201 protein-coding genes and 4 tRNA genes (1 of these 205 running past the window's edge) are annotated in these 230,686 nt (G+C 51.5%); 59 read left to right on the top strand and 146 right to left on the bottom strand.

The features are described from left to right. A protein-coding gene (locus tag KFE80_05030; protein UTW46254.1) for a valine--tRNA ligase crosses the window boundary here: on the top strand, positions 1–1,722 show its 3' portion. 1,158 nt of this gene lie to the left of the window's left edge; only the last 1,722 of its 2,880 coding nucleotides appear in the window; its start codon lies off the left edge, out of view; its stop codon occupies positions 1,720–1,722. A 118-nt stretch (positions 1,723–1,840) separates the two neighbouring features. After that, positions 1,841–2,527 carry a response regulator transcription factor gene (locus KFE80_05035; protein UTW46255.1) on the top strand — a complete coding sequence of 229 codons (687 nt, stop codon included), beginning with the start codon at positions 1,841–1,843 and terminating at the stop codon, positions 2,525–2,527. A gap of 2 nt (positions 2,528–2,529) precedes the next feature. Here the strand turns inward: KFE80_05035 and KFE80_05040 are convergent, their stop codons facing one another. The 10 genes from KFE80_05040 to KFE80_05085 form a co-directional block, all read right to left on the bottom strand. Further along, entirely contained in the window at positions 2,530–2,859 is a 330-nt protein-coding gene (locus KFE80_05040; GenBank protein UTW46256.1) for a hypothetical protein, read from the bottom strand. 8 nt (positions 2,860–2,867) lie between these two features. Then, entirely contained in the window at positions 2,868–3,581 is a 714-nt protein-coding gene (locus KFE80_05045) for an SDR family NAD(P)-dependent oxidoreductase (protein UTW46257.1), read from the bottom strand. Continuing rightward, on the bottom strand, positions 3,578–4,891 hold the full coding sequence (locus KFE80_05050; GenBank protein ID UTW46258.1) for a HAMP domain-containing histidine kinase: 1,314 nt from the start codon (positions 4,889–4,891) through the stop codon (positions 3,578–3,580). The genes KFE80_05045 and KFE80_05050 overlap by 4 nt, the downstream gene beginning before the upstream one ends. A 28-nt stretch (positions 4,892–4,919) precedes the next feature. Next, positions 4,920–5,954, bottom strand: coding sequence for a class I SAM-dependent methyltransferase (locus KFE80_05055; protein UTW46259.1), 1,035 nt, complete (start codon positions 5,952–5,954; stop codon positions 4,920–4,922). Beyond that, positions 5,954–6,703 (bottom strand): DUF1295 domain-containing protein, encoded by a 750-nt coding sequence (locus tag KFE80_05060; GenBank protein ID UTW46635.1) that lies wholly within the window; start codon positions 6,701–6,703, stop codon positions 5,954–5,956. The genes KFE80_05055 and KFE80_05060 overlap by 1 nt, the downstream gene beginning before the upstream one ends. Positions 6,704–6,755: 52 nt before the next feature. Next, the gene (locus tag KFE80_05065; protein ID UTW46260.1) at positions 6,756–7,271 is read right to left on the bottom strand and encodes a DUF2878 domain-containing protein; all 516 of its coding nucleotides are present in this window, start codon (positions 7,269–7,271) and stop codon (positions 6,756–6,758) included. 126 nt (positions 7,272–7,397) lie between these two features. After that, positions 7,398–8,681, bottom strand: a complete 1,284-nt coding sequence (locus KFE80_05070; GenBank protein ID UTW46261.1) for a class I SAM-dependent methyltransferase — start codon at positions 8,679–8,681, stop codon at positions 7,398–7,400. Further along, on the bottom strand, positions 8,678–9,466 hold the full coding sequence (locus KFE80_05075; GenBank protein ID UTW46636.1) for a DUF1365 domain-containing protein: 789 nt from the start codon (positions 9,464–9,466) through the stop codon (positions 8,678–8,680). The genes KFE80_05070 and KFE80_05075 overlap by 4 nt, the downstream gene beginning before the upstream one ends. Then, positions 9,456–10,805: an FAD-dependent oxidoreductase gene (locus tag KFE80_05080; protein UTW46262.1), complete on the bottom strand. Its 1,350-nt coding sequence runs from the start codon at positions 10,803–10,805 to the stop codon at positions 9,456–9,458. The genes KFE80_05075 and KFE80_05080 overlap by 11 nt, the downstream gene beginning before the upstream one ends. Further along, the gene (locus KFE80_05085) at positions 10,802–11,761 is read right to left on the bottom strand and encodes an acyl-CoA desaturase (protein UTW46263.1); all 960 of its coding nucleotides are present in this window, start codon (positions 11,759–11,761) and stop codon (positions 10,802–10,804) included. The genes KFE80_05080 and KFE80_05085 overlap by 4 nt, the downstream gene beginning before the upstream one ends. A gap of 176 nt (positions 11,762–11,937) precedes the next feature. Between KFE80_05085 and KFE80_05090 the strand changes: the two genes are divergently transcribed. Together KFE80_05090 and KFE80_05095 are read left to right on the top strand one after the other, a co-directional pair. Then, a complete protein-coding gene (locus tag KFE80_05090) occupies positions 11,938–12,450 on the top strand; it encodes a nuclear transport factor 2 family protein (GenBank protein ID UTW46264.1) in 513 nt (170 codons plus the stop codon). Further along, a complete protein-coding gene (locus KFE80_05095) occupies positions 12,447–12,998 on the top strand; it encodes a chalcone isomerase family protein (GenBank protein UTW46265.1) in 552 nt (183 codons plus the stop codon). The genes KFE80_05090 and KFE80_05095 overlap by 4 nt, the downstream gene beginning before the upstream one ends. A gap of 7 nt (positions 12,999–13,005) precedes the next feature. Here the strand turns inward: KFE80_05095 and KFE80_05100 are convergent, their stop codons facing one another. Then, complete coding sequence (locus KFE80_05100; GenBank protein UTW46266.1) at positions 13,006–13,884, bottom strand: TraB/GumN family protein; 879 nt, start codon at positions 13,882–13,884, stop codon at positions 13,006–13,008. A gap of 153 nt (positions 13,885–14,037) precedes the next feature. On the opposite strand from KFE80_05100, the gene KFE80_05105 reads away from it, so the two are divergent. Beyond that, positions 14,038–14,592, top strand: a complete 555-nt coding sequence (locus tag KFE80_05105; protein UTW46267.1) for an NAD/FAD-utilizing enzyme — start codon at positions 14,038–14,040, stop codon at positions 14,590–14,592. Between the two features lie 5 nt (positions 14,593–14,597). Here the strand turns inward: KFE80_05105 and dinB are convergent, their stop codons facing one another. The 6 genes from dinB to KFE80_05135 all read right to left on the bottom strand — a co-directional run bounded on the left by dinB (position 14,598) and on the right by KFE80_05135 (position 21,735). Further along, positions 14,598–15,665 carry a DNA polymerase IV gene (gene dinB / locus KFE80_05110; protein UTW46268.1) on the bottom strand — a complete coding sequence of 356 codons (1,068 nt, stop codon included), beginning with the start codon at positions 15,663–15,665 and terminating at the stop codon, positions 14,598–14,600. A 176-nt stretch (positions 15,666–15,841) separates the two neighbouring features. Continuing rightward, positions 15,842–16,222, bottom strand: a complete 381-nt coding sequence (locus KFE80_05115; GenBank protein ID UTW46637.1) for a nuclear transport factor 2 family protein — start codon at positions 16,220–16,222, stop codon at positions 15,842–15,844. 21 nt (positions 16,223–16,243) lie between these two features. Then, positions 16,244–16,576 carry a hypothetical protein gene (locus KFE80_05120; GenBank protein UTW46269.1) on the bottom strand — a complete coding sequence of 111 codons (333 nt, stop codon included), beginning with the start codon at positions 16,574–16,576 and terminating at the stop codon, positions 16,244–16,246. 31 nt (positions 16,577–16,607) lie between these two features. Further along, complete coding sequence (locus KFE80_05125; GenBank protein UTW46270.1) at positions 16,608–19,802, bottom strand: efflux RND transporter permease subunit; 3,195 nt, start codon at positions 19,800–19,802, stop codon at positions 16,608–16,610. After that, positions 19,799–20,893 carry an efflux RND transporter periplasmic adaptor subunit gene (locus tag KFE80_05130; GenBank protein ID UTW46271.1) on the bottom strand — a complete coding sequence of 365 codons (1,095 nt, stop codon included), beginning with the start codon at positions 20,891–20,893 and terminating at the stop codon, positions 19,799–19,801. Before KFE80_05130 ends, KFE80_05125 begins: the two co-directional genes overlap by 4 nt. A gap of 173 nt (positions 20,894–21,066) precedes the next feature. Further along, positions 21,067–21,735 (bottom strand): cyclic nucleotide-binding domain-containing protein, encoded by a 669-nt coding sequence (locus KFE80_05135; protein UTW46272.1) that lies wholly within the window; start codon positions 21,733–21,735, stop codon positions 21,067–21,069. Between the two features lie 347 nt (positions 21,736–22,082). Between KFE80_05135 and KFE80_05140 the strand changes: the two genes are divergently transcribed. Beyond that, positions 22,083–23,267, top strand: a complete 1,185-nt coding sequence (locus KFE80_05140) for a TonB family protein (GenBank protein UTW46273.1) — start codon at positions 22,083–22,085, stop codon at positions 23,265–23,267. A 97-nt stretch (positions 23,268–23,364) separates the two neighbouring features. Next, positions 23,365–24,825, top strand: coding sequence for a YdiU family protein (locus tag KFE80_05145; GenBank protein UTW46274.1), 1,461 nt, complete (start codon positions 23,365–23,367; stop codon positions 24,823–24,825). Here the strand turns inward: KFE80_05145 and KFE80_05150 are convergent. From KFE80_05150 to KFE80_05170, 5 genes are all read right to left on the bottom strand, one after another. Beyond that, positions 24,809–25,876, bottom strand: coding sequence for an AI-2E family transporter (locus KFE80_05150; GenBank protein UTW46275.1), 1,068 nt, complete (start codon positions 25,874–25,876; stop codon positions 24,809–24,811). The genes KFE80_05145 and KFE80_05150 overlap by 17 nt on opposite strands. 68 nt (positions 25,877–25,944) lie before the next feature. Next, a complete protein-coding gene (locus KFE80_05155) occupies positions 25,945–26,283 on the bottom strand; it encodes a hypothetical protein (GenBank protein UTW46276.1) in 339 nt (112 codons plus the stop codon). Between the two features lie 36 nt (positions 26,284–26,319). Next, complete coding sequence (locus KFE80_05160; protein UTW46277.1) at positions 26,320–27,417, bottom strand: lipid A deacylase LpxR family protein; 1,098 nt, start codon at positions 27,415–27,417, stop codon at positions 26,320–26,322. Positions 27,418–27,512: 95 nt separating this feature from the next. Beyond that, the gene (locus tag KFE80_05165) at positions 27,513–28,097 is read right to left on the bottom strand and encodes a TetR family transcriptional regulator C-terminal domain-containing protein (GenBank protein UTW46278.1); all 585 of its coding nucleotides are present in this window, start codon (positions 28,095–28,097) and stop codon (positions 27,513–27,515) included. A gap of 70 nt (positions 28,098–28,167) precedes the next feature. Continuing rightward, entirely contained in the window at positions 28,168–28,674 is a 507-nt protein-coding gene (locus KFE80_05170) for an MOSC domain-containing protein (GenBank protein ID UTW46279.1), read from the bottom strand. Positions 28,675–28,754: 80 nt separating this feature from the next. On the opposite strand from KFE80_05170, the gene KFE80_05175 reads away from it, so the two are divergent. Genes KFE80_05175 through KFE80_05185 form a run of 3 tightly spaced genes read left to right on the top strand, consistent with a single transcriptional unit; the run spans position 28,755 to position 30,454 of the window. Further along, positions 28,755–29,192, top strand: coding sequence for a YHS domain protein (locus KFE80_05175; GenBank protein UTW46280.1), 438 nt, complete (start codon positions 28,755–28,757; stop codon positions 29,190–29,192). A 37-nt stretch (positions 29,193–29,229) separates the two neighbouring features. Next, complete coding sequence (locus KFE80_05180) at positions 29,230–29,625, top strand: hypothetical protein (protein ID UTW46281.1); 396 nt, start codon at positions 29,230–29,232, stop codon at positions 29,623–29,625. After that, the gene (locus KFE80_05185; protein ID UTW46282.1) at positions 29,618–30,454 is read left to right on the top strand and encodes a hypothetical protein; all 837 of its coding nucleotides are present in this window, start codon (positions 29,618–29,620) and stop codon (positions 30,452–30,454) included. Before KFE80_05180 ends, KFE80_05185 begins: the two co-directional genes overlap by 8 nt. A 176-nt stretch (positions 30,455–30,630) precedes the next feature. Here KFE80_05185 and KFE80_05190 read toward each other — a convergent pair whose 3' ends face one another. Beyond that, positions 30,631–31,065, bottom strand: coding sequence for an HIT domain-containing protein (locus KFE80_05190; protein ID UTW46283.1), 435 nt, complete (start codon positions 31,063–31,065; stop codon positions 30,631–30,633). A gap of 70 nt (positions 31,066–31,135) precedes the next feature. On the opposite strand from KFE80_05190, the gene KFE80_05195 reads away from it, so the two are divergent. Both KFE80_05195 and KFE80_05200 read left to right on the top strand, forming a co-directional pair. Then, a complete protein-coding gene (locus tag KFE80_05195; GenBank protein ID UTW46284.1) occupies positions 31,136–32,872 on the top strand; it encodes a proline--tRNA ligase in 1,737 nt (578 codons plus the stop codon). Beyond that, positions 32,859–33,434, top strand: a complete 576-nt coding sequence (locus tag KFE80_05200; GenBank protein UTW46285.1) for a lytic transglycosylase domain-containing protein — start codon at positions 32,859–32,861, stop codon at positions 33,432–33,434. Before KFE80_05195 ends, KFE80_05200 begins: the two co-directional genes overlap by 14 nt. An 81-nt stretch (positions 33,435–33,515) precedes the next feature. On the opposite strand, the gene KFE80_05205 is transcribed toward KFE80_05200, so the two are convergent. The 6 genes from KFE80_05205 to queA form a co-directional block, all read right to left on the bottom strand. Further along, positions 33,516–33,881, bottom strand: coding sequence for a VOC family protein (locus KFE80_05205; GenBank protein UTW46286.1), 366 nt, complete (start codon positions 33,879–33,881; stop codon positions 33,516–33,518). Positions 33,882–34,209: 328 nt separating this feature from the next. Then, the gene (locus KFE80_05210) at positions 34,210–37,023 is read right to left on the bottom strand and encodes a DUF748 domain-containing protein (GenBank protein ID UTW46287.1); all 2,814 of its coding nucleotides are present in this window, start codon (positions 37,021–37,023) and stop codon (positions 34,210–34,212) included. Between the two features lie 124 nt (positions 37,024–37,147). Continuing rightward, positions 37,148–38,125 (bottom strand): protein translocase subunit SecF, encoded by a 978-nt coding sequence (gene secF, locus KFE80_05215; protein ID UTW46288.1) that lies wholly within the window; start codon positions 38,123–38,125, stop codon positions 37,148–37,150. Positions 38,126–38,135: 10 nt separating this feature from the next. Next, positions 38,136–39,992 (bottom strand): protein translocase subunit SecD, encoded by a 1,857-nt coding sequence (gene secD / locus KFE80_05220; protein ID UTW46289.1) that lies wholly within the window; start codon positions 39,990–39,992, stop codon positions 38,136–38,138. A 95-nt stretch (positions 39,993–40,087) separates the two neighbouring features. Beyond that, positions 40,088–41,227 (bottom strand): tRNA guanosine(34) transglycosylase Tgt, encoded by a 1,140-nt coding sequence (tgt, locus tag KFE80_05225; GenBank protein UTW46638.1) that lies wholly within the window; start codon positions 41,225–41,227, stop codon positions 40,088–40,090. A gap of 124 nt (positions 41,228–41,351) precedes the next feature. After that, positions 41,352–42,422: a tRNA preQ1(34) S-adenosylmethionine ribosyltransferase-isomerase QueA gene (queA, locus tag KFE80_05230; GenBank protein ID UTW46639.1), complete on the bottom strand. Its 1,071-nt coding sequence runs from the start codon at positions 42,420–42,422 to the stop codon at positions 41,352–41,354. 97 nt (positions 42,423–42,519) lie between these two features. Between queA and KFE80_05235 the strand changes: the two genes are divergently transcribed. Next, positions 42,520–42,606 (top strand) — tRNA-Leu (locus KFE80_05235). 117 nt (positions 42,607–42,723) lie between these two features. Here KFE80_05235 and KFE80_05240 read toward each other — a convergent pair. Beyond that, positions 42,724–43,275: a hypothetical protein gene (locus KFE80_05240; protein ID UTW46290.1), complete on the bottom strand. Its 552-nt coding sequence runs from the start codon at positions 43,273–43,275 to the stop codon at positions 42,724–42,726. 225 nt (positions 43,276–43,500) lie between these two features. Here KFE80_05240 and KFE80_05245 point away from each other — a divergent pair, with 225 nt between their 5' ends. Next, on the top strand, positions 43,501–44,535 hold the full coding sequence (locus tag KFE80_05245; GenBank protein ID UTW46291.1) for a GTP-binding protein: 1,035 nt from the start codon (positions 43,501–43,503) through the stop codon (positions 44,533–44,535). A gap of 41 nt (positions 44,536–44,576) precedes the next feature. Then, positions 44,577–44,918: a hypothetical protein gene (locus KFE80_05250; protein ID UTW46292.1), complete on the top strand. Its 342-nt coding sequence runs from the start codon at positions 44,577–44,579 to the stop codon at positions 44,916–44,918. 48 nt (positions 44,919–44,966) lie between these two features. Here KFE80_05250 and KFE80_05255 read toward each other — a convergent pair whose 3' ends face one another. From KFE80_05255 to KFE80_05280, 6 genes are all read right to left on the bottom strand, one after another. Continuing rightward, positions 44,967–45,338 carry an SgcJ/EcaC family oxidoreductase gene (locus KFE80_05255; protein UTW46293.1) on the bottom strand — a complete coding sequence of 124 codons (372 nt, stop codon included), beginning with the start codon at positions 45,336–45,338 and terminating at the stop codon, positions 44,967–44,969. Between the two features lie 74 nt (positions 45,339–45,412). Further along, positions 45,413–46,090 (bottom strand): DUF1826 domain-containing protein, encoded by a 678-nt coding sequence (locus KFE80_05260; GenBank protein ID UTW46294.1) that lies wholly within the window; start codon positions 46,088–46,090, stop codon positions 45,413–45,415. 285 nt (positions 46,091–46,375) lie between these two features. Beyond that, positions 46,376–48,412 (bottom strand): PhoX family phosphatase, encoded by a 2,037-nt coding sequence (locus tag KFE80_05265; protein ID UTW46295.1) that lies wholly within the window; start codon positions 48,410–48,412, stop codon positions 46,376–46,378. A 142-nt stretch (positions 48,413–48,554) separates the two neighbouring features. After that, positions 48,555–49,907, bottom strand: a complete 1,353-nt coding sequence (locus KFE80_05270; GenBank protein ID UTW46296.1) for a right-handed parallel beta-helix repeat-containing protein — start codon at positions 49,905–49,907, stop codon at positions 48,555–48,557. 170 nt (positions 49,908–50,077) lie between these two features. Beyond that, a complete protein-coding gene (locus KFE80_05275; GenBank protein ID UTW46297.1) occupies positions 50,078–51,037 on the bottom strand; it encodes a DUF1722 domain-containing protein in 960 nt (319 codons plus the stop codon). A gap of 10 nt (positions 51,038–51,047) precedes the next feature. Further along, positions 51,048–52,064 carry a ferrochelatase gene (locus KFE80_05280; protein UTW46298.1) on the bottom strand — a complete coding sequence of 339 codons (1,017 nt, stop codon included), beginning with the start codon at positions 52,062–52,064 and terminating at the stop codon, positions 51,048–51,050. 128 nt (positions 52,065–52,192) lie between these two features. On the opposite strand from KFE80_05280, the gene nhaA reads away from it, so the two are divergent. Beyond that, a complete protein-coding gene (gene nhaA, locus KFE80_05285; protein UTW46299.1) occupies positions 52,193–53,617 on the top strand; it encodes a Na+/H+ antiporter NhaA in 1,425 nt (474 codons plus the stop codon). On the opposite strand, the gene KFE80_05290 is transcribed toward nhaA, so the two are convergent. From KFE80_05290 to KFE80_05335, 10 genes are all read right to left on the bottom strand, one after another. Continuing rightward, complete coding sequence (locus KFE80_05290; GenBank protein UTW46300.1) at positions 53,601–54,524, bottom strand: hypothetical protein; 924 nt, start codon at positions 54,522–54,524, stop codon at positions 53,601–53,603. The two genes, nhaA and KFE80_05290, sit on opposite strands and share 17 nt — an antisense overlap. A gap of 60 nt (positions 54,525–54,584) precedes the next feature. After that, a complete protein-coding gene (locus KFE80_05295; GenBank protein ID UTW46301.1) occupies positions 54,585–54,911 on the bottom strand; it encodes a DUF4124 domain-containing protein in 327 nt (108 codons plus the stop codon). Positions 54,912–55,125: 214 nt separating this feature from the next. Further along, positions 55,126–55,521, bottom strand: a complete 396-nt coding sequence (locus KFE80_05300; protein ID UTW46302.1) for a PH domain-containing protein — start codon at positions 55,519–55,521, stop codon at positions 55,126–55,128. Positions 55,522–55,622: 101 nt separating this feature from the next. Next, positions 55,623–55,991, bottom strand: a complete 369-nt coding sequence (locus KFE80_05305) for a hypothetical protein (protein ID UTW46303.1) — start codon at positions 55,989–55,991, stop codon at positions 55,623–55,625. A gap of 516 nt (positions 55,992–56,507) precedes the next feature. Beyond that, entirely contained in the window at positions 56,508–56,816 is a 309-nt protein-coding gene (locus KFE80_05310; protein UTW46304.1) for a hypothetical protein, read from the bottom strand. 85 nt (positions 56,817–56,901) lie between these two features. Next, entirely contained in the window at positions 56,902–57,597 is a 696-nt protein-coding gene (locus tag KFE80_05315) for a hypothetical protein (protein ID UTW46305.1), read from the bottom strand. A gap of 69 nt (positions 57,598–57,666) precedes the next feature. Next, positions 57,667–57,972 carry a hypothetical protein gene (locus KFE80_05320; GenBank protein ID UTW46306.1) on the bottom strand — a complete coding sequence of 102 codons (306 nt, stop codon included), beginning with the start codon at positions 57,970–57,972 and terminating at the stop codon, positions 57,667–57,669. A 16-nt stretch (positions 57,973–57,988) separates the two neighbouring features. Then, the gene (locus tag KFE80_05325) at positions 57,989–58,333 is read right to left on the bottom strand and encodes a hypothetical protein (protein UTW46307.1); all 345 of its coding nucleotides are present in this window, start codon (positions 58,331–58,333) and stop codon (positions 57,989–57,991) included. Positions 58,334–58,400: 67 nt separating this feature from the next. Beyond that, positions 58,401–61,034 carry an ATP-dependent chaperone ClpB gene (gene clpB / locus KFE80_05330; GenBank protein UTW46308.1) on the bottom strand — a complete coding sequence of 878 codons (2,634 nt, stop codon included), beginning with the start codon at positions 61,032–61,034 and terminating at the stop codon, positions 58,401–58,403. Between the two features lie 221 nt (positions 61,035–61,255). After that, positions 61,256–64,543, bottom strand: coding sequence for a glycosyl hydrolase (locus KFE80_05335; GenBank protein ID UTW46309.1), 3,288 nt, complete (start codon positions 64,541–64,543; stop codon positions 61,256–61,258). Positions 64,544–64,820: 277 nt separating this feature from the next. Here KFE80_05335 and KFE80_05340 point away from each other — a divergent pair, with 277 nt between their 5' ends. From KFE80_05340 to KFE80_05400, 13 genes are all read left to right on the top strand, one after another. Beyond that, positions 64,821–66,803, top strand: coding sequence for a sodium-translocating pyrophosphatase (locus KFE80_05340; protein ID UTW46310.1), 1,983 nt, complete (start codon positions 64,821–64,823; stop codon positions 66,801–66,803). A gap of 457 nt (positions 66,804–67,260) precedes the next feature. Beyond that, a complete protein-coding gene (locus KFE80_05345) occupies positions 67,261–68,316 on the top strand; it encodes a hypothetical protein (protein UTW46311.1) in 1,056 nt (351 codons plus the stop codon). Beyond that, on the top strand, positions 68,316–69,347 hold the full coding sequence (locus KFE80_05350; GenBank protein UTW46312.1) for a hypothetical protein: 1,032 nt from the start codon (positions 68,316–68,318) through the stop codon (positions 69,345–69,347). The genes KFE80_05345 and KFE80_05350 overlap by 1 nt, the downstream gene beginning before the upstream one ends. Before the next feature lie 12 nt (positions 69,348–69,359). Further along, entirely contained in the window at positions 69,360–69,788 is a 429-nt protein-coding gene (locus KFE80_05355) for a hypothetical protein (protein ID UTW46313.1), read from the top strand. Positions 69,789–69,802: 14 nt separating this feature from the next. Further along, on the top strand, positions 69,803–70,726 hold the full coding sequence (locus KFE80_05360) for a peptidoglycan-binding protein (protein ID UTW46314.1): 924 nt from the start codon (positions 69,803–69,805) through the stop codon (positions 70,724–70,726). A 412-nt stretch (positions 70,727–71,138) separates the two neighbouring features. Next, the gene (locus KFE80_05365; GenBank protein UTW46315.1) at positions 71,139–73,061 is read left to right on the top strand and encodes a PrkA family serine protein kinase; all 1,923 of its coding nucleotides are present in this window, start codon (positions 71,139–71,141) and stop codon (positions 73,059–73,061) included. Between the two features lie 55 nt (positions 73,062–73,116). Beyond that, positions 73,117–74,400, top strand: coding sequence for a YeaH/YhbH family protein (locus KFE80_05370; protein ID UTW46316.1), 1,284 nt, complete (start codon positions 73,117–73,119; stop codon positions 74,398–74,400). Continuing rightward, complete coding sequence (locus tag KFE80_05375) at positions 74,397–75,911, top strand: SpoVR family protein (protein UTW46317.1); 1,515 nt, start codon at positions 74,397–74,399, stop codon at positions 75,909–75,911. Before KFE80_05370 ends, KFE80_05375 begins: the two co-directional genes overlap by 4 nt. Before the next feature lie 135 nt (positions 75,912–76,046). Continuing rightward, positions 76,047–77,837 (top strand): FAD-dependent oxidoreductase, encoded by a 1,791-nt coding sequence (locus tag KFE80_05380; GenBank protein UTW46318.1) that lies wholly within the window; start codon positions 76,047–76,049, stop codon positions 77,835–77,837. After that, positions 77,834–79,717 (top strand): 2-oxoacid:acceptor oxidoreductase subunit alpha, encoded by a 1,884-nt coding sequence (locus KFE80_05385; GenBank protein ID UTW46319.1) that lies wholly within the window; start codon positions 77,834–77,836, stop codon positions 79,715–79,717. The genes KFE80_05380 and KFE80_05385 overlap by 4 nt, the downstream gene beginning before the upstream one ends. Continuing rightward, positions 79,714–80,766: a 2-oxoacid:ferredoxin oxidoreductase subunit beta gene (locus KFE80_05390; protein UTW46320.1), complete on the top strand. Its 1,053-nt coding sequence runs from the start codon at positions 79,714–79,716 to the stop codon at positions 80,764–80,766. Before KFE80_05385 ends, KFE80_05390 begins: the two co-directional genes overlap by 4 nt. A 60-nt stretch (positions 80,767–80,826) precedes the next feature. Beyond that, positions 80,827–82,056, top strand: a complete 1,230-nt coding sequence (locus KFE80_05395) for a multifunctional CCA addition/repair protein (protein UTW46321.1) — start codon at positions 80,827–80,829, stop codon at positions 82,054–82,056. Between the two features lie 63 nt (positions 82,057–82,119). After that, positions 82,120–82,875, top strand: a complete 756-nt coding sequence (locus KFE80_05400; protein ID UTW46322.1) for an SIMPL domain-containing protein — start codon at positions 82,120–82,122, stop codon at positions 82,873–82,875. A 12-nt stretch (positions 82,876–82,887) separates the two neighbouring features. On the opposite strand, the gene folK is transcribed toward KFE80_05400, so the two are convergent. Genes folK through tsaD form a run of 3 tightly spaced genes read right to left on the bottom strand, consistent with a single transcriptional unit; the run spans position 82,888 to position 84,777 of the window. Next, positions 82,888–83,367, bottom strand: coding sequence for a 2-amino-4-hydroxy-6-hydroxymethyldihydropteridine diphosphokinase (folK, locus tag KFE80_05405; protein ID UTW46323.1), 480 nt, complete (start codon positions 83,365–83,367; stop codon positions 82,888–82,890). Beyond that, positions 83,364–83,723 (bottom strand): dihydroneopterin aldolase, encoded by a 360-nt coding sequence (gene folB / locus KFE80_05410; GenBank protein ID UTW46324.1) that lies wholly within the window; start codon positions 83,721–83,723, stop codon positions 83,364–83,366. The genes folK and folB overlap by 4 nt, the downstream gene beginning before the upstream one ends. Next, the gene (tsaD, locus tag KFE80_05415) at positions 83,716–84,777 is read right to left on the bottom strand and encodes a tRNA (adenosine(37)-N6)-threonylcarbamoyltransferase complex transferase subunit TsaD (GenBank protein ID UTW46325.1); all 1,062 of its coding nucleotides are present in this window, start codon (positions 84,775–84,777) and stop codon (positions 83,716–83,718) included. The genes folB and tsaD overlap by 8 nt, the downstream gene beginning before the upstream one ends. A 303-nt stretch (positions 84,778–85,080) precedes the next feature. On the opposite strand from tsaD, the gene rpsU reads away from it, so the two are divergent. From rpsU to KFE80_05445, 6 genes are all read left to right on the top strand, one after another. Beyond that, positions 85,081–85,296, top strand: coding sequence for a 30S ribosomal protein S21 (rpsU, locus tag KFE80_05420; protein ID UTW46326.1), 216 nt, complete (start codon positions 85,081–85,083; stop codon positions 85,294–85,296). 153 nt (positions 85,297–85,449) lie between these two features. Next, the gene (locus tag KFE80_05425) at positions 85,450–85,899 is read left to right on the top strand and encodes a GatB/YqeY domain-containing protein (GenBank protein UTW46327.1); all 450 of its coding nucleotides are present in this window, start codon (positions 85,450–85,452) and stop codon (positions 85,897–85,899) included. Between the two features lie 42 nt (positions 85,900–85,941). Further along, a complete protein-coding gene (gene dnaG / locus KFE80_05430) occupies positions 85,942–87,939 on the top strand; it encodes a DNA primase (GenBank protein ID UTW46328.1) in 1,998 nt (665 codons plus the stop codon). A 147-nt stretch (positions 87,940–88,086) separates the two neighbouring features. Beyond that, positions 88,087–89,898, top strand: coding sequence for an RNA polymerase sigma factor RpoD (rpoD, locus tag KFE80_05435; protein UTW46329.1), 1,812 nt, complete (start codon positions 88,087–88,089; stop codon positions 89,896–89,898). A 123-nt stretch (positions 89,899–90,021) separates the two neighbouring features. Next, a tRNA-Ile gene (locus KFE80_05440) sits at positions 90,022–90,098 on the top strand. Positions 90,099–90,174: 76 nt separating this feature from the next. Beyond that, complete coding sequence (locus KFE80_05445) at positions 90,175–91,497, top strand: DEAD/DEAH box helicase (GenBank protein UTW46330.1); 1,323 nt, start codon at positions 90,175–90,177, stop codon at positions 91,495–91,497. Between the two features lie 87 nt (positions 91,498–91,584). On the opposite strand, the gene KFE80_05450 is transcribed toward KFE80_05445, so the two are convergent. Further along, the gene (locus KFE80_05450; GenBank protein UTW46331.1) at positions 91,585–92,436 is read right to left on the bottom strand and encodes a TIGR03915 family putative DNA repair protein; all 852 of its coding nucleotides are present in this window, start codon (positions 92,434–92,436) and stop codon (positions 91,585–91,587) included. A gap of 27 nt (positions 92,437–92,463) precedes the next feature. Then, positions 92,464–93,756, bottom strand: coding sequence for a putative DNA modification/repair radical SAM protein (locus tag KFE80_05455; protein ID UTW46332.1), 1,293 nt, complete (start codon positions 93,754–93,756; stop codon positions 92,464–92,466). Positions 93,757–94,182: 426 nt separating this feature from the next. On the opposite strand from KFE80_05455, the gene KFE80_05460 reads away from it, so the two are divergent. The 5 genes from KFE80_05460 (at position 94,183) to KFE80_05480 (ending at position 101,669) form a co-directional block, all read left to right on the top strand. Next, positions 94,183–97,422 (top strand): hypothetical protein, encoded by a 3,240-nt coding sequence (locus KFE80_05460; protein ID UTW46333.1) that lies wholly within the window; start codon positions 94,183–94,185, stop codon positions 97,420–97,422. Between the two features lie 251 nt (positions 97,423–97,673). Then, positions 97,674–98,348 carry a cupin domain-containing protein gene (locus KFE80_05465; protein UTW46334.1) on the top strand — a complete coding sequence of 225 codons (675 nt, stop codon included), beginning with the start codon at positions 97,674–97,676 and terminating at the stop codon, positions 98,346–98,348. A 1-nt stretch (position 98,349) separates the two neighbouring features. Further along, on the top strand, positions 98,350–99,180 hold the full coding sequence (locus tag KFE80_05470; GenBank protein ID UTW46335.1) for a formylglycine-generating enzyme family protein: 831 nt from the start codon (positions 98,350–98,352) through the stop codon (positions 99,178–99,180). Between the two features lie 122 nt (positions 99,181–99,302). Beyond that, the gene (locus KFE80_05475; GenBank protein UTW46336.1) at positions 99,303–100,487 is read left to right on the top strand and encodes an HD-GYP domain-containing protein; all 1,185 of its coding nucleotides are present in this window, start codon (positions 99,303–99,305) and stop codon (positions 100,485–100,487) included. Between the two features lie 12 nt (positions 100,488–100,499). Further along, complete coding sequence (locus KFE80_05480; GenBank protein ID UTW46337.1) at positions 100,500–101,669, top strand: GGDEF domain-containing protein; 1,170 nt, start codon at positions 100,500–100,502, stop codon at positions 101,667–101,669. A 6-nt stretch (positions 101,670–101,675) separates the two neighbouring features. Here the strand turns inward: KFE80_05480 and KFE80_05485 are convergent, their stop codons facing one another. After that, the gene (locus KFE80_05485; protein ID UTW46338.1) at positions 101,676–102,482 is read right to left on the bottom strand and encodes an ion transporter; all 807 of its coding nucleotides are present in this window, start codon (positions 102,480–102,482) and stop codon (positions 101,676–101,678) included. Between the two features lie 111 nt (positions 102,483–102,593). Here KFE80_05485 and yciH point away from each other — a divergent pair, with 111 nt between their 5' ends. Genes yciH through greB form a run of 4 tightly spaced genes read left to right on the top strand, consistent with a single transcriptional unit; the run spans position 102,594 to position 106,672 of the window. Then, positions 102,594–102,920 carry a stress response translation initiation inhibitor YciH gene (yciH, locus tag KFE80_05490; protein UTW46640.1) on the top strand — a complete coding sequence of 109 codons (327 nt, stop codon included), beginning with the start codon at positions 102,594–102,596 and terminating at the stop codon, positions 102,918–102,920. A 5-nt stretch (positions 102,921–102,925) separates the two neighbouring features. Then, a complete protein-coding gene (locus KFE80_05495; protein ID UTW46339.1) occupies positions 102,926–104,215 on the top strand; it encodes an amidohydrolase in 1,290 nt (429 codons plus the stop codon). A 9-nt stretch (positions 104,216–104,224) separates the two neighbouring features. After that, positions 104,225–106,171, top strand: a complete 1,947-nt coding sequence (locus KFE80_05500) for a S9 family peptidase (protein UTW46340.1) — start codon at positions 104,225–104,227, stop codon at positions 106,169–106,171. Beyond that, positions 106,172–106,672 carry a transcription elongation factor GreB gene (greB, locus tag KFE80_05505; protein ID UTW46341.1) on the top strand — a complete coding sequence of 167 codons (501 nt, stop codon included), beginning with the start codon at positions 106,172–106,174 and terminating at the stop codon, positions 106,670–106,672. A gap of 239 nt (positions 106,673–106,911) precedes the next feature. Here greB and KFE80_05510 read toward each other — a convergent pair whose 3' ends face one another. From KFE80_05510 to KFE80_05640, 27 genes are all read right to left on the bottom strand, one after another. Beyond that, complete coding sequence (locus KFE80_05510; GenBank protein ID UTW46342.1) at positions 106,912–107,433, bottom strand: hypothetical protein; 522 nt, start codon at positions 107,431–107,433, stop codon at positions 106,912–106,914. A gap of 306 nt (positions 107,434–107,739) precedes the next feature. Next, the gene (locus KFE80_05515) at positions 107,740–108,219 is read right to left on the bottom strand and encodes a sel1 repeat family protein (protein ID UTW46343.1); all 480 of its coding nucleotides are present in this window, start codon (positions 108,217–108,219) and stop codon (positions 107,740–107,742) included. 259 nt (positions 108,220–108,478) lie between these two features. Continuing rightward, a complete protein-coding gene (locus KFE80_05520) occupies positions 108,479–109,141 on the bottom strand; it encodes an AAA family ATPase (protein ID UTW46641.1) in 663 nt (220 codons plus the stop codon). 158 nt (positions 109,142–109,299) lie between these two features. Beyond that, positions 109,300–109,515, bottom strand: a complete 216-nt coding sequence (locus KFE80_05525) for a hypothetical protein (GenBank protein UTW46642.1) — start codon at positions 109,513–109,515, stop codon at positions 109,300–109,302. Between the two features lies 1 nt (position 109,516). Beyond that, a complete protein-coding gene (locus tag KFE80_05530; GenBank protein UTW46643.1) occupies positions 109,517–110,077 on the bottom strand; it encodes an RHS repeat-associated core domain-containing protein in 561 nt (186 codons plus the stop codon). 170 nt (positions 110,078–110,247) lie between these two features. Beyond that, positions 110,248–110,625 carry an ankyrin repeat domain-containing protein gene (locus KFE80_05535; protein UTW46344.1) on the bottom strand — a complete coding sequence of 126 codons (378 nt, stop codon included), beginning with the start codon at positions 110,623–110,625 and terminating at the stop codon, positions 110,248–110,250. A 293-nt stretch (positions 110,626–110,918) separates the two neighbouring features. After that, positions 110,919–111,146 (bottom strand): hypothetical protein, encoded by a 228-nt coding sequence (locus KFE80_05540; protein UTW46345.1) that lies wholly within the window; start codon positions 111,144–111,146, stop codon positions 110,919–110,921. A 137-nt stretch (positions 111,147–111,283) separates the two neighbouring features. Beyond that, positions 111,284–111,365 (bottom strand) — tRNA-OTHER (locus KFE80_05545). 90 nt (positions 111,366–111,455) lie between these two features. Further along, a complete protein-coding gene (locus KFE80_05550) occupies positions 111,456–111,740 on the bottom strand; it encodes a hypothetical protein (protein UTW46346.1) in 285 nt (94 codons plus the stop codon). Positions 111,741–111,750: 10 nt separating this feature from the next. Then, a complete protein-coding gene (locus tag KFE80_05555; protein ID UTW46347.1) occupies positions 111,751–114,501 on the bottom strand; it encodes an RHS domain-containing protein in 2,751 nt (916 codons plus the stop codon). A 19-nt stretch (positions 114,502–114,520) separates the two neighbouring features. Beyond that, a complete protein-coding gene (locus KFE80_05560; protein UTW46348.1) occupies positions 114,521–116,170 on the bottom strand; it encodes an RHS repeat protein in 1,650 nt (549 codons plus the stop codon). Positions 116,171–116,189: 19 nt separating this feature from the next. Next, positions 116,190–116,831, bottom strand: coding sequence for an RHS repeat protein (locus KFE80_05565; GenBank protein UTW46644.1), 642 nt, complete (start codon positions 116,829–116,831; stop codon positions 116,190–116,192). Positions 116,832–117,776: 945 nt separating this feature from the next. Continuing rightward, positions 117,777–119,333, bottom strand: coding sequence for an RHS repeat protein (locus KFE80_05570; GenBank protein ID UTW46349.1), 1,557 nt, complete (start codon positions 119,331–119,333; stop codon positions 117,777–117,779). A gap of 1,209 nt (positions 119,334–120,542) precedes the next feature. After that, positions 120,543–120,713 (bottom strand): hypothetical protein, encoded by a 171-nt coding sequence (locus KFE80_05575; protein UTW46350.1) that lies wholly within the window; start codon positions 120,711–120,713, stop codon positions 120,543–120,545. Positions 120,714–120,737: 24 nt separating this feature from the next. Next, positions 120,738–121,454, bottom strand: coding sequence for an RNA polymerase sigma factor FliA (locus tag KFE80_05580; GenBank protein UTW46351.1), 717 nt, complete (start codon positions 121,452–121,454; stop codon positions 120,738–120,740). Further along, on the bottom strand, positions 121,451–122,353 hold the full coding sequence (locus KFE80_05585; protein UTW46352.1) for a MinD/ParA family protein: 903 nt from the start codon (positions 122,351–122,353) through the stop codon (positions 121,451–121,453). The genes KFE80_05580 and KFE80_05585 overlap by 4 nt, the downstream gene beginning before the upstream one ends. Continuing rightward, complete coding sequence (gene flhF, locus KFE80_05590; protein UTW46353.1) at positions 122,337–123,641, bottom strand: flagellar biosynthesis protein FlhF; 1,305 nt, start codon at positions 123,639–123,641, stop codon at positions 122,337–122,339. Before flhF ends, KFE80_05585 begins: the two co-directional genes overlap by 17 nt. 173 nt (positions 123,642–123,814) lie before the next feature. Further along, a complete protein-coding gene (gene flhA / locus KFE80_05595) occupies positions 123,815–125,914 on the bottom strand; it encodes a flagellar biosynthesis protein FlhA (protein UTW46354.1) in 2,100 nt (699 codons plus the stop codon). 96 nt (positions 125,915–126,010) lie between these two features. Further along, on the bottom strand, positions 126,011–127,138 hold the full coding sequence (flhB, locus tag KFE80_05600) for a flagellar type III secretion system protein FlhB (GenBank protein UTW46355.1): 1,128 nt from the start codon (positions 127,136–127,138) through the stop codon (positions 126,011–126,013). Positions 127,139–127,257: 119 nt separating this feature from the next. Beyond that, positions 127,258–128,049, bottom strand: coding sequence for a flagellar biosynthetic protein FliR (gene fliR, locus KFE80_05605; GenBank protein UTW46356.1), 792 nt, complete (start codon positions 128,047–128,049; stop codon positions 127,258–127,260). A 17-nt stretch (positions 128,050–128,066) separates the two neighbouring features. Next, on the bottom strand, positions 128,067–128,336 hold the full coding sequence (gene fliQ / locus KFE80_05610; GenBank protein UTW46357.1) for a flagellar biosynthesis protein FliQ: 270 nt from the start codon (positions 128,334–128,336) through the stop codon (positions 128,067–128,069). 25 nt (positions 128,337–128,361) lie between these two features. Then, on the bottom strand, positions 128,362–129,096 hold the full coding sequence (fliP, locus tag KFE80_05615) for a flagellar type III secretion system pore protein FliP (GenBank protein UTW46645.1): 735 nt from the start codon (positions 129,094–129,096) through the stop codon (positions 128,362–128,364). A gap of 23 nt (positions 129,097–129,119) precedes the next feature. Continuing rightward, positions 129,120–129,644: a flagellar biosynthetic protein FliO gene (fliO, locus tag KFE80_05620; protein UTW46358.1), complete on the bottom strand. Its 525-nt coding sequence runs from the start codon at positions 129,642–129,644 to the stop codon at positions 129,120–129,122. A gap of 2 nt (positions 129,645–129,646) precedes the next feature. Continuing rightward, complete coding sequence (gene fliN / locus KFE80_05625; protein UTW46359.1) at positions 129,647–130,108, bottom strand: flagellar motor switch protein FliN; 462 nt, start codon at positions 130,106–130,108, stop codon at positions 129,647–129,649. A gap of 44 nt (positions 130,109–130,152) precedes the next feature. Further along, a complete protein-coding gene (locus KFE80_05630) occupies positions 130,153–130,701 on the bottom strand; it encodes a flagellar basal body-associated FliL family protein (protein UTW46360.1) in 549 nt (182 codons plus the stop codon). Between the two features lie 317 nt (positions 130,702–131,018). Beyond that, a complete protein-coding gene (gene ggt, locus KFE80_05635) occupies positions 131,019–132,800 on the bottom strand; it encodes a gamma-glutamyltransferase (protein ID UTW46361.1) in 1,782 nt (593 codons plus the stop codon). A 127-nt stretch (positions 132,801–132,927) separates the two neighbouring features. After that, entirely contained in the window at positions 132,928–134,211 is a 1,284-nt protein-coding gene (locus tag KFE80_05640) for a flagellar hook-length control protein FliK (GenBank protein ID UTW46362.1), read from the bottom strand. A 322-nt stretch (positions 134,212–134,533) separates the two neighbouring features. On the opposite strand from KFE80_05640, the gene KFE80_05645 reads away from it, so the two are divergent. Then, a complete protein-coding gene (locus KFE80_05645; protein UTW46363.1) occupies positions 134,534–135,568 on the top strand; it encodes a hypothetical protein in 1,035 nt (344 codons plus the stop codon). An 18-nt stretch (positions 135,569–135,586) separates the two neighbouring features. Here the strand turns inward: KFE80_05645 and KFE80_05650 are convergent, their stop codons facing one another. The 3 genes from KFE80_05650 to KFE80_05660 all read right to left on the bottom strand — a co-directional run bounded on the left by KFE80_05650 (position 135,587) and on the right by KFE80_05660 (position 140,509). After that, positions 135,587–136,096 (bottom strand): hypothetical protein, encoded by a 510-nt coding sequence (locus KFE80_05650; GenBank protein ID UTW46364.1) that lies wholly within the window; start codon positions 136,094–136,096, stop codon positions 135,587–135,589. A gap of 93 nt (positions 136,097–136,189) precedes the next feature. Next, complete coding sequence (locus KFE80_05655; protein ID UTW46365.1) at positions 136,190–137,632, bottom strand: biotin carboxylase; 1,443 nt, start codon at positions 137,630–137,632, stop codon at positions 136,190–136,192. Positions 137,633–137,767: 135 nt separating this feature from the next. Continuing rightward, complete coding sequence (locus KFE80_05660; protein UTW46366.1) at positions 137,768–140,509, bottom strand: aminotransferase class I/II-fold pyridoxal phosphate-dependent enzyme; 2,742 nt, start codon at positions 140,507–140,509, stop codon at positions 137,768–137,770. 540 nt (positions 140,510–141,049) lie between these two features. Here KFE80_05660 and KFE80_05665 point away from each other — a divergent pair. From KFE80_05665 to KFE80_05675, 3 genes are all read left to right on the top strand, one after another. Continuing rightward, a complete protein-coding gene (locus KFE80_05665) occupies positions 141,050–142,258 on the top strand; it encodes a CoA transferase (GenBank protein ID UTW46367.1) in 1,209 nt (402 codons plus the stop codon). Continuing rightward, positions 142,248–143,018 carry a HupE/UreJ family protein gene (locus tag KFE80_05670; protein UTW46368.1) on the top strand — a complete coding sequence of 257 codons (771 nt, stop codon included), beginning with the start codon at positions 142,248–142,250 and terminating at the stop codon, positions 143,016–143,018. Before KFE80_05665 ends, KFE80_05670 begins: the two co-directional genes overlap by 11 nt. 190 nt (positions 143,019–143,208) lie before the next feature. Continuing rightward, positions 143,209–145,329, top strand: a complete 2,121-nt coding sequence (locus tag KFE80_05675) for a M3 family metallopeptidase (protein UTW46646.1) — start codon at positions 143,209–143,211, stop codon at positions 145,327–145,329. Positions 145,330–145,393: 64 nt separating this feature from the next. Here the strand turns inward: KFE80_05675 and KFE80_05680 are convergent, their stop codons facing one another. Continuing rightward, positions 145,394–145,786, bottom strand: coding sequence for a hypothetical protein (locus KFE80_05680; protein ID UTW46369.1), 393 nt, complete (start codon positions 145,784–145,786; stop codon positions 145,394–145,396). 108 nt (positions 145,787–145,894) lie between these two features. On the opposite strand from KFE80_05680, the gene KFE80_05685 reads away from it, so the two are divergent. Then, entirely contained in the window at positions 145,895–146,635 is a 741-nt protein-coding gene (locus tag KFE80_05685) for an isoprenylcysteine carboxylmethyltransferase family protein (GenBank protein ID UTW46370.1), read from the top strand. Between the two features lie 19 nt (positions 146,636–146,654). On the opposite strand, the gene KFE80_05690 is transcribed toward KFE80_05685, so the two are convergent. From KFE80_05690 to flgB, 25 genes are all read right to left on the bottom strand, one after another. Beyond that, the gene (locus KFE80_05690; protein UTW46371.1) at positions 146,655–148,040 is read right to left on the bottom strand and encodes an alpha/beta hydrolase; all 1,386 of its coding nucleotides are present in this window, start codon (positions 148,038–148,040) and stop codon (positions 146,655–146,657) included. Positions 148,041–148,042: 2 nt separating this feature from the next. Further along, a complete protein-coding gene (gene fliJ / locus KFE80_05695) occupies positions 148,043–148,486 on the bottom strand; it encodes a flagellar export protein FliJ (GenBank protein ID UTW46372.1) in 444 nt (147 codons plus the stop codon). Beyond that, on the bottom strand, positions 148,473–149,753 hold the full coding sequence (gene fliI / locus KFE80_05700; protein UTW46647.1) for a flagellar protein export ATPase FliI: 1,281 nt from the start codon (positions 149,751–149,753) through the stop codon (positions 148,473–148,475). The genes fliJ and fliI overlap by 14 nt, the downstream gene beginning before the upstream one ends. 98 nt (positions 149,754–149,851) lie before the next feature. Beyond that, positions 149,852–150,505, bottom strand: a complete 654-nt coding sequence (locus KFE80_05705) for a flagellar assembly protein FliH (protein ID UTW46373.1) — start codon at positions 150,503–150,505, stop codon at positions 149,852–149,854. A gap of 102 nt (positions 150,506–150,607) precedes the next feature. Then, positions 150,608–152,275 (bottom strand): flagellar M-ring protein FliF, encoded by a 1,668-nt coding sequence (gene fliF, locus KFE80_05710; GenBank protein ID UTW46374.1) that lies wholly within the window; start codon positions 152,273–152,275, stop codon positions 150,608–150,610. Positions 152,276–152,434: 159 nt separating this feature from the next. Continuing rightward, positions 152,435–152,782 (bottom strand): flagellar hook-basal body complex protein FliE, encoded by a 348-nt coding sequence (fliE, locus tag KFE80_05715; protein UTW46375.1) that lies wholly within the window; start codon positions 152,780–152,782, stop codon positions 152,435–152,437. Between the two features lie 158 nt (positions 152,783–152,940). Next, on the bottom strand, positions 152,941–154,335 hold the full coding sequence (locus KFE80_05720; GenBank protein ID UTW46376.1) for a sigma-54-dependent Fis family transcriptional regulator: 1,395 nt from the start codon (positions 154,333–154,335) through the stop codon (positions 152,941–152,943). Further along, a complete protein-coding gene (locus KFE80_05725) occupies positions 154,332–155,585 on the bottom strand; it encodes a PAS domain-containing protein (protein ID UTW46377.1) in 1,254 nt (417 codons plus the stop codon). Before KFE80_05725 ends, KFE80_05720 begins: the two co-directional genes overlap by 4 nt. Before the next feature lie 117 nt (positions 155,586–155,702). Then, positions 155,703–157,139 (bottom strand): sigma-54-dependent Fis family transcriptional regulator, encoded by a 1,437-nt coding sequence (locus tag KFE80_05730; protein ID UTW46378.1) that lies wholly within the window; start codon positions 157,137–157,139, stop codon positions 155,703–155,705. A 316-nt stretch (positions 157,140–157,455) separates the two neighbouring features. Then, complete coding sequence (locus tag KFE80_05735; GenBank protein ID UTW46379.1) at positions 157,456–157,773, bottom strand: flagellar protein FliT; 318 nt, start codon at positions 157,771–157,773, stop codon at positions 157,456–157,458. A 3-nt stretch (positions 157,774–157,776) separates the two neighbouring features. Beyond that, complete coding sequence (gene fliS / locus KFE80_05740; protein UTW46380.1) at positions 157,777–158,172, bottom strand: flagellar export chaperone FliS; 396 nt, start codon at positions 158,170–158,172, stop codon at positions 157,777–157,779. 22 nt (positions 158,173–158,194) lie between these two features. Continuing rightward, complete coding sequence (gene fliD, locus KFE80_05745; protein ID UTW46381.1) at positions 158,195–160,240, bottom strand: flagellar filament capping protein FliD; 2,046 nt, start codon at positions 160,238–160,240, stop codon at positions 158,195–158,197. 132 nt (positions 160,241–160,372) lie between these two features. Beyond that, positions 160,373–160,750, bottom strand: a complete 378-nt coding sequence (locus KFE80_05750) for a flagellar protein FlaG (GenBank protein UTW46382.1) — start codon at positions 160,748–160,750, stop codon at positions 160,373–160,375. 85 nt (positions 160,751–160,835) lie between these two features. Continuing rightward, positions 160,836–161,993: a flagellin gene (locus tag KFE80_05755; protein UTW46383.1), complete on the bottom strand. Its 1,158-nt coding sequence runs from the start codon at positions 161,991–161,993 to the stop codon at positions 160,836–160,838. A gap of 251 nt (positions 161,994–162,244) precedes the next feature. Then, positions 162,245–163,447, bottom strand: coding sequence for a flagellar hook-associated protein FlgL (gene flgL / locus KFE80_05760; protein UTW46384.1), 1,203 nt, complete (start codon positions 163,445–163,447; stop codon positions 162,245–162,247). Positions 163,448–163,509: 62 nt separating this feature from the next. Continuing rightward, positions 163,510–165,438 carry a flagellar hook-associated protein FlgK gene (gene flgK / locus KFE80_05765; protein ID UTW46385.1) on the bottom strand — a complete coding sequence of 643 codons (1,929 nt, stop codon included), beginning with the start codon at positions 165,436–165,438 and terminating at the stop codon, positions 163,510–163,512. A 5-nt stretch (positions 165,439–165,443) separates the two neighbouring features. Beyond that, positions 165,444–166,421, bottom strand: a complete 978-nt coding sequence (flgJ, locus tag KFE80_05770; protein UTW46386.1) for a flagellar assembly peptidoglycan hydrolase FlgJ — start codon at positions 166,419–166,421, stop codon at positions 165,444–165,446. Further along, positions 166,421–167,530, bottom strand: coding sequence for a flagellar basal body P-ring protein FlgI (locus KFE80_05775; protein ID UTW46387.1), 1,110 nt, complete (start codon positions 167,528–167,530; stop codon positions 166,421–166,423). The genes flgJ and KFE80_05775 overlap by 1 nt, the downstream gene beginning before the upstream one ends. Before the next feature lie 73 nt (positions 167,531–167,603). Further along, positions 167,604–168,302: a flagellar basal body L-ring protein FlgH gene (gene flgH, locus KFE80_05780; GenBank protein UTW46388.1), complete on the bottom strand. Its 699-nt coding sequence runs from the start codon at positions 168,300–168,302 to the stop codon at positions 167,604–167,606. 27 nt (positions 168,303–168,329) lie between these two features. Then, the gene (flgG, locus tag KFE80_05785; protein ID UTW46389.1) at positions 168,330–169,112 is read right to left on the bottom strand and encodes a flagellar basal-body rod protein FlgG; all 783 of its coding nucleotides are present in this window, start codon (positions 169,110–169,112) and stop codon (positions 168,330–168,332) included. Between the two features lie 13 nt (positions 169,113–169,125). Continuing rightward, a complete protein-coding gene (locus KFE80_05790) occupies positions 169,126–169,863 on the bottom strand; it encodes a flagellar basal body rod protein FlgF (GenBank protein UTW46390.1) in 738 nt (245 codons plus the stop codon). 46 nt (positions 169,864–169,909) lie between these two features. After that, positions 169,910–171,175, bottom strand: coding sequence for a flagellar hook protein FlgE (gene flgE, locus KFE80_05795; protein ID UTW46391.1), 1,266 nt, complete (start codon positions 171,173–171,175; stop codon positions 169,910–169,912). A gap of 57 nt (positions 171,176–171,232) precedes the next feature. Then, a complete protein-coding gene (locus KFE80_05800; GenBank protein UTW46392.1) occupies positions 171,233–171,922 on the bottom strand; it encodes a flagellar hook assembly protein FlgD in 690 nt (229 codons plus the stop codon). Positions 171,923–171,933: 11 nt separating this feature from the next. Continuing rightward, positions 171,934–172,344, bottom strand: a complete 411-nt coding sequence (gene flgC / locus KFE80_05805; GenBank protein UTW46393.1) for a flagellar basal body rod protein FlgC — start codon at positions 172,342–172,344, stop codon at positions 171,934–171,936. 11 nt (positions 172,345–172,355) lie between these two features. After that, positions 172,356–172,754 carry a flagellar basal body rod protein FlgB gene (gene flgB / locus KFE80_05810; GenBank protein UTW46394.1) on the bottom strand — a complete coding sequence of 133 codons (399 nt, stop codon included), beginning with the start codon at positions 172,752–172,754 and terminating at the stop codon, positions 172,356–172,358. A 343-nt stretch (positions 172,755–173,097) separates the two neighbouring features. Here flgB and flgA point away from each other — a divergent pair, with 343 nt between their 5' ends. The 3 genes from flgA to KFE80_05825 all read left to right on the top strand — a co-directional run bounded on the left by flgA (position 173,098) and on the right by KFE80_05825 (position 174,692). Further along, the gene (gene flgA / locus KFE80_05815) at positions 173,098–173,763 is read left to right on the top strand and encodes a flagellar basal body P-ring formation protein FlgA (protein ID UTW46395.1); all 666 of its coding nucleotides are present in this window, start codon (positions 173,098–173,100) and stop codon (positions 173,761–173,763) included. A 107-nt stretch (positions 173,764–173,870) separates the two neighbouring features. Beyond that, positions 173,871–174,200, top strand: coding sequence for a flagellar biosynthesis anti-sigma factor FlgM (gene flgM / locus KFE80_05820; protein UTW46396.1), 330 nt, complete (start codon positions 173,871–173,873; stop codon positions 174,198–174,200). Positions 174,201–174,203: 3 nt separating this feature from the next. Then, the gene (locus KFE80_05825) at positions 174,204–174,692 is read left to right on the top strand and encodes a flagellar protein FlgN (GenBank protein ID UTW46397.1); all 489 of its coding nucleotides are present in this window, start codon (positions 174,204–174,206) and stop codon (positions 174,690–174,692) included. A 48-nt stretch (positions 174,693–174,740) separates the two neighbouring features. Here the strand turns inward: KFE80_05825 and sbcB are convergent, their stop codons facing one another. The 26 genes from sbcB to KFE80_05955 form a co-directional block, all read right to left on the bottom strand. Beyond that, positions 174,741–176,162 carry an exodeoxyribonuclease I gene (sbcB, locus tag KFE80_05830; GenBank protein UTW46398.1) on the bottom strand — a complete coding sequence of 474 codons (1,422 nt, stop codon included), beginning with the start codon at positions 176,160–176,162 and terminating at the stop codon, positions 174,741–174,743. A gap of 184 nt (positions 176,163–176,346) precedes the next feature. After that, positions 176,347–177,357 (bottom strand): OmpA family protein, encoded by a 1,011-nt coding sequence (locus KFE80_05835; protein ID UTW46399.1) that lies wholly within the window; start codon positions 177,355–177,357, stop codon positions 176,347–176,349. 190 nt (positions 177,358–177,547) lie between these two features. Next, positions 177,548–179,065, bottom strand: a complete 1,518-nt coding sequence (locus KFE80_05840) for a fumarate hydratase (GenBank protein UTW46400.1) — start codon at positions 179,063–179,065, stop codon at positions 177,548–177,550. A gap of 57 nt (positions 179,066–179,122) precedes the next feature. Beyond that, complete coding sequence (locus tag KFE80_05845) at positions 179,123–179,884, bottom strand: hypothetical protein (GenBank protein UTW46401.1); 762 nt, start codon at positions 179,882–179,884, stop codon at positions 179,123–179,125. 145 nt (positions 179,885–180,029) lie between these two features. Further along, positions 180,030–180,671, bottom strand: coding sequence for a urate hydroxylase PuuD (locus tag KFE80_05850; GenBank protein UTW46402.1), 642 nt, complete (start codon positions 180,669–180,671; stop codon positions 180,030–180,032). Positions 180,672–181,066: 395 nt separating this feature from the next. After that, positions 181,067–182,332, bottom strand: coding sequence for an amino acid permease (locus KFE80_05855; protein UTW46403.1), 1,266 nt, complete (start codon positions 182,330–182,332; stop codon positions 181,067–181,069). A gap of 42 nt (positions 182,333–182,374) precedes the next feature. Further along, positions 182,375–184,492 (bottom strand): S9 family peptidase, encoded by a 2,118-nt coding sequence (locus KFE80_05860; protein ID UTW46404.1) that lies wholly within the window; start codon positions 184,490–184,492, stop codon positions 182,375–182,377. Between the two features lie 156 nt (positions 184,493–184,648). Next, positions 184,649–185,974, bottom strand: a complete 1,326-nt coding sequence (locus tag KFE80_05865) for an Nramp family divalent metal transporter (protein UTW46405.1) — start codon at positions 185,972–185,974, stop codon at positions 184,649–184,651. Further along, positions 185,967–186,548, bottom strand: coding sequence for an HD domain-containing protein (locus KFE80_05870; GenBank protein UTW46406.1), 582 nt, complete (start codon positions 186,546–186,548; stop codon positions 185,967–185,969). The genes KFE80_05865 and KFE80_05870 overlap by 8 nt, the downstream gene beginning before the upstream one ends. 38 nt (positions 186,549–186,586) lie before the next feature. After that, positions 186,587–187,402 (bottom strand): methyltransferase domain-containing protein, encoded by an 816-nt coding sequence (locus KFE80_05875; GenBank protein UTW46407.1) that lies wholly within the window; start codon positions 187,400–187,402, stop codon positions 186,587–186,589. Between the two features lie 171 nt (positions 187,403–187,573). After that, the gene (locus KFE80_05880; protein ID UTW46408.1) at positions 187,574–188,473 is read right to left on the bottom strand and encodes an ABC transporter permease; all 900 of its coding nucleotides are present in this window, start codon (positions 188,471–188,473) and stop codon (positions 187,574–187,576) included. After that, on the bottom strand, positions 188,470–189,438 hold the full coding sequence (locus KFE80_05885) for an ABC transporter permease (protein UTW46409.1): 969 nt from the start codon (positions 189,436–189,438) through the stop codon (positions 188,470–188,472). Before KFE80_05885 ends, KFE80_05880 begins: the two co-directional genes overlap by 4 nt. Next, on the bottom strand, positions 189,435–190,460 hold the full coding sequence (locus KFE80_05890) for a dipeptide ABC transporter ATP-binding protein (protein ID UTW46410.1): 1,026 nt from the start codon (positions 190,458–190,460) through the stop codon (positions 189,435–189,437). Before KFE80_05890 ends, KFE80_05885 begins: the two co-directional genes overlap by 4 nt. After that, the gene (locus KFE80_05895) at positions 190,447–191,448 is read right to left on the bottom strand and encodes an ABC transporter ATP-binding protein (GenBank protein ID UTW46411.1); all 1,002 of its coding nucleotides are present in this window, start codon (positions 191,446–191,448) and stop codon (positions 190,447–190,449) included. Before KFE80_05895 ends, KFE80_05890 begins: the two co-directional genes overlap by 14 nt. Beyond that, complete coding sequence (locus tag KFE80_05900) at positions 191,445–193,151, bottom strand: peptide ABC transporter substrate-binding protein (protein ID UTW46412.1); 1,707 nt, start codon at positions 193,149–193,151, stop codon at positions 191,445–191,447. The genes KFE80_05895 and KFE80_05900 overlap by 4 nt, the downstream gene beginning before the upstream one ends. A gap of 41 nt (positions 193,152–193,192) precedes the next feature. Next, positions 193,193–194,938, bottom strand: a complete 1,746-nt coding sequence (locus KFE80_05905) for a peptide ABC transporter substrate-binding protein (protein ID UTW46413.1) — start codon at positions 194,936–194,938, stop codon at positions 193,193–193,195. A gap of 21 nt (positions 194,939–194,959) precedes the next feature. Continuing rightward, on the bottom strand, positions 194,960–196,675 hold the full coding sequence (locus tag KFE80_05910; GenBank protein ID UTW46414.1) for a peptide ABC transporter substrate-binding protein: 1,716 nt from the start codon (positions 196,673–196,675) through the stop codon (positions 194,960–194,962). 39 nt (positions 196,676–196,714) lie between these two features. Further along, positions 196,715–198,388: a peptide ABC transporter substrate-binding protein gene (locus KFE80_05915; protein ID UTW46415.1), complete on the bottom strand. Its 1,674-nt coding sequence runs from the start codon at positions 198,386–198,388 to the stop codon at positions 196,715–196,717. Between the two features lie 39 nt (positions 198,389–198,427). Next, positions 198,428–200,209: a type II toxin-antitoxin system prevent-host-death family antitoxin gene (locus tag KFE80_05920; protein ID UTW46416.1), complete on the bottom strand. Its 1,782-nt coding sequence runs from the start codon at positions 200,207–200,209 to the stop codon at positions 198,428–198,430. 33 nt (positions 200,210–200,242) lie between these two features. After that, the gene (locus KFE80_05925; GenBank protein UTW46417.1) at positions 200,243–201,325 is read right to left on the bottom strand and encodes a hypothetical protein; all 1,083 of its coding nucleotides are present in this window, start codon (positions 201,323–201,325) and stop codon (positions 200,243–200,245) included. Continuing rightward, positions 201,300–202,721, bottom strand: coding sequence for an MBOAT family protein (locus tag KFE80_05930; protein UTW46418.1), 1,422 nt, complete (start codon positions 202,719–202,721; stop codon positions 201,300–201,302). The genes KFE80_05925 and KFE80_05930 overlap by 26 nt, the downstream gene beginning before the upstream one ends. Positions 202,722–203,008: 287 nt before the next feature. Continuing rightward, positions 203,009–203,482 (bottom strand): trimethoprim-resistant dihydrofolate reductase DfrA, encoded by a 474-nt coding sequence (gene dfrA, locus KFE80_05935; protein ID UTW46419.1) that lies wholly within the window; start codon positions 203,480–203,482, stop codon positions 203,009–203,011. Positions 203,483–203,642: 160 nt separating this feature from the next. Then, positions 203,643–204,221 (bottom strand): superoxide dismutase [Fe], encoded by a 579-nt coding sequence (sodB, locus tag KFE80_05940; protein UTW46420.1) that lies wholly within the window; start codon positions 204,219–204,221, stop codon positions 203,643–203,645. Between the two features lie 121 nt (positions 204,222–204,342). Further along, entirely contained in the window at positions 204,343–205,989 is a 1,647-nt protein-coding gene (gene groL / locus KFE80_05945; GenBank protein ID UTW46648.1) for a chaperonin GroEL, read from the bottom strand. A gap of 49 nt (positions 205,990–206,038) precedes the next feature. Continuing rightward, positions 206,039–206,332 carry a co-chaperone GroES gene (locus KFE80_05950; protein UTW46421.1) on the bottom strand — a complete coding sequence of 98 codons (294 nt, stop codon included), beginning with the start codon at positions 206,330–206,332 and terminating at the stop codon, positions 206,039–206,041. Between the two features lie 209 nt (positions 206,333–206,541). Then, positions 206,542–206,982 (bottom strand): FxsA family protein, encoded by a 441-nt coding sequence (locus KFE80_05955; GenBank protein ID UTW46422.1) that lies wholly within the window; start codon positions 206,980–206,982, stop codon positions 206,542–206,544. 173 nt (positions 206,983–207,155) lie between these two features. Between KFE80_05955 and KFE80_05960 the strand changes: the two genes are divergently transcribed. Genes KFE80_05960 through KFE80_05975 form a run of 4 tightly spaced genes read left to right on the top strand, consistent with a single transcriptional unit; the run spans position 207,156 to position 210,685 of the window. Further along, positions 207,156–207,464, top strand: a complete 309-nt coding sequence (locus tag KFE80_05960; protein UTW46423.1) for an MGMT family protein — start codon at positions 207,156–207,158, stop codon at positions 207,462–207,464. Positions 207,465–207,521: 57 nt separating this feature from the next. After that, positions 207,522–208,799, top strand: a complete 1,278-nt coding sequence (locus tag KFE80_05965; GenBank protein ID UTW46424.1) for an AmpG family muropeptide MFS transporter — start codon at positions 207,522–207,524, stop codon at positions 208,797–208,799. Beyond that, entirely contained in the window at positions 208,796–209,680 is an 885-nt protein-coding gene (locus KFE80_05970) for an ABC transporter ATP-binding protein (GenBank protein ID UTW46425.1), read from the top strand. The genes KFE80_05965 and KFE80_05970 overlap by 4 nt, the downstream gene beginning before the upstream one ends. A gap of 12 nt (positions 209,681–209,692) precedes the next feature. Further along, complete coding sequence (locus tag KFE80_05975) at positions 209,693–210,685, top strand: ABC transporter permease (GenBank protein ID UTW46426.1); 993 nt, start codon at positions 209,693–209,695, stop codon at positions 210,683–210,685. A 1-nt stretch (position 210,686) separates the two neighbouring features. Here KFE80_05975 and ampE read toward each other — a convergent pair whose 3' ends face one another. The 4 genes from ampE to KFE80_05995 all read right to left on the bottom strand — a co-directional run bounded on the left by ampE (position 210,687) and on the right by KFE80_05995 (position 216,716). Then, positions 210,687–211,562: a regulatory signaling modulator protein AmpE gene (ampE, locus tag KFE80_05980; protein UTW46427.1), complete on the bottom strand. Its 876-nt coding sequence runs from the start codon at positions 211,560–211,562 to the stop codon at positions 210,687–210,689. A 165-nt stretch (positions 211,563–211,727) separates the two neighbouring features. Next, the gene (gene ampD / locus KFE80_05985) at positions 211,728–212,267 is read right to left on the bottom strand and encodes a 1,6-anhydro-N-acetylmuramyl-L-alanine amidase AmpD (GenBank protein UTW46428.1); all 540 of its coding nucleotides are present in this window, start codon (positions 212,265–212,267) and stop codon (positions 211,728–211,730) included. A 35-nt stretch (positions 212,268–212,302) separates the two neighbouring features. Further along, a complete protein-coding gene (locus tag KFE80_05990; GenBank protein ID UTW46429.1) occupies positions 212,303–214,441 on the bottom strand; it encodes a DUF1631 domain-containing protein in 2,139 nt (712 codons plus the stop codon). Positions 214,442–214,547: 106 nt separating this feature from the next. Next, complete coding sequence (locus KFE80_05995) at positions 214,548–216,716, bottom strand: DUF1631 domain-containing protein (protein UTW46430.1); 2,169 nt, start codon at positions 216,714–216,716, stop codon at positions 214,548–214,550. Positions 216,717–216,972: 256 nt separating this feature from the next. On the opposite strand from KFE80_05995, the gene KFE80_06000 reads away from it, so the two are divergent. After that, positions 216,973–217,827 carry a carboxylating nicotinate-nucleotide diphosphorylase gene (locus tag KFE80_06000; protein ID UTW46431.1) on the top strand — a complete coding sequence of 285 codons (855 nt, stop codon included), beginning with the start codon at positions 216,973–216,975 and terminating at the stop codon, positions 217,825–217,827. Positions 217,828–217,844: 17 nt separating this feature from the next. Here the strand turns inward: KFE80_06000 and KFE80_06005 are convergent, their stop codons facing one another. The 5 genes from KFE80_06005 to KFE80_06025 all read right to left on the bottom strand — a co-directional run bounded on the left by KFE80_06005 (position 217,845) and on the right by KFE80_06025 (position 225,881). After that, the gene (locus KFE80_06005; GenBank protein UTW46432.1) at positions 217,845–218,621 is read right to left on the bottom strand and encodes an MBL fold metallo-hydrolase; all 777 of its coding nucleotides are present in this window, start codon (positions 218,619–218,621) and stop codon (positions 217,845–217,847) included. Between the two features lie 271 nt (positions 218,622–218,892). After that, complete coding sequence (locus tag KFE80_06010; protein ID UTW46433.1) at positions 218,893–220,074, bottom strand: trans-2-enoyl-CoA reductase family protein; 1,182 nt, start codon at positions 220,072–220,074, stop codon at positions 218,893–218,895. A 171-nt stretch (positions 220,075–220,245) separates the two neighbouring features. After that, complete coding sequence (gene aceF, locus KFE80_06015) at positions 220,246–221,865, bottom strand: dihydrolipoyllysine-residue acetyltransferase (GenBank protein UTW46434.1); 1,620 nt, start codon at positions 221,863–221,865, stop codon at positions 220,246–220,248. A gap of 44 nt (positions 221,866–221,909) precedes the next feature. Beyond that, positions 221,910–224,558 carry a pyruvate dehydrogenase (acetyl-transferring), homodimeric type gene (gene aceE, locus KFE80_06020; protein ID UTW46435.1) on the bottom strand — a complete coding sequence of 883 codons (2,649 nt, stop codon included), beginning with the start codon at positions 224,556–224,558 and terminating at the stop codon, positions 221,910–221,912. 258 nt (positions 224,559–224,816) lie between these two features. Continuing rightward, positions 224,817–225,881: an AI-2E family transporter gene (locus KFE80_06025; protein UTW46649.1), complete on the bottom strand. Its 1,065-nt coding sequence runs from the start codon at positions 225,879–225,881 to the stop codon at positions 224,817–224,819. Positions 225,882–226,037: 156 nt separating this feature from the next. On the opposite strand from KFE80_06025, the gene KFE80_06030 reads away from it, so the two are divergent. After that, positions 226,038–227,474: a M48 family metallopeptidase gene (locus tag KFE80_06030; protein UTW46436.1), complete on the top strand. Its 1,437-nt coding sequence runs from the start codon at positions 226,038–226,040 to the stop codon at positions 227,472–227,474. Between the two features lie 149 nt (positions 227,475–227,623). Here the strand turns inward: KFE80_06030 and nadA are convergent, their stop codons facing one another. After that, positions 227,624–228,685 (bottom strand): quinolinate synthase NadA, encoded by a 1,062-nt coding sequence (nadA, locus tag KFE80_06035; GenBank protein UTW46437.1) that lies wholly within the window; start codon positions 228,683–228,685, stop codon positions 227,624–227,626. Positions 228,686–228,839: 154 nt separating this feature from the next. Between nadA and KFE80_06040 the strand changes: the two genes are divergently transcribed. Continuing rightward, a tRNA-Lys gene (locus tag KFE80_06040) sits at positions 228,840–228,915 on the top strand. Positions 228,916–229,440: 525 nt separating this feature from the next. Here KFE80_06040 and KFE80_06045 read toward each other — a convergent pair. Beyond that, entirely contained in the window at positions 229,441–229,791 is a 351-nt protein-coding gene (locus tag KFE80_06045) for a hypothetical protein (protein ID UTW46438.1), read from the bottom strand. Positions 229,792–229,907: 116 nt separating this feature from the next. Then, a complete protein-coding gene (locus tag KFE80_06050) occupies positions 229,908–230,174 on the bottom strand; it encodes a hypothetical protein (protein UTW46439.1) in 267 nt (88 codons plus the stop codon). Positions 230,175–230,686 lie beyond the last annotated feature (512 nt).

A 230,686-nucleotide genomic window follows, 5' to 3' on the forward strand; every position in this document is an offset into this window, starting at 1 on the left:
CTGGCCAAGTCCGCCATCGAAGCGGTGGAAGACGGCCGCATCCAATTTGTACCCCAGAACTACGAAAATATGTACTTCGCCTGGATGCGCGACATTCAGGACTGGTGTGTGTCTCGCCAGCTGTGGTGGGGCCACCGCATTCCCGCTTGGTACGACGAGCAAGGCAATGTCTACGTAGGCCGCGACGAAGCCGAGGTACGCACCAAACACAACCTGGATGATACCCCGCTGCAACAGGACGACGATGTACTGGACACCTGGTTCAGTTCCGCCTTGTGGACGTTCGGCACCCTGGGCTGGCCTGCCGATGATGAAGAAACCCTTGAACGCCTGAAAGCTTTCCACCCCACCGATGTGCTGGTAACCGGGTTCGACATTATCTTTTTCTGGGTGGCACGCATGGTAATGATGACCATGCACTTTATGAAAGACGACGATGGCAACCCGCAGGTGCCGTTCAAAACCGTGTATGTCACCGGATTGATTCGCGATGACCATGGCCAGAAGATGTCCAAATCCAAAGGCAATGTGATTGACCCGCTGGATATGATTGACGGCATAAGCCTGGACGATCTGGTGGCCAAGCGCACCGGTAATATGATGCAGCCGCAGCTGGCGGAAAAGATCAAAAAACGCACCGAAAAAGAATTCCCGGAAGGCATTGCCGCCCATGGCACCGACGCCCTGCGTTTTACATTAGCAGCACTGGCTTCCACCGGCCGTGATATCAACTGGGACATGAAGCGCCTGGAAGGCTACCGCAACTTTGCCAACAAAATCTGGAATGCGTCCCGCTATGTGTTGATGAACGCTGAAGGACAAGATTGCGGGCAACTTTCTATAGATGGAAAGTGCGAAGCAGTTGAACTGTCGCTGGCAGACCGCTGGATTGCCAGCAAACTGCAAACCGTTGAAGCGGAAGTAACCCGCCACTTCGACCAGTACCGTTTCGACCTGGCCAGCCAGACGCTCTACGACTTTATCTGGAATGAATACTGCGATTGGTATTTGGAACTATCCAAGCCCGTTCTTTGGGATGAAAATGCATCACCTGAAGCCAAACGCGGTACCCGCCGTACCCTGGTTCGTGTGCTGGAAACCATTATGCGCCTGATGCACCCGCTGATGCCTTACCTCACCGAAGAAATCTGGCAGGCCATTAAAGAGCTAGCGGGTAAACAGGGCGACACCATTATGTTACAGCCCTACCCTAAAGCTGTGGACAACAAGCGGGACTCCGACGCAGAGGCCGATATCGAGTGGCTAAAGCAAGTGATTATGGGTGTGCGCACCATTCGCGGTGAAATGAATATCCCGCCAGCCAAACAGCTATCCGTGTATTTTTCCAATGGCAGCGACGCCGACCTGAAACGGTTGGATAGCAACCGTCAATTCCTATTGAAACTGGCTAGCCTGGAATCCATCACCTGGCTTAACGACGGTGACGAAAAACCTCTTTCTGCCACCGCCCTGGCCGGAGAACTGGAAATTTTGGTACCCATGGCTGGCCTGATCGACAAAGACGCGGAACTGGCTCGCCTGCAAAAAGAGATCGACAAAATCAGCAAAGACTTCGCCCGTGTGGAAGGCAAGCTAAACAACCCCAAATTCGTCGACAAAGCCCCGGTGGAAGTGGTGGAAAAAGAACGTGCCAAAATGGCAGATATGCAAACCGCTATTGGCAAGTTGGAGCAGCAGAAGACAGAAATCGCCAAGCTCTGACTGTAGCCCGGGTAAAGCGCAGCGGAACCTGGGTTTCGCTGCGCTTTACCCGGATTACGATGTAGTAGCACTTCGCGCTATTCCCCAGTATGCTTTTTCAAAAAAAAGCGATTTCCCCATGACAACCACCATTCTGATCGTCGAAGACCACAGCGACCTGGCCGCCAATATTGGCGACTTTCTTGAGGCCGGTGGTTTTACCGTGGACTTTGCCGCCAATGGCCCACTGGCGGTGCAATTGGCAGCCAACAATCACTACGACGCCGTGGTTCTGGATATTATGCTGCCCGGCATCGACGGCTACGAAGTCTGCCACCGGATGCGCAATCAACTGGGGCTGGGCATGCCGATAATTATGCTCACCGCACGGGATACCCTGGATGATAAACTCACTGGCTTTGGTCGCGGCGCCGACGATTACCTGGTAAAGCCATTTGAGTTAAAAGAGTTGGAAGCGCGTATTCATGCCCTTATTCGCCGCCAGCGCGGAGAACTGGAAAACAGCACCTTGCGCATCGGCGAGCTGACTTTTGACATCCAAACCATGCAGGTAAGCCGCTCGGGTCAGAACCTTAAATTGTCTCCCACCGGGCTAAAAATTCTGCGCCTGCTGATGCGCGAATCACCGAAAGTGGTGAGCCGGGAACAAATTGAAATGGAAATTTGGGGGGATGACGCACCAGACAGCGATGCACTGCGCAGCCATCTGTACACACTGCGCAAAGTGATCGATAAACCCTTTGATCAGCAACTACTGCACACCATTCCCGGTGTCGGTTTTAAGTTGTGCGACGATAGCCAATAAATTCAGTCGCTACCGTCACAGCCCTCGCCCACTGGCTTTGGCGATAATGGAACTCGTAAGCCATTGCCCATTGTCTTCACCGGCTGCCCTACCATTTCATCGTAGGCACTTTGCTGAATCAACCACATGGCCTCTACATGAATGCCGGAAAAGTCGTTTTTGATGTCCTCAATGGAGCGTCGACTGTACTCTTTGCCGGTTGCGGTACATAAGCTGTGATAGCGGCCATTGACCTTGGCCTGCACCACGTAAAGCGCCCCATCCAGCGAGTACAGTAACAGTTCTTCAACAGACTCCTGCCGCAACAGCTGAGTGATTTTGATTTTTTTCACGGCGCCTCCTACCAGGGAATGGTTTTGCCCTGCCAATCCAGATAACTCAGTTGCCCATCTGGCTCCAGGTGATCAACGATAGACAGTAATTGCTGAGCGACAAATTGCGGCGAAAATAATTTGCCGTCCGGCACATTCGCTTGAAAGGGCGTCGAAAGAGGAGTATCTGTCGTACCCGGATGAAACAGCATCAACTTGACCTGTTTAGCCCGGCGCGCGTACTCAACTGCAGCGGTTTTCACCGCCATATTCAGGGCTGCTTTGGAAGCACGATAACTGTACCAGCCACCCAGGCGGTTATCACCAATGCTGCCCACACGGGCACTGAATAGTGTGACCGTACAGGTACGGCCGTGATTGAGCAGTGGCAGTAAGTGCTTCAACCACAGCAACGGCACTAACGTATTGCTGTTTAAAATATCCAGAAAATAGTTACCCGAAAGCTCTTCCAGGCGCTTCTCAGGCATAGTCGTTGAGTTATGAAGAACACCGTTGCAGATAAATACTCGGCGAATAACAGGGCCATTCTCTAACTGCTGTATAACAGACTCAATCTCAGCCTCACTGTAATCGCAGGACATCAAGTGAAGATTTGGATGCTTCGAGAAACCGGGATTTCGGCAAACACCATAGACAGCTGCATTTGGTTCAACAGCCAAAAGCTGGTCGATGATCGCCTTGGCGATACCACTGCCTGCTCCGATCACCAAACTATCACTCATACCAGGCCGCCATCACCAGTGCTAAAACAGACTCTGACTTCCGTCCCCTTACCCAATTCACTATCCAGTTTTAGTGTCCAGCCATAGCGATTACACAGACGTTTGACAATGGCCATACCCAAACCGTGACCACCCAGCTCCCCTTCCGTACCGCCTCGATGAAATGGCGTTCCCAGCCTTTCCAAGGTGGCAGCATCCATACCGGGGCCGCTATCTTTTACCAGCAGGCAATGGGCTTCCAACACCACTTCTATCTTCCCTTCCGGAGTGTAGTTGTAGGCATTGCGCAGCAGATTATTGATCAAAATTTTGGCCACCGGTGTCGGTGCATCTACATTAAGCAGTTCTTTATCCACCACACTGATTTCAATGGCCTTATCGTGAAAGACCGTGCCCAGTGCACCCAGTTCATCTTTCACCAGATCATTGATCACAACTTTGTCGGAAGGCAGCTGATTGCTTTCTTCTCTGGCCAGCAGCAACAGGGTTTCGATCAATGCTTCCATATCAAACAACGTTCGATACATACGTGTCACAGTAGCGTCGCCAAAATCTTTTTGTTTACGCTCCAGCAATTCCAGAGAGCTGCGCAAAACAGCAATGGGAGTACGCAGCTCATGGCTGGCATCGCGGGTAAAGTTGCGTTCCCGCTCGATAAATTCCCCAAGGCGCTCGGTAAAGTGGTCGAGAGCACGCACCAGGGTGGACACTTCCAAATCCCGAGCATGTCGCAATTCGTCCAAATTCAACGCCAGCCACTGGCCTTCTTTGGGCTCTGCTTCTTCCACTACTTTGGCCAATTTAACGATAGGGGAAATGGCCCGGTGGGACTGGCGATAAGCAAGCCAGGCAAAGATATACAAAATGACCAACACGGCGGTTAACGGCAATATGCCAAACACCAAGGTCAGCAGAGACACACTCTCTTCATCAAAGATTAGATAAAGACGGTCAGCGCCGGAGGCAGTGGCTTTATCCTCCACATAAATAATGGGCTTGCTGCCATCAAAATGAACCCGCTGTAACCCAGGACGTAATTCACGCAATGGTAATGGAACGGTGCTGGCATCGCCGTTGTGAGCCAGAAATCCCCTCAAGTTGAGGGTATTGGGCATTGCCAGATCGGGATTTTGCTCTCGGTGTTGCCAAAAATATTCCGCCTCACCCTCCAGGGCTTTGCGCATCAACACACTTTCAATCATTTCCCTTGCAGCAAATACCCCCGCTGCGGCCACCAAGCTGATCAGGCCCACCTGCAATAGGAAGACCTTGGTCATTTTGGAATGGAGATTTTTTCTTGTTTTTGGCATCTGCCGTCCTAAACACCCATCAACCGGCTCAGTGTAGCTTTTTGTTAAACAAATAGTGAGTCACCATCCATTCATTCCCTGACTGGTAGCCAAACAACTCTGCACAGGCCATAAAAAACATCCGCCAGCGCTGAGTCCAGATAGCCCCCTGCCCCTCACCGTAAGTCTGCTCGAACAGCTCAGTGATCTCCTTGCGGTGACGATCCATATTGTCGAGCCAGGCTTCCGATGTTTTTTGATAGTGACTGCCATTCACCAACCATTGATCTTCAATGGTGAGATGATCCTGAAAGTAAAGCAATGTGTCAGCGGATGGCATCAATCCACCGGTGAAAAAATAACGCCCCATCCAGTTATCGTCCCCTTCGGTTTCAAAGGGATACAACACAGAGCGGTGACAAAAAATATGCACAAACAATTTGCCATCCTGACGCAACCAGCTACTCACCTTGGTAAGTAGTTTTTGGTAGTTGCGCACATGCTCAAACATTTCAATGGACACAATGCGGTCGAACTGTTGATCCAGTTCCAACTGGTTGACGTCCTGTGTAATCACCTGAATATTATCGATACCACGCTGCTTGGCTTGTGCCTGAATATACTCACGCTGGGAATTGGAGTTGGAGACTGCAGTAATCCGTGAATTAGGCAGTTTTTCCGCCATAAACAGAGTGAGTGAACCCCAACCACACCCTAACTCGAGGATATCCTGCCCATCCTCAAATTGGCCACGCTGTAAGTACAGCTCCAGCATCAACTGTTCAGCATCTTCCAAGGTGCGAGTATTGTTATTCCACCAGCAACTGCTGTACTTCAAGTGCTGCCCAAGCGCCAGTTGGTAGAATTTCGCAGGTACTTCGTAGTGCTGTTCATTGGCGGCATCGGTTTCGATCGCAATGGGGCTGTTGCGCAACTGGTTAATCAGCTCACTTTTCTGGGCGCTGGCCAGCTCCGGGTTATTGGCAAACTCATCCTGTAAACGTTGCTTCAGCAGCTTACGAATACCCATACGGATAGCGGAATCCGGTACCAATTTTTTTTCTGCCAGATCAATCATTTTCATCAGTTGCTCTCCACAATTTTTTGCAAATTCTTTTTCCACGGGACAAATGCGCTGGTAGTCTCCCGATAGCGCAGATAGGCATCACCGCGAGAGCGGATAGCCTGTTGTTCGGTGTAGGGAATACCAGTAATAAAAATCAAGAACAGCAGCATCAACACCGGCGCCAGCCACAGCCATTCGCCACCGACAATACCAATGGCGAGCAACGGATAACTGAACCAATGCAGCCATTCAAAAAAATAGTTGGGGTGACGGGAATAATTCCAAAGACCAACTTCACACACCTTGCCTTTATTGGCTGCTTGACTACGGAATTGCGCCAGCTGCTTATCCGACATAGTGACGCCCGCAAAAGCCACCAGCGCCAATATCACAGCCGTAATGTGTTGAGTGCCAGCTGCAGCCACTTCACCATTGGCGATCAACCAGGCGGGCAGGCTAAAGCACCAAATCAACAATGCCTGAAACTGAAAAAATAAAAAGTGATACGGATTAACTCGTTTTCCCCAGTACTGGCGCAGATATTGATAGCGGCCATCTTCCGGCTCGGTAAATACCCGATGGGTCAGATAAACCCCCAGGCGCAAATACCAACAACCCATGAGCAGTGCCACTGTCCAGCGCAACCACTCACTACCACCACCGGTAAAACCGTAGTAAAACGCAGACACGGAAATACCCAGTGCCCATACCGCATCGACAATACCTGCATTATTGCTGCGCACTTGCCACAACCAGGCAAGTGCCATAGCAACACTGGCGGCCAACAGGGTCTCAACTGGTAAGCTTTCAACTGCAAAATCAGGCCAAGGCATGACGCCCCTCCTGCGACCACTTGGCCGCTTTTCTCAGTAGCAACGGCACCACCAACAACCAACTCAGTGATGTAGCGGCAATAACACCTGTGCTATCCAGCCACACTACCGCGCCCAACTTTTGCGCGCCGTAATAAGACAGCGGACTGCCAACAGCCGCCAATAACCCGGCCAGATACAAATTGCGCTGCATCCATGACAGGGAATGATTCAAGGTCAGCGCAAACGCCACCCACAGACAGACAATCCACAGAGGGGCCACCGGAAACAGTGGTTGATTTGAATATTGCAAAATACCCAGTAATGACCACAAGGTAGCCAGGAAAATGCCGATGGGAATGGCAAGTGCCAACAATTGCGCGTCTGCACGACGCACCGGTGATATGGAAAAATGAAGCAGCACAAAAGCCAACGTCGCCAGAACCGGCAACCAGGTATTGCCCCAACTGGCACCCAGTACACAGCTGAACCAAACGATTTGAAAGGCAATAAAGTTAATCATAAAACCACCACACTCTTGTTGATGGTTTGGGTAACGGTTTCAAAGACCGTGGCCAGCACGGACGCTGGCCTCGAGCCCCCATGGAAGGGTTTACGGCGTGTCTTTGAAACCGTTACCCGCACCATCTCACTCTCCACCTGGAATCCACTGCTCACGACGATTCTCACTGGCAGCAAACAACAAGTGCACATCACTGATACTGCGCTCACGGAAACCGCCCTCGCAATAACACAGATAGAACTCCCACATACGGATAAACGCCTCCGAATAACCCAGCTCACGCACCTGATCCAGCTGGTCCATAAAACGCTCACGCCAGTCCTGCAATGTCAGTGCGTAGCTGGGGCCAATATCCTCCAAATTCGTCAGCCGCAAACCCGCCTTCGCTGCACTGCCAGTCAGTACACTCACGCAGGGAATAAAACTGCCGGGGAAAATGTAACGCTTGATAAAATCCACCGAATTCAGCGCTTGCTTGTAACGATGATCTTCAATGGTGATTGCCTGAATTGCCCCCAGGCCATCCGGTTTCAGCAACTGCTGACATTGTTTGAAATAACCGTCCAGAAATTGATGGCCCACGGCCTCCACCATTTCGATGGAAAGCAACTTGTCGTACTGGCCGTCCAGATCACGGTAATCTTCCAGCAGCACGGTGATTTTGTCGGACAAACCCGCACCGGCTATACGCTCTACCGCTAGTTTATATTGCTCTTCCGATATGGTTGTAGTGGTCACCCGGCAACCGTAATTCTGCGCAGCAAAGATAGCAGCGCCACCCCAACCGGTACCAATCTCCAACAAATGATCGGAAGGCTTTAAATCCAGCTTGTCGCACAACCTGGCTAACTTTAATTCCTGAGCCTGGGCCAGTGACTCATCACCCGTACGGTACAAAGCGGAGGAATACATCATCCACTCTTTGTCCAAAAACAACTCAAATAAATCGTTGCCAATATCGTAGTGGGCAGCAATATTGCGCCGACTGCCACTGCGATTGTTTTTATGGAATTGATGAACCGTTTTCAACAGCCACCCGGCAACGGTTGCTACCCCGCCTTCCATGCCATCCAGCAAATCCTGGTTGCGCACCAGAATGCGCACCAAGGCCGTTAAGTCAGAGCAATGCCACTCACCGGCCATATAAGATTCTGCAGCGCCCACACTGCCGCCGGTTGCCACACTTTGAAAAAAGGCACTGTCGTTAACATGCATTTGCACCTGCAAATCTGCCTGGCCATCTCCCAACAGGTAATGACCTCCGGGTGCCGCCAGGTGAATGGCACCATTTTTTAAGGGGCCAAGTCGATTCACAAACAACTTTTCGAATAACGTACTTTTGCGCTGCGTCTTTTCAGGGCTTTTTAAAAAACGATTTTTTGCCGCAAGCGCGGTTACCTGAGTAGTCATGACTTGTCTCCCGTTATTTCAGGTAAAGGGACTTTAGGTAAAGAAGAGGAATGAGTATTTGGGTGATCAAAAAAGGGAATGCGCTTCAGCCATAAGCGCAGTGCTTGCCAATAAATTCGCAACACCACCAACAGGGTTTGCATCGGGTAATGGATAGGCAAGAACGCCATGGATCTGCTTGTCAGCGGTTGCTGTTTTGTCGACATTACCGCGTCAAACTGACGCAGGCCGTCTTTGAGAAGTGTCATATGCACATGCGCTTTTTTAGCGCGCAACGTAAACCGCCAGTGGTACTGCAAATCCATAGGCATAAACGGTGATACGTGAAACTCCTTATCAAACTCGAAGCGAGTGCAGCCATCGACAACCGGCAAAACATAACTGTGGCGTTCGTTCCAGGGAGTATTGTTGATTTCCGTAACGATGTAGCTCAGCTGATTATCGGGGTTGTAGCAGAAGTAATAGGTAACCGGGTTGAACACAATGCCAAAGTAGCGCGGCTGGGTAAGGATTTTTACCGTACCTTCAAAGCGGTCACCACAATCGCGAAAGATGGCATTAATCACCGCTTCTTTGAGATTGGCTTCCGGTGCGGCCAAATAGTCTTTACGGTAGAAGCCAATGGCATTAAAACGCTCCAACGACCACCAGCGACTTTTGGAAAAAGTCTTTTGTAGCTGATCCAGGTCTAGCAGCACCATCGCCATCGGGTAGCGAAACCGATGAGGTCTGGGACGGTGGCGGCTGTGCTGTACCCAACCTTTGTAGATGCCATCAGGTAACATGAGCATTCACCAGGTTACCTTCAATGTGATCCACCACTCGCAGGGCACTGCGTACCCCATCCTCGTGAAAACCCCAGCCCCAATAGGCACCGCAGTAATGGGTTCGGTTATGGCCGGATATCTGCGACCAGCGATGCTGCGCAGCCAGGGTAGCAGCGTTGTACACCGGGTGGCTGTAATGGCGTTCAGCGTAGACTTTTTCAGGGTCGATCAGATGTTCGCAATTGAGAGAAACGATAAAATCCGGTGTGCCATTGTCGGTTTGCAACCCAGCACTGCCCAGCCCTTGTAGCTGATTCATGTGGTAGCTGACTGTGCATTGGTTAGACAGGTCGGCTCCTAAGCGCACGTTCCAACAGGCCCAGGCTTTGAGGTGGCGTGGAAGTACCGAGGTATCGCTGTGCAGCAGCATGTGATTGTTTTGATAGGCAATACTGCCTAGAACCTGCTGCTCGGTAGTGCTGGCATCTGCCAACAAGGCCAGAGCTTGATCCGAATGGCAGGCTATGACCACTTGATCAAAGTGCTGTTGCTCGCCATTGATTTGCAAACTAACCCCATCTTCACTGCGCTGTATCCGTTCCACCGGAGCATTGACATGAAGTTCACCACTGAATTTTTGCAGTAAAGCATCCACATAACTGCTGGAACCATCCTTGACCACCCGCCACTGGGGCCTTTTATTCAGCGTGAGCATGTGGTGGTTGTGCATAAACTGGACAAAGTAGCGTGCAGGAAACTGCTCAATGCTGGCACTGGGCCCCGACCAAAGCGCACAAGCCATTGGGATCAAATGCTTTTCAATAAAAATGGGGCTGTAGCGATTTTCACGCAAGTAATCGCCCAGAGTCTGATCATTGGTGTCATCGTCCAGCAGTGACGGTGCCTGCCGGTAAAAGCGCAATAGATCTTTGATCATTCGATGGAATGTTGGACTAAAAATATTTTTGCGCTGGCAAAATAGCTTATCCAAATTGGTGGCGTTGTACTCCAACCCGGATATCGGGTCAGAGACACTAAAACTCATGGTGGTACGCTGGCTGGCCACACCCAGGTCTGTCAGCAAGCGGCAAAAATTTGGGTAGTTTTCTTCGTTGAAAACGATAAAACCGCTGTCGATGCGCCAAAATTTTCCCGCCACATCGATATCGTGAGTGTCTACGTGGCCACCGGGGTAGTTACTGCTCTCAAACAGCGTTACCTGGTGGTTTTTGCCTGGACTGTTATCAAGGTTTTTATCAAGACTCTTATCCAGGTAATAGGCACAAGCCAAACCGGATATACCACTGCCCACAACGGCAATCCTTGTAGGCTGAGGGTTCACGTGTGGCGAATTCATCCTTGCTGCTCCGCGGTATTCTGAATAGCATCTTTCGCCAAATGATTACTGTCCCGCCGTTTTAGTGGAATGGTACGCAGGTTCCAGATCAGTCCCATACGCTCCATGCCCTTGAGCAAGTAATAGCTCATATCAATTTCCCACCAGTAAAAGCCCTGGCGAGCTGAAGCCGGGTAATAATGGTGATTGTTATGCCAGCCCTCTCCCAAAGTCATAAACGCCAGCCAGAAGTTATTGCGACTCTCATCTGGCGTACCGTAACGAACCGAGCCAAAACGGTGCGCGAGGGAATTGATGCACAAGCTGGCGTGAATCAGCACCACGGTAGACACAAAATACCCCCACACCAGCATTTGCGGGCCAGTGGTATTCAGTTGTGGGGCCACGGCTTCCAGTAAAGCACCCAGTCCATAGAGGAATACTGCCAACAGTACCGGTACTGCCAAGTCGTGACGATCCAACCAACGCAACTCGGGGAAGCGCTGGAAATCCGAAATCAACGAGTAATCCGCCTGAAAGTGACGGTGAGACAAAAACCAACCCATGTGACTCCACCAAAAACCATCTTTGGGAGAGTGGGCATCGCCTTCCCGATCAGAACAACGGTGGTGATTGCGATGATGAGCCGCCCACCACAATGGGCCACGCTGAGTGGCACTGGCCCCTAACAAGGCAAACAGAAACTGCACCATCCGGCTAGTATGAAAAGTTTTGTGAGAAAAGTAGCGGTGGTAAAACGCAGTAATGGCAAACATTCTGGCAATGTAGAGTGCAGCTGCCACGCCCAAAGCAATCCACGAAAATCCCACAAAAAACACCCCTAAACAGGCCAGGTGTAAAAGGATAAAGGGGATAATGCGCACCCAATCTACTTGTCGGTCATTCCCTGACTCAGCCAAGGTATTCAGCGAATCGCTATTTTGTTGATTGTCGAACCAGGATTTGATTGCTTTCATACAGCCCCCTGTGGATGGGGCTAATCTAGTAGCGGTTCTGTGAAAAACCTGTGAAGTTGATTTCACAGGTTTTTCACAATTTTTTTTGTGTAATGGCGCTCATGAATCGAGCGCTCAAAATTTATTCTGTACTCTGTACCTTGCTGGTCAGCATCTGCTTAGCTGGAATTATCTGGATGTACACCAGCGTTGAAACGCCACCAAACTCGTTCAATAGCCAGAATTACCAAAACGCGTTGGCAAGGTACCCCGGAACACTGGCAAGCGATGAAGACATACAACGCTTTGCCAGCGTCTATGGTGACCTCAAATCAAAAGAGCTCAATGAATCCATCAACAGCCTTTATGCGGAATCATTGTATTTCAACGACACATTCAATACCTTTGAACATCGCAACGAGCTGCGCGACTACTTAGTGCATACCGCGAATAACCTGATCACTTCAGAAGTGGTTGTTGATGACGTCGCTCGCAGTGGTAACGAAGTGTATCTACGCTGGACAATGACTATTAGCTTGTCTGTCAAAGGCAAAGTCATCAACAGTGAATCCGCAGGGGTTACTCATCTTCGTTTTAACCCCAACGGCAAGGTTATCGTCCATCAGGATTTCTGGGACGGGGTGGATGGCTTTTATCAACACCTTCCTTATCTGGGCGGCGCCACCAAACTGCTGAGAGAACAGTTATGAAATTATTTCTAATTCTAGTGGCAGCCATGATTTCCAGCGTCGCTGCCGCCACTACCAGTATCAATAAATTCACTGACCATGTGATGGTTGAAGAGCAGAAACTGCAGCTGTGTAATCGCGCCGACATCAGAGTCATGGCCATGTTCAATGTGGGCGAAGCGGCTCTCTACTTGCAAGAATGTGATCGCACACAAGAACGCTTGGACCAACCTGCCCAGCTGTCTATTGTTTACCGACGGGATTTCAGTGCTAAAGATTTTCAAAGTTCCGCTCGAAAACTGCTGAAGCGCAACCTGGACAGCCAGACTTTTAACGCTATTGAAGCTGAGCTAAAGCGTTTCAACGACAACTATCAGGCGATGTCCAAAGGTGATCGTTACGATATCTGTTATTCACAGAAAAGCGGCTTGATGCTGCACAAAAATGGCGAATTAATTTCAAGCAGCCAGTCTCAACAACTGGGCGAAGCCTACCTGATGATCTGGTTTGGCGATCGCCCATTTAGTCAAAAACTCAAGAAGAAGCTGTTAGCAGCAAGTAACGGCTAAAGCGAAGTCACAATCGCTTCACCTTAAAGCCGGCCTCCCTCAATAGCGCTGGAACGCCCTTATCACCCACAAAGTGAGCAGACCCGGCCACCACAAAATAAGTTCCGCCTTGCTTTATAAAGCCTTTCACCTTATCCGCCATACCGCGGTTTCGGGAGTAGAGAAAGGTTTCCACCAGCGCATCAGACTCTGGTGAGCCACTATCCATGGTTTCAATCGCCAGTTGAACCATGGTTTTTTCATCGCCACTTTTCCAAGCTTCCACCAATGGTTGCATCAACTCTACGGTTTCACCCAGTTGTTTCAACGTCTCTTCAATAATGAACTCAGCAGGGCCTATTTCGCCAAGCATTTTCATCAGCTTTTTCGAACCTTCCAGCTCGACGATTTGTTTACCGTCTTTGCCCGCTTGTTTCAGAAAGTGCAAATCAAGGCCGTACTGAACGTCCAGACCGGTTTTCATGGCAGCCATATAACCCAAGGTGACCATTAACATGCCGGGACGCATGCGCGAAAACATAGCTTCTGGCAGTGGCAGCTGGTGTTCAATAAGCGCAGACTTGAGTTGATTGAACGCTTGTTCTGATATGTGATCATTTAATTTCTGGCCTGCCGGATACATACCGTACTGAAACATCAATTGCTGTTCCATGACCGGATCTGCATTGAGAATATCTGCTTCAACCGCCAGAGTGTCTGCTGTTGCAAAGGCCTCTTCCACTTCCGAGCGCAACGGATAAAAACCCTTATCTGCCAAGTGGATAGAACCAAAAAGATAAACCGTAGCCCCCTCGGATTTCAGCTGCCAGAACAGTCCGCGATCGTTGGCGCAATAGGCAGACAAAGAAAATACACACAATAGAACACACAAAATTGCCCGTTTCATAGAATTTTCCGCTGTTGTTTTGGTCGGAATAATAACAGAGCCAAGCCGAGCAATTGCAAATGCAGTTGCTATACTTGAGAAAGAAGTCATCTTTTTCTTTTCTGGCTGACCTTAAAAAAGCATTTCGAGTCAACCACTTAGTGAGGTTCCACAATGAAAAGACACTATTACGTTAGCAGTGATCTGGACGATCTGGAAAATGTGGAGAAGGAACTCGAATCCCAGGGTTTTACCACACCACAGATTCATGTTTTAAGCCTGAATGATGCGGATGTTGCAAAGCACGAGCACCTTAATGAAGTAGAGGCCGTGCTGCGCAAAGACGTCGTAAACGGCACCATTATTGGTGCCATTATTGGCCTTTTAGCCGCCGCGGTGGTTCTTTTATTGGCTCATGCGTCAAATCTTCCAGAAAAAGCCACCTGGGTTCCCTTTATCTTCCTGGCTATCATCGTACTGGGTTTTTGTACTTGGGAAGGCGGGCTATTTGGTATTCAAGAACCTCACAAGCAATTCAAACGCTTCCAAAAACAACTTAAAAACGGGCAGCATGTGTTTTTTGTGGATACAAAATCTGAGCAAGAATCCATTCTCAGTGCCATAGTCAAAAACCACCCCAGATTAAAGGACGCGGGCATCGGCTCTTCAACCCCAGCTCTGGTCATTTGGTGGCGCAACAAATTTTCCTGGTTTTTGAAGTCTATCTAGTAGACTTACTGGTCAAACGGCAAGTCCAATTGGGTAAAGTCCCTGTGCGGCTGTAGATCCACAAAGCGTACTCCAATTCCTATCAGTCGCACTGGGCGGTTGCCACGCACAAAAGCCTCCCTTACTAATACCGCAAAACTGTCCATAGTCAGCGCGGGATCATTGCTGCGTTCCAGTGTGGTAATAGTAAAGTCGTTAAACTTCAACTTGATGAACTGCCGAACCACCTTGTAACTGTCGTCTACCCGGCACAGCCTGCCCTTAAATTCAACCAACAGCTCCGGCAGTTTATTGACACAACTGTCCACGTCGGGCAAATCATTGGTATAGGTGTGCTCAACGCTGAGTGATTTACGGCGGCGATGAGGTTTTACCGGGCGTTCATCCTGCCCCCGGCTCAACTGGTAAAGGCGTTGGCCAAACACCCCGAACGATTCCACCAACGAGGGCAAACTATGCCGTTGCAAATCACCACAGGTGGCAATGCCCATTCTATCCAGTTTGGCTGCTGTCACCTTCCCCACCCCAAAAATTTTATTCACCGGTAACCGGCGCAAAAAATCTGGAACCTCTGTGGGAATAATAACTTTTTGACCATTGGGCTTGTGCCAATCGCTGGCCACCTTAGCCAGGAATTTATTGGCCGCGGCGCCTGCAGATGCGGTCACCCCCACCTCATCAGCTATACGCTGGCGAATTTGTTTAGCAATTAATGTGGCACTGCCCTGGCAATTCTGACAATCGGACACATCGAGGAAAGCTTCGTCCAACGACAGTGGCTCCACAAGCTCAGTGTAAGAAAAAAATAGTTTGCGAATTTGCTGGGCCGCTTCCCGATATTTGTCCATACGCGGTGGGATGAGGATCAACCCAGGGCATAAGCGGCGAGCATGAGCAGAGGCCATCGCAGAGCGCACACCGTATTCGCGAGCAGGATAATTGCACGTTGCGATCACTCCGCGCCGGTCCGCTTCACCACCAACAGCAATGGGCACATCTCGCAATGAAGGGTCGTCACGCATTTCGACAGCAGCGTAGAAGCAATCGCAATCAATATGGATAATTTTGCGCATGGCAATAACTGTATGTAATTACAGTTATTGTGGGCTGATTTTGAGGAAGAGGCAAGGAGCTGCGGCTGTAATACCCTCTTTAGCGCAACAAAACACTCCTTACCCTGAGCAAGCAAAACAATTAATTTGCGCCGTCCTTGGCATGGCTAATCACAGTGATCAGCGCAAGAGTTAGATTACCCCTGAGCTTCGAAATCATCCTCGCGAAGTTTGGCTGTGCCAGCCGCTTGTAAAACCCACAACTCTTTGTGAATCACACCGGAAGCGTTATTCATTTTCCAACCGGACGTGAGCAGAACACTATTGGCATCTACCACGTCCATTTTAGGCTCAACATATTCAACATCGGAGAAGCCCTGAGAAATCAGATTTTCCCAAAATGCCTGTATTTGCTCAGTACCCGTAAAGGTACCAAATGGGCGCGCATGCATAATTGCGTCCGCTTCATACTGAGCCGCACAGCCAGCGGCATCGCCACTGTTAAAAGCGGATTTCCAGCGCTCGCTGGCTGCAGATACAGCGTTCAGTAAGCTGTCGTGTTGTTGGTCGCTCACAATAACTCCTTAATTAACAAGTCTTCAAACAGGCTCACGGGCCCAATAAGTATCCAGTAAAAAACCACCCAAACAACCTAACGTCAGCCACAATGCCAACCCCCTTTCAGGAATAGTCAGCAGTACCAGCGCCACGCTCAGCATCACCAACAGGGAAACTCTGGGTAGTTTGACCTTGTGATGAGCAGAACGCTGAGTATCGTAGGGCAGAACCAGGTTAATCATAGGTGCCAACCCGGCCACTAAAGGCCCTGCCCAATAGATCGCTGGCTGGGTAAACAGCAGGAATGCCGAAGCGCACACAGACACCAGAGCCCAAAAAATAAAACTGGCGCGAAAGATCATCTTTAATGGCATGAAAACGACTCTTTGGGGCAATAGAAATGAATCACGAAATACCAATACCCGCCGGGCTATCAGTCCCTGGCTTGCCACTGTAGGGCGCTGGCTTTTCGTCGCCTTTAGCAAACCAGCGTTTGATTTGCTGAGGCATCACAATAAGTGCGGGGGTGACCAGCAACGTCAACAAAGTGGAGAACACCAAACCATCGACAATAGCACTGGCCAGTGGTGTCCACCAGGAAGTCACCGCACCGCCAAAGCCAGCACTGCGCTGCAAAAAGTCCACACTGAAACCGTTGGCCAGTGGCATAAGGCCAACAACCGTCGTTACAGTGGTCAGTAACACAGGGCGCAAACGCAGCACTGCAGACAAGTGTGCGGCTTCAAAGGGGTTCATATCCGGGCGCTCACGGCGCAGGTGGTTGTAAGTATCAATCAAGACAATATTGTTATTCACCACAATGCCAGCCAAGGCGATGATGCCCACACCGGTCATAATGATACTGAACGGCTGTTGGCTAAACACCAACCCCATCAGCACACCTGCCGTCGACATAATCACAGCGGACAAAATCAGAAACGCCTGGTAGAAGCTGTTGAACTGCATCACCATCATAATCAACATCAGGAACAGCGCCATTATCCCTGCGGTGGCGAGAAACTGACCGGATTCCGCCTGTTCTTCGTTGGCACCGCGAAAGTTAACTTGTACCTGTGGGTCAATTTCTGTAGCAGCCAGCCATTCCTGAATTTCTCTCACCTTAGTATCCGCCAACACCCCTTCCAGTGTATTGGCTCGCACAAAGGCCACTTGCTCCAAGTCGATACGTTGAATGCTGTCCACTTTCTGCTGTGGTACCAATTTGATAAAACTGGCCACAGGCACCGGCCCCTGAGGGGTGGTCACCCGAATATTTTCCAGTGCTGACAAGCTGCGATCACTGTCTGGGTAACGCACACGAATATCCACTTCGTCTTCGGCATCATCGGGGCGATATTTGCCCAGCAATACACCATTCGTGATCATTTGCACCATTTGACCAACCAGAGTCACATTAACCCCGTGCATAGCCGCCTGAGCACGATCCAGAGTGATTTCCCATTCGATACCTGGCTGTGGCGTGGTGTCTTCAATATCCCGCAAGCCTTCAACGTTTTCTTCCAGATGGCGACGAATCATGCGCGCAGTGGCGAATAATTTATCCTGATTCTCTGATGCCAATTGCAGCTGAATATCACGGCCAACCGGAGGGCCACCCTCAACCGCGTCGGCGGTAAAGTAGATGCCAGGCATATTGGCCGTTGCCTCGCGAATAGATGCAAACACTTCAAGGCTACTGCGTTCTCGCTCAGTAGCATCTACTAACTCAATCAGTACTTCGGCCACTTCATCCCGGTAGCGGGCGCTGCCGTTATCGCCAACCCCGGTGCCGCCACTGGCGGAATAAATGGCCTTAACCTCAGGGGTGGACAAGAGAATTTTCTCAACCTGTGCCGTCAGTTGCTCACGCTCGATAACTGACAGGTTACCCTTGGCACGTACAGAGCCCTTGCCGTAGTTATTCTCAGTCTCTGTAAAAAACGTGGCACCGCGGCCAAACTGGCCGTAAATTGAAAAAATCACAAACAGCAAAGTAATGGCGGACACAAACACCGCCACTGGCTGGCGAATAAAGGCACCTACCAAGTCGGCATAGGCGCGACCAAAGCGAGTCATTTTTTGCGGCCAGGAATTATCTGGCTCAGGGGTATCTATCTGGCGGTGGGTTTTCTGTGCACGGCCAATTAATGTTCCCAACACCGGCGAGAAGAACAGCGCGTAGATCAGCGACCACACAAGCACTGCAAATACAGTCACCGGCAAATAGCTCATAAACTCACCGGTGGTACCCGGCCACAACATCAATGGCAAAAATACCAGTAACGTGGTGGCGGTTGAGGAAATCACCGGCAAACGCATGCGCCCCACGGCAATCAGGTAGGATTCTTTCATGGACTTGCCCAGGCTACGCTGGCGATCGGCGTATTCCACCACCACAATGGCACCGTCGATCAACATCCCCAGAGCCAACAGCAAGCCAAAAGCAACCATAAAATTGAATGAGAAACCAATGGATTGCAAGATGATCGCGCTGCCCATCAAGGAAAATGGGATGCCAAAACCAACCAGCAAGCCGGAGCGCAACCCCAAAGCGGCGACGACAATAATCAGTACCAACACCATCGCCGTCAGAATATTGCCGGACAGCTCGCTAATCATCTGATAGCTAAACTCGGAGCGATCAAAAACGTAGACAATATCCACACTGGCGGGCAAGTCAGGGCGCCCTTCATCAATCACCGCTTTAATGGCTTCAGCGGTATCAATTTCATTGAATTTATCTCGTTTGGATACCGTCAGGGCAATGGTGGAGCGACCGTTGATGTGACTGAAACCACTGGCATCTTTAAAGGTGCGGCGCACCTCCGCCACATCTCCAAGAGTGACAACACCGTCTTCGTCAAAGCGCAGAGGTAGATTGTAGACGTCGCTGCGGGTTTCGATCAGTGCCGGCACCTTGACCCCGAAGCGCCCCTGGGCAGCATCGTATTCACCGGCGGGAATAAGACGATTGTTATTCACCACCGCCTGAAACAGTTCTTCCGCCTGCAGGTTGTACCGCTCCAGACGAGACTGGTCGATCACCGCCTCGACCACTTCTTCCCGGCTACCGCTGAGGTTAGCCTCCAATACAGCGGGCAGCGCTTCAATTTTGTCCTGATAGCGACGGGCAATCTGAAACAGCTCCCGCTCCATCACTCCGTCGCCGGAGAAGGTGATCACCAGGGTGGGCTCTTTAGCAGCAGTGGCTTCCTGAACCACTGGCTCCTCGGTATCCGTGGGGAATTTGGCTTGGGCTCGATCTACTGCCACGCGCACATCCTGGATAGCTGCATCGGAGTCTCGTTCAATCTCGAACTCAATTACTGCAGTGGCTAAACTTTCGTTACCGTAAGTTTTGATCTCTTTAATGCCCTCCACAGACTTCAGCTCGGTCTCCATGGGCTTAATCAGCAAGCGCACCGCATCTTCCGGAGAGATACCATCATGGAATACAGAGACAATAACAAAGGGGGCGTTGACGTTAGGTGACACCTCCAAGGTCATCATTTTTTGGGCAGCCACACCAGCCACCAGAATGAATACCAGGATAGAGAGAGTGGCCCGGGAGTGGCTGATTGCCTTGTCCAGTAGTTTCATGGCACCAGTGCCCCAACGGTATCAGCGTCGACGTCGGATTCACCGGCAATTTTTACATCCACTTGCTCACCGTTGGCCACATATTCCTGGCCCACAGTGATCAACAATGCTTGATCCGGCAGACCCAGCACCCAAACGCCCTGTGAATCATCACCGACAATCTGGACTTCCTGAAACGCCACCCGGTTATCGCCATTGAGTAGGCGCACGCCCACTTCCCCCTGATCGCCAAGCCCCAAAATACCCGATGGGATACGCTGCGCCATCAGCGGCTGAGACGACACCACAAACTGAGCGGTCAAGCCGGCACGAAGGCGCCCTTCCGGGTTATCTATGGTGGCTTCTATGCGGTAAGTGCGAGTGGCCGCGCTGGCCTGCTGACTGAGGTAACTGACTTTCCCCTGTGCACTGCTGCCGTCGACAAAGCGCACCTCTGCCGGGCTACCCAAGTTGATTTGTTGAACCTGTTGTTCAGATACTTGAGCGATTACCTTCAGCGGTGACACCTCCAGTATGTGGCCACAGACATCGCCGCGATTCATAAAATCGCCCTGTTCCACATCCCGAACTTCCACCACACCATCAAAAGGCGCGCGAATCGCGGTATTGCGCAAATCCAGCTGACGCCTTTGCAAATCTGCTTGTGCTCGCTGCCGGGCACTGTTGGCCTCAGCGATAGCCAACTCTGATTGCAGCCCTTGTTGCTTGAGTTTATTGACTCCCTCAAAACGCAGCTGGGCTTCCCGCAAAGCGGCCTTGGCTTCGTCCAGTCGCTGCTGACGATCTTCTACAGCCAGCTCACAAATAACGTCACCCTCAGCCACAGACTGGCCACGTTCAGCGGGCACTGCAACAACGCGACCAGCCACTTCCGCCCGCAGGGAAACCTGGCGGTTGGGTTCAGTGCGTCCCCGTGCCTGAAACTGGCTGGCATAGGGCTGTGCAGTAAAACGAGCTGCGGTCACCAATGTGCGTCGATTCTCGGTAGACTCCGCCTTCTCTTCCACCTTGGGCGCTTTCCAGATACCGCTGGCAAACCACAACAGCGTTACCACGAACACCACCACTGCAACCCGAACGTTTTTATTCACCACAAACTCCCTGAAACACAAAAAAGACCGGATAACCGGTCGTAATAGCGCCATATTAAACCAACGGCCACTATTTCGGAATATGTGTTCTGGAATTAGTTACAGGGGATCGTAATGATATCTTTGCAGTTATATGAGTCTGTATACGGCGCAAAGTTTACCCCAAACAGGCCTTATTCGAGCGCCAACTCCAAAGGCTTGTCCTGAGGCTTTAACGCGCCCAGTTCGTAGTTGAGATAGATCAGCCGCTCAGCCAGCTTTTCGGCCTGCGCAGCCAGGCCGTGAAGTTGCTCAATCGAACCTTCACGCCCCATCACCGGGGTGTTGTTATAAGGCCGATTTGCCAGCTCACTGTCAGGAAATTTTTGCCGGTAGCAGTCGTTGCGCCAACGCAGTACATGCACTAACTGTTTGTAGAGATACAGCTTGGTGGCGATGTGAATGTCCTGGTGGTAATCCAGATCACCCAACTGTTCAAAGTCCACTGCAAGCACAATGGTGGTGCGCCCCTTTTGTGGCACACGCACGAAGTTGCCCCTGGGCTTTCGAGTTAGCTGGCCGATGTCGCCAAAGATTTCTCCCGCGTACAACTCCGTTAGTGGAATGCTTTCATCCCGTGACAGCACTTCCAACTCGCCGCGTACGACGAAATAAAGCCAGCGATCCAGGCCACCGGGGCTTAGCACCACATCGCCCGGCTCAAAAAACATCACTCTGGAGTGTTCCAGCAAGCGCTGGTACTGCTCCTCATCATTTTCACGAATCTCACGGAACAGATGCAGCGAGGCAACACGCCTCTGTAATTCCCTGTCCTCAACATCGGATGCGTTAAAAATTTTCATGGATTTCCTCAAATTTACCGGCACATCTCACGTGTACCTTAGTTCACCAGCAACTCACGACTGCAAAAAGCATCATTCTAAAGCATCGATCAAAAGCCCTGTGTGACCCTGCTCATACTACACCGGCAACCGCGAACAATAACAGCCACAACCCCCCTAGGAGCTTTTGGCGCAAAACTCGCCATTCGACAAAAAAGTGTGAACAAATTCACAAATTAACCATTCACTTATCGCCCCTCTGAGGGAGACAGCTCGACCATTAGCTGGATTATGGTAATTTAGTACCAAAAATAAAAACAACAAATAATTCTTTTGAATTAAATAAAGAGTACTACAGGGTAGACAACATGAATCAAGCACGTCACTCACCACTCTTGGTTAGTATGGCCATCAGCCTGTTAATTGGTTTCACTGCCATACCCGCGCAAGCCAAGGATCTGGTATTAAATGGGGTGTCCAGCTATCGGGAGCTGGGCAATGATAAGTTCCTGGCGGCACTCTACCTGTCAGCACCTGGCAGCAATTACGAGCAGATCATTGCAGCACCCAGCAAGCGCATGGAAATGCGACTGACCAGCAGCTATTCGAAGCGCCGCTGGGTCAACTTATGGATGCAGGGTATTGCCATCAGCAACAGCAGCCAACGCTTCTCCAATATGGCTGAGCCACTGGTTAACTTATTTAACCAGCAAAAAGGTGGCCTCGAGCCCGGTGATGTTGTCACTATCAGCCAAAGCGACAATGGCTCCAGCTACCAAATCAATGGCGTTACCCTCGCCTCAGGCCTGCCCTCCGAGTTGTTTGACCTGTTCGTGAATACCTGGGTTGGCAAGGCTCCACCCAGCAGCAGTTTTCGCGATGCCATTTTGGGCAAGGGCGATAATCTGGGCAACATGGAACAGCAATTGGCTACCATCACCCCTGCCTCTGGTCGTGTAACTGCAGTCGAAGCCTGGATAGCACCGCCGGAACCAGAAATTGACGAAGCACAACTCTTGGCAGAACAAAAAGCGGCTGAGGAAGCCGCCGCTAGAGCAGAGGCATTGGTAAAAGCGGAAGCCGACGCTGCCCAAAAAGCGGCTGAAGCCTCAATCCCCACCCAGGTTGCTTTGGTGAATGGCTTTATGCTCAATGATTTGGGGTACGACCCACACGCTATTACCTTGGCGGCAGCGGAGGCGTTGCAACAACAGGCTGAATCTCTTGCTGAAGATGCTTTTTCTGTAGAGTCCGCATTGGCGCTGAAGGACTATATTCGCACCACCAAAAAAGAGATACACGGGTCGCTGAAATACCCACCTCGTGCGTTGCGCCAGGGTTATGAGGGCCAAGTCAGGCTCAATATTGAGCTGGACCGCCAGGGCAACCTGGTCAAAGTGGAAGCCGCCGAAAAAAGCCGCCATAAAACGCTGGACTCAGCCGCTATTCGAGCGGTGAAAAAAGCGGCTCCTTACGAACCCATTCCTGACGAAATCAGCGAAGAGGTTCTGAGCCTTTCGATTCCTTTTAAATTTACCCTTGTACAGAACTGATACACCCTTCCCCGTCCTCGCTTAGGCGGGGGCGGTACGGTAATAACACCCCTTAAAAACCAAATCATTGCTAACAATCTGGGGCTACAATAGCCCCATGAGTGTTTTCCCAAGCAAATGCATCCATCAGCCCATAGAGCAATTGGGCAGCCGCTTTTATTCTCCGGTCACCCCCAGCGGTTTGAGCGAGCCAGTATTGGTTCATACCTCGCCACCTGCTGCTGCACTGATTGGACTTGCCAACCAAGCTACCACTAGCGATGACTTTCTGACACTCGCCAGCGGCAACGGCCATTTCGATGGCTATTCACCATTGGCTATGGTCTACAGCGGCCACCAGTTCGGCAGCTATGTGCCTCGCCTGGGGGATGGGCGAGCGATGACATTGGCTACCATTACTGGCCCCAACGGCGAATGGGATTTGCAACTGAAAGGCGCGGGCCAGACCCCCTACTCCCGTTTCGGCGACGGCCGCGCTGTGCTGCGCTCCACCATCCGCGAATACCTGTGTAGCGAAGCCATGCATGGCCTGAGCATTGCCACCACCCGTGGCCTATCCATCACCACCGGCAGCAACAAAGTACAGCGGGAAACCGTCGAACCTGCAGCGGTACTGATCCGCCTGGCGCGCAGTAATATTCGCTTTGGCAGCTTTGAATACTTTCACTACAACGGTGAGCACCAACAGGTGAAACAGCTCGCCGATTTTGTCATAGAACGCCACTATCCAGATTGGCAAGATAGTGAAGACAAATATTATCGATTGTTCAAACGAGCGGTTGTCGCAACCGCTGAGCTTATTGCTCATTGGCAAGCAGTGGGTTTCGCCCACGGTGTTATGAACACAGACAATATGTCCATTCTCGGCGACACCCTGGACTATGGGCCGTTTGGCTTCCTGGACACTTATCAGCCAGATTTTATTTGCAATCACTCTGATGAAACCGGCCGCTACGCCTTTAACCGCCAACCGGGAATTGGTTTATGGAATTGCAACGCGTTAGCGCACGCCCTATCAAGCCTGGTGAAATCTGAGCAACTTAAACAGGCACTGCAGCACTACGAACCCACTTTTCTCGATACCTTCTTTGGCTTGATGAGCGGCAAGTTGGGTTTGGAAAACAAACAGCCGAGTGACGGCCAGTTAATAGACGATTTATTGCAGCTAATGGCAGATAATCAAGTGGATTACACCGGGTTTTTCCGTCAACTTTGCGGATTTGGTGGCGACAGTGATAACCAGAAAATAGCCCAGCTATTTAACGACCCCGAGGATTTTTTAACTTGGTCAAAACGTTATAAAGCTCGCTTACAGCAAGATTCAGTAGACCCGCAAAAGCGCCGCACCGCGATGCTGCGCAGCAACCCCAAATATGTGTTGCGCAATTACTTGGCGGAAATAGCGATTCGACAGGCAGAGGATCGCAACGACTACTCGGAAATAGACGGTTTACTCAGGGTGCTTTCGGCGCCTTACGAGGAGCACCCGGAATTAGAAAAGTACGCAGCCCCACCACCCGAATGGGCCAGCGGGATTAGCGTCAGCTGTTCTTCGTAGCTTCAGGCAAGTTCTGACTTTCCTCACCGGCACCCAGCATCAACCCAAGCCAACGGGTTGATTCGTTATTTTCCAGAGCGATTTTTACCATGATGGTCAATGGGATAGATAGCAACATACCGACCATACCCAGTGCCCAGCCCCAGAACACCAATGACAAAAATACCACCAACGCTGACAGATTCAGGCCCTTACCCATCACCCGGGGCTCAATGCCATTGCCAACAATAGTATTGATGGCGAGATAGCCCACTGCTGTCCACAACGCGGGTAGCGGCCCCAGTTGCACCAGTGCCAGCAAAGTCGGTGGCAAAGCTGCCAGAATAGAGCCCACTGTAGGCACAAAGTTGAGCAGAAACGCAAGCATCGCCCACATAACCGCGTAGTCCACACCTACAACCAACAACAGGATGTAAGCGAGCAAGCCGGTGCCCAGGCTGATCAGGGTTTTCAAACCCATGTAGTTGTTAACCACCTTGCTAAAGCGTTCCAAAGCTTCCAGTGCCGCGGTACTGCCACCACGGGCATGCACCAATTTGGCGGCAAAACCCGCTTCCTCAGCTAGAATAAAGATCACCGTCAGCAAAATCATAAACGCGTTGGCCATCGTGTCGCTAAAGCCAGCCACGACATTGCCCGCCATTTTCATAGCCACACTGGGGTTAATCACTTCTTTCAACTGCTGGGGGTCGGCATTCACCCCCATACCCACCAGCCACTCCACCAGCCCGGAAGACATCTCTTGGAGGCGCGCCTGATATTGGGGCAAGTCGTTATTGAAATCCCTTACAGCACCGCCGACAACGGCACCCACGGCAATACCTGCCAAAACCACAGAAAGGATGATTAATGAGATGGCAACGCCGGACGGCACTTTGCGTTCGCGAAGCCAACTGAGTAGCGGAGAGCACAGCATGGCGATAAATACAGAGAGCAGGAATGGTACCAGCAGGGATGCCGCCTGCTTCATCCCCGCAACCACAATCACAAAAGCCGCACCCAGCAGCAAAAAACGAGCAACCGGTGAAAACTGTTCGTTGTGCACACCCATGAATATCCCCAAAACCGCAATCACATTTTGGGTGCAGTGTAGACGAGTCGTTGAATTGCCAAAAGGCCTTATTCGCGAAGACTGTCGAGGATGGCCGCGATTTCTGCCAGGCCCTGCTCTGTGAATAACATGCCCGTACCGCCGATATATTCTGTTTCCGTCAATTCGGCACAGCGCTGGCGCACGGCTTCCAGCTTGGTGTCATGCTGAATAGGCACACCAATAAACACATCCCAATCACTATCAGTAGCGGTTCCGGCGATCACCATCTGCAACAGGGTCACCACATTGCTGAGCTGAACCCGATAGACCGGGGTGCCCACGCGAACAAATACCCACAAGGTCACTGCAATAAACAACAGGGTGAATAGCAAGGTCAGCACATAGCCCACTGTGATTTGCCTCAAGCAAAACCAAGAGTGTAAACCACCAATGCATGACACTTAAAAAGCTTTACTAAAGGTGACGCCTCCCCACAACAGGTGACGATCGCCCAGGCCCTGTTTCAATTCCGATGATTGGCCGCGAACCATATAACTGATGCGATACCCCCCATCAAATGCCAGAGTGTATCCCGCCCAGGCTTCAACCAGGAGATGATTCACTTCACCACTGCTGTAACTGACTTCACTGTCGCGAAACTGGCCCTGCAACAGGGCGTTGTAAGCCCGGGCCTTTACTGCAGCGCCAAACCAAAAATAACGTTCTGCCTGGGTACTTACGGCTATTTCACTGCTCTGTTGGCCATAACTGGCCAAGTGGGGATTAAAAGACCACCAGGGACTGTGAATCTCTCCCGCTCGCACATTAAAGCTCCAGGCCACTTCAGATAAATAGCCCACCGACCCTTGTACAGCGGTTTTGACTTCCAGCCGGTCATTGTCCAGTTGCCAGTTATTCTGGCGCGATACTGCGTAGCGCGCGGTTAACTCGCCACCATCGGATATCTGGTTATTCCAACCATTGGCTTCATCACCACCCAATAAGTCATGAAGCTGGTTTTGTACGCTGCCCACCAACGGCAAACCCAACACACCCAGGGTCAGGCTGCTGTCCCAGGCAACTTCATTGTCGGCATCAATTTGCTGACGAACGCTGCTGAGATAAACCAGGCTACTGTAAGGCCGCTCGCCCTCAATAGGCTCAGCGGTTGTAATGTCTTCCGGAGTAAACGCAAACACACCGGTTTCCAGGGTAACCCGCTCCAGCCCACTATCAGCCCGATTGCTGACGCCAAATCCACGATCCAGCCAGTTCAACGCTCGATAAGGCGAGTACCACTTACTTCGTGCCCCAGCGCCAGATAACACCAAATTAAAGCCATAGGTGTAATCACGATCGTTGGTGCCGGGAACCAAGATGTCGTTATCGAAAGAAATCGCCCACTTGCTCCAGGTAGGTTCTTGGCTAGCACTATCGCCAGCTGCCTGTACAGGTGTATCGGTAATGTAGGTGTTGGGAGAGTTGGCCGCCTCAGCACTGGCGACTGTGGGTAAGACAAAAAACGAGGAAAACAACAGGCACTGCAGTGAACTTCTCATGGTCGCTTATCCAGTTGTAGACAATTATTTCAATATACGACCGGTCGTCTTATTTTTAGTTCAAAGAAAAACCTTCAAGTTGTCCTCATCAAACCTTAAGGCTGCAATAAGCGGGGATAGGTGCCCAGAAAAATATCCATGGGCTGACTGTTTTTGGTGGCTTTCATACGCACTAATGCGCCCTGCCAGGCGTTGAATACGAATTCCGCCAGCAATTCAGTATCTGCGTTCTCAGGCAAATCACCACGTTCCTTGGCCTCTTCCATCACCGTAGCCAACTGGCGAGTGTTGGTTTGCAGCACTTCTCTAACCGCGAGGCGAATGGCTTCACTGCTGTCAGCCATTTCCTGGCAAATATTGCCGAGGAAGCAGCCTATGCGGAAGTCGTTATCACATACTTCCTGAACATGGTGCACAAAGTAGTTACGCAAGCGACTCAACGGTGGCTGCTGCCGGTCACCCAGAATTTTGCTGTTAATCTGCTGGTCTTCAGCAGCCGCGCTTTGCAAAGCCTCTACGGCAAAGACTTCTTTGCTGTCAAAATAGTTGTAGAAAGACCCTTTGGGAACCCCAGCGGCGTCAACAATATCCCGTACACTGGTGCCATTAAAGCCCTGGCTCTTCATCACCGCCATACCGGCGGCCAGAATATGGTCTTTTTTCGACGCTCGCTTGCTCATCAATGCTTCTCGGTGCCCTTGTACTCTAAGAATATGTGACCGGTCATCTCCAATGTCAAGAGCTCTGATGTCAAGCAATATGCTCTTTCAGCAGCACCACTGAGTCACCAACTGCGATTTCACCACTGGTCACTACCCGAGCACAGAGCCCGCCGTGGCCAAACATAGCGGCAAAGCCTCCCGGGCCCAACGCTTCTTCCATACGGCTGCAAGGGTGGCAATGCGCGGTACCCTCAAATTCGGCATCGCCAATTCGAAAACGGCGGTGGCGCAACACCAATAGATTAATACCCGATACCACCATATTGCGTCGCAGTAGCTGTGCTGGAATGGGGTCACGCCCTAATATGGAGGCCATTGCCTGAATGTGTTCCTGGGCAATCAAGGTCACCTGGCGACCAGAACCCGGTGTTTTCAGGCAGCGATGATCCCCTTGCAAGCCCAAGTCCTGCAAGGCAGTAACACGCTCAACCACGGTCATTTCAGCTCGCCGTTGTGGTCGCAGGCCGATCCAACGCAAAGTGCCTGGCTGAACCGCTTCGCTGTAGCGCAGCAATAAACCGTGAGGGTTTGCCATAATAATATCCAATTAAAACACTGGAACTTCCGCACCGCTGTGCAGCCCAAGTCCCATCGTAAATTTAGAGGTAATAGACCATGAAAATAAAGGTTTTGTTTCTGTCACTACTATTAGTGGCACCATTTAGCCACGCAGTGGAAGAAATCAATACCGGTTTTTGGGGCAATACTGCCATCAAAGGCTATGACCCCGTGGCTTACTTTACCGAGAACCGCGCGGTGAAAGGCAGCAAAAAATTCCAGCATCAATGGAAAGGGGCTAACTGGCGCTTTAGCAATGAACAAAACCGAGATCTGTTTGCTGCCAACCCAGATAAATACGCCCCTCAGTACGGCGGTTACTGTGCCTACGCCGTGGCAAAAAACGATACCGCTGGCATCGACCCTGACCAATTTACAATCCTCGATGGCAAACTGTATCTCAACTACAACAAATCCATTAATGACAAATGGTTAAAAGATCGCGACAATTTCATTGAAGAGGCCGATAAACACTGGCCGGGATTGATCGACTAATACTACTGAAAAATAAGCCCCACAAAGAGTCCACTGCGTGATAAACCGGCTACCTACTTCACTGCGCCTTCTGCTGCCCGCCTTAGCCGCCTTTCTCGGCTACGGCGGCTGGACACTTTACGTCAACAGCGACGGCGACCCCATGTCAGCAATGAGCTACGCGCTTTGCTACGGCGGCTACAGTTTTGTAATGACACTGGTCACCAGCGGTCTGCTGGAAATTTTGTACCGGCGTTTTTACTCTTATCCCAAAGGGGGTCTGTTTGCAGCAGCCATCACTTGTCTGCTGCTCTACGCAGGGGCCTGGGGTATCAACTACGCTGCGGGCACCCCTAATATTTTACTGACTATTCTTCCGGGGGCTGCCTTTAGTACGTTGTTTGTCGTCTCTTATGTCGCCGGCCTCGCCAAAATTACCCGTGCCCGTGGCTAAGAGTCGTCTGCTATTGATTGTTGCCTTACTACTGCTGGTTGGCGGCTGTACCACTAAAATTGCTTACAACTACGCGCATTGGTGGGCCAACTGGGCGGTGGATGATTACATCGACCTCGATCAGGATCAGAAAGCATTTTTTAAAAAGGAATTTCGCCAACTGCACCGCTGGCATCGCCAGACCCAACTGCCCCTCTATGTGGATTTTCTGCAGCGTTTAAGAACCGAGCTGTCAGAACCGGAAATCACTCCAGAGTTAATTCACCAGCAAGCCTTGGCAACGCAGCAGCTGATGGAAAACAGCAAGCAGCGGGCCAATACCCCACTGGCAGAATTGCTGGTTTCACTGTCTTCAGAGCAATCAGATAAGCTCCTTGTCACCCTGAAAAAAGAAACTCAAAAGTATCTTAAAAAGAATACCTTCAAGAGCGATAAGAAACGCTTTAAAGCCCGGCAGAAGTCCATGGAACGGTTTACCAAAAAATGGCTTGGCCCGCTTTCAAAACAACAGAAGCAACGAATTAGCAGCTGGGTGACAGACGTCAGACCTATGGCAGAGCTGGACGCCAACCAACAGACCCTCTGGCAGGAAAAATTTGCCGTTGCCTTAGCCAGCGGCCAACAAAGTGACATCAAACAATTTCTGGATGATTATTTACTGGACGATGAAAGCCTGTGGACACCGGAGTATCGCCAACACACGGAACACAACCGAAAGATTACCCGGGAATTGTTGGCGGATTTGCTCAACAGCCGCAGTGACAAACAGAAGCGTCATCTGGATAAGAAATTAAAGCGTTTGATAAAAGATTTTCAGGAATTGCAGTAGTACAAAGACGATAAACACAGTAACAAAATATGAAGAGTTAATCGTTCGGCACATGGATGTGCCGACGCCGATACAATCGGCGCGAGCCCAATAAAATCAAGAGGTTCCACGCAACATCGCCAGATTTTATTGGGCGACAATTATTTATGTGAGGGATCACATAAGTAATTGCCAGGTTAAGAGTCAGCGACAACAAAGTCGGTATCCGCCAAGCCTTCACGAACCAAAGCCAAACGCTCAGCCAACTCATCGGTATCGTAGGCCACCGCAGGAATAGCACCCCAAACCGGAGCGGGCCAACAAGGATCGCCTTGATAGCGAACAATATGATGAAAGTGCAATTGCGGCACCATATTGCCAATAGTGGCCAAATTAAGCTTATCCGCTTCCAGCACCCTTTCTAACAGCGATGACAACTGGCAGGATTCCACCATCAGCTGCTGCCGGTCTGCCTCATCCAACTGATGAATTTCAGTGAGATCCGCCCGCTGTGGTACCAGAATAAACCACGGGTAATTGGCGTCTTTGTGCAACAGTAGCAGCGATAGCGGGAAGCGCCCCACCACAATAGTGTCTTTCTGCAATTGCCGATGTAATCTAAATGCTGCCATCACTGTACCCCCATCAGTCAGATACGTAGAATACGCCTTTTTTACGACAAGTTTTAGGACAAATCATAGAATGCGCGCCACCCGTTTCCTGATCGCTACCCAAAAAGAAAGCCCCGCCGACGCCGAGATTATTAGTCACAAATTGATGTTGCGCGCCGGCATGACCCGCAAGCTGGCTTCTGGCCTGTACAACTGGCTGCCCCTGGGCCTGCGGGTGCTGCGCAAAGTGGAAAATATTGTACGTGAAGAAATGGATCGCGCCGGCGCTCAAGAGCTGCTGATGCCAGTGGTTCAGCCCGCCGAACTGTGGCAAGAATCTGGCCGTTGGCAGCAGTACGGGCCGGAGCTACTGCGCATCAATGACCGCCACCAGCGGGATTTCTGCCTGGGCCCCACTCACGAGGAAGTCATTACCGACCTGATTCGCCACGAGATTCACAGCTACAAACAGCTGCCGGCCAACTTTTACCAAATCCAGACCAAATTTCGCGACGAGATTCGCCCTCGGTTTGGCATTATGCGCGCCCGCGAATTTCTAATGAAAGATGCCTATTCGTTCCACACCTCTCAGGAGTCACTGCAAGGCACCTATGACGACATGCACCGCGCCTACTGCGCGATCTTCGAGCGCTTAGGTTTGGACTACCGCCCAGTACTGGCAGATACCGGCTCTATCGGCGGCAGCTTTTCCCATGAATTTCATGTGCTGGCCCAGTCCGGTGAAGACGCCATCGCCTTTAGCAGCGGCAGCGATTACGCGGCCAATGTAGAAAAAGCGGAAGCATTGGCGCCGCAAGGCGAACGCCCAGCCCCCACTCAAGAGTTAGAAAAAGTGCACACTCCGGGTGCTTATACCATCAGCGCGGTGAGTGAACTCCTTGGCAAGGAACAACAGCAAAGTATCAAAACCCTGATTGTTTTGGGTGAAGAAGACGATAGCGATGAAGACCGCAACCAGCCTCTGGTGGCATTGGTGCTGCGAGGTGACCACGAACTCAACGAATTGAAAGCGGAGAAATTGTCCGGGGTTGCCGCGCCATTGACCTTTGCTCCAGAAGAGCGCATCAAAGCCGAATTGGGCTGTAGCGTAGGCTCGCTGGGGCCGGTTAAATTGGCGATTAACACCATCGTTGACCGGGATGCCGCGCAACTGGCGGACTTTGTCTGTGGTGCCAACGAAGACGACTATCACCTCACTGGCGTCAACTGGGAAAGAGACTGCTCCATCGGCGATGTCGCCGATATTCGCAATGTAGTGGCTGGCGATGCCAGCCCCGACGGCAACGGTGTGCTGGAAATCAAGCGAGGCATTGAGGTTGGCCATATTTTCCAGTTGGGCAGCAAATACTCCGAAGCCATGAACGCCAAAGTGCTGGATGAAAACGGCAAGGAAAAAGTCATGACCATGGGTTGCTACGGCATTGGCGTCAGCCGCATCGTCGCCTCTGCCATTGAGCAAAACCACGACGACAATGGCATTATCTGGCCGGACGCATTAGCTCCGTTCCAGATTGCTCTGGTGCCCATCAACATGAATAAATCGGACACGGTAAAAGAAACCTGCGAAAAACTGTACGCTGATCTCAGTGCCGCCGGCTACGACGTGTTATTTATGGATGAACCCAAAGCGCGCCTCGGTGCCATGCTCGCGGATACCGAACTGATGGGCCTGCCCCACCGCTTGGTAGTCGGTGATCGCGGCCTGAAGAATGGCACTGTGGAATACAAAAACCGTCGCGCTGAAAACAGCGAAGATATCGCCTTGGGCGAGGTTTTAGAATTTATCAACAACAATGTGGCCAAGTAAAAAACAACATTCACTATCACTGTTTCTACTGGCCTGCTCGCTGTGGGCAGGCCTTGCGGTTGCCAATCAACCGCCGGAACAGGAGCTGGTAGACCTGCTGCGCCAAGCCGCCGCAGACAGTACCGGGTTTGAAGACAAATACGACGCCCACGTGTGGCTGGCAAGCAAAAACGGTCCGTTAAAGCGATTTATCAAAGACGAAAAAAAGCGTCTGGAGTTGTTGAAAAAAATTCACCGAGAGGCAAATCGCGCCGGAGTTCACGCCGAAATTGTATTGGCGGTTATCGAGATTGAGAGCGGCTTTGATCGCTACGCGATTTCCCATGCCGGTGCTCGGGGTATGATGCAAGTGATGCCTTTTTGGAAAAAAGAAATTGGCCGGGAAGACGACAATCTATTCAATGCCGATACCAACCTGCGCTATGGTTGTACCATTCTCAAGTACTACCTGGACAAGGAAGACGGCCGCGTCGCCGAAGCCCTCGCTCGCTATAACGGCAGCTACGGCACGTATAAATACGCGGGCAAAGTATTGGACGCGTGGTCGCGGTACTGGAAGTAACGAGCAGGAAATAAAAGACTGGAAAAAAGGAATATAGCCCGGGCAACACTCAGTGGAACCCAGGCTACCTGTTAAAGCGGCTTACTCAACCTCGTGGCAAACCACTTCTATATTGTGCCCGTCCGGGCCAATCACAAAGGCACTGTAGTAACTGGGGTGGTAATTCTCGCGAATATCCGGGCTGCCGTTATCCAGGCCGCCAGCAGCCAGTGCAGCCTCGTAAAACCCATTTACCTGGGAACGGGTTTCAGCGCGAAAGCTGATGCTCATCGGCCGCTGGGAGAGATCTTGCTGGCCAAACCAGATTTCTGGTTTTCCCTCCGCACCGTAACCGGCCCAACCTTCTACTTCCATCACCAGAGCGATACCCAACGGCTCCAAAGCCTGGCTAAAAAATGCCTTGGTGTTGTCCAGATCGGTCACTGTCAGGCTGATATGGTCAATCATACTATTACCCTTACTGTCTTCATTTGTTATAGGTTTTGAACTAGGGTCTGTTGACGCTCCATATCCACCTCTGCTGAGAGCGATTTTTGCGCTCAACAAGGCGTAAAGAGTGCCGTGTAGTCATTCTACATCAGCGATTTACAACGCAGTGGAGAGCAAAAATAGCCTCAGCCCTACGGGTTGGGGCTGAAAAGGCGCCCCTCGTTGTTGCTCGTCGCTCATTTGGAATGACCAAACCACACTCCTCGCGCCTAGATGGACACCTTTTCAGCCTCCAACAGTGGCGGATATGGAGCGTCAACAGACCCTAAATGTAACAACCAATGAATCAAATATCGAGCACCACTTGCGACCCTTTTGAGGATTTTTCGGTCACTTCTTTTCGGCCAATACGCGCTTCCGAAACACCAAGGGCAATCAGCTGGGCAACCACCGCCTGAGCGCGTTCAGAAGCCAATGCCAACAGGGCTTGGGTATCAACGGCCTGGCGCTCAACCAGCTCGTTATAAAGTTCGCTGGAAGGGCGTTCCGCCACCGGGCGATCACTCAACAACTGCCGGTACAACCTGACCACACCAGCCTCCCAAGACTCATCGCGATCATCGAGAGATTGCTGAGCAACTCCCGCTTCCAGCAACCGGTTGTCCAGCTGTTGCTGCTGCAAATACTGGGTGTCTCTGCCTTCATCGTACTGCCCGGCAATCGTCAATTTGAGCCCTGGCCGTTTTGCCAAAGCCTCTGCCAGCATTTGCACTTTGCCTTGGGACAGTTCGCTCAACGCTACCGCACCCGGTGCAAAGGGAATGCGTTGCAAGTCGTCTTGGCTACCCACCAGGCTACCCAACAATTTAAAGGGAGAAGCCACGGTTTTGATGATTAGATTCTGAAAAGCTGACCACACCACAGAACTGAGGGTAAACGACGGATCACTGAGGTCGCCGCTCACCGGCACACTCATGGAGATCACTCCATTGACGTCTTTTAGCAGAGTAATCGCAGCCCCTAATGGCAGGCTGACGGCATCGGGGCTATCGACCTTTTGCCCCAGGGAGAGCTGCTCAATACGCACCTTGTTTCTGCCTTTGAGGCGATTGTCCTCAACCTGATAGGTCAGGTTGAGTTGCAATTGCCCCTGGTCGATGGCACGGCCCACGTAAGTACCGCTATAAGCACTGAGGCTAGGCATCTCCAGGGCGTCAAATTCAAACGCCAGATCGAGATTGATCCCCGGTTCCGTCGGCCCCAGTGTGCCGCTAAGAGCAATGGGAGCGTACTCATCCACCAACCCTTTAATATCTACTTTGGCAGGCTGGTCGCCGCGGGAATCAAAACTGGTGATGGTGCCAGAGAGCTGATCCAGCCGTGTCGCGAACGGCGACACCAGGCTGGCGTCGGAGAACGCAATCTGGGTGCGATCGAGAATCACCTCTTTTACGACCAGTGACCAGGGCTCACCGTCTGTCTCTGCTTTATCGCTTGAGGCTTGCGGCTGATCCTCACTGGCCAAAAAGCGCTGCACATTACTGCTGCCCTCGCCATCAATGGCGACTTCAGCAGCGAGCTGACCCAACGTCACTTTATCGATGGAAGCCTGCTGTCGAGCAATGCCAATGTCGATGCCTTCCATGGAAAACTGTTGCCAACCCACCAGCTGGCCACCATCGGCAACCACGGACAACTCATTCACCTGACTGCGGCCGGCCATCGAAGACAACTGGCCATCAAAGTTCAACTGAAACTCCGCATCCAGATTACCGCTGGCAATCTCGCCGTTTACCCGGTTGGCCAATATCGGGTTGATGCTCGGCAGCGGCAACCGCAAACCCACCTGTAACTGGCCACTAAGGGATTGAGGAGCCAACGCTCCAGCCACAGACAGGCTACCCTCGCCGTTCAAGGTGCTGCTCAGCTGCAAGTTCATAGCGCCCTGCTCTGGCCAACTGATATTTTCAACCGTTAGCGACAAATCTTGTAAGCCCACAGACTCTTCACCCAAGGTTTCCGCGCGCCAAAATAACTGACCATCGACCATGGCGAAGCGATTGATGGTCAACTGCCAGGGAGCCGCATCGGCGTCTTGCTGAAGTTCGGGTTCGGGCTCTGGGCTGCCACCCTGTGACGGGCCAGCAAACAACTCAACCAATGGCAGTGTTGTGGTGCCCTCCTCGACCCGGTGGCCACTTTCCAACTCGAAATCCTGCCACTGGATATCGCCAATGGCCGCTGTACGATTTTTACTATTGGCAGAAACACCACTAACAGACAGGCGTTGCCAAGCCACCGTATTGGGTAAATCCGGGTCTGGATTTAACGGCTCAATATCCATATCCGCCAGTTCCACACTGCTGTTTGCCAGCTCAAACTGAAAGCCCTTCTGCCAACCCAGCCGATAGTCGAGAACGCTACTAAGTGCGCCTTCTTTTAGGCGGAATGCCAACTGCGGCGACAACAACTCCCACAGTGGCCGTAAGTTGAGGTCGTCGATTTGCAAACGACCACTGGCTTGCTGAGTATGCAAAGACAGTTCACCGGCAATAGCAATGGAGCCACCACCGCGGCTATCCAGTGAAAGCTGATAGCTGGAAGCGGCTTCGCCGCCCACAGAAAAGCCACTGCTTCTCAATTCAAGGTCGTTCAGTTGATGGCGAAATGGTCGCTCCCGACTCAAGTCGCTGTGGGCCAAACGTTTGGCGGTGATGTCGATATTGGCAATATGCACTGCTGGTGCAGGGCCAGCGGGCTCTGTGGTTTCAGTGGCAGGCAGGCTGTCGCGATAGCGCAAAACATCTGCAAAGCTGTAAGCACCATCGGATAGCAGCCGCAAATGGCCTTGCAACCCCTGTAGCGACAGCGCATCAAAACGGTAGCCGGAACGAAACAAGGTACCCAACAGGGAAAAGTCCACTGCCAGTTCATCAAACCCCAATAACAACTCACCGTCCGGGTCCTGAATTGCCAATTCTTCCAACCCCAGCTCCAGGGTCAGAGGGTTAAACCAGCTACCCCCCAGTTGCAGCTCGCGGCCGGTTTCCTGTAAGTGGATTTTCTTTAATTGCCAATTGAGCAGCGGCGGCAAGGCCAACGTAGCCAACAGCAAATAGGCGAGAGCAATATAGAGAAAAATGCGGAAGGCTTTGCGCACGAGACGGCCCTTTTTACTGGAGAAGTAAGGGCGCTAATCATAGCATTGAAAAGTGGGGTGACTATGAGCCTGTAAAAATCCGTCATCGCGAATACAACATGGCTCGCGATGACGGTAATTGTTGCTACGGCAGGTCATCCACCAGTTCACCCTCTTTCTGCGAGGGCATCAGGTCTTCGCGGTCGATGTGCATGGCCAGCAGGATATTGGCGGCCACATAAATAGATGAGTAGGTACCCACCAGTACACCGACCATCAGGGCGATGGAGAAATTGTGAATCATCTCGCCGCCCACAAAGAACAGGGCTGCCAACACCAGCAAGGTGGTTAAGGAGGTAATTAAAGTACGGCCCAATGTCTGGGTAAGGGACTCATTAATCACATCCACCGGCGACGCTTTGCGCAGCAGGCGAAAGTTCTCACGAATCCGGTCAGAGACCACAATGGTGTCATTCAGCGAGTAACCAATCACCGCCAGTACCGCGGCCAATACTGTGAGGTCAAACTCCAGCTTAAAGACGGAGAAAAAGCCCAGCACAATCACCACATCGTGAATCAAGGCGGCCACTGCACCCAGAGAGAATTTAAACTGGAAGCGAATCGCCACGTAGATCATCACAATGGCCAGTGCCGCCAGCATGCCAATGCCACCGTCGTCGCGCAGTTCTTCACCAATGACCGAACCGATGACCTGAAATTGTTTGATTTCCAGTTGATCACCATCGGCACGCAGAGTTTCTTCCACGTAATCATTCACGGTTTTGGGCTTTTCCGTCACCGGGTCGATGGGCAGCGCCGCCGCATTTTCCTGCATGCGGATAATCACTTCGGTTTCCGAGCCGTAATACTGAACCACCGGGCTAAAGCCAGCATCGCTCAGCTGGCCGCGAATTTTCTCCAGGTCGGCGGTTTGCTCATAACCCACTTCCACCTGTACACCACCGGTAAAGTCCAAACCGGCCTGGATGCCATTGATGGTCAGCGACACAATAGAGCCAATAACCAGCAGCAACGATAACAGGGTCGCCTTGCGGCGCTGGCCCATAAAGTTAATCACTTTGTCCAGGCGCGGGGCGTTTTCTTGTTCGTGTTGTTCACTCATCGGAACACCTTTAAATAAAGAGTTTTTTCACTTTCGGGCGGCTGCCGTAAATCAGGTTTACCAAGGCACGAGTGCCCATAATGGAGGTAAACATGGAGGTAACAATGCCGATAGACAAAGTAACCGCAAAGCCTTTCACCGGGCCGGAGCCAATCAGGAACAGGATCAGCGCCACAATCAAGGTGGTGATGTTGGCATCAAAAATGGACACAAAAGCGCGGTCGTAGCCTGCAGAAATCGCCTGTTGCGGCGACAGCCCGTTTTTCAGTTCCTCTTTGATGCGCGAGAAAATCAGCACATTGGCATCCACCGCCATGCCCACAGTGAGCACGATACCGGCAATACCGGGCAAGGTCAGAATGGCACCAAACAATGACATGGCGGCTACCAGAATCACCAGGTTCATGGCCAGTGCGATATTGGCCACAATGCCAAACACCTTGTAGAACACCAGCATAAACAACAGTACCAATGCCAAGCCCAGCTGTACCGAGGTCACCCCCAGTTTGATGTTCTCGGCACCGAGTGACGGGCCAATAGTGCGACTTTCTACAATTACCATGGGCGCTGCCAAAGCACCGGCGCGCAACAGCAATGCCAACTCACGGGCTTCCTGCAAACTATCGAGACCAGTAATCTGGAAGCTCTTGCCAAACACCCCGCGAATAACAGCCTTGCTGATGATTTCTTTGGTTTCGGTGGTTTCGATAACGTCGATTTCGTTACCGTCCGCATCCCGACTCTTTACAATTTTGGAATTTTGTTCCACAAACAGGATGGCCATGGGGTGGCCAACATTCTTGAGGGTGGTCGCCCCCATCGCCGCACCACCTTCGGTATTGAGGCGAATACTGACCATGGGGCCACCGTTTTCATCGAGGCCTGAAGTCGCATCAATCACCGCTTCACCGGTGGTGATTGGGCTGCGTTCCAGAGTGGCATTGCGGCCGGGCTCACTTTTGAAAGGGTAAGTCTGGCCACTGCCGCGAGCTTCGAGACGGAATTCCAGAGTAGCGGTTTTGTTGATAATGCGCTGGGCTTCGGCGGTGTCCTGAATACCGGGCAGCTGCACCATAATGCGATCTTTACCCTGGCGCTGAACAATGGGTTCCGACACCCCCAGCTCGTTGACTCGCTTGCGCAGGGATTGCAGGTTCTGCTTTACCCAGCTGTCGACGCGCTCTTTCACCCAGCTGTCACTGGCTTGCAAACGCAGCAGGTATAAACCATCCTGCTCTTCTTCCACCCGGTTCTCCGGGAACGCAAATGCGCGAAATTCGCTGGAACGCACCAGCTGTTTGAGTTTACTGCGAGTTTCTTCATCGCGACTGGTGGCGGTGATGCTCTCGGGGCTATCCATGGTGATACGCACACCGCGAATCTGCTCCTCACGCAGCTTTTCCTTGAGGCTGGAAATCTGGGTTTCTACCTCTTGTTGCAGGCGGTCACTGGTGTCCACTTGCAGCAAGAAATGAATACCACCGCTCAAGTCCAAACCCAATTTCATCGGTTCGCCACCGAGGTTGGCCAACCACTCCGGCGTGTTGGAGGCGCGGTTCAGTGCAGCGATGTACTCATCGCCCAAGGCGTTCTTAATCACATCCCTGGCCGCCAGCTGCTCATCGTCCTGTTGCAGGCGCAATAGCACATTGCGCTCGTTGACCTCACCGCCCAGAGTGGTAATACCGGCATCGCTCAAAGCGGCTTCAGCACGATCCAGGATCGACTGATCCATGGTCATATTGCTTTTCTGGCCGGATATCTGAATCGCCGGGTCTGGCGGGTAAAGATTGGGCAGGGAGTAAAGAATACCGAGTCCGGCAATCACCAGGATCAGCAAGTACTTCCAAAATGGGTAGCGGTTCATTTTTCTTCCTGTGTAAAAGCCAGTTGCCATGTGCACATGGCACGATGACAACGGGCCTTAAAGACAAAGCGCCGAATTATAGTGCAAGGTGCGGGCTATTGGTGGCTTTTCAAGGGCTGCTGATGATTATCTGGGCGCCCGTAGCCGGTAGTGGCGTAAAAATCATCCACAAAGGCGTCCAATTCGCCCGCAGCAATGGCGTCCCTTAACCCCTGCATCAGGGTTTGGTAGTAGTGAATGTTATGGATAGTGGCCAATTGCGGCCCCAAAATTTCCCCACACTTGTCCAAATGGTGCATATAGCTGCGACTGAAATTTTGGCAGGTATAGCAATCGCAGTTAGGGTCAATGGGGCCGGTATCGGTTTTGTTTTTGGCGTTGCGAATTTTCAACACACCCTGGCTGGTAAAGTAGTGGCCATTGCGAGCATTGCGGGTGGGCATCACACAGTCGAACATATCCACACCCCGGCGCACCGCTTCGACAATGTCCTGGGGTTTGCCCACCCCCATCAAGTAACGGGGTTTATGTTCCGGCATATGGGCCGTAAGGCCATCCAGCACCTTTAGCATCTCGTCTTTGGGCTCGCCAACCGACAAACCACCGATGGCGTAACCGTCGAAGTCGATTTTGGTCAGGCCATCCAGTGACTGCTGACGCAAGTCGTTGTACATACCGCCCTGGATAATGCCAAACAAGGCCGACGGGCTGTCACCATGGGCCTGTTTACTGCGCTGAGCCCAGCGCAATGACAACTCCATGGAATCGCGGGCCTCCTTTTCCGTCGCTGGGTACGGAGTGCACTCGTCAAAAATCATCACGATATCTGAGCCCAGCTCCCGCTGTACCTGAATGGACTTTTCCGGGTCGAGAAAAATTTTGTCGCCGTTGACCGGAGACTGAAAGGTCACCCCCTCCTCGGTAATCTTGCGCAGCTTGCCCAGGCTAAACACCTGAAAACCGCCGGAATCCGTCAGAATTGGCTTCCGCCATTGCATAAAGTCGTGGAGGTCGCCGTGCTGCTGCACCACTTCGGTACCGGGACGCAACATCAAGTGAAAGGTATTGCCCAACACAATTTGCGCGCCAGTGGCCTCGATGTCCCGGGGCAGCATGCCTTTAACGGTGCCATAGGTGCCTACGGGCATAAAAGCCGGGGTCTCTACCGTGCCGCGAGGGAACTGCATACGGCCTCGGCGAGCCTGTCCGTCGCTGGTATCCAGCTCAAATTTCATAAAGCATTGGCGGGTCAAAATTTTTCTCCAATTATCCCTTAGCCCGGATGCAGCTCAGCGAAACACGGGGCCGCATTTGTAGCCACCGTTCTCCCGGGTTCCGCTACGCTACATCCAGGCTACTCTATATATCTTCTTTTGGCGCATCCGGGTTACGGGTAATCAACATCGCATCCCCATAACTAAAAAACCGATATTGTTGTGCCACCGCCTGTTGATAGGCATTCATGGTATGGCGATACCCGGCAAACGCGCTGACCAGCATAATCAAGGTGGATTCCGGTAAGTGGAAATTGGTCAGCAGTGCGTCTACTACCCGGTACTCATACCCTGGATAGATAAAAATATCGGTATCGCCACTGTAGGGCTCAATGGCACCGCTGGAGGGCTCAATGGCACCGCTGGCCGCGGCTGACTCCAGGCAGCGGACACTGGTGGTGCCCACTGCAATCACTCTGCCACCCCGAGCCTTGGTATCGTGCACTTGCTGGCACACCTGCGCCGTCACCTCGACGACTTCCGCGTGCATATGATGGTCGGCAATATTATCCGCCCGCACCGGCTGGAAAGTGCCCGCCCCTACATGCAGGGTCACAAACGCCAGCTCAACCCCTTTGGCTTTGAGCTGCTGCAGTAATTCATCATCAAAGTGCAGCCCCGCCGTGGGTGCCGCGACCGCACCGGGGGTTTGCGCATACACAGTCTGGTAGCGCTCGCGATCGTCATGGGTATCGTCACGGTCGATATAGGGCGGCAGTGGCATATGGCCAATACTTTCCAGCACCTCAAGGGCGCTACTGTCACCAGTGAACTCCAATTCAAACAGCTCACCCTGACGGCCCAACATCTGCGCACTGGCATCACCATCAAACAACAACCGCGTACCTGGCTTTGGAGATTTGCTGGCGCGCACATGGGCCAGCAAACGGCGGTCGTCCAGCAGACGCTCCACCAGTACCTCTACCTTGCCACCACTCTCTTTATGGCCAAACAATCGTGCCGGAATCACTTTGGTGTTGTTAAACACCAGCAAGTCACCGGGGTTTAGCTGATCCACAATATCTGGGAACTGCCGGTGGGCCAATTCTCCGCTAACACCATCCAGGCACAACAGGCGGCTACCGCGTCTTTCGGCAGCGGGCTGACGGGCAATTAGCTCATCCGGCAAGTGGTAGTGAAACTGATCTCGGCGCATGGTACCGTCAGGTTGTAAAAAGGGCCGCAAGGGTAGCGGAAAGTGGCAATTTTTTCCATTGACGACACAAGTGCCGCTGCTATAATCCCCCGCCTGTGCCAGAGTGGTGAAATTGGTAGACACGACGGATTCAAAATCCGTTGCCTTCACGGGCGTGCCGGTTCAAGTCCGGCCTCTGGTACCACACATACGTCCAGCAACATCGAAGGACATACGAAGAAGACCCAGATATCAAAAACTTAACGATATTTGGGTCTTTTTTTTATGCCATGAATTCTTTGATATGCAAAAGGATGACTTTTTAATCCGCAGCATGATATTGCTTAACGTAAGTTTCAAAAGCCTCCCAAGCAAAGGATAAATCTGCAACTTGCCCGTCTTCGCTGACACCATCGGCAAGAAATTGAACCCACCCATCCTCAGCCTCGAACTCTATAGACAGTGAGCGGCGCGACAGGGGGGCACCGATCTCATTGACTTTTGACGTTTCAAAAAACAGCACTTCAATACCGGCAACTAGTTTGGTTTTAACACCCCAGTCTGGTGCCCAAGTTGCAAACTCGCTGCTTTGCCTCTTAATGTGCAGCGTAACCTCACGAATTTCTTGGGGCTCTTTTTGCAAACTGCCCAGGCTGGTTTGAACACAATCGTCCGGAAACCAATAAGATGGATCCCCATCTGTTGCGTACATCAGCCCAAATGAGCGTGCACAGATAGAAAAGGCCGATGGCAGACTTAAAACCATAGGCTCTGTCGGGTGAACCATGACACGCTTTTTTGTTGCTTGGTACATACCGAAACAAATAACCCCTATCACAGACGCCAAAAGAAGATATTTTTTATGCTTTTTCATGGAGGCCTTTATATTCCCAGTTTATCGTCGTGGACATTAGCAATGTTCTCGCAAGCGACGGTAAAGCATAGGCTCAAATATCGTTACCCACAAAGCACTTTTCTTTTGACCCTCAAATGATATAAAGTATCATTCACTGTTAAGCACACTGTTTTACCTCTCGAACAAGACCTACCTCAATACTCGGCAACACTTGTAGCAACAAGGCTACTTAAGACTTTATCGATGAACAGCCCCACACAAAGAATCACTGTCGTTCCCACCAACATCATTACTGGTTTTTTGGGCGTTGGAAAAACGTCAGCCATCATGCATCTGTTGAAGTCAAAACCAGACAATGAGCGCTGGGCAGTGTTGGTCAATGAATTTGGCGAAATAGGCGTTGATGGCAGCCTGTTTGAAGGCAAGCACAGTGAAGATCAAGAGGTGTATATCCGTGAGGTTCCTGGTGGCTGCATGTGCTGTACGGCGGGTCTGCCGATGCAGATTGCTCTCAACCAATTGCTCACCCGTGCAAAGCCACATCGTTTATTGATTGAACCCACCGGGCTTGGTCACCCTCTCGAAGTACTGGAAGCGTTAACCGCAGACCATTACCAGGATGTTCTTGCGATTCAAAAAATCATCACTCTGGTTGATGCGCGCAAACTAAATGATTCACGCTATACAGAGCACGCCACATTCAATCAACAAATTGCCATCGCCAACGTTATTGTGGGCAACAAACAAGATTTGTATCAGCCTGGGGATGAAGCGCAACTGAGAGCCTATGCCAAATCGACAGCGGCAAAAGGTGTGGAAATTATTTTCACGGAACAGGGCAAATTGTCCACCGATGTGCTGGATGGACTTATCCCTGTTTCCACAAAAGCTGGTCACCAACATCAACACCTTAAAGAACTCAGTAGCAGCACCCCAAGCGAGGACATCATACCCAGCGATGGGTTTATTAAGGCCGTCAATCAAGGAGAAGGTTTTCACAGTGTCGGTTGGCGTTTTGACCCTGCAAAAACTTTTTGTCGAGACAAGTTGGTTTTGTTTTTAAGCGGCATCGTTGCCGAAAGAGTAAAAGCCGTGTTTATCACCGAGAGTGGTGTGTACGGTTACAACCTGACCAACGATGCACTGACCGAAATTGAACTGAATGACTGCTTGGAAAGTCGCATCGAAATTATTGCCAGTGAGATTTCTGAGCAATGGGAAGAGCAGCTATTTGCCTGTATCGATGATTCGCAGGCACTTTCAGGTTCTGTCGTCTAGAATAAATAGGGAGCGTTCCAAAATACTCAGGAGGAATGGTTATGCCCTGTTCGAAAACGTCCTCACACCCAAAACACACCCACGGCCCAGATTGCGGCCACACTGCCATTCGCCACGGTGACCACACTGACTATCTTCACGATGGCCACCTGCACTACCCTCACGAAGACCACTACGACGAACACACCATCGAAGTCAGCGCAACTAATCCTGACAAGTGTGCTCCTGTGCACACCTGCGGTGACCATGTCCACGGCCCCGGTTGCGGTCATGAGGCAATTCCACACGGCGACCACATGGATTACATTGTCGATGGCCGCTTACACCATGTGCACAATGGGCATTGCGATGATCACGGGCCAGTAGAAGTGTTACGCAATTAATTCCCGAACTGATCATCCATGTAATCAGGGATGAATAAAACTCTGAATTTACTGTGATTCAGGCATTCTTGATGAATGATGCTCCACAATCATCCAGCGCTTACCGTTCCATCGATACACAAAACTGAACCGTGCCTGCGCAGTGGTAGCATTATTAAAGGTAAAGGTATAAACACCGGAATGGATGGCAATTTGACCAAACGTTCGCACATTCGATTCGTCAATTTTGCCTTTAGGGCCCATTTTAAGAAAATCCACAAAGTAATCCTGAATTTCTTTGTGATTGTGGCGCACCTTATCGGAAATAGTTGGGAGTAAAATAGCCTCAGCGTCATAAAAAGGGACTACTTTTTCCGGGTTGCCAGTTTGTAGCGCACTATTCCACTCATCAAACAGCAAAACAATTTCATTGTCACCCATGCACGACCCCCAGGTTTTATTTTAGTGTTTTCTTATTTTTCTGTTAGCGCTTAAAAAGCAGTCCGGGCAGGTGATCAGCCGATAAAGTCCAGCGTTAACAACAGTCGCCGTTGTTCGGATTTAATAGCGGGCGAACGGTGCACCAGGCCCGCATTTTCATTGCCTTCCCAAAGCTCACCTTTAAGTAAGGCGACGCTCCCTTGATTAAGCTGCTGGATATCGGTTGCCCGGTCGAACAACCCAGACTCTTCATCCGGTTTTCCCTGACTGCCAGCGCCTAACTTACTGCGATCCACAAAGTGGTGAGGAAGCCACTGAGTGGCGACACCCCTATAGGTGGTTACCAAACGGCAAGGCACTCGGTCTACGTGAAAGCGCGGGCACATAGCGCGATCAAGGGCAGTCAATCTCACCCCAGCCCGTTTGAGGTCAAACAGGCAGCAAAACATATCAACCAGTTGCGCGATATCTTCGCTGAGCGCCAGCGCCACCTCCGTGGCACCCAATGCCTCACTGACTGCTGCACAAGCACTTTGCGGCGCCACAGTTAGCGACGCTTGCAGGTTCGGATACTTTTCAAGAATGCAGTCAGCGGCTTGGGCCAGCTCATCGATAGCACCACGTTGCCAGATGACCATATTGGCATCGCTCTGATAAATATCAGCCAGCACTGTTGGCTCAACGCCCTCAATAGCACGGCGTGTCGCTACAACTGGAGCTGGGTCATTGTGTTGAATGGCAAGTGCGCTCATAAACGTTCTCTAAAAAGCGAAACAAACTTAGAAGTAAATAGGAAAGAGCCTGAAGAGCAGGATCTCAACTCACATAAGAGAATTATGATATAACATATCATAATTGCGATAAAGACGATTGGCGTTTACCCCGAAAGGCCCACCAGACACCCCCCCCCAGATTGAGGGGCCGTGTTGTGGAATAGGTTTGTAAGTAGAGGCTGTATGTAGGCCGCTACAGCTGGGAATTACCGAGGGATCACCGGAGTTTTAGAGTATCCGCATCAAGGAAGGAAACGACAGCGCTCAGCCGCCAATCTTCCCTCCTCCATGCTTCGTAATCACCACCACCGATGGCCGAGGCGGGTTTGTGGGGTCGAAATCAGGCCAACGAGTGCCGGGGTTGCTGTAAGTGGCGCCAGGCGTATCCCCGGGGTGCTGCACTGCCACAAAAAAAGTTTCCCCATCCGGCGTAAAACAGGGCCCACAAGCTTCCGCACCTCTTGGGCAACCAAAAAAGTGACGTGTTAACGCCCGCTGCTCTCCCGTGGTTTCGCAAGCCCAGACGCCGTCATGCACTGGCGCTTTGGCGCCTTCAGCGCTCAGGTTTTTGGGGAAGCCGTCGGTACTTACCCACATCCGCCCGGTTGGGTCAAAAGCAACGTTATCTGGGTTGGCAAACCAACCATCCTGGCTTACTTTGTGGTGGTAGCGGCCACGTTTTGAGCTGTCTGGGTGATCAGGGTCACCGGCGAGCAAAAACAGTTCCCACTGAAAGTGATTTGCCAAGTGATCCCGGCTGCCATCAATTCCCGGGGGCAGAATCTCTACAATTTGCCCCCAGCGATTGTCCGCGCGAGGGTTGGCCGGATCGGTATTTTCCAACGTGCGCGCACTGTTGTTGGTCAGCATGGCGTAGGTGCGCCCGGTCACCGGGTCGGTTTCAATATCTTCTGGGCGATCCATGGGGGTTGCCCCCAACAAGCGTGCCAGAAAACGGGCTTCAATCAGCGCCTCGCCCTGATCCTGGAGTTTGGTAAAGGCGGGAGACGCCCAGCCACTTTCCTGCAATTCAATTTTGATCCACTCGCCAACCCCATTGGGGTGAAATTTGGCGGCATACAACTCCCCTTCCGCCAACAAATCCAGGTTTGCCTGACGGTTGTTTTTGTCGTATTTGCCGGTGGAAACAAATTTAAAAATGCACTGATTTTTACCATCATCGCCCGAGTAAGCCACCACCGGCTTACCGTGTTCCGCGACGATAGTGGCACCTTCATGGCTAAAACGCCCCAGGGCGGTGCGCTTTTTGGGCATGGAATTGGGGTCGTAAGGATCCAGCTCCACCATCCAGCCAAAGCGGTTAAATTCTCTGGGCTCTTTTTCGATATTAAAACGATCGTGGTAATCCGCCCAACGGTAAAATGCCCGCTCACCTTTTATCTCTGGCACCTGGTTGGCCCGCTCTTCATCGGTAAGATCCGGGTCGTTGTTCACCACTTGGTAGTAGCCAGCGCCAAAGGTACCGTAATTGCGTCGCTCCCCTGGTGCCAGGCTGTCGGCGACCACCTGATCACCATCGAAGTAGCTCTGAAAGTTTTCTTCGGCAATCAAGATGGTGCCCCAAGGGGTAACACCCCCGGCGCAGTTGCCTAAAGTGCCATAGACCTTTCTCCCGGTGGGGTCGGCACTGGTTTGCAAACGCCGGTGGCCTGCAGCAGGGCCAGTCATTTCCATCTCGGTATGGGCGCTAATGCGACGGTTGTAGGGGCTGTCTTTAACTACCTGCCACTGGCCATCTACCTTTTTGATTTCGATGACAGAGTGGCCGTGGGCGGCCATTTCAATATCCACTTGCTCACGGCTGGCATGACGTTGGGTATCGCCTTTTTTAACACCGGGAAACATCAGGTGAGAAGAGGTGTACTCGTGGTTCACACACAGCAAACCGTGGTCACTGTTATTGGAACCCAGGGGCAGCGGCTGAAAACCGATAAAATCGTTGTTGTAGCCAAACTGCCGTAGCTGGCTGTCCGCATCCCGTATGCCACCGCTGAAGTTATCGGGAGCGTCGGCAAAAATCGGTTCGCCCCAGCGAATCAGTACATCGGCACTGTAGCCCTCTGCTACATGGTGAGTAGCATCGTAGCCGTGAGGCAACTCTTTAAACGCCAATGCCTCGCTTTTATTGCCATTACTACTGCCACAGCCACTAAGACCCAGTGTTACCGAGCTGCCGGCTACTGCAGCCGTAGTACTAGCAAGGCTTTTTAATGCACTGCGACGGGACAGGCGGCGATTGAGTACCGAATCAAAGGTATCGGAAAGTTGTTTATCACTCATGGTGGCTCACAGAAAATTTAGCCAAACAAAAACTATCTATTTAAAAAATAATCTTTTTGTTACACACAGACAAAGAAAAATTTTCACAGATTTTTCCGACTTCGAAAAATTCGTGATGATAACAACGGCGAATATACAACTACTATTTTTTTATTAAATTTCCACCCGAGCACATATAACCAACTACTTCATCACCATTCATAATGCATGATCCGTTATCGATCTTGCACATACCACTAGATGGGCAAAAGCCAAAATTCGGATAAGTACGAAAGTCGCCAGGGTGAACCAGATTATAATTGTAGCCCTTGTCACTGTAATAGGTTCGAATGAAATACGGTTTATTCTCTCCCGGACCATATTCACTATTATATTCAACACCTTGATCATCTAAATGAATTATTTGATTCCACGGGTCTACACCATCAGATTCATTCCTGCCTGGACAGTCATAAGAACCAGAAAATGAACTCCACAATCCCCACAATCTGTCACTTCCAGAATCAGCTAAAGAAGGGAGCGGTGAAAATATCATCTGATTGGCTTTCGCTAAGTTACCAACTGTAGGGCATTCATCATAGCTCTGGCTAACAAAATTCGCATGGATTGCAGGCTTTGGATTACTGGAATCCATAGTAGAGTTAAAGAATTTGTTAAAAGAAATTTCGTTATCGTCACTGGAGTCTCTCAACTTAATTGCCGTTCCAGAAAACTTATAAAAGCTGTTTCCTAAAATTCTGTTAGAACTTGACGACTTCGATATATAGATTGAATGCAGTCCCTCGACACCTGTTGAATTTTCAATCAGATGAAAATCATTTCCTATTATTAAATTATTTGAGCTAGAACTGACACCTAAAGCAGCATAAGCGCTACCACTGCATGAATATTTATTGCCAATACGAACAAATCTATTAGCAACGATTTCATGATAACCGCTACCCAGCAACCGAATTGGGTTTTTCATATAATGAAACTCCAACCCTCTTACTACAACTTTAGGAAAAGCCGGAAGAGGAATGACATTTCCATCACTTGAAGGTAACGCCTCTGCACCATCTATGCTAATGAATAGCCTACACTGAGAGCCATCCGAATCTAAAGGGGAGGTCCTGCCATCGAATATTGCCCGGGCAAACGGTTGACTGGAAAAATAATGAGTTTGAATAACGAGTGTCTTGCGCCCAGGGTTTGTCAATCCGGCAATAAAATCACTATCAATAACAGAAGATTCCCCTTCGTTGCCAACATAATATATCCCAGGGCGCACTAATATTCTTACAGTATCGACATTTTGAAATTCAGACTTGGCTAGTTCAAAAGCGCGCTTTAGCGTTCTAACTGCATCATATTTATAGTGAGTCCCAGCATTAAGATCATTTCCATCTACACGCATATATAGATCAGTCGACGATGAGGCCAAAACATTAGATACAAAAGAGAATAGAAAAAATCTCAGAAAAATAGAAACACTTTTAATTCCCTGTTTTTTCATCTTAAACGTTCCTTATTTTTAAGAAATACATTGATTTTATTATGCTGTACAAGAAGTTAGCATCAAGCTCGACATTCAGGCAAGGCGAATTAGACAAACACAGAAAATCAATTTTTATCAACAATAGCTTCTTTTAGGCGCAATGCTTTCACAGAATGATGACATCTGGATTACACCTGATTGCGCAGCGCCAAATCATCTGGGTAGGGCTGTAAATAACGCTGGGAGCGAATGTAATCACAACCGTACTGCTCAATATGGTGACGCAGCAAAGTGATGGGTGCCACCAGTGGCACTTGGCCCCGGCGATAGTTATTGACCACATCGGCGATGTCCTGACGTAAGGGACCAGGTACGGATTTTTTCAGGTAGCCAAGTATGTGTAACAGCGTATTGGCGTGGCCTTTGCGCCGGGCCGGTTTGGCAAGGGCGTCAAACAACATCTGTGCATAGCGTTCAATCATGTCCTGCAAAGGCAATTCACTACCACGAGCCAGCATGCGGCCAATATCCCGGTAAGCACTGTAGCTGTGCGCCATCACCAAATACTTGTAACGGCTGTGGAACTGCAACAAGTTATGGTAGCTGGGGTCGCTGCGCACTTGATGGCGAAAGTCACTGTGTGTGTACACTCGCAGGATAAAATTTTCCCGCAGTTGAGCATCGTTCAAACGCCCCTCTTCTTCCAGTGGCAACAGCGGCCACTGAGCTTGCACCGCCTTGGTAAACAACCCCGCACTTTTCTGTTCGTTGGGGTGCCCATTACCCTGATACACCTTGATGCGCCCCAAACCACAGCTGGGAGAGTTTTTCATCAGCACATAGCCATCGAGCTCTGCCATCGTTGGCAATTGGCTTTGGAAGCCGGCAATCAGTTTGGGGGCCAGGTTCTCTGAACCATCAGATAACTGTAATTCCGGATTTTTGGGATCACCCACCAAACGCATGGTGGGCCTGGGAGTCCCAAAGCCAGCAGCGACTTCCGGGCAAAACGGTTTGAATTGGAAATAATCGTTGAGAGTATGCAGGCAAAGTTTGGATTGGCTGTGACCACCGTTGTAACGCACTGGCTGCCCGACCAAGCAGGCACTGACACCGACGAGTATGGGGTTTAATTGCTCAGTGTTCACAGCAGCTCTCCTATAAACGCTCCTCAATCAACCGGGCCATCATTTCGATATGCCCCGGTGAGTCGTTGAGGCAGGGAATGTATTGGAATTGTTTGCCACCAGCCGTGATAAATGCGTGAAAATTCTCGCCTTCTATCTCCTCCAGGGTTTCCAGGCAGTCCGAAGAAAAACCCGGGCAGATCACCGCCACATCAGTGATCCCCTGCTCCGGCAAAGACTCCAAGGTTTTATCAGTATAGGGCTGTAGCCAAGGGGCTTTGCCAAACCGGGATTGGAAAGTGGTCAATATTTGCGACTCGTCATAGCCCAGCCGTTCACGCACCAGCCGGGTGGTCTGTAGGCAAAAGCAATAGTACGGATCACCCTGTTCCAAATAACGCTGCGGAGTGCCGTGATAGGAAAACACCAGCCGCTGGGGCATGCCATGCTCTTGCACATGGGCTTGTATCGACTGGCACAGGGCATCGATGTAGGCCTCATGGCTGTGATAACCACCAATAAAGTGAAAGTCTGGCACCCAGCGGTAGCGACTTAGCTGGCGGCTCACTTCATCAAAGGTTGAGCCCGTGGTACTGCCACTGTATTGGGGGTAAAGAGGCAATACCACCAGGCGGCGCACATTGTGTTTGGCCAATTCCGCAAGAGCCGAAGCAACAGAGGGGTTGCCGTAACGCATCCCCAACACCACCTTCACCCGATTTTCACCACAGCGCTCGTTTAATGACGCCTGCAAGGCGTCGGCTTGGCGTTTGGAGATATCCAGCAGAGGCGAACCCGCCTCTGTCCATATCTGCTGGTAGAGTTTGGCGGATGAACGCGGCCGCAGCGGCAAAATAAACAGATTGAGGATAAGCCACCACAGCAAGCGGGGAATTTCCACCACTCTTGGGTCACTCAGAAACTGCTTCAGGTAGCGACGCAACGCGCCAGAAGTGGGTGCATCTGGCGTTCCCAAGTTATTCAGCAGTACGCCCACCGGCGGCTCTGGAAGATCGTGTGGCGGTGTAGTTTGACCCTTAAAGCCCATGACTTACCTCATTAGCGTGCTCAGGCACGCAGAGTAACCGCTTCGCCACAGAGTGCAAGTTATGTTGACCTCATAGCTATTTTTTGTGTTTGATAGACGCCCATTTGAATTTCCCGTTCGGAGAATTTATGGAAGATCACCAGATTGTCGATGCCAAACCCCGCAAAGGCCGGGTGTACAACGCCCCATGGGAACAAGCCTTCGAGCGGGTTTTAACGCCATTCGAAGAGTTTATTCATCGCCAAACCACCAGTGGTGTATTGCTGATGATTTGCGCTGTTCTGGCGTTGGTTATCGCTAATACCGATTGGTTTGTACCCTACAGCCAGCTACTGGCCACCAAAACCGGCATTGCCTTCGGTGATGGCGGCATGAAAATGAGCGTTCATCACTGGGTGAACGACGGCCTCATGGCGTTCTTCTTTTTCCACGTAGGCCTGGAGCTGAAACGTGGCTTTTTGGTCGGCGAGCTATCCAGTGTCAGGCAAGCCACCCTACCGGTTTTGGCTGCCATTGGCGGCATGGTATTTCCCGCCTTGGTCTATGTGTCCCTAAACCCTGAAGGCCCAGGCCTGGACGGCTGGGGCATTCCCATGGCCACCGACATCGCCTTTGCGGTGGGCACCTGTGCGCTGCTTGGCGGGCGAGTACCAAAAAGCCTGATCGCCTTTTTGGTGGCTCTGGCCATTGTCGATGACTTGGGCGCTATTGCCGTTATCGCGCTGTTCTACACCGAAGACATCAATCAAATGGCACTGCTGCTCTCCCTGGCCTGCGTTGCACTGCTTTGGTTCCTCAACTGGTGGGGCATTCGCCGTCCGCTGCCCTACCTGGTGGTGGGTGCAGCTTTGTGGATACAACTGCACGAGGCGGGTGTACACGCCACCCTGGCCGGAGTAATTACCGCGTTTGCAGTACCTGCCAAGCCGAAATACAACCCCGCGGCATTTAGCTCTCAGGTAAAAGATCTGATTCGTCGCTTTGATGGCAGTTATCGTCCGGGCGAAAATACGCTTCGCAACGAGCATATGCGTGCCTATGTACGCGCTTTGGGCGATGGGGCTCGGCTGGCTGAGGCGCCGCTGCAACGCATCGAAACCTCACTGCACTTGCCGGTGACTTACATTGTGATCCCGATTTTTGCGCTGGCTAACGCGGGTATTCCGTTGGCTGGATTCGCCGGTGAAACCGAAATCTTTAACAACATCACTCTCGGGGTTGCCCTCGGCCTGCTGGTCGGCAAGCTAATCGGTATTGCCGGTGCCACTTGGGTGGGTTGGAAACTGGGATTGGGTGAACTACCCAGTGGCTGTAACTTCCTGCATATTGTGGGAATCGGCTTCTTGGGGGGTATTGGTTTTACCATGTCGATATTCATTGCCGAACTGGCATTTGAGGGCGCCGCTGGCGACCTGGTATTGGCCAAAGCCGGGGTAATTATTGCCTCACTGATTGCAGGTATTGCCGGGTTTATTTGCCTGGCAAAAGCGTCTCCCAAAAAAGACCACTCTGAAACCGAAGACCAAGCCGAGCAGACTACTGAGGCGTCATAATACCCCTTCGTAACCGGGCACCGGATTCGTTAAAGCGTAACCGTGTGCCCTTTTCTTCAATACCTAACTGCGCACTGGCCACTGCGATATCCGGCACTGTTTTGCTGGATATCGCGACCTGATAATGGCTCCAGAACACATCGCCACCCACCTGCCGATCCAACTCACGAATCAAAGCGCGCGTACTCCAATGCCGGCGTTTTTCCATACAACAACTGCGAAATCGTTCTAACGCTTGATCCAGAGAGCTGGGGTTATCCGGCCGGGTTCGCAATGCCACGTCCACCGACAGAAAATACGCCGCACCGCTCCAATAAACCCGCATATAGCTGCCGGTACGCCACATCAGCGGGCTCACCCGTCTTAAACTCAAATGCGCCATGCTGCTATCGGCGCGGCCTCGGCGAAACCCCGCGTACAGTTTTTTCCAGGCACGCTCGGGGCTGTGGGTGCCAGCTCGTGCCATCAATACATTCTGGTAATAACTGGCTAGCCCTTCGGAAAACCAGATACCACGTCCACCCGGATAGGGCAGAAACAAGTGGCTGAATTCGTGCACTGCGGTCCAATCTGCTTTAAAGCGAGACAGGGGAAAACGAGGATCAATGTGGAATGTCACCCGCGGTATTCGGCTGCGAGTCACCTGGCCCCAAGGTACCGGCTCCCAGCTGCGGTGAGCAAAGCTGATGTGTACAGAAAACGCCTCAACAGGCAAACGTCCATAAAGGGCTACGGCAGATTCGGCGGCGTGGTGAATCCAACGTTCGATCTTTTGCCGTTGAGCTTGGGTAGCGCTATCCGGCATCGCGATGGTGATCGTACTGCCCGCCACAGACAGCGTAGAATCATCTACCGCACTCACCCATCCCGTCCACAACACCAAATAGAGCCACAACGAAAGTCGCATACCACCTCCAAAGAAATTTAGAAGTAAGCGATAGCCATTGGTTCCGAACGTAACCCCGATTCAGTAGCTGATGGCTGTTTCAGTATCCGTAATTGGCGTCAGTTCCAGTGCACCTTCTGGGGGATGATCACCGAAATAGAGATTGCCCTCAGCGTCCCGCCAACGGTAAATCGGGTTACTGGTTTGCGGCGTAATTTGCATATCCAGCTCCATAACCTGAAAGCTCTCTGCCGACTTCTGCTGAAGGCTCTCCGCCGACTCCTGAAGCGTGTCTGACGCATCATCAGCCAACTGGCTGGTCTTGACCTTAATCGACTCGATAGCCTCAGACACCTTTTTTGATGCCTGAGCAAACCACTGACTGGAGTTGATATTGGGTGCCGGCATTTGTCCAGTACGAAGATAAGTTGCGTAGAGGAATAGACCAAATAAGATAACGGCTAACATTATTCCCTTAACAAATAGGCGTTTTTTCATAGTTTTTGTTATTCAGGTTAATGATTATCAAAATTGGGGAAATTTAACGCCCAGCTAAAAGGCGCACCGATAGGTGCATCTAGCGGAACAAAGTGGGCATTTTTGATGCTGCTTGCTAAATTTTTCAATACCCAATTACTGCTCGGAATCTTACTTTATCATTTGGAGACACCATAATTACCTTTCCATGACCATATTTAATCTCGAGGCGGTCCAGTGAGAGCGCCGGACTTGATATAGAACTTCGGGTGTCATTTACCGAAGAAATCGAAGTAATCGGTATTATCCATGAGAAAGGGCCACTGAAAACTTTTAATTCGTCGTTTGAAACAACATATTTGGTAGACAGCAATAACCAAACTGGCAACCCAGCGCCTCCTATTACAACAGATAGCGCTAAAGCATAACTTATTAGTTGACCTTGTAGCGCAGTTATATAGGCCGCCGCCAAGCAAACCAAAATTGTTCCAACTAAAACCACTAGTAGCCAAGCATCAATCTTGGATTTGAAAATTTCCATGGCCTTTTTACCCCCTGAAATTTAACGTCCTACGCACGGACAGCAAAGCTGCGTAGCGGTTTGACGTCCGAACTGCGATAGAAGCATTGTGCTGCAACCTCTCAACTCTTTGGACACTTAAAATATTTAACATTTGGATAAGTCTGTTTGTTAAATAGTACTTGCTCATCGCTTGAAAGCTCAAATGTATCAGTATCTAGCCAAGTAGAGCCTTCACTTGATGAAAGCGATATAAAAGCCACCGTATTTTGATATACGTATATCAATTTTATATCACCATAACCTTCCCACCCCTTTTTCTGGGATTCGGTTATTTCGAAATAACTTTCAGTGATTTTTCCGCAATTTTTCTTATCCTGAGCCCAAACTCCTTGAAATCTTTCAGGAACCCTCTTTAGCTCACCAGCAGATAAGCTTAGTGAAAAGGTTATTGATAAAGCTAGGATTAAAAAGTGTTTAGTATTTTTCATAGAGTTAACGCCCTTATTTGGGGTGGACTGAGAAATGCGAACGCCACCCCGGCCCCGCAAAGGCGACCAAAATAAGCTTGTTATGTGCACATAAGCTTAGCATTTGCATCACTTCCAATTAACTTTCCGTTAACAAAAATATGGCAACCCCAAAAGAAGCCTGGCCACTTACTCCAAAACTTTATTTCTACCTCATAGTCAGTTCCATTCAGGGACTTAAAACAGAACAATTGCCTACAGTATTGTCTTGAATACAGCTTCTAATGCTTTTATTGATATCGGAAACCATTTCTCAATTTCTTGCCAGAGCTCCCCTAGAGCGAAACTTAAAATCCCATTGGTTGGTAAATTCTATTGTTATCCTGTCTTACTGAGCTATCCATATTTTTCTAGGTATTTAGCAGCTCCTTTATACACAACACCTTGTTAAGGGGCGGCGCACGAAGTGTGACGTCCCGCGGAGGCTGCGCTTTTGTAGCCGGAGTAAATTTGAGTAACTTCTTATGCATCTGTTGTTTAAAAAACACCCCAAACTACCCCGACAACGACAAACATTAAGCCGATAAAGAAAAATAATTGAATACGTGATATTTGAAGCAGCAACGAATTGAGCTTCAGGTCGCCGGATGAATAGTCAGTAGCAAAGGTGCGCAACCTTTGTAAACGAGCAAGCAGGTGAATTTTTTTATTGCTTAACCCCCAATAGTTAGCAAGTTCAGGAAAGTCCGCATTTAGCAGGCGGTTTAGAGCGATAAGTTTGATAGTTGATACAGCACCTGCTGCGCACATCAAACATACCCCTACAACGATTAAAGTATCTTTCATCTCATTCTTCTAGTGTTATGCATAACGCCTTGCTCACCGAAAAATTACGAGCGTAGCGAGTAATTTATCCGCCTGCAGCAACTTGTTATGGGTTTTCACGCTGAGCCTTCTGCTCTGCAAACCGTTTTTCCATTTCTTCTCTTTCCACCTTTCGGTCTTCGCTGGAGTACACGTCTGTTTTTACACGCTTGAAACCGCTTACGATATAGCCGATGTCCTTTTGCATTTTTTCTATGCTCTGGGCGATGGCATACAAACTTGGCTTACCTAGTTGATAGCGGCCTTTAAGTTCACTCATATCCAGTACTATTTCTTCGGTATACTTTTTCCCCGTCGCACTTTTGTAACTAAGCTTGAAAGACAAAATTGAAGATGATTTTCCTTCGAAATCTTCTGTCGTTTGGGTATAGGTAGAGTAGATATTCTGGCCTGGTCCAAAATGACGAAGGCCTGTTCTAAAGAAGTTAGACTCGGTAAACTCACCAAGAAGCTTCTCTGCTGACTCTCCGCCCTCTATAACAGCTGGCTCAAATTGCAGATCACTAGCGGGACCGAATCCAATGTTTTGGATATTTAGACGAATTATATGAACAGCAAACTCAAAGCTGTCGATTGTGATATGTATTTTTGGCTCCGTTTGTACTTCCCTCATTTTTCTAGTTTCGGAAACGAGAAGCCCAGTGAGGATTGCATAGACGACGGTAGAGAGCGTAACAACAGCAGTAAATATTACTATCAATGCTTCTGAATTCTGTTTAAGAAAGCTTAATATCTCAGTCAACTAATAACTCCTTTTAACTCATAATACCCCGCGCAGCCTCTTAGGAGCGGAGTGAATTTGACCGGCTTGTTATGTGTTTGGGTAGAATACAAGACAGCTACCGTCCTTAAGCGCACCTTCGTAAAAATCACTAAAGCCCTTATGAAGATCAGAGTTCAAGACTTCAACTTTTAAGCCATTACCTTTTAAGCCGTTAACACCTTCAAACCCGAAGTTACTAATTTCCTTTGTAGCAGCCTCGAAATCGACAGCTTCTTTTGCTTGTCGAAGAAAAAGTAAACCGTCGTGATTAGCTCCTTTCTCTGGAGAGTCCCAGTTGTATGCTGACTTTCCCGAGTAAGTACCATTAAAACCGTAGAGATATACTTTTTCCATTACTTACACATAACGCCTAAAGCAGCGGGCGACGCTTGCGGCGTCCGCTGCCTTTACTGGTTAAGTGGCTACTCTCTTCATACGCTAAGAAATAGTACAAAACTGAAGCAATTGGTGGCATAAACGCTATTGCAAAGAACCACAACCACTTTTTGTTTGAAATTGTATTGAATAGCATTCCAAAAGTAACAATAAATAAGGGAGCTACAATAGCTACTAGTGCAAAAACAAATAGAGTTTTTGTAATAACACTTTCAAAGTTATCAATACCAACCCCCCATTCTGTCGTGATGGTTAGATTGACTAAAAGACAAACAACCATAAAAACAGTTGAATGAATTGCACAATATTTTTGAATCATAGTTCCACTTAACAGCTTTATTATGACGCATGGCCAGATGTAGGCATTCCCATATCTGACCATATCACTATCCTAAAAACACAATGCGTTCTCCATCCAACTCGACCCGCACTGTATCTCCCGGCGCAAAGCGCCCGGCTAGAATTTCCTGAGCCAAAGGGTTTTCCAGCAGCTTCTGAATCGCGCGTTTTAGCGGCCTTGCGCCATAAACTGGATCAAAGCCTGCCTCTACTAATTGTTCCATTACAGCGTCGCTGATTTCCAAGCCCAGCTCTCGCTCTGCAAGGCGTTTGCGCAGGCCCGCCAGCTGGATATCAGCAATGCCTTTGATTTGCTCTTTACCCAGGGGATGGAATACCACCGCTTCGTCGATGCGGTTGATAAATTCCGGACGGAAGTGCATACCGACAACTTCCATCACTTTTTCGCGGATCACTTCCTGTCTGTTCTCGTTTTCTATTGAATCGTCGAGCTCTAGCTCGCCATCAAAGCTGACCGTATCGTAGGAGCGATCGTTAACCAGGTTCTGGATCACATCAGAGCCCAGGTTAGAGGTCATCACCACTACGGTATTGCGGAAGTCCACGGTGCGGCCCTGGCCGTCGGTCAATCTACCATCTTCCAGCACTTGCAGCAGAATATTGAACACATCCGCGTGGGCTTTTTCCACTTCGTCAAGCAGCAAAACCGAGTAGGGTTTACGGCGCACCGCTTCGGTGAGGTAACCGCCCTCTTCGTAACCCACGTAGCCGGGAGGGGCACCGATCAGGCGAGCTACGGAGTGTTTTTCCATAAACTCTGACATATCGATACGTACCATGGCTTCTTCGGTATCGAACAAAAACTCCGCCAGAGATTTACAAAGTTCGGTTTTACCGACACCGGTTGGCCCCAAAAACAGGAAGGAGCCGTTGGGGCGGTTAGGATCAGAAAGACCAGCGCGGGAGCGACGCACGGCGTTTGATACCGCCACCACTGCTTCGCTTTGGCCAACGACACGCTGGTGCAAAAAGTCTTCCATGCGCAGCAGTTTGTCCCGCTCCCCTTCCAGCATTTTGGCGACGGGAATGCCGGTCCATTTGGAAACCACTTCGGCGATTTCTTCGTCGGTGACCTTATTGCGCAGTAACTGTTTTTCCTCGGTCTCTGCTTGTGAGGCAGCACTCAGTTGTTTTTCCAGTTCGGGAATTTTACCGTACTGCAACTCAGACATTTTCGCCAAATCGCCAGCGCGGTGGGCGGCATCCAGCTCCAAGCGCGCCTGTTCCAGATCACTTTTGATTTGCGTGGCGCCCTGTACCGAGGCTTTTTCCGCTTTCCAGATTTCTTCCAGGTCGGCGTACTCTTTTTCCACCTCGGCAATATCAGTGTTTAATTTTTCCAAGCGCTTTTGCGCCGCTTCGTCATCGTCTTTTTTTACCGCTTCCCGTTCGATCTTGAGTTGAATCAAACGACGGTCAAGGCGATCCATGGATTCCGGTTTGGAGTCGATTTCCATACGGATACGACTCGCCGCCTCGTCGATCAGGTCGATGGCTTTGTCCGGCAGTTGTCGGTCGGTGATATAGCGCTGCGATAGCTTGGCTGCGGCCACCAGAGCAGAGTCGTTAATCTCCACCCCATGATGCACTTCGTAGCGCTCTTTCAGGCCACGCAAAATAGCGATAGTGTCTTCTTCGCTCGGTTCATCCACCAATACCTTTTGAAAGCGGCGCTCAAGGGCGGCATCTTTCTCAATAAATTGGCGGTACTCATCCAAGGTGGTAGCACCCACACAGTGCAGCTCGCCGCGAGCCAGAGCGGGCTTGAGCATATTACCCGCATCCATAGCGCCTTCGGCTTTACCGGCACCTACCATGGTGTGCAGTTCATCGATAAACAAGATAATGCGGCCTTCCTGTTTCGACAGTTCATTGAGCACTGCCTTCAGGCGCTCTTCAAAGTCACCACGGAATTTCGCTCCCGCCAACAGTGCGCCCAAATCCAGGGATAGGATGCGCTTGTCTTTTAGGCCTTCCGGTACTTCGCCATTGATGATACGCAAGGCCATGCCTTCGGCGATGGCGGTTTTACCCACACCGGGTTCGCCAATCAGTACCGGGTTATTTTTGGTGCGCCGTTGCAATACCTGGATGGTGCGGCGGATTTCTTCATCGCGACCAATTACCGGGTCCAGCTTGCCCTGTTCGGCACGCTCGGTGAGGTCGATAGTGTACTTATCCAGCGCATGACGATTGCCTTCCGCTTCCGGGTTGTTCACGTTTTCACCTCCGCGCACATCTGCTATCGCCTGCTGCAGTTGTTGTTTGTTGCCGTAGTGATTCAGTGCCTTGCTAACGTCAGAGCGATCGTCAAAGGCCGCCAGCAACACCGTTTCACTGGCAATATATTGGTCGCCCTGCTGCTGGGCAAGTTTGTCCGCCAGGTTAAACCAGCGGCCCAAGTCCGCGGACAGGCCCACTTCACCGGTAGGACTTTGTATACGCGCGACCCGTTCCAGCTGTTGTTCAAGGTCTGCTTGCAAGCCTGCCAAATCAAAACCCGCCTTGGCCAGTAACGGACGCACTGCCCCACCCTGCTGATTAAGCAAGGCCAACAGCAGGTGTACCGGTTCGATGGCATTGTTATCACGCCCTACTGCCAGTGATTGAGCATCGGCCAGAGCCGCTTGCAGGGAATTGGTAAATTTGTCGATGCGCATGGAATTGCCCCAAAAATCTATCTTATGAATGAGAGATAGGGGCGGCAATGGGGGTTTTCAAGAAAGGACGATGGTTAGTGTGATTTGCAATGATGTATATCTACGCTGGGAGGTATCGGGTATTGCCTACTGTGACACGCCGTAAATACATCCATGTAGGCTCGTCGCCAGCATCCATGCTGGCGGCGGTCACAATAGGCAACACCCGAGACTTCAAACAACTACGGCAATTTCTGCCCAGTCACATAAGGCGCACCTGCCGCTTTCAGTTTTTCCTCCACAGCAGGAATGGCCACCTCAACGATACGACGCAGCTTTTCACTTTCTTCCGTCAGCTGTCGTTGCGCCCAGGCCAAACTTTCCTTATGAGTCGGCGTTGGCCCATAGGAGGAGAACGCCGTGCCATTTTCCGCTACAGAAATCAGATTTTGAATGGTCTTGACATTGGACAGGTATACCTCCGCTTTTGACTGATCACCGTTCAGGTGGTGGTTAATCTCCAATAGCTGACTGCGCAGCTGGTGCAATTCCTCATCCAAACCACCCGGCTCAACGCTGGATTGTTGGATCGCCAGTTGCAGCATAGCCACTTTATCCGTAGCCGCTTTCAAGCCCTGGTAAACCGCACCGGCATCCCGCTTGGCCTGAATGATCTGCTTCCAAAATCCGACGGTGGCCTCCATCGGCGAACCCGGTAAAGCACCTTGGTTCATTTTCTCCACAGTAAATTGTTGCGGGCCTTGCAATACCGTTACCTGACCGTTTATCTCTTTTGACAAGGTGACGCTGTACTCGCCGGGAGCTGCCATAAATCGTGATTTGATGTAGCGATTATCCGCCACTGGTTCCGGGCTGGTAATCACATTGGCCTCTGGCAGCGCCAAATCCCAGGCGACTCGGTTAACGCCTTTTTTATTGCTGCCCTCAACCCGGCGAACAACGTTGTTGTCACTGTCTTTTACCGTCAGCCAGATTTTAGGCGGCTGCTCGCGGCGCTCGGCTTCCACCGCCTGCCAACCGGGAAAAGCGATGTTCTTACCGGCTTCTTTTAAGGGTTTTTCTTTTGCCTGACGGCGCTCTTTGGCGCTTTTCACCTTGTCGTTCAAATAGTAGGTAAACACCGCACCAAAGGGCGGGTTGGGCGCCGCATAATAGCTGTGCCCTTGAGAGCCTTTGAATTCAAAACGATCCACCGGCCCCTTTTCCACATACCACCAGGCTTTGCGGGTCGGGAACAGTTGCGCTTCATTTTTAAGACTGGCTTCAGAAATATCTCGCAGCGCACTGTAATCATCCAGCACAAAAAAGCCGCGGCCAAAGCTGGCCAATACCAAGTCGTTTTCCCGGCGCTGAATGCCAATATCACGGAAGGCGATGGTGGGTAACCCGCCGTTCAATTCCAGCCATTTTTTGCCGCCGTCCACGGTAAAGAACACGCCAAATTCGGTGGCGGCAAACAGCAATTCCGGTTTGACATGGTCTTGCACCAAACGCCACACCAGATGTTTATCCGGAAGCGTTGAGCTAATGGATTTCCAGCTTTTGCCCCGGTTGGTACTTTTCAGCAGGTACGGCTTGTAGTCGCCAAATTTGTGATTATCCAAGGCGATGTAAACCGTGCTGGCATCGAACAGGTCGGCGCGAATGTCGTTGATAAAAGCACTGTCCGGCACACCAGGCAAGCTGCCTACTTTGGTGCTGCGCCAGTTGTTGCCACCGTCTTCACTCACTTGAATCAGACCATCGTCGGTACCTGCATACAGCAGCCCTTCCTGTAATGGCGATTCCGCCAACGAGGTAATGGTGCTGTACTCAGACATCGCCCACATATCCCAGGCAGCATCCCAGCCAGGCTGGCCATCCATAATCGGCTGTTCAATGCGCTCCAGATTTTTGGTCAGGTCGCCGGAAATAGGCGTCCAGCTGTCGCCACGATCTTCACTGCGCCATACCCGTTGAGAAGCGTAGTAAAGGCGGCTGGGCTTATGAGGGCTCACCAGAATGGGCGCATCCCAGTTAAAGCGCTCTTCTGGCTCACCAGGCTTGGGCTGTGGCTGGATATACACCAGCTCGCCAGTGGTGCGATCAATGCGCATCAAATTACCCTGCTGCCACTCGCCGTACATAATGTTCGGGTTACCCGGCTCGGTAGCGGGTTGGTGGCCGTCGGCAAACAGCACCATTTCCCAATCGGCGTTGCGAATGCCGTTGGCGTTGTCGGTGCGCGACGGCCCACCTTGGGTGCCATTATCCTGGGTGCCGCCGTAGATGTTGTAAAACGGCTCGCTGTCATCCAGTGCCAATTTGTAGTACTGGGTCACCGGCAGGTTATCGATAAAACGCCAGTGCTCGCCGTTGTCAAAACTCTCATAAATACCACCGTCGGAGCCTACCATCATGTAGTCTTTATCATCCGGCAGAAACGCCATGGCGTGGTTGTCCGAGTGTTTAAACTCTTCCTTCATGGGGGCGAAGGTTTTGCCGCCATCGTTGGACTGCAACATACGGTTGTTGGCGAGGAATATCTGGTCGAAATTGTGTGGGCTGGCGTACAGTTCCTGATAGTAGTGCGGGCCGGTAGCGCCAGCTACAGCGTCGGACATTTTGGTCCAGCTGGCACCGCGGTCACTGCTGCGATAGACACCACCGGTGCGACGATCCAGCTCAATGGCGGCGTAGAGCACATCCGGGTCGATGGGTGATATGGCCAAACCAATCTTGCCCATATCCGACTCTGGTAAACCAGTAGATAGCTCTTCCCAATTCTCACCGCCATCTTCACTGCGATACAACGCGGTGCCAGGGCCACCATCCACCAGCGCCGCCACGGTGCGGTGACGTTGCCAGGTTGCTGCATACAGACGATCCGGATTGCGCGGGTCAATCACCAGATCCGTAGCACCAATCCACTTTTTATCGCCAAGAACCTGCTTCCAGGTGTCGCCACCATCGGTGGTTTTAAACAAACCTCGATCGCCGCCCTTTGACCACAGCGGCCCCTGCGCAGCCACCCAAACTGTATTGGGGTCAGTGGGGTGAACAATGATTTCGGAGATATGTTCGGAATTCTCCAGCCCCTTGTTCTCCCAATTCTGGCCGCCATCCGTGCTCAAATAGATACCATCACCAAAACTCACATGGCGACCACTGACATTTTCCCCGGTGCCTACCCAAACTCTGGCGGAGTTGCTTGGGTCAATCACCACCGCGCCGATGGAATACACCGGCTGCTTGTCGAATACCGGCGTCCAAGTGGTGCCCGCATTGGTGGTTTTCCACACACCGCCAGAGCCCACACCCACAAACCAGGTGTTGCGATTGTTGGGGTCGATGGCGATATCGGCAATACGACCGGACATAAACGCGGGGCCTATATTGCGAAATTCCAGGCCGTTAAAGGTTTCTGAGTTCATCGGGCCGTCTTTATCAGCGGCAGTCACTTCGTGGGGAAAGAGCGTAAAAGCACTGATTAACAGCGCACAAACAAGAAACTGGCTGATGGTATTCATTCGATAACTCCGATGCTGGAACGGGTGGAAATGAAATTTAGTATTACTGTGACGAAAAGTCTGTCGCTGACCTCAATCAATACCGTTCTCTGGGGTTTACACCACCGCCATACCGCCATTTACTTTACAGCCCATACCCAACTGGGGTTAGATAGGTGGCGTTGGAGTGCCCGGAAGATCGCTTTATTAAGGAACAAGTTAGGATCGGCCGGCTCAAGCAGTACTGACAAATAACCAATAAATAGCAGTATCACCAACTTATCTTCCGGGGGTATCCATGTTTGACAACCCTGCCCTGCTTCCACCCCTGCTCGGGGTTGTGGGCCTGATCGTTGCCTTTTTTATCTACCGAATTGTTGTGCGTTACCCGGAAGGGGAAGCCAACATCAAAAAAATTGCCGACCAGATTCATATAGGCGCCATGGTGTTTATGCGTCGTGAATACAGCATGTTGGCGATTTTCGCCGCCGTCCTGCTGGTGCTGATCTACTTCTCTGATTTGGGCGGTGGCACTGCCCTGGCATTCCTTGTGGGTGCATTGAGTTCTGCCATTGCTGGCTGGCTGGGTATGTTCTCCGCTACCAAGGCCAATGTGCGCACAGCCACAGCGGCCAATACCAAAGGGCCTGCGGCGGCACTTTCAGTAGCCTTTTTCGGCGGTTCTATTATGGGACTGTGTGTGGCCTCTCTTGGCCTTGTTGGTCTCGGCTCCCTGTACTACTACTTCGGTGGCGACCCCCACACCGCTCATACCCTGCATGGCTTTGGTATGGGTGCCTCGGTGGTAGCGCTGTTCTCCCGTGTGGGCGGCGGCATTTTCACCAAGAGCGCCGACGTGGGTGCAGACTTGGTGGGAAAAATTGAAGCTGGTATTCCCGAAGACGACCCCCGCAACCCCGGCGTAATCGCTGACAACGTGGGTGACAATGTGGGTGATGTGGCTGGTATGGGCTCGGACATTTTTGAATCCTACTGCGGCTCTATGATCGCTTCCATTGCCATCGCCGCCACCGTCAACAGCAGCGAACTGATGTTCCTGCCACTGGCGCTGGCCTCGATCGGTTTGGTGTCATCGGTACTGGGCATCTTCCTGGTACGTTTGCGTTCCAACTCAGCGCCCAGCGCGGCGCTACGCACCGGTACCTTCGCCGCACCCATCATCTTTGTTATCGCCGCCTGGTTCCTGATGGACGCTATGGGTATTGAAACCAATGTTTGGTATGCGGTACTTAGCGGCGCTGTTGGTGGCATTTTGATCGGCCTGGTAACCGAGTACTACACCGGCGGCGGCCCGGTTCGCAAAATTGCCCGCTCCGGGGAAACTGGCCCGGCCACCATTATGATTACCGGCCTGGCGGTGGGCATGCAGTCGGTAGTACTGCCGATTCTGTTTATCGGCGCCATTATTTACATTTCTACCGATCAGGCTGGCTTGTACGGTGTGGGCATCGCCGCTGTGGGTATGCTGTCCACTGTGGGTATTACCATGGCCATCGATGCCTACGGCCCAGTGGCGGATAACGCCGGCGGCATTGCCGAAATGGGTGGTATGGGTGAAGAGACCCGTGAAATTACCGATTCACTGGATGAGTTGGGCAATACCACTGCCGCTATCGGTAAAGGATTTGCCATCGGCGCCGCCGCACTGGCAGCCCTGGCCATTATTGCAGCCTTTATCGAAACCGTGCAGATAAACGTACCGGACTTCTCTCTGGAGCTGTCTAACCCGCTGGTGCTGGTGGGCATGTTTATCGGTGGTTGTATCCCCTTCCTGATTGCTTCCATCACTATGACCGCTGTGGGCGACGCGGCTTTCGATATGATCCGCGAAATCCGCCGCCAGTTTAAAGAGATCACCGGTCTGCTGGAGGGCAAAGCAGAGCCTGATACTGCACGCTGTGTGGATATCGCCACTACCGCTGCACTCAAGCGCATGTTGCTGCCCGGCGCTATTGCCGTCGCCGCCCCGCCACTAGTGGGTTTTGGTTTAGGCGCAGAAGCACTTGGTGGCTTATTAGGCGGTGGTCTGCTGGGCTGTGTATTGCTGGCTCTAATGATGGCCAACGCCGGTGGTGCTTGGGACAACGCCAAAAAGTACGTGGAAAAAGGCAACCTGGGCGGTAAAGGCTCCGATGTTCACTCCGCCGCTGTGGTGGGTGATACCGTAGGCGACCCGTTCAAGGACACCTCCGGGCCTTCTATGAACATTCTTATCAATGTAATGGCGATTGTTAGTTTGGTAATTGCGCCGCTGCTGTAACCCAGAAAATTTAAAGCAAAAATAACAGGGGCAGCTAACCGGCTGCTCCTGTTGTTGCAATTGAATAATTCATATCTTCACCGGTTAAATCCAACTCGCACGCTCATCCTGGCAACTCATATCTTTTATGTAACCGGGTAGGTCTCGTAAAGTTTTTTCAAACACTCAGTGTTTGGCAAAAAACTTTTCACCTTTCACGTGCTCACACTACTCTCAGACTTTTCGAGTTTAAAACTTGAATTCCCGCTCATGGGGGTCTAAAACTATTAGTAAACTCACTCAATACATGGAAGTAACCCATGATACGTTACTCTCGCCTGCCCCATTCTCACCACAGAAAAAAATCAAATTTATCAGCCAGCTCGTCTCAAGGGGTGGTTTTTTTCATATTACTATTACCATCAAGCACAAACTCGGATAACAACTAATTATCCCAAGGACTATACGGGAGCAAACAATGTCAGAAAGTATATCGGGCAAACGTTTTGTAACAGGGATTATCACAGCAGCAATAAGCTTGATTGTCATCTATGTTACCGCTCATGTGTTTATTCCCATGCAGGCTAAAATCACTGACGACTCTGCCTATATTAACGAGCACGGGGAACTCGTCCTATCCGATCCTTATGTTATCTACTGGGTTGTCGGAGAAGATAAAGCTAATATCATTCTAGATCGAATGAAAGCCGCAAGCGCTGATATTCGTCGCTTACTAACTCGCCGAAATAACCATAAGAAGTCCCTTATGAGTGAATGGGAATCAGCATTTGGCGACGAGGCCGTACTGCTGAATTCTCCGGATGACACGCTCAAACAGGCAGACCAGACGGGAGACTGGCAAGCGGCCACACTAACGGCAGAAAAGCTTGCCACTTCTTACCGAACAGCGGGTAACGCCACCTTGCGTGAAAACGCAAACAGACTAGCTGACACCTATCGTACTCTATCGCGCTTGAAAACCAGGCAGCAGCAAGACTTCAGAAGCCTGAAGCCATCTCAACTTGAGAGCTTTTTTTGGACTACTCCAACAGGAACCATACTTGAAGTTTTCTGTTTCGCCCTATTCGGAGTACTAACCAATTTATTAAAAAATTCAGCAGAGTACTTACGGCGCGGCGAGTTTCGTTCATCCGAACGATGGATTGCTTACACCAAACTTGTATACGGGCCAATCGTTGCTGTAATGCTCGTACTGGCGATTATCATGGGTTTCTTCGATTTGGGCGACTATGAAACCCGCGCCAACACCTTGCCTATTCTTGGTTTTATTCTGGGGTATATGACCCGCAAGGCGGTCAATCTACTTGATCGCCTTGGAAATCGAATCTTGGGTCAGGCAAGTGATTCTGTTGACTCTGGCCCCAAACAAATTGCAGAGAAACGCAGGCGATACATCGCACGTTATGCAGATCTACTGCGCCCCGCCTCTTTAGTTGAAATGAAAGCCAACCTCAAAGAACTGGCGCACATGCATGTTAAAGCAGAAGTGCTTGCTCGAAAGGAGGATAAGTAATGCACTGTTTTAAGGCTCTATGGCCCATATTCTTTATAATTCTGACCGGGTGTGCAACGTCCAACGCAGTCAAAGACCTTGGTGCTTCACTGGCCGATTCCAACGAAAAAATGTCAATGGCTCATTTGGAAACACTATCTGCATATCAAACTTCTCTTGAAAACTTTAAAACAGAAATAAGCACTTTAAAAAACACAGCAATACATCTTTCCGCCGCACTGAATCAAGCTCGAATGCATCAGGCCAATTCTATTCGGAATGAGTTAGTCATTCGATCTCTCGATAAATATGACACCCGAGTTCTCGAATTTCTCAACAAAAAATTACCCGAAAGTGCCGAGGATCTGTTTTGGGAAAAGGTTTACGCGAAAAGAGATTCAGCAAAGGCCAACGAAGCCGGTGCCAGGGTGTTATTAAAAGCAGACCCGACAGATGTAGCCCAGCAAGTAGCGTATCGACAGTTTGGCATACAGTCCGAGCATGTTCTTCGAATAGCATTTGAGAATGAGTCAAAACGCCACACCACCCTACTAGAACAATTTCAAGAGTCACGTGAAAAACTGCGCCTAGATTCACTTGAACTTTTAACGAGCAAAGTCAAGCACACATCACCCGATGTATCGGCCATTACTGCCGAAGCCCAAAAATCCATTGATGAAATACAGCGAATCATCGATAGAATTATTCAGGCAAAAGCTGATATCGAAGCTGGCTATGCTGCGCAAAGTAAAGCTTTAGAGCAAATCAATCGGTATCTGGAAAAACCTGATGCATACAAGTTATTCGTCACTGGCATCCGGGATAAACTAGTAGAACTGGTCAGCGCCCTGGGAGATAAATTCAGCAATAAAGTCAGCAGTTATACAAACCAAGTAATTTCCAAGATCAATAGTAATTCTGATGCACTTATTTCGAGCACTAACGACAAAATAAACCAGCTCGTAAATACAGCTGCAGAAAACTTCGAAAAAGCCGCGATAGACCAACTAAAAGCGGCTTCAAAAAAAGTCACCCAAAAACCCTCTCAATAAAGGAGAATCATTATGCCACGACGTGTATTTGAAGATCCTGACATAGACCCTGCTCTAATCGCAGAAGCGCAGGCCGTTGTTGACGAAGCTTCTCGCTCATTGGACCAATGGATCGATAAAAACTTCGCGCGAATTGAAGCAGATATCAAGTCCGACCTTGATTCAATGACCAAAGATGCAGCTCAACAGATCAAGACGGCTCAGGAAAAGGATGCACGTATCAATGAGCAACTTATTAATTCTTTTAAGCGGTTGCAATCAGCTGCCCAAGAGCTAAGCCCACTTGATGCGGACCAAAAAACGGTTATCGACAAGATAACTCAACTCACCGAAGAAGTTTCAAGTGAGCTGGCTGCCCGCACAGAGCGCTGGCACGGTTTGGGTGGGAACGTGGTTGAAGTCGCCAAAAGCGCTATCACCAAGGCGATCGGTATCAGTTAATACGAGATAGCATCATGCTCAAACATGAAGATGGGTTCCCCCACAAAAATCCAAGCGTTAATCATGAAGTTAAACACCTCCAGCGGCTATTGCGGTTAATTTTTGACAAACCAATCGCCATAGACGGTCTATTCGGCCGTAAAACAGAAAAGATGATTTTTGATGTTCAACAACATGGTCAGTTACAAAAAACCGGCATTGTGGACGACGCTACTTGGCGAGTTATTGAATCTACGGCACTATCAGCCCACGCAGCAGAACCAACCGATGCGAAGCTTTCTGCAAGCCAAAGGTCACAGACGACATCTAATCTCAATGATGACCGTGGCAAGCTCAATCTCGAAAAGTCGGCCATTGACCATAACCAAATCGACGGTTTTCGTGGCTCTCTTGAGCGTATTCATAGGTGGGAAGGCCATGCGGGAAAAGCCTACTGGCCCGGAGGAAATTCAGGGGTCACATTAGACCCCGGATATGATTTAGGCCAGCAACCATTTGACAGAACCCTGCATCTCTACAGAGACATTCTTGATAGAACCCAACTCAGAGCGGCAGAAGACGCTACTGGCTTAAGGGGGCAGCAAGCCAAGCGGCAGCTGCGCCACAGCTCTGAACTCGTCTCTATTCGCGTAAGCAGGTCCCAAGCATTATCAATATTTCCCATTTTGATCTCCCCCTACTGGCTTGCTATCACGCAACGGTTTCCAGCATTAACAAATACCGCCACACCGCCTGAAGTACAAACCGCTTTGCTGTCGCTGGCATTCAACCGTGGGCCATCAAATCTCGGGCTTGTTGTTCTCAAACCGCATATTCAAATCGAGGACTGGTTATCCTGCAGCCGGGAAATTAGCGCCATGCAACAAGACCACCAACTGCGTGGCATCCGTCAGCGAAGACGGGAAGAGGCTGAGTTGATCAAAGATGCTCTTTCCTAAGCGCCATCGCACCGAACCCCTGTTTTAAAATAATAACGTCAATGTAGGTTTTCGTTACTCTTTTCCAATCAGTGACTCTCGGGTCACTTATCGTCACAAAGTCTTTGTGGCGTTTAAAGTCAACTCATCCATTTCTCAGCGTTTTAAGTAACTGGTTCTCAAGTTCTAAACCCAAACCGCCGACTAATAACTATGGACGGTTGCTTTACCGGGATTACAGGGCTTTCGAGAATTAACAACAGAAAATCAGGAGGGCATTTTTACAAAGGTTAGCCATTAACATATAGCCCATTTTTGGCCCCATTGCCCAACAAGACAAATCGTCACTTTACGTTAAGAATAGTACTAAAACAGAAAAGCACGGGAGTATATAGCCACCAGCAGGGTCAGAAATGGTACAGAGGAGAGACTCATGACTATTTTCAACCATTATCAACAGCGCTACGAAGCCACGCAAATGGAGGAATACAGCATTCAGGAGTATCTGGAGCTGTGTAAAAGTGATCCTTCAACCTATGCCACCGCCGCCGAGCGAATGCTCTTGGCTATCGGCGACCCGAAAATGGTGGACACCTCCAAAGACCCCCGATTAAGTCGCATATTTTCCAACAAAATCATCAAACGCTACCCGGTGTTTGATGATTTTTTTGGTATGGAGGAGTGCATTGAGAGCATCGTGAGCTTCTTCCGCCACGCCGCTCAGGGTTTGGAGGAGAAAAAGCAGATTCTCTACCTATTGGGCCCGGTGGGTGGCGGTAAGTCTTCACTGGCTGAAAAACTGAAGTCCCTGATGGAAAAGCAACCCATTTACGCCCTTAAAGGCTCACCAGTATTTGAGTCTCCACTGGGGTTGTTCCAGGCCGGCGAAGACGGCGCCATTCTTGAAGAAGAATACGGTATTCCCAAGCGCTATCTGAGTACAGTGATGTCCCCCTGGGCGGTAAAACGGCTGCATGAATACGGCGGCGATATCAGCCAGTTTAGAGTGGTCAAACTGACACCATCCATTCTCGATCAAACGGCTATTTCCAAAACCGAGCCAGGCGATGAAAACAACCAGGATATCTCCTCTCTGGTGGGCAAGGTGGATATTCGCAAACTGGAGGAATACCCGCAAAACGACCCGGACGCCTACAGTTTCTCCGGCGGTATGTGCACCGCCAACCAGGGGTTGATGGAGTTTGTGGAGATGTTTAAAGCGCCCATTAAGGTGCTGCACCCCCTGCTGACCGCTACCCAGGAAGGCAACTACAACGGTACCGAAGCCATCGGCGCCATCCCCTTTGAAGGCGTAGTGCTGGCACACTCCAACGAATCCGAGTGGCAAACCTTCAAGAACAACAAGAACAACGAGGCCTTTATCGATCGGGTGTATATCGTCAAGGTGCCCTACTGCCTGCGCGTTACCGAAGAAATTAAGATTTACGAAAAACTGCTGCAAAACAGCTCCCTGTCTACCGCCCCTTGCGCACCGGACACTCTGGATATGCTGGCGCAGTTTACGGTACTGTCGCGGCTGAAAGAGCCGGAAAATTCCAGCGTTTATTCCAAAATGCGTATCTACGACGGCGAAAGCCTGAAAGATCGCGACCCCAAAGCCAAGTCCATTCAAGAATACCGCGACAATGCCGGTGTGGACGAAGGCATGAACGGACTGTCTACCCGCTTCGCGTTTAAAACCCTGTCGAAAGTGTTTAATTTCGATTCCACGGAAGTGGCCGCCAACCCGGTACATCTGCTGTATGTGTTGGAAAACCAGATTGAACAGGAGCAGTTCCCCAGTGAAATTCACGACCGCTACCTGAACTTTATTAAAGAATTCCTGGCCCACAATTACATCGAGTTTATCGGCAAGGAAATTCAGACGGCTTATCTGGAATCCTACTCCGAGTACGGCCAAAACCTGTTTGATCGTTACGTTACCTACGCGGATTTCTGGATTCAGGATCAAGAGTACCGTGACCCGGAAACTGGAGAAATTCTTGACCGCGCCTCTCTCAACGACGAACTGGAAAAAATCGAAAAACCGGCAGGCATCAGCAACCCGAAAGACTTCCGCAGTGAAATTGTCAACTTTGTACTGCGCGCCCGGGCCAACAACCAAGGCAAAAACCCTGCCTGGACCAGCTACGAAAAATTGCGTTCAGTGATTGAGAAGAAAATGTTTGCCAGCACCGAAGACCTGCTGCCGGTTATCTCCTTCAACGCCAAAGCAAGCGCCGAAGACCAGCAGAAACACCAGGACTTTGTGCAGAGGATGGTGGAACGTGGCTATACAGAGAAACAGGTTCGGTTGTTATCGGAGTGGTATTTGCGGGTGAGGAAGTCTCAGTAGTTTCAGGAACTGAAAAAACGGTTTCCTCAAAGCAACCCACTGGAGCTCTGCTCAAATGACCAACTACTTTATCGACCGCCGCAAAAATGCCAAAAACAAAAGTGCTGTTAATCGACAGCGATTTTTGCGCCGTCATCGAGCCCAGATAAAGGAAGCAGTGGCGGAGCGTTTGCGCAAACGCGGCATTACCGATATTGAAGGTGGCGAAAAAATTGGCATTTCCGGAAAGGACTTAACTGAGCCAGTTTTTCAGCACGGCAGCGGTGGCCGTAACACCCATGTACTGCCTGGCAACAAAGAGTTTGTGCGCGGCGACCAATTGCCCCGCCCGGAAGGCGGCGGTGGCCAGGGCGCTGGTGAAGGCAAAGCCAGCAATCAGGGCGAAGGCATGGACGAGTTCGTGTTTGAAATCAGCCAGCAGGAATTTCTGGACTTTCTGTTTGAAGATATGGCCCTGCCCAACCTCACCAAACGGCAACTGGCGGGCAACGAGGAATTTAAACGGGTGCGTGCTGGTTTCGCCAATCAAGGCACCCCCAACAACATCGACGTATTGCGTTCCATGCGCGGCGCCAGTGCCCGCCGCCTGGCCATGACCATGGGTAAACGCCGACAGCTGCGTCAGGCGGAAGCGGAACTAAAAACCCTACTCACTACTCAGGACGACAGTTTCAAAGATCGCATTGCTGAACTGGAAGAAAAAATTGCCGGTCTGAAACGCCGTATCGACGCGGTGCCGTTTCTGGACGATATTGACATTCGCTACCGTCGCCACCGCAAGGAACCGGTGCCAGTGTCCAAGGCAGTCATGTTTTGTCTGATGGATGTGTCCGGTTCCATGGATCAAAAAACCAAAGACCTGGCAAAGCGATTTTTTATCCTTTTGTATTTATTCCTGTCACGCAATTACGACAAAACCGAAGTGGTATTTATTCGCCACCACACCACCGCCAAGGAAGTGGACGAAGAAGAATTTTTCTACTCACGGGAAACCGGCGGCACCGTGGTATCCAGCGCCCTGGATTTGATGAAAACCATTGTCGAAGCCCGCTACCCGGTGAACGAATGGAATATTTACGGTGCCCAGGCCTCCGACGGCGATAACTGGCCAGAAGACTGCGGCCGCTGCATCGACGTGCTGAGCAACGACATCCTACCCCTGGTGCAGTATTACTCCTACGTGGAAATCTCCAGCCGCGGCCCAAAACCGCTTTGGGAGTCCTACCAACAAGTACTGCAAAGCAACCCTCAAGCCTTTGCCATGCAACACATCACCGGGCCAGAGGATATTTATCCGGTGTTCAGGGAGTTGTTTGGCAAACCGTTGGAGGTGGCATGAGCAAACCCATCTCCACCACCTCCGAATGGACGTTCGAACTGCTGCAGGAATACGACGACGCCATTGCCGCCATCGCCGACAGCTATCGGTTAAGCACCTACCCCAACCAAATTGAAGTGATCAACTCCGAGCAAATGCTGGATGCCTACGCCTCTTCTGGCATGCCCATCAACTATCATCACTGGTCGTTCGGCAAGCACTTTATCAGCATGGAGAACAGCTATAAGCGCGGCCATATGGGGCTGGCCTACGAAATTGTCATTAACTCCGATCCCTGCATCGCCTATTTGATGGAAGAAAATTCCATGTGCATGCAAGCGCTGGTGATCGCCCACGCCAGTTACGGCCACAATTCATTTTTTAAAAATAACTATTTATTTAAGACCTGGACCGACGCCAGCTCGATCATTGACTACCTGTTGTTTGCGCGAAACTTTATCGCTCAATGCGAAGAACGCCACGGCGTGGACGAAGTGGAATCTCTGCTGGACGCCTGCCACGCCCTGATGAACTACGGTGTCGACCGCTACAAGCGGCCATACCCGCTGTCTATTCAGGAAGAGCAGACACGACAGCAGGAACGAGAAGCCCACCTGCAACAGCAGGTCAACGAATTGTGGAAAACCATTCCTGTTAAAGAAGCGGAAGAAACCACCCGGGCACACCCGGTTTTTCCATCAGAACCTCAAGAAAATCTGTTGTATTTTATTGAGAAAAGTGCGCCTTTATTGGAACCCTGGCAACGGGAGGTAGTGCGCATTGTTCGCAAAGTGGCCCAATACCTTTACCCGCAACGGCAAACCAAGGTAATGAACGAAGGCTGGGCGTGCTTCTGGCATTTCACCATTGTTAATGATTTGTACAAACAGGGCCTGGTGAACGATGGTTTTATGGTGGAATTCTTACAGCACCACACCAACGTCATCTACCAGCCGGAATACGACTCCCCCTACTACAGCGGCATCAACCCCTACACCCTGGGTTTTGCGATGATGCAGGATATTCGCCGCATCTGCGAAAGTCCCACCGAAGAAGACCGCGAATGGTTTCCGGATATTGCCGGTAGCGACTGGCTTACCACCCTGCATTTTTCCATGGAAAATTTTAAGGACGACAGTTTTATTCTGCAGTTCTTGTCACCCAAAGTGATCCGTGATTTAAAACTGTTCACCATTGTCGATGACGATCAGCAAGATCATTTGGAAGTGGGCGCCATTCACGACGAACAGGGTTATAAACAGATTCGCCAAGACCTCGCCGCCAGCTACAACCTGGGCAATATCGAACCTAATATTCAGATAAGCGAAGTGGATGTACGCGGCGACCGCTCTTTAACCCTGCAACACTGCCAATACAACAATCGCCCGCTGGGAGACACCACCGAATCAGTCATGCGCTACCTTCACCAGCTGTGGAAATTCGATATCAAGCTGGAATCCATTGTCGATGATGAGGTGGTGCAAACTCTCCACTACCCACCACGTCGCCAGGAAAAACCCACCGAGGAGTAACCGCAAAAAGGTTGTTTCCGCTTTTTTGTCAAAAAATTGCCAAAAAACATTCACATTTCCCGAAAACCCAATACACTGTGGCATACAACAATAAAAACAGGGTGTAAATACCCTTAGAGGCTGGGAGACCATAATTTGAAACCCACCGATACCAAAAACCCGGAGTATTTTCACCGGGTCGTCGATTGCCAATACGCCTGCCCGGCGCATACGCCAGTTCCTGAATACATTCGCCTGATTGCCCGTGGCCGCTACAGCGATGCTTATATGCTCAACTGGGAGTCCAATGTGTTTCCCGGTGTACTGGGACGCACCTGTGATCGCCCCTGCGAACCCGCCTGCCGCCGCGGCCGGGTGGAGGAACAGCCAGTGGCCATCTGCCGTCTGAAGCGTGTGGCGGCGGATTTTAAAGACGACATCAAAGATAGGCTACCAGACATCGCCCCTGCCAACGGCAAAAAAATTGCCCTGATTGGTGCTGGCCCGGCCTCATTGACTGTGGCACGCGATTTGGCACCACTGGGTTACCGCATCGATATTTACGATCAGCAAAAGCTGGGCGGTGGCTTTATGCGCAGCCAGATTCCCTCGTTCCGATTACCTGAAGAGGTGCTTAACGAAGAGGTGAATTACATTCTCGATATGGGCATTGCCACCCACTTCGATACCTATATCAGCAGCCTGAAATACATTCTCGACAAAAATTACAACGCAGTGTTTGTAGGCTCCGGCGCGCCTCGTGGCCGGGACTTGGCAAAACTACCGGGCAGGCAAGAAGCAGACGCCAACATCCATATCGGCATCGAATGGCTGGCCAACGTGGCCTTTGAGCACACCGCCAAAATAGGCAAAAACGTACTGGTTCTGGGCGGAGGCAACACCGCCATGGACTGCTGCCGCACCGCTCGCCGCCTGGGCGGCAGCGATGTAAAAGTTGTAGTACGCAGCCCCGCCAGTGAAATGAAAGCCTCCCCTTGGGAAATTGAAGACGCCCAGCACGAAGATATTCCCTTCTACGATTGCCATGTGCCACTGGAGTTTATTACTGAAAACGGCAAACTGGTGGGCATGCACTTCGACAAGGTAGTGGCGGAATACGACGAAGATGGCCGCCGCCAATTAAAATCCGCCGGCGAGCCACCAGTATTTTTCCCCTGCGACGATGTGCTACTGGCCATTGGTCAGGAGAATGCCTTCCCCTGGATTGAGCGAGATATCGGCATCGACTTTGGCAAATGGGATATGCCGGTGGTGGACGAAGTCACCTTCCAATCCAGCAACCCCAAAGTCTTCTTCGGCGGCGACGCTGCCTTTGGCCCCGCCAATATCATTACCGCCGTAGCCCATGGTCACCAGGCCGCCGTATCCATCGACCTGTTTTGCAGCGGCCAATCGGTGACACAACGCCCGACTCCCGGCACCAATCTGGTCAGCCAGAAAATGGGCGTCCACGAATGGGTGTACGACAACCAAATTGAAAACAGCGAACGTCAGATCGTTCCTCTGGCAGACAAAGCCTGCGCCCTGAAGGACCGAAAGCTGGAAGTGGAACTGGGCTTTAACCTGCAAACCGCGCTGGAAGAAGCGGAGCGCTGCCTGAACTGCGACGTACAAACCGTATTTACCGAAAGCGCCTGCATCGAATGCGACGCCTGCGCCGACATCTGCCCCACCAGCTGCATCAACTTTACCGCCAACAGCGACGAAAGCGATTTGCGCAGCCGCCTGAACGCACCGGCCACCAACCTGGAACAGGATTTAATGGTGTCCGATTTACTAAAAACCGAACGAGTGATGGTGAAAGACGAAAACGTCTGCCTGCACTGTGGGTTATGTGCAGAACGCTGTCCGACAGGGGCCTGGGATATGCAGAAGTTTGATTACTCCGTTACCCAGGCTGGGCAATCAGCGGGGGGCTCCCAATGAGCAAAAAATCAATCAGCTCCCTCAACGATTTTGTTATACGGTTTGCCAATGTCAACGGTACCGGCTCAGCCAGCGCCAATGGCCTGTTTGCCAAAGCGCTGTTTCGCATGGGGCTTCCCATCAGCCCGAAAAATATTTTCCCCTCCAATATTCAAGGGCTGCCCACCTGGTACGAAGTACGGGTTTCTGAAAAAGGCTATCTGGGCCGTCGTGGCGGCGTGGATATTTCCGTGGCTATGAACCCACAAAGCCTGAAGCAGGATATCGACTGCCTGCAAGCGGGTGGCTATTTGATTTACGACAGTACCAAACCACTGGATATACGAGTGCAGCGAGACGATGTTCACTACCTGGGCATTCCTCTCACGGAAATGTGTCAGCGGGAATACGACGATCCGCGCAAACGGCAACTGTTCAAAAATGTGATTTATGTGGGTGCCTTGGCGGCGCTGTTGGATATGAATTTCAGTGTACTCACCGGGCTCGTAGCCGACACATTCAAGGGAAAGGAAAAACTGGTGCTACCCAATATTCACGCTTTGGAAATGGGCTACCAGTACGCTCAGGAGCACTTTCAGTGCCCCTTGGGTATTCGTGTGGAGCGCCGCGATCTGACCGCCGAAAAAATTATGATGAGCGGCAACGACGCCCTCGGTTTGGGTGCCGTTTATGGCGGTGCCACCGTGGTAGGCTGGTACCCCATCACCCCATCCACCTCAGCGGTGGAGGCGTTTGAAAAATACGCCAATAAATTTCGTATTTGCGAACAAACCGGCTGCAAAAAATTCGCCCTGATTCAGGCGGAAGATGAACTAGCCGCTATCGGCATTGTGATTGGCGCCGCCTGGAACGGAGCCCGCTCCTTTACCGCCACTTCCGGCCCCGGTGTGTCGTTGATGTCTGAATTTCTTGGCCTGGCGTATTTTGCCGAAGTGCCAACAGTTCTGTTCGATATTCAACGCACCGGCCCCTCTACGGGCATGCCCACCCGCACTCAGCAATCAGATATTCTTGCCGCCGCCTACGCCTCCCATGGAGACACAAAACACGTGTTGTTATTCCCGGCGACGCCGAAAGAGTGCTTTGAGATGAGCGCCCTGAGCTTTGACCTGGCGGATCGCTTACAGACACCCATTATTCTGCTCAGTGATCTGGATTTGGGAATGAATGATGTAATGTCGGACCCTCTGGAGTGGGACGACAATCGTCAGTACGACCGCGGCAAGGTTCTCAGCCGAAAGGATCTGGAACGCATGGATACACCTTTTGGTCGCTACCGGGATGTGGACGACGATGGCATTTGCTATCGCACCTACCCAGGCAGTCACCCACAAAAAGGCGCGTACTTTACCCGTGGCAGTTCCCACAACCGGGACGCTGCCTATACGGAAAAATCCGAAGACTATGTGGACAGCATGGAGCGCCTGCTGAAAAAGTGGCACACCGCCAAATCTCTGGTGCCAGCACCACAGCGCTATGGCAACCCCAGTACCGATAAAAGTACAGATATTGGCATGCTGTTTTTTGGCACCACCACCGACGCGGCCCTGGAAGCCCAGAACATCCTGTCGGAAGAAGGCATTTATATAAACGCCCTGCGGGTGCGTGCCTTTCCCTTTAACGATGACGTAGAAGCCTTTCTCTCCGAACACCAACAGGTATTTGTGATCGAGCAAAATCGGGACGGCCAACTGCGTACCCTGCTAATGAACGAATGTTCAGCGGACCCATCCCGCTTGATCCCTTTAACGCTTTACGATGGCATGCCGGTGTGCGCTCAAGATATCAGCCGGGAAATTCGCAAAGCCCTGAAGATAGATAATGTCACGCCGCTGCGCGCCCAAACCGGGGGAGACTTACTTTCAGGAGATCAGCAATGACCTATCACCGCCCCAGTTTCCGCCACCCAGATTTGCCCACCAATGAACTGGGCCATACCCGCCAATATTACGAGGGAGCGCTATCCACCTTGTGTGCCGGCTGCGGCCACGACTCGGTGAGCGCGGCCATTGTGCAAGCCTGCTTTGAGCTTGCTATTGAACCCCATCATGTGGCCAAACTGTCCGGTATTGGCTGCTCCTCAAAAACCCCAGCCTACTTTCTCAACCAGGCACACGGCTTTAACTCGGTACACGGTCGTATGCCATCGGTGGCCACCGGTGCCAATGCTGCCAATCGGCAAATGGCCTATATCGGTATTTCCGGCGACGGCGACAGCGCTTCCATCGGCTTTGGCCAGTTTTCTCACGTGGTACGTCGCAACCTGAATATGCTGTATCTGGTGGAAAACAACGGCTGCTACGGCCTCACCAAAGGCCAGGATTCAGCTACTGCGGATGTAGGCTCCGCCGGCAAACGGGGTATCGCCACCGCCTTTGAGCCTATTGACCTCTGTGCCCAGGCACTGCAACTGGGTGCCACCTTTGTGGCGCGCAGCTTTTCCGGTGACAAACAACAGCTGGTGCCCTTACTAAAAGCCGCCATCACTCACAAAGGGTTTGCCTTTATTGATGTGATCTCCCCCTGCGTGACTTTTAACAACACCACCAACTCCACCAAAAGCTACGACCATATGCGCGAACATATTCGCCAAGCCGATGTGGTCGACTTTGTACCCGCAGAAAAAGAAATCACACTGGAATACGCCCCCGGCACGACACGGGAATTGGAATTACACGACGGCTCAGTGATTCATCTCACCAAGGCCCAAAGCGACCTGGATACCTCCGACCCTCACGCGGCACTCAATGCTATCCACGACCACAAGGTGCGCGGCGAAGTACTTACCGGGTTGCTGTACCTGGACACGAACCTGCGTGACTTCCACCGGGTCATCAATACCATGCCATCGCCACTGCGGGACTTGCATGAAAAAGACCTGTGCCCGGGCAACGCTGCATTAGCCGATATCAATAGCAGTTTGCGATAACGCACTCACACTGCTTGCAGCCAGTAGCCCGCCGCCCGCAGCTTCTTTACAATCCCCCCCATGGAAATCTATCTGGTGGGCGGCGCAGTACGCGATTCATTACTCGACTATCCCGTTGTTGAACGGGATTGGGTGGTAGTGGGCGCCACCCCTCAACAGATGGAAAGCCAGGGCTACAAAGCCGTAGGCGCTGACTTCCCGGTGTTCCTGCACCCGGAAACCGGCGAAGAATATGCGCTGGCTCGTACAGAACGCAAAACTGCTCCCGGCTATAAAGGCTTTCAATTCCACGCCGCAGAGGACGTCACTCTGGAGCAGGATTTGCTGCGCCGCGATTTGACCATTAACGCTATTGCTCAAGATGAGCAGGGAAATCTGTTCGACCCCTATAACGGCCGCGCTGACTTGGATAAACGGGTTTTGCGTCATGTCTCCTCGGCGTTTGCGGAAGACCCGCTGCGGGTACTGCGGGTAGCCCGTTTTGCCGCCCGCTACCACCACCTGGGGTTTACCATAGCGCCGGAAACAATGGCGTTGATGTCGCAGCTGGCAACCAGCGGCGAACTGAACGCACTGACCCCTGAACGGGTTTGGAAAGAAACCGAGCGCGCGCTCGGTGAGCGATCACCCCAACTCTTTATCGATGTATTGCGCCAATGCGGCGCTCTTAAAATTCTGTTCCCGGAAGTGGATGCACTCTTTGGCGTTCCTCAGCGGGCTGATTACCACCCGGAAGTGGACTCCGGCATACACACGATCATGTCACTGCAACAATCTGCCCTGCTCAGCGACGATACCGCTGTGCGCTTTGCGGTACTAGTGCATGACTTGGGTAAGGCCATCACCCCCAGCGATATTCTCCCCCGCCATATCGGTCACGAAGAACGGGGGGTGCCGCTGGTCAAAGCGCTATCCGAGCGCCTGAAGGTGCCCAATCGCTTTTACGTGCTGGCGAAAAAAGTCACGCGCTACCATCTGTTGTGCCACAAAGCGCAAACCCTGCGCCCGACAACCATTTTGAAGTTACTCAAAGGGCTTGACGCTTTTCGCCAACCGGATCAGTTAGAGCTATTTTTATTGGCTTGCACCGCAGACGCTCGCGGCCGCACCGGTTTTGAAAATACCGAGTACTCCTCCGCGAATTGGTTACGGAGAATTCATCGGGAACTGCAAATGGTCAGTGCCAAAGAATTTGTCGAGCAAGGTAAAAAAGGCGCGGAGATTGCTGAAGCGATGGATAGAAAAAAACTGGATATTATCGCTGAATACAAGAAAAATGTAGTTCAATAAATACCCACTTGCCTATTTTGATCTATTGACAATATCGGCATACCTAACAACACGGAGTTTGTTATGAAACGCATTTTATTTTTGCTTATCTTTTTATATGCGCAGACCTCGATTTCAACAGAGTTGAAAGGAACACCTGAAGAACTTAAAAGATATTTTTATCCAAATAAAGTTACTGTGACATTACATGGTTATGCGGAGAGAGTCGTACAATCAGACACTGCAACTGTTTCCATCATTGTATCCACAGAAGCAAAAGAAATGCGCGGAGCGTTGGCTGAAAACAGCCGCATCAGACAACAAGTTATTGCCACCCTGGTAAATTCAGGAATTGCCAAAAACGACATTCAAACTGCTTCATTCTCAACTTCTCCAGAAATTGGTTACTTTTCAAAGCGCCCTACAAGCTACAACAGTGTCAACAAAATTAATGTTGCAGTCACTACTGAGCAACAGTTTTCAGCTGTAGCTTCTCTGGTCGACGAATTTAAAAGCGTCTCGTTAGGCGAAATAAAGTACAAACACAGCAAAAAGAAGGAGCTAAACCGAGAACTAGTTTCTGAAGCCTTGGCAGACGTCATCGCTAAGAAGGTAATCTACGAAGAACAACTTGGCATAAAGCTGAAGGTTTATGACATCGGCTCACTGACAAATAGAAACAGATATGAAAGCGACGGTATTGACGAAGAGATTGTTGTTACTGGGTTACGCCGATCCAGCTATTCTCAAAAATCATCGACACCTGAGCCCCTATCATTCGGCGAACTTAATTATTCAACACACAGATCAGTGACATTTGAAATTATTGAAAGCGACTAATTCCAACTAAACTTAGCGAAACTCAACCGGCCACAATTTCTGTGGCCGATCGTATTCCCACCAAAGCTGCCGATAGGTTTTTCCGACCTCAGGGTGGGTTAATTCCGGGGCTAAATCAGAGAGTGGCTTTAACACATAAGCATTGGTCAGAATTTCCGGCCTTGGCAACTCCACGCCACTAACCGTACCGCTCACATCGCCATACAACAGAATATCCACATCTAGGGTGTGACAAGGGTTTTCAGTATCCCGACAACGCCCCTGCCGCTGCTCCAGTTGCCGCAGCGCACGATACAACTCAACGAGCGGTTGATCCGTTTGAATGGCCACCACTAGGTTGTAAAAGCGTTTACACTCAACACCCACTGGGTCGGTTTCATAGATTGGAGAACACTGCAAACTGTCGTAACACTGCTCAAGCCATTGCAAGGCCGCGCGAATGTTATGACTGCGACTTTGATTACTGCCAATACCCAGGTAAGCGGTAATCACTGTGGTTTACTGCCTCGCTCAATCAGCACACCCACATCGCGAGCGGCGGCAACGGCACCGGGTTTACCCAAGCGCAGTTTTACCCAAGGCACAGAAAATTCATTGAGGATAATTTGGCAAACCTGTTCTGCCATGGTTTCCAGAAGCTGAAATTCGCTGGTAGACACGAATTCAATCAAGCGATCAGATACCGCTTTGTAGTTAAGCGTGTGCTGAATATCGTCGGTGGCTGCAGCCTGGGCGATATCCCAGGCCATTTCCAAATTCAGCACCACGGTCTGCTGCACTTGCCGCTCCCAGTCGTAAATGCCAATTACGGTATCGATGCGCAAATCACTGATATAGACCCTATCCATTTACAGTATCCACCTGTAGACCACCAGCAATCCCGTCCAACTCATCCAGCGGCCAGCGTGGGCGGGCACTGACTGCCAAGCCTTCATTGTGCCCTGCTAGCAGTCGCTGGCAACCGGCGTAGGCGATCATGGCGCCATTGTCGGTACAGAATTCATGGCGGGCATAGAACACCTTACCACCCACTTTGGCCAGCGACTGTTCCAGTTTTTCCCGCAGGCGGGTATTGGCAGAAACACCACCGGCAATCACCAACGTTTTATGGCCAGTTTGTTCGAGAGCGCGACGGCATTTAATAGACAGAGTGTCCACCACTGCCTCTTGAAAAGCGCAGGCGATGTCGGCCATGGTTTGATCATCTGGCAGAACATCGTCGCCACGGTGTTGCGCCACTATATTGAGGGTATAAGTCTTCAGGCCGGAAAAACTGAAATCCAACCCAGGACGATCAGTCATGGGCCGGGGAAAACGAAAGCGCGTTGGATCACCCTGTTCCGCCAAACGAGCGATATGCGGGCCGCCAGGGTAATCGAGGTCGAGCATTTTGGCGGCTTTATCAAACGCCTCACCAGCCGCATCATCCAGTGACTCACCCAACAGGGCGTACTCACCAATACCCGCCACATCCACCAATTGGGTGTGGCCACCGGAAACCAGCAACGCCACAAACGGAAATGCCGGAGACTCCGCTTCCAACATGGGGGCCAGCAAATGACCCTCCATATGGTGCACGCCAACCGCCGGCACATCCCAAGCGTAAGCCAGTGAACGTCCCACACAGGCACCCACCATCAACGCCCCAACCAGGCCAGGGCCAGAGGTATAAGCGATACCTCCAATATCATCACGCTGGCAACCCGCTTCATCCAGCACCTGGCGGATTAACGGCAACAGCTTGCGTACATGGTCGCGAGAAGCCAGTTCCGGCACCACACCGCCATACTCGGAATGCACATCTATCTGGCTGTACAGTGCGTGTCCAAGCAGGCCACGCTCGCAGTGATACAGCGCCACGCCAGTTTCGTCGCAAGAGGTTTCGATACCCAGTACTAGCATCTATATAAAGCCGCCTAATAGAAAGGAGTTGGGATGATACGATGAAGGCAGCCTGTGAGCCACTTTTCCCAGACCGTTGGCCGCAGGGATAGCGGCCACCGAGCGTACAGGGATGTCATTTACAGCGTGTCTGGGAAAAGTGGCTCACAGGCTGCTAGCTGTGGCACACAAATCGCGCAAAAACACCCTTTGCATTCCCTATCTGACCTGTATAGAATACGCGCCCTCAAAGGCCTGGGCCGGTTTTGCGACTGCTTACAGGGCCATTAACAGACAGACAATCGATACAACAGGATTTTTTACATGCCAGCTGTACGCGTAAAAGAAAACGAACCTTTTGACGTTGCCCTGCGCCGCTTCAAGCGCTCCTGCGAAAAAGCAGGTATTCTGGCGGAAGTACGCCGTCGCGAGTTCTTTGAGAAGCCCACTTGGGCTCGCAAGCGCAAAGCCGCTGCCGCTGTTAAGCGTCACGCCAAAAAGGTTCAGCGCGAGTCTCGCAAGTTCGTTCGTATGTACTGATACCGCTTCGCGGTCACTGTACAAGCTACCTCGCTGTAGTATCGCAAAGCGCCGATGATCTCATCGGCGCTTTTTGTGTTTGTGGAAAAACGATCCAATCAAGGTAAACTCCCCTCTTCAATTATCAGGAAACCATCCATTGAGAAAGAAGCCATGAGCGATACGTTAAAAGATCAGATCAAAAGCGCCATGAAAGACGCCATGCGCAGCAAAGAAAAGGAACGCCTGGGGGTTATTCGCCTGATTCAAGCCGAAATCAAGCGCATTGAAGTGGACGAGCGCATTGAGCTGGATGATGCACGCACCCTGGCTGTGCTGGACAAAATGAGTAAACAGCGCCGCGACTCACTGAGCCAATACCAGGATGCCGGCCGCGATGACCTGGCGGCCCAAGAGCAAATGGAATTGGACGTGATCGCCACCTTCCTGCCCGCCGCTCTTAGTGAAGCAGAACTGGAGCAGATTGTTAGCGAAGCGATTGCCAAAACCGATGCCACTGGCATGGCCGATATGGGCAAGGTGATGGGTATCGTCAAACCCCAGGTACAAGGCCGTGGCGATATGGGTGCAGTAAGCAAAATGGTTAAGGAGAAACTGGGGTAATACTGTTATGCCCGCGCAGGTGGGTATGGCGACGATGAGTTTATGGCCGGGAAAATTCCTCAATATTTTATAGACGACCTGCTGGATCGCGTCGACATTGTGGATGTGATCAACAGCCGGGTACAGCTGAAAAAAACCGGCAAGAATTACAGCGCCTGCTGCCCTTTCCACGAGGAAAAAACACCGTCTTTTACCGTCGCCCCAGACAAACAGTTCTACTATTGCTTCGGCTGCCAGGCCAACGGCAACGCTCTTGGTTTTGTCATGGACTACGAGCGCTTGTCGTTTCCGGAGGCAGTGGAGCAACTGGCCAACTATGTGGGCCTGGATGTTCCAAGAGAAGAAACCACCCCATTTGAAGACGAGCGCGCCAAACAGAAAAAGCGCCTTTACGGCACTTTGGAAAAAGCCGATCTGTTCTACCGCCAGCAGCTGCGCAGCCATCACTCTGCCCGTTACGCCATCGACTATCTGAAGTCTCGGGGCCTGGACGGAAAAATCAGCGCTCGTTTCGGCATCGGCTATGCACCGCCCGGCTGGGATAACCTGCTCAATGAACTCGGTGACGACCCCACCAATCTGCGCCTGCAGGTGGACACTGGCCTGCTGATTGAAAAGCCGGAACAGAACAAGCGCTACGACCGCTTCCGCAACCGCATTATGTTCCCAATACGGGATACCCGCGGCCGCACCATTGCCTTTGGTGGCCGGGTACTGGGGGACGATAAACCGAAGTACCTGAACTCCCCGGAAACACCCGTGTTCCACAAAGGCCGCGAGCTCTACGGCCTGTACGAAGCCACGCAAAGCCCCGGCGAACTGAACAATGTAGTCGTTGTGGAAGGCTATATGGACGTTGTGGCCCTGGCCCAGTTCGGCATTGACAATGCGGTGGCCACCCTGGGTACTGCGATCACCGGCCCGCACCTGGAAAAACTGTTCCGCTACACGCCGGAAGTGGTGTTTTGCTTTGACGGCGACCGCGCCGGCCGCCAAGCCGCCCATCGCGCCTTGGAAAACTGCCTGCCGATGATGGAAGACGGCCGCTCTGCCCGCTTCCTGTTTTTACAAGAAGGCCACGACCCGGACAGCATGGTGCGCGAAAAAGGCGCCGAGCGGTTTCGGGATCTGCTGTCGGAAGCACAACCGCTGTCCCAGTTCCTGTTCGCCACCGCCGGTGAAGGCATTGATACCGACACCCCGGATGGCAAGGCGCGGCTGGCCAAAAATGCCGCCCCCTATTTGAACAGCATACCGGCGAACATCTTCCGGGAGCTAATGATTGCGGAGCTGGGGAATCTCACCGGGATGAACCCAGACAAGCTGGATCAGCTGATCAGCACCAGCGAATCGCTACCGCCCGAACACCCGGAGCCCTCAACGGACAACACCGCCCAACCAACGAGTAGCCCAGACAACCCTGAGGCTCACAACAACGAATGGTATGGCAACGAGCCAAACCAACTGCAGCACGAGCCACCACCCTGGACGCAAGCAGCTCACGAAGACAATTTCAGCTCCGACACTACCACACAGCGCCACAGCAAAATGCAGCTCACTGCAGAACGCACTGCCATAGCGATTTTGCTCAACAATACCTCACTGGCGCAGCAAGTCAGTGATTGCGAACCACTGCAGCAAAGCACTAATCCGGAGGCTCAGCTATTGGCGGCACTGGTTGAGTATTTGCACAACAACACGGAGGCATCGTCTCACCAGATTCTCGGCCACTGGTTGGGCATGCACCGGGATGGTCAGGGCGCGCTGCTGGCGGAAATCGCCGCCTGCGATTCTATTTACCCTCCGCAGCACGCCGTGCGAGACAACTCCGCGGAGTTCCAGGACGCCATCAGCCTTATCCAACGCCGCGCCATGGAAACGCTGCCATTGGAACAGCAGGTGACTTTTTTGGTCAATAAGACACAGCCTAACGAAGAAGATGTAAAAGCCGCCTTACGACTGTTGCCAGCGGCCCTGCGCAGCGACCTCAGCGATGAGAAAAAAACTCAATTGAATCAAATAATTAGGCGAAAAAAGTAAACTCACACTAACCTTGATGAGAAACCGTTGACAAATCCCGCGAAAAGCCTTTATTTCCCGCGACAAGCCCCTATATATTCAGTATAATCCCCCGCTATTTTTCGCCCCACTACCAGCGGTGATTGATCACCGAAACGACGAGCAGAAATGACCGACGCCAGCCAACAACAATCCCGCATTAAAGAGTTGATCGCCAAAGGCCGTGAGCAGGGCTACCTGACTTACGCCGAGGTTAACGACCACCTGCCGCAGGACATCTCCGATCCGGATCAGGTGGAAGACATCATCCAGATGATTAACGACATGGGCATCAACGTGTTTGAAACCGCCCCTGACGCTGATCAACTGTTGATGTCCAGCGGTGACAACACCACCGATGAGATTGCCGCCGCTGAAGCGGCAGCGGCATTGGCTGCGGTAGAGACCGAACAGCACCGCACCACCGACCCAGTGCGTATGTACATGCGCGAGATGGGCTCTGTGGAACTGCTGACCCGCGAAGGCGAAATTGAAATTGCCAAGCGCATTGAGGACGGTACCCGCGACACCATGGCCGCCTTGGCGGAATGGCCGGGCGTGGTAGAAGGCCTGCTGGCAGAATACGACCTGATCGCCAAAGAAGAGCGCAAACTGGTCGACATCATCAGTGGTTATCTTGACCCGGTGGAACACGTACCCTCAGCCTTGAGCAAAGCTCAGCAGAAGGAAGAGTCTGGCGACGATGATGACGACGAAGAGGAAAACACCGGCCTAGACCCCGAAGAGGCCAGAGAGCGCTTTGAGTCCATGCGCAAGCAGCTCACCAAAACCAAGCGCTCGCTGACTCGCAACGGTCGCGACTCCGCCGCTGCTCAAAAGAGCCTGAAAGAACTGGCAGAAATCTTTAAGTTCTTCAAGCTGACTCCGCGGCAAATGGACCCCATGCTGGACAACACCCGCGAAGCACTGGCTCAGGTTCGCCGTGAAGAGCGCACCATCATGACCCTGTGCATCAAGCACGGCAAAATGCCCCGGGGCGAATTTATCAAAACGTTCCCGGGCAACGAGGCCAATCAAAAGTGGGTTGCCAGCATTCTCAAAGGCAAGCCCGCTTATGCAGAAACCCTCAAAGCGATGGAAGCTGAGGTGCAACGCAGCCAGCAGAAAATGCAGCAGCTGGAAGAAGTTCAGCAACTGTCCGTAGGCACCATCAAAGACATCAACCGCCGGGTTTCCATCGGCCAAGCGAAAATGCGCCGCGCCAAAAAAGAAATGGTGGAAGCCAACCTGCGTCTGGTGATTTCTATCGCCAAGAAGTACACCAACCGCGGCCTGCAGTTCCTCGATCTGATTCAGGAAGGCAATATCGGCCTGATGAAAGCGGTGGACAAGTTTGAATACCGCCGCGGTTACAAATTCTCCACCTACGCCACTTGGTGGATTCGCCAAGCCATTACCCGTTCCATCGCCGACCAGGCACGCACCATTCGTATTCCGGTGCATATGATTGAAACCATCAACAAGCTCAATCGTATCTCTCGCCAAATGCTTCAGGAAATGGGCCGAGAGGCAACTCCGGAAGAGCTGAGTGAGCGCATGGAAATGCCAGAAGACAAAGTGCGCAAAGTGTTGAAAATCGCCAAAGAGCCCATTTCCATGGAAACCCCCATTGGCGACGACGAAGATTCCCACCTGGGCGACTTTATCGAAGATACCAACATCCACTCACCAGTGGACAGCGCCACCAAAGAGAGCCTGAACGAGTCCACAAAAGACGTGCTCAATGGACTCACAGCCCGGGAAGCAAAAGTACTGCGCATGCGCTTTGGTATCGACATGAACACCGACCATACTCTGGAGGAAGTGGGTAAACAGTTCGATGTTACCCGGGAGCGCATCCGTCAAATCGAAGCCAAGGCGTTGCGCAAACTGCGTCACCCCAGCCGCTCCGAACACCTGCGCAGCTTCCTCGACGAGTGATTTAAAAAGGCTGTTGAAAGCATCAACAGCCTGACTATAATCACCACCCTTTTTAAGGCATTTGGCCCGGCTGGCAACCATGCATTGCGCACCGCTAACAGGGCTGGAATAAACCGGAAAAATGGGCCTTTAGCTCAGTTGGTTAGAGCACCCGACTCATAATCGGTAGGTCCCCAGTTCAAGTCTGGGAAGGCCCACCATTTTTCCCGTTGAAGCCATGCTCAACCTTTAATTGCCCTCCTTCTAGCTGACCCTTACAGCTCTCTGGAACAACTTATGACTACGGTTACTTTCGACAGCCTCGGCCTCGCCGAGCCTATTGCCCGCGCAGTCCGCGAAAAAGGCTATACCCAGCCCTCCCCTATTCAAGCTCAAGCTATTCCAGCGGTATTAAAAAGTGGGGATTTAATGGCGTCTGCACAAACCGGTACGGGCAAAACCGCCGCCTTTACCCTACCGATGTTGCACCGGCTTTTAGAGCGGCCAAAAGCCGCTCACAACCAGGCTCGCGCTTTGGTGCTGACACCCACTCGTGAGCTGGCAGCGCAGATACTGGACAACCTACAGGCTTACAGCAAGCACACAAAATTGCGCTCTGCGGTGGTATTTGGTGGCGTTAAAATTAACCCACAAATGCAAAAGCTGCGTTCAGGTGTGGAGGTGCTGGTTGCCACTCCTGGCCGCCTGCTGGATTTACACAGCCAAAACGCCATCAAATTCGATCAACTGGATATGCTGGTATTGGACGAAGCGGATCGCATGCTGGATATGGGCTTTATTCACGACATCAAACGAATCTTGCGTTTGCTGCCCAAAAAACGTCAAAACCTGTTGTTTTCTGCCACTTTTTCAGACGACATTCGCGAACTGGCCAGAGGGCTGCTGCATAACCCCACCGAAGTCAGCGTAGCACGCAAAAACACCACCGCCGAAACCATCGCCCATAAATTGCACCCGGTGGAAAAAAGTCGAAAAACCGCCCTTCTCAGCCACTTAACTCGCAACAATGGCTGGGATCAGGCGCTGGTGTTCAGCCGCACCAAACACGGTGCCAACCGGTTGGTTAAAGTGCTGGCTCGTGACGGCATAAAGGCCGCTGCCATTCATGGCAATAAAAGTCAGAATCAACGCACCAAAGCGCTGGCGGACTTCAAGAATGGCGAGATTACCTTGTTAATTGCCACCGATATCGCCGCTCGAGGTATTGATATTGACCAACTACCACAGGTGGTCAATTTCGATTTACCCAATGTGCCCGAAGACTATGTGCACCGCATTGGCCGCACCGGAAGAGCTGGCAGTAATGGCCACGCCATTTCATTAGTCAGCGAAGATGAAATCAAACAATTGCAAGACATAGAGCGGCTTATCCAACGCCACATAGACCGGGAAGAAGTGATAGGCTTTGAGCCGGAAAAGCCACTGCCGCCATCACGGAAGCTGACCCCAGTTAAACCAAAGCGACCGAAGAAGGCAAAAACTGTGGCCAATAGCGATACAGCTAACCACAGGCAAAACACCAAAAGTCGGCAGGGCCACAGAAAGCGCTTTCGTGGAGCTAACACTTCCGGAACTAAAGCAGCACGCAGCCAGGCGTAGATTGGACATCATAAGTCGTATAAGCAGTCACAACTGCTTTGCGATGGATAACATTTATTGGGCATTTTCTGGATTAACTGCCGTCATTTATCGTCGGCGCAGTTTTTCTTGCGCTTTTTGAACATAACGGGACTTTGCGGTTTTCTGCCAGTCATCGCTGTAGCCTTGATCAATCATTCTGGCAGTGCGCTGACGGGCACTTTGTTCCAGTTCAGGAATAAGCGCCGCTTCCGGCAAATTGCGCCAGTACTTCTTTGGCATTTCAGATTGCATAGCTTTGGATTTTAAGCGCGCCGGATTAAAAATACTCTTGTAATACGTTAACCACAGATCTTCCAACTCGTCCGTTGTATTTGGTTTTTGATGAACGCCATCACCGATTGTTAGCTGCTCCAGATTCCAGTGGGCGCAATGATCCGGCGTCAAAAGAGACCAGTGCATATTGTGAAAACGCTTCACAAAAAAGTGTATCCCGGCAGGTAATACCGGATGGCCAGGTTCAAACCAGGCAACAAATCGCTCACCACTTTCCAAGGATGCATCCGGTACTTTTTGAAAGCGCACAAACGCGTGCATTTTGTGGATTTCGCGGCCGACGGTTTTACACATTTTGTGCAAACAACGAATATCGTCATCGACGGGATTGGTCAGTAACCGTCGATCGTCAAACACCAAGCGCCAGGCGATGCGATACAGCAACGCCCAGCGGGTATGGCATCGGTAGTGAGAAGCACTTTTCGCCAAAGAAAAAAATTGCTTGGGGATGCGTAGCTCAGAGTGTTTAACCGCCAGCTGTTCCAATGACGCACTATTTTCATACAACAGGGATGGCTGAAGTTCGCTGTTCCAGCATACTTGATTTGGCTCTACCCCAGCCTTCAATAGAAGGCGTGCCTGATCTCGCCAGGCATCAAAATTGTTTGTTTTAAGAACCCACACTTGAACCGTCTCTTTAGAGCTATATATCTAGAACAACGCCATTTGCGGTGACTCGGTACGAGTAAAGTAATCTTTTAACTGGGGGCGATCGATGTATGGTTGTTGAGGATTGTAATCACAGGTTTCTACGAACGGAGCCACCTTTTTTACCGATAAGCCACACTTGGCCAAATGCGCGTAGCGCAGCGCATGGCTACGGCGCGCACGGATAATTCGCTGAGCGCCAATAACTCCAATCCCCGGCACACGCAGCAAGACTTCTTTGGGTGCACGATTGATATTCACCGGAAAGAAACTCCGATTGCGCAATGCCCAGGACAATTTTGGATCAATATCCAAGTCTAGCATCCCCGACGACGCTTTCTGGCTTTTTGTGCTGTTTTTAGCAACGATTTCATCGACTTGAAATCCATAAAAGCGCAACAGCCAATCTGCCTGATAAAGGCGGTGTTCACGCATCAGCGATGGCGGTTGAGCAGGCAGTATTTGCGAGGCGTTGGGAATAGGACTGAACGCAGAATAGTACACCCGTCGCATTTGAAAGCTGTCGTATAACTGGTGGGACAGTCGCAGGATCTTTTGATCTGACGAGTCGTCTGCACCAATAATCATCTGGGTGCTCTGCCCTGCTGGGGCATAGATACGAGATGCTGCTTTGGGCTTCAAACCCTGGGTGGTGCGCACTTTTTTTCGGTTGCGCCGCTGCTCTTTGGATTCATCAATCCGATTTTTCAGTTCGCCCATGGATTGTTGGATAGTGATTGGGCTTTTTTCCGGTGCCAAGCGTGCCAGCGACTGCCTGGACGGCAATTCAACGTTGATGCTCAACCGGTCTGCATACAAGCCTGCAGCCTCCAGCAATTCCGGGCTGGCATCCGGTATAGATTTCAAGTGGATATAACCGCGAAAATCGTGCTGCTTGCGCAGGCTTTTCGCCACCAGCACCAGTTGCTCCATGGTGTAGTCGGACGATTGGATAATACCGGAGCTGAGAAACAAACCCTCGATGTAGTTGCGTTTGTAAAAGTCCAACGTCAGATTAACAATTTCATCCACACTGAAGCGGGCACGCTGTACCGAACTGGACGAGCGATTAATGCAATAGCTGCAATCGTAGATGCAGAAATTAGTGAGCAGAATTTTTAACAGGGATATGCAGCGCCCATCCGGTGCATAGCTGTGGCAAATGCCCATTCCCGCAGACGTAGAACCCATACCTTTGCCATTGCGCGAATTGCGCTTGATGGAGCCACTGCTGGCGCAGGATGCGTCGTACTTTGCCGCATCCGCCAATACCGTAATTTTGTCTATTAACTCCACGATTAAACACCCAAAACTAGCTACGCTTGCCTCTAACCATATCTCAAATACTGTTTAAATATACAGTATTTTATTTAAACTAATCAAAATTATGTTACGTGTTTATCTATACCAAAGGAGCTTTACAGCGCTCTTCTTTAAAATAGGGAGCAGAAATTAGAGAAGCGCAAATAATCTCGGGAGCAAAAATAAACGAAACTTAGATTCGGCACTGGACGAAAACGAGTTGGCAGTTTTATTATCTTTGACGACTTGGATAAGAGCCAGTTACAACCAGCCAAGCCAAATTAGAAAAAACTATATAATTTTCAATAAGCTAAGCCCAGAAAAGAGTCCTATCTGTTTCTATGGCTTATACACTTACACCAGAAACACCAACAAAAATCAACGATACAAACACGCTATTTTTGGAAATGGAGAAAAGGAATGTTGAAGAAAATAAGCCATAGCCTGTTTTTTGCCATCGGACTAACGTCCGTCGCAGCTGCGGAACAAATACTCATCCAATCCGCACATTACACCAGAGATATACTGCCACCGCCTCCAGGTGAAACCTTCGATGCTTCGGCGGGCGAGTGGGGAATTCACATTGGTGGGCGCGGCCGAACTTGCAATTTAGGGACATTTCCTCTGCAGATGCGTTGGCATGCCAACCAAACCCTACGCCACGCCTTAGTTCAGGGGAATATTGCCAGCGAGCTGCACGAAATCGAAGAAGGGGAGTTTTGTTCAAGTGCAGTTGGTGTATTGATACGCGATAACGCTGCCAACTCTACCTTAGACGGTTTACGTATTGATGGTGCTTGGGACGCGATTCGGATTACCGGTGCAACTGCTGATAATTTTGAAATTAAAAACACCTGGGTCAGTAAAAATCGTTCCCGCTGTTTGCAAAATCTCAGTGGCAGCAGCGGACTGTTGAAAGACAGCTTATTTGAAAGCTGCTTCCGTGGCTTTTTTGTTGGCGGTGACGCCCCGGAAAACACATTGACCATAGACAATGTATTACTACAAGTAAAACCGTTTGATGCTATATCTACCCAAGCATTGACTATAGGCGGTGATGGTAGTGGCAATGTGCTGTTTGGTTCTTCCGGTGCCCCAAAACTGGCAATAAGTAACAGCGTATTCGCTTATGACTCCCCTGCATTGCTTGATGATCTATCGCAGCTCACTAATATGATTGGTACTGCCAATGGAAGGGTCAGCACCTGCACCAACAATCAGATTTTGTGGATCAGCGAGGACTTAGATACTAACGGCAATCCGAATTACAACAATGACGATTGGTATCCAGGCGATTTGAAAGAGCTGCGCAGTTGCTTTGAAGTGATCTCCGGTTTACATGCCAAGGTGGAGTGGGAGCGAAAACGTTGCGACTGGATCAATACTCATAACGACACAGTTCTCAATACCCTGCCAGGCTCTACACGTCGCAATGCTAACGATCCAACCACCTGTGATATCTCCTCCATAGCCGAGTTGACGGTGCTCGATGGCGGCCTTTATAGCGATGACGATGCATTTAATCCAGAAGGCAACCAATTTCGGCGCTTTGAAGCAAACAAGGTATACGATGCCAGCGAAACTACTTTTTATTTGAACAACTGTCGAGTTGAAAACCCTGACGACTTTCCTGGTCTTCGTCGTCAGGCCGGCTGTGCACATGCCTCTGATGACACCCCCGCCAAACCCGTTAATTTTTACCCAGTGTCACTGGGCGGCCCGCAGAACACCATTATACGACCATTGATTGCAGGTGAAGTACCACAGGATGCCCTGTGGCATCTCAGCTATTTGAACTCCGCTGGCATACTGATAGGTTCCAATGCGGTTAACTCCAAGGTTTACGGCGCGCGCATCAACAACAGCTGGGACGCGGTTCGCGTAACAGCGGATAATTTTGTTATCAGCGATGTGTATTCAACTGGTGGCCGTGATGATTGTATCGAAAATGACCCGAATAAAAGCGGGCAAATTCTCGATAGCCTCTTTGATGATTGCAACTTTGGTATTTCCCTGCGTGGGCCTAGTGAACTACCCAACGCCGAATTTACAGACACACTAGTGATTGACGGCTTGCTACTGCGTTTAACCGAGCACAGGGAGCTGCGAAATGAAAACAACAGCGATTCTGAGGAGCTAAAAGTTTTGCGACATGCGTTTAAAGCCAGAGCCAATTCCGCCGGGTTAAAAATTTACAATAGTATTTTTGCCTACGATGGCAAGGAAATTCACGGTAGCAACCATCTGGCTACAATGTTGGCACCCAATCCGGAACTTGGTATTGATAAACTCAAGGAGTGCGCGAATAACAAAATACTGTGGATGGACTCAGACGAACTGCCACCCCATTTAACCGAGTTTACCATTCCTACCTGTTTTGAAGTCATTACCGGTGTGCAAGCCCGCAATCTGTGGGAGAACGCTCGTTGCGATTGGTTAAACGCGCACCCAGAAAATATTACCCGGCGTATGCCTGATGAAGCACAAACCTGCACACCACCAGCAGTTCTAAGCGTCAGCGCGTCAGCCAACACAATCACCTTGGGCGACAGTGTGACCATGAATTTGACCTTGGGCACATCTGAATCAGAAACTTACGCCGATGAAGATATTTTGTGGTTCTCTTCCATTAATGATCAATTATCCGTTAATGGCCTTACCCCTGTATTAGAAGGTTTATCTATAGGCGAGCACAAAATTCGTGCACAAATCACTAACACCGCTGGGGCAAAAGCACACATCGAAACCACTATCACCGTTAACCCACCAGATCATTCAGTAGACCTAGCTAGTGATATCAGGCCACCGCTAACGGTTGGTGATATCACTACCTTGAGGGCGACTGTAAATGGTGATGCGCAAACGGACTATCAGTATCTGTTTGAGGTGCGCAATATCAGTGACGGCGCCCAATGGCAAGCACTAAACACACTGGGGGATAACGATACGCTGATTTGGAATACCTCTGGCTACAATGGAAAAATCAGGCTCCGCGTTACTGCCGTCAGCAAATTGGATAATAGCTTTAGCTTTTCTGGCACCAACACGCTTTGGGTCAACAGCACAAACCCGGTAACGCAGGTTACTCTAATACCAGACCAAAGCTTGGTGACCAATAACAATTCGGTACTTATCAGTGCACAGGCATACAGTCCACTACCCTCCTCCTACGACTACCGTTTTGAGCTAGTCGATACAACCACAAACACGAAGTATTTACTGACAGATTTTAGCCTAGCAAATACCTATTTGTGGGACACCTCAGCAATACAGGGTAAACATCGGGTTCTGGTATCGGCAAAAGCAGCAAACAGTAACGACCAACCCGTAAAAAACTCTGTAGTAGTCTGGCTCAACAGCGATGAACCAGTTACATCAACCAATTTGCAAACAATACCAGCCAGCCCTGCTGCACCCGGCAACCTGATAACTCTACAAGCCAGTGTAGATGGCGGTAGTGGTTCCGCAGAGTACGCCTTCCAGTACCGACTAGTGGATGGCGACCAATGGATAACTATTCAAGACTTCGACACTACATCCAGCACTGTTTGGAATACAAGTGGGTTAAGAGGAGACTACAGGTTACGAGTCCTTGCTAGAAATGCTGGCACTCTCGATAAACCTGTACGCAAAGCCATTAAGCTATTTAGGGTAGAGTAAAACTCACCTTTAAGTATCGTGTATCAAGCAGCCCGAATTAGCTAAAAGCTCAATTTGGGCTTTTGCTTCTTGTTTTCAGCTTAGTTGAAACAAAGTAATAATATGTTACGTTTTTGCCAAAGGCTGCTAACCGACAGCGCTTAACTCAGTGTATCTGATGCCTTCTCTGCAATAACATCAAACCTAATACGCAACTTCCTGATAGTTTTGCAGTCAATCCAATAACCTAAATGCTAACTATTGCAACTCCCATGACAACGCCATCAAAGCTAAACAGCGATTTCGCGTTACCCGTTGTTATCCGACCCGATGATTACTGCTGGTTGCCCTCCCCAATGCCGGGAGTCGAGCGCATGATGCTTGATCGCATTGGCAGTGAGGTGGCGCGAGCCACGTCCATTGTGCACTATGCACCCAACAGTGAGTTTTCGCCCCATACACATACCGGCGGCGAGGAGTTTCTGGTGCTTGACGGGGTTTTTGCCGATGAGCACGGCGAATACCCGAAAGGCAGTTACGTGCGCAACCCCATTGGCACCGCCCACACACCGGTTATTGGCTCTGAGGGCGCCACCATTTTTGTCAAACTGCAGCAGTTCGACAGCAACGACACCGAGCAAAAAATCATCGATACCACCAACAACGGCTGGCAGCCCGGCCTGGTGGATGGGCTAAGCGTATTGCCCCTGCACGAGTTTGGCAGCGAAAGCGTAGCGCTGGTTCGATGGGCACCCAACACAGGCTTTCAAGGGCACACGCACTGGGGTGGTGAAGAAATTTTTGTGCTCGAAGGCACCTTTCACGATGAATACGGCAGCTACCCCGCAGGCAGTTGGTTACGCAGCCCTCACATGAGTAGCCACAATCCTTTCAGCAAAGACGATGGCGCGCTGATTTATGTCAAAACCGGCCACCTGCCTTCGTAGCATGAAGTCCGTTCACAGCGCCTCTATCGCTCTTTTTCTTTACCTGCTTGCACCCAGCCTTGTAGCGGAAGTGCCTGAACAAAAAGTGATTAACTTACCCGGCGGCACTTTTGCCATGGGCTGCTCTGCCAACGACAGCGGCTGTGACCCGGATGAAGGATCAAAGGGAGGTGTGCTGGTGTCGGTAGGCCCTTTTGCCATTGATCGCCACGAAACCTCTGTTGCGGAGTACAGAACCTGTGTAGAAAGTGGCCACTGTGCATCAACGTTTGATTTTGTGCGCAATAAATACTGCACTTATGACGGCCCTGGGCGCGATCAGTACCCGTTGAATTGTGTGAATTGGTTTCAGGCTCAGGCCTATTGCCAGTGGCGTGGCGGCCGATTACCACTGGAAGCGGAATGGGAATACGCCGCCCGGGCAGGCAGTTCGGCGCGCAACGTATGGGGCGATAGCGACGCAACCTGTGAACAAGTGATTATGGACGACGGCGTCACCCGAGCAAACGCCGGTGAAGAAACCGATGGTTGCGGCCGCGACCTGTTATGGCCCCGGGGCAGTCGCGAGCCTAACGATTTTGGCTTATACGATATGCAAGGCAGCGTTGCCGAATGGGTGGCCAATCGTTACACCCCCAACTCCCATCAAGAGTACTATGCAAACGGTCAACTCAGCGGGCCTAACAGCGGCCGCCTCAAAGTGATTCGCGGCGGTGCTTGGGATGAATCCGCCCGCCGCCAGACCCTCTCCAGTCGCTGGGCAAAAGTGCCCACGGGCCACCGCAGCATCTACGGTTCCAACGGCTTTCGCTGTGCTTATGACCTGAAATAGCCATCTGTATTTCAGCAAAATAATGGCAATGAATCATTGGTCAAAACTTATACCAGTGCGGTGTAGACACCACTAACAAGTGCCACTATTCTTCAACACTATCAACAACATGGAATGACTGGATGCGCCTTACCAAAGTCTCTGTTGCCAACCTACAGCCGGGCATGTTTATTGCCGAGCTGGATCGCCCTTGGCTGGAGACACCGTTTGCCCTGCAGGGCTTTGTGGTTCGCGACCAGGACGAAGTACATTACATATCCCAATACGTGGATTATGTGTACGTAGACATCGATTATTCCGGCACCAAGGTATTCCTGCCGTTTACCCAACCCAGCCAAAAGGCCAAGCCTGAAGATCCCAGGTTACGCATTAAAGCGGATTTTCATCAGGCCAAACTGTCTTTTGAGAGTGCCAGCCAGTCTTTGGACCGGGTTTTCGACTCCTTATCAAAAGGCCGTCACACCGACATCAAGGTGGTCAAAAACGCGGTTAACCCGCTAATTGACGGGGTATTTCGCAACAAAGAGGCAGTGGCCGCGCTGGTGCGCTTAAAAGAAGCCAGTGACTACCGCTATAACCACGGTATTTCCATGGCCGTATGGGCGGCCATCCTCGGTCGCCACCTGGGGTTGCAGCGCAGCGAGCTGGAAAAACTCGTGGTGGGCTGTGCCATGTGTGATGTGGGCATGACCAAACTGTCTGGCGATTACCTGGAAAAGCCAGACCCACTGTCTGAAGAACAGCGACGCTCACTCAAGGAACACCCCATCGTCGGCTCCAAAATGGTGGCGGCCTCCGGTGATGGCGATATGGAAATCCTCGCCATTATTGAGAATCACCACGAACGCTACGATGGCTCTGGGTACCCACGGGGCGTGGATGGTGCGGCCATCCCTCTGCTTGCGCGTATTGCTGGTCTGGTAGACACCTACGACGCCATGATTACACCACGCCCTTACGCGCCATCGCGCAGCTCTTACGAAGCCGTGCAAGAGCTGCTGGACCTGAAAGGCCAAACCTTTCAGGAGTCTCTGGTGGAGCAATTTGTTCAGGCCATTGGTTTATTCCCTACCGGTTCACTGGTGGAACTGAACAGTGGCGAAGTCGCCATTGTCGTCAAGCAAAACGAGACTCGTCGCCTCAAACCGGAAGTGGTGTTGGTGCTGGATAGCGGCAAAAACCGCCGTCATCAGGTAGAGCTTGTTGATCTGGCCGCTTCCGGGTTAGTGGGGTCTGATGCTCGCTGGATCATCCGTGAGCTACAGCCAGGCAGCTTTGGTGTGAACAGTGAAGAATATTTCATTTAGGGCAAGTGTCTGATGGCCAGTTATCTCGGCTTGGTGGATCTCGCGGATTACGAGCATCTGGTAGATAGCCTGGGCTCTGAAAGTGCCAAATACCTGCGCCAGGACTTTTTCAATCGGCTTCAGGATTGGCCCCGCCCTGACGACAAAATCCGTATTCTTAAAAACCAGCGCTTTTTGGTGATCTTTCGTGGTATGGATAGCCCTGCTGCCCTGGAGCTGGCCACGGCAAAACTGGCGCGCTTGTTTGAGGAGCCCTGCGACTTGCTGGGTGACCCAGTGGCTATCCCAGTGCACGCAGGATTTACCCGGCTCCAGAGCGATACCCAAACAGCCATTCAAGAAGCACGGGCGGCCCTGCGTACCGCAAAACGCAGCGGCGAGCTGTACCAGGTTTACAGCCCTGAACAGCAAGGCAAGTTAAAAGATGAACTGCAACTGGTCAGCAATCTGGAAGCCGCAGTCGAGCTGGGCGAATTTCAGTTGCACTACCAACCCAAAGTGCACGCACGCCATAACAGCCTGGTTGGTGCAGAAGCACTGATACGCTGGCACACCAAAAAACGTGAAGTAGTGCTGCCCAGTGAATTTATCCACATTGCCGAAAAGCACACGGTGATTCGCCCAATGACCTGGTGGGTGATCAAATCCGCTGTAGCCACATTGTCTCGGTGGTCACCAGAACTCAGTATTTCAGTGAATGTCACGCCCTCACTGCTGCTGGACGACGAAATTTTTATCGTGGTGCGGGATGCCCTGGATATCTTTTCTGTCGAGCCACAAAGGCTGATTCTGGAAGTCACTGAAAACATTATGGTGGACAATCAAGCAATGATGTTGTCACAACTGGCCAAACTGCGCAAAACCGGAGTCAAAATATCCATCGACGATTTTGGTACTGGCTACAGTTCTCTGGCCTATTTTCGCGATTTACCGACGGACGAATTGAAGATCGACAAAAGTTTTGTGATGAGAATGCTTGGCTCACCCAAAGACCAATCCATTGTTAAAACAGTGATCGACCTGGCTCACAACTTCTCCCTGAAAGTCGTCGCCGAAGGCGTGGAAAACAAAGCCATTGCCGTGCGCCTCAAAGAGATGGGCTGCGATATCCTGCAAGGTTACTACTACGATCGCCCGCTGCCATTGGACGATTTCGATCAGCGCTACCGCCCCGGCCAATAACGGCCTTTATAATTTCGCACCACAAAATTTACAGTGCACCGCATCCCGGTCGTGCCCACTTTTGTCGCAATTTCGGCAGGCTCGGCCAATACGCTCACGTTGAATCTCCGTAGCCAATTCGGCGGTGAGTATGCCTGTGGGAATGGCAATAATGGAGTAGCCAGTCAGCATCGCCATGCTGGCGATGATTTTTCCGAACGCAGTGATCGGCACAATATCCCCATAGCCCACCGTGGTAATCGTAACAATCGTCCAGTAAATGCTTTTGGGAATGCTGGTAAAACCATTTTCTGGCCCTTCCACCAAAAACATCAACGTGCCGAATACCGTACAAGCCACCAGTACCGCACTGAAGAAAATAAAAATTTTACGCCGAGACTGATACACCGAGCGCAACAATACGTTTGCTTCGCTGGTGTAGCGCAGTAGTTTTAATACCCGGAATATGCGCAACACCCGCAATAGGCGAATCACCAAAATGTAATTGGCGCCATCGAAAAACAGCCCCAAGTAAGTGGGCACAATGGAAAGCAAATCCACCAGCCCGTAAAAGCTGAATATGTATTTTAATGGCTTCGGCGAGCAGTAGATACGGACCAGATATTCGAAGGTAAACACTGCGGTAAAGCACCACTCAATGGTGCGCAGCTCATTGCCGTAACGCTCACCTACCGCGGTGACGGTATCCAGCATCACCGCCACCACACTGATGCTGATCAACCAGATCAATACCAGGTCGAAGCGTCGCCCGGCCGGGGTGTCCGTGCCAAAAATAATCGTATTCAACCGCTGGCGCAGCGTAGTATCAGGCATGTTTTTTATTCCAAGCGTCATTTTTCTCGAAAGCCCGTAAAACGATTGTAGCACCGTGAGGGTTGAGGTTGGATGGGATACAATCGTGGCATCTACTTCAAGGACATCACCATGAGCAAAAACAGCCGCCTGGTTTATTCCACCGACCAGGGACGAATCAAGCCCCCGCAAGAAGATGTTGCCGATAGACCCAGTGGTGACGGCGTTGTCCGCCTCAGCAGAGAGACCAAAGGCCGCAAGGGTAAAGGGGTCACGCTGGTTACCGGACTCAACCTGCCTGAGCCACAAATGAAACAACTGGCCAAACGTTTAAAGCAGTTGTGCGGTGCTGGTGGCGCTCTGAAAAATGGTGTTATCGAACTTCAAACGGATAACCGGGAAAAAATAAAAGCCGAACTGGAAAAACAAGGCCACAACGTCAAAATCGCTGGAGGTTAGTTCCTATGAAACGCACATTACTATTGTTGGCATTACTCAGCCCGCTTACTGCCCAAGCGCAGCAAGGCGATTTTTCCGACCTTGTGTCTTTGTACAAACATTTTCACCAAAACCCTGAGTTGTCGTTCCACGAACAGGAAAGCGCGGCACTGATCACCTCACAACTGAAACAACTGGGTTTTGAGGTTACCAATGACGTCGGTGGCCATGGCTTGGTAGCTGTACTGCGCAACGGTGATGGCCCAACGGTGATGGTGCGCGCCGATATGGACGCCCTGCCGGTACAAGAGCAAACCGGAAAACCCTACGCCAGTACCAAAACCGTGGTGGACGAAAATGGTAAAACCGTACACGTGATGCACGCCTGCGGCCACGACGTACATATGACTGTACTGGTGGGTACTGCTCGCCAATTGGTTGCCAAAAAAGACGACTGGAGCGGCACGCTGGTGATGATTGGCCAACCCGCTGAAGAGCGCGGAGCCGGTGCCCGCAGCATGCTGGAAGACGGCTTATTCAAACGTTTCCCCCTCCCCGACTACAATTTAATGATGCACACCAGCGCCTCGCTGCCTGCAGGTACCATCGGTTACACACCGGAGTACGCGATGGCCAACGCGCAAACCGCAACGATTCGGGTAAAAGGTATCGGTGGCCATGGCGCCATCCCCCATAAGACCAAAGACCCTGTGGTACTCACCGCACAGATTATTACGGCGCTGCAGACCATTGTTTCTCGAGAAATATCACCCATTGATCCAGGGGTGATCTCAGTGGGCTCCGTGCACGGAGGCACCAAAGGCAATATCATCCCCGACTATGTGGATCTACAGATCACCATTCGTTCCTACCGGGATGACGTTCACAAGAAAATTACCGATGCCATCAGTCGCATTACCATCGGCCAGGCAAAAAGCTACGGCCTGCCCGATGAGCTGATGCCCGAAATCAGTTTTCGAAAAAACTACACCCCAGCGGTTTACAACCACCCGACACTGACCAAGCGTCTGTTGCCAACATTAACTGCGGCGCTTGGGGCTGATAATGTTCTTGAAGTGCCCCCCATTATGGCCGCCGAAGACTTTGCCCGTTACGGTCGTACAGCCCACAAAATCCCCAGCCATATGTTCTGGCTCGGATCGGTAAACCCAGCCAAATACGCCCAATCACAAACTGAAGGCTCGGAATTGCCATCATTGCATTCGCCATTCTTTGCTCCCGAGCCAGAACCTACCCTCAAAACCGGTGTTCGCGGCATGACCGCTCTGGTGATGGAACTCATGGAACAAAAGTAGGACGAGCACGTGAAAACAGCCCCTTACGGCTCCTGGAAATCACCCATTACTCCGGAGTTGATTACCAAGGCAGCGCCCGGTTTGGATCTACCGCAGGTCGACGGTGACAACCTCTACTGGCTGGAATCCCGCCCCTGGGAAAACGGCCGCAATGTAGTGATGAGGCGCAACAGTGATGGCACCATCAGCGATGCATTGCCTGCGCCCCTGGGAGCTCGCAGCAAAGTACACGAATACGGTGGCGCTCCTTACTGGGTCGCTAACAACGTGCTGTACTTTTGTTTGGATGCGGATCAACGCATCTATCGACTGACTTTGGACAACCCAGGCTCACTACCGGAGCCGTTAACACCAGAACCCGCATCGGGGGACCATTCGTTACGCTACGCGGACTTCTGCATAGATACGGTTAACCAACAGCTGATCTGCGTGTGCGAAACCCATCAACCCGGCCAACATGAACCTCACAATGCCCTGGTCAGCGTTCGTCTGGATGGCAGCCAGCAAATTCATACCTTGGCCAGTGGCGCTGACTTTTACAGCAACCCACGCATCAGCCCAGACGGCCAACAGATCAGCTGGTTGTGCTGGCACCACCCACAAATGCCCTGGGATGGCACTGAGCTGTGGCTGGCGGATTACAGAAATGGCAAACCACAAAAACCGCAGCTGGTGGCTGGCGGGCCCAACGAGTCTGTATTCCAACCCCAGTGGTCGCCACAGGGCGAGCTGCTTTTTGTGTCTGACCGCAGCAATTGGTGGAATATCTACCGGCTCGAAGCGGACGGCAGCGCGACAGCGGTTTGCTCAAAAGACATGGAGTTCGCCACGCCTCAATGGGTGTTTGGCATGTCCACTTACGGTTTTTTAAACGCCGACACCCTTGTTTGTTGTTACACCAAAAACAGCCAATGGCACCTGGCAACCATCGATGTGCACAGCGGCTGCTTAACCGACTACGGCAACTCATACACTGACCTTTCAGCGTTACACGCCAATGGCGGTAACGCCTACATGATTGCCGGTTCGCCCTACAATGGCCCACAACTGGTTGAATTTAGTAACGGCCAGATAACCGCGCTCTACGGTGATGATTCGCTGCCATTTGATCGAGGTTACCTCTCTACACCGGAAGCCATCAGCTACCCAAGCACCGAAGGTGCCACGGCACAGGCGATTTACTACCCACCCACCAATTTGGATTACCAAGCCATCGAAGGGGAGCTGCCACCGTTGATGGTGATGTGCCATGGCGGCCCCACCGCATCTGCTAACACCGCACTCAACCTGAAAGCGCAATTTTGGGCCAGCCGGGGATTTGCGGTTGTGGACGTCAACTATCGCGGCAGCACCGGCTTTGGCCGCCACTATCGAGATGCTTTAAAGGGCAACTGGGGCCTACGGGATGTAGACGATGTAGTGGCTGGCGCCAATTACCTGGCCTCCCAACAACTGGCTGACCCGCAGCGCATGGCAATTCGCGGCGGCAGTGCCGGAGGCTATACCGTGTTGGCCGCGCTGACCTTTCACAACACTTTTAAAGCCGGTGCCAGCCTTTACGGCATCGGCGACCTGGAAATGCTGGCAAGGGACACTCACAAGTTTGAAGCCCGTTATATGGACAGCCTGGTTGGCCCCTACCCGGAAACCAAACAGGTTTACCAGGCTCGCTCCCCCATCAACCATATCGAACAATTAAACAGCCCAGTGATATTTCTCCAGGGACTGGACGATAAAGTAGTGCCACCCAACCAGGCGGAAGCGATGATCGCGGCCCTCAACCACAAAAAAGTCGCCAACGCTTACGTACCCTTTATGGGCGAAGGTCACGGCTTCCGCAAAGCGGAAAATATTATTCGCGCCTACCAGGCAGAATTGTATTTTTACGCGCGTATTTTTGGCTTCCAACTGGCAGAGCCAGTAGAGCCCATTCATATCAGCAACTTGGAACACTGAATGGGCCGCTACAGACCACCGTCACCCAAAAGCTCCCCTTACATCACCGCCGCCGGTGCCGCACGACTGGAGGCAGAACTTAAACAGCTTTGGAAAGTAGAGCGCCCACAAGTCACTGCGGCAGTTCAGGAAGCCGCTAAAAACGGTGACCGCTCTGAAAACGGCGATTACATCTACGGCAAAAAACGCCTGCGAGAAATCGACCGTCGGGTGCGCTACCTGAGCAAACGCCTGGAAAATTTGACCGTGGTAGACCGCGCGCCCAGCAATCAGGAAAAAGTATTTTTCGGCGCCTGGGTCACTGTAGAAAACGATGCTGGCGAAGAACACCGCTATCGCATTGTAGGCGCCGATGAACTGGACCCATCGCAAAACTACATCAGCGTGGACTCGCCTATGGCCAAAGCACTACTGGGCAAGCAACTGGATGACGAAGCGACGGTGGTTACGCCGACAGGCCGGGAGGAATTAGTGATTGTGGATATCGAGTATCAACCATAGTAGTGGCCAACAATTGCACGCCCTAAAGTCAGGCGTATTCATCGATGCGCGATCGATTATGGAGAGTAAGAAATGCTGAAGCAAAACGTATATGGAAACCTTGTGCGATGGCAAAAAAATCTAGAAGGAAAAGCTTGTAAATTCAACCTGATCTGACAAGAACCTTCTGAAAAATCGGTAACTGTCAGATCAAGTCTGAATTACTACAAACTATGAATTCACCTCTCTTCTCGTAGTGTTTAGTTGTCAAAGTTTTTAGCTACTGAATCATGAAAGTCTTTTTCGGACATCTTAGTTTTGCGAACATCTTCCTGCCCAACAGGATAGCCAAACCTAAATTTAGTTTTTCCAATGAAGGGGTTAGGACGCTTGGGCATTTTTTTGTAATAGCGCCTTCCAGATATTACCAAGTTATCTTGATACTCTAAGACAATATCATAAAGCTGATTGTTATCAGAATCGGTCAACACTAACTGGATCAGGCTATCCTCATAGACAGTTTTAGTTTCAAGTATCCCGTCGAAGTCATCGTCGCTTCTCGCACTCTTTAAATAATGATTTAGATCATAAAACGAACTCTGGTCAACCTTTCCATCGAAATTTCGATCCATAAGTTCATAATAGCCACTTTTTGTATATTCATAGGATATATCAGAAACTCCGTCTCCATTTAAGTCTATAAAATTCTCCTCCACATCTTCAGCAGATATGGAGAAGCTTACAATCGCTAAATAAGAAACTACAATTTTAGAAAAAATCACATCGCCCTCTCTTTGTCCGTTACCACCAGTATCGCCTAAGGTAGACTTTTTTCTTAGGCTTTTCTTTGTAGCTCTCTGAGCCGCGCCTCAGTCTTCAGTTTTTTTCTGCGAAATCTTTTCTATTACTACTTAAGTTAAGCGTAACTGCTGCGAATTTCTGTTGCATCTTTCCAAGACTGATATACAGTGACCTCATAATGGGCTGCCATATATCAGAAAAAGCCTATCGTCTTTCTTTGGGTCACTCGTAGTGAAGCCTAGGCTTCTTGGCAAAATTCAGACCACATAACGCCGAGCCATGAATTGTCATTCTTTTAATTCACTAAGCACTTCAGCCGCCTCCTCAACACCTGCCTCAGCAGCTTTTTGAATGTATTTCAATCCAAGAATATGGTCTTTTTTAACCCCATTAGACCCATAGAAAAGATCAAGCCCATAACTTAATTGAGCCTTCGAATGCCCGTTGATTGCAGCAGCTTTAAACAGCATGGCAGCCTTCAATTTATCCTGTTCAACTAAATCTCCTCCATCATAATAAACGCCAAGCGCATATTGCGCTGGTGGATATTCAAATCCAGCCGCTTTGGTTAAAAGCCTAACACTTCTTTTTTCAAATTCTTCAATGCTCTCGCCATTCGATAAACCAAACATTGAAAATAAATATAACGCTTCAGGGTTCTCATCATTAATCAGTGGTTGAAGGATTTTGTAGGCAAGGCTGCAATCGCCTTGCTCAATTTCTTTTTTCGCGTCATCTAAAATTTGTCGAGTTTGTATCTTATCCATGGGGTATGATTGGATCTCCTGTTGGGCAGTTGAATCGGCTTTCACTGAATCAAAAGGAGGAATACTCTATATATCACTGACAGCTGTTATAACTCCTTTGTATTTTTATACAAAGAAGAAATACTAATAGATTCGCCGTTTTCTAATATTCATTTAGTAGTAATTTTTTAGATTTTCCATCATCTCGCTCAAAAAATTTTGTAAATCCAATATTAGGTAAGCAACCCGAACTAAAACCAGACCAACTGGAATATTGCAGCTATTCATCGGCTATTAGCTGACTTACCATTGATTCATGGTTATTCAAAAAGCGTTTAGTTACTATGTAGTGTTCAGTATCTTCATAGCTAATTTCATTCATTTCACCGTTATCAAGTGAAATAATTTTCGAATCTGGATAAGCCATTAATATTGGGGAATGGGTTGCGACTATGAACTGTGAGCCATCAGCAATAAGCTGGTGCATCCTTGAAATCATTGCCATTTGACGCGTAGGTGATAATGCTGCTTCTGGCTCATCCAATATATATAGCCCTTGACCACTAAAACGATTCATCATTAGCGCGAAGAAAGATTCACCATGTGACTGCTCATGCAAAGAAACACCACCATATGAATTAATAATTGGTGGGCCGCCGGGACCTTCATCTAATTTTTCTATTTCTGTCGCTACATTGTAGAAACTTTCTGCCCGTAAAAAGAAACCGTCTTTTGGTCGTTCGAAGGGCCGTGATAATCGAAGGTACTTCCATAGCGGCGAGTGTGAAATTCTAGTTGAAAAAGAAAAGTTCTTTGTCCCACCTTCTGCATTAAAACCCCAGGCAACAGCTAATGCTTCAAGAAAGGTGGATTTTCCCGTGCCATTCTCCCCAACAAAAAAAGTAATATGGGGATGAAAAACCATGTTCTCGAAGTGCTGCATGATTGGAAGTGTAAGCGGAAATTCTTCAAAATTTTCTACTTTTTCCCTTAAAAACTTTGCCGAATGAATGAATCGGGGGCTCTCAAAAAATGGCACTTTTAGAATATTCCTAATCAAGGTGTAATATTAAAGAGCCCCAACTTACATGAATAGCTTCGCTATTCCAATTGATCTGGCTTTAGTTCGGGGTGTTCGTCGAATATTGGATTCATAATGTCTAACAACATACTCCCCATTAGCTTACCAATTGCTCTGCGGTGAGAAGCTAACTCATCTTCTGAACAGTTATCTTTAACAATTGCAACCGACTGGTTAAGTCGGTCGCCAAACTCCAGCATTAGATCAACAATTTCAACGGCTACTTCTTTTTTCATATCATTCACAATCGTCAGGTTCTTCCATACAGCGATTGACACAGTTCCAGAAAGAAAAACCATTATCATTAGTTGGTAACGTTGAATCGGAACAGCGTTCGATGCAGCGATCCTTCTTGGATTTCTGACTACTCTCACCTGGAATGGCAGGAAAAGGATAGACATTATCATCCTCTGAAGCCATTGGAGTAACTAAAGGAGGCGCAAACCTTGGGGCCGCAGATCTTGCTCCTGTTCGTGCAGCATTTCCTACAGCACCTCTAGCGGCTTGGGTTCCCGCCCATCTAACAGCTTGCCAAATTAAAGGACCGAACCATACAGCCTCTCCATCAGGATCGAAATACATAACCGGGCTTTGCAATGCATACCCATAGGTACTTATTCCTCCACCTAACCCAATCGGATCAGACTGTATATACCGCCCAGTAGCAGGATCATAATCCCTAAAGTAGTTATAGTGCAGCCCCGACTCTTCATCAAAGTATTGCCCAGGGAATCTTAGGTTATTGGCAATCGTATTGGTGATGATTGTGGCCTCACCAAGTGGCTTTCTGAGATGGATAGCTGCTTAGTACTAGCGACAGAACCGTAATTCTAAAACAACACTGGCCTGCTACGAGCGGCCAGTGTTTTCATGTAGGTTATAGTTCTATTTGTAAACGCCTAACCAGCCGTTCATTTATCATGTTAGGACAATATATTTTCGGCTTGCCCTGCTATAGAAACTATAGCCTACTTAATTTTTAAAAAATCAACTAATTGTGTTTGCCCATTTCTTTCGGCCCAGTCTATGGGAAAATCACCAAAATCATCGGGTATATTCTTTTTTGCGCCAAATTTAATTAAGAGCTGAGTTATCCTAACATCTCCTCTGAGAGCAGCACAGTGCAAGGGCGTCAAGCCCACATCCCCCTTGACATTAACATCTGCACCTGCGCTCAACAAAAGTTCTATATCTCTAAACTCTTCATGGCGTACCGCAAGATGTAAAAGTGTGTCATCTCCCAGGCCTGGCTGGTTGACAGATTTGATCAGAATCCCATCATAGTCTGTATATTCCTCTTCATATCGAGAAAATAACTCCTTCAACTCTTCTTTAGAATTGAGCATGGCGTTTCACCTCAACCTCTTCTACTGAGCACATTAAATAGTCCTGATAGCACTCTTTTTTATATTGATCTTTTAATTTTTCAGCACGATTCTTGAAATTTTGAATCTTAATTGCATGTCTTCCTGGCTGCCATTTGGCATCCCATCATGAATACCACGCTGCACAGTTTTCAAAGTGATCTATCTCTTTTGGTAGATCAGAGCATCGATCTCCAGTTTTCTTCGGTTTTTTATCACAACGGTCTTTCATTCGTTGATAATCTTTTTGCCTCTCTACCGCACTGCCTTGAGTGTTATCTGATGGTACTGGTCAGCAGCCATCCTCTTACATGATAAGTAAGAACTGTTTCGACGCCGTTGGGATCAATAACGCGCCTCGGCTGCCCACGACCATTGTAGTCCAGATATTGAGTAAGGTGCCCAAGGGCATTATTGGTTACCGTATCTCTGTTGTCAGAAGCATCGTATGTATAGGTGGTAACGTCGTTAACATCGGTGCGAGGCCCATCCGCTGTTAGCATTTGGTTACTGCTGTTGTAGGTGTAGCTCCAGGTCTGGCTGGCGTGGCCAATGTTTGAGACACCCAGTGCTATAGAGACCTGTCGGCAAAAAGAAAAAGGGTTTGCAAGTACTAACCTGTAAACCCTTTAAAATATCGTGGGTCGTATAGGATTCGAACCTATGGCCAATTGGTTAAAAGTTAATCAACTGATTGTAACCCACTATTTTTATTAACCTAAAAGACGCCGCTCGTTGCTCATTTTGGTGTACTAGGTATAACAAAGTAGGACTGATGTCGGCAACATGTCGGCAGAGTTTGCTCGTATTTACTAATCGTAGTTGTGCTCAGACCAAACACTCCCGTCTTCTTTATAACAAATGTAAATGCCCACTCTTTCACCATCGCAGTAACTTCCTAGTTCTTTTAATTTCCCATTTTCCCACCAAGTCTTGTAGGAACCATGGTAGTCTCCATCCTTAAATGAAGACTCCTGAATCAATAATCCATTTGAATTCCAAAGCTTGCAGGAGCCATGTGGCTTACCGTCTACAAATTCAGCCTCGCCAATTAGATTGCCAGAGTCGTCGTATATTTTTCTTACTTCAATACTCATTTTTCTTGCTCTAACGCGGATAGTCTTTAAATGGGTTATATTCTGGCGGCTCTGCTGGATTTCTTCTTCCGCCATTAGCTTTACATAGATTTCTACGATGTGCTGCTCTTGAGAGACAAGCAGCAACTACTCTCCCGCCTAAGTTTGACCATTGGCCACAATTACCACTCTCAATAACCCACCTGCTATAACAAAAGTCATCCTCATCACCACCATTGTTATCGCATGCCTGCGTATCCATTGCGTCTGGGCCAACATCATCCACAGGGCTAACCCAATCATCATCATTTCCAAAAGCATCCCAGATTACATCGCCCAACCACCGCATAAATACGCGGCCACCTGTTGTACGTAATGCGTACCCCGTTGCAACATAAGTCGCACGACCTACATATTGGGCTGCGAGGCCTTCAGGGTCTACATAGTTAACTGGATTTCCTTCAACATACCCATAAGTGTTGATTCCACCAGCTAGGCCAATTGGGTCAGACTGTATATACCGCCCAGTAGCAGGGTCATAATCCCTAAAGTAGTTATAGTGCAGCCCCGACTCTTCATCAAAGTATTGCCCAGGGAATCTCAGGTTATTGGCAATCGTATTGGTGATGATTGTGGCTTCACCAAACGGCTTTCTATCCGTTGACCATACAACTTGTTGGCTGCCATCTGTAATCACCTGCGGCGTACCCAGATGGTCATTGTGGATAAAGTAGATAGAAGCTGGTGTAGACGGTGCGTAAGCGGCAACTGCCAAAGGCTGCCCAGATAGATAGATGTACTCACGAATAGCCTGGCCGGTATCGTCCAACTCAGCCAGCAATTCACCATTGCCCGCGTACAAGTAGTGAGTATTCCCACTGGCGGTACTCTTGCGCACTCGTTCACCACGGGCGTTATAAGCGTAGGTGGCCAGCAGCGTGTCTTGTGGGCTGGCTGAAGTATTGCGCTGGCTAACGGTAAACAGTCGGTTGCGGTCGTCGTAGCCATAAATCAGGCCATCGCCATTGCTGTCGAGCTTGCTGATCTGGTTGCCGTTGTTGTCGTACTGGTATGTCCAGTTGTTGGTGCTTAGCAGTCTGTGGCTGTTGGCGTCGTAGGTGTAGCTGTCTGTGCCCGTGTTATCGGTGATGGTTTGACGGTTGCCCGTTTCGTCGTAGGTGTAGTCAATGGTGCCGTAGACGCCGGTGGCGTTGGTCAGGCGGTTCAGGGCATCGTAAGTCAGTGACTGATCCCGGGAGCCGTCGAGGGTGTCATCAATGGCGGTGATGTTATCGACGTTATCGTAACTGTAGCTATTGCTTTTGACAGTGCCGTGATCCTGGTTCGTTAGGCGATAGTCCAGATCGAAGCTGCGGCTCAGTTGGATACCGTTACCGTAATTAAACTGCTGTATGGGGCCAAACGGCAGGTAGGCCATGTTATTGGCCAATGATGTGGTTGTGCCATTCAGTGTGGTGCTGGCTCCGCTAATTTCCCCTTCACTATTGTAAGTGTAATCAACGGTGCGGCCACTGGGGTAAGTTACCTGCACCAGTTGTTGGGCGGTGTTGTAGCCATAACTCAGTGTGTAGGTAACATTGCCAGTGGCGCTAATGCCAGTGAGGTTGCCAAAGTGGTCGTAAGTGAATGTGCGGGAGCCTGATGCATCGGTAACACTGGTAAGGCGGCCTTTGCCGTTAGCCCCAGCATCGTAACCATAGGTGATATTAAGTGAACTGTCTGGGTAGCTGGTAGATAGAGGGCGATTCAGGGCATCGTAAGTAAAAGTGGCGGTGACACCATTGGCATTGGTCTGTGTCAGGCGGTTATTGGCATCATCGTATGTATAAGTAGTGGTGCCAGTATCCGGGCTCACCATGCTGGTTAGGTTGCCAAAGCCGTTGTAGTTGTAGGTGGTTACCAGGCCTTTGGGGTCTGTGACCGTTTTGATATTACCCTGAGCATCGTAGGTATAGCTGATGTCCTGATTTAGGGGGCGGAGTTCGTCTTTGAGACGATCCAGGGCATCGAAGGTTTGAGTGGTCTGGTTATTATTGCCATCGGTGACGGAAGTGGTATTTCCGTTAACGTCATAACCGTAGCTGGTAGTTTGGTTGTTGGCACCCACAGAGGTGAGCATCCGGCTCAACTCGTCGTAGGTTTGAGCCATGGTTTTAACAATGCTGCCACCGTTGTCTTTGATAACTTCCTGAGTGACGTTACCCGCCAGATCGACAGTGAACTCAATCCGTTCGCCGGAGCTGTTGCTAACGGCAGTCAAGCGGCGAGCACCATCGTATTCGTAGTTCAGGGTTGCACCATTTGCCAGAGTGATGCTGGCAACTTGCCCCACGTTGTCGTAACCAAAGGTGGTAACAGCATCATTGGCGGCATTGCCACCGGTGTCTTTGATGGTACTGGTCAGCAGCCAGCCACGGACATGATAAGTCAGAACCGTTTCGACGCCATTGGGGTCAATAATGCGCCCCGGCTGCCCACGACCGTTGTAGTCCAGATATTGAGTAAGATGCCCAAGGGCATTGGTTACCGTATTCCGATTGCCAGAGGCATCGTATGTATAAGTGGTGATATCGTTAACATCAGTGCGAGGTCCATCCGCTGTTAGCATTTGACCATTGCTGTTGTAAGTATAATTCCAAATCTGGCTGGCATGGCTAATGCCTGACATCCCAAGTGCCAACATGCCTGCGGTAACAGCTATGCCCAGTTGTTTTTTTACGTTGTTCATCCTGCTGTCCTCATTGGTATTCTTAAAAGTCATTCCATGCTCCATGAATGAATCAAGGCGTTAAATCATTGCGTTGCGTGCTGAGTAGGTTCCCATTTGAGTCGTAGAAATAAATGAGTTCGTAGTCCGAAGAAGTGATTTTGGTGGGCAGGTTCAAGGTCGGATGCCACTCGGTGGTAAACAAACGCTCATCAGGCGTGCCCACTGCTTCGGTGCGAGTTAGCTCTTGGCCTTTGGCATTACGAATGTAGTTAGTCAAATTGCCCAGCCAGTCGGTTTTGCTGGCAAGGAAGCCGTTGGCATCGTAGGTGTAGGATTTATTGGCGGCTGCACAGTTTGTGGCTTGATGGCCTTCTACCTGTGTGACTTTGCGAGCGCCATAAATGGTGGTAAAGCGGTAGGTAGTTTGTTTGCCTAAGGCGTTAGTAGCCGTCACTTTTGGATCAACAGAATCGTCAATATGGGTATAGTCTAACGTAACTTTCTCGGCACTTCCGTGGTGCTCTGAGCTAATGGCACGGCCTTCAGCGTCATATGCCCAAGTGGCAAAACGAATCCCTTTTTCATCTGTGATACCAGTCAAAGCATTAGGAAAATTTGTATCTTCATAATGATAAATACGAGTACCTCCATTACTAGCATAGGTCGTAGCTATTAAGCGGTTACTAGAGTCGTATATATAGCTGGAAAAAAGCCCATCTGAGTTAGAAATACTGTCTAGAAGCGAGCTAGCTGAATATGAGAAATACAAGTAATTACCGCGATTATCTTCAACTTTGTCTAGTGTGCTTGGATCGTTATCGCCGCCATTAGGCACGCTCAAATCATAATGAAAAGACAAAATTTCTTGGCCATTTTTATAATATACCGAAATCAGATTTCCATTCGAATTATAAAACTCAGATTTTCCCTCAATAGTTTTTAACTCCCACATGATACTGCCTGTGGATGCATCAGACGTAAGTTCAAAATTCACATCGGGATCTACAGTCCAACCCTCAGTCAAAGACCCCAAGAAACCAATTTCACTACCATCTTCTCTGTGAATTACACCTTCTAGCGGGCCATTCTCAAAAGAGTTGAATACGACTATTTTTCTATCTGCTACAGTCCTTAAGGTAGTAAATTCTGTATTCCAGTGATAATAAATAGGCCAGATGTAGTTATTATTGAGTTTTACCTCGCTATCCATTAGTTGGTATTTGTAACCAGTTAACGTATTAATTGGATTTCCAGAACATTGTTTCGGAGTACCTGAATTCTTGTTTTGACAATCGTATATATTTCGGCTGCTGTCATCGCTAGTACAAGGTGATTCTCCACTGCCACCACTCCAAGATTCGACCTTAAACTCTCTCATTTCGTTACTATTTGTTTTTCCAGTGAAATACGCCCTGCAGATTTTTCCCCTCGACTTGCATGCGTTGTAATGCCCTCGCCATGATCCAGTGTACGACTCATACTGCCATTTGCTTTTTCGCCAGCTTCCAGCGCTAGCGTTATTAATAAAGAAAGAGGAGAGAAGCACTAATATCAAAATATTGCTAATAAGTAGGCGTATTTTTTTCTCAGAGGTAAAACGCAGCAGAGAAAACGAATTATGAGAATTCCGCCATTTTACAAGGGCTGCAGACATCACGATACTCAGTCGTTTCTCAGAATTTTTCATCCTGCTATTCTCATTACTTTTCTTAAAAATCATTCAATGCCCCATGGATAAATCAAGGTGTCAAATCATTGCGTTGTGTGCTAAGTAGGTTCCCGCCTGAGTCGTAGGAGTAAATCAGTTCGTAGTTCGAAGAAGTGATTTTGGTGGGCAGGTTCAAGGTCGGATGCCACTCGGTCGTAAACACTCGCTCATCAGGTGTACCCGCGGCTTCTGTGCGGGTTAGCTCTTGCCCTTTGGTATCACGAGTGTAGTTGATCAAATTGCCAAGCCAATCAGTTTTACCCGTCAGGAAGCCGTTCGCATCGTAGGTATAGGCTTTGTTGGCGGCGGCGCAGTTAGTAGATTGATGACCTTCCACTTGGGTGACTTTGCGGACGCCATGAATGGTGGTGAAGTGGTAGGTAGTTTGCTTGCTAAGAGCGTTGGTGACAGTGACGTATGGATTTAGAGAATCTATATGAGTGTAATCTAAAGTAACTTTCTCAGCTCCATTAAACTTTTCACTAGATATAGCTCGACCAGCAGCATCATATTCAACAGTTGAAATCCGATTTCCTTTTTCATCCGTGATTCCAGTTACATATTTTGGGAATGCCACATTCTCGTAGTGAACAGTATGATATGGGTTATCTTCCCCAAATGGGTTAGCACCAGATTGGCTAGGTGTATCGTCGGGTAAAGAAACATACTCCAACAATCCTACGCCTCTGTAGCTATAGCGGTATATCCCTTCACCATCTCTGGCAATAGATACTATCTGAGCATTACTATCCAGGGATAATGTGACATCTTCGCTTCCTCCAGAAATAGTTATTTGGTTATTTTGATACGAAAGGGTTTGCACTAAACCTTTTCTGTTTGTTATTGAAAATAATCTTCCGGTGGGGTCATATTGCTCTGATGTCCCATCTATAGAAGTGAATATAAAATCTTGTCCTTGAGAAGTTAGTTTTGCAGTTACATCTGGATCACCTGTCCATGTATTTACCTCTTCTCTATATTTGTACGCTTTACCATCTGGTCGAAACACAGTAGCAGTTCTAGGCGATTCAGAACTCACTTCAATATTCTGTAAATAGCTCCAAGACCATTCCCCAGAAAAATTGTTATAAAATCGAGAGATAATAATAGGAAAACTCCCAGAGCCATGGTAATCAGTCAATGTATAAAACTTATTGCCAACGGCTATAGATATAGGGTTCGGAGTTGAGGCGCATTGCTCTCCATGATTTTTGGGGCGTACATTACACGAACCATCACTAGGATCGTAAATGTTTCCGGGGGGACAATTTGTACCATGACGGCGAATCCCCGCATAAGAAAAACCTAAATCACTATAGCAATGCCCGTCCTTATCGTTGAACATTACAACAGAGCCATGCCCCCAATATTGAGCATGGGCACCTGCGCTAGCACATGCAGTTTCAGCAGATGAATAGCCCCATGAAGGAGCCCCATAGCACCACTGGCACGATAAGCCCCACACATACTCACTGCTGTAAGAATTTAATGACAAAGAATAAAAGCAAAGAGTAGTGATTTTAAGTAAAGCCGCAAATATCCCAAAGTGATTTTCAATTTTTTTCATCATGCATGCTCGCCGGCATTATCAATAAGAATTCTATATTCCATGAATAAATCAAGGTGTTAAATCATTGCGTTGTGTGCTAAGTAGGTTCCCGCCTGAGTCGTAGGAGTAAATCAGTTCGTAGTCCGAAGAGGTGATTTTGGTGGGCAAGTTCAAGGTTGGATGCCACTCGGTCGTAAACACTCGCTCATCAGGCGTGCCTGCTGCTTCGGTGCGAGATAGCTCTTGCCCTTTGGTATCACGGGTGTAGCTGATCAAATTGCCAAGCCAATCCGTCTTACTGGCGAGAAAACCATTAGTATCGTAAGTGTAAGTTTTGTTTGCTGCTGCACAGTGAACGGATTGATGGCCTTCAACTTGAGTGACTTTGCGTACACCATGAATAGTGGTGAAGTGATAAGTTGTTTGTTTGCCCAGAGCGTTGGTGGCCGTCACTCTTGGGTCAACTGAGTCATCTATGTGCGTATAGTCTAGGGTAACTTTTTCGGTACTGCCGTGATGTTCTGAACTAATAGCTCGCCCTTCAGAATCATATGCCCAAGTGGCAAAACGAGCACCATTTTCATCCGTAATGCCGGTCAAGGCATTTGGATAACTGGCATTCTCATAGTGATAAGTTCGAGCAACCGCACTATTGGGATATACAATGGAAACTAACCTTCCAACGGAATCATAAGTGTAACTGTAATGTTCTCCCTGCCCTGCAGTAAATCCAATGATTCTTCCGGAATTATCAACATCAAAGACTAGCTGATCGATACCATTACTTACTGAAATAGTTGACGTTGAATAGGTATACGTTTGGCTATTTCCATTGACATTATGTACAGCAACCAGCTGCCCAGACCTATTGTATTCTTCTGTGGTTTTTCCATCGATAAGGTATTTCCAGCCAGAAATACTACCATCTGCAAAAGCCCTCTTTACAGAACCTTGAACATCAGGATCAGGAAACCAAGTAGAGCCATTTCGGGTAAATATCAGTTGCTTGCCATCAGCTCTGGTCACCATGACTTCTACATGGCGCCTGGAGGCCACAGCTTCTGGGAAAAATCGCCATCTACCCGTATTAGAGTTATAGTACCTAACTACTCTAAGTGGATTAATGCCAGATGATACATAGTCCACAACACGTTGGTGCTTGTTTCCAGTAACCAGATTTATAGGATTTCCAATATCTGACGATGGGCATGACGATGGGCCATTTTGTTTGCCATCAGAAGATGTACATGCATAACCAGCTAAAGGATCCGGCTGTCCCCCTAATGGGCAGCCATTTATATAACCGAATATATGTACCGTTGAGCAAGTATCCGGCTGGTTTGGGTTATCTGCTACTCCGCCTGGAACTAGCTCACAACCTGAAAATATTCTAAAACCTTCATAGAATCTTCTTCCATTATTTGGGTCTCTCCCTTTCCAAAAGTGATCGCATCTTTGCCCAAACAAACTTTGACAAGCACTATTGGCAGACTCACTTGAATCAAAGAAGCCATGATCTATGGTAGAAGTGGCGACTGAAAATTTTGAAAAAAGCAGCAAAAAAGGAAAAAGGATCCAAAAATACTTTTTTGTTTTCCCAGTTATCGATAATGCTGAAACTATCACGACCTACTCCTTTTACAAGATGGATAGAAACAAAGATTTTTTTGTATGGGAGGCCAGATCATATTTAGGTGTCTTCAATAAAGGCACTCTACTGCCCCCTATTTTATTCTTTCAGTAAATCCCTTAAATCAAGGTGCAATATCATTGCGTTGCCTACGAAGTAGATTTCCGTCTGAGTCGTAGGAATAAATCAATTCGTAATCCAAATAAGTAATCTTGGTGGGCAGATTCAGAGTTGGATGCCACTCGGTTTTGAGGAGTCCCAATGCATTGACCTGGATAGCCACTGTTATAGGTATAAAAGCCTGATGAGCATATGCTGGTTAAACGAATGTAGTCACTTGGAGGAAAGTGATCTCTGAAACATTGCTTGTCGGATATATGACGCGCCTAACATAATTGCACCCACAGAGCCTTCCACTACATGAGCCAAGCCCTATATATTCAAATTCGTTTAGCTTATTTTTGTGCACGTAGCTCTCTGGTGTAGCAGCATATGCAGAGTCATGAGAGGAATAAGGGTCAACAAATACCCAAGCGGTTCCATTCGCGTTTTTAGTACGAGCTTCGTAGATCAACTCACCGGGTGTCGTCCCCTGCGTAGCGGACACTACTACAGAGAGCTGTATAAAAACCATAAGCATCAACAACTTATAGAATGAACCGTTTGTGAATTTTCTAAGATATTTTTTATACATTACTGAGTCCTTTCTATTTCTGCCTATATGGCATGAAACCTAAACGTCCAAATTGATTTATTGAGAAACGAGAAGTAGATATTTTTTTAGGCAGCTTACTGACCTATGAAAGAACTTGAATGCCAGCAGAACACTTAAAGATTTTTGAAAAAAGAATTTTATGCCAACCATAGCAAGCGTCCATGTGTCCATTTTAAGAGTTGAATTCACAGAATAGCTGCTCAATCATCTCCATTCAAGGCCAGCAGTTATCTTTTCTGGAAATTTTATCATGCATAGCAATACTGTCGAGAACCAGGCTTTTTTCCGCACGAAATAAACCTGAAGTATGTAGTGCCAACCCAAATATTAAAGTGGATTTTAAATTGATGATGTGGTTATTCATGACCATTCAATAGAAACGAATGTGTATTGCATCAACTATTAAGCAGCCATTAAACCTATAAAGATTAAAGTTATCTTAGCTGTATTACCAAAACATTACTGTTTGTTTGAAAAGCATTATTAAACGTCACACATATTCATCAATGTGCGGCCGATTGTCACCGCGATTTTCATCGCTGGGAGGTTTAGGCGCTTTGCGTTTTGGTGGGGGTTCGCGATGACGAGAGTCACCGTCTTTAATCACAGGTTTTGAAGGGCGAATGCTCGGTGAGGTAGGTATGGAAATGCGGTCGATCATGGAGCCTCCGGATTGATTGCGCCGCTATTGCTGTGTCCACTCCCCCATGCGGGAGCGCAGACGGGATAGCGCCTGGCTGTGGATTTGGCATACCCGGGATTCACTGACACCCAGTACCTCGCCGATTTCTCTCAAATTCAGTTCTTCGTCGTAGTAAAGCGACATCACCAATTGTTCCCGTTCTGGCAATTGCTTGATGGCCTCTGCCAGAGATTCTTTAAAACCGGTTTGTTGCAGCTGTTGCAGCGGTGACGAACTGTCGTCTACCGCCACGTCCTGCCCCAGTGGCTGGTCGTCAAAGCCGGTAATGCGGCAGACGGCAGTATCGCGCAGCATGTTGTGGTATTCGTCGATAGTCACCCCCAGCTGATGGGCGACTTCGGTGTCGCTGGCACTGCGGCCCTGCTGACCTTCCACCTCGCGGATCGCCGTGGCCACCTGGCGGGCTTTGCGTTGCACTGAGCGCGGCGTCCAGTCAGAACGGCGCAGCTCATCCAGCATGGAACCGCGAATACGAATACTGGCGTAGGTTTGAAAGCTGGCACCCTGGGAAGCGGTGTAGTTCTTCGCCGCTTCCAGCAACCCAATCATGCCAACCTGGATCAGGTCATTCACATCCACCTCTGCGGGCATGCGCGCCATCAGGTGATGGGCAATGCGGCGCACCAGGGGCAGATGTTGCTGCAACAGCTGTTCTTGCTGTTGTTTGCAATGATCGGCATAGGCTGCGGCACCGGTCATTGGCCGTCCTCAGGCAACGAATTTGCCTGGCCGTAGTCATTGGCATAGAGCAAGCGCTCTACAAAAAACTCCAGTTTGCCACTGGCCACGTCGGGCATCGGCCAGTTATTCACCTGCTCGGCAATGCGCTGGAAGGCGCGGCTGACTTTGCTGCGCGGCGCGGATTCCACTACCGCTACCTGGCGCTGTACGGATTTGCGCAATTGCTCATCGAAGGGCACTGCACCCAAGTAAAGCAGGCTAACATCCAGAAACCGTTCTGCCACCCGGCTGATTTTGAAAAACAGTTGCTCACCCTGAACCTTGTCTTTGACCATATTGGCGAGAATGTGAAAGCGCTCCACCCCATGATCCCGGCTGAGTACTTTAATCAGTGCGTAAGCATCGGTAATGGACGTGGGTTCATCGCACACCACCACCAGCACTTCTTGGGCTGCTTTGCTGAAACTGACTACGCTGTCGCTGATGCCGGCAGCGGTATCCACCACCAGGATATCCACTGGCAAGGTCAGTTCACTGAAGGCGCGAATCAAACCCACGTGCTCTGCGTTGGTGAGCTCCGCCATACGACTGACACCGGAAGACGCCGGTACAATTTTGATGCCTTTGGGGCCGTCGATAATAATTTCTTCTAAAGAGCGCTCACCGGAAATCACGTGGCGCAGATCGTAATTGGCGTGCAAACCAAGCAACACATCCACATTCGCCAAGCCCAGATCCGCATCCATCAACATGACGTTGTTGCCCAGCTCGGCAAAACAAGTGGCCAGGTTGACGGACACATTGGTTTTACCCACGCCCCCTTTGGCTCCGGTGACCGCAATCACTTTTACCGGCCCCTGGCGAGACATGGACCTCAGACCACTGGCCTGATCGTTGTTATCAAGCGACTCCAGCATTAACCGCCTGGCCTCCCATTACATCGTTAAACCCTTGATTGAATGGCTGTTGCCATTCCGCAGCATCCAGTCCATAGGCTTCCATCATCTGTTGTGCATCTTTAACCATTCCGGCAGCTCGGGCAAGCTGGATATCTTCGGGAACCCGCTGGCCGTTACCCAGGTAGGCCACCGGCAAGCGCTGGCGTATCAAGGTGGACAACACCGGCCCCAGGCTGGCGCTTTCATCCACTTTGGTAACAATCGCCCCCGCCAGATTGGAAACCCCAAATTTGCGCACCACCTCGTCCAGAATAGGCAGTTGTGAGGTGGCCGATAGCGTCAGGTAAATCTGCATATCTGGCGCTGCGCCCTGCAAGGTATCGAACTGTTTCATCAATTCCATATCCCGCTGGCTCATACCTGCGGTGTCAATCAGCACCAGGCGGCGGTCGGCAAATTCGCCGATGGCTTTAGTCAACTCATCCCGATTGGTGGCCAAACGCACCGGCACCCCGAGAATGCGCCCAAAGGTGTAGATCTGTTCCTGGCCGCCAATGCGGTAACAGTCTGTGGTAATCAAGGCAACCTGCTGGCGCCCGTGGCGCATAGCGAAGCGAGCCGCCAGCTTTGCCACCGATGTGGTTTTGCCAACACCGGTAGGCCCCACCAAAGCGGCACAGCCACCGTTGCTGAGAATTTGGTTGCCACCTTCTTGCAGCTGAGCACTGAGGCGTTTCATGGCCGTATTCCAGCAATCTGCCAAGTCGCCAACCAAAGGCACCGCATCGGCCAATTGCATACTCAGCTCCCTGCCCAAGCCCAAGTTCATCAGGCGCTGCAGCAGCAACGTACGCAAGCCACCATTGGCAACACCATTACTGACGCTTGTACTGGCTTTTGTACTGACGTTTTTATCAGCCACCTCGGCACGGGCAGCCACAGCGGGAGCTGGTGGCGCCGGGGTGGATTTCTCAGCCGGCTGCTGAGGAGCAACCTTTTGTTTGGCCAAGCCGTTTTCCACCAGATCTCGTAATTGGGTCAGTTCGCGGCGCATTTCATTAAAGCTGTCGCCATCCCGAGCCCCGGGCGCCTGTTGGGTTTTGGTCGCGGACGGCAACACATCGCTCAGAGAGCCATCCTGAATTCGTGCTTGAAGCAGCTTTTCGTCGTAGTCCGCCGCAGCCACCACCTCGATGCCCGCAGCTACTCGCTGGCTGGACAAAATAACCGCGTCCCCACCCATGGCTTCGCGCACCTCACGCATCGCTTGGCGACTGTCCTTAGCAATAAAGCGCTGAATTTTCATGTGAGCACCCCTAAAAATACACTATTTGCGCGAGAGCTGTGTTGGCAGCGTACTCGCCTCCTCATGTATGTTTTATACACTGCGGGCCTCCGTGCGCTGCCGCCTTGCTCTCGCAAAAATATCGCTATTTTTAAAACACGCATAACGATCTCACCGTCTATTTTTTATTAACCTTACCCGGCCAATGCCATGGACTCACGCCCTACTGACGCCGTCACTTTTACCCGTTTATTGGCGGGAATTTCATCGTAAGCCAAAACATGAAGGCTGGGGTTATTACCTCGCAGCAGACGCGACAACCACAGCCTCAGTGGTGACGACACCAGTAACACCGGCTCTTGACCAGATGCTTCCTGGCGACGGGAATTGGCGTTAATCTGCCGCATCATTGATTCCGCCAGGCCCGGTTCAATACCGCCCGCAGCACCGCCACCCTGCAAGCTGTTAAGCAACATCTGTTCCAGCTCTGGGTCGAATGTCATTACCTGCAGCTCATGCTCCATTCCGGCAACACCCTGGAAGATAGTGCGGCCCAGCGCCACACGTACCGCGGTGGTAAGAGCGTCAGCTTCCTGACTCTTGGGTGCGTGTTCCGCCAAAGCTTCGGCGATGGAACGAACGTCGCGAATAGGAATGCCTTCAGACAGTAGGTTCTGCATCACCTTCAACACCACCCCAAGCGACAGGGTTTTTGGCACCAGATTTTCGACCAGTTTCGGAGAACTTTTGGCCAGTACATCCAGCAGCTGCTGGACTTCGTCATGGCCCAGCAAGTCACAGGCGTTGTCTTTGAGAAGTTGACTCAGGTGAGTGGCAACAACGGTGCTGCAATCCACCACGGTGTAGCCCATGGTTTGAGCCTCGTCCCGTTGTGACGGGTCTATCCAAACCGCCTCAAGACCAAATGCCGGGTCTTCCCCAGGGATACCCTGAAGCTCACCAAATACCTGGCCGGGGTTGATGGCCAGTTCTTTGCCTGGGTGTATCTCTGCCTCCCCTACCGGCACATCCTGCAAAGTAATGCGATAGGCATTGGGGCTGAGATCCAGGTTGTCACGAATGTGCACCGCCTGCACCAGGAAGCCCAGCTCCTGAGATAATTTTTTCCGTACCCCTTTGATGCGAGACAGCAATTCACCGCCCTGGGCTTTATCTACCAGCGCAATCAATCGATAGCCCACTTCCAGACCGATCATATCCACCGGTTGTACATCATCCCAACTGAGCTCGCGCACTTCTGGCGCGGCTTCTTCCGGCCTGGGCTGTTGGCTGTCATCCACCAGCTCCACTTTTTTGCGCTTGCTCAACCAGTAAGACAGCCCGCCCAATGCGGCACCGATAGTGAGGAACACCAGATTCGGCATACCCGGCACCATGCCCAATATCAACACCACACCAGCACTCACCGCTAACGCTTTGGGGTTGCCAAACAGCTGACTCATCATCTGCTGGCCCATGTCCTGGCTGGACGAAACCCGGGTAACGATAATGGCCGCGGCCGTAGACAGCAGCAGTGAAGGAATTTGTGCCACCAGGCCGTCACCGATGGTCAGCAGTACGTAGTTGTGCCCAGCCTGTTCAAAACTGAGGTTATGCTGAGCGACGCCCACCGCCAGGCCACCGACAATGTTAATCAATAGAATCAGAATGCCCGCTACCGCATCACCGCGCACAAACTTGCTGGCACCGTCCATAGCACCGTAAAAATCGGCCTCTTGGGACACTTCTTCCCGGCGCAAACGCGCCTCGTCAGAACTGATAATGCCGGCATTGAGGTCGGCATCGATGGCCATTTGTTTACCGGGCATGGCATCCAGGGTAAAGCGGGCATTCACCTCAGAAATACGCCCCGCACCTTTGGTCACTACGACAAAGTTGATAATCACCAAAATGGCGAACACCACAAAACCAACCGCGTAATTGCCGCCAATCACGAATTCACCAAAGGCTTCGATCACCTTGCCAGCAGCATCGGTGCCGGTATGCCCGTTAATCAGCACTACCCGGGTAGAAGCGACGTTGAGCCCAAGGCGAAGCAAGGTTGCGATCAGCAATACAGTGGGAAAAACAGCGAACTCCAACGGCCGGTTGGTGTAAATGGCCGCCAGCAGAACAATCAGGGAAAGTGCGATGTTGAAGGTAAACAATAAATCCAGCAGCGGCGCAGGCAGAGGCAACACCATCATCGCCAGCATTACCATCAGCAACACCGGTGTGCCAAGACCCAGCACACTAAAGCGTCCACCGCCGAAACTGCCCAACAACTCCTTCATTCGCTACCCACTGCCCAATGATAGTTTTTTGGCGCTTTTGCGCTCTTCAGTGGGTTTTAGCAATTACTGGGCCAAGTCGCTTTTAAACAGCAGCGACTATCTGTTCCATTCCCCATCAGGCACCGGAAGGTCAGTGGGTCTGTCGGGAATATTACCGTCGAGGTTATTGTTGAGCTGATAGACATAAGCCAACACCTGGGCCACAGCCAGATACAGGTCGGCGGGAATTTCCTGATTGAGTTCTGTGGTGGCATACAGAGCCCGCGCCAACGGCGGCGCGGAAAACAGGGTGATATTGTTTTGTTGCGCTACCTGGCGAATGCGAGCAGCCAGATGATCACAACCCTTGGCAATCACAACCGGGGCACCACCGGCATCATCATCGTACTTCAACGCCACTGCAAAGTGCGTGGGGTTGGTAATAACCACATCGGCTTTGGGCACTTCTTCCATCATGCGCCGTTGCGACATTTCCCGCTGCAACTGCCGCACACGGCCTTTTACTTCCGGACGGCCTTCACTTTCTTTGAGTTCGTCCTTGACTTCCTGCTTGGTCATTTTCAGCTGTTTGTTGTGCTGAAACAGTTGGAAAGGCACATCGATAGCGGCGATTAATATCAGTGCGGCACTGATGGCAACAAATGCCCAGCCACAGAGTTTGGCGGCGTGCGCCAGCGAGTTTTTAAGCTCTTCCACTCCCAGCGCCAACAGGTTATCCAACATGCTCCACAGCAACAGTGTAGAGACCCCCGCCACCACCAAAAATTTGGCGACGGCCTTTATAAGCTCCACCAGGCTTTTCACAGAAAACATCCGCTTCAAACCTTTCAGTGGGTTTATCTTTTCCAGTTTGAACGCCACTGCTTTCATACTGAAGGCAAAGCCTCCGACAAACAGGGGTCCGGCAAATGCAGCGGCAATTAGCAACACCATCAGCGGCGTCATTAACCACAGAGCGGTCATAAAACTGTCGGCAAAGGTGGCCACCATCATCGCCGGTTCACGAATCTGTTTAGGCTGCAGCGTCAGGCTTTCACTGACCAGTAGCGCCAGTTTGCTGAACATGGTGCCACCAAGAAACAGCATGCCAATGGCACCGGCCAGCAATGACAACATGGTATTGAGCTCACGGGAGCGGGCCACCTGCCCCTTCTTGCGCGCCTCTCGCAGGCGCTTGGGAGTGGGCTGTTCGGTTTTTTCCTGACCGCTCTCGTGTTCAGACATGACAAACCCCTTTAGGGTTTGTCATCCTGAGCGCAGCGAAGGATCTCTTCATTTGCTCAAGCACGGGATCCTTCGCTGCGCTCAGGATGACAGGAAAAATGTTGCGGATGACAAACGCTCTACGGCCCACGCGCAGCCTCCATCGCCAACATATCCTGCAAATTGGCAAACGCATCGGCAAACAAACTCACCAGCTGCGGCAATAACGCCGGAAGGCTGAATAACAACAGCACAAACCCAGCCAATAAGGTCACTGGAAAGCCCACGGCAAAGATATTCAGTTGCGGTGATGCCCGTGTCATTACACCAAACGCAAGGTTTACCAGCAGCAGCGATACCATCACTGGCACCGCCATCAGCACGCTGCCCACAAACATAAAGCTGCCCCAAGACACTACCTGCCAGATAAAGTCAGAGGACAGGGCAGCACTCCCTACCGGCAGTAAATAAAAACTCTGTACCAGAGTTTCGATAATCACTAACTGACCGTCCAGAGCCAAAAACACCAGTGTTGTGATCACCATATAAAACTGACTGAGTACAGGCACCTGAACGCCGTTTTGCGGATCCAGCGCCGACGCGAAGCCAAGCCCCATGCTCATGGCAATGTTTTGCCCTGCCATGACCACGGCACCGAACACCATTTGCAACACAAAGCCCATGGAAACACCGATGAGCACTTGCTGCGCAGTAATTAAAATTCCAGCAGGGGAAAGTGGATCAACCGCGGGCACGGGAGGCAACAAAGGCGCGATCAGCCACGCCATCACCAGCGCCAGTACAATTCGAATACGCACCGGAATCATGCGCGCACCCAACACCGGACTCGCCAGCAGCATGGCCCCCAAACGAATAAATGGCCAGAACAGGCCGCCGATCCAGGTAAATATTTGGGCGCTGGTGAGTTCCATAAAAAAACCCTGTCACCTCACCCGATCAGCCCGGGGATATCCATAAACAGGTTTTCTGTGAAAGACACCCAGGCCTCCAACATCCACGGGCCAGCAAGTGCCAGTGCTACCGCCAGGGCAATCAGTTTGGGAATAAAGCTCAGGGTCATTTCCTGAATTTGAGTGGCCGCCTGCAAGATACCAATTAATAAGCCGATACCCAGTGCGGATAACAACAGTGGCGCTGAAATCATTACGGTCAGGTAAAGCGCGCTACGGGCAATATCCATTACTGATTCTGGAGTCATTTATTTACCTCTCCGCTTCATACAGCTATATGTAAAAGCTCGACGCCAGGGTGCCAATAATCAACGACCAGCCATCCACCAGCACAAACAACATAATCTTGAACGGCAGGGAAATCAGGATCGGCGACAACATCATCATACCCATGGACATCAATACGCTGGCTACCACCAGATCGATGATCAAGAAGGGAATAAAAATCATAAAGCCGATCTGAAAAGCGGTTTTCAGTTCGCTGGTGACAAACGCTGGCAGCAGAACACTGAAAGGCGCGTCTTCCGGTTTTTGCAGATTTTCATAGCCGGCCATATCCGCAAACATGGAAAGGTCACTTTCCCGGGTTTGATTGAGCATAAATTCCCGCAACGGCACGCTGGCTGCTTGTGCCGCTTCGGTAAAGGTCATTTGGTCTTCCATGTAGGGCTTGAGCCCTGCGTCGTAAGCCCGTTCAAATACCGGCGACATAATAAAAATGCTGGTAAACAGCGCAAGGCCAACCAGTATTTGGTTGGAAGGCGTCGTGGTGGTACCCAGCGCCTGACGCAAAATGGACAACACCACAATAATGCGGGTAAAGGAGGTCATGGTAATCAGCGCTGTGGGCAACAGGCTGAGTACCGTCATAATCAGCAAAATCTGAATGGGCGTGCTGTAGGTTTCGCCCCCCTGGCCATCCGGCTTAATGGTCAGCAGTTCCAAGCCCTGGTCAGCAGAGGCAAACAGTGGCAGCATCAACACAACCAACGCCAGCAAGCCCCGAATAAATCGCTGGTAGGTGATGCTGTTCACGACTGCTTCCCTTTGCCCAGCTGACTGAGTATGGCCCCGAAATTAACCCCGGACTGACCGCCCTCCTCCACATCCACCACCGGCTCATCGAACACATGCAGCGTCGCTACCCGGCCTGGCGACACGCCCAACAACATTTGGGTAGTGCCTACCTGTACCAGAACGGCACGGTCACGAGCACCGAGACTCATGGCCGACAACACCTGCATATGACTGCCCACGCGCCCGGGCAAACGATTAAAGCGTTTTACCAGCCAGGCAAGAATCGCAAAGGCCGCCAGTACAACCAGCAAGCTAAGTATCAACTGCAGCACATAGCTGCCATTGGGGGTGGTATCGGCGCTTGGTACTCGGGGGCGCTCTGGCTTGGCGGCAGTGGTTTTATTCACCAGTTGGCCAGTATCCGTTTGCTCTATAAGCAGCTCGCCGGAATCAACGATCTGAGCAAATACCGGAAAGGCGCCCAGCAGCAGGACACTCCACAACACCGCCCTGGCCATCACACTTTTGCAATGGAACATGGCTATTTCATCGAATTAAATCGGCTGGCGGAAGAAACCACCTCGGTGAGCCGCACACCGAATTTATCGTTGACCACGACGATTTCGCCACGTGCAACCAAAGTGCCGTTAATGAGCACATCCAAAGGTTCACCCACCAGGCGCTCCAGCTCCACCACAGAGCCAGGGTTGTACTGCATCAGGTCGCGCACTGGCACTTGGGTACGGCCAATTTCTACGGTGACTTTAACGGGAATATCAAGAATGGCGTCTAAATTGACATCACCGCCAACGGCACTGGCCGGTTCAGAGGATAAATTGGAAACATCCTCTGGTTGATAAGCCTGTGCTTGATCTTCAGCGGTTTCGGATGCCTGCTGGGTAGGCTCGGCATCCGTTGACGCAGGCGTATCCTTTGGCTTTTTATCTGCCTCGTTGCCTTCCTGGGCGAGTACATCTGGATTGCCGTCCACTTGGTCGTTCATGTTTTTCCCCGGCTGGTTTTGGGAGTTGATACCCCCGTGTTCGGTTACTGCAAAATAAAGTCGGTGATATAAACTTCCTCAACACCGGGGTCACCGTCACTGCGGCGAATAATGCTTTGAATCTTGTCTTTAATCGCAGTGCGCAGTGCTTCCTGGCCGTCGGTGGTACTCAGATTGGCCTGGGTTTGGGCTCGCAGTAAAGACAGAATTTCGTGAACAATGGCTGCTTTGTTATAGGTGACTTTATCGATCACCGCCTGATCGTAGGACATCACCGATGCCTTCATTCGCATCAGCCCACCTTCTTTCAGGTTGGAGACAAAATCTTGGCCCAAGTCGTAGTAAATGGGCTCTGGTGCAGGTTCTGCAGATTCACCAGCAGTGCTTTCAGCATCTGCCACTTGCTCTGTTTCCGCTGCATCACCCGCTTCCGATACTTCCGGTTTCGGCACCATAAACCACGCAGCACCGGCCCCCAAAGCCAGCGCAGCCACAGCCACAATGATGATCAGTTTGAGATTGCCACCTTTTTGTTGTTCCTGGTCCCCCTGAGGGGCGCCACCCAGATCCAAATCGGGGTTTGCATCAGCCATTTAAAGAGCTCCTTTTGGATTTATTTTGCTAAGAGTAAGGCTGTCTACGACACGATCCACAGTGGTTGCTGCAATCGCGCTCACGCATTTTTCAGCGTTTCTGTTTTATTTCTGCTTTAGAGCAAATGTTATGCCAGCCCGTTTTTATTTTTTATTTCAATAGGTTGGGGCTTATAGAATGCGAACTGTCGAAGTTTTGACGGTGGGTTTGCCGGGGAAGAAAACCGCTGCCGACAGAAATTCGACAGCGGTATAGTACATGGCTAGCAGGTGTTGTCCTGAGACCTGATTACCAGTTTAGCCATTGATACAGAGACTCAATCGAGCCCCAGAGTTAAAGCATTAGGACGACGGGAATCAGAGGCCCCCAGGAAGTAACCATCTTTCACCATAATGGATTGGGTGCTGCCCATAGTGCGGGTCATTTCAACATTATGGCCTTTGTCCAACAGCAGCTGCATGGTGTCGCGGTTAAAACCGGGTTCCACCTCTAGCTTATCGGGAATCCACTGGTGGTGAACACGGCGCTCATAGGTGGCTTCGGCAATATTCATATCGTGATCTACCACGTTGACGATCATCTGGATCACCGAATTGATAATACGGCTGCCGCCGGGGCTGCCCACCATCATAAAAGGTTTGCCGTCTTTCAGAACAAGAGTGGGTGATTGTGAACTCACCGGGCGTTTGTGGGTTTCCAGGCGGTTGGCATGGCTGGCGGAAAACCCTTCCGCACCTGGGATACCGGCACGCACAGAAAACGTAGATATCTGGTTATTCATCAAAATCCCAGTGCCGGCAATGGTATGGCCAGTGCCGTAGGAGTTGGCCAAGGTATAAGTGTTGGACACCGCATTGCCCTGGGCATCGACAATGGAATAGTGGGTGGTATCTGGGCTTTCCGTTGGCAGCTTGTCGCCTTTGAGCTCAGAGGACGGCGTGGCCTTGTCCATATCAATGCCTTTGGCGAGCTTATTGGCGCGCTCTTTATCCGTCAGCCAGGTCACCGGCACATCGTGGAACGCCGGGTCCGCCATATGAAGGCCACGGTCGGCAAAGGTGCGCTTCATGGCCTCGACCATCACGTGAATGGATTGAGCGGAAATACCCCAATCGGACAGTGGAAAGTTCTCCATAATATTCAGCGCTTCAACGATGGCGACACCGCCAGAGCTGGGTGGCGGCATCGCGACAATGTCGTAACCGCGATAGCTGCCGGTCACTGGTTTGCGCCATTTGGCTTGGTAATCCGCCAGATCCTGCGTATCGATATGGCCACCGTTGCGTTCCATATCGGCAACTATCTTCTTGGCGATGGCGCCTTTATAGAAAGCATCAGGGCCGTGCTTGGCGATTTGTTTGAGCGACCAGGCCAGGTCTTTTTGCACCAGAATCTCACCGGGCTCGTAGGGCACACCGCCCTTTTTGAAATAGGCTTTGGCGGTAGCGTCATTTTCCACCAGCCAGCCTTTTTTTACCGACAGCAGTTGCGCCAGATCGTAGTTCACCGGAAAGCCATTCTCCGCCAGTTCAATGGCGGGGGCCAGCAGCTGCTTCCAGCTCAGTTTGCCACTACCGTAGCGCTCCAAAGCGGCGTGCATACCGGCCACAGTACCCGGCACACCCATGGCATGCCAGAGTTTTGCGGCGTCCTCTCTTTTACTGCCATCAGCATTGAGGAAGTGTTTGGCGGTCACGCCCGTAGGTGCCATTTCCCGATAATCCAGGGCCGCGGATTCACCCTTGTCGGTGGAGTGCAGCACCATAAAGCCACCGCCACCCAGGTTGCCCGCCCGGGGCAAAGTCACCGCCAGCGCAAAGCCAACGGCGACCGATGCATCGATGGCATTGCCACCAGCCTTGAGAATATCCAGGCCAACCTGAGTGGCCTCGGCATTCTGGCTGGATACCATGCCGCGACGGCCAACAACCGGGTGAAACACATCCTCATAACGCACAATACCCACGTTACCCATATTGTAGGGGCCGTGGGCAGGTTTATCCGATGGTGTTGAGCCAGATGGTGCCGGTGCTCCTGCCGATACCGGCAAGGCGATAGGCAGTGACAACAACAGTGCCCTGAACAGTGGAAACAACATAATCTATACCCTCAAATTTTTGTGGGCATAGCAAATCATATGGTGCGAGGTATTTCCAGTATTACTGGTGCAGAATACCTCGGATACGTTATAGGGTACCGGATCAATAAAAATGAATGGGATAACGTCAAATATAGGTATCCACTAAACCATTCACCGCTCGTACAACCGCTGGCCCCACAACTTCTTCTGGTGCCGTATCAGTTGTGGAAAATTCGCTACCACCATTGCGCTGGTCAGCTTCTCGCTCACCAGCCATGGTTTGCTGTTGGGACACATTGGCATCCGCAAGCTGGAGGCCATTTTCACCAAACATCTCCCGCAACCTCGGCAATGCCGCCTCAAGGGCATCACGAGTAGCTGCATTCTGAGCGAAGAAGGTGACGTTAGTACGATCACCTTCGTTCATTACTTTCACTTCAACGGCACCCAGCTCCGGTGGATTAAGGCGTATCTCTGCTCGCTGATTGCCACGCTCAGCCAGTATTTGTAGGCGGCTGCCTACCTCTTGAGCCCAACCGGGTTGGTTGATCGGCGTATTAATGGAAACAACCGGGCGGCCGGTATTGCTGTCCCCAGTTAAAGAAGCCGCTGAGGCACCAGAAGCCGACACCGTAAAAGTCGCCAAACCACTTTGGCCAGCGCTGGTAGCGCCACCAATATCAGAACTACCTGGCAGCGCAGACGCTCGCAAACTATCAACCAAGCCCTCGACATTACCCGCCCCCTCAACATGGCGTGCAGCTAACAGATTGCCATCCGCATTCACCGCAGGCGGTAACTGTTGAGTCAATACTGTTTGTAGCTCAGCGGTTTGAGGAGTGTTGACTCCACTCACTGGCTGAGCCGCCAAGGGCAGCGACGATACGATTGAAGCCTGGCCAAGCGCATTGGCATTAAGCGACGGCAAACTCTCGCCGCCGAGCGGCAAAACTGTGCCTGGCAAAGGAGCCAATGATTGCACGCCGATCACCGAAGATAACGCCGTAGCCTGAGGCAGGTTGCTAGCAGCAGAAAGCACAACCTCTTCACCGGAAGACAATTGCTCGCTCAACTGCTGCAAAGCCGCTACATCATTGGCTCCCAAACCCCTGTCTGTTGCACTGTCTACATCCGTTAAACCAGAAACCAACCCTTCAAGGACGTGACGGGCCCCATCCCCTGCCGCAAAATCAGGTAGCAGTTCCTGGTTAATCGCCCCACTCTGCCCCTCAGCACCTTGATATTCGGGGCTTTGCAGTCCACGCTCTGGGTTCAAGGGCTGTCCGTCATGGCCTTGGCCCACCTGTTTCAGATGGGCGGAAAACGAGCTTTGATCACTAGCGGCCACGGCATCGCCGCTTACAGTAGCTGAGGGCGTCGAAGTCGTTTTTCCAGTAGTTGGCAATGGTACCAATTGGGTCGTATTCATCTTTTTACTCCATCAGCGAGCGGCTACAGGCAACCGCTGCGATTTAACACCAAGCTGGTTTCGGGCTTTTAGTGCAGGTTTTATCTACACTCTGACCTTCTCTGAACAGCAAAACCTGGGCCAACATTTTTATATTGGTGTGTCGCAGGGAATATCCGATGAACAAAAACCAACTTATAGCCATTGCTTATAGGCCTATAATGTCTCGGAATTGCATTAGCACAATCATCTGGATAGAGTCATTTGTCGCCTCAGCACATGACCCTTTGGGTGGCTGCATTGGGGCCCCCAATGCAGTTAGAGGCATCGAAAAGGCAACTCTATGGGTTTTGATAAAGACTTTATCTTTTCAGCCATTACCGACGATCCCGGCGGCGTTAATCTGCCCGCTGAGGTAGCAGCTCGTTGGCCCGCTTACGCCAACTGGTACACCAGTGGCGTTGACAACCGGGAGCGTCCCAGTGCGGAAGTTTGCCGGGAACAGCTGGCAACTCATATGCCCGAGTTGATCCCCAGCTACGAGCACATGATTCATCGCCTGACCCCCCATCTCAACGACGCTCACCTGCTCCCACAGTTCCTTTCCCTATACAACTCTCCGGCGTTCGTAGCCGGTTGTTCCCAGGCCGTATGGCAACGGCCTCAGGGCAGCGCACTGGTTCGCAATTACGACTTCCCGCTGAAACTGTGGGACGCCATGTTGCTGAATAGCAATTGGAACGGCACTCGCGTTATCGCCATGACCGACTGCTTGTGGGGAGTATTGGATGGTATCAACGAGCACGGCCTTACCGCCTCATTGAGCTTTGGCGGCAAGCTGCAGGTGGGCGACGGCTTTGCCGTTACCCTGGTATTGCGTTATATCCTGGAGTTTTGCCGGACTGTAGCAGAGGCCTGCGCAGTATTGCAGCGGATACCGGTTGCCATGGCTTACAACATCGTTCTGATGGACGCCCACGGCGATCACCGCACGGTATTTATCGGCCCCGACCAGGCGGCCGAATTTACTCAAATGCCCACGACGACCAACCACCAACCCAACAGTGGCACAGAAACCGCCCTGGAAATTCTGTCAGACAGCCGGGTAAGGGATCGGTTTTTGCAAAGCCGGGTAAACGACCAGCATCAATCTCTAGAGCATTTAAAACAACTGTTTCTGGCACCACCGCTGTACCGCAGCAACAAAGACGCCAAGGGATGGGGGACTATCTACACCGCTTGCTACGAACCGCTGAAAGGCAGTGTATCGCTGCTGTGGCCGAACCAGGAAATGAATCAATCGTTTTTGCACTTCCAGGACGGGCAAATTCAGGTGACGCCAACGGAGCCCAAGGTGAATGTAGAGGATCAGGTTTAGCTAGCACTTAACTACTGGCTAATCTTTTCCATATACAAAATATTTTCCTTCGACCCCACCTCTAGCGGGCTCCATATCATCAACCATTTGCTCGATATTTTTTCCACTGACATTCCATCTCCAATGCTTTTGCCACCACTCTGGAACTTCCTTATCTAAGCAAGTCAGGACCTCTGGCTCACTAGCAAATATTCCAAAATTTTTACACAGGTATCCAGGGCGCCACCAATGTATATCTGGCATAAAGACCATCCCATCCTTCACAAGTACCCGCCATACTTGAAGTTCGTCACCCACACCCTTAAAAAAAAGCAGCTTGAATTCATAACCGCTGGAAAACTCACCTAAAGTTGGAAGTTCAGAAATCCAAACCTCCCCTTCATTAAGGTGTGACACATCAACTCTGAGTCGATCGGCATAAGCTTTTTGACTGGGTTTTAACGACCCTAGAAAAGGAATCGCTATGAACGCGATTCCGATTAGCACGATAGAAAACAATCCTGTTTTTAATACTCTAAGACGATCCATAAATTATTTGATAGAACCAAGCTCGGAGATGAAAATCAATCCTGATACAAAAACGCCCCGCTGCAAGGCGGGGCGTTTTTGGTGTTCTATGGCTTAGTTGATTTTATACAACAAGCCTTTTTGCTTCGGCTCAGGAATTTGCGCGTCCCCTGCCGGCGGTGTGGTCTGGTATTGATCGCGGATAGCGGCGATCCAACCTTTAACGCGGCTGGTCAGGCTACCATCGTCATTCTGGGCACGGCCGCGCAGCAGCAGAATACCCAAGTCAGCACCTTTATATACGTACTCACCGGCACCTAACACTCGCAGGTAGAAACCCTGCTTATAACTGGACACATTACTCCAGTCCCAAGAGCGACGTAGGAAGGTAATATCGCCTTCGTCGTAGCGCCAAATACCACTGGAAGGAGCCTGGGTAATGATCTCAACGTTGTCGTCGGTGTTTTTGATCACCAGAGTACTCCAGCAACCGTAGTCCATCCAACGGGACTGAATCGTGCTCAAATCCAGCTCCCAGTCTACATCCAGGTATTCCAGCAGGTGGAAGAACAACATGGGCACACCACCGTACTTCTGGGTCACCAAGTTGGTCATTGGGGAAGCACCGGAGATACGTGGGTTGATCTCACCCAGGTAGGCTTCGCCCGTGGCAGTGTCAATCAGGAAGTCCATGCAGAAGGTACCGCGGTAGCCTTCTTTATAGAGGCGATCACCCAGGCGCTGCACCATGCTGATAATTTCATCACGGCGCTCTTGCTCAAAGAAATTGGGGTCGTTTTCGTTACCGCTCCAACCGCCTTTGTAGGGGGTCAGTTTGCTGTGACCCACCACTTCCATCATGATCGGACCTACCAAGGTGCCGTTGCGAGTGGCAACACCTTCCACCGTACCGGAGATGTTGTCGATACGCTTCATCACCTTCAGCTGCTCGCCAATGATGTCTTCACTGTACTTGTCCCAGTCTTCCTCACTCTTGATAAAGAAGGTGGTACGACCAGAGTCACCGTAGGGCGTTTGCACAACCAAGTCGGTGCCAATACCGGCACTCTCGGACAGAGCATTCAGCTCTTCATAGGTGTCGGCGGTACCCATGGTGTTGGGCACACTGGGCACATTGGCCTCTTCACCCAGCTTGGTGGTAACAATCTTGGAGTCGATGTGGGTACGCAACTCAGCGGGCGGCAGGGCAATTTTCAGGCCCAATGCTTTAGCCAGCTTCTCGGTTTCTTCATCGAACATCACCGTCAGCATCAAGCCGTTGCCAGTGCGATCCACAAAGCCCTCTACTTCTTTGTTCTCCAGCAAGTAGTTCACCACATCTTCCATGCAAGTGAATTCCGGGTTGTCATTGCTGTTCGGAGAGAACACCCGGTAGTGGTGGCCATCAAAGCAGTCGAAGTAGCTGATATAGCGCAGCGACGGCACTTGCTGACCCAGACCAAGCACATTAAAGGGTGTGCCAGAAACGAAGTAAATCGGCTCTTGAAGGTCCAGAAAGTACTGATAAATATCAGAAAGGGAACGCAATTTTTTCACTTTACCACTCCTACTGTTCTCATTTTGTATTTGTTTCAAGGCTCTGTTAATACGCCACCTTGAGCGGGCCCAAACATTGGTTGGGTTTCCCTGGTTCATCGCTTTGCCTCACCGGGGCCTTCGCCCCCTAACTATCTAACCGTTAACAATTTTTGGGGCAAATACTTTCAATCCCAGCTCTGGACGATAACCGTGAATTTCGGTTACATCCAGCGCGAGAAGGAAATCGATAATTTCTGCACTGACGACTTGCCCCGGTACCAAGATCGGGAATCCAGGCGGATATGGGGTGACGAAACCGGCAGAAACCAATTCTCGTCCAGTGGCCATCTCCCGCTGGATTTCCCCGTTATCGTAACGGAAATATTCGCAATTATCTTCATCATAACTGAGGAAATATGGGGTGCGAATTAGGCCATCTGGGGTACCGTCCTCCCCCTGGGGGCGGAAGGTACGGTGGAAATAGCTGAAATCGGGCAGCGGCGGCGGATTGCTGGTGAGTGCCTCTACTTTTTTCTCGTGCACCCGCTGCTCCGCACCGGAAAATTCTTCCTGGTTTTGCTCGATTTCTTTGGCGATTTTTACCAGCACTTCGATCAAGTGGGTCACCGAACTGCGCTCAGTACCAATATTGGTCATAAACAGCACAGTATTGCGCGAGGTTTTATTGATCTGGATATTGTATTTATCCATCAAGTACTTGTTTTTAAAGGTATCGCCGTCGACACCCGTTCGACCAATCATCAACGTTACCCGAGTGGGGTCAATCACAAATTCGTCGTTCTCCCAGGCGTCTTCCATGCGGCTCCAGCCGGTTTCCTTCTCGTAGTAACTTTCTACGCCAGATACTCGGTACTCTTCAGGCACCATGTCCCGGTTAACCAGAACCTTGAAGTTACGCGACAACAGCGGATTGCTGTATACCTGCTCACGCAGAGTCATGGCGGTTTCCACCTGCTGGTGCACCAGCTCGTAACCTTCCAGCTCCACCTGGCGGCGACCGGCATCCAAAGATGCCAGAATCTGATAGTTGGGCGAGGTAGAGGTGTGTGTCATATAGGCTTCGTCGAAAGACGACTTGGCCCGCAGGCGGAAGTCCTGATCGTAAATATGGATCATGGAACCTTGACGCAGTGACGTCAGGGTTTTGTGTGTGGACTGAGTGGAGTACACCCGAATACGAACCTTGTCGGGATCCGGCAACAGCTGGCGATCCAGCCAGGCAGAGTCGTCTTCCGGGTCGCAGGCTTCCAGTTCTGTCTGCTGCGCTTCGTACTGTTTGCGATACTCCTCAGTACGGTATTTGTTGCGCAGCTTATCCGCGGAGTACATGCCGGTGCGAGCTCGATAAGACGGGTTAAAGCGGGCAAAGCCAAACCAGGCTTCATCCCACAGGAAAATCAAATCAGGCTTAATGGCCAAACACTCTTCCATCACCCGCTGCACGTTGTACACCACACCGTCAAAGGTACAGTTGGTGAGAATCAGCATTTTTACCTGATCGAGGCGACCAGAACGCTTGTACTGCAACAGGCGTTCTTTGATGGTGCGCAGGGGCACAGCGCCATACATGGAGTACTCATTGAGCGGATAGGAATCCAGATAAGACACCTGAGTGCCCATCATCACCATGGCGTAGTGGTGAGACTTGTGACAATCCCGATCCACCAGCACCACATCGCCGGGGCGCACCAGTCCCTGCACCACAATTTTGTTGGCGGTGGAGGTGCCGTTGGTGACAAAGTAGGTTTCCCGGGCACCGTAAGCGCGCGCCGCCATTTCCTGGGCTTCTTTCATGGGCCCTTTGGGCTGCAACAGGGAGTCCAGGCCACCGCTGGTGGCAGAGGTTTCTGCCAGGAAGATATTGGCCCCGTAAAAGCTGGAAAAATCGTCCATCCAGTGGGACTTACGCATGGACTGACCGCGGGAAATAGGCAATGCGTGAAACACACCGGTGGGCTTGCGGGCGTAAGTCATCAACGCCGAGAAGAACGGTGTTTCGTAACGCTGGTAAACAGCACGCAGTAAACTGGAGTGCTGTTCCACATTACCTGGTTCGCGGTAGAACACACGACGGAACAAACTGGATTGGCCTGCCACTTCTTCAGAGGCGCTGCCCGCCACCATATAGAGGTCGATCTCCGGGCGCAGGCGATTGATGTTCTCAGCCAGTTTGATACCCAGTTCGGTATCAGACATCTGCCGCAACTCAGCTTCATCCGCATCCAACAGGTAGTGTTGGAAGATATCGTAGTTGTGGGTAGAACGCAGGGAATAGCCGTAACGGATAATACAAGTTTGAATATTAGGGTTGATCATCACCGCGATCAGAGCGTCTTCAAAGCTGCGCACAGTGACTAGGTCGTAGATAAAGTCGTCGTTTTCACTGCGCAGATCCAGGTGTTCAGCGCGCACCTGCTCTTCGTGGTCAGCAGAGGCAAAATCATCCACCACCAGTACTTCAAAGTAGCCTTTGTGATTGTGGGGGCGCCCCTGCCAATCATCACGGGGGTTGTTTTTGTCGGGCTGGCCTTCCAAGTCAATTTCGCGAGTGCGGTAAGCATCTGAGGTCAACGCCGCATCAATACGCTTAACCACTTGGTTCAACTTGCGAAAATCTTTGGTGTTGTAAAGCGTCTGCAGGTAATTGAAATCTTTTTTGGAGGGGAATGCGGTGTAATCCTCAATGCGCTCCAGCAGCCTCATCAGGGCAATAACACCTCGACGGGCGACACGCTTTTCGGTTTCGTTGGCCCGATCATCCAACAAACGTCTTAGTTGTTCTTTGAGTCGACTCCAGGAGTCACTGCGAAGCTGAGAAAATTTGTGGTAGAACCCCAGTGTGGTATAGGTTCTCAAGCTTTTTGTAACAGGCATAGGTTATCCCAGTATTCTTCGTCCAGCAGCCGCAAAAAAACGGGTAGGTATCGTAAAAATACCCACGGCGATAGAGCCGACTACAGACAGATTATGACGTAAAGAAGATAAGCAGGGTGGAATTGAGCAGAGCGTAAGACAGCTACACTTCATAACAGAAGCGCAAGTTGGAAAGACAAGTGAGCATCCACTCGCCATCAGGAACGACGTCCTTTGGCATGAATTACTGGCAAATCCTACCCCCTCGGTAATTGCCACGTCGCCAGTTTAAACTGGCATTTTGTTGTTACTTGTTATTGGCTTTGTGGTTCAAAAGACCCAGCACACGTCAGCCACAACCCGCAGAGGATACTGAATAAGGTACTGCCACACAATGGCAAATTCAGGGACTTTCAGCAGTTGCGAGCTACGACCTTGTGAAAGCTAGCGAAGATTAACAAAAACAGAGTCTCCAATGCAGCATGGAAAGCCCCCCAATAAGGGTATCTAGCTATAATACGCCAAACACAATAACTCATAACTTGTAAAAGGCTCTTTTGTATGTCCAAACGCCCTCTTGACGGCATTCGCGTGATCGAACTGGGTCAGCTGCTGGCTGGCCCTTTTACTGGCTTGATGCTCGCCTACTTTGGCGCCGAAGTCATCAAGGTGGAACCCCCTAAAGGTGGCGACCCGATACGGGGCTGGCGCGAAACGGATACAGACGCAAGTGGTACTACCACCTCCTACTGGTGGCGCAGCCTGGGGCGCAATAAAAAGTGCATTACTCTGGACTTAAAATCCGATAAGGGCCGCGAGCTGACCCACCAGCTGATTGATGGCGCCGACGTGGTGATCGAGAACTTTCGACCGGGCACCATGGAAAAGTGGGGGCTGGGGCCAGATGTGTTCAAGCCATCTAACCCCGGCCTGATATACACCCGCATTTCTGGATACGGCCAGACTGGCCCCTATTCCCACAAACCGGGTTTTGCCTCTGCCTGCGAAGCCATCAGCGGTTTTCGCTACGTAAACGGCCACCCCGGTGAAGCGCCGGTACGCCCCAACCTGTCTATTGGCGACACCATTTCCGGCATGCACGCCGCCATGGGAGTTCTATTGGCCATTATCGAGCGCCAGCGCAACGACGGCACTGGCCAGGTAGTGGACGTGGCCCTCTACGAATCCATGTTCAACCTATTGGAAGCAGTGATCCCGGAGTACTCCGGTGCCGGGGTGATTCGCGAGCCATCCGGCTCCACCCTTACCGGTATCGTGCCCACCAATACTTACCGTTGCAGCGACGGCAAATTTGTGGTGATTGGTGGCAACGGCGATTCCATCTTCCAACGTCTGATGACCACCGCAAAACGACCAGATATGGCCGTCGATCCACGCTTTGCTGACAACGCCGGGCGAGTACAGCACGAACCGGAAATCGACCAGGCGCTGTCAGACTGGTGCGGCAAACACAGTAGTCAACAGATTCTCGATCTGCTGGAACAAGCACGAGTGCCCTGCGGCCCCATCTACAATGTGGAGGATATGTTCAACGACCCCCACTTTCAGGATCGCGGCCTGTTTGAGCGGGTAGAAATCAACGGCAAGCCCCTGGATATTCCCGCCATACTGCCGCGGCTAGCAAAAACACCCGGCGCTACCCAGTGGGCCGGGCCAGAAATCGGCAGCCATAACCAGGCGGTGTTTGGCGATCTGCTGGGTCTGTCAGAATCTGAGTTGGCGGAACTGAAAGAACAGAATGTTATTTAGCCGACTGTTCGCTGCAGCAGCATTAACCCTGTTAATACTTCCCTGCGTCGCCCATGAAATAGACCCGGAAGTGCTGCTCAGCGAACACTATCAGTTGATGGTGGATTATCGGGGCGGCATCGGCATTCATTTTGGCATGCCGGATACCATGGCGCCGGACGACGGCGGCCTGGAGTTCAATACCCAACGTAACTCCCTGCCTGTTGCTGATATTGTGCCGCTGTATCTGCGCCTGGGCTTTACCCATATCCTGCCCTTGGGGCTGGATCACGTACTCTTTGTGCTCGGTTTATTTTTCCTCAACCGGCGCTTGAAGCCGCTGTTATGGCAAGTAACCGCCTTTACCCTGGCCCATACCCTCACACTGGGGATGGCCGCTGCCGGGCTGCTTGAATTTAATATTCGCTGGGTAGAAGCACTGATCGCCCTATCGATCTGTTACGTGGCCATAGAAAACCTGGCCACCGACAAATTACAGCCCTGGCGGCCGTTAGTGGTGTTCATTTTTGGGCTGCTGCACGGCATTGGCTTTGCGTCGGTATTGAGCGATATTGGCCTGCCGGATGGCGAGTTTTTTCCGGCACTGATCAGTTTTAACGTCGGTGTGGAACTGGGTCAGCTGACAGTGATTGCGCTCGCCTGGCTACTGTTGCTGAAGTGGATGGATGCCCCATGGTACCGCCAGCGAATTGTAATGCCCGCTTGCAGCCTGATCGCCCTCACCGGTTTTTGGTGGTTTATTGAGAGAACATTGTTTTAAAACGTCATAAATATCAACGATACACCAGAAGCGGTTACTTGCCTTTGCCTGATACGCCTTGCATAAATCCCTGTAGGCTCGTTGTCAGCATCGCTGCTGAAAGTGGTCAAGCAAGAGCAAGTGGCAGCAAAATAGATAACAGCTTTCGGGAGAGTAGAAGATGAAAATTCATCACACCTTTTTTTGCGCGATGGCGCTTGGTGCCATCTTAGCTGGCTGTAGCGATTCATCGACAACCACACAAGGCGAAACATCGGAAACATCACAGGTGGTCACAGGAAATCCATTTTTCAGTGACTGGGGTACACCCTTCGAAGCACCGGACTTCGCCCGCATTGAACACCAGCACTATCTTCCCGCTTTTGAACAAGGCATTACCGATCACAAAGCAGAAATCGACGCGGTAAAGAACAACCCCGATGCCCCTACCTTCGACAACACCGTGGTTGCTCTGGAGCGCACTGGCAAGTTACTCACCAAGGTCAGCCGCGTGTTCTATAACCTGACCTCTGCCAACACCAACGAAGATATGCAGGCGTTGGCAAGAGAGCTGTCACCAATGCTGAGCGCCCATTCAGACGATATTGCCCTGAATGAAAAACTGTTCCAGCGGGTAAAAGCGGTTTATGAGCAACGGGACAGCCTCAATCTGGATCGAGAACAGCATCGTTTGCTGGATAAAACCTACAAGGATTTTGTTCGCGGTGGTGCCAACCTGAACGAACAAGACAAAGAAACCCTGCGCAAGCTCAATAGCGAATTGTCTTTGCTGTCGCTGAAGTTTGGTGAAAACCTGCTCAAGGAAAACAAAGCGTTCAAACTGGTGATCGACAACTCCGCGGATTTGAATGGCTTGCCGGACGGGGTTATCCAGGGCGCAGCGGACGCGGCAAAAGCCGCAGATATGGACGGTAAGTGGCTGTTCACCCTGGACAAGCCCAGCATGATTCCATTTTTGAAGTACGCCAAAAACCGCAAGCTGCGTGAACAAATTTACACCGGCTACATCACCCGCGGCGACCAGGGCAACGCCAGCGATAACAACGACATTGTCGCCCGCATGGCCAGTTTGCGTTCGCAAAAAGCCAAGCTATTGGGGTACGCCACCCACGCGGATTTTATTCTCGAAAATAACATGGCCAAAAACCCAGAAGGAGTCTATGGCCTGCTCAATAAACTCTGGACTCCCGCGCTGGCCACCGCCAAGAGAGAGCGGGATGAAATGCAGGCAATTATCGACGCCGAAGGCGGCAATTTTAAATTAGCGTCCTGGGACTGGTGGTACTACGCAGAAAAATTGCGCAAGGCCAAATACGATCTGGACGAATCTCAGGTGCGCCCCTACTTTCAACTAGAAAATGTGGTCGATGGGGTTTTCTACGTAGCCAACCAGCTGTGGGGTATTCAGGTAAAACCCATCGATAACATTCCCACCTACCACAAAGATGTTCGCACTTACGAATTAAGCGATAAAGACGGCAACCACATCGGTATTTTCTACGCCGACTACTTCCCCCGTGACAGCAAGCGCGGTGGCGCCTGGATGAACAGCCTGCGCATTCAGTCCAACCTGGACAGCGACTTTGTTCACCCACTGATTCTGAACGTGGGCAACTTTACGCCACCGGTGGGGGACGATCCGGCGCTGTTGTCGTTCGACGACGTCAACACCCTGTTCCACGAATTTGGCCATGCCTTACACGGCTTTTTGTCTCAGGCTCGCTACCCCAGCCTGGCGGGCACCGCCACTCCCAGGGATTATGTGGAGTTCCCGGCACAAATGCTGGAGCACTGGGCCAATCAGCCGGAAGTACTGAAAAAATTCGCTTTACATTACAAAACCGGCGAACCGATTCCCGACGATCTGGTGGCCAAAATCAAAAAGATGGGTACCTTTAATCAGGGCTTTGCCACCACTGAATACCTGGCAGCATCGCTACTGGATATGGCTTGGCACACCATTGAAAACGACGTGACTGATACCCGCGCCTTTGAAAAACAGGTACTAGAAGAACAATTTGGTTTGATTCCGGAGGTGATTTCCCGCTATCGCAGCACCTACTTCGCCCATATTTTCGCCGGCGGCTACTCTGCAGGTTACTACGCCTATATTTGGTCAGAGGTATTAGATAGCGATGGCTTTGAAGCCTTTAAAGAAACCTCTTTGTTTGATCAGGAAACAGCACAACGGCTGCTGAAAAATGTGTATCAGGCTGGTGGCACCGACGACCCCATGGAACTGTACAAACGCTTTCGTGGCCGAGAGCCGGAAATTGGCCCGCTGTTGAAGCGGCGCGGTTTTAGTGAGTAATAAAGTACTCAAAAACCCTCATGCCCGCACGAGTGGGCATGAGAGCGAGGTCTAAATTTTCCCATTAGTTTTTTGTAGCCGCCACCAACTGAGGCTTCATTTCTTTCATAGGCATACACAGGGCCGAATCCACTTGCGCTTTAACCACTGTGGTTTTCCCCGTCTTCACCTCAAATTGCAGCTGGCTCTGCGCAGAGTCGTTCGCCATCAACTGGTAACTGCCAGGAGATAGGTGCAACTCCAGTCGCTCACCATGGGGCAGTTTGCCCAGGCTTTTGCCATTCAGGTACAAGCGATAATCCATATAGCTCAACATGGCCCGTTGATTGGGGCGGTAAATCACCACATTGGGTTCCGCTACCTCAGCTGTACTATGCTTGTTTTCAGCCTGTACCGCAGTAGCAGAGCTTGCGATAACCGCAGCGACAAGGGCGCTAATCAGAAATTGAATGTTCATGGCGTTTCTCCTTTTGGGGTTGATACCCAAAAGGCGCCAGAAACCATCGCGCACTGCGCCAGAAAATATCTGGCGGCTATAAATTGAAGCCTTTAAGAGGAATTTAATATGCGCGCTTTGCTTATGATCTACAGCATTTCATGCTATCTGGCTGGTGTGGCTGCACTGGTATTTCTGATTCTGTTTGTAGCGGACTACCCAGTTTTAATAACCATTAACCACGCCTCTGTCTATGCGCCGCAGTTGCCGCCACTGAGCGCCGCGCTGTGGAATACATTGTTACTGCTGGTGTGGGGCATCCAGCACAGCGTGATGGCAGATCCGGGATTTAAAAAGCGCTGGACTCGTTGTATTCCCGTTGCTGCGGAACGCAGCACCTATGTACTGACCGTGGCCATTGTTACCGTTGGGGTTATTTTACTGTGGTGCCCAATGCCACAAATGCTCTGGAAAACCGGCGGCTCCGTACTCGGGTATACATTGACGGGCATTTACTGGGCAGGTTGGCTGGTCGTGCTGATCTCCACGTTTCTGATCAATCACTGGCACCTGTTTGGCCTGCAACAGGCCTACCAGCAGGCGCGCCAAATCCCTTCCAAAGCATGCACGTTTGTCACCCCACTGTTCTACAAGATAGTGCGGCACCCAATGATGACCGGTGTATTAATTGCCCTATGGGCAGCACCGGATATGAGCTGGGGTCGTTTGCTGTTCGCCCTGGTAATGACTGGCTATGTGTATATGGGCACAAAGCACGAGGAAAAAACCCTGGTTATGGAGCTGGGCGACCGATACACCGGCTATTGCAAAGCAACCCCGATGCTGTTTCCAAAACTTGGTAAAAAATAGCGGCTGGTGGAAATAACGATTACAGCTGCCACTGCTGTGGTTCAGTGGGCGAGTAACAACAGAACATCCCGGTGGATACGCTGTTTTTCAGGTGCTCGCCCAACGCGGGATGCGCTTCGGCGATTTTCTGAATGCTGGATTTAATGCGCGCAGACACCGCCTTACGATTGCGTTCTGCCGGATCATTGAGCGGGCGCTTGCGACCGGCCAGACCAACCCCTTGGCGCACCTGTTGCAACAGTGCGTCGCGTTCCTCCAACAAGCGCTGATGATGTTCGACGCTATTGCCCGGGTCGTCATCCGCCAACTCATCATCAATTTCCGTCAGGCGTTTTTTGTATGCCAACAGTGCCTGTTGATCAATGGTCTCCACCGCTTGCTCCTGCAATGGTGTCTCACTGGCTTCCGCTGCCAACGCATTGACATGAAGTTCCTGATTCGGGGCGCTCAGCAGCTGGTGCAAATCCGTTAAACCCCGGGCATTCTTTAAATGGATAGTTGTTCCGGAAAAGGCCAACGCCCACACATCCCCATTGCGCATAAACTGCTGAGGTAGCTCGACCTTACTCGATGTTGCAGCTGCACCCGGCGCTAAAAACTCCATTACCGGCTGCAATATCTGCTCATACTCGCCCATCCAGGGCGCATGGGTACTACCGGGCAGTGGCCGCAGGTTAGCATCGGACAAACCGGTAGCCAGCTCACGTCCAGCTTCGAACGGAATGGCGCGATCTTTTTGGCGATGCACAACCAGCGCCGGAGCTTTGACCTTGGGCAACCATTCACGGGCGTCCATATCAAACGACAGCTGCAGCAATTGCGCCGCCATATCGGCACTGGCGGATTTGCGCTGCAAGCCACTGTGGCGCTCCACCTCTTGCTTGGACATATTGGGGTCGAAAATATCCGACAGGGTTCGCGAACCCAGTCCCCAGCTGGCCCTTACCAAGTCGCACATCACCTGCTGAATGTCAGTTTTGGTCAGAGTCAGGCCATTGCCGTAAGAACCAATAAACACCAGTTTCGATACCCGATCCGGGTTCTCGGCGCTGTACACGATAGAGGGAGGCCCGGCACAGGAATTGGCCAGTAGTGTGCACTGCTCTACTTGCAGGTGATCGATCAAATCTGCCAGGGTGTCTGCTTCGCTGCGCAGGTTAAAGTTCTGGCGCTGGCGATCACTGAGGCCGGTACCAGGGCGATCGAAACGCACTACCGTAAAGTGCTCAGCCAGAGTGCTGAAAAACGCCCGAAAGCTGTCACTTTGCCAATCCAGTTCCAGGTGGCTGACCCACCAGGCCGGGCACACTAACCAAGGCGCTTCACCGCTGCCTTGCACCGCGTAGGCGATGCTGTGGCCGTTGCGGTCGGTAAAAAAGCGAATACTGGGGTTGGCAACATTCATGATCAGGCGAACGGCTTTTCGATGCGGCGTATGCCGTACTCGTCGGTGGCGATTTGCTCCTTGCGACTCTCGGCATACACTTCGTCGGCGCGCCGTTTTTCCACCGCTTTATTCAACGCCTTCACCCGTTGGTGGGCCTCCAGCCACAAACGGTGATGATTTTCCATGGTTTGCTGACTGTTGGTGACGGTTTGTTCCTGCTGGGCAATGGCGTCGTTGAGCTTATTGAGAAAGTTGTGAAAGTCCGCCAATTGGCGAGCATTAACTCCAGCACTGCCCTGCTGCTGAAATTGCTGTTTGTATTCATCCCGGTACTGGCGCAGTTGCACCAACTGTTGTTGTTGGGCGTCGGCATTGTGGCGACTTTGCGCCAGCTGCTGACCCACCTGATGCTCAGTGTTTTCTGCGATTTTGGAAATTTGTTGCAGGCGTTCAGACTTTTTCATCGGTCGTCAACGGTCCCTGGCTCGCCTGCTGCCAGTGATTGGAAAGCTGTTGGAGCTGCTGCTGACTGTCATTCAAGGTCACCGGTTGCATAACTTCCTGGGTCAAGAAGGTTTCCAGCATGGGTTGGCAACGAATAGCCTGGTCGATACGGGGGTCGGAACCGGGCTGGTAGGCACCCACACTGATTAAATCGCGGTTCTGCTCATAACTAGAGTAGATGGCCTTGAAGCGGCGCGCCAGTTGCAGTTGATTGGCATTGACAATACTCGGCATGATGCGGCTGATGGAGGCCTCCACATCAATGGCCGGGTAGCGGCCGCTTTCAGCGATTTGGCGACTGAGGACGATATGGCCATCGAGAATAGCGCGGGCAGCATCCGCTACCGGGTCATTGTGATCATCGCCGTCCACAAGCACGGTATACACCGCAGTCATAGTGCCACCACTGGCGGTGTTGCCGGCGCGCTCTACCAACTGCGGCAATTTGGCAAATACGGAAGGTGGGTAACCTTTGGTCACCGGCGGTTCGCCAATAGCCAGGGCAATCTCCCGTTGGGCCTGGGCAAAACGGGTTAACGAATCCATCAGCAACAGCACGTTCAGCCCCTGGGCACGAAAGTACTCTGCAATGGCCGTGGCGCGCCAGGCACCGTGCATGCGCATTAACGGTGAATCGTCCGCTGGAGCAGCCACCACGATGGCACGCTGCATGCCCTGGGGGCCGAGGATTTCGGCCACAAATTCCTGCACCTCGCGGCCTCGTTCGCCGATCAACCCAACCACCACCACATCGGCGTTGGTGTAACGGGTCATCATCCCCAGCAGGGTGGATTTACCGACACCGCTGCCAGCAAACAAGCCAATACGCTGACCACGACCTACGGTAAGTAACGAGTTGATCGCTCGAACGCCGGTATCCAAAGGCTCGCGAATCGGTTTGCGTTGCAAAGGGTTGGTGCTTTGCCCCAGCAACGGCACATGAATTTCCCCGTCGATCGGGCCACTACCGTCGATGGGGTGACCGGCACCATTGACCACTCGCCCTAAAAGGGCGTCGCCCACAAACACTTCGCTGGGTTGGCCCAAGGGTATGACTCTGGCACCGGGACGAATACCGCGGATATCGCCAATCGGCATCAGGTAAAGGCGATCGCCGGAAAAGCCCACCACCTCCGCAAATATATCGGCACCGTGTTCCACCGCCACTCGGCAGCAGCTGCCAATTGGGGCCTGACAACCGGCGGCTTCCAGGGTCAGGCCCACCATGCGAATCAGCTCACCTTCGACCAGTGGCTGAGGGGTGCGTATTTGCTGGCGGTACTCCGCAAGCCGGCCACTCCAACGACTGCTGCGCGCCGTATCACTCACGGTGTGTTGCCATCCGCTGACGGATGCATCCGATGCTCAACCTCTTCCACATCCACTTTCAGCATATCGGCAATCAATTGATTGAGGCGGGTGCGCAGGCTGGCATCCACAAAAGTATTGTCGGCTTTGACAATCACGTCGCCGCCTTTCAGGGATGGGTCAGACACCAGATGCCAGCTTTGCTCATCGTCTGGAGACTTCAGGCTGTCGCCCACCAGAGCGGCGTCTTCCGGGGACAAATGCACATCCACGCGGCGGGCACTGCTTTGCAGAATATTCACCGCCCCTTGTACCGCGCCCTGAAGGATTGATGGTTCGGTACTGATCTCCCGCTGCACCAATTGCCCCGCTATGGCGCCGGCCAACAGCACCAGCTCCTTTTCCACTTGCTGATCCAGTTGCTGCAACGGGTGGCTGAGCGCCACCATGAGTTGTTTCAGACGACCACACTGGGCTTCTAATTCTTCCCGCCCGGAATTCATGCCCTCCCAGCGGCCCATCTGATAGCCCTTGGCATGAGCCTGCTGCTGAATAGCTTCCAGCTCTTCGGCGTTAACCGGCAATTCCGTGTTGGCCGCTTCGTTCTCTTCTACGGAGGGGGCAACCCAGCGTTGAAAATCACCGGTTTTGTCGGAAAGGATTTTTGACATTTCGTTTCGCTACACTCTGTGACTACGGGTGGAAACCAACTTTCCCGAGGATAAGGTGTTACTGACAGTGCTGTGTCACACACAGCACAACCGAAGCCATAGTTAAGTCGGAACCTCATCCACCCAGCTTTTCACCACTTGCGCCACTCGTTTTGGGTCTTCCCGGGCGATAGACTTGGCCATATCCAACTGTTGTTCATAGCTGATGGCAGCACCCCCTGGCAGCTGTAATACCCCGGTATTGCCAGTGAGAGTCACCTGATCCTCCGCCAGCTGCCCATCTTGCAACTCACCGTTGGCTGCAGCGGCCAATTGGCCCTGAGCGGCTTCAGGCGTCTCACCCTGGGCGAGACTGCGCAGCACCGGTTTCAACACCCCAAAAATCAGAATGACTACCCCCAAAACACCCAACAGCTGCTTCCCCCAACGGGCGTACATGGGATTTTGCAGCAGGTCTTCCACCAGGCCGGGTTCCGGCAATGGCTCCAGCGCTTCTTCCTGGCGAAACGCGCTATTGAGAATATTGACACTGTCCCCACGAGCCTCGTTAAAGCCCACCGCTTCACGCACCAGTGCTTCGATACGACCCAACTCTTCTTCCGGCAGCGGCACTCGCTGTACTGTGCCGTCTTCCGCCGCCTGATCCAGGTAGTCGACGACGACAGCCACAGACAAGCGGGTAATTTCCCCGGGAGATTTGCGCTCGTGGCTGATGGTGCGATCGACTTCAAAGTTACGGGTAGCGCGGCGAGTACTGCTGGACGGTTGCTGACCAGCAGGGGTTTCCGCCGCCAGCAACTCTTCCCCTTCTTCGGGAGGCGTGTTGGTCTCAGCGCCGGGCACACCGCCATTGATGGCGTTGCCAACGCGGTCTTCTTCCAATGTTTGCTCACTGCGTACAGCGCCATTTCCCGGAGTGGGCGCGTAGGTTTCACTGGTCTCTTCCCGATCCGTAAAATCCATATCAATGCTGACTTGGGCACTGACTTTTTCCGGCCCCAGCATCGGCGTTAACAATTCGACAATACGCTGGGAATAGCTGCTTTCCACATCCCGCACAAAACGAAATTGCTCGGTACTGGCGGCCAATTGGGAGTTGCCCTTGCTGTTGGTAAGCAGCCGTCCTTGCTGATCCACCACGCTGACGCTGTCGGCTTTCATGCCGGGAATACTGGAGGCCACCAGATAGACAATACCTGCAACCTGGGAATCGTTAAGATTGCGCCCGGGAAACAGGTTGACCAGTACCGAGGCGCTGGCCTCGTTGCCTCGGCGTGTGAACACCGTGCGTTTGGGAACCGCCAGATGCACTCGCGCAGTTTGCACACTGGCCAAGGTGGTAATGGATTTGCTCAGTTCACCTTCAAGAGCGCGGTTATAGCGAGCCTTTTCCATAAAACTGCTGGTGCCAAAAGGCTGTTCTTTATCCAGCAATTCAAAGCCGCCACCGGCTTCACCACGAGGCACCCCTTGGCTGGCCAGTTGCAGGCGAACCCGATGTACTTCTCCAGAGGGAATAGCCACGGTGCTGCCGCTGAGTTTGTAGGCAACCCCGCTTTGCTCCAGCACTTGAACCACGTCCGCAGCATCCTGAGACGACAAACTGCCAAACAGGGGTACGTAATCCGGGCTTTGCGCCCAGTTCACCACCCAGACTCCAAGAGCCACACTGGCGGCAAGACCCACCATCAGTCCCAATTGCCTTAGCAAAGGCAGGCGGCTAAAACCGCCGAATTGCTGCGCTGCTTTTTCTGTATCGACCAGTGCCATTTTATTTTTCTTTAGTTCGTTATCATTCTGAGCACAGCGAAAAATTTCTCTGCTGTTTTAAGCCCGAGATCCTTTGCTACGCTCAGGATGACAGAGGCTCTATTTTTATTGCTGCCATGGCCGTTTGAGCGTTGTAGATGCTGCTAGTGCATACGACGCTCAAACCTGCATATTCATGACTTCCTGATAGGCGCTGAGTAGCTTGTTACGCACCTGGTTCATGGCCTGAAACGACAGGCTGGCTTTTTGCAATGCCACCATCACCTCCGGCAACTCCACACCTTCTTCCCCTGCCTCAAAGGCTTTTTTCATCGCACCGGCTTCCATTTGAGCGCTGCTCACTGACTGGATACTGTCAGTGAGCATTTTGCCAAAATCCGGTTGTGAACCCCCTTCAACCGTCGCCTGACCAGTCGCAGGCGCCTGTTCTGCTGCCGCTCCCTGAGCAGCGTTGGCGAGAACGCGCATTTGCGCCAGCATTTGATTCATATCTACGTTGTTGTTCATCGCATCTTCTCTAATTATTAGGGCGCTTCTAAGGATGTAATATTTTTGCGAGAGCAAGGCGGCAGTGCACGGAGGCCCGCAGTGTATAAGTCATACATGAGGAGCCGAGTACATTGCCAACGCTGCTATCGCGGAAATAGTGCATTCTTAAAAGTGTCCTATGCAGCCATACCGGGAATGGCTATCCCCTGTTCACGCAACTTCGCCAATTTGTAACGCAAGGTTCTGGGGCTTATACCAAGCCGGGCGGCGGCATCTTTGCGGCAACCGTTTTCCGCTTGCAGGGCTTCCAGAATCAATGTCTGTTCCCGGCTTTTCATTTCATTGCCCAGTTCACCGGCGCTGTCCGATGCCACCGGCTGACTTATTGGCTGATTTAGTGGTATTGCCGCAGTGGCCTGCTCTGTGGCCTCAAAATGCAGGTCTGCCGGGTGAATGACATTGCCCACCGCCAAAATAATTGCCCGCTGTACCACGTTCTCCAGCTCGCGAACATTACCGGGCCAGCCGTATCCGCTCAGTGCTTGCTCTGTTTCATTGGCAAATTGCATGCCGGAACCCGTTGGGGCGTAACGTTCCACAAAGCTTTTGGCAATGGGCACAATGTCGAAGGGGCGTTCACGCAATGGTGGCAATACCAAGGGGAATACGTTTAAGCGATAGAACAGATCTTCGCGAAAACGGCCCGCAGCCACTTCATCACGAAGATTGCGGTTGGTGGTGGCCAATACCCGAACATCCAGCGTTACCTGTTTATCACTGCCCAAACGCTCTACTTCCCGCTCCTGCAGAACACGCAATAACTTGGCTTGCAGCGCCATATCCATTTCGGAAATTTCATCCAGTAACAGGGTGCCGCCCTGAGCCTGCTCAAATTTACCCGGGCGAGATTGATAGGCACCAGTAAACGCGCCTTTCTCATAACCGAACAATACGGATTCGAGCATGCTTTCCGGTATCGCAGCACAGTTAATCGCCACAAAGGGCTTTTCTGCACGAGGGGAGCGATTGTGAATCAGCCGGGCAAATACTTCTTTGCCGCTGCCGGATTCACCACTGATCATTACCGTGGCATCAGAGCCCGCGACACGAGCGGCCAGCTCCACCAGTTGTTGGGTGCGCGGGTCTTCCGCCACAACATCCCCAGCGGGGGCGCTGTTATCGGTGATAAAACGGCTTACCATTTCTACCAGTACTTCCGCCTCAAACGGTTTGACCAGGTAATCAGCAGCGCCATCGCGCATCGCTTCTACCGCCCGTTCAATGCTGCCATAAGCTGTCATTAACACCACCGGCAGCTCCGGCCAGCGGCCTTTTATCTGGCGCAGCAGTGTATGTCCATCCATGGCGGCCATTTGTACATCACTGACCACCAGCCCTACCCGTTCTGTGCGCAACACCTCAAGGGCACACTTGCCGTCCTCGCAACAGAGCACACTGAAGCCAGCAAACTCCAAGGTGTCGCACAGGGCTTCTCGCAAGGTGGCGTCGTCTTCTACCACCAATACGCGGGAGACGCTTTTCGGGGAAAGAGTGTTTGGCTTTGACTTCATAATGACTGCCTCGCTTTTCCGTTTTCATTATTGTTTAGCTGTTGTTCACGCTGCCAAATGCTGGCAGGTTCAGGGCTTTGCCCGGCCTCAAGCAGAGGCAACTGAATCATAAATTCGGCGCCGCCGGTGGCAGTGTTCGACACCTCCACCGTGCCACCGTGGCCACGTACAGTGGCCGCGACTACCGCCAGGCCAAGCCCCGTGCCCTGTACCCGGGTGGTAAAGAACGGGTCGAACACCTGCTCAAGAATGTCCTCGTCAATACCGGGGCCGTTGTCCTGGAGGGAAATGGTTAACGATTGCTTATCAACCGCCGTGCTCAGGGTGACTTCTGCGCCATCGCCAATGACGTCCACAGCGTTGTCCACCAGGTTCAGTAATGCACTGGTCAGTGCTTCACAGTTGCCATTAAGATTCACTGCAGGAGTCTCAGTGGCCACGCGCAAAGACCCGCCGACGGCCTGCAACCGCTGATGAGCCATTTCCTGCAAGGCGGCAATCATCTCTGCAGCGCTGAACGGCTGTGCTTCACAAGCTCCCCCCTTCACAAAGGTGAGCATGCTGTTCACCAGTTGTTCCATGTGGCGAAGCCGATCACGCATTTTTTCGGCCACTTGTTGGCGCTGCACTGTTTCCAGTTCTGGCCTGGCCAGGTGGGAGACATACAACAAGGTGGAGCTGAGCGGAGTGCGAATCTGATGCGCCAAACGCGCGGCCATTTCACCCATGGCCGACAAGCGCTGCTCTCGATTCACCCGTTCCTTGAGGGCATAGAGTTCGGTGATATCAGTGAGCAACACCACCACCTCTGCGCCATCGGGCAAAGAGCGGCGGGTCATACTGAGGCGGCGATTCTGGTGAGTCAGTAGCTCTTGTTGAGCCACATCCAGCTGTGCCGCATTGCGTTTGAGCACTTCTTGCCACGGCCGCCCCGCCAACGGATGGCCCAACATTTCAGCGGCTTCCGGGTTGACGTCGCGAACATGGTGATTGGGGTCCAATACCACTACCCCACCGGGCAGTGCCCCCATCAGTAGCGCCAGCCTATTTGCCAATCGCTCTTTTTCTGCCAGCTCTTGCAGCCGCGCTGAGCGCGCCTCAGCAAGCTCTTCAGTGAGCTGAGCCACACGCTCCTGCAGTTGCCGGTAACTGGTATCCAGCTCGACAGACACACGATTAAACGCAGCAAAGGCTTCTTCAAGCTGCTGCGCGGTGGTGGTGCCCGGGTGGTTCAGTGAGGTCTGGCTCATAGCTCTCCTGCACGCAATGTCGGTCGCACGCCGACTACGCAACAGGTTTAGCAATAACCGTGCCTAAGAATTTTTTATTTTAAAAACAAAGGGTTAAAAATATTGGGAACTATGCTGTCAAAAACCTGTCGCCAGATCATTGCGGTGAATATCGTATTTGCGGATTTTTTCCACCAGGGTAGTACGTTGCAAGTTGAGCAACTTTGCTGCCCGGGCAACAACCCAATCGGACTGATCCAGTGCCTGGCTAATGAGGTCAACTTCCATATCACCCAGATAGGCTTTCAGGTCGATGCCATCCTGAGGTAGACGCGGTGAAGACTCCGGCCCACTCCAGGCTTCTTCGAGCTCGGTCTCGGGCAGCTGTTCAGCCACCCAGTCTTCATTGACGCGGTACTTTTCCGGCAAGTCCTTGCGCTTTACCGTACGCCCGGGATGAAGAATTGCCAGACGTTCCACCACATTGGCTAATTCGCGCACATTGCCCGGCCAATCGTAACTGGCCAGCGCAGCCAGGGCGTCGGCATTCACTTTCAAGGTGCCCCGGCGTTCCGCCGCCATGCGGGCAATGAACTCGTGAACCAACAAGGGAACATCTTCCGGTCTGTCGCTGAGTCCGGGAATATCGATGGGAAACACATTGAGACGGTAGAACAGGTCGGTGCGAAATTTACCCTCCGCAACCAGCTGCTCCAGATTCTGGTGAGTGGCCGCCACAATACGCACATCCGCCTGAATGGTTTTATTGCCACCCACTCGTTCAAAGGTGCGTTCCTGCAATACTCGCAACAACTTTACCTGCATAGACAGTGGCATATCGCCAATTTCGTCCAGAAACAAGGTGCCCCCAGCCGCCATTTCAAAACGACCCTGACGGGCACTAATGGCGCCGGTAAAAGCACCCTTTTCATGGCCAAACAGCTCGGATTCCAGCAGCTCCCCCGGTATGGCACCGCAATTCACTGGCACAAACGGGCCGTTACGGCGTTGAGAGTGAAAGTGCACGTTGCGGGCAACCACTTCTTTACCGGTGCCGGATTCGCCCAAAATCAGTACGTTGGCATCGGTTACGGCAACCTGGCGCACCAAATCACGCACCTGTTGAATACCCGGGCTATTGCCCACCAGAGAACGAAACAGAGGCATCGCCGCATCTTGTTGGGAGCGGCGAGGCAATGCCGCAGCAATGGTTGCCTGATGCAAAGCACCGGCGACATCCTGGTATTTAAGGGGGTAACGCAATGCACCGACCATGTTACTGTCGAGGGCATCGGCAGACTCGTTGGCCTCTCCCTGCTTAAGCAGGTACACAGGTAAACGTGGGTAGGCTTTGTGAAGGTTGGCAACCAGCTTGGCACTGCCAGTAGAGGATTCTTCGTTAACCAGGGCCGCCAACAACTGCACGTCAGTGGCAACCGCGTTCTGCCACTGGGCACAATCACTGCACCAGATCACTGGATATTCAAGAAATTCCAATATAGTTCTGAGGCTGCTGGCTCGTTCAGCATCCTGCTCAATCAACAGAACCTGTGCGGTATTCACTGCAACCGACATCGATTTTCCCCTTACCGCATATCTCCATGGCAGGGCCACCCTATGCGCTGATAACTGATCTTTTGTTGCCTGCTGCCAACCCGTGTGGCAACTGACCTGTTAACTCATACAGCAAAGCAAATGGTGGCCTGTTCACATCGAACTATAGTATTAATTTAGGCCATTTACCTTAAAGAAACGCCAGTTTTCTGACGCTCATTCTGACCTAGATTGAAAAACGCCGCCACTGTTTCTTGCTGACATTTTTATGACAAGCCAAAAAAACAGGGCCACCACTTACCTAAGTGATGGCCCTGTTTGCTTTAAAAACAAGGGATTAACGAGCGTAAGCCCCCACTGCACGACGCCCTTGTTGCAATGACTGAAATTGCCGGGCACTCTCTTCCCGAGCTTGCTGCACACAGCGAGTCAGTTGGTCATTGAGCGTCATTAGAAGCTTGATATTATTGCGAACCGCCGTTGCCTCACTGGCATCTACCGGTTGTTCAAAGCATGCCAGCATGTCCTGGCGACGACGCTGTTCCAAGTCAGCAAACTGTTGCCAATCACCATTGGTGGCTACGTCCAACATCTGTTTTGACAAACCCACAACCGTCTCAAGACGAGATTGGCGTTCATTACTGCCTGTGGTCATGAATTATTGCCCCGTACGCTGTTCAGCGGGCATATCGTCCCACCCAGCTTTAATCTCTTTCAGTAACCCGGCTACTTCGTCCAGGCCCTCGATGTCATTATTGAGGTTGGCTTCCACCAGCCTTTGCTCCATGTAGTCATAGAGGGAGGCCAAGTTGCCGGCAATTTCGCCACCACGCTCATGATCCAAGCTGGCGCGCAAACCATCAACAATGGCAATTGCCTTGCCCAGCAATTCTCCTTTCTGGGCGTTTTCGTCACGACTGATCGCCCCTTTTGCCGAAGCGATACGGTCAAGCGCACCGTTAAGCAATTTGCTGATCAATTGTTTTGGAGACGCATCCCCCATATCACTTTGTACACCTACTTTTTGGTATTCACGCAATGCTGTTGGGCTCATCTATAACCTCTTTATAAAAGCGTTAATTGTTGTTGCCTCTTACCAACGTACCCGCTTCAGGGATGCTGGCCAGTTGTTGAGTTAAGAAACTGCTGGTGCTCTGTAGCTGCGCCAGCAAGCCATCAAGGGCGGTAAACTGGGCACGAAAACGAACTTCCAACAGTTCTATTCGCCGATCCAGGGCTTCCCGCTGCTCTTCAATATCATCCAATCGAGTTTGAATCCCATCAGTACGGGAATCGAGAATACCGTCATCCTCTAAAAACCCTGCAATGAGCGCATTGAGCTGATAGGCGATACCTTGGGAATAATCCACTGTGCCACGGGGGCCAATAGCGCCGCCGTCAATGAGTAACTGCAAACCTTCCGCGCTAGTCCCTGTGGCACCAGTGAGTATCTGGCCAGTACCGAGAGCAGCCACGCCATCGATGGTGCCCGCCACGTCCTGGCCCGGTGTCCCGGAGATCACCGACAAACCCAGTTCAGCCGCTGTATTGGTATCTACTGCAGATATGGAGACACTGGAACTCGAACCGTATTCGTTGGATGTAATCTCGAAGTGATCGCCATTGAAGACAACAGCAACTGCCACACCGGCCCCATTGATTGTGCTGTCTCCATTGATCCGCGCTTGAATTTCAGCGGCCAAGGCAGCACCGGTGGCGTAAGTACCTTGTGTCAGGGAAATGTCCCCGCTGGTAACACCATTAACCGTAACGGTCAGATTGTCGTTGTCTGCATCAATATCTAATGGAAAGGCGGCAGTAGCGCCAATAAGCTGCCCCTGAGTCGCCAGCTGAGTAATGTCTACGCTGTAGCTGCCCACTTGGGTCTCGTCTGTAGAGCCCACAAAGCCAATATTGTTATCGGATGGCAAACCCACCGCCGCAAACAACCCCACAAGGTCGTCAAAATTTTCATCCAACGCCCTATCGAGGCGGCTACCGTCCAACGCAAAAGTGCCGTCGGTTTGTGTGGTAATGCCAATTTCACTGAGGCTGGTAAAAGGGCCGTTAAACCCTGCCACTGCATTGGTCAGTGTCTGCCGTACCTGGCCAATAATCGAGCGAGCTGAAAAATCCCCTTGCAAGGCGCCGGCAGTGTCGGTATCCGGATTGTAATCTGTCAGTGCATTAGCAACGTTGGCAAAATTATTGAAGCTATCCACAAAATCGCTGACCAGCTGCCTAACTGCAGCGCGATCTTCAGAAACAGTCACGGTTACTGGCGAGGCACCACTCAGCTCAGTCAGGGTGATATCAACACCCTCAATCACACCACTGGCAATATTATCCGCGCTATTCACGGAGAGTCCGTTAACCGTAAATGTGGCATCCTGGGCCGCCACGGTCTGCTCTAAGTTAGTCGCACTGCTGTTAAACGCCAACGCAGACAGACCAACGCTATCCAGATTGTTGCCATCACCGCTATCAGCAACGGAAATTTCCAGGCTGTTTTCCGCACCGGACTGTTCAGAGCTCAGCAGTAAGCGAAAGCCAGAGCCATCATTAACCACTACGGCTGTAACACCAATATCTGCATTATTGATAGCATCTCTAACGCCTTCCAGAGTGTTATTACTGCTATCAATAGTAATATTGGCAACACCACGATCCGGATTAACCGTAAAGCTGTTGTAACTCTCCGGGCCCGGGGTGGGAGGCGTGTAATCGGTATTGCCAAAGCGAATGGTCAACTCCCCTTCGCCCACGGTCTCCACCAGAGATCCATAACTACCACTGGCTAAAGAGTGGGACCTAGCCAACTGGGTAACGCCAATTTCATAGCTGGAAGCGATGGCTTCCGGGCTTGCAGAAACCGTCAGAATATCTTCATCACTGGAACTGGCACTGCGCTGGCCAAATGTGCTGAGCTGAGTAAGAGAAGCCAAGCTGCTTTGAAAAGATGACAGTGCGCCCTGAAAGGAACCAAACGCGGAGAGTTGTGCAGTAAGTGCCGATTCACGGCGGACCAAACGGGTTTCAGTCGGCGCACGTTCCGCATTAACCAGTTGGGTAATCAGGCCTTCTAAATCAAGACCAGAGCCAACACCAGCAGAAGTAATCATCGGGTAATCCCGATTTTTGCTGTTTTCTGTGCCACGTTGTTGGCCTCCTATCGCTTACTTGATTACCTACGCAACTGCAAAAGCAAATCAAGTGCCAAATATCACCGCAAGGCGAAAGCTGATTACTCCAAATCAGCTTTCGCTGTTTAACAACGACCCTTTGGCTGGGTAAGCACCGTTATCGGCAATGTAACGGGCAAGAGCGACAACTTCCTCCGATGGAATTTGGCGGATCACTTCCTCGGTCTCACGGTCTGTAACCGTAATCAGTGTATAACCGGTGGTATCGTCCACTTGGAATTGAAGCTCGCGAGAAACGTTTTGCACAAAGTCTGTGATTTGAACCACTGCGCTTTCAATCGTTTCCCGAGACACTTCTTCGGCTTCTTGAGGTTGTTCCACCGGCGGCGAAACCTTGCCGGTTTCTGATTGATCTTGCCGCTTTACACCCAGGGAGTTGCCGCCAGCAGCGGGCAACGGGGACAAACTTGTTATTTCTGGGCTGGACATAATGAAGTCCTCATAACCTCTTTACGAAAAACCGGCTGAAAAGGGGGGATACTCCCCCCTCGTCAAGCTGGCTCTTGTTACGCTATTACTGCAGCAGTGCCAGTACGTTCTGAGGCAGAGCATTGGCCTGAGCCAGTGCCGCAGTACCTGCCTGTTGCAGAATCTGGCCGCGCGTCAGTGCCGCTGTTTCTGCAGCAAAGTCGGCATCTTGAATCCGCGAACGAGAAGCTGACAGGTTTTCTGAAGTGGTTTGCAGGCTTCGAACAACAGAATCGAAACGGTTTTGCACCGCACCCAAGTTAGCTCGAGCACCGTTAATGGACGTCAAGGCACTGTCCACCAAGCTGATGGCTGTTTGCGCACCGGCAAAGTTGGCAACCGTCAGAGTATCGATGCCTGTAGTAGTGGTTACAGTACCGATTGCAGCGGCGTTGGCAAAACCAGCGACGGTAGCACTGTTTGTTGTACCCGCTACAGCAATAGTGGCATTACTATTCAGAGTCAGCTGGCCGGTTGCCGAATCGAAAGAGGCACCAACACCGGTGGTTTGCGACACGTTATTAATGGCGTTTACCAACTGGCCGGCACGTTCCTGGGCACTGCTTGCTGCAGTGATCGCACCAATGTCTGTGCCGTTGATGGTGACACCACCGGCGGCGATAGCCGTACCAAAACCGGTTAAACCAGAGGCGGCAACCGACAGTGCACCACCACTGGCCTGGCTGACAGAGCCCAAAGCAGCGGTGTTGGCATCTACCGTACTGGCAATGGCAATGGTTTCACCGGCATTTGCACCCACTTGGAACAATGCACCGCTGAAACTACCGTCTAGCAAGTTGACACCGTTAAATTGTGTCTGGTTGGCAACCCGGTCAATTTCGTTAAGCAGCTGAGTAACCTCTTGCTGCAATGCAGTACGGTCACTGGCGGAGTTGGTAGCGTTGGATGATTGAACAGCCAGCTCACGAATCCGCTGCAGGTTATTGGTCACTTCGGAAAGTGCACCTTCCGCAGTCTGCGCCAATGAAATGCCGTCGTTAGCATTTCGAGCAGCTTGGTTAAGGCCGCGAATCTGAGAAGTAAAACGCTCGGAAATTGCCAATCCGGCTGCATCATCACGAGCAGAGTTAATCCGCAAACCGGAAGACAAACGCTGAAGGGAAGTATTTAGAGCATTCTGAGAGTTATTCAGATTGCGCTGGGCCGTCAGCGAAGCAATATTGGTATTAATTGTTTGTGCCATGTCTATTCCCCTTTTTTATCGCGTCGTCCCATGTGGATTTGCGAACTAAAATTGGTGGTTAAAGTAGATGTGAAAGCATATGCCATCACTTCCAACACCCCCTTTAACGACGTCTGGAGAGGAACCTTTAGGGAAAAAGTATGAAATTTTGTCAACTGGGTCACATTCAGTGGACAAGCGACAAAGAAGCTAGGACGTAGCCCGGGTAGAGGACAGCGGAACCCGGGCTTCAGAATTACAGGATCAAAGCGTTATAAAAGTTGGAACAGCGACAGTCCTTGTATCCTTACATAGGATTGCTGAGCCGCTTGAAGAGACACCTGCTGAAAGTTGAGCTCGCTGATTGCCTGGGTAATATCCAGGTCTTTCACCGCCGACTCCAATTGCTGCAGCCGCAGTAAGCTGTCCTCATTGAGGCCTTGTTGACTCTCAACCGTATTGAGGCGAACACCAATACTGGTGCGCACTCTCAGGACATTTTCAACACTGTTGTCGATACCCTCCAAGGCACGGTTGATGGCACTGTGAAATAACGCAGTTTCAGCGCTGTTTTGACCGGGGGACTCCAGCGCAGTAATGGCAGAATCAACAATGGCAAACAAATCGCGATTGCTGGCCGGTGTTACGGTAAAGCTATCGCCATTTGCCGGCGTACCCGACAAATCAATCTGGGCGCCATTAAAACTGATACTGTCACCCTGCTGGTAGGTACCCGACGCCACTGCCCCGGCACTGGAATCCACCACTTGATAGGTAATAGGAGCGGCAGGTGTCGCCTGACTGAATGTCAGGGTGTAGGTATCACGGACAAAGTTGCCATTACTGGTGAGTTCGCCCACAACTCCGGTGCCGCTGTTAGCCGCATTGGGAGCTACCGTGAACTGGCCATTGCCCTCAGGAATACGCAGCAGCAATTCAGCTCCAGAATCATTAACGGCCACTTGAGAAGCAGGCCCCAATTGCACTAGCCGCTGCCCCTGGTCACCGTTGTACTGCACACTGCCATTGTTGAAAGTAAACGGCTGAGTATTCACCTGGTAACCAGCAAACAGATAATCACCGTTGGTGTCGCGACTGTTGGACAGCGATTGTATTTCCTGGCGAATACCGCGCAACTCAGTGGCAATACTTTGTCGGTCAGCGTCCGACAACACATCGTTATTGCCTTGCACCAGCAATTCCCGCACCCGCTGCAAACTATTGCCCAAATTGGTGAGTACGTTTTCTTCCAATTGCAGCTGAGTTTCTGCAGCACTGCCGTTACGTTGATACTGCTCTACCGTGGCGATCTGGTCAGCAAAATCCAGAATCTGCACAATCCCGCCGGGGTCATCAGAGGGCGTTGTGATACGTTCCCCCGTGGAGATTTGCAACTGGGTTCTGTTGAGCCTGGCTTGCTGTTCCAAGATGGAATTAATACCCTGCTGGAAAATTTGTGATGTGGAGAGTCTCATATAAAGTCTCTTTAATTTTCCCCGTCATCCTGAGCACAACGAAAGATGACAGGGGATAACCGTTAACGCCTGGTGGCACTCAACAACGTATCAAACAACTGGCTGGCAGCAGAGATAATCTGTGCTGCAGCTTGGTAAGCCTGCTGGTAACGCAGCAGATTGGCCGCTTCTTCATCCAAATTGACCCCCGAAACCCCCTGTACTTCCGCCTCTGCGTTATTCAATAACGCCTGTTCAGTAGCCAGGCTGGACTGGGCCTGGCTGGTGCGCACACCTACAGTTGCGACCGTTCGCCCGTAAAGTTCAGAAAAACTGTTGGTACCGCCATTGAGCAACCGGGATTCCTGCAAACCCGCGATCGACAGCGCATTACTGTTGTCGCCCACAGCACCGGTGTTGTTCTGAATGGTGAGCGTATCGCCATTTTGCGGAATACCGGACACATCAAAACTGGCATTGCCAAAACCCGTCAGAGTAAAAGTTTTACCAGCACTTTCTGTTGTGGGATCGTAGGCCAGGGTTCCGCCAGGGCCCCCGGTAACCGTAAAGCCGGGGACTCCCGCACCCAGAGCATTGGGATCGAAAGTCAGAGTAATCGGGGCAGCCAGCGGCAAGCTGCTGACATCACCCACCGTCAGCCGTGAAATACTGGCATCACCGCCATTGCTCACCGTGGCCTGTGCGCGAATTAAACCGGCGGCGGCAAATTGTTCCGGGCGCTCTATCTGCACAGAAAAACGTGATGCCGATGCGCCCACCGGGCGCAGTAAAAATTCATCACCCGCTGTGGGAGTTCCAGTATTTGCAATCGTCAACCCCGCCACGGTTTGCGGCAAACTGGCAAAACTTTGCACACTGTTATCCGCCAGGTTGCGCAACTGCCACTGGGCACCATCAAAGCTGAGGTTGTAGTCTGTGGGCAGCAATGCCCCCACATCGTCAATGGCCACGGTCACCGCGGCACTGCCCAGATTATTGCTGGAAGCTACCGTTTGTGGGGCAATGGGTGCAAAAAAGTCGCCGCCAGCCAAACCGTTGAGATCAAGCCCAGAGCGATGTTGCTGGTTAACCAGATCAGTTAACCCTTGTACCAATAAGCCCACTTCACCGCGTACTGGGTCCAACACCTGGCGACGGAAATCCAGAATGCCCTGTATTTCACCGCCACGAATCTGGCTACTCACCACATCGCTATTGCCCACCAGGCCCTCGAAGGTGATATCCAGGCGATTGGGATTAAGTGGGTCAAACGCAACATCCAAGCGCTGCACCCGGCCACCCACCACCAGAGGCTGACCGCTGCCAATCAACACATTCAGAGAACCATCGCCCTGCTGAATACTGGTAATTCCGACTTTTTCGGATAATTGGGAAAGCAACCTGTCACGCTCGTCCAACAGATCGTTGGGTGGGTTGTTGGGATTGCTGACCAGCGCCGCGGACACATCCTGATTGACGCTGGCCAATGAACTGGCCAGCGCGTTAATTTCAGCAACGGTGGAGCGCAATTGTTGGTTACTGGCATTTTCCAGGGAATCCAGGCTCTGATTCAGATAACCAACACGGTTTTCCAATGCCTGAGCACGACCCAGTAACACTTCCCGAGCAGGCAACGAGGTGGGGTCATTGGCCACATCCTGTAATGACTGGAAAAACGCCTGTATGGAGACATTCAAGCCGCTGTCTTGATCCGCCACCAAATTATCCAAGCGGGTGGCCAGGTCGTGATAGGCGCGCAGGGAGTTAAAAGACGACTGACGCGACAACAACTCGCCACCCAAAAATTCATCGTAAGCCCGGCGTATACTCTGCACTGATGTGCCACTGCCGATAAAGCTGTTGCCCTCTTGCTGGGGTGGCAAGGTGCCAAAGGTCACTTGCTGGCGACTGTAGCCTTCGGTGTTGGCGTTAGCGATATTGTGGCCGGTGGTGGTAATGGCTCGCTGCAGGGAGTTAAGTGCCGAAACACCGATTCCAAAAACGTCTGGCATGACCGCTATCTCCCACTAATTGCCAAGGTACCGAGACTAGCCCCAGTGGCTGACTGTACGTTGGCTTTTTGTTGCTGCTTGAGTTGTGCCACTTCCGTTTGAAAGCTGTCCCGGGCCATCAGTGCGGTAATTTTTTCCGCGTACTTGGGGTCGGTGGCATAGCCGCTTTGTTGCAGCTGCTGGACAAACTGCTCATTGCTGCTCGCCTCGCGGGCGCCCTGGTAACGAGGCTTTTGCAAAAACTGTACGTAGTCGTCAAACAATTGTTCCAGGGATTCATAGGCGCGAAAGCTCGCCCGTTCTTTACGGGCGATGCCGTCGCTGTATTCGAGCGTGACCTTGGTGGCTCGATCCCCTTGCCACTGAGCATCCGCTTTAATACCAAACAGGTTAAAGCTGTTGCGGCCATCCAAATCGCGGATGGTGTATTTGCCCCAGCCACTTTCCAATGCCGCTTGAGCCACCAACACTTCGGCATCCACCCCCAACTGTTGAGCCGCTTTGTCGGCGTGAGGCCAGAGCTCACGAATAAACTGTTGAGGGTTTTGTGGCGCAAAATCGGGACGCTGGTCGAGCGCTGGCGCCGGTGACACTGATACAACACTTTGGCGAGATTCTGACAGCGGAGCCAGCTCACCGCGCGGGGTTGCTGCCTGAGGCCCAGCCAATTGACGTTCGATCACTTGCGCCAATCCGAAGCCACCATTTTGCGACAAGTGCAATGAAATCTGCTGGTCGAACATATCCTGGTGAAATTTCATTTCGTCGCTATTGAACAACCCGCCTTCCTGAGTGGCATCGCGCATGGCTTTGGTCATCATCTGCACAAACAGGGATTCAAAATGCTGGGCCACCTCTTTCAAAGCTTCCGGGCTATTGCTGCCTGCGCGGCCACGCAAGTCTGCCAGTGAAGAAAGATCAGTGGCCACCGCATTGCGCACTGCTGCTGTGGGGCTCACCAGTTGTGCTACTTGCAGTTCCATCAGATCACCACCAGCTCGCCGCGCAGCGCACCGGCCTGTTTCAAGGCTTCCAGAATCGCCATCAAATCCCCGGGAGCAGCACCTACCTGATTGATGGCACGAACAATTTCTTCCACGCTGGTGGCGCCCTTGCCGTCAGCGCCAATGGCAAACACCCGCGCCTGCTCCTCGGTAATGGCGATATCAGTATTGGGCACCGCAAGGGTCTCACCATCGGAAAACGGCCCGGGCTGGCTGACATCGATGCTCTCAGAAATGGTCACACTGAGATTGCCGTGGGCCACTGCGGCGGGAAGAATCTGCACACCACTGCCCATCACAATGGTACCGGTGCGGGCGTTAACCACAATCCGAGCGGCAGCCTGGCCAGGAGTGAACTCCAGGTTTTCCACCTCGGCAAAAAAGGCCACTTTCTGAGCCATATCCACTGGAGTATTTACCTTGATGGAAGAGCCATCGAGAGGCGCCGCGGTACCGGGACCAAAATTGCGATTGATGACTTCAGACAGCCGCTGTGCGGTGGTGAAATCGTGCTGGTGCAGGTTGAGTACCAATTGATTGCTGTTGGCAAAAGGTGTGGGCACTGTGCGTTCTACACTGGCACCGTTGGGAATACGGCCTGAGCTGGGAATATTTACCGTGACTCGCGAGCCGTCGGCTCCCTCAGCGCCGAAGCCACCGACCACCAGGCTGCCCTGAGCCACCGCGTACACCTGGCCATCCGCCCCTTTGAGCGGGGTCATCAACAAGCTGCCGCCGCGAAGGCTCTGGGCATTGCCCACCGAAGACACGGTGACGTCAATCATTTGACCACTTTTAGCAAATGGCGGTAGATCGGCGTGCACCATCACCGCAGCGACATTTTTCAACTGAGGATTGATATTGGGGGGAATCACCACACCAAGCTGAGACAGCAGGTTGCGAAAGCTCTGTACGGTGAACTGGGTTTGGGTAGTCTGGTCACCGGTGCCGTCGAGCCCTACCACCAAACCGTAGCCAATCAGCTGGTTACTGCGAACTCCGGCAACACTGGCAATATCTTTTACCCGGTCTGCAAGCGCTGGTAACGACAGAGCTCCTGCCAACAATACCGCGAACCACTGTTTCACTACCCTACCGCCGCACATGCTCTTCCCCTTTGGTCTGCGCCTCTGTCAGGGCGCCCTTAGAATGGCCACTTTATTAAAATGGCCACAGTGGCCCCAGGAAGAATTTCGCCAGCCAGCCCATGCGATTGGTATCGGCCATTTGGCCTTTGCCGCTGTAGCTGATTCGAGCATCGGCCACTTTGGTAGACATCACGGTATTTTCACTGCTGATATCCACCGGCCGAACCATGCCCTGAACGCGAATAAACTCCTGACCTTGGTTAATCTCGATCCACTTTTCACCGCGAATCACTAAGTTTCCATTAGGCAATACCCGTGCCACAGTGACCGTAATACTGCCACTCAAGCTGTTGCTCTGATTGCTGCTGCCCTGACCACTAAAATCGTGCTGGGAATCCAGGTCCACCCCCAAGTTAGTGCTGCCATCGAGAGTTCGACCAAATACGCTGGGGCTGGTGAGGGTGGTACTGTTAGTGCGATCCAGGCTGGTAGCACTGCTTTTCTCGGCATTGGTCTGTTCGGTGAGCACAACGGTGATGGTGTCTCCCACCCGGTGCGCCTTGATGTCTTCAAAAAACGCCAATTGATAACCGGCCTGGTAAATAGCGCCCTCTCTGGGGGCCGGCGACAAATAGCTGTAGTCGGGCTCGTTGTCTATGTACTGATTGCTATAAGGCTGCTGGGGCGCAGAGCTGCAAGCGGCCAATGCCAGCAGGCCAAAGGCGGCAAACAATTGCCGCACAGCAGTAAATATGGGTTGTAGCGGACGCATCAGTGGCTCCCAGCCTGATTGGCTCAATTAAAGTTGCTGAGTGAGGTTTTGCAGCATTTGGTCAGTGGTGGAGATAGCTTTGGAGTTCATTTCATAGGTGCGCTGGGTTTCAATCATGCTCACCAATTCCTCAACCACATTGACGTTGGAGCTTTCCAGGAAGCCCTGAGCGAGCGTACCCAAACCATTACTGCCCGGGTTACCCACCTGGGCGGTGCCACTGGCCGTGGACTCTACGTAGAGGTTTTGGCCGCGAGGCTCCAGGCCCGCCGGGTTTACAAAATCGGCAATGGTCAGGGTACCCACCTGAGTAGAAGCACCGTCTTCAGTGACCACCGATACAATACCGTCGGCACCGACCGTCACCGAGCGCGCGTTTTGAGGAACAATGATCGTCGGCTGCAGCGCAAAGCCATTGGCAGTGACCACTTGCCCCTGAGCGTCCAACTGCAAGGAACCGTCACGGGTATAAGCCAGAGTGCCGTCAGGCATAGTGATTTGTAAAAATCCCCGCCCCTCAATGGCAATATCCAAGGGTTTCTGGGTATTGGAGAGATTGCCCTGAGTAAAGGTTTTCTCAGTGGCTACCACACGCACCCCGGTACCCACCATCATGCCACTGGGTAACACCGTATCCTGTGAGCTTTGGGCACCCACCTGGCGCAGGTTCTGGTAGAGCATATCTTCAAACACGGCTCTACCGCGCTTGTAACCCACCGTACTGGCGTTGGCCAGGTTATTGGAAATGGTCGCCATTTTGGTCTGCTGGGCGTCCAATCCGGTTTTTGATATCCACAATGCCTGATTCATGGTGTGGCCCTCATTAGCTCACTTGCATTAGTTCGGCAGAGGCGCGGTCGTTTTCTGAGGCCATCTGCATCAATTTGGTCTGGGTTTCAAAAGAGCGGGACAGCTCAATCATCTTGACCATGGACGCCACCGGATTGACATTACTGCCCTCCAGCGCGCCGGGGATAATTCGCACCGTGGCATCCGCAACCAGCTCAATGTCATCACGGTGACGCAACAACCCATCAAGGCCTTTTTGCAGCCGGCTTGGATCATCTACCCGAACCAGCTTGAGGCGATCCACAACCGACTGGGCAGTGGCGTCCTGTCCCAACGGCACAATGGAAATCGTGCCATCCGGGGCAATTTCCATGCTCGCAAAGGGAGGAATGGCAATGGGGCCGTTTTCACCCATAACGGGTTCACCAGCACCATTGGTCATGCGCCCAAACGGATCGATCTGTAAATCACCACGACGGCTTACCGCCTCACCGCCTTCCGGGGTTTGCACCACCAACCAGCCACCATCATTCACCGCCACATCCAGATCCCGGCCGGTAGTTTCGATATGGGCGTTGCGAGTATCCGCACCAGCGCCGGTCAACTGCACATAACTGCGAGTGCCACTGGCGTTGGTCGCGGTTGTCGACAGGGACGCCAGGTCAGCGCGAAAGCCAGTAGTGGATGCATTGGCCAAGTTGTTGGTGGTGTGCACCTGCTCGCGCATGGCGCTGTTGGCACCGCTCATAGCCACATAAAGCATACGATCCATTACTGGTCTCCCCTTTTCATTACTCTCACACGTTCACCATTAACCTTTAACGCAGGTTAATTACCGCCTGAGTCACCGCATCTTCGGTTTGAATGACCTGAGCGTTGGCCTGGAAGTTACGCTGGGCCACAATCATGGCCACCAACTGCTCGGTTACTTCCACATTGGAATCTTCCAGAGCGCCGGATTGCAGCACGCCCAAACCACCATCACCGGCAGGGTTGCGAGTGGGAGGACCAGAACTAAAAGTTTCGGTCCAGATACTACCGCCCTGAGGCTGCAAACCCTGAGTGTTGGAAAAGCCTGCCAATACCACCTGGCCCAGAGCGCGGGATTGACCGTTGTTGTACTGGGCAAACACCACACCGGTGGGGTCGATCTCAACACCTCGCAATTGACCACTGGTAAAACCGTTCTGGTTGATATTGCTGACCGCGAAGTTGCTGCCAAACTGGGTGGTCTGAGACACATCAACGGCAAAATTCTGGGCCAAAGCTCCAGACGGTGAGCCATCGGAATTCAGCGGTGCCCAACCGGTAATGGTCAAAGAAGTCACACCACCCGAAGGATCCAACTGCCCGGCCTGGTCAAACTGAATGGTTTCCGGGCCAGAAGTGGATACACCGTCCACCAGGGTATAGGCCTGCCACTGGTTTGGGGTAGCGCTCTTAACATAGTAGGTACTGAGAATGTGCGGATTGCCCAAACTGTCGAAGATCGTGGTCGACGTGGAATTGTTGTACATATCAGCAGTGGGTGCGGTGGGCGGCGTCGCAAAGGCATCAAATGGCCCGCCCCACGGGGTGATGGGCACTGCCTCACGAGAGTCCAGGTTAGCCACAATTTCTGCCTGGCTGGTGGCCTGGGGTTCAATCAGGCCGGTATCCAACTGCAGATCGGATATGGAGGGCAGAATCGCCCCGGCACTATCCGCCTGAAACGCTTGCAACCGCAAGCCTTCGTTATTGACCACAAACCCATCCCGGTCGATACCGAACTGACCCGCCCGGGTGAACACTTCCGAGCCGGAATCATTGAGAATAAAAAAACCGTTGCCGTTAATGGCCACATCCAGGGAATTTTCGGTGAAGCTGATATTGCCCTGGGTGAACTGCTGACTCACAGCACTGAGGCTGACACCACGGCCAATGGCGTTTGAACCAGAGCCCAGCAACCCCGAAGCGTACAAATCAGAAAACTCTGCCCGGGAGGTTTTAAAGCCTGTAGTGGCGCTGTTGGCAATGTTGTTACCAATCACTCCCAACTCGGCGGATGCACTTTGCAAACCGGATACTGCGGTATCAAATGCCATAGTTCTTCTCCTGTTAACGTCTTACACTGACGGTGTTGGTCAATTAATTGCTGTAAATTAGTAGTACTCTCGAATTTCTGATAGCCGCATGGTCGCGCCGCCTTCCAGGTTGAGCACCGGGTCACCGTTGCCACTGAGTGACACGCTATCGACTCGCACTCGGGTAAATGCGGGCACCGCTTCGGCATTGCCATCGATAATGGCGTTGGCGGTGACCTGATAAGGCCCAGGGGTTACGGCATCACCATTGGCATTGGTACCATCCCATTGAAAGGGAATCACCCCACCGGACTGAGGCCCCAGAGGTATACGGGTAATCAAATTGCCCGCCAAATCCGCTACATCAACGGTAAGCCCAGTAGCAGCCACCGGCAGCTCAACAATGCCTTCATAGGTGCCACCTTCTGCCAGCGGAGCAATGTTGTAATTGGCCACCACATCCCGCCCCACCAGCGATGCCGCCTGTAAACCTTGGTTACCAGATAACGAACTCACCAAACCACTCAATGAGTTGTTGAGTTCATCGATACCGGAAACCGTGCCAAATTGGGCGATCTGAGCCAAAAACTGGCTGCTGTCCTGTGGGTCGGTTGGGTCCTGATTGCGCAGCTGAGCGACCATCAGGTTTAAAAACTCTTCCACACCAAGGTCATTAGGGTCGTTGCTGCCTTGCTGGCGAGCGCTCGCCAATTGCTCTGCGGTAGACACACCGCCAACACCGCTGAAAGGATTTGTTACTTGCATCATCGATTCCTCTGTTAACGACCGATATTGAGCGTATGAATCATTAGCTGACGCGCCGTCTTCATCGCTTCAATACTGTTTTGATAGGAACGGGAAGCAGAGATCATATTGGCCATCTCCGCCACAGGATTGACGTTGGAAAAGTAGATATAACCCTCGTCATCTGCCATGGGATGCTCTGGCGAGAACTGCCGCACCGGCGCCGCATCGGTAGTGACCACCTCAGAAACACGAACCCCCGCCACCGCGTCATCAAATACATCGCGCATCACCGTGGTAAACACTGGCTGACGGGACCGGTAAGCGTCTTCCGAGGAGGAGCTGACCGCATCCGCATTGGCAATATTACTGGCTACGGTATTGAGCCGAACTGACTGTGCCTGTAATGCCGAGCTAGACACATCCATCACATTAAACAGACTCATAACTGCTTTCCTTATTCGCCTTTGAGGGCCAACAACAGCCCCTTAATAGAACCATTGATAAAATTCACGCTGGCCTGATAGCGCACCGCGTTCTCACCGAACTGCGCCTTTTCAACTTGGGTTTCGACCGTGTTGCCATCCAGGGACGCCTGGTTGGGAATGCGATAGACCAGACCCTCTTGCCCAAGGCCCGCAGAGGACGAGGCGCTGCCAAAATGACGGTCACTGGTGGTGTGCAGTGTGGAATTGCCTCGCGCCTGGGCCAGCACATCGCGGAAGTTGATATCGCGGGCCTTGTACCCCGGGGTATCGGCATTGGCCAGATTGGACGCCAAAATTTCGGCGCGTCGGCCGCGAACGTCGATGGCTTTGGCGTGTAAATCCAATGCGTTATCAATCCAGGCGGGCATGTTTGGTTTCCTCAAAATATGTGTTTTCTCTGCAGCTGCCGGCAATATGCGCAGCGACATCAATGACAATGCAATCCCAATGCCAAAATTTTTATTTATATATTTCAAATACTTATAAATAAAAAATTTAAAAATAGGCGGCAAGCGGCAACGATTATCCGCACCATTGCCGCCTGTAATGGTGGCGGCAAGACAGCGGCCTTTGCTGAAGCCGCTGCTGGATACAAACCAATGATCTACGGCGGCACACAACTTGCTTGATACGCCTGCAATGATGAAACAAACACAGAGTGGCTGAATAATGACGATTCGTTGCTGGATGGGACTGGTAATAGTGTGGGGCGTGATCGGGTTCAGTAGCGCCAGCGCAGAGCCCAAGCAGACCCTCGACAGCATCCGCCAGGCGGTCACTAACTACCTGATGCAACAACCGCAGATAAAGCGGTTGAGCTCGGCAACGGTCACACCCGGGCCACTGGACAAACGCCTGCAACTGAACCAATGCCAGCAACCGCTGCAAATGTTTATGCCCGCTGGCGGCAAACTGGTGGGTAAAAGCACCGTCGGTGTGCGCTGTACCGGCAGCAAACCCTGGACACTTTATGTGCCGGTTACGGTTATGGCCTACGCCGAAGTGGCCACCGCCAACCATCCGATGCAGCGGGGCACATTGCTGTCAGCGGATGATTTTTCCCTGGTTCAGCAGGCTCTTCACCAACTGCCGGCCGGCTATATGGAAAGCCCCGGCGAGTTGATTGGCAAAGAGCTGACGCGTACCGTAGGTGCCGGAAAAACCTTAACCCGGAGCATGCTAAAATCCCCCACCTTGATCCAGCGGGGCCAGCAGGTCACGCTAATTGCTCAAAGCAGCAATTTTGAAGTGCGCATGAACGGTAAAGCCTTGGGCAAAGGTGGCAAAGGAGACAGGATTCGAGTGCAGAATCTCAGCTCAAAGAAGGTGGTGGAAGGCATTATTAACGCTCAAGGCGCGGTATTGGTGGATCAATAAGCTTTTTTAAGGGATCAACGGATCACTAATTGCGCTTTATTTGCTAAAGAAACCGCCATAAAGGCCGCTAATAGGCCACAGACAAGAATTTTTTGCGGAGTAACCTCATGGACTCTGATATTAAGCAGTTGCGCCCTAACCTGCCGCCGACGGCCAATGCCAACGGTCGAGCAGTTGGGCCTGAACGTGCATCGGAAAACAGCATCCACAAACGCAACAACGAATCGGATGCTACTTCGGCTCCTGCCAGTGATACCGTTACAGTGACTGACGAAGCCGCTCGCCTGCAGCAGCTGGAACAGAGCCTGGCGAACACACCGGTGGTGGACAGCGCTCGTGTAGCTGAGCTGCGAGAAGCCATTGCCAGCGGCAACTATCGGCCTGACCCTGAGCGTATTGCCGACAAACTGAGCCAGCTGGAACAGGATTTGTTGTAACCCGTGGCAAACACACCCGTAGTCAATACCCAACAACTTCAGCACATCCTGCAGCAAGAGCTTGAGTTCACCTTGCAGTTGCAGCAAAGCCTGGCCAAAGAACGTCAGGCCATTGAACAGCAAGACCCTGAAAGCTTGGCCAATACTGCGCAACACAAAGGGCAGTTAGTTCAACAACTTGAGCAAATTGCCAAACAGCGAGAATCGCTGCTGGTGCAAGGCGGTGTGCCGGTCAGCCGCGAAGGTATGCAACAGCTGTTATCGGCGAGCAACGACACCGCTCTTGAAACCGCTTGGCAACAATTGAGCGAAGCCGCGCAACAGTGCCGCGAAGACAATCGCCAATTGGGCATGCTGGTTCGGCGCGAGCAAGACAATGTTCGTCAAGCCCAACATATCCTCCAACGCGGAACTCCCAGCGACAATCACTCCTACAATGCCAGCGGCCAGAGTGCGAGCAGCAACACCAGCCGGAATATTGGTAAGGCTTGAAGCCCAACTTAGCGTCATTGAGAAGAGCACCACCAGCGACTCGCAGCGTTATAAAATCTCATCTCCCCAGCTTTGCAACGCTTCCAGTATTTGGCGATCTCTTTCCGTACAATCTGGCCTGCTGAGTAACTTTTCTATTTCTTCAAAATAAGCATCCAAGGTCAGATAGCCACTCTCCACTTCATTGAGGTGGGCATAGCGAAGCTCTTCCCAAAGGTGTTGTTCTTCAGCACTGAGGGTATCGGGATAGTTGCGCGCCCGATAGCGAAGCAGCAGTTCCTGATAGCGGGAATCACTGAATTGAATCGAGCCATCCGCCAACTCAGCGGGAGAACTGTTGCGTACTTCCACCAAAAGGCCTTTATCCTGGTTCGGCAAAAAACCACTGTACAGCGCAGTCTCCGGGTTGTTATCACTCCACTCTCTAGGCACGCTGTAAACCTGAATCAGCTTTTCTGCCAGCTGAGCACCCTGCAATTGCTTCCAGTTACGGCGGCAATGAGGCAAATCGATACCGTGGCGCTGGGCACTGGCTTCGTCCAGTAATTTGGCGGTAGCCACCACCGGCGCCCGATTGAGATGAATACCCTTTAAGGGAATGCGGGACTCCCCCTCTGGCAAATCCTCGTTACGGGTGTATAAACGCTGATGAATTTCATCAGCATCCATATTCAATAAAGGCCCTATATCACCGTTCAGGTTGGCGCAAATAATTTCATTTTTATTATTGGGGTTTACCGCCAGCGGCATCATCAAACCCAAATAACCATTTTCTCTCGGCAGCCGGGAAGAAACATGCAAAAACGGACGCCGATTTACCAGGTCAATATTCTTACCCACTTCCTGCTTGGTGCGGTGGTCAAACAGATACCGATACAGTTTGGGTTGTTTTTCCTTGAGCAGTTTTGCCATGGCAATAGTGGCGTACACGTCCGACAGGGCGTCGTGGGCAGACTCGTGGTTGAGGCCATTGGCTTTGGTTAACTCCTCCAACTTAAAGCAGGGAGACCCATCCTCATAATCTGGCCACTCAATACCCTCTGGGCGCAGTGCACGAGCGAGGCGAAACATATCGATAATGTCCCAACGACTGTTGCCATTTTTCCATTCTCGCTCATAAGGGTCGAAGAAATTGCGGTAGAGGGTATATCGAGTGACTTCGTCGTCAAAGCGGATACTGTTGTAACCCACACCACAGGTACCCGGTTGCGACAACTCCTCATGGATACGGGCAATAAACCCTCGCTCCGGCAAGCCCTCCTCCTCGGCCTGCTGAGGTGTGATGCCAGTAACCAGACAAGCCCCCGGCGCCGGCAACAAATCGCGGCTGGGTTTGCAGTAAATCATCAGCGGATCGCCGATCACATTTAATTCCGTATCGGTGCGCACCCCGGCAAATTGTGAGGGACGGGTTCGAGCCGGATCAGCGGAAGTGGTTTCGTAGTCGTGCCAGTACAGCGTTGTCGGCATGGGGATTCCCTGATTATTGTCGGTGCGATATCCATGGGCACTTTAGCAAAAATTGACCGGCCACGAGCAGCAGGCTACGGGCTTCGTGCAGTCTGCTAGAAGCCCGTAGCTCGATGCTCGTAGCTGTTCCGCAAAAACAAAAAAGCCCGAGCATAAGCCCGGGCTTTTCAGTCACAGATTAATGTTACTCAGGAGCAACTTCTGTGTAAGACATTTCGCCCACTACGCGACGGTTGCGCTGACGACCTTCGTCGGTGTCGTTGCTGGCAACCGGGCGTGACTCACCGTAACCCACAGCGGAGATACGGTCGGTGCTGATGCCGTAGGTTTCAGCCAGCTGGGCTTTAACAGCCTTGGCACGACGCTCGGACAAGTCCTGGTTGTAGTCGTCCGCACCTTTGGAGTCGGTGTGGCCTTCCAGTACCAGATCAATGTCTTCGTGCACTTTCATGGCGTTGGCAATGGCTTCCAGTTCGTCACCGTAGATGCCGCGAACCACATCGCTGTTAAATTCGAACTCCACGTTCAAACGTACAGTAATAGTACGTACTTCTGGCTCTGCAGCGGGCTCGGGCTGAGGCGCAGGCTCTGCAACTGGCTCAGGTTCTGCAACAGGAGTTGGCTCAACTACAGGCGCTGGCGCTGATGTTTTGCCGAAGTGCTTGAGGAAAGAAACACTCAGAGCAGTGTCGGTACCGTGGTCAGCAGGGCCTTCATCACGAACCTGGTAAAAGCCGCTGATATCACCGCGCACTTCCCAGTTGTTTTCGTACAGCTTGCTCAGACCAAAGCCCAGACGACCCTGCCAAGTGCTGTCATAACCATTGATCACATTGACTTCGTCGCTGCTAAAGCGGCTCAGGCCAGTGATAATGTAAGGGCGCAACTTGTGCTGGTGCTCTGCTTCGTCACCCAAGAAAAATACCGCGTTCAGCTGGGTAGTTTCCAAGTCGCTACCGGTCACGTCCACACCGTAGCTCAGCTCCAGTGCCCAGTTGTTGTGGAAGCGAATACCGCCGGTTAATGCGGCAAAGCCAGAACCATTGGTGTCGTCATTGAAAGTGCGCTTGTTGTCAGCAGCGTAGTAACCCAGGGTTGGCCCCAAGTACAGGTGTGAGCCTTCAGCCTGCGCAGAAGTAGTAGCGGCAGCGGCAAAAGCAGCGGCTGCTACCGAGAGTGCGATTTTTTTACGCATCGTAATTTCCTATAAGTATGGATAAAAAAGTAGTCCTGCCGAAGACGTCTGCAGACAGCGGCATGCTATGGGCGGCCTTTATACCAGCGCGAACGGTTACTGTAAATGTTACTTTTGTAACATTACTGCTACATTCACGGGAATCAAGCATCTCTCCACAGTCGGCCATGACTGTGGAGAGAAATACGCTTTATTGAACCTGAACAGCGCGCTCTTCGATTTTGGCTTTCCAGATTTGTGGACCGGTCTGGTGTACAGATTCACCTGTGGAGTCTACTGCCACGGTTACTGGCATATCCTTGACATCAAATTCGTAGATCGCCTCCATGCCCAGTTCAGGGAACGCCACCACTTCGGCACCGGTAATGGCTTTGGAAACCAGGTAAGCAGCACCACCCACCGCCATCAGATAAACGGCTTTGTTGTCTTTAATGGCTTCAATAGCCACAGGGCCGCGCTCGGCTTTACCGATCATGCCCACCAGGCCGGTTTCCTCCAGCATGGTTCGGGTAAATTTGTCCATGCGAGTGGCTGTGGTTGGGCCAGCAGGACCAACCACTTCGCCTTCCACCGGGTCTACTGGGCCAACGTAGTAAATAAAGCGGTTGGTAAGATCCACTGGCAGCTGTTCGCCTTTGGCGAGCATATCTATCATCTTCTTGTGAGCAGCGTCGCGGCCGGTAAGCATCTTGCCGGACAGCAATACGGTTTCACCTGGCTTCAGGGATTCCACCTCTTCGCGAGTCACCGTATCCAGGTTGAGACGGCGAACGTCATCCCCCACCTCCCAGGTAATGTCTGGCCATTGATCCACATCCGGCGGCGTTTGCAAGGCGGCACCGGAGCCGTCCAACACAAAGTGGGCGTGGCGGGTGGCCGCACAGTTGGGAATCATCGCCACAGGCAGAGACGCGGCATGAGTGGGGTAATCTTTGATCTTCACATCCACAACCGTAGTCAGGCCACCCAACCCCTGAGCACCAATACCCAGGGCATTGACCGCATCCATGATTTCCAGGCGCAGTTCCTCGACGCGGTTTTGTGGGCCGCGCTCACGCAGTTCGTGGATATCGATTTCGTCCATCAGGGATTCTTTGGCCAGCACCGCGGCTTTTTCCATAGTGCCGCCAATACCGATACCCAGCATCCCCGGCGGGCACCAGCCAGCACCCATGGTGGGGACGGTTTTTACAATCCAGTCGACAATGCTGTCGGAGGGGTTGAGCATCACCATTTTTGACTTGTTCTCGGAGCCGCCACCTTTGGCCGCTACGTCCACTTCCACTTTGTCGCCAGGAACAATTTCGTAGTGAATCACTGCCGGAGTATTGTCTTTGGTGTTTTGGCGTTTGCCCGCTGGATCTTTGAGGATAGAAGCGCGCAGTACGTTATCCGGGTGCAGATAGGCGCGGCGTACCCCTTCATTCACCATGTCGTCGACACTCATGTCCCCCTCCCACTGCACGTCCATGCCTATTTTCATAAACACGGTGACAATACCGGTGTCCTGGCAGATAGGGCGATGGCCCATGGCACTCATGCGGGAGTTAATCAGAATCTGTGCCATAGCATCTTTAGCCGCCTGAGACTCTTCCTTCAGGTAAGCCTGATGCACCGCTTGAATGTAATCCAGCGGGTGGTAGTAAGAGATAAACTGCAGTGCGTCGGCGACGCTATCGATCAAATCATCTTGGCGAATGGTGGTCATGCTTCCCCCGGCTGGATGTAAGTATTCTAATACGAATCGTGGATATAGAGCGGATCGTCAACCGCCGCTGCCCTGACGTAATTGCAGCAGTTCCTGGTTGATCTGGCGGCGATAGGCATCGATAGAGTCAATTGCCTCATCAGTTTGGTTAAGGCGCCCATTGACCTGTTGTTGCCAGGTCTTGAAACTGGACTCCATGCTATTGAACTGCTGAACCGCCTGTTGCAGCTGCTGTTGCAGTGTTTCCATATCCACGTTGGACGACAACAAGGTGCCATTGATGCTGGCAATCTGCTTAGTATTCAAATCGCTTTGCTTTACGGCTTTATCGAGGCCAGCAGTGGCTTTATCAATTTTGGCGAGGCGGTTGCTGTGGACCGCAATGTCCTTTTGATTCTTTTCGATTTTTTTCTTGTTGCGATCATTGGAAACCCCCCAGAGTTTACGAATCTCACTCCAGTGCTTCTCCAACGTCTGGTTTTGTTCTTTGATCTTTAGCAACAGGGCGTCGCCGGATTTGCTCAGGGAATCGTCCGTAGACGCCAGACGGGCTGTGAGTTCATCAAAGCTGCTTTGCAAGGAGGCCACCTGCTGATGTTGCTGCCAGCCATACCAGCCCCCAGCCAATGCTGCTAAAAACAGAACTACCACCAGCACTTTCCAAATGCCACCGCCGGAATGTTTCTCGGGCTGATGATTGCTTTTTGCAGGTGCGGGCCGCGACTTAGGCTGGCGCGCAGAGGCCCCACCAGTGGCACGAGCACCAATGCGCTCATCCTGGTCGGGAACGATTGAACTGAGGTTTTTCCGCTCTGACATAGTTACCCCGTAGCGTCATTCACAGCGATGGTTTCTGGCGGCGATTATACACTGCCATCGCCCAGAACAAGAGGGGCAATTTCGCCACCCCAAACAGCAGCAAAGCCGGCAGAAGCCGGCTTTGTTAACGGAGCCCCAGATGCATTTACAGGTAGTGCAGCACCGCTGCCATCACTACAGATAGCAACACAGAGCAATGAATCACCCCTTTCACACTGGCCAGTGGCCCCTGCTTGCCAAACAGGGCATTGAGTTCCAACAGCAACACGATAGCCAACATAATCATCAGGCCCGTTGTACTGCTTCCTTCCACATTGGACCACCAAGGGTCAAGAGCACCCGCATGACTATGTGAACCCAACATCCCCAGCAACATAGGCCCAGAGAACAGCGTATTAGTGCGAGAGGCCAGTAAAGCTTTGGCGCCAGCGGCGGCAGCATCACCTTCCACCATACCCAAAGCGATCTTCTGGTTGGGCCAAATCACCAGCCACACATTGAGAAACATAATGATGCCCATTACCGCACCGACCAATATCAGACTGTTAAAGCCGCCGGACAATCTGCCAAACAAGTACAAACCGGTAATAAACGTAAGCATGGCTCCCCAACGGAACCACCACAGAGCTGCTGGGGCAAGGTGTTGCTTGGCATCCGCCAGCGCTTCCGGCGACGCCTTTTTAAAGTACCCGCCCTGAACAAAGTTGAAGTAATACAGAAAACCGATCCAGGTAATACCAAACAGGCCGTGTCCCCAGCGAAACAGTAACTCCAGTAAATGCTCCATCGTTACCTCCCAAGATAGATTGTTGTCAGTTGTAATTAGTTAGGGCCTGTTAACACTAATTGAGTCGCCACTGTGTGGCTAAAAAAGCGCCAATCAAGGCGCGAGGAGAGTGGCTTGGTCATTCCAAGTGAGCGACGAGCAACACCGAGTGGCGCATTTTTAGCCGCAACCCACTATCCTGAAACAAAAGGGGCTGGGGCTATTTTTCCGCCCATCTGTGTTATCAGTCGCTTATGTAGAATGACTACACGGCACTCCTTCTGCCTTGCTGGGCAAAAAAATAGCACCCAGCAGTGATGACTCAATTAGTGTTAACAGGCCCTCGGTCAATCCCTACCTTGGGTAAAGTCTAGTCGTTGGCGAGCGAAACCACAAAAAAGCACACACTTTTCCCATTAATTGGCAGCTTTTCGTACCGCCAAAAAATACAGAACTGTCCCTGCCAGCAGAATAAAACCGAGCATCTGCCAGGCCTGTGCACTGGCGTGGCTGGCCACCCAAATGCAGGATGCGGCCGCCAGCAAAACCATCAACAAATGCCACCAAGGGGTTTTCTCGCTATTTTTGCGTTGCAAAACCGGCAGTGCCAAAGCCGTTAGCAGGTACATCACTATCCTCGACAGTGTGCCCGCCACCGCCAAGACAATAAAACCGCCCCACAAGCTGAAAAGAATCGCAGCGATGCCATAAAACAGAATCGAGAAATACGGCGAATGAAAACGCGATGACACATAGGCAAATGCTTTGGGCAAGGTGCCCTGTTCCGCCATTGCATAAGTCACCCGAGGCACAACCGTGCCACCCGATAATGTGTTTGCACCGATAGAGAATGCTGCCGCCAGAGAAATAACGATGACCCCGGCTTGCCCAAACAGGTCTCCCGCTGCGGCCGCCAGCGCGCTTTTGTTATCGGTGACCTCTGGGGCAATGGACAAATAAGCCCAAATAACCAGCATATAGAACAGGGCGACGGCCAACAGCGTCACTAGCAACGCAAGTGGAATATTACGCTTGGGATTGCGTACTTCCCCGGCGGGAAGGGTGGCATTTTCAAACGCCATATAGGCATAGAAAGTCAGCAATACCACACTTTCAACTTGGGTGAATTCCGGCAAACTAAAGCCCACTGCCGGGTTGCGTGTTGCCAAGCCGACCAGCACCAGAATAACAAGGGGGCACAACTTGATAACCGTCATCAAACCAAGAGTACCCACCGACGTACGCATACCAATGATGTTGACTATGGTGGTAAAAGCGATAAACCCCACCACCGTAATCCCTTTTGCCAGTGGGTCCGCCAACACCGGGAAAAGCACCGCCAAGTAAGCCACGGCTACCTGTGTATTCGCTGCTATGGATACCACACCGGAGGCGTAACGAGACCACCCGGTTTGAAAGCCAACAAATGAACCGAAAGCCGCCTGAGTGTAGAGAACCGGCCCCCCATGGGTATCGAAACGTGTGGCAAGGGTTGCAAAGATAAAGGTCAGGGGGAAGATCAGCGCTGCCCCCAAGAGCATCATCCAGGGCGCAAAATTGCCTACTGCTGCAACCAGAATTGCCGGCAAGGCAAAAATTCCAGAGCCAATCATGCCATTAACCGGGAACAGTGCGGTGCCCCAAAAACCCACCGAACGCTTTAGAGCAGGCACTTTTGTCATGATGACCTCAGGGTATACACAGAAAACCGAGCGGTAACAAAATCAGTTTCCCGTAGTGACGGCTGACTGATCAGCCATTGCCGTTCCTTCTGATTCTTCATCCTTGTATTTATCGAACCAGGTCAAAATGTAACCGATTTTTCTCGCCAGATTGGAAGGTTTGGCAGCAATGCCGTGATACGCCCCCTGAATACGCACCAGTGCACTTTCGACGCCCTGCAAACGCAAGGCACCGTAGTATTGTTCGCTTTCGCTCATGGGGGTGCGCACATCCAACTCACCAGTTAACACCATGGTGGGTGTGGTGACATTGCCAACCAGTGACAAAGGTGAACGCTGCCAATACTGACGGTAGTCGTTCCAGGGCAGATCGCTAAACCAGTAGCGAGTCATAAAGGTATAGATGTCAGAGGTGCCGATCATACTGACCCAGTTAATCACTGGTTTGGCGACCACAGCGGCTTTAAAGCGATCGGTCTTGCCAATAATCCAAGCGGTCAAAACACCACCGCCGGAACCACCCGTAACGAACAAGTTGGTTTCGTCAACGTAACCTTTGGCGATCACTCCATCTACCATATCCATCAAATCGTCGTAGTCCTGGGAGGGATAGTTTTTGTCAATCAAGTTGGCGAATTCGCTGCCCATCGAAGTGGAACCGCGCGGGTTGCCATAAACCACCACGTACCCCGCTGCCGCAAACATTTGTACTTCTGTTGAGTATTCAGGGCCGTAAGCTGTGTGAGGACCACCGTGAATCTCCAGAATCAACGGGTACTTTTTAGAGGGGTCGAACTCTGGGGGTTTTACTACCCAAGCCTGCAACTTGCGGTTATCAACACGGCTGTTTACAACCATTAGTTCGGGCTTATTAATGGCCTTGTGATCGAATAAATCGCCGTTGAGATCCGTGAGCTTGGTGACTGTGCCACGTTTGTCCACCAACGCTAAATCCGCCGGCCTGTCGCCACTGGAGTGGGTGTACACCAGGTTGCCGCTGTCAGTGACGTCGTAATGGCCAGACGTGTAAGGTCGGCCAATACTAATGCCGCCTAATGCATCGGTTTTATCAGTTATTTGCCCAGACAAACTGGCGTAGGCCACATGCTTTTTGCCCTCTTTGTCGTAGCTGAAATAGATGCCTTTACTGTTTTCTGCCCATTTGATATTGCCGACAGAACGATCTAAATCCGGTGTTAATCGCTTAATACCGCTGCCGTCCGGGTTCATTACATAGAGTTCGGTAATTTGATGAGACTGACCGTTATCCTCAAAACCGGTAAAGGCCAGCTTGTTGCCATTTGGGCTTATCTTGGGGTTGCCCTCTGGGCCACTGGTGCTGGTCAGTTTGGTGATCTCACCATTCGCCAAATTGATTGCCAGCAGATCGCTGTTAAAAATGTCGAAGTCAAAATCCTGACGAGTGTTGGCAGAGACAATAATTTTTTTGCCATCTTTGGTCCAGGCCAGTGAGCCGGAATAATCGTGGGCACTAAACGTCATTTGCCGTGGAGTACCGCCAATAGTTGGTACCACGTATACCTGCATATTGCCGGGTCGGTTCATGCCCGCCCCATCCCGTTGAAACAGGGTTTGGTCGATGTATTGTGCGTTGTCGGCCCACTGAGCGCCTTTCGGCTTGAATGATATGTCAAAAGCCGGTTTTTGCTTGCTCGGCGTGAACATGGCAAACGCCAGCTGTTTACCGTCTGGGGAAAAGCTCAAACTTGTCGGGCTCATGGCCACGTCAGTCACTCGAGCGGTGTTACCACTGGCAACGTCTCTGACGTATATCTGTACTTTACCTTCTTCACTAGACAGGTACGCCATACTCGCCCCATCCGGCGAAAAAACCGGACTGAAATGATTTTTCGTGTTCGACAGGAGCGGCATATGCTTTTTACCATCCGACGACACAGTCCATAAATTCCGGCGCAATCGGTCGGTCATAATGTCCATACTGCGGCGCTCATAAACCACGGTTTTACCGTCGGGCATAACCACCGGGTTGGCCGCATACTCCAATCCAAAAATATCTTTGTAGGTAAGAAGGCTGTCGTTGAGTGCTGGTGTTTGTTGGTGGTCTGCTATGCAATAAGTTGCAAGCGGTGTACTGATAAAAAGTGCCAATGCAACTTTTGTGATAAAAGCTTTATTCATGAGGCTTTACCTTAGATTTTTTTAACTCTTGGCAAGACAATAGTTTACATGAAGGGCTAACGATTTGATCCAGAGTTATGCTAGCAGCACTCTTCATTATCTCCACAAATCCAAGCCTGATTCTATATAATTTAGAGCCACGTGCCTCTTTAATCATTAATTCTGAAAAGAGAAGTACAACGTTGCCGCGCTAACCACGGTTACCAGTACCAGTGCAAGATACAGAAAGATCTTCGCCGGAACTCCAGGACGAAGCTCAGCAGGCAACAGCTTTTTCTCCAGATAGAGTATTCCCAAAATCAGAATCGGGCCAGTTAGGGCCGTGTTGATACCGCCAATAATAATCAACAGCAACGGCCTTTCGAAAGTCAGGTACAGAATTAAAATATAGAAAGGCCAAAAATAACCAAACCCGCGAATAAGCTTTTGTCGCAACGCTGCATCGTCCCGCACCATGCCAGTTTCTATCAGGTAGTCCGGCAACAGGCGAGAAAGTCCACCGAGCGCGCTAAGTACCGTCGAGAACAACACCATAAAAGCAGCGACCAGAAACAAGTCTTTCGCCCATGACCCTAACACCTCGGAGTACATAGCCGAGAGCACGGCGATCATCGTACTGTTATCCGGCACAGTCCCCATCTTATGTAGCACCGCTGCACCCAGCAGGTAGAACGGCACCGTCGCCAGAGTGAGCAAGATCAACGTCAGCCAAACATCTGTGCGCAAAACCCGCAGCCAACCCTGGGCTCGTGCCAGCCGATCTGGCGTTGTGGAATCGCCAATATTTCGCCCATAACCTTTGTCCAGGCAAAAATAGCTGTAGGCAACGGTTTCCTGACTATTGACACCCGTGTAACCGAATACAGCCAAAGCGAGGGACAAATAAATAATATCGAAATCAACGGATTGTGCATTAGCAATCTCACTGACTGACATCGCATACTCGGTAAATTGCAAGGCAGTCGAGCAATACACAGTTATGACGGTAAACGTGCTGACGAGTACAAGCAATAAAGTTTCGAGCAACCGGTAGGAACCACTGCCAAGAATCATGGACGTGACGATGGCTATAGATACTGCTGCAATTGTGTTTGAAACGCCCGGTACTATCAGGCTCATGGCCTGCGCAGTACCGCCAAGAATGCCGCCGGCACCCAGCGCGCTAATCATGGTCGTCAGCAATAACAACCAGATAATCCAGGACGCTCGTTTGTGCTTGCCGGGTAAGGTTCCGGGCACATGATTAAAAGCATTCAGGTAAGTCTTATCGCGAACAATGCAGATTTTGGCCAATTCTGCCTGGACGATGGATTTGGACCAGCACGCTAATAACAAAAACCACAACAGGCCAAAACCGACAGCAGCACCCAGCGAAGAAGTCAGAATCAGTTCACCGGAACCGACAATACTGCCAGCAACTAGCACACCGGGGCCCAGGTGCCGCAATCGGCCGAGAAAAGTAGAAGGTGCAGCCCTACTCACTAACGTCACCAAGCACCTTTTTGTATAGACTCTGCTTGGGTACTGCAATCACCTTTCTTACCATTGGGGCGAACAGGTCAAGAGACAGCTTAGGTCGTGAATTATCGAATGCAATGTTGTCGTACTTGGCAACAAATCGTTCGGTACGTTCGTAATGCTCAGAATCTTTGAATTTATCCCGCATATTACGATCGACACCAAAATGATGGAAAAAGTTATACCCCTGAAAAATAGCGTGGTGTTTTATCATCCAGTAATTGGCGTCGGAAACAAATGGCCGCAAAATCTCTGCTGCCACATCCGCATGGTTGAAGCTACCCAGGGTATCGCCGATATCGTGCAATAAAGCACAAACTACGTACTCATCATCTTCCCCAGCTTCTGCGGCAAGCTCTGCAGTTTGCAGACAGTGCTGCAAGCGGTCTAAAGGAAAACCACCACAGTCGCCATGAAGCAATTGCATATGCTGCAGAATTCGATCCGGCAAGCCAGCCATGAATTTTCTCTGCTCACCAACAATAATCTGCCAGTCTTCTTTGGTGCTTTCGGTAAACGATTTGAAGTTTGTTTTCATGCCCGATCTCAATTCTTTGCGCACAACAATCCTTGCGATTACGGCTTCACCCCACACACCATAAAACTGGCCACCACACAGAAAAAATGTCCGGCCTCCGCTGACCGCTCCATATCGGCAATCCAGGTATTTGCCTCTTCTTCGGTTAATAGTCCCTGCTCTTGCATAATCAGTGCCGCATCGGGAAAGCGCCCGACTTTTTTAGCCCGTTCAAAGTTTGTGCTGGCGCTTAGTCTTGGCGAGGAGATTACGTCTTTTAATCCGGCTTCTTTGAATAAACGGTAATTTTGTCGACCGGCCCAGGGGTTGCGCACACGGCTGTTCATAAAAGTTAGAATTTTTTCGGTGAGTTTTCTGTCACTTCCGTCAATCATGCGGCCGCCGTAGTCCGGGTCGTTAATCAAAATTTTGCCGCCGGGGCGGGTAACTCGAATCATCTCTGCCAGCACCGCTTTGCGGTCTGGCAAATGTTGGAATACCCGGTCTGCCCGACAGCCATCAAAACTGTTATCGGGAAATTCAAGAGCTTCGCCACTTCCCTGAATGAACTCCACATGCACGCCAGCCTGCTGCGCTTTTTGCTGGGCTTCAGCAATCATTACGGCGCTGTTATCAACACCCACAACACGGCCACTGGGGCCAGCGATCTTTGCCAGTTCTATGGCATCGTCACCGGTGCCACAACCCAAATCCAGGTAGCTGCCACCTTCTCTGGCACCCATTACTTCGTAGCTCTCGCGCTTCCTTTGCTGGGTGCCTTTCATGGCAGTAACTGTATCCAGGTATTCGACAAACTCTTGCGCCATTGGCGATCTGTCTACTTCGCTCCAGTGATAAAGGTCGGTCTGTGTCATTATTTATACCTCGTTAAGTACATCTCATTTAATCAATGCCACTCCCGCGCAAGCGAGATAATTTCTCTACCGTCATCCCCGCGAAGGCGGGTATGCATAGACCACCGTACTGATACGCCCTCGGCAGTTTTTCCACCATGGATCCCCGCCTTCGCGGGGATGACTTACCGATTAATATTCTGCTTTGGGATCAAAAGCATCCTGCAAACCATCCCCCAAAAAGTTAAACGCAATAACGGTGATAAAAATCATCAGGCCGGGGTACACCGCCTGCATCGGCGCTTCCCAAATAAGCTGCTGGGCGTTGGTGAGCATATTTCCCCAGCTGGCCACAGGCGGCTGAATGCCCAGGCCGAGAAAGCTGAGCGCCGATTCCACCAGAATCACCCCACCAATGGAGAGCGTAACGGCGACAATAATCGGGGATAAAAGATTGGGCAGAATATGGTGGAACATAATGTCTTTATGGCCAGCACCAGCACCTTTGGCGGCCATTACAAATTCCCGTTCCCGCAAACTCAGGGCGGCCCCGCGCACCAGGCGTGCCTCGCCCGTCCAACCCAATAGGGCGACGATAAACACAATGCGATACAGGCTGACACTTTCTGATTGCACCCAAGCATCGGGCAAACCCAATTTACTCAGGTCGATAGCGGCAATCACAATCAACAGGGGCAAACCCGGTAAGGCGATAAAACTGTCGGTCATGCGCATTAAAAACGCATCCACCCGGCCGCCAAAATAACCCGCCGCCAAACCGATCACGGTACCGATAACCACCGAAAACACCGCCGCCGTAAAGCCTACAAACAGAGAAACACGGCCGCCGTACAGCAAGCGCAAAAACAGATCACGGCCCAATTCGTCGGTACCCAGCGGATGAGCCAGCGATGGCCCTTGCAAGCGGTTTAATAAATTCACATCGTTGGCACCCACTCCCATCCAGATTTCAAACAGGGGTGCGCTCAAGGCCAGCGCAATAAAAAGCAGTAAAATGAAACCGCTGGTCATGGCCAGTTTATGGCGAGTGAAGCGGCGCAGCGCCAACAATAACGGGGAATTCTGGTTCATGCGGCAGCACCTCCTTCGCCAATCACAATGCGTGGATCAAGCTTGGCATAGCAAATATCCGCTAATAGATTGCCCAACAGGGTGAGCACCGTTGCCAACAGTAGTGCCGTCAACGCCAGGTTAAAGTCGTTGCCCATGATGGAATCAAAAATTAATTTGCCCATGCCGGGCCAGGAAAAGATGGTTTCTACAATCAAGGCACCGGAAAACAGGGAACCGAATTCCAGCGCCAGAATGGTCACCACCGGAATCATGCCGTTGCGCAAACCGTGGCGCCAAATCACTCGCCACTGGCCGGCGCCTTTGGCTCTTGCGGTACGAATGTAGTCTTTGCGCAACACTTCCAACATGGAGGCGCGCACAAAGCGCGAATAGCTGCCAACATTCAGAATCACGATAGTGGCCATTGGCAACACCATGTAACGAAATTGCTCCAGCAAGCTGCTACCCGCCGGGGCAGTGCCCCCTGCCGGTAACCATCCCAGGGTGACACACAGCAAGGTCATCAGCATCAGAGCCAACCAAAACGAAGGCAACGATATACCGGCAAACGCAAACAGGTTGATGCCGTAATCCAGTACCGAGCGTGGTTTTGACGCAGCCATTACACCCACTGGAATAGCAATGGCGATGGCCACAATAAATGTGGTGCCCATCAAAACCAGGGTATTCACCAGCGCCGGGCCGAGCACATCCAATACCGGCTGGCCGAACAACCGTGAATAACCCAGCTCACCAGTGAGCGCTCTGCCCAGCCAGTTCAAGTAGCGTTCATAAACCGGCACATCCAGGTGATACAACGCTCGTAATGCCGCTACATCTTCCGGGGTCATGGTGGGGTCTTCACTGGCCAGAATATCGATGGGGTCGCCGGGCATCAGGCCGATCAAACCGTAAATAACGAACGACATCAGTAGAATAACCACCAATGACTGGCCGCAACGGGCCAACAAATATTGCCTCATAGCTGAACCACCTCCTCAATAACGGTTTGCTCCACAACCTGCTCCGCAAAGTGGCAAGCCACCTGGTGAGTACTGGCTGAATCCGCCACTTCCAGTGCTGGCATAGTCTTACGACACTGGTCTTGAGCTTGTGGGCAACGTGGGTGAAATGGACAGCCCTGGGGCGGGCTGATGGGGCTGGGAGGGTCGCCGTGTAAAACTTTGCCAATTTTGCTTTTGTTGGGTACCACACCGGGCACCGAACTGAGCAGAGCTTGTGTGTAAGGGTGGCGAGGGTTCTGGAACAGGTTGTCCCGTTCGCCAACTTCAACAATTCGCCCCAGATACATCACCGCCACCCGATCTGCCAGGTGATGAACCACCGCCAAGTCGTGGCTGATAAACAGATACGTGAGGTTAAATTGTTCGCGCAGGTCTTTAAGCAAATTCAATATCTGGCTTTGCACCGACACATCCAGCGCCGACACCGGTTCGTCCGCCACCACAAAAGCCGGGTGCAGAATCAGCGCCCGGGCAATCACAATGCGCTGGCGCTGGCCGCCGCTGAATTCGTGGGGGTATTTGCGCAGGCTGCGCTCTGACAACCCCACTGCTTCCAGTAACTCCACCGCTTTTTCCCGTCGCAGCTGGGCATTGTCACTGGAAAAAAATTTAAGGGGTTCGGTAAGAATGGCTTCGATGGTATGGCGCGGATTCAGAGACGACATTGGATCCTGAAAAATCATCTGCACATGGCGGCGCAGGGGTTTTACCTGCTTGGCGGTTAGTGCCGCAATATTCTCACCCTTAAGGCTCAAATCCCCTTCACTGGGCTTATAAAAAAGCGACAGCATTCGCCCCAGAGTGGTTTTACCGCAACCACTCTCCCCCACCAATGCCAGAGTTTCCCCGGCAACAATATCCAGGCTAACGTCCGTTACCGCGTTAACGGTTTTTTTCTGCCAGCCTTTGCCGGTGGCAACACGGGTTTTAAAGCGTTTGCATAAACCGCGAGTGGAAACCAACACATTATCCGTGGGCATGGCCGACCCCCTGTTTGCTGGAATCCAGAACATGGCAAGTAGCCGTATGGGTTTTGCTCAACGCCAATCTTTCTGGCCGCTGCTTGCTGCAACAGTCCACAGCCACTGAACAGCGTGGCGCGAAACAACAACCGGGCGGGCGTCGCCGTGGGCCAGGTACGCGACCGGCAATGGCCGGTAAACGATCCAGGCTGGCATCAATTTGAGGGGTGGTTTGCAAAAGCGCCTGGGTATAAGGGTGTTGTGAGTTGAGCAAAATTTCGCTGGAACTGCCCTGCTCAATCACCCGCCCCGCGTACATCACCGCTATGTCATCCGCCATGCGCGAGACCACGCCAAAATCGTGGCTGATAAACAAAATCGCCGTGCCCAGTGTTTCCTGCAAATCGTGCATCAGGTCGAGAATTTGCGCCTGAATAGTCACATCCAGTGCGGTGGTCGGTTCATCGGCAATCAGAATTTCCGGCTCGCAGGCCAGGGCAATGGCAATCATTACCCGCTGACGCATACCGCCAGACAACTGGTGGGGGTAATTCGCAGCGCGGCAAGCGGGGTCGGGAATACCCACCTTTTCCAGCATGGCAACCGCTTCTTTAAGCGCGGCTTTTTTTGTCAGCCCCTTGTGCAGAATCAGCGCTTCCGCTACCTGAGCACCTACCGGGAACACTGGATTCAGCGCACTCATGGGTTCCTGAAAAATCATGGAAATGCGGTTGCCGCGAATTTTTTGCAGCTGGGTATCACCCATGTTTGCCAGGTTATCGCCCTGCAAACAAACCGAGCCGGAAAGGATTTTCCCAAAGGGTGGCAACAGTTGCAGCAAAGCAAAAGCGGTGAGGGATTTACCGCAACCACTCTCCCCTACCAAGGACAGGGTTTGGCCCCGTTCCAGGGTAAAGGAAACATCCTCCACCACTCGCACCAAACCATCATCGTTATCGAAACCGATACTCAGGTTATCGACTCTGAGCAAAGCGTTATCGCTCATGGCTCCATACTCCAATCTTCTACCCACACTGAGCAGGGAGTAATATGCCCGGACGCTCGAAAGCCTTTTAACCCCAAGGGCAAAACGTGAATCTTAGGACGCCAAAAAAGAGGAATATCCGGTAGTTCGTCAGTAAGAATTGATTGGATAGCTCTCGTCATCTGGTGGTATTTTTGAGCATCGAGTTCCAGCAAATGAGCGATTACCAACTCATCCACCTGGGCGTTGCGATAGCCGCCATGGTTCATTCCAGAAAAACCATTTTCGTCGGAAGGAATACTCTCAGAATGGTATCTGTGCTTGTAGAGGTGATGCGGGCTGTAACCAACCGCACCGAGCGCCAAACCAGGAAATTTGCGTTTGCGTACCGTCTGGCCGAAAAACACCCGCTGCGTTTGCGTTGTCAAACGCAGGTCTACCCCAACGTCCCGCCAGTAACTCTGTATGGCCTGGCGAATCAGGTCGCGGGTTTTATCGCCACTGGCACCGCCGAGTTCCAACTGCAAAGGTTCGCCTTTGTTGTTATAGCGAATGCCACCTCTAATCTCTGTCCACCCCGCTTCTTCCAACAAAGCGATTGCACGGGATTTGTCGTAGTCGTATTTGTGAACGCCTTCGGGGACCGGTTTGTTATAGCGAATGTAACGCTCGTGCCCTACCGGTTGTTTGCCGTCAAATAATTGTTCGCTGATCTGCTGCCGATCCAGTGCGTAGAGCAAGGCTTTACGCACTCGTTTGTCGCTGAGGATGGGGTTATCCATGTTTACCAATAAGCGTTCCAGAAGAACCCCATGAGCATAAAAAATATTAAATTTTTCACCGTGGCGTTTTTCAAAAGAAATCGCCTGATCGATTTGCAGCCCCCCTGCACCACCGGCAATCATATCGATGGTTCCCGACACCAGGTTCGCCTCCAATGCCGCAGAGTTTTCAATGGCCCGAATGGTGATCTTGTCAAAATAAGGTTGTTTCCCGTACCAATGGGGGTTGCGCTCCATCACCAGTTCATCCCCTAGTGTCATTTTGGTAATCACATAAGGACCATTCCACAACGCAGGGTTTGCGGGCTCTGCCGAGTAATAACTGTTGTCGAGGTAAGTCTTGGGGTCGCGTTCAAAGATTGCCCGTTCAAGTCGAGCATTAAGGGGCTTCAGGGGTCTATGATCCTGGTAGTGATAGCCGTCTTCAGCGGAGTGAAGTACAAAGGTTTTGTCGTCTATTATTTCAAAACGGGAAAATTGTATGTAATAGCCATGGGCTCTGTGACCAGTGGATTTATCGCGCCCCACTTCCCAACGCAATTTAAAATCTTCACTGGTTATGTGTGAGCCATCACCCCAGCGGGCTTCCGGATGAATATGAAAGGTTTGGGAAATATCTGTCTCCCCGTTGGCTTTTTGATTCAGAACCGCCAGGCCGTTTTCAAAACTGGGAAGCGTGGTACACAACGTGCAGAAAACTTTGTCTTTATCATCAAAAGTCGTCATACCGCGCAAAATAAAACCGGATATATAACCGGCGTAGCCCAAGGGCCTGGTACCAGGAAATTGTCCGATGCCGATGCGCAGGTGTTTCTCACTCGCCACTTCAGGTTTTACTGCATTCGTTTTAACTGTTTCACTTTTGTCGCTACAGGCTGTCAGTAATAACAGCGCAAGCAGCGCTGCACCTGATCGGCAGAAAGCTCTTCTGTTATTACGCATATTTTTCTCCTGTGCGGCTATTGCTAGCCGAGAACCTGAACTTATTGCCAACGCCACTCTTCAATCCAGTTGGTATCCGGGACCTTGTGGCCAGAAGCGCGAAAACCTTTTAATTGCAGCGGTAACACATCAACCCGTGGTCGCCAATAAAGCAGCAGCACCGGAACTTCCTCGCGAATGATCCGCATGATTTGCTCTGCGTACTGCCGGCGTTTGGCGGCATCCAACTCCTGTTCATAGGCTTCAACCAAGCGGTCCACTTCTGGGTTGTTATAACCCATAGCGTTTTTACCACCGTCGTAGGATGAAGAATGGACAGGGCGATACGACCTGTCTGCAGTCGGCGAGGTACCCATTAACGACAGTGCCTTGAAGGCACGCTTACGCATTGATTGGCCGAAGAAAACGCGAGCAGTCTGGTTCTTTATTCGCGCATCCGCCCCTACCGCTTTTAGCTGAGCCTGGATAGCCTGTTGGATAAGCTCGCGGGATTTGTTGCCACTGGTGCTGAGCAATTCAAATTGCAGAGGCTCGCCGGCACTGTTGTGGCGGATGCCATTTTTAACGTTGTCCCAACCGGCCTGTTCGAGCAGTGCAATCGCTCGTTGCGGGTCGTAGTTGTATTGGGGCACACCTTCTGGAACTGAGTCATACCTACGGTCCCCAATATGGGCGACCGGTTGCTTGCCGGCAAAGAGTTGCTGATTTATCCCTTCACGGTCCAGCGCGTAGAGCAGCGCTTGACGCACTCGCTTATCGGCAAGTACCGGATTTTTTTTCATCTGTACAATAATGAGTTCCAGCAACGCCTTGTGGGTGTAAAGAACCTGGTAGTCGCTGCCATGACGCTTTTCAAAGGAGATCCCCTGGTCAATTTGCAGGCCGTTAGACTGACCGGCAATCATGTCGATGCTACCAGACAGCAGATTGGCCTCCAGCGCTGCGGTGTTTTCAATGGCGCGCAGGGTCACGCTGTCAAAATGGGGTTGTTCACCGTACCAGTGGGGGTTACGAACCAGGGTTAGTTCGCTACCTGGAGTTACTCTTTCCAACCGATAGGGGCCGTTCCATAGGCCAGGATTGGTGGGGTCGGTGGTATAGAGGCTGCGATCTTTGTATGTCTCTGGATCCCGCTCGTAGATAGATCGCTCCAGCCACGAGGGAATGGGCGGCATCAACCAGAGATCGTTAAAGCTGTATTTAATCTCATCGTAGTGCAGCACAAAGGTTTTATCGTCTACCACATCAAACTGGTAAATAGGCTCGAAGGCGCTGGGAGCAATGCTGCCCACGTCAAGGTTGCGGCCGATTTCCCAGCGCAGCTTAAAGTCCTCGGCGGTAACCGGCGTACCATCGCCCCAGGAAAATTCCGGGTGAATCTGAACAGTCACCGCAATGCCAGGTTTGCCATCCGATGTGGCTTCCAACACCGCAAGACCATTTTCAATAGTTGGCAAAGTCACACAGGTGCGGCATACCAGCTCGCTCTTGTCGTCATAAATCGTCAGCTCGCGGAGCATAGGCGCAACCGCATAGGTTGAGGACATCATGTTTGTGAAAGAGCGGTGCAAGGTATTGGGGTACTGACCGATGCCGACGGTTAGGTGTGTTTTACCGGTTGTTTCAGATTTTGCCGCACTACCGTTGGCAGTTTTACTTTTTTCACTACAGGCGGTTAGCGACAGCAGGAAGACAAGTCCAAGGCACATTGGCAGGATACCTGGAAACAGCTTGGAGTCGTCATTTCCGCGAAGGCGGGGAGCCATTCCAAAGTCATTCGCTTTCATCTTTTTCACCCTCAACATTTTTTACTCCCAGCGCCATTCTTCAATCCAGTTGGTGCTGACCACAAAATGGCCACTGGCTCGAAAACCGGTCAACTCCAGGGGTAGCACATCAACCCGTGGGCGCCAATAAAGAGGCAAGTGGGGCAGTTCATCGGTGTAAAGCTGGTTTATTTGCTCGACCAAAACCTGACGTTTTTCGGCGTCTATTTCTCGATCGTACATATCGGTGAGTCGATTCATTTCGGGATTATTGAAACCACCCCAGTTACCTCCCTGAAAGCCGTTATCGGAAGAACCGATGGATTGGGAATTCAGAAAATTGTGGTAGGGCGTGTCTGCCATATTGGGCACTCCCAACTGGGCCAGTCCGGAAAACTTTCTTTTAACCAGCGTCTCGCCTAAAAAAGATCGCGCCGTTTCATTGCTAATGCGCAGATCAATCCCTACGTCTTTAAGCTGGGCCTGCAAAGCCTGTTGAATCATTTCGCGGGTTTTATTGCCGCTGATGCTGTTCAGGCTAAGTCTCAGTGGCTCACCTTGGGCGTTATGACGAATGCCATTTTTTATATCGCTCCAGCCTGCGGCTTCCAGCAAGGCAATAGCACGATCTTTGTCATAGTCGTATCGGGTAACTTGTTCGGAAACTTTTTGGTTATAACGAATGGCCAGGCCATGTGCCGGTGGCTGTTTACCACCAAAAATTTGTTGGTTCAGTTGTTCGCGATCGAAGGCGTACATCAATGCCTTGCGAACCCTTTTGTCTGCCAGAATGGGGTTGCTGTGGTTAAGCGGCATAGCTTCGTAAAGCACGCCCAGGGTATAAACCACTCGATGCTTGTGGCCATGGCGTTTTTCGAAAGACAGCCCTTGATCCACCTGAAAGCCACCGGCCTCGCCAGCCACCACATCGATAGTGCCAGACAGCAGATTGGCCTCCAGTGCCGAGGTATTTTCGATCGCCCGCAATGTGATTTTTTCAAACTGCGGCTGGGTGCCATTCCAGTATGGATTTTTCGTCATGACCAATTGATTGCCAAAGGTGATTTCTTCAAGCAAATAAGGCCCATGCCAAAGTCCGGGGTTAAGCGGCTCTGTTACATAGAGGCTGTTATTGCGGTATTCAAGGGGATTTTCTTCAAAAATTGGTCGTTCTAAGTGCGCTGGCACCGGCATCATTTCCTTGATGTAGTTGTAGCTGAAAAAAACCTTATCCAGATGCAGCACAAAAGTTTTGTTATCGACAATGTCGAACTGGTAGATAGGCGCAAAATCCGAGGGGCGTTTGGCCCCTACTTTGGGGTTACGACCCATTTCCCAGCGCAGTTTAAAATCGTCAGCCACTAACGGCGAGCCATCGCCCCAACGGGCATCCGGCTGAATCTGGAAAGTAACCGCCATACCAGGTTTGCCATCCGGTGTTTGTTCCAGCTTCGCCAGGCCATTTTCCAGAGTTGGCAAGGTGACGCAGGTACGGCAGACCAGTTGCATATTGTCATCGTAAATAACTGGCCTGCGCACTAGAGGCGACAGTGCGTAATGGTCTGCGGTCATGCGCCAGAATGCACGGTGCAAGGTTGACGGGTATTGGTTAATACCGATGACCAGCTGTTTTTTAATCGGGTTTTCTGAGGCCTCATGTTTAGTGGCTTCTTGCTGGCTATCGCTACAAGCGGCCAGCAACAACAGCGTAAGCAACGGTGTTATCGCCTGGCGGAACGTGCTTTTTTTATCACGCATATCTTTACCCCTTGCAGTTTGTATTGATTAACCGGGCATTTATTCCCAGCGCCACTCTTCTGCCCAATAGCTGGTGCCAATAAATCGGGGGGTACGAAAGCCTTTCAGGTTGCGGGGAATCACCGTGACTCTCGGTTTCCAGAACATCAGGTACGAGGGCAGGTCTTCGTTGATTAACTCTTCAATGGCGAGCTCTGCCTGGCGGAACTCGGTTTCCAGCAAAGCGGCTTCTTGAACTTCGATCAGGCGGTCCATCTCGGCGCTCTTGTAGCCACCTCTGTTATAACCGCTGTAATTATTTTCCGGCGTGGGAATAGCAGACGAGTGAAATATGTTGCGATAAGTCCAGTAGGGGTACACAGATCCACTTTGCAAAGAAAGGCCAGTAAAGAGGCGTTTTTTGCGGGTTTCCCCAAAGAACACCCGCGCAGTCTGATTGCGAATACGCAGATCAATGCCCACTTGCTTGAACTGACCCTGCATCCACTGTTGCAGCAATTCACGGGTTTTATTGCCGCTGGCAGTGGCAATTTCCAGCTGCAATGGCTCGCCCTTACTGTTGTGACGAATGCCCTTTTTTAGTGTTGTCCAACCGGCCTCATTCAAGAGTGCAATGGCTCGCTCGGGATCAAATTGATACTGACGCTCAAAGTTTTCACCGGGCCGAATACCTATCGCCGGTGGCTGCTTGCCATCAAACAACAACTGATTAGCCTGGTCGCGATTCAAGGCATGCAACAATGCTCTGCGCACCCGAACATCTGCCAGAATCCGGTTGTCCAGATTGACGTCCATGTATTCGACTATCACATTTTCTGCGTACACCACCTGGTAATTTCGGCTGTGGCGTTTTTCAAAGGAAATTCCCTGATCCGCCTGCAAGCCAAAACCAATCATATCGACGGCACCGGAGAGCAGGTTGGCTTCCATCATTGAGGTGTTTTCGATAACTTTGAGCGCAATCTCATCAAACTGCGGCCGCTTACCTTGCCAGTGCGGGTTACGCGCCAAAATAAATTCCTTTCCTGTTGTGAGAGATTTCAGCACATAGGGGCCACTCCAGAGCGCTACGTTAGTAGGCTCGGTTTTGTACAGGGTGTTGTTTCGATAGTTGCCTGGATCACTTTCAAAAATTGGCCGTTCCAGTTTTGAATTAATGGGGAATAAATCGCTGATGTTGTTGTATCCATAGGCAGCATTTTTGTAGTACAAAGTAAAAGCCCGATCATCGATCACTTCAAACTTTTCGATACTTTTAAACCAGCTGGATCGATTAGCGCCTGTGTCTGGGTGACGGCCAATTTCCCAATACAACTTAAAATCGTCGGCGGTCACCGGGGTGCCATCTCCCCAGCGGGCGTCTGGCTTGATGCGAAAAGTGACCGCTATTCCACGCTCGCCATTCTCCCGGTTAACCACTCTGGCCTGGCCATTTTCCAGCGTGGGAACGCTGATACAGCTGTTACATTGCAGCTGCCCCTGATTGTCGAAATACACCGGTTGGCGCAACGTAAAATTCAATGCGTACTTGGCAACGGTTTGCCGGAAAAAAGAACGATGAACACTGGTCGGGTACTGGCTAATGCCGATGCGAAAGTGTTTTTTATCGGCACTGTCCGAAGAGCTGGCAACGCTGAAAGTACTTAATCCCGAAAGCACCATTGCCAAAGCAAATATTTTGCAGCAAGTGTTTTGCGATTTTTTGATAGTCATCTTTTTCTCCTTTGCAACTGCATTTACCGGTTGGTACTGCTATTCCCGGTACCATTCCTCGACCCTGCTGCTATTGCCAACCCCGTAACAATTGGGCTGAAAACCTTTTAACCAGGAGGGAATAATGTTGACGCTGGGCCGCCAGAACAGAGGGATAATCGGCAACTCCTCGAACACGATGCGCTGAATCGCCACACCCAGATGACGGCGTTCATCGCCGTCCATGGCAGCATCAAATTCCTCGATCAATCGGTCGACTTTTTCATTGCTAAAGTCCGCCAGATTATTTCCAGCAAAGCTGTTCACTGCGCTGGGTACAGAAGAAGAGTGATAGAGGTTTCGATATTGAAGGTCGGCACCAACCCCAATGCTATTGAGGGCCAGCGCGGGAAATTGCCGCTTCGACATAATCTGGTTGACGTACAAGGTTGTGGTGTAGTTCTGGAGGTGCAGGTCAATGCCTATTTTCCTTAACTCCATTTGCATCCACTGCTGCACCAATTCATGCTCTTTATGCCCAATGGCAGACACCAGCTCCAGGCGCAGCGGCTCGCCCTGCTGATTGTGGCGAATACCTTGTTCGATGGAATTCCAGCCCGCCTCTTCCAGCAGCTGAATCGCTTTGGCCGCATCAAAGTCATAACAGGGAACACCCTCGATAACCTTTTCGCTGGGGTGGCCGTTAGCAATGACTTGTTTGCCAGAGAAATAATCCTGATTAAATTGCGTCCTGTTCAAGGCATAGAGCAATGCCTGGCGCACTCTGACATCCGCGAGGATCGGATTGTCCAGATTGAGCCTGACGTTCATCAGCAGTGCGCTTGTGCCAAACAACACTTTGAAGTCGTGGCCATGCAGCTCTTCCACGGCAAGCGCCTGAATGGTTTGCATCCCGTATCCCGCCACATCAACGGCGCCCGACAGCACCGCACTTTCCAGTGCGATTACATCCTCTACGGCAAGAACTCTGATGCGTTCGTAATGGGCTTGCTTGCCAAACCAATGGCGGTTGCGAACCAGAATGTATTCGCTGCGGGAAACCACGGTTTCGAGGCAAAACGGCCCATTCCACAACGCCGGGTTGGTTGGTTGGGTTCGGTACAGTGAATTCTTTTGATACTCGACCGGGTTGCTTTCAAACACAGGCCTTTCCAATCGCGCATTCAGGGGTGTCAAAGGGCTTATATCGCTGAACTCATTTACAACCCCCTTAAAGTGGAGAACAAAAGTTTTGTCATCCACCTGCTCAAAGCGCTCAATACGCTGAAACCAACTTTTGCTGCGAATATCCAGATCCGGGTGGCAGCTGATTTCCCAGCGCAACTTAAAATCGTCGGAGACGATGGCAGAACCGTCACCCCAACAGGCCTCCGGAATAATGCGAAAAGTAACTGCCATGCTGCGCTGGCCATCGTCATGGGTGATGATATTGACGTCGCCATTTTCCAAGGTAGGCAGGCTGACGTACCTTTTGCCATGAAGCTGCCCATCACTGCCGTAGCGCAGCGGCGGGCGCATGATAAAGGCTTGCAAGTAAGCGTCCGTCATCTGGCGGCCAAAAGAGATATGCAGCGACCCCGGGTATTGGGTGACGCCGACGGTTATCTGTTTGTTATCCACCGCAGATGCTTCGGCCTGCGGCGCAGCGCTCTGCTCGCTTTGCTGCTCGGTCTGGTAGGCCAGAAATGCCTCAAAATCACTGGCCGATACCACATAAGCCGCCGCCTTGTTATAGCGTTTGATGCATACCGGCCCGTGCTGGGCTTTTAGCAGCACTTCACCGAATTGGTTTTGGGCATCTTTTGAGCTGTAGGTTTCCAACGTTTTTTTCCTCGTACTTCTATTGCTTGCTATTTACTTTTTGTGTGAGCTGTTGGCGGCGTTGAGTTTTTCCATCAAGATAGCTGCCAGCTCCGCCGTATAGGGCGCCGCATCGTCTGAATGCAGATGTGACCATTCCGGAATACGAAAGCCCTGTAGTTCGGAGTGATCTTCAAAGTGAATACCCACGGTATTTGTTTCTTTTAGCAATCTGTCCCAGTGGGTTTTCCTGGGTAGGTTTTCGCGCTCAAAATCCCGGTAAAACTCCGACGAGGGCGAGCGAACAAAAACCACATCACCGCCACGGGCGCGTATTTTTTCAATATCAGCACTGATGCCTGACAGAAAAGCATCCATATCCAAGGCGGGCTGCCCTCCTTGCGGCGCCTGCAAAAACATCGCCCAGGTGTTTTCTGCATAAGTCTGGTAGTAATCCAGATCTTCCACTTTCCAGAACATTTTGTTGTTGCGGTCGACATCGGTGTCTCTGAGCTTCCACACCGGGTTGCCAGGAGGCCTCACTCCTTCCGGATTTTCAACGCGGATTTTTTCAATCAGGGAAAACAGCGGAAACGTGTCGTTGTCGTAAAACGCCAACTGTGGCTCAAGCAACATACTGATGCGCTGCCCCGCCCACTGGGATGGGCTTTCATCCCGGTAATAGTCAGTGGTATCTCCAAGCAGGCCGGCCTTTTCTGAAAAGAACAATTCCGGTGTCACCCCCACGATCAACAATCCGGAAAAATCGTCGTCAGCCGCCAGGTCCCCCAGAAAAGGCCTGGGGTTGGTACCCACTAGCGCCAGCATCACCGGGCGCACGCCAGTGACTTGTTGGTAGGTATCCAGATCCAGATCGAAAAGAATGCGGCTGGAACCAACCACCGCTACTTCAGCTTCGCCGCGATCCACTTTGCGCCGCTCTATAGACCACAGGCCGGGGCTGTCGATGTAATAACCGGTCTCATACCCCCAAATCACACGAGCGTTGTATTCCCAGGCAGCAATCCCGAAGGCCATTAATACCAACCCCAGAATCAACGCCTTTTTCCAGGGTATTTCAGGAATGGGCCGGTCTTCGTAGGAATAGGGATCAGAATTGGAAGTAGATGAACGCATCGCCGCCTCCCTGTGTGATGATGATGAAAAACAACATAAGCCCCCAGACAACACCTACCAGTGGCCAGGGTGCTTTTTGTACGACGGCCTCGACGGAGGTATCGCGCATCCGCCAGTGAATCGCCACCATGGCAATGGTGACCACCAACACCTGAACGATATACACGGTAGCCAGTACGTTGGTGCCATCCGGGTTAAACCCAAACATGGATTTGACCATCGAAAACGCTTTGTCAAAGCTCTGCGCCCGGAAAAACACCCAGGTGATATTGATAAAGAAATAGGTAACCAGCGCCAGAAAAATGCGAAACAAGATAGTCTTGGCAATTTGTGCGCCTTTGAATGTGGCTTTCAGCCAGCGCTCTACCGCCAGGTACAAGCCATGCAAACCACCCCAGACCACAAAGGTCCAACTGGCACCGTGCCACAGACCACCCAGCAGCATAGTTGCCATCAGGTTGATGTAAGTGCGCACCGGCCCGCGCTTGTTGCCGCCCAGAGGAATGTATAAATAATCCCGCAACCAGGTAGACAGGGAAATATGCCAGCGCCGCCAGAAATCGGAAAAGCCAATGGCCGCATAGGGAAAACGGAAGTTGGTGGGCAGGGAAAAACCCAACGTCAAACCAACACCAATGGCGGTGGTGGAATAGCCGGCAAAGTCGGAAAAGATCTGCCCGGCAAATGCCAGCGTACCCAGCCAAGCATCGCTAAAGCTCAATACCGCATCGCTGCCAAACACCGCATCGGAGGCCGGTGCCAGTGCGCCATCGGCAATCACCACTTTCTGGAACATCCCCAGGGTGATCAGCCCCAGGCCCCAGATAAACATGGACTTGGTGGCTTTGCGTGCTTTTTCAAACTGAGGAATCAAGTGCGTGGGCCGCACAATAGGGCCCGCTACCAACTGCGGGAAAAAGGTAACAAACAGGGCAAAGTCGAGGAAATTTTTCGCTGGCTTGGCCCGATTCAAGTAAATATCCAGTGAATAGGCCATGGTCTGGAAGGTGTAGAAGGAAATACCCACCGGCAGAATAATGCTCCAGTCCGGTACTTGGTAGTCGATGCCAAACAGGCTCATAAAGGCCTGCCAGTTGTGCAGCAAGAAATCGCCGTACTTAAAAAAGCCGAGAATGCCAAGATTGGTGGCCAGACTGAGAACCAGCAGCAACCTGCGCCGGGACTGAACCTTTTCCACATACAGCCATTTCGCCACATGCCAATCCACCAGTGTGGAAATCCACAACAAAATAACGAAAGGCGGGTTCCAGGCGGCGTAAAACAGATAACTGGCCAACAACAGATTGAATTTCTTCTGCCGCCAGGAAAACGGCAGGTAGTGCAGCAGCAGAACAATTGCGAAAAAGACGATAAAAGTCAGTGAGTTAAATAGCATCCATCACCCCCACTGCCCTATTGATTGGTGCGTTATACGGGCGCACCGGTTGTAACAAATGGTCTTTCTGGGTTTTGGCTTTTTTTGTTGTCAGCTCCATTCTTTTGCCTATCTTAGCCAAGTTAGGGAATATAGCTAAGATAGGCACATTTTCTCAAAATTGCCATTTTGGCCATTAAAAAACCCTGACCGGTTTTGCGATCAGGGTTTTGAAAACCATAAAAAAGCACTAAAAATCAGAAAGTTAGAGCTCTAAAAAATTACTTTCAATGACTTACCTTCGGAACTTAGTCCTTACTCCAAATTTGATAGCTGTAATTTATGTTAGAGACGAAATCTTGAGTAAAAACCTGCCTGAAATTTTCTGGAATCTCAGGGAAATAAACATCGCCCTCTGGCTCAACATCAATAGTTGATATATGCAATGTATCAACTTTATGAATCAGGTTTTTGTATATTTGCCCGCCACCAGAAACAATCACATGATCTGTTATAGCCTCAAGACGATTCAATGCCTCCTGAATAGATGGAAACACCAAAACATTCTCATTATTTGATGTGAAGCCAGAGCGGGTTACAACCGCATACTTTCTATTTGGCAATGCACCCATAGACTCGAACGTCTTGCGACCGATCAACAGCCACTGGTTATAGGTAAGCGCCTTAAACAGTAACTGCTCCCCTTTAGCGCTCCATGGAATATCTGGGCCATTCCCAATGACTCTATTTTTCGATATTGCAGCCATTAATGATAGCTTCACAGTATTTCCTCAAACATTTAAATATCGCGCTTAAAAAAAGCATTGCCTCTTATTCGAAGCCAGCCATCTGAGTATAGAAGCACTTTACAGAAGTTACTAAAGTCACACAGAAAAGCCCCGACTGCTTTCACAGTCGGGGCTTTTTTACAGGCATCAGCAATCAAGCAAAATTGCTGTTCACAAATTCCCAGTTCACCAAATTCCAGAACGCACCCATGTAAGCCGGGCGAGCGTTGCGGTAGTCGATGTAGTAGGCGTGCTCCCACAGGTCGACCGTCAGCACTGGGGTGTCGTCGCCAGTGAGCGGGGTTTCTGCGTTACTGGTGTTTACGATGGCCAGGGAACCGTCGGCTTTTTTCACCAACCAGGTCCAGCTGGAACCGAAGTTGTTGATGGCGCTGTTGGTAAATTCTTCTTTAAACGCGTCGAAAGAACCAAAGCTGGCGTTGATAGCCTCAGCAATAGCGCCAGTGGCTTCGCCGCCGCCGTTGGGGCTCAGGCAGTTCCAGTAGAAGCTGTGGTTCCAGATTTGCGCGGCGTTATTGAACACACCACCGGAGGAAGCTTTAACAATTTCTTCCAGAGTTTTGCCTTCAAACTCGCTGCCGGGCAACAGGCCATTGAGCTTGTCCACGTAGGTTTTGTGGTGCTTACCATAGTGGTATTCCAGGGTTTCGCTAGAGATGTGCGGCTCCAGTGCGTCTTGTGCATAGGGCAGCGCGGGCAGTTCAATACTCATGGCTTTGTCCTTATGGGTGAGGTGGTTTAAATGTGGCTATTAAATGCTGATTCAGGTAAAGATTATGTGAAAAAAAGCCCCGACTGTTAAGAGCCGGGGCTTTCGAGCCAAGTGGCTGGGCTTACATCATGCCGCCCATGCCACCCATTCCGCCCATGCCACCCATATCTGGCATGGCTGGGGCGCTTTCTTCTGGCTGATCGGCAACCATGGCTTCTGCGGTAATCATCAGGCCAGCGATAGAGCCAGCGGCCTGCAGTGCAGTGCGGGTTACTTTGGCGGGGTCGAGAATACCCTGCTCGATCATGTCTACGTATTCGCCGGTACCGGCGTTGAAGCCGAAGTTACCTTCACCCTGCTTGATCTTATCAACGATAACAGAGGCTTCTTCACCAGCGTTGTCGCAGATTTGACGCAGTGGCGCTTCCATAGCGCGACGGGCCAGACGAATACCTACGTTCTGGTCTTCGTTGTCGCCGGTCAGGCCGTCGATAGCTTGTACTGCACGGATCAGGGCAACACCACCGCCAGGCACCACGCCTTCTTCCACCGCAGCACGGGTGGCGTGCAGGGCGTCTTCAACGCGGGCTTTCTTCTCTTTCATTTCCACTTCGGTGGCTGCACCAACCTTGATTACAGCAACACCGCCAGCCAGCTTGGCTACACGCTCTTGCAGTTTTTCGCGATCGTAGTCGGAAGAGGTTTCTTCGATTTGCGCACGAATCTGGTTAACACGGGCTTCGATAAAACCGTGGTCGCCAGCGCCATCAACGATGGTGGTGTTCTCTTTGCTCATGGTCACGCGCTTGGCTTGACCCAGGTGCTCCAGAGTGGCGGTTTCCAGCTCCAGACCCACTTCTTCAGAGATCACAGTGCCGCCAGTCAGAACGGCGATGTCTTCCAGCATGGCTTTGCGGCGGTCGCCGAAGCCAGGGGCTTTACAGGCAGCAACTTTCACAATGCCACGCATGTTGTTCACAACCAGAGTGGCCAGCGCTTCGCCTTCTACGTCTTCAGCAACGATTACCAGCGGCTTACCGGCTTTGGCAACGTTTTCCAGCAGCGGCAGCAATTCGCGGATGTTGGAGACTTTTTTGTCCACCAGCAGGATGAAGGGGCTCTCCATCTCAACGCTCATGTTGTCTTGGTTGTTGATGAAGTAAGGAGACAGGTAGCCGCGGTCGAACTGCATACCTTCTACAGTGTCCAGCTCGTTTTCCAGACCGGAACCTTCTTCAACGGTGATGACGCCTTCTTTACCAACGGTTTCCATGGCTTTGGCGATCATGTCACCCACGGCATTATCGCTGTTGGCGGAGATGGTGCCAACCTGGGCAATGGCGGTGGAGTCTTCACAAGGTTTGGCCAGCTTGGCCACTTCTTCCACAGCGGCGGCAACCGCTTTGTCGATACCGCGCTTCAAGTCCATGGGGTTCATGCCCGCAGCAACAGACTTCAGGCCTTCGTTGAGGATGGACTGAGCCAGTACAGTGGAGGTGGTGGTGCCGTCACCGGCTTCGTCAGAAGCTTTGGAAGCAACTTCCTTAACCATTTGCGCACCCATGTTCTCGAACTTGTCAGCCAGTTCGATCTCTTTAGCCACGGATACACCGTCTTTGGTCACGGTGGGAGCGCCGAAGGATTTGTCCAGTACCACGTTGCGGCCTTTGGGGCCCAGGGTCACTTTAACGGCGTCGGCCAGTACGTTAACGCCAGCCAGCATTTTCTGGCGAGCATCGTCGGCAAATTTCACGTCTTTAGCCATGATGATTTCCTTTTAATTCTCTCTGATTGATCAGTGTTTTGTTACGTCAAGATCAGGCTTCGATAACGCCGAAGATCTCGCTTTCGTTCATGATGATCAGCTCTTCACCGTCTACGGTTACGGTGTTGCTGCCAGCGTAGGGGCCAAATACCACCTGATCGCCTACCTGTACGGATACCGCACGCACGTCACCGTTATCCAGCACCTTGCCAGCGCCTACGGCCACAACTTCACCCTGGTTGGGCTTTTCTTTGGCAGCACCGGGCAGCAAAATGCCACCAGCGGTTTTTTCTTCCTCTTCCTTGCGGCGTACTACCACGCGGTCGTGTAAGGGACGAATTTTCATCTTGGTTGTCTCCAGCTTTAGCTTTTAAAACAATCAGTTAGTTGGGTTAGTTTGTAAGTAGCGCGTGAGTCTACCCCCGCGATGTAACCCTATGTGGTGGCACCCTGAACAAAATCAAGGGTACCGACACAAAAATTTGAGCCCCGAAATACTTGGGACAAACAATAGATAGGGACATTTAAGTGGGTTTCAAGGGGTACAGATGCCTATCAATCTTCCCGGCGGTAGCTGCCTTCTATGACATCCGCATCATCGCGGCGCGCAGAGCGATGCTCGTAGACAGAGCCACCAGCGCCAACGACGGTGACCAGACCAGACAGCTTGCTGAACAGCCAGCGGCGAATACCAGGAGTCAGGCCCGCAAAACCAATGGCGTCGGTGACAAACCCAGGGGTCAGAAGCAGTGCACCACTGACCGCCAGCATCAAACCCTCGGCCATTTCCTGTGCGGGCATCTGGCCCTGCTGCATCTTCCAGTTGCCACGACGCAACGTATCAAAACCCTGCTTGCGCAACAGAGCAAAGCCGATGGCAGCGGTCAGAAACACCAAAGCGATGGTAGGCACTGCACCAATAACACCACCCACCTCAATCAACAGCCACATCTCAAGGATGGGCATAATGATGAACAACAGAAAGAGTGAACGCATAGTGGTTCCGGTAGTGTGTATTGTTTGAGTAGTTATGAAATGGGGGTAAGTATCGGAGTTTCAAGGGCTGCTGCGGGCCTCGGGCTGCGCGCCACTAGCAGATCGAACGGAATTGCCATTCTGCTCGCGGCCCGTGGCTCGTAGCCCGAAGCATTTACAGGTAAGCTGCCCCAATGGAATCCACCCCCCAACAACGCATTTACGCCGTACTCCACTCCATCCCCAGTGGCAAAGTAGTCACCTACGGTCAGGTGGCAGAACTGGCGGGATTGCCACGGGCTGCTCGGCTGGTGGGCACTACCCTGAAAAAATTGCCCACAGGCTCCACCCTGCCCTGGCATCGGGTGATTAATTCCGCCGGCAAAATCAGCTTCCCCAATGAACATCCCAATTACAAACGTCAGCGCCAGTTGCTATTGGACGAGGGCGTGTTGTTTAGTGGAGATAGAGTGAAACTGCGGGAATACCAATGGCGACCTTAGGGGGTTTGCAGTAAGGTAGCCGCCTGTTCACTGCGAGACCACCAAAAAATAACAACCATGCCCTTTCAGGATATAAAAGCCGCCGTTTTCAACCAGCGGATGTTGATTTGTATTTTCACCGGTTTTGCGTCGGGATTACCGCTGTACATTCTAATTCAGCTGGTGCCTGGTTGGCTGCGAGATGAAGGCGTTGGCCTAGCGGAAATTGGCTTTTTTACTCTGATCGGCCTGCCCTACACTTGGAAGTTTTTGTGGTCACCACTGCTGGAGCGCTATCAACCTAAATGGCTGGGGCGCCGCAGGGGTTGGATGATGGCCAGCCAACTGGGCTTATTGTTAACTATTGCGGTGCTCGGCACCTTCGACCCAAACACACAGCTTTGGTCAATCGCGGTGTTGTGCACACTGGTGGCATTGCTCAGTGCTACCCAAGACATCGCCCTCGACGCCTACCGCCGCGAGCTATTGCCTGACCCTGAATTAGGACTGGGTAATTCCATTCACGTTAATGCCTATCGGGTTGCCGGATTGGTGCCTGGAGGGCTGTCATTGATTTTGGCCGACCTGCCCCTGTGGGATTGGGATATGGTGTTTTGGGTAACCGCTGTATTCATGCTGCCCGGGATCTTAATGACCGCACTGGTCAAAGAACCGAAACACCTGTCACCACCACCAACATCCCTGCGCGATGCGGTTATTGAGCCATTTAAAGAGTTCTTTTTTAGAGATGGTTCCAAACGCGCCTGGTTGATTCTTTGGTTTATCGTTTTGTACAAATTAGCCGACAACATGGCTGTGGCACTGCAAACGCCGTTCTTTTTGGATATTGGCTTTTCCAAAACAGATATTGGGCTAATTGCCAAAAGCGTCGGATTTTGGGCATCCACCATTGGCACCATTTTTGGTGGTCTCGCCATGATTCGCCTGGGAATCAACCGCGCACTATGGATTTTTGGCTTTGTGCAGCTGGTGTCTATTCTGGGCTTTGCCGCGCTGGCCCATATTGGCGAGAACAAAGTGATGCTCGCCGTGGCCATGGGTTTTGAGTACCTGGGTGTTGGTTTGGGAGCCGCCGCCCTGGTGGCTTTTATGGCGCGAACCACCAGCAAACTGCACACTGCCACACAGCTTGCCTTATTCACAGCACTGGCAGCACTGCCACGTACAGCAGCCAATGCAGTAACGGGAATTATTGTCGAAGCCGTCGGCTGGGAATTGTTTTTTTATCTCTGTACAGTGCTGGCCATACCCGGCATGCTACTGCTGTTTAAAGTTGCCCCCTGGAACGGAGACCGGCAAGCAGCCTCTCCTCAAGCTGCCCAGCAAAACCCATGACACCCATCATCGAAGTTCGCAATCTCGTTAAACAATTCGGCAGTTTCCGGGCTGTGGACGGTATCTCTTTTACCATTCCCCAAGGTATCTGCTTTGGCCTGTTGGGCCCCAATGGTGCGGGTAAAACCACCACCATTGAAATGATTGAAGGCATTAAAAAGCCCACATCCGGGGACATTCTCTACCGGGGGCAGCCTCGGGGCGATCAGTTCAAGTTGGATATTGGCATCCAGTTCCAGTCCACTGCGTTGATGGATTTTGTCACTACCCGGGAAGTGCTGGAGCTGTTTGGGCGCTTTTACGACAAGCCACTGCCGGTTGAGGAACTGGCAGAATTGTGTCAGCTCAACGACTTTCTCGACAGCTTTGCCACCAAGTTATCTGGCGGCCAGAAACAGCGTTTGTTGTTGGCCATTGCGCTGATCAATGACCCCCAGCTGTTATTTCTCGACGAGCCCACCACCGGCCTCGACCCGCAATCCAGGCGCAACTTCTGGCAGCTGATCGAAGAGATCAAACTGCGTGGCAAAACCGTGCTGCTCACCACCCATTACATGGACGAAGCTGAGCAGTTGTGCGACCAGCTGATCATCGTGGATCAGGGCCAGATTATTGCCGAAGGTTCACCGCGAGCACTGCTCAATCAACACTTTGGCCACAGCTATGTGTGCCTGGATGCGGACGAGGTTGAAGGTGAACTGGACGAACTATCGGTTTCCGTCGCACACAGTAACGGCCAGCTGGAACTGCAAACACAGTCTGTTGAAAGCACCATCAAGGCACTGATAGACCGCCAGGTTAACCTAAGCTCTCTGCGGGTCAGAAACCCCACCCTGGACGATTTGTTTCTGAAACTCACTGGCCATCACTTACGCAACTGATCAAGCAAACATATGCACAAGGTTATCGCTCTCTGGGCCGCACGCAACCGTGAATACTACCGGGACAAAGCCTCTCTGTTCTGGTCATTTGTATTTACTCCCCTGTTGGTGGTTATTCTTGCCCTGTCATTTTCCGGTGAGAACACCGAAGTGTTTGCAGTGGGTGTACTGGACGACAGCATCAGCCATCCCGGCGCAGAGCGGGGGTACATCACCGCTATTTCGTACAGCGACCGGGAACGAGCGTTCAAACAGGTGGAGTACCAGCAAATTGCTATGCTGTTCGACCCCACCACTCGCACTTACTGGATAAACAGTCGCTCCAGCAAAAGCCAGCTGTTAGAAGAGCTATTAACGGATGAATTGGCCGGCTGGAACAAACAAGTCACCAGTGGCCGCCAGGTGCGCTATATCGATTGGGTACTGCCCGGGATGCTGGCCATGAACATTATGTTCAGTGGCCTGTTTGGCGTGGGCTATGTGATTGTTCGCTACCGCAAAAATGGCGTGTTAAAACGACTGCAGGCAGCCCCCATCAAAGCCTGGCAATTTTTGTTGGCCCAGGGCATGTCGCGATTGTCGATTATGCTGGTGGTGACCACCATTTTATTTGTGGCCTGTTGGTGGCTGGTGGATCTGGTAGTAGTAGGCAACCCCTGGCTATTGCTGTTGGTTGCCTTTCTGGGCAATCTCAGCATTATCAGTCTGGCGCTGTTATTTGCCAGCCGCAGCGCCAGTGAGGAATTTACCAATGGCTTACTTAACGCCATTAGTTTCCCCATGTTACTGCTGTCGGAAGTGTGGTTTTCTCTGGATCGTGCACCACAATGGCTTCAATGGATCGCCGAAATTTCGCCGCTCACCCATATGGTGAGAGCGGCTAGAACGGTAATGCTAGAAGGTGGGGATTTCGCCAGCATCTTACCCAGCGTGCTGGTACTGAGCGTGATGAGTGCGGTTTTTTTAGTTGCCGCAGGCTGGCTGTTTCGCTGGCACCAAGAATAACCTACAGCACCACAATAAAGGCGATCACGCAAACCCACAGCATCATGGCGCGGTGAAACAAGGTGCGCACCATTTCCAGTTCTGCAACTTCAATATCCGCTGTATCCACATTGGCGGACAAGGCACCCACCACGTAATGCAGCAATACCTGCCCGGTAGTACGTACTGGGCACACCACGCACTCTTTCCAGTGGTGCAAGCAGCAGGCAAAGTTGCCCACCAGCGCAAAACTGAAACCGAGAATGCGCACCGGCAGCCACTCCATGAGCCACAACCAGCGTTGCGCGAGCCCCATAACCGGACAGCTGGGTGCTTCATCTTCCACTTCTTGCTGGTCTGTAGTAATCGGCTTGTTGGCCTGCAATTCACTCAGGCGGTATAACAGCGCACCCGCGGGACCCAAAACAAAGAACCAGAAAACAACTGGAAAACTGTGTTCAAAAAAACGATAGGACAGGTTTTGCAACAACGCTTGATGCAGTTCTTCAGGGGTGCTAGGGGCACCCGTAGCACTGGCCCGCTCGCTTTCTTCACCTTCCAGTTTTGCCAAATCATGGTAGACCGCTTGCTGATCGTCCCGTTCAACATGCTCTTCAATGGCATCCAGATTAGCCGGTAAATTGCCCCGCCCCAGACAGTACAACAGCACCAACAGACCGAACGCAAAACTGCCCAACCAGCCCCACCATTGAGCTGCAAAACAGTCCAGCAGCCACAAGGCAGCCACTGGAACTAACAAAGACACAATAAATTTAACCGCTGACGGAGAACCAAATTTTCCCAGCCATACAAAGAACCAGCCATCTTGATGCAATAGGCGCAAGTCCGGCACTACACGGTGTAAACCCAGCGCTGCCAGTATCACCAAAAATTCCATCGTGTTCCCCTCAAACTTTAGTCATAGGGCACTTCTAAAAATAGTGATATTTTTGCGAGAGCAAGGCGACGGCGCACGGAGAACCACAGTGTATAAGGCATACATGAGGATTCGAGTACGACGCCAACACTGCTATCGCAGAAATAGTGCATTTTTAGAAGTGCCCTAAAGTTGGTTTTTATAACGCGGCCAATCAAATGCAGAGCCCGGATCCGTTTTTCGGCCCGGAGCAATATCACTGTGGCCCACTATACGCTCTGGGGTAATTCCGGGAAAGTGCCCCATCAACTCGCGAGTCACCTCTACCAGGCACCGGTATTGAGCATCGCTGTAAGGGGTGTCGTCTGCGCCTTCCAGCTCTATGCCGATGGAAAAGTCGTTGCAATTGTCCCGACCACAAAAGTCAGAAGCACCGGCGTGCCAGGCTCTGGCGCTAAACGGGACAAACTGGGTCACCTTGCCCTGACGGTCAATAAGCAGGTGTGCAGACACCTGTAAGTCGGCAATAGTGGCAAAGTACGGATGCTCATCCGCTGCCAGTTGGTTGCAAAAAAAGCGTTGAATATAACCACCGCCAAATTGATTCGGAGGCAAGCTGATATTGTGAATCACCAACAGTTCCACCGGAGTACTTTCCGGGCGCTGGTTGTGGTTCGGTGAAGGTGTGTGAGTGGCGCTAGACAGCCAACCCTGTGAGTCGATCATGACATGTATCCGGTAATCAGGCTTACCGATACTATTTACTGCTGACGCATATCGTCAACTACCGCAGCCAAAGCGCGATCAAACAAAGGCGTGTTATCGATAATGACCAACTGTTGTTTTTTCAGCAGATGCGCCAATTGACGACCTGTGCCCGCAACCACTTTTATTCCCTGACGATCCACAAAAATATGAATATTCTGGGGGCCAGCGGAACCAACATAGCGGGCGCGCAGTTGGTATTTGGGTTGACAGAATTCAACCCAACTGCCTGGGGATATGGATTCAACGTCGTGCAGGTAATGCTCTTCAATGGTATCGCTCAATTGCTCCACCGGGGGCATGGCTTCTCCGGGCATCAAGGTTTTCTGTTCACCGGGGATTGCGGGGTATATCTGCTCAGCGGTCACTGATTCAAGCGTCTCCCCTACACCACTTTGGCCAGGCACCAGCAAGCGTTCCAAATCACGAATTAAATGTTCTGTTTGGTAAGGGTCGAGGGCAATCTCCGTGAGCTTGCTGCGAATCCCAGCTACCAACTCGATACCATTTACCACCAAGCTCGCATCGCCGACAGCGGCGTCGGCCACCTGCTGCAATATTAATCGAGCACTCTGCCAAGCGGCGGATTCTTGCCCTTCGCGCAAGTGGCTCAAGAACAAAACTTTGCACCAGGCTTGCTCTGCAAACGTCACTACTGCCTTGGGCATTCTGCGCCCGGCCAAGTGCTCTTCCAGCAGGCTTTTGACAGCGCTGTAGGAGTAATTGAGTTGTGAGCTGGCCTGTTCATCTTCCAGCAAATGCTGTTCCCGGGCAGCGGATTGACGGCGCAGCTTTTCACTCTCAGACACCAGCTCCGTCAGCGCCTGGGTAAGGCGCACCGGACTGCACGCGCAGCGCAATAACTGCTGGAAGGCCTGTTCAATATGTGGGTATAGAGGATCATCCTCCAGCGGCTCGCGATCACAGTATCCCTGAGCAGCTTGGGTAATCTCGTTGAACAAACGCCGCGCCGGATGCCGCTGCTTATCAAAGAAGCCCGCATCGCTCAGGGCGGCTTTGGCAATGGCGATTTGCAGTTTGGCCATTTCTGGCAGCAGTATGGGGGGGAAGCTGTCATCCGCACATACCTGGTCAAACAAGGCATCAACCAAATGCACTAAACCCCGCTCGGTATCCCCCAACGACATCGGGTGATCGCCATCAGCCAGCTGTTTTTCCAGTCGTTCCAACAAAGAAGAGACACCGCCAACTTCAAGGCTATCGACAGCTTTAACCACTTCTGCAGGCGCCGCCTCCGGAAACGGAGGGAGCTTGCCACCGGTGGATTTATCCTGGTGCCACTGCCGGGACATCACTGAGTTCAGTTGAGTAACAAGGCGACCGTAATTTTTTTGTTGGCGCTGTAGGCTATCGCGATCCAAAAAATCACCGGGGTGACGCTCTGCAGGTTCCTGGGCACTGCGAATGGGCTTGGCTTCTGCCCCCTGGCGCGTTTCCAGCTCAGGCAACACGCCCAATTCTTGCAGCAACTGGTTGCTCTGCTGCAGAAAATCCCCAAGCGGCGTGACCACATGGCGTTCGAATAATTTCAGCAATACCAATTTGGAGCGGATACCGATATCCAGCCCCGCAGTGGCGCGGAAAAACGTATCGCAGACCGTATCCGGGCCCAGTGGATTATCTTTAAGAGAAACTGCTTGGTGGGTCAGAGATTCCAGCCGATTAGCCAGCCATTGCAACTGCTGCCGATTGCCTTCATCGGCTCTGGATACCATGGTGTCCAGAGCAATGATTTCTTCGAGCTCATCCCCATCAGCCAGCTCAAAAGCAGCGGTGTGTTCCTGGCGTTGTTGATGCTTCTCAGCCGCCTCCGAGTTCACTAGCCCATCGAACGCCAAACCCAAATTTTGTTGAAAGCTGGATTCGATGGCCTTGCGCTCAAAGCGAATCAGGCGCATGGCATCAAAGTAACTGGTTTGCTGACGGGAATTATCGGCGCGGTCGGCCAAGTCAAAAAAGGTGTCGTCTACTTGCTCAAAAACTGCTTTAAGGCGGTTGGCAAAATGACGTTCTGCACGATCTCGGAGCATGCGCAAAGGTGGCGGCAGAACACCTGCTCGCCGCTTTTCCAGTACCGCTCCATTTTTAACAATGTGAAGGCGACCTTCGGTCATTTCATACAATTAGTATTATTGTGCGCTGAAAACTATAGCGGCACTGCAATAACTTTTCCAGTTTTTGAGATTTTTTAAGTAGTTACAGCCGTTTTTTATAACTGAATTAAGCGATATTCCGCGAATGTTCTATGTTTTTTTGCAGATCGTGTAACACGGTTTCCATGGCTTCATCAATCAACGGGCTGTTATCCAGTACCACGAGGCGCTGTTTTTTCAACGCCAATGCCAATTGTTGGCGGCTGCCTTCGATGACTTTGACACCACGTCGATTCACAAACACCATGGTACCGCTGTTTTCGTCGCCCTCACCGATAGTGCCGGCAAAACGTGCGCGGCGAGTGGTGTCTTCGCCAGTCACCAGCTCTACCCAACTGCCTTTTTCCAGTGCATCTACTTGCTTTAAGTATTTCGATTCAACGGCCTCGGCGCTACCCTCTTTTGGCAATTTGCAGGGCTCGCCGGGGATATTTAACATCAGGGCAGCGACTTTTTTGGCCACCAATTTTGGGTCGGGCTTACCTTTTTCCTTGCCAGTGATACGCAGCTCCAGTAAGCCGTCTATGCCTTTTAATAAAAACTCAATCTGATAGGGATCCAGTGCCGCCTTTTCCAACTGAAAGCGTATTTCGTCCAGCAGTTCTGCGCGATCGAAGTCGTCACTGACACTGCCTTGAGGCTTCGAAAAGCCAATAACTGTATCCAACAGTTTGAGCGCATCACCCCAGGCACTGGACAAATCCCCTTCGCGCAGGTGGGCTAAAAATAGCACCTTGCCCCAACCCTGCTCGACAAATGAAACGGTGAGGGACGGCAGTTCGAGCCCCAGCATGCGCTCTTCCAGGCAGCCTTTCACCACCGTGTGTGAGGTGTTGAGGCGCACCCGACCATCCTCTTCCTCGAGCATGCGGTGCTCCACCGCTTTACTGCGGCGCTGCTCGCGACCCACAAAGGAAACAAAATCATCCAGCAGTTGCGGCAATTGATCATCGTTGACATCGGACTGATGCAGTTGCTCGACCACCTCATGGATCTTTTTGTACACCGGGTCATTACTGGCTTCTTCGTTTTCGCCAAATCCCATAGACGCCTGAGCCACTTCGTTGATGAGCTGTCGAGCAGGGTGTTGTTCACTGTCGAAAAATTCGCTGTCTTGAAGCGCAATTTTGGCAACTGCCAGCTCCAGATTTTTCATAGCACCGTTCAGCGACGGGGAAATAACGCTGGTTTGGTGCATCTGCTTGAACAACAAGTCCACCAGCGTCACCACCGTCTTATCCATCAGGCTCATCTGGTTTGGCAGCTGAGCACCAATGTGATCGAGCAATGAAGTATCCGCTTCCATGGCGCCGACACTATCCTGGACGGCGGTCCCCATGTGTAAGTTGTTAATGGCCGCCAGCAACTCTTCCTGAGGCGCATAGTTTTGCTCACCCACAGCTTGTAAAGTGGCATCACCCTGCTGCTGCGACAGTAAGGCAGTCAGCTGCGACAATACACCGTTGGTGGTCGAACCATTATCTGTAGCCGCTCCCTGGCTGGGTTTAAAAGCCCGGCTGGCTGCACCCTTGGCTGCCGTACGTTGCTTTTGAACTTCGATGTTGGGCAACACACCCAGTTCTTTTAGCAACTGGTTACTCTGCTGAACCAAGCCTGCGTGATTGGAAAGCACGTGGCGCTCAAACAGCTTGAGCAACACTAGGCGCGAGCGAATATCCAGTTCTACTTTTTCGGTGGCCTGCTGAAACGCCCGGCAAATGGCGTCGGCACCCAGGGGGTTATTAACGCCATTGACACTACAACCGTAAAGGCTGTCGATACGCTTACAGAGTATTTGCAAACCGCGCTTGCTGTGCTCTTCGGCCCGGCGGATCATCACCTCAAAGGCCACTTTTTCTTCAAGTTCGTCGTTTTCCATCAACTCCATGGAGTTGAGGTCAGCATCGGCATCTTCCGCAGCAGCCGCCAGTAAACTGGCCAGGGTGCTCTCGTAAAAACCGCTGCGAACGTATTTCAAGCATTCCTGCTCAATGGAGTTGCGATTCATGCGCAAAACCCGCATGGCATCGAAGTAAACCGTTTGCTGCTGGTTGTTCTCAGCGTTATCCGCCAAATCAAAGAAGGTATCATCTACCTGTTCAAACACGACTTCCAGGCGGTCGGCAATGTAATTCACCGATTTCGACGCCAGCATTTGCAGGGCCGGAGACAGTTCTGCCGGGCGTTGTTTTGCGGTGCTGGTTGAGCTATCAACTACGTGCAAATGCCTGTTCATCTGGTTCACCAACGGTTCAATGACTGTTTGTTAATTAGGAGAGGGGAATATCACGCCCTAAATCTAAACCAAAAGAACTAACAATATCTTTTCATTTTTAATGCTTTTGTATTGTTTGAGACGTTTTTCACAGTCGCTGTGGCACCAGTACCGCGGGCATGTGACCGGAGTGCACAAATTGCTATCAGCCCAAAACAGTGCCCTTTCACGACCTTGCGGCTATAATCCCGCGCTGATCAAAAACAGGTTCGATTTCATGCCGAGCAATCACCCTATAACCTCTGAGTTACAACAAGACATTCAGGCCAGTGTGCAACGTGCTCTGACGGAAGATATTGGCAGTGGCGATATTACCGCCCTGTTGATTCCCGAGCAGCGCCAAGCCAGTGCCACGGTGATTACCCGTGAGCATGCAATTGTTTGTGGCGTTGCCTGGGTGAACGAGGTATATCACCAACTGGACCCTGCAGTGGTCATTGAATGGCATGTCGAGGATGGCCAGCGGGTAGAGCCCAATCAGGTGCTGTTTAGCTTGCAGGGCAGTGCCCGCAGCCTGCTCACGGGTGAGCGTGCAGCGCTCAACTTTTTACAGACACTGTCTGGCACTGCCACGGTTGCCGGGCAATACGCCGACCTGTTAGCAGGCCGCGATATTCGCATTCTTGATACCCGCAAAACCCTCCCTGGCTTGCGCCTGGCGCAAAAGTACGCGGTTGCGGTGGGCGGCTGCCACAACCATCGTATCGGCCTTTACGATGCTTTCCTGATTAAAGAGAACCACATTGCCGCCTGTGGAGGCATCGAGAACGCAGTCAGCCAGGCTCGCCAGATCGACCGAGACAAGCCGGTGGAAGTGGAGGTGGAAAGTTTGGATGAGCTTCAGCAAGCCATCGACGCCGGTGCCGATATCGTGATGCTGGATAACTTCAGCAAAGCCATGGTGACAGAAGCCGTTGAGCTTGCGGCACAACGGGTGAAACTGGAAGTCTCGGGCAATATCACCGCCGAGGGCCTGGCGGATGCCGCAGCAGCGGGCATTGATTTTATTTCTTCCGGAGCGCTAACCAAGCACTGTCAGGCAGTGGACCTGTCATTTCGACTAAGCGATTAAAGGCAGTTCGCATTTAGCTACTTCAACACCCAGTGCTCTTCACCAAAGGCCCAGTGGTGATGAATCGTTTTGCGGGCAACGCCATCTTTTTCCAGCTTGAGCAAATGCGCCCACAGGGAATAGCTGGCTATTTTATGCAGGCTGGCGTCCACATCGTTGTACACCAACGGTAACAGAGCTTCCAAGCTGGCTTCCCCCAGCTGTTGCAGGGCCGCCACCACCTTGCGTTCCCGCTTCAAACGGTGCGCTATCAATTTTTCGATTTCCTGGCGGGGCTGGTCAATCAAACTTCCGTGTGCTGGCGCAATAGTGGCGATCTCCAGGGTTAGCAAGCGTTGCAATGACATCAGATAATCCTTCATATCACCGCTGGGTGGAATAACCACCACCGAACCACCACCAAACAGGTGGTCACCGGCGAACAAAGTATTTTCTTCTGGCAATAAGTAGCAGACATGGTTGCTGACATGGCCTGGCGTATAAATAGCCTGGAGGCGGAACTCACCGCATTCCAGCCACTCGCCGTCAGCGATATTGCGAGCTACTTGAAAACTGGTGTCTTGGTGGCCATCGTCTGCCATTACCTGGCCGATAGGTTCAGCACCCGTCGCTGCTATCAACGCCTGTGCAGCTGGAGAGTGGTCTGGGTGGGTATGAGTAACCACCACCCAACGAAGCTGATCACCGCAAGCATCAAGAATGTTTTGGATATGGGAGTCAATCGCTGGCCCTGGATCAATAACCGCCACCTGTTCCTCGCCTACCAAATAGCAGTGAGTACCCGTAGCCGTCATAGGGCCCGGATTGGGAGCAGTGATTCGGCGGATAAGGGGGGAAATTTGCTCTAGCATGATTGCGGGTTGGGCATTGGAAAGAGGCAACGGGTTTCGAGCTACGGGCGGCGAGCAGTATGGTGGAAACCTGCTTGAACTCAGTGAAAAATTCAATGGCTATTTGAAAGCATTCAGCCAATGACTGCGCTGAGGGTAACGGACTTGCTCGATCTGCACGTTGCCCGCAGCCCGTTGCTCGAAGCAAAAGGGCAGCTTGCGCTGCCCTTTTCAGTTAAAGCTCAACCAGCGGGCTGATATCTGCGTCGTAATCGACGCCATCGAAACCGAAGCCGAACAGCTGCAAGAAGTCGTGGTGATACCCCGCGTAGTCGGATAATTCACGTAAATTTTCACTGGTGACTTGAGACCAAAGTTGCTTGACCTCATCCTGCACCGAATCATCCAGCTCTTTCAGGTCCATACGCAGGCGGCCTACTTCATCCAGGTCGCGCTCACCTTTGGTATAAAACTGGTCGGCAAACAAACCTTGAATCTGTTCGATCACCCCTTCGTGGCAACCCTGCTCTTTCATCACTTTGAACAGCAAAGAGATATACAGTGGCATTACTGGAATTGCTGAGCTGGCCTGAGTCACTACCGCTTTCAGTACTGCCACTTTAGCCTCACCGCCATTTTGCTGCAGCTTGGCATCGATGGCACTGGCAGCACGGTCCAGGTCTTCTTTGGCTTTACCGATAGTGGCTTTGCCGTAAATTGGCCAGGTCAGTTCCTTACCAATGTAGGTGTAAGCAACCGTCTTACAGCCAGGGGCCAGCAAGCCGGCATCAGAGAGCGCATCAATCCACATCTCCCAGTCCTCACCGCCCATCACTTTAACCGTGTTGGCGATTTCTTCGTCACTGGCAGGTTCAACGGTGACTTCATCCACCACCTCGGTATCGGTGTTCAATCCCTTGGTGGTGTAACTTTGGCCCACAGGCTTCAGTGTGGAACTGTAAGTAACACCGGTTTTCGGGTCAGTACGGCGCGGCGATGCCAGGCTGTACACCACCATGTCCACCGGGCCCATCTCCGCTTTCAGCTTGGCGATGGTCTCTTCCTTCAGCTCGTCTGAGAAAGCATCGCCATTCAGGCTTTCCGCATACAAACCTTCAGCGCGAGCAGCCTGGTGAAACGCGGCGGAGTTGTAGTAACCCGCCGACGCTGTGCGTTTTTCGGTGGGCGGTTTTTCAAAGAAAATCCCCAAAGTGTCAGCACCACCACCAAACGCGGCGGTAATGCGCGACGCCAATCCGTAGCCCGTGGATGCACCGATTACCAGTACCTTCTTTGGCGCACCTTCGATGGTGCCCTGTTGCTTGACGTATTCGATCTGCTCACGAACACTGGCCGCACAACCAGCGGGGTGTGCGTTGGTACAGATAAAGCCGCGAATCTTGGGTTTGATAACCATTCTTATTCTCCAATTATGGGCTGGCGGCAGCCGCTATCCAGTACTGCAAAGAGCGCCATAATACCCGGAAACCGCAGTTTTTTCAGCCGCTCGATAAGGGTAATAAAGACCAATAACAACAAAAAACACCCGGCAATGCCGGGTGTTTTTTGTTGCAAAATCTTAGGACTTTTACAAAACCAAACGGCGTATATCACCAATCAGGCTGACCAGAGTGGTCATAAAGCGCCCGGCATCACCGCCGTTAATGGCGCGGTGATCGTAGCTCAAACACAGGGGCAGCATATTACGCGGGGTGAATTCGGAGCCGTTCCACACCGGTTTGATCTCCGCTTTGGAGATGCCCAAAATGCCCACTTCCGGAGTGTTTACGATGGGCGTAAAGCCTTTACCGCCAATGGCACCGAGACTAGAAATGGTAAAGCAACCACCCTGCATTTCCGCCGGCTTCAGTTTGCCGTCGCGAGCTTTAACCGCCATTGCCATCACTTCTTCGGTGAGCTCCCAAATGCCTTTCTTATCCACATCGCGAATCACTGGTACTACCAGGCCGCGAGGCGTATCCACCGCCATGCCGACGTGGATATAGTGTTTTTGCACAATGTGTTCGCCGTCAGCGTGCAGGGAACGATTAAACGCAGGATTCAGCTCCAACGCTTTGGCCACTGCTTTCAGCAGGAAAGGTACAGGCGTCAGCTTGGTGCCGCGTTTTTCCGCTTCCGCTTTCATGGACTTGCGAAACGCCTCCAGCTCGGTGATATCAGCATCATCGAACTGGGTAACATGGGGAACATTGAGCCAGCTGCGCTGCATATTGGCAGCAGTCACCTTGGCAATTTTCGCCAGCTTCACTAACTCCACTTCACCAAACTGGCTGAAGTCCACTTCTGGTACTTGCGGTATAGCCGCACCACCGCCAGTAGCAGCTCCACTTTCAGCGGTTTTAACCGCTGTTTTCACATAGGCATGAACATCGTCTTTGAGGATTCGCCCACGGGGGCCAGTGGCCGCTACTTTGGACAGATCAACACCCAGTTCACGAGCTAAGTGACGTACTGCCGGGCCTGCGTGAACAGTTGCCGAAGGCGCTGCGGTGACTTGCGGAGCTGGGGCAGCTGCTGGAGCTGGAGTCGCGGGGGCTGGAGCGGCTTGTGGTGCGGGAGCAGTAGGTTTGGATTCAGCAGGCGCTGCCGCCGGAACCGGAGCATCGCCACTGGCTTTCATCATGGCAATAGCATCACCAGTGGCCACCTTGCCACCTTCCGCTACTTTTAATTCGGTAACCTCACCACTGAACGGTGCCGGTACATCCATGGTGGCTTTGTCGGACTCCAATACCATTAAGGTATCGCCCTCTTCCACCGTATCGCCAACCGCAACACTCATTTCGATGATGTCTACCTGGCCGTCACTGCCAATATCCGGCACTGTCACCAGTTGTGGTTCAGAAGCAGCGGCAGGGGCAGACGCGGGCTGCTCGGCCACTTGAGGCTCTGGTTCTGGAGCAGGCGCTTCCGGTGCTGGCGCAGCAGCGGGTTCAGCGGCGGCTTCACCACTGAGTTCCAGCTCAACAATGGCTGAACCTTCACCAACGGTGTCACCCTCTTTCACCAGGATACTCTTGACCACGCCAGCGTGACTGCTAGGCACATCCATGGTGGCTTTGTCGGATTCCAACACCACCAGGGATTGCTCTACTTCAACACTGTCCCCAACAGCAACGGCAATCTCAATGACTTCAACAGAATCTGCACCACCCAGATCGGGAACCAGAACGTTTTCTGTGGACATATTTTTCTACCTTATTTTTCTGGTAAATCGTTTTTTGACAGCCCTTAGCAATACTGAGGGTTGGCTTTTTCCGGGTCTATGCCCAAGTCCTTAATGGCTTTGCTAACCACCGACGCTTTGATACTGCCTTCATCCGCCAGAGATTTCAAAGTGGCAACCACAATAAAGTAGCGATCCACCTCGAAGAAACGGCGCAACGCCTCGCGGCTGTCACTGCGACCAAAGCCGTCGGTACCCAACACTTTGTAGTTGGCCGGGATATACGGGCGCAATTGCTCGGAATAGTTTTTCATGTAATCCGTGGCAGCAATCACTGGCCCGGCGCGACCAGCCAACTGGCTGGTAATGTAGGGCACTTTGGGCTCCGCTTCCGGGTTGAGCATATTCCAACGATCGCAGGCCTGACCATCGCGAGTCAGTTCGTTAACGCTGGTAAGGCTCCAGATATCCGCATCCACTTTGTAGTCTTTCTTGAGGATAGCAGCGGCTTCGCGCACTTCGTTAAGGATAGTGCCACCACCCAGCAGCTGCACCTTGAGCTTGCCCTTGCCGCCCTGCTCCAGCAGATAAGCGCCTTTGATAATGCCCTCTTCCGCCCCTTCAGGCATGGCTGGGTGCACATAGTTTTCGTTCATGGTGGTGATGTAGTAGAAGCAGTTCTCCTTATCACCGTACATGCGCTTGAGGCCATCCTGGATAACCACCGCCAGCTCAAAGCTGTACGCTGGATCGTAGCTGCGGCAGTTGGGGATGGTGTTGGCCAGGATGTGGCTGTGGCCATCCTGGTGCTGCAAACCTTCGCCATTAAGGGTGGTGCGCCCGGCAGTGGCACCAATCAGGAAGCCACGAGCCTGAGAGTCACCGGCCGCCCAGGCCAGATCGCCAATGCGCTGGAAGCCGAACATGGAGTAGTACACATAGAACGGCACCATGGGGCAGTCGTAGTTACTGTAGGCGGTAGCCAGCGCCGTCCAGGCGGCCATGGCACCGGCTTCGTTGATGCCCTCTTCCAGAATTTGACCTTTCTTGTCCTCTTTGTAGAACATGATTTGGTCGCGATCCTGAGGCACGTATTTTTGGCCTGCGGAAGAGTAAATACCCAGCTGACGGAACATACCTTCCATACCAAAGGTACGAGCTTCGTCCGGCACGATGGGCACAATGCGCTTGCCCACTTCTTTGTCTTTCACCAGGTTCGAGAGAATACGTACGAACGCCATGGTGGAAGAAATTTCACGCTCACCGGTGCTTTCCAGTTGCTTTTTGAACAGATCCAGCTCCGGTACGTTCAATGCCTCAAAGTCTGACTGGCGAGCCGGTACCGCGCCGCCCAATTCATCGCGACGGTTTTTCAGGTACGCCATTTCGGCACTGTCTTCCGGCGGACGGTAATAAGGCAGGTTGGGCAGCTCTTCGTCACCGATGGGAATCCCGAACTTGTCGCGGAAGCCTTTCAGGCTCTCGATATCCAGCTTCTTCACCGAGTGAGTGATGTTGGCGGACTCACCCGCATCACCCATACCGTAACCCTTCACGGTCATGGCCAAAATTACCGATGGCTGACCTTTGTGGGCTGCTGCTTCCGCGTAGGCAGCGTAAACTTTGTACGGGTCGTGGCCACCGCGGTTGAGGTTCATGATCTCGTCGTCGCTGAGTTCTTTCACCAGTTCCAGCAGCTCTGGGTATTTGCCGAAGAAGTGCTCACGAGTGTAAGCGCCGCCGTTAAACTTGTAGTTTTGCAGCTCGCCATCACAGACTTCGTCCATGCGCTTCTGCAACAGGCCGGTAGTGTCTTTTTCCAGCAGGGCGTCCCAGTGGCGGCCCCAGATTACCTTGATGACGTTCCAGCCCGCGCCGCGGAACACGCCTTCCAGTTCCTGAATAATTTTGCCGTTGCCGCGTACCGGGCCATCCAGGCGCTGTAGGTTACAGTTAATCACAAAGGTCAGGTTTTCCAGGCCTTCGCGGCCAGCCAGGGAGATGGCACCCAGAGTTTCTGGTTCATCACACTCACCATCGCCGAGGAATGCCCACACTTGACGGTCGCGACGCTCCACCAGGCCACGGGCAGACATGTAACGCATGATGTGCGCCTGATAAATCGCTTGCAGCGGCCCCAGGCCCATAGAAACCGTGGGGAACTGCCAGTAGTTGGGCATCAACCAGGGGTGTGGGTAGGAAGAAAGGCCGTCGCCATCCACTTCACAACGGAATTTGTCCATCTGTTCGTCAGTGAGACGCCCTTCCAGGTAAGAGCGGGCGTAAATACCTGGGGCGATGTGGCCCTGGAAGAAGATCAGGTCATCCAGGTGGTTTTCATTGCGGCCGCGGAAGAAATAGTTGTAGCCCACATCGTAGAGAGTGGCAGAAGAAGCAAATGAGGCAATGTGGCCACCGATACCATCTTCCCGGCGATTAGCGCGCATCACCATGGCCATGGCATTCCAGCGAATCATCGAACGCAGTTTGCGCTCCATAAACAGGTCGCCGGGCATGGGCTTTTGGTTGATGACTGAAATAGTGTTGCGGAAGGGGGTGGTAATGGCGGCGGGCAGAGGAATGCTGTTGTCGTTAGCTCGATCCATCAGTTGCTGGATCAGGAAAGAGGCCCGTTCTCCCCCCTCGTTCTGAATTACGGATTCCAGTGCATCCAGCCATTCCTGAGTTTCGATGGGGTCGATATCATTCTGCATAATTTTTCTGCCTCTCTATTATTTTCCACTGACTCATCGCAAAACTTACTTTTCTCAAAATAAGTGACCGCTGCGATGCAGTTTTCAGGTACTCCCCAGAACACCCTGTAGTCAAATTACAAACCGGCCGCATTCTACAGAAATTGGCCATTTCAGTCTATTTAAAGCAAGCGCCAACGATGGACGCAAAACAAAAGTAAATGATTGATTCTTAAACTAAAAACTATTTTATTGTGGTATTTAATTTAGTTACAAAAGCTACCCCAAGGGTGTTACCTCGGTGCGGGGCCAGGCGTTGTACAACGCTTTTACCAAAGTGGCGAGCGGAATCGCAAAAAATACACCCCAAACTCCCCAAAAGCCACCGAACACCAAAACCGCCAAAATAATCGCTACCGGGTGCAGGTTAACGGCCTCAGAAAACAGCAATGGCACCAGCACATTACCATCGAGAAACTGGATAACGCCATAGGCCAGCATTACCCACATAAACTCCCCACCCCACCCCAACTGGAAGTAGGCAACCATAGCCACGGGGATGGTCACCAAAGCAGCCCCAATATAGGGGATCACCACAGAAAAGCCCACCAGCAAACCCAACAGCGCCGCGTAGTTGACCCCAAGCACCAGAAACACAATGTAAGTAACTACGCCAACAATCACAATTTCCACCGCTTTACCTCGCACATAATTGGCCATCTGATCGTTCATTTCTGCCCAAATTCGGCTCATTACCGGGCGGTGCTCTGGCAGCATTGCGCTTAAGCTTTGCAGCAACGACTCTCGATCCTTGAGCATAAAAAACACCATAAAAGGCACCACCACCAAATACACAATAATGGCAACCAAGTCCGGTACCGTGGTAAACACCCCGGCCAACATGCCCTCAGCACCAATCGCTAACTGGCCTGAAACATGGGCCATCAACGAGGTCAGCTGCTCCTCAGAAACCAGCTGCGGGTATTTTTCCGGCAGTGTCATCAGCGCGGTATGCCACTGGGAAACCATACGCGGCACTTCTGACAACAGGTTACTGGCCTGGCGTATCACCAAGGGCACCATAAAGATAAGCGCAGCCAGCAATACCCCCACAAACACCACAAACACTGTCAAAACTGAGGCTAATCGCGGCACCTTCCAGCTCTGCAGACGTTCAACGGGGCTCTGCAGTAAAAAAGCAAAGATAATGGCCGCCAATACCGGCGCCACGATTTTGCCCATGGTGAGCACAATCACCAGACCACCCACCAGCATCAAGGTGAGCATAATGGCTTCGTTGTCGCCAAAGTAACGTGTCAACCAACCGTCAAATCGGCCCTTCATACTGTTTTTAGGGGTCTTGGGCGACATCAAAGGCTCCACAGGCAAGAACAGAGGGCAATTTTCACTGTCGAATCGTTACCTTGTACTTTAGGATAGACAGTCACAAAGTCTATGGTATATGGATGCCACTGGCGAGCTAAAAAAACCGAGGTCATTTTGAGGTATCACCTAACCGCTTTACTGCTAACTGCGTTGTTGCCACTGGGCGCTGCCGCCAATCAGAACGAACTGCCAGAATTGAGTGACACTAGCTCCAGCAGCGTGACTTTGGCCAAAGAGCACGACCTTGGCCGCCTGTGGCTGAAAGCGTTCCGCAGCCGCACCCAGGAATTTTCCGACCCGGAAACCCAGCAATACGTTGAGCAGCTTCTTTACAAGCTACTGGTACACAGCGAGCTTAAAGACCGCCGCCTTGAAATAGTCATGGTGGACAACCCCAATATGAATGCCTTTGCGGTGCCTGGGGGTGTGGTTGGCGTGCATAATGGCTTATTCAATTTTGCCGAAACTGAACACCAGCTGGCTTCGGTACTCACCCACGAACTGGCCCACTTGAGCCAACGGCACTTTGCCCGGGGTTTACAGGAGCGCAAAAAAAATTCGGTGACCACCATGGCCGGGTTGCTGGCAGGGTTGGTACTCGCCGCCACCACCAAAAGTGACGCAGGCATTGCCGCCATTACCGCGTCACAGGCGTTGTCCCAAGATCAAGCACTGCGCTACAGCCGTCAAAATGAGCAGGAAGCGGATCGCATTGGCATTGATAACCTGCACCGGGCGGGCCTTGACCCCAATGGCGCCTCGGAAATGTTTGAACGCATGCAACGGGCCAGCCGTTTTGCCGGCCAACGAGTACCGGAATTTCTGCGCACCCACCCGCTCACCGAAAATCGGGTTTCTGACACCAACCTGCACGCCAACAGCTACCCCAAAAGAGAATACACGGACAATCTGGATTACCACCTGATTCGCGCCCGTATTCAGCTGCATTTCGATGCTAATCCCCGGCGAGCGGCAAAGCGTTTTCAAAGCCAATTGAAAGGCACCACCAATACGCCACCAGAAGCGGCTCGATACGGTTTGGTGTTGGCATTGATCGACAGCGATCAACTGGCTGAAGCACGCAAACAGTTAAATATTTTGCAAAAAGATTCCAATCATCACCTCTACAGACTGGCCGAACTGGATTTACTGCTGGCCCAAGGCAACCACGAAACCGCCATTAGTCAGGCGCGGAGGCAACTGCTGCTGTACCCCAACGACCACGCTCTGAAAATCAAGCTAGCGACCATTTACACCAAAGCCGAAAAATTTCAGCTGGCTAACCAGCAACTGACCGAGCTGTCACGCAAACGCAGCACAGACCCGCAAGTTTGGTATCAGTTGGCGGAAGTTCGAGGTCTGGCGGGAGATATTGTTGGCCTGCACCGGGCCAGGGCGGAGTACTTTATTCTGGTGGGAGCGTTTGGGCTCGCCAGAGATCAACTCGGCCACGCCGCCAAGCTCAGCCGGCACGATTTTCAGCAAAGTGCCATTATTGATGAAAAATTGATTCAGCTGGCGGAATTGGAACAGCAGATTAAGAAGTTGTAAATAAAGCTACGGGCATCGAGCTACTAGCTGCGGGCAGAGCGAGCGAGATGCAAAAGATCGGTCTACAAAAAACCGAGCCCACTACAAAGCTCGGTTTTTTTATGTGGCACGTACAGCACGTAGCTAGCAGCTCGCCGCCTGAAGCCGTATTACCTGTTTTTAAAATCCAGCATCCGCTGCAACGGCACCATAGCGCGACGCCCCAAGTCGGCATCCACAAACACTTCGTTGCTACCCTGCTCCAGAGCTTCCACCATATTCTTCAAATGATTCATCCCCATCCAGGGGCAATTGGCGCAACTGCGACAAGTGGCACCGCGACCAGCGGTGGGAGCAATAATCAGCTCCTTATGGGGTGCCTCTTGCTGCATTTTGAAGAAAATACCTTCATCAGTAGCAACAATCACCTGCTTGTGGGGTAGATCTCTGGCAGCGGCAATCAATTGAGAGGTGGAGCCCACCGCATCCGCCATTTGCACTACGTTATCCGGGGACTCCGGGTGCACCAGAATCGCCGCATCCGGGTACACCTCTTTGAGATCCAACAGGCCACGGGCTTTAAATTCTTCGTGAACGATACAGCTGCCATCCCAAAGCAGCATATCCGCACCGGTCTTTTTCTGCACATAGCTGCCCAAATGCTTGTCCGGCGCCCAAAGAATCTTTTCCCCTTCACTATCCAGATAGTCCACGACATCAAGTGCAATACTGGAGGTCACCACCCAGTCAGCACGAGCCTTTACTGCCGCCGACGTGTTTGCGTACACCACCACCTTGCGATCTGGATGTTGGTCGCAAAAAGCGCTGAAATCGTCCGCCGGACAGCCAATATCCAGTGAACAGGTGGCCTCCAAGGTAGGCATCAACACCCGCTTTTCTGGGGTTAAGATCTTCGCGGTCTCCCCCATAAACTTAACCCCCGCCACCAACAGGGTAGAGGCTTTGTGCTGGCTGCCAAAACGGGCCATTTCCAGAGAATCGGACACGATACCGCCGGTTTCCTCCGCCAAAGACTGAATAACCGGGTCGGTGTAATAATGAGCCACAATCGCCGCGTCTTTGGCCGCCAACAGCTCCACAATACGAGCGCGATAAAACGCCTCTTCCTCAGCACTGTACTTGGGTTTGTCGTGCAGATGCTCAAGATACTCCTGCACCACAGCCCGGTGCTCAGTGTTCTCGGCAATGGTTAACTTCTCGGCGTGCAGCATGAAAATATGACGTGTCTGTTACAAGGGGCGCGGATTCTACCACAGCCGCAAACGACGGGCGATCTCAGGCTGGCAAGCAGTCCTGTTTAAACCGCAAAAAGGGCAAAAAAACACTTGATCTGGAAAATTTGATGAGTATTATACGCACCTCTTCGGGTCGTTAGCTCAGTTGGTAGAGCAGTTGGCTTTTAACCAATTGGTCATAGGTTCGAATCCTATACGACCCACCATATTCTCAATAGAGAGCCAAAAAGGCCGTCCAGTTGGACGGCCTTTTTGCGTATGGTGGGTCGTATAGGTAGCGGAGAAGCTATCGGTTCGACAAATCGGCAGGATAGCCGATTTGGGCACCTCCAGCGGCCGAAGGCCGAGGAGCATGGATGCTCCGAGTCACAAAATGGCAGGATAGCCATTTGGGCGCCTTAGGCGGGCGTAGCCCCAGCCACATCGACGTGGCGAGTCTCCTATACAGCCCACCACCTCTTCTGGATTCAAGATCAAAAGGCCAGCTGAAAGGTTGCATTTCTATCGGACGCTCGAACAAGCAATATTGAATCTGCCGCCAAATCAACCAACAGCTATACAACTCACTACTTTATTGACCTGAAAAACGCCGCTCGTTATCCATCTTGGCGTGCTAGATATAACAAGGCAGCACTGATCTCGGCAAAGTGCCGTGATAGTCTAAATAGGTTTTAGTTTAATAATTGATCAATTAACGTCTGTATTGAACAAGGCTGGGCGGCGCATCAAATTTAAAATGGCATATTCCCAATACGTACACCATAAACATCGTAAGAATTCCCGATAATAGTACAAACATCATTCGCTCTGACAAGCACATCTGAACTTCCATGGTAAGCAGACATAATTGCTGCCTGGATAGATTTGTACTGCATGCTGTCGCTATTTATTGCATATCTGCCCGTTGTGTTACAACCTTCTGAAACTGAACTATCAAGTTTGAACAAGAAAATTTCTTTTCCTGACCAGATAGACACGCTGTATCCTGACACTTTGCCAGAAAAATCTTTTGTTCCCGCCCAAACCAATGCCGAAGTACAAAGAACTGCTAATACAACAACACTAAATATTAATCTTTTCACTATCCTTTCCTTTGATAATTAACACGTCACCCCAAGCAAAATGCAATCACTCATCTTTGACTGTAAAGTAGCGCAATTTGACCGCAATAGATTGTTCTTGGCAGTCATCAGTAACCCTAAAAAATAACGTCTTTTTTTGCCATCATCGCCGCCAACAGGGCACTAAGGTACTCCTTTGCCATGAGCCGACTCATATTTACAGTCGCATAATCTCCATTACTACCATGGCAAGCTGGAGGGTTCGGGATACCACCTTTTGGATATACATGAATGAGGTTTGCATCATCATAGAGCAATATCTGTTCAACTTTTGCAGTGAAGGTTCCGGCAAAAATATGTGACGAAATACAGAAAGCAACAGCTACTAAAATAAACTTTTTCATAAGCTACATTTACTCTTTAGTGACCTTTAAGTTCTCGGTTAATTTTCAACTTAAAGCCAATCAACCAGCTGAAAAAATTTTTTCAAATTATTCGCTTTTCAACTCAAAAGCAGTCAGTCTTAGTGTGTTCCCTAGACCACAAGGGCCGCCTTCTTCATACCAAATGTGCGCAATTTTAACTTTGCCACATAAGCTGCCAGAAAGGCTGATACAAGCTCGCCTTTATTCTCAGCACTTTGGTCTATATTTGGTCTATATGAATATGCACTCTGTAATCGTCATTACCTTCACACCCAAGAGGCGCTGGAGCAAATCGTACCTTTATATAATTTTCATGGAAACGAACGCTAGAAATTATGCGCTCACCTCCCTCATAAGTCACTGAGAATGCATGACAAGGCAGCAGAAATATAACAATAAACATCAGTACTTTCATACTTAACAGCTCTACACGATTGCGTTTTATTTTGATAGGAATAGTGTTCAATAAACATTGAAAGCAAGCACCAGGA

It is taken from the genome of bacterium SCSIO 12696 (assembly GCA_024397955.1).
Lineage (GTDB): Bacteria > Pseudomonadota > Gammaproteobacteria > Pseudomonadales > Porticoccaceae > SCSIO-12696.

Bases quoted from the DNA above. Each gene is read 5' to 3' on its own strand.
- fliO (UTW46358.1), bottom strand. From the start codon at position 129,644: ATGTTCCATTGCAAAAGTGTGATGGCCAGGGCGGTGTTGTGGAGTGTC.
- yciH (UTW46640.1), top strand. From the start codon at position 102,594: ATGAGCAAAAACAGCCGCCTGGTTTATTCCACCGACCAGGGACGAATC.
- KFE80_05165 (UTW46278.1), bottom strand. From the start codon at position 28,097: ATGAGCAAGCGAGCGTCGAAAAAAGACCATATTCTGGCCGCCGGTATG.
- KFE80_05555 (UTW46347.1), bottom strand. From the start codon at position 114,501: ATGACTTTTAAGAATACCAATGAGGACAGCAGGATGAACAACGTAAAA.
- KFE80_05470 (UTW46335.1), top strand. From the start codon at position 98,350: ATGAAGTCCGTTCACAGCGCCTCTATCGCTCTTTTTCTTTACCTGCTT.
- KFE80_05425 (UTW46327.1), top strand. From the start codon at position 85,450: ATGAGCGATACGTTAAAAGATCAGATCAAAAGCGCCATGAAAGACGCC.
- KFE80_05290 (UTW46300.1), bottom strand. From the start codon at position 54,524: ATGCGACTTTCGTTGTGGCTCTATTTGGTGTTGTGGACGGGATGGGTG.
- flhA (UTW46354.1), bottom strand. From the start codon at position 125,914: ATGAAGGAGTTGTTGGGCAGTTTCGGCGGTGGACGCTTTAGTGTGCTG.
- KFE80_05390 (UTW46320.1), top strand. From the start codon at position 79,714: ATGACCTATCACCGCCCCAGTTTCCGCCACCCAGATTTGCCCACCAAT.
- flgB (UTW46394.1), bottom strand. From the start codon at position 172,754: ATGCCCGCCTGGATTGATAACGCATTGGATTTACACGCCAAAGCCATC.
- fliI (UTW46647.1), bottom strand. From the start codon at position 149,753: ATGGTGGGCCTGACCCTGGAAGCCGCCGGTTGTCAGGCCCCAATTGGC.
- KFE80_05685 (UTW46370.1), top strand. From the start codon at position 145,895: ATGCGCGCTTTGCTTATGATCTACAGCATTTCATGCTATCTGGCTGGT.
- KFE80_05665 (UTW46367.1), top strand. From the start codon at position 141,050: ATGTCCAAACGCCCTCTTGACGGCATTCGCGTGATCGAACTGGGTCAG.
- KFE80_05585 (UTW46352.1), bottom strand. From the start codon at position 122,353: ATGCTGGAGTCGCTTGATAACAACGATCAGGCCAGTGGTCTGAGGTCC.
- KFE80_05260 (UTW46294.1), bottom strand. From the start codon at position 46,090: ATGAGCGCACTTGCCATTCAACACAATGACCCAGCTCCAGTTGTAGCG.
- KFE80_05060 (UTW46635.1), bottom strand. From the start codon at position 6,703: ATGGCACTTGCCTGGTTGTGGCAAGTGCGCAGCAATAATGCAGGTATT.
- fliJ (UTW46372.1), bottom strand. From the start codon at position 148,486: ATGAAAAAGTCTGAACGCCTGCAACAAATTTCCAAAATCGCAGAAAAC.
- KFE80_05680 (UTW46369.1), bottom strand. From the start codon at position 145,786: ATGAACATTCAATTTCTGATTAGCGCCCTTGTCGCTGCGGTTATCGCA.
- KFE80_06000 (UTW46431.1), top strand. From the start codon at position 216,973: ATGCCGAGCAATCACCCTATAACCTCTGAGTTACAACAAGACATTCAG.
- ggt (UTW46361.1), bottom strand. From the start codon at position 132,800: ATGTTGTTTCCACTGTTCAGGGCACTGTTGTTGTCACTGCCTATCGCC.
- sodB (UTW46420.1), bottom strand. From the start codon at position 204,221: ATGAGTATTGAACTGCCCGCGCTGCCCTATGCACAAGACGCACTGGAG.
- flgJ (UTW46386.1), bottom strand. From the start codon at position 166,421: ATGGAACTGCAAGTAGCACAACTGGTGAGCCCCACAGCAGCAGTGCGC.
- KFE80_05310 (UTW46304.1), bottom strand. From the start codon at position 56,816: ATGAAAGATACTTTAATCGTTGTAGGGGTATGTTTGATGTGCGCAGCA.
- KFE80_05535 (UTW46344.1), bottom strand. From the start codon at position 110,625: ATGCTCAATTCTAAAGAAGAGTTGAAGGAGTTATTTTCTCGATATGAA.
- KFE80_05900 (UTW46412.1), bottom strand. From the start codon at position 193,151: ATGCGTAATAACAGAAGAGCTTTCTGCCGATCAGGTGCAGCGCTGCTT.
- KFE80_05190 (UTW46283.1), bottom strand. From the start codon at position 31,065: ATGGCAGCATTTAGATTACATCGGCAATTGCAGAAAGACACTATTGTG.
- KFE80_05105 (UTW46267.1), top strand. From the start codon at position 14,038: ATGAAAAGACACTATTACGTTAGCAGTGATCTGGACGATCTGGAAAAT.
- fliF (UTW46374.1), bottom strand. From the start codon at position 152,275: ATGGCACTGGTCGATACAGAAAAAGCAGCGCAGCAATTCGGCGGTTTT.
- KFE80_05150 (UTW46275.1), bottom strand. From the start codon at position 25,876: ATGGGTGTGCACAACGAACAGTTTTCACCGGTTGCTCGTTTTTTGCTG.
- KFE80_05320 (UTW46306.1), bottom strand. From the start codon at position 57,972: ATGGAAAAAGTATATCTCTACGGTTTTAATGGTACTTACTCGGGAAAG.
- KFE80_05960 (UTW46423.1), top strand. From the start codon at position 207,156: ATGGAATCCACCCCCCAACAACGCATTTACGCCGTACTCCACTCCATC.
- ampE (UTW46427.1), bottom strand. From the start codon at position 211,562: ATGGAATTTTTGGTGATACTGGCAGCGCTGGGTTTACACCGTGTAGTG.
- KFE80_05640 (UTW46362.1), bottom strand. From the start codon at position 134,211: ATGAATACGACCCAATTGGTACCATTGCCAACTACTGGAAAAACGACT.
- KFE80_06025 (UTW46649.1), bottom strand. From the start codon at position 225,881: ATGAAGGGCCGATTTGACGGTTGGTTGACACGTTACTTTGGCGACAAC.
- flhF (UTW46353.1), bottom strand. From the start codon at position 123,641: ATGAAAATTCAGCGCTTTATTGCTAAGGACAGTCGCCAAGCGATGCGT.
- KFE80_05930 (UTW46418.1), bottom strand. From the start codon at position 202,721: ATGCTATTTAACTCACTGACTTTTATCGTCTTTTTCGCAATTGTTCTG.
- flgK (UTW46385.1), bottom strand. From the start codon at position 165,438: ATGCCAGACGTTTTTGGAATCGGTGTTTCGGCACTTAACTCCCTGCAG.
- KFE80_05365 (UTW46315.1), top strand. From the start codon at position 71,139: ATGACTATTTTCAACCATTATCAACAGCGCTACGAAGCCACGCAAATG.
- KFE80_05140 (UTW46273.1), top strand. From the start codon at position 22,083: ATGAATCAAGCACGTCACTCACCACTCTTGGTTAGTATGGCCATCAGC.
- KFE80_05370 (UTW46316.1), top strand. From the start codon at position 73,117: ATGACCAACTACTTTATCGACCGCCGCAAAAATGCCAAAAACAAAAGT.
- KFE80_05245 (UTW46291.1), top strand. From the start codon at position 43,501: ATGAACAGCCCCACACAAAGAATCACTGTCGTTCCCACCAACATCATT.
- aceF (UTW46434.1), bottom strand. From the start codon at position 221,865: ATGTCCACAGAAAACGTTCTGGTTCCCGATCTGGGTGGTGCAGATTCT.
- KFE80_05730 (UTW46378.1), bottom strand. From the start codon at position 157,139: ATGTCGGTTGCAGTGAATACCGCACAGGTTCTGTTGATTGAGCAGGAT.
- KFE80_05345 (UTW46311.1), top strand. From the start codon at position 67,261: ATGTCAGAAAGTATATCGGGCAAACGTTTTGTAACAGGGATTATCACA.
- KFE80_05495 (UTW46339.1), top strand. From the start codon at position 102,926: ATGAAACGCACATTACTATTGTTGGCATTACTCAGCCCGCTTACTGCC.
- KFE80_05650 (UTW46364.1), bottom strand. From the start codon at position 136,096: ATGGATCGTCTTAGAGTATTAAAAACAGGATTGTTTTCTATCGTGCTA.
- KFE80_05905 (UTW46413.1), bottom strand. From the start codon at position 194,938: ATGAAAGCGAATGACTTTGGAATGGCTCCCCGCCTTCGCGGAAATGAC.
- KFE80_05895 (UTW46411.1), bottom strand. From the start codon at position 191,448: ATGAGCGATAACGCTTTGCTCAGAGTCGATAACCTGAGTATCGGTTTC.
- flgG (UTW46389.1), bottom strand. From the start codon at position 169,112: ATGAATCAGGCATTGTGGATATCAAAAACCGGATTGGACGCCCAGCAG.
- KFE80_05515 (UTW46343.1), bottom strand. From the start codon at position 108,219: ATGGATAAGATACAAACTCGACAAATTTTAGATGACGCGAAAAAAGAA.
- secF (UTW46288.1), bottom strand. From the start codon at position 38,125: ATGAGTGAACAACACGAACAAGAAAACGCCCCGCGCCTGGACAAAGTG.
- greB (UTW46341.1), top strand. From the start codon at position 106,172: ATGGGCCGCTACAGACCACCGTCACCCAAAAGCTCCCCTTACATCACC.
- KFE80_06005 (UTW46432.1), bottom strand. From the start codon at position 218,621: ATGACGGCTACGGGTACTCACTGCTATTTGGTAGGCGAGGAACAGGTG.
- fliE (UTW46375.1), bottom strand. From the start codon at position 152,782: ATGAACAACAACGTAGATATGAATCAAATGCTGGCGCAAATGCGCGTT.
- KFE80_05200 (UTW46285.1), top strand. From the start codon at position 32,859: ATGTGGCCAAGTAAAAAACAACATTCACTATCACTGTTTCTACTGGCC.
- KFE80_05630 (UTW46360.1), bottom strand. From the start codon at position 130,701: ATGGCTGATGCAAACCCCGATTTGGATCTGGGTGGCGCCCCTCAGGGG.
- KFE80_05790 (UTW46390.1), bottom strand. From the start codon at position 169,863: ATGGATCGTATGCTTTATGTGGCTATGAGCGGTGCCAACAGCGCCATG.
- KFE80_05350 (UTW46312.1), top strand. From the start codon at position 68,316: ATGCACTGTTTTAAGGCTCTATGGCCCATATTCTTTATAATTCTGACC.
- KFE80_05720 (UTW46376.1), bottom strand. From the start codon at position 154,335: ATGAAGTCAAAGCCAAACACTCTTTCCCCGAAAAGCGTCTCCCGCGTA.
- KFE80_05845 (UTW46401.1), bottom strand. From the start codon at position 179,884: ATGTCAGAGCGGAAAAACCTCAGTTCAATCGTTCCCGACCAGGATGAG.
- KFE80_05045 (UTW46257.1), bottom strand. From the start codon at position 3,581: ATGAGTGATAGTTTGGTGATCGGAGCAGGCAGTGGTATCGCCAAGGCG.
- KFE80_05445 (UTW46330.1), top strand. From the start codon at position 90,175: ATGACTACGGTTACTTTCGACAGCCTCGGCCTCGCCGAGCCTATTGCC.
- KFE80_05870 (UTW46406.1), bottom strand. From the start codon at position 186,548: ATGAAAACAAACTTCAAATCGTTTACCGAAAGCACCAAAGAAGACTGG.
- KFE80_05525 (UTW46642.1), bottom strand. From the start codon at position 109,515: ATGAAAAAAGAAGTAGCCGTTGAAATTGTTGATCTAATGCTGGAGTTT.
- KFE80_05660 (UTW46366.1), bottom strand. From the start codon at position 140,509: ATGCCTGTTACAAAAAGCTTGAGAACCTATACCACACTGGGGTTCTAC.
- KFE80_05950 (UTW46421.1), bottom strand. From the start codon at position 206,332: ATGAAAATTCGTCCCTTACACGACCGCGTGGTAGTACGCCGCAAGGAA.
- KFE80_05465 (UTW46334.1), top strand. From the start codon at position 97,674: ATGACAACGCCATCAAAGCTAAACAGCGATTTCGCGTTACCCGTTGTT.
- KFE80_05255 (UTW46293.1), bottom strand. From the start codon at position 45,338: ATGGGTGACAATGAAATTGTTTTGCTGTTTGATGAGTGGAATAGTGCG.
- KFE80_05065 (UTW46260.1), bottom strand. From the start codon at position 7,271: ATGATTAACTTTATTGCCTTTCAAATCGTTTGGTTCAGCTGTGTACTG.
- KFE80_05915 (UTW46415.1), bottom strand. From the start codon at position 198,388: ATGACTATCAAAAAATCGCAAAACACTTGCTGCAAAATATTTGCTTTG.
- KFE80_05725 (UTW46377.1), bottom strand. From the start codon at position 155,585: ATGAGCCAGACCTCACTGAACCACCCGGGCACCACCACCGCGCAGCAG.
- KFE80_05485 (UTW46338.1), bottom strand. From the start codon at position 102,482: ATGCCTGATACTACGCTGCGCCAGCGGTTGAATACGATTATTTTTGGC.
- KFE80_05580 (UTW46351.1), bottom strand. From the start codon at position 121,454: ATGACCGGTGCCGCAGCCTATGCCGATCATTGCAAACAACAGCAAGAA.
- KFE80_05840 (UTW46400.1), bottom strand. From the start codon at position 179,065: ATGACCACCATTCGCCAAGATGATTTGATCGATAGCGTCGCCGACGCA.
- queA (UTW46639.1), bottom strand. From the start codon at position 42,422: ATGCGCCGAGATCAGTTTCACTACCACTTGCCGGATGAGCTAATTGCC.
- KFE80_05085 (UTW46263.1), bottom strand. From the start codon at position 11,761: ATGAAAGCAATCAAATCCTGGTTCGACAATCAACAAAATAGCGATTCG.
- tsaD (UTW46325.1), bottom strand. From the start codon at position 84,777: ATGCTAGTACTGGGTATCGAAACCTCTTGCGACGAAACTGGCGTGGCG.
- KFE80_05875 (UTW46407.1), bottom strand. From the start codon at position 187,402: ATGACACAGACCGACCTTTATCACTGGAGCGAAGTAGACAGATCGCCA.
- KFE80_05070 (UTW46261.1), bottom strand. From the start codon at position 8,681: ATGACTACTCAGGTAACCGCGCTTGCGGCAAAAAATCGTTTTTTAAAA.
- secD (UTW46289.1), bottom strand. From the start codon at position 39,992: ATGAACCGCTACCCATTTTGGAAGTACTTGCTGATCCTGGTGATTGCC.
- KFE80_05145 (UTW46274.1), top strand. From the start codon at position 23,365: ATGAGTGTTTTCCCAAGCAAATGCATCCATCAGCCCATAGAGCAATTG.
- KFE80_05885 (UTW46409.1), bottom strand. From the start codon at position 189,438: ATGAGGCAATATTTGTTGGCCCGTTGCGGCCAGTCATTGGTGGTTATT.
- KFE80_05850 (UTW46402.1), bottom strand. From the start codon at position 180,671: ATGGAGCATTTACTGGAGTTACTGTTTCGCTGGGGACACGGCCTGTTT.
- KFE80_05520 (UTW46641.1), bottom strand. From the start codon at position 109,141: ATGCAGCACTTCGAGAACATGGTTTTTCATCCCCATATTACTTTTTTT.
- KFE80_05800 (UTW46392.1), bottom strand. From the start codon at position 171,922: ATGATGCAAGTAACAAATCCTTTCAGCGGTGTTGGCGGTGTGTCTACC.
- fliN (UTW46359.1), bottom strand. From the start codon at position 130,108: ATGAACGACCAAGTGGACGGCAATCCAGATGTACTCGCCCAGGAAGGC.
- KFE80_05890 (UTW46410.1), bottom strand. From the start codon at position 190,460: ATGCCCACGGATAATGTGTTGGTTTCCACTCGCGGTTTATGCAAACGC.
- nhaA (UTW46299.1), top strand. From the start codon at position 52,193: ATGGAAGATCACCAGATTGTCGATGCCAAACCCCGCAAAGGCCGGGTG.
- nadA (UTW46437.1), bottom strand. From the start codon at position 228,685: ATGCTGCACGCCGAGAAGTTAACCATTGCCGAGAACACTGAGCACCGG.
- KFE80_05120 (UTW46269.1), bottom strand. From the start codon at position 16,576: ATGCCATTAAAGATGATCTTTCGCGCCAGTTTTATTTTTTGGGCTCTG.
- KFE80_06010 (UTW46433.1), bottom strand. From the start codon at position 220,074: ATGGTTATCAAACCCAAGATTCGCGGCTTTATCTGTACCAACGCACAC.
- KFE80_05300 (UTW46302.1), bottom strand. From the start codon at position 55,521: ATGGAAATTTTCAAATCCAAGATTGATGCTTGGCTACTAGTGGTTTTA.
- fliR (UTW46356.1), bottom strand. From the start codon at position 128,049: ATGGAACTCACCAGCGCCCAAATATTTACCTGGATCGGCGGCCTGTTC.
- KFE80_05475 (UTW46336.1), top strand. From the start codon at position 99,303: ATGCGCCTTACCAAAGTCTCTGTTGCCAACCTACAGCCGGGCATGTTT.
- clpB (UTW46308.1), bottom strand. From the start codon at position 61,034: ATGCGCATCGACAAATTTACCAATTCCCTGCAAGCGGCTCTGGCCGAT.
- KFE80_05955 (UTW46422.1), bottom strand. From the start codon at position 206,982: ATGCGTTCACTCTTTCTGTTGTTCATCATTATGCCCATCCTTGAGATG.
- KFE80_05355 (UTW46313.1), top strand. From the start codon at position 69,360: ATGCCACGACGTGTATTTGAAGATCCTGACATAGACCCTGCTCTAATC.
- KFE80_05100 (UTW46266.1), bottom strand. From the start codon at position 13,884: ATGAAACGGGCAATTTTGTGTGTTCTATTGTGTGTATTTTCTTTGTCT.
- flgH (UTW46388.1), bottom strand. From the start codon at position 168,302: ATGCGTCCGCTACAACCCATATTTACTGCTGTGCGGCAATTGTTTGCC.
- KFE80_05250 (UTW46292.1), top strand. From the start codon at position 44,577: ATGCCCTGTTCGAAAACGTCCTCACACCCAAAACACACCCACGGCCCA.
- KFE80_05055 (UTW46259.1), bottom strand. From the start codon at position 5,954: ATGAAAATGATTGATCTGGCAGAAAAAAAATTGGTACCGGATTCCGCT.
- KFE80_05560 (UTW46348.1), bottom strand. From the start codon at position 116,170: ATGATTTTTAAGAAAAGTAATGAGAATAGCAGGATGAAAAATTCTGAG.
- KFE80_05975 (UTW46426.1), top strand. From the start codon at position 209,693: ATGCACAAGGTTATCGCTCTCTGGGCCGCACGCAACCGTGAATACTAC.
- rpsU (UTW46326.1), top strand. From the start codon at position 85,081: ATGCCAGCTGTACGCGTAAAAGAAAACGAACCTTTTGACGTTGCCCTG.
- KFE80_05965 (UTW46424.1), top strand. From the start codon at position 207,522: ATGCCCTTTCAGGATATAAAAGCCGCCGTTTTCAACCAGCGGATGTTG.
- aceE (UTW46435.1), bottom strand. From the start codon at position 224,558: ATGCAGAATGATATCGACCCCATCGAAACTCAGGAATGGCTGGATGCA.
- KFE80_05090 (UTW46264.1), top strand. From the start codon at position 11,938: ATGTACACCAGCGTTGAAACGCCACCAAACTCGTTCAATAGCCAGAAT.
- KFE80_05135 (UTW46272.1), bottom strand. From the start codon at position 21,735: ATGAAAATTTTTAACGCATCCGATGTTGAGGACAGGGAATTACAGAGG.
- KFE80_05335 (UTW46309.1), bottom strand. From the start codon at position 64,543: ATGAATACCATCAGCCAGTTTCTTGTTTGTGCGCTGTTAATCAGTGCT.
- KFE80_05095 (UTW46265.1), top strand. From the start codon at position 12,447: ATGAAATTATTTCTAATTCTAGTGGCAGCCATGATTTCCAGCGTCGCT.
- KFE80_05855 (UTW46403.1), bottom strand. From the start codon at position 182,332: ATGACAAAAGTGCCTGCTCTAAAGCGTTCGGTGGGTTTTTGGGGCACC.
- flgE (UTW46391.1), bottom strand. From the start codon at position 171,175: ATGGCATTTGATACCGCAGTATCCGGTTTGCAAAGTGCATCCGCCGAG.
- KFE80_05400 (UTW46322.1), top strand. From the start codon at position 82,120: ATGAAACGCATTTTATTTTTGCTTATCTTTTTATATGCGCAGACCTCG.
- KFE80_05305 (UTW46303.1), bottom strand. From the start codon at position 55,991: ATGAAAAATACTAAACACTTTTTAATCCTAGCTTTATCAATAACCTTT.
- flgL (UTW46384.1), bottom strand. From the start codon at position 163,447: ATGAGACTCTCCACATCACAAATTTTCCAGCAGGGTATTAATTCCATC.
- KFE80_05910 (UTW46414.1), bottom strand. From the start codon at position 196,675: ATGCGTGATAAAAAAAGCACGTTCCGCCAGGCGATAACACCGTTGCTT.
- KFE80_05675 (UTW46646.1), top strand. From the start codon at position 143,209: ATGGCGCTTGGTGCCATCTTAGCTGGCTGTAGCGATTCATCGACAACC.
- KFE80_05880 (UTW46408.1), bottom strand. From the start codon at position 188,473: ATGAACCAGAATTCCCCGTTATTGTTGGCGCTGCGCCGCTTCACTCGC.
- KFE80_05645 (UTW46363.1), top strand. From the start codon at position 134,534: ATGGGTTTTGATAAAGACTTTATCTTTTCAGCCATTACCGACGATCCC.
- KFE80_05670 (UTW46368.1), top strand. From the start codon at position 142,248: ATGTTATTTAGCCGACTGTTCGCTGCAGCAGCATTAACCCTGTTAATA.
- KFE80_05705 (UTW46373.1), bottom strand. From the start codon at position 150,505: ATGTCAAAAATCCTTTCCGACAAAACCGGTGATTTTCAACGCTGGGTT.
- KFE80_05860 (UTW46404.1), bottom strand. From the start codon at position 184,492: ATGAATAAAGCTTTTATCACAAAAGTTGCATTGGCACTTTTTATCAGT.
- KFE80_05755 (UTW46383.1), bottom strand. From the start codon at position 161,993: ATGGCACAAACAATTAATACCAATATTGCTTCGCTGACGGCCCAGCGC.
- KFE80_05280 (UTW46298.1), bottom strand. From the start codon at position 52,064: ATGGGCTTTAAGGGTCAAACTACACCGCCACACGATCTTCCAGAGCCG.
- KFE80_05925 (UTW46417.1), bottom strand. From the start codon at position 201,325: ATGCGTTCATCTACTTCCAATTCTGATCCCTATTCCTACGAAGACCGG.
- folB (UTW46324.1), bottom strand. From the start codon at position 83,723: ATGGATAGGGTCTATATCAGTGATTTGCGCATCGATACCGTAATTGGC.
- tgt (UTW46638.1), bottom strand. From the start codon at position 41,227: ATGAAATTTGAGCTGGATACCAGCGACGGACAGGCTCGCCGAGGCCGT.
- sbcB (UTW46398.1), bottom strand. From the start codon at position 176,162: ATGCCGACAACGCTGTACTGGCACGACTACGAAACCACTTCCGCTGAT.
- KFE80_05160 (UTW46277.1), bottom strand. From the start codon at position 27,417: ATGAGAAGTTCACTGCAGTGCCTGTTGTTTTCCTCGTTTTTTGTCTTA.
- KFE80_05395 (UTW46321.1), top strand. From the start codon at position 80,827: ATGGAAATCTATCTGGTGGGCGGCGCAGTACGCGATTCATTACTCGAC.
- fliQ (UTW46357.1), bottom strand. From the start codon at position 128,336: ATGACTCCAGAATCAGTAATGGATATTGCCCGTAGCGCGCTTTACCTG.
- KFE80_05385 (UTW46319.1), top strand. From the start codon at position 77,834: ATGAGCAAAAAATCAATCAGCTCCCTCAACGATTTTGTTATACGGTTT.
- KFE80_05375 (UTW46317.1), top strand. From the start codon at position 74,397: ATGAGCAAACCCATCTCCACCACCTCCGAATGGACGTTCGAACTGCTG.
- KFE80_05690 (UTW46371.1), bottom strand. From the start codon at position 148,040: ATGAATGTTGCCAACCCCAGTATTCGCTTTTTTACCGACCGCAACGGC.
- KFE80_05295 (UTW46301.1), bottom strand. From the start codon at position 54,911: ATGCCGGCACCCAATATCAACTCCAGTCAGTGGTTTGCTCAGGCATCA.
- KFE80_05540 (UTW46345.1), bottom strand. From the start codon at position 111,146: ATGCTAACAGCGGATGGGCCTCGCACCGATGTTAACGACGTTACCACC.
- KFE80_05340 (UTW46310.1), top strand. From the start codon at position 64,821: ATGTTTGACAACCCTGCCCTGCTTCCACCCCTGCTCGGGGTTGTGGGC.
- flhB (UTW46355.1), bottom strand. From the start codon at position 127,138: ATGTCTGAACACGAGAGCGGTCAGGAAAAAACCGAACAGCCCACTCCC.
- KFE80_05460 (UTW46333.1), top strand. From the start codon at position 94,183: ATGTTGAAGAAAATAAGCCATAGCCTGTTTTTTGCCATCGGACTAACG.
- KFE80_05550 (UTW46346.1), bottom strand. From the start codon at position 111,740: ATGAGTATTGAAGTAAGAAAAATATACGACGACTCTGGCAATCTAATT.
- dinB (UTW46268.1), bottom strand. From the start codon at position 15,665: ATGCGCAAAATTATCCATATTGATTGCGATTGCTTCTACGCTGCTGTC.
- KFE80_06050 (UTW46439.1), bottom strand. From the start codon at position 230,174: ATGAAAAAGTTTATTTTAGTAGCTGTTGCTTTCTGTATTTCGTCACAT.
- KFE80_05575 (UTW46350.1), bottom strand. From the start codon at position 120,713: ATGATCGACCGCATTTCCATACCTACCTCACCGAGCATTCGCCCTTCA.
- KFE80_05990 (UTW46429.1), bottom strand. From the start codon at position 214,441: ATGACCGAAGGTCGCCTTCACATTGTTAAAAATGGAGCGGTACTGGAA.
- KFE80_05970 (UTW46425.1), top strand. From the start codon at position 208,796: ATGACACCCATCATCGAAGTTCGCAATCTCGTTAAACAATTCGGCAGT.
- KFE80_05750 (UTW46382.1), bottom strand. From the start codon at position 160,750: ATGTCCAGCCCAGAAATAACAAGTTTGTCCCCGTTGCCCGCTGCTGGC.
- flgM (UTW46396.1), top strand. From the start codon at position 173,871: ATGGACTCTGATATTAAGCAGTTGCGCCCTAACCTGCCGCCGACGGCC.
- KFE80_05265 (UTW46295.1), bottom strand. From the start codon at position 48,412: ATGAGTGATAAACAACTTTCCGATACCTTTGATTCGGTACTCAATCGC.
- fliD (UTW46381.1), bottom strand. From the start codon at position 160,240: ATGATTACTTCTGCTGGTGTTGGCTCTGGTCTTGATTTAGAAGGCCTG.
- KFE80_05050 (UTW46258.1), bottom strand. From the start codon at position 4,891: ATGCCAAAAACAAGAAAAAATCTCCATTCCAAAATGACCAAGGTCTTC.
- KFE80_05175 (UTW46280.1), top strand. From the start codon at position 28,755: ATGAAAATAAAGGTTTTGTTTCTGTCACTACTATTAGTGGCACCATTT.
- flgC (UTW46393.1), bottom strand. From the start codon at position 172,344: ATGAGTCTGTTTAATGTGATGGATGTGTCTAGCTCGGCATTACAGGCA.
- rpoD (UTW46329.1), top strand. From the start codon at position 88,087: ATGACCGACGCCAGCCAACAACAATCCCGCATTAAAGAGTTGATCGCC.
- dnaG (UTW46328.1), top strand. From the start codon at position 85,942: ATGGCCGGGAAAATTCCTCAATATTTTATAGACGACCTGCTGGATCGC.
- KFE80_05360 (UTW46314.1), top strand. From the start codon at position 69,803: ATGCTCAAACATGAAGATGGGTTCCCCCACAAAAATCCAAGCGTTAAT.
- KFE80_05835 (UTW46399.1), bottom strand. From the start codon at position 177,357: ATGCGTAAAAAAATCGCACTCTCGGTAGCAGCCGCTGCTTTTGCCGCT.
- KFE80_05735 (UTW46379.1), bottom strand. From the start codon at position 157,773: ATGACCACAGGCAGTAATGAACGCCAATCTCGTCTTGAGACGGTTGTG.
- KFE80_05270 (UTW46296.1), bottom strand. From the start codon at position 49,907: ATGAAAAAACAGGGAATTAAAAGTGTTTCTATTTTTCTGAGATTTTTT.
- KFE80_05995 (UTW46430.1), bottom strand. From the start codon at position 216,716: ATGAACAGGCATTTGCACGTAGTTGATAGCTCAACCAGCACCGCAAAA.
- ampD (UTW46428.1), bottom strand. From the start codon at position 212,267: ATGATCGACTCACAGGGTTGGCTGTCTAGCGCCACTCACACACCTTCA.
- KFE80_05080 (UTW46262.1), bottom strand. From the start codon at position 10,805: ATGAATTCGCCACACGTGAACCCTCAGCCTACAAGGATTGCCGTTGTG.
- KFE80_05170 (UTW46279.1), bottom strand. From the start codon at position 28,674: ATGGCAAACCCTCACGGTTTATTGCTGCGCTACAGCGAAGCGGTTCAG.
- fliS (UTW46380.1), bottom strand. From the start codon at position 158,172: ATGAGCCCAACAGCATTGCGTGAATACCAAAAAGTAGGTGTACAAAGT.
- KFE80_05325 (UTW46307.1), bottom strand. From the start codon at position 58,333: ATGATTCAAAAATATTGTGCAATTCATTCAACTGTTTTTATGGTTGTT.
- KFE80_05125 (UTW46270.1), bottom strand. From the start codon at position 19,802: ATGAAACTACTGGACAAGGCAATCAGCCACTCCCGGGCCACTCTCTCT.
- KFE80_05075 (UTW46636.1), bottom strand. From the start codon at position 9,466: ATGTTACCTGATGGCATCTACAAAGGTTGGGTACAGCACAGCCGCCAC.
- KFE80_05240 (UTW46290.1), bottom strand. From the start codon at position 43,275: ATGAAAAAGCATAAAAAATATCTTCTTTTGGCGTCTGTGATAGGGGTT.
- KFE80_05205 (UTW46286.1), bottom strand. From the start codon at position 33,881: ATGATTGACCATATCAGCCTGACAGTGACCGATCTGGACAACACCAAG.
- KFE80_05035 (UTW46255.1), top strand. From the start codon at position 1,841: ATGACAACCACCATTCTGATCGTCGAAGACCACAGCGACCTGGCCGCC.
- KFE80_05195 (UTW46284.1), top strand. From the start codon at position 31,136: ATGCGCGCCACCCGTTTCCTGATCGCTACCCAAAAAGAAAGCCCCGCC.
- KFE80_05480 (UTW46337.1), top strand. From the start codon at position 100,500: ATGGCCAGTTATCTCGGCTTGGTGGATCTCGCGGATTACGAGCATCTG.